The 230686-nt window shown below is 51.0% G+C and carries 220 protein-coding genes, 1 tRNA gene, 3 rRNA genes, 37 pseudogenes and 2 other annotated features (2 of these 263 cut by a window edge); of the genes and pseudogenes, 48 read left to right on the top strand and 213 right to left on the bottom strand.

Annotation, left to right across the window (positions count from 1 at the left end):
- From KWG61_RS06760 to ruvA, 37 genes and pseudogenes are all read right to left on the bottom strand, one after another.
- Positions 1-200, bottom strand: the 5' portion of a protein-coding gene (locus tag KWG61_RS06760) for a hypothetical protein (protein ID WP_230266672.1). Its footprint begins 133 nt before the window's first position; 200 of the gene's 333 nt are visible here — the first part of the coding sequence; it begins with the start codon at positions 198-200; its stop codon lies off the left edge, out of view.
- A 464-nt stretch (positions 201-664) separates the two neighbouring features.
- Positions 665-3311 (bottom strand): annotated as a pseudogene (locus KWG61_RS06755) (terminase TerL endonuclease subunit).
- Positions 3296-3643 carry a hypothetical protein gene (locus tag KWG61_RS06745; RefSeq protein ID WP_242745325.1) on the bottom strand — a complete coding sequence of 116 codons (348 nt, stop codon included), beginning with the start codon at positions 3641-3643 and terminating at the stop codon, positions 3296-3298. The pseudogene KWG61_RS06755 and the gene KWG61_RS06745 overlap by 16 nt, the downstream one beginning before the upstream one ends.
- A 114-nt stretch (positions 3644-3757) precedes the next feature.
- A complete protein-coding gene (locus KWG61_RS06740) occupies positions 3758-3976 on the bottom strand; it encodes a hypothetical protein (RefSeq protein WP_230266669.1) in 219 nt (72 codons plus the stop codon).
- A gap of 31 nt (positions 3977-4007) precedes the next feature.
- Complete coding sequence (locus KWG61_RS06735) at positions 4008-4424, bottom strand: gamma-glutamylcyclotransferase family protein (RefSeq protein ID WP_242745324.1); 417 nt, start codon at positions 4422-4424, stop codon at positions 4008-4010.
- A 10-nt stretch (positions 4425-4434) separates the two neighbouring features.
- Entirely contained in the window at positions 4435-5361 is a 927-nt protein-coding gene (locus KWG61_RS06730; RefSeq protein WP_230266667.1) for an amidoligase family protein, read from the bottom strand.
- Positions 5362-5457: 96 nt separating this feature from the next.
- Positions 5458-5703: a DNA methyltransferase gene (locus KWG61_RS06725; RefSeq protein WP_242745590.1), complete on the bottom strand. Its 246-nt coding sequence runs from the start codon at positions 5701-5703 to the stop codon at positions 5458-5460.
- 11 nt (positions 5704-5714) lie between these two features.
- On the bottom strand, positions 5715-6644 hold the full coding sequence (locus tag KWG61_RS06720; protein ID WP_242745589.1) for a ParB N-terminal domain-containing protein: 930 nt from the start codon (positions 6642-6644) through the stop codon (positions 5715-5717).
- Positions 6645-6717: 73 nt separating this feature from the next.
- The gene (locus KWG61_RS06715) at positions 6718-7149 is read right to left on the bottom strand and encodes a P27 family phage terminase small subunit (RefSeq protein WP_242745323.1); all 432 of its coding nucleotides are present in this window, start codon (positions 7147-7149) and stop codon (positions 6718-6720) included.
- Positions 7150-7607: 458 nt separating this feature from the next.
- Positions 7608-7961, bottom strand: coding sequence for an HNH endonuclease (locus KWG61_RS06710; RefSeq protein WP_230266665.1), 354 nt, complete (start codon positions 7959-7961; stop codon positions 7608-7610).
- Positions 7945-8247 carry a hypothetical protein gene (locus KWG61_RS06705; protein ID WP_230266664.1) on the bottom strand — a complete coding sequence of 101 codons (303 nt, stop codon included), beginning with the start codon at positions 8245-8247 and terminating at the stop codon, positions 7945-7947. Before KWG61_RS06705 ends, KWG61_RS06710 begins: the two co-directional genes overlap by 17 nt.
- Before the next feature lie 69 nt (positions 8248-8316).
- Positions 8317-8532: a DUF3310 domain-containing protein gene (locus KWG61_RS06700; RefSeq protein ID WP_230266663.1), complete on the bottom strand. Its 216-nt coding sequence runs from the start codon at positions 8530-8532 to the stop codon at positions 8317-8319.
- 123 nt (positions 8533-8655) lie between these two features.
- Complete coding sequence (locus KWG61_RS06695) at positions 8656-9129, bottom strand: hypothetical protein (RefSeq protein WP_230266662.1); 474 nt, start codon at positions 9127-9129, stop codon at positions 8656-8658.
- Positions 9130-9144: 15 nt separating this feature from the next.
- Positions 9145-10478 (bottom strand): annotated as a pseudogene (locus KWG61_RS06690) (SNF2-related protein).
- Complete coding sequence (locus KWG61_RS06685) at positions 10459-10755, bottom strand: VRR-NUC domain-containing protein (RefSeq protein WP_230228015.1); 297 nt, start codon at positions 10753-10755, stop codon at positions 10459-10461. Before KWG61_RS06685 ends, KWG61_RS06690 begins: the two are co-directional and overlap by 20 nt.
- A gap of 275 nt (positions 10756-11030) precedes the next feature.
- Positions 11031-12224: a phage/plasmid primase, P4 family gene (locus tag KWG61_RS06680; protein ID WP_256460845.1), complete on the bottom strand. Its 1194-nt coding sequence runs from the start codon at positions 12222-12224 to the stop codon at positions 11031-11033.
- A 32-nt stretch (positions 12225-12256) separates the two neighbouring features.
- Positions 12257-13396, bottom strand: a complete 1140-nt coding sequence (locus KWG61_RS06675; protein ID WP_242745320.1) for a hypothetical protein — start codon at positions 13394-13396, stop codon at positions 12257-12259.
- Between the two features lie 168 nt (positions 13397-13564).
- On the bottom strand, positions 13565-13876 hold the full coding sequence (locus tag KWG61_RS06670; RefSeq protein ID WP_242745319.1) for a hypothetical protein: 312 nt from the start codon (positions 13874-13876) through the stop codon (positions 13565-13567).
- Positions 13869-14612 (bottom strand): phage antirepressor KilAC domain-containing protein, encoded by a 744-nt coding sequence (locus tag KWG61_RS06665; RefSeq protein ID WP_230266658.1) that lies wholly within the window; start codon positions 14610-14612, stop codon positions 13869-13871. Before KWG61_RS06665 ends, KWG61_RS06670 begins: the two co-directional genes overlap by 8 nt.
- Positions 14609-14944: a hypothetical protein gene (locus KWG61_RS06660; RefSeq protein ID WP_242745318.1), complete on the bottom strand. Its 336-nt coding sequence runs from the start codon at positions 14942-14944 to the stop codon at positions 14609-14611. Before KWG61_RS06660 ends, KWG61_RS06665 begins: the two co-directional genes overlap by 4 nt.
- A 49-nt stretch (positions 14945-14993) precedes the next feature.
- The gene (locus KWG61_RS06655) at positions 14994-15434 is read right to left on the bottom strand and encodes a hypothetical protein (protein ID WP_242745317.1); all 441 of its coding nucleotides are present in this window, start codon (positions 15432-15434) and stop codon (positions 14994-14996) included.
- Positions 15435-15782: 348 nt separating this feature from the next.
- A complete protein-coding gene (locus KWG61_RS06650; RefSeq protein WP_242745316.1) occupies positions 15783-16184 on the bottom strand; it encodes a hypothetical protein in 402 nt (133 codons plus the stop codon).
- Positions 16185-16222: 38 nt separating this feature from the next.
- Entirely contained in the window at positions 16223-17719 is a 1497-nt protein-coding gene (locus KWG61_RS06645) for an ImmA/IrrE family metallo-endopeptidase (RefSeq protein WP_242745315.1), read from the bottom strand.
- A gap of 415 nt (positions 17720-18134) precedes the next feature.
- Positions 18135-18491 (bottom strand): hypothetical protein, encoded by a 357-nt coding sequence (locus KWG61_RS06640; protein WP_242745314.1) that lies wholly within the window; start codon positions 18489-18491, stop codon positions 18135-18137.
- A gap of 371 nt (positions 18492-18862) precedes the next feature.
- Complete coding sequence (locus KWG61_RS06635) at positions 18863-19543, bottom strand: hypothetical protein (protein WP_242745313.1); 681 nt, start codon at positions 19541-19543, stop codon at positions 18863-18865.
- Positions 19544-19841: 298 nt separating this feature from the next.
- Positions 19842-20291 (bottom strand): ACT domain-containing protein, encoded by a 450-nt coding sequence (locus tag KWG61_RS06630; RefSeq protein WP_242745312.1) that lies wholly within the window; start codon positions 20289-20291, stop codon positions 19842-19844.
- A gap of 232 nt (positions 20292-20523) precedes the next feature.
- Entirely contained in the window at positions 20524-20955 is a 432-nt protein-coding gene (locus KWG61_RS06625) for a TGS domain-containing protein (RefSeq protein WP_242745311.1), read from the bottom strand.
- Positions 20877-21286, bottom strand: a pseudogene (locus KWG61_RS06620) (hypothetical protein). The gene KWG61_RS06625 and the pseudogene KWG61_RS06620 overlap by 79 nt, the downstream one beginning before the upstream one ends.
- Positions 21287-21468: 182 nt before the next feature.
- Positions 21469-21648: an HD domain-containing protein gene (locus tag KWG61_RS17195; protein WP_367614274.1), complete on the bottom strand. Its 180-nt coding sequence runs from the start codon at positions 21646-21648 to the stop codon at positions 21469-21471.
- Positions 21621-22049, bottom strand: a complete 429-nt coding sequence (locus KWG61_RS06615) for an HD domain-containing protein (protein WP_367614273.1) — start codon at positions 22047-22049, stop codon at positions 21621-21623. The genes KWG61_RS17195 and KWG61_RS06615 overlap by 28 nt, the downstream gene beginning before the upstream one ends.
- 383 nt (positions 22050-22432) lie before the next feature.
- A pseudogene (locus tag KWG61_RS06610) lies at positions 22433-22711 on the bottom strand (purine phosphoribosyltransferase family protein); the annotation flags it as partial.
- Positions 22609-22953: a hypothetical protein gene (locus KWG61_RS06605; protein WP_242745309.1), complete on the bottom strand. Its 345-nt coding sequence runs from the start codon at positions 22951-22953 to the stop codon at positions 22609-22611. The pseudogene KWG61_RS06610 and the gene KWG61_RS06605, both read right to left, overlap by 103 nt.
- Before the next feature lie 222 nt (positions 22954-23175).
- Entirely contained in the window at positions 23176-23745 is a 570-nt protein-coding gene (locus KWG61_RS06600; RefSeq protein ID WP_242745588.1) for a DHHA1 domain-containing protein, read from the bottom strand.
- Complete coding sequence (locus KWG61_RS06595) at positions 23742-24800, bottom strand: DHH family phosphoesterase (RefSeq protein ID WP_242745308.1); 1059 nt, start codon at positions 24798-24800, stop codon at positions 23742-23744. The genes KWG61_RS06600 and KWG61_RS06595 overlap by 4 nt, the downstream gene beginning before the upstream one ends.
- Positions 24801-25014: 214 nt before the next feature.
- A complete protein-coding gene (locus tag KWG61_RS06590; protein WP_230266649.1) occupies positions 25015-25518 on the bottom strand; it encodes a hypothetical protein in 504 nt (167 codons plus the stop codon).
- A 183-nt stretch (positions 25519-25701) separates the two neighbouring features.
- Positions 25702-26733 (bottom strand): Holliday junction branch migration DNA helicase RuvB, encoded by a 1032-nt coding sequence (ruvB, locus tag KWG61_RS06585; protein WP_230266648.1) that lies wholly within the window; start codon positions 26731-26733, stop codon positions 25702-25704.
- A gap of 298 nt (positions 26734-27031) precedes the next feature.
- Positions 27032-27691, bottom strand: coding sequence for a Holliday junction branch migration protein RuvA (gene ruvA / locus KWG61_RS06580; protein ID WP_242745307.1), 660 nt, complete (start codon positions 27689-27691; stop codon positions 27032-27034).
- A gap of 557 nt (positions 27692-28248) precedes the next feature.
- Here ruvA and serC point away from each other — a divergent pair.
- The 4 genes and pseudogenes from serC to KWG61_RS06560 all read left to right on the top strand — a co-directional run bounded on the left by serC (position 28249) and on the right by KWG61_RS06560 (position 31739).
- Positions 28249-29330: pseudogene (serC, locus tag KWG61_RS06575) on the top strand (3-phosphoserine/phosphohydroxythreonine transaminase).
- A complete protein-coding gene (locus KWG61_RS06570; RefSeq protein ID WP_242745306.1) occupies positions 29327-29803 on the top strand; it encodes a hypothetical protein in 477 nt (158 codons plus the stop codon). The pseudogene serC and the gene KWG61_RS06570 overlap by 4 nt, the downstream one beginning before the upstream one ends.
- Entirely contained in the window at positions 29722-30498 is a 777-nt protein-coding gene (locus KWG61_RS06565) for a phosphoglycerate dehydrogenase (RefSeq protein WP_242745587.1), read from the top strand. Before KWG61_RS06570 ends, KWG61_RS06565 begins: the two co-directional genes overlap by 82 nt.
- Complete coding sequence (locus KWG61_RS06560) at positions 30498-31739, top strand: DUF1015 domain-containing protein (protein ID WP_230266644.1); 1242 nt, start codon at positions 30498-30500, stop codon at positions 31737-31739. The genes KWG61_RS06565 and KWG61_RS06560 overlap by 1 nt, the downstream gene beginning before the upstream one ends.
- 314 nt (positions 31740-32053) lie before the next feature.
- Here the strand turns inward: KWG61_RS06560 and KWG61_RS06555 are convergent, their stop codons facing one another.
- The 24 genes and pseudogenes from KWG61_RS06555 to KWG61_RS06455 all read right to left on the bottom strand — a co-directional run bounded on the left by KWG61_RS06555 (position 32054) and on the right by KWG61_RS06455 (position 54504).
- A complete protein-coding gene (locus KWG61_RS06555) occupies positions 32054-32539 on the bottom strand; it encodes an exodeoxyribonuclease III (RefSeq protein WP_256460808.1) in 486 nt (161 codons plus the stop codon).
- Positions 32536-32811 (bottom strand): endonuclease/exonuclease/phosphatase family protein, encoded by a 276-nt coding sequence (locus tag KWG61_RS16120; RefSeq protein WP_256460844.1) that lies wholly within the window; start codon positions 32809-32811, stop codon positions 32536-32538. Before KWG61_RS16120 ends, KWG61_RS06555 begins: the two co-directional genes overlap by 4 nt.
- Before the next feature lie 77 nt (positions 32812-32888).
- Positions 32889-33533, bottom strand: coding sequence for a hypothetical protein (locus KWG61_RS06550; protein WP_242745305.1), 645 nt, complete (start codon positions 33531-33533; stop codon positions 32889-32891).
- Positions 33442-33914, bottom strand: a pseudogene (locus KWG61_RS06545) (glycosyltransferase family 2 protein). The gene KWG61_RS06550 and the pseudogene KWG61_RS06545 overlap by 92 nt, the downstream one beginning before the upstream one ends.
- A gap of 420 nt (positions 33915-34334) precedes the next feature.
- Entirely contained in the window at positions 34335-38033 is a 3699-nt protein-coding gene (locus KWG61_RS06540) for an NPCBM/NEW2 domain-containing protein (protein ID WP_242745304.1), read from the bottom strand.
- Positions 37916-40066 (bottom strand): hypothetical protein, encoded by a 2151-nt coding sequence (locus KWG61_RS06535; RefSeq protein WP_242745303.1) that lies wholly within the window; start codon positions 40064-40066, stop codon positions 37916-37918. The genes KWG61_RS06540 and KWG61_RS06535 overlap by 118 nt, the downstream gene beginning before the upstream one ends.
- The gene (locus KWG61_RS06530) at positions 40054-40917 is read right to left on the bottom strand and encodes a hypothetical protein (protein WP_242745302.1); all 864 of its coding nucleotides are present in this window, start codon (positions 40915-40917) and stop codon (positions 40054-40056) included. The genes KWG61_RS06535 and KWG61_RS06530 overlap by 13 nt, the downstream gene beginning before the upstream one ends.
- Before the next feature lie 4 nt (positions 40918-40921).
- Positions 40922-41326, bottom strand: a complete 405-nt coding sequence (locus KWG61_RS06525) for a hypothetical protein (RefSeq protein ID WP_242745301.1) — start codon at positions 41324-41326, stop codon at positions 40922-40924.
- A gap of 403 nt (positions 41327-41729) precedes the next feature.
- On the bottom strand, positions 41730-43013 hold the full coding sequence (obgE, locus tag KWG61_RS06520; RefSeq protein WP_230266640.1) for a GTPase ObgE: 1284 nt from the start codon (positions 43011-43013) through the stop codon (positions 41730-41732).
- Positions 43014-43089: 76 nt separating this feature from the next.
- Positions 43090-43374, bottom strand: a complete 285-nt coding sequence (gene rpmA / locus KWG61_RS06515) for a 50S ribosomal protein L27 (RefSeq protein WP_230266639.1) — start codon at positions 43372-43374, stop codon at positions 43090-43092.
- 46 nt (positions 43375-43420) lie between these two features.
- Complete coding sequence (locus KWG61_RS06510; RefSeq protein WP_230266638.1) at positions 43421-43729, bottom strand: ribosomal-processing cysteine protease Prp; 309 nt, start codon at positions 43727-43729, stop codon at positions 43421-43423.
- Positions 43729-44030, bottom strand: a pseudogene (rplU, locus tag KWG61_RS06505) (50S ribosomal protein L21). Before rplU ends, KWG61_RS06510 begins: the two are co-directional and overlap by 1 nt.
- A 14-nt stretch (positions 44031-44044) precedes the next feature.
- Positions 44045-44118 (bottom strand) — a sequence feature (ribosomal protein L21 leader region).
- 178 nt (positions 44119-44296) lie between these two features.
- Positions 44297-45412 carry an OB-fold nucleic acid binding domain-containing protein gene (locus KWG61_RS06500; RefSeq protein WP_242745300.1) on the bottom strand — a complete coding sequence of 372 codons (1116 nt, stop codon included), beginning with the start codon at positions 45410-45412 and terminating at the stop codon, positions 44297-44299.
- Positions 45385-47238 (bottom strand): DNA polymerase III subunit alpha, encoded by a 1854-nt coding sequence (dnaE, locus tag KWG61_RS06495; protein ID WP_242745299.1) that lies wholly within the window; start codon positions 47236-47238, stop codon positions 45385-45387. The genes KWG61_RS06500 and dnaE overlap by 28 nt, the downstream gene beginning before the upstream one ends.
- Positions 47171-47464 (bottom strand): PHP domain-containing protein, encoded by a 294-nt coding sequence (locus KWG61_RS17190; RefSeq protein WP_367614272.1) that lies wholly within the window; start codon positions 47462-47464, stop codon positions 47171-47173. Before KWG61_RS17190 ends, dnaE begins: the two co-directional genes overlap by 68 nt.
- A gap of 249 nt (positions 47465-47713) precedes the next feature.
- The gene (locus KWG61_RS06490) at positions 47714-48211 is read right to left on the bottom strand and encodes a bifunctional oligoribonuclease/PAP phosphatase NrnA (RefSeq protein WP_242745298.1); all 498 of its coding nucleotides are present in this window, start codon (positions 48209-48211) and stop codon (positions 47714-47716) included.
- Positions 48212-48227: 16 nt separating this feature from the next.
- Positions 48228-48527, bottom strand: coding sequence for a hypothetical protein (locus tag KWG61_RS06485; RefSeq protein WP_242745297.1), 300 nt, complete (start codon positions 48525-48527; stop codon positions 48228-48230).
- A gap of 99 nt (positions 48528-48626) precedes the next feature.
- Positions 48627-49819 (bottom strand): annotated as a pseudogene (locus KWG61_RS06480) (acetate/propionate family kinase).
- A gap of 379 nt (positions 49820-50198) precedes the next feature.
- Positions 50199-50324 carry a hypothetical protein gene (locus tag KWG61_RS16115; protein WP_256460807.1) on the bottom strand — a complete coding sequence of 42 codons (126 nt, stop codon included), beginning with the start codon at positions 50322-50324 and terminating at the stop codon, positions 50199-50201.
- 5 nt (positions 50325-50329) lie between these two features.
- Entirely contained in the window at positions 50330-50503 is a 174-nt protein-coding gene (locus KWG61_RS06475; RefSeq protein WP_242745296.1) for a sigma factor-like helix-turn-helix DNA-binding protein, read from the bottom strand.
- 6 nt (positions 50504-50509) lie between these two features.
- Positions 50510-51504, bottom strand: a pseudogene (ftsY, locus tag KWG61_RS06470) (signal recognition particle-docking protein FtsY).
- Positions 51505-51563: 59 nt separating this feature from the next.
- Positions 51564-51839, bottom strand: a complete 276-nt coding sequence (locus KWG61_RS06465; protein WP_242745295.1) for a hypothetical protein — start codon at positions 51837-51839, stop codon at positions 51564-51566.
- Positions 51840-51850: 11 nt separating this feature from the next.
- Positions 51851-54115 (bottom strand): chromosome segregation protein SMC, encoded by a 2265-nt coding sequence (locus KWG61_RS06460; protein ID WP_242745294.1) that lies wholly within the window; start codon positions 54113-54115, stop codon positions 51851-51853.
- A 20-nt stretch (positions 54116-54135) separates the two neighbouring features.
- Positions 54136-54504 carry an AAA family ATPase gene (locus tag KWG61_RS06455; protein WP_242745293.1) on the bottom strand — a complete coding sequence of 123 codons (369 nt, stop codon included), beginning with the start codon at positions 54502-54504 and terminating at the stop codon, positions 54136-54138.
- Between the two features lie 394 nt (positions 54505-54898).
- Between KWG61_RS06455 and KWG61_RS06450 the strand changes: the two genes are divergently transcribed.
- A complete protein-coding gene (locus KWG61_RS06450) occupies positions 54899-55627 on the top strand; it encodes a hemolysin III family protein (protein ID WP_230266630.1) in 729 nt (242 codons plus the stop codon).
- A 155-nt stretch (positions 55628-55782) separates the two neighbouring features.
- On the top strand, positions 55783-56484 hold the full coding sequence (locus KWG61_RS06445; RefSeq protein WP_242745292.1) for an SseB family protein: 702 nt from the start codon (positions 55783-55785) through the stop codon (positions 56482-56484).
- Positions 56485-56599: 115 nt separating this feature from the next.
- Here the strand turns inward: KWG61_RS06445 and KWG61_RS16110 are convergent, their stop codons facing one another.
- The 6 genes and pseudogenes from KWG61_RS16110 to pyrH all read right to left on the bottom strand — a co-directional run bounded on the left by KWG61_RS16110 (position 56600) and on the right by pyrH (position 60772).
- Complete coding sequence (locus tag KWG61_RS16110) at positions 56600-57067, bottom strand: site-2 protease family protein (RefSeq protein ID WP_256460806.1); 468 nt, start codon at positions 57065-57067, stop codon at positions 56600-56602.
- 2 nt (positions 57068-57069) lie between these two features.
- Positions 57070-57801, bottom strand: coding sequence for a site-2 protease family protein (locus KWG61_RS16105; protein ID WP_256460805.1), 732 nt, complete (start codon positions 57799-57801; stop codon positions 57070-57072).
- 79 nt (positions 57802-57880) lie between these two features.
- Positions 57881-58657: a phosphatidate cytidylyltransferase gene (locus tag KWG61_RS06435; RefSeq protein ID WP_230266627.1), complete on the bottom strand. Its 777-nt coding sequence runs from the start codon at positions 58655-58657 to the stop codon at positions 57881-57883.
- A pseudogene (uppS, locus tag KWG61_RS06430) lies at positions 58647-59349 on the bottom strand (polyprenyl diphosphate synthase). The gene KWG61_RS06435 and the pseudogene uppS overlap by 11 nt, the downstream one beginning before the upstream one ends.
- Positions 59350-59457: 108 nt before the next feature.
- Entirely contained in the window at positions 59458-60003 is a 546-nt protein-coding gene (gene frr, locus KWG61_RS06425; RefSeq protein WP_230266625.1) for a ribosome recycling factor, read from the bottom strand.
- A 64-nt stretch (positions 60004-60067) separates the two neighbouring features.
- Complete coding sequence (gene pyrH, locus KWG61_RS06420; RefSeq protein WP_230266624.1) at positions 60068-60772, bottom strand: UMP kinase; 705 nt, start codon at positions 60770-60772, stop codon at positions 60068-60070.
- A 400-nt stretch (positions 60773-61172) separates the two neighbouring features.
- Between pyrH and KWG61_RS06415 the strand changes: the two genes are divergently transcribed.
- The 7 genes from KWG61_RS06415 (at position 61173) to KWG61_RS06390 (ending at position 66056) form a co-directional block, all read left to right on the top strand.
- Positions 61173-61892 carry an ABC transporter ATP-binding protein gene (locus KWG61_RS06415; RefSeq protein WP_230266623.1) on the top strand — a complete coding sequence of 240 codons (720 nt, stop codon included), beginning with the start codon at positions 61173-61175 and terminating at the stop codon, positions 61890-61892.
- Positions 61885-63408 (top strand): hypothetical protein, encoded by a 1524-nt coding sequence (locus KWG61_RS06410; protein ID WP_242745291.1) that lies wholly within the window; start codon positions 61885-61887, stop codon positions 63406-63408. Before KWG61_RS06415 ends, KWG61_RS06410 begins: the two co-directional genes overlap by 8 nt.
- On the top strand, positions 63362-63508 hold the full coding sequence (locus tag KWG61_RS06405; protein WP_242745290.1) for a hypothetical protein: 147 nt from the start codon (positions 63362-63364) through the stop codon (positions 63506-63508). Before KWG61_RS06410 ends, KWG61_RS06405 begins: the two co-directional genes overlap by 47 nt.
- A 229-nt stretch (positions 63509-63737) precedes the next feature.
- Positions 63738-64124 carry an IS66 family insertion sequence element accessory protein TnpB gene (gene tnpB / locus KWG61_RS06400; RefSeq protein ID WP_230268547.1) on the top strand — a complete coding sequence of 129 codons (387 nt, stop codon included), beginning with the start codon at positions 63738-63740 and terminating at the stop codon, positions 64122-64124.
- 92 nt (positions 64125-64216) lie between these two features.
- Positions 64217-64660: a hypothetical protein gene (locus KWG61_RS06395; RefSeq protein ID WP_242743366.1), complete on the top strand. Its 444-nt coding sequence runs from the start codon at positions 64217-64219 to the stop codon at positions 64658-64660.
- A gap of 38 nt (positions 64661-64698) precedes the next feature.
- On the top strand, positions 64699-65028 hold the full coding sequence (locus KWG61_RS16100) for a transposase (protein ID WP_256460690.1): 330 nt from the start codon (positions 64699-64701) through the stop codon (positions 65026-65028).
- 17 nt (positions 65029-65045) lie between these two features.
- The gene (locus KWG61_RS06390; RefSeq protein WP_242743364.1) at positions 65046-66056 is read left to right on the top strand and encodes a transposase; all 1011 of its coding nucleotides are present in this window, start codon (positions 65046-65048) and stop codon (positions 66054-66056) included.
- Positions 66057-66170: 114 nt separating this feature from the next.
- Here KWG61_RS06390 and KWG61_RS06385 read toward each other — a convergent pair whose 3' ends face one another.
- From KWG61_RS06385 to KWG61_RS06360, 7 genes and pseudogenes are all read right to left on the bottom strand, one after another.
- Positions 66171-66776, bottom strand: a complete 606-nt coding sequence (locus KWG61_RS06385) for a DapH/DapD/GlmU-related protein (RefSeq protein ID WP_230268487.1) — start codon at positions 66774-66776, stop codon at positions 66171-66173.
- Positions 66777-66851: 75 nt separating this feature from the next.
- On the bottom strand, positions 66852-67202 hold the full coding sequence (locus tag KWG61_RS06380) for a flavodoxin (RefSeq protein WP_242745289.1): 351 nt from the start codon (positions 67200-67202) through the stop codon (positions 66852-66854).
- A complete protein-coding gene (locus KWG61_RS06375) occupies positions 67199-67369 on the bottom strand; it encodes a hypothetical protein (RefSeq protein ID WP_242745288.1) in 171 nt (56 codons plus the stop codon). Before KWG61_RS06375 ends, KWG61_RS06380 begins: the two co-directional genes overlap by 4 nt.
- The gene (locus tag KWG61_RS06370; protein WP_230268485.1) at positions 67366-67755 is read right to left on the bottom strand and encodes a MerR family transcriptional regulator; all 390 of its coding nucleotides are present in this window, start codon (positions 67753-67755) and stop codon (positions 67366-67368) included. The genes KWG61_RS06375 and KWG61_RS06370 overlap by 4 nt, the downstream gene beginning before the upstream one ends.
- Positions 67756-67931: 176 nt before the next feature.
- Positions 67932-68384, bottom strand: coding sequence for a methylated-DNA--[protein]-cysteine S-methyltransferase (locus KWG61_RS17185; protein WP_367614271.1), 453 nt, complete (start codon positions 68382-68384; stop codon positions 67932-67934).
- A 26-nt stretch (positions 68385-68410) separates the two neighbouring features.
- Positions 68411-68563, bottom strand: a pseudogene (locus KWG61_RS17180) (hypothetical protein); the annotation flags it as partial.
- A gap of 93 nt (positions 68564-68656) precedes the next feature.
- The gene (locus KWG61_RS06360; RefSeq protein WP_230268484.1) at positions 68657-69574 is read right to left on the bottom strand and encodes an AraC family transcriptional regulator; all 918 of its coding nucleotides are present in this window, start codon (positions 69572-69574) and stop codon (positions 68657-68659) included.
- Positions 69575-69682: 108 nt separating this feature from the next.
- Here KWG61_RS06360 and KWG61_RS06355 point away from each other — a divergent pair, with 108 nt between their 5' ends.
- Complete coding sequence (locus KWG61_RS06355; protein ID WP_230268483.1) at positions 69683-70867, top strand: sugar MFS transporter; 1185 nt, start codon at positions 69683-69685, stop codon at positions 70865-70867.
- Between the two features lie 75 nt (positions 70868-70942).
- Here KWG61_RS06355 and KWG61_RS06350 read toward each other — a convergent pair whose 3' ends face one another.
- The 16 genes and pseudogenes from KWG61_RS06350 to lepB (KWG61_RS06280) form a co-directional block, all read right to left on the bottom strand.
- Entirely contained in the window at positions 70943-71539 is a 597-nt protein-coding gene (locus KWG61_RS06350) for an HAD hydrolase family protein (RefSeq protein ID WP_256460804.1), read from the bottom strand.
- Positions 71518-71718, bottom strand: coding sequence for an HAD hydrolase family protein (locus KWG61_RS16095; protein WP_256460803.1), 201 nt, complete (start codon positions 71716-71718; stop codon positions 71518-71520). Before KWG61_RS16095 ends, KWG61_RS06350 begins: the two co-directional genes overlap by 22 nt.
- Before the next feature lie 536 nt (positions 71719-72254).
- Positions 72255-72361, bottom strand: a 5S ribosomal RNA gene (gene rrf, locus KWG61_RS06345).
- A 115-nt stretch (positions 72362-72476) separates the two neighbouring features.
- Positions 72477-75346, bottom strand: a 23S ribosomal RNA gene (locus tag KWG61_RS06340).
- A gap of 268 nt (positions 75347-75614) precedes the next feature.
- A 16S ribosomal RNA gene (locus KWG61_RS06335) occupies positions 75615-77141 on the bottom strand.
- Together the 16S, 23S and 5S rRNA genes form the textbook arrangement of a ribosomal RNA operon.
- Positions 77142-77844: 703 nt before the next feature.
- Complete coding sequence (locus tag KWG61_RS06330) at positions 77845-79167, bottom strand: O-antigen ligase (protein ID WP_242745287.1); 1323 nt, start codon at positions 79165-79167, stop codon at positions 77845-77847.
- Positions 79168-79726: 559 nt separating this feature from the next.
- On the bottom strand, positions 79727-80425 hold the full coding sequence (locus KWG61_RS06325; protein ID WP_230267363.1) for a sugar isomerase domain-containing protein: 699 nt from the start codon (positions 80423-80425) through the stop codon (positions 79727-79729).
- Between the two features lie 349 nt (positions 80426-80774).
- Positions 80775-81191 (bottom strand): GtrA family protein, encoded by a 417-nt coding sequence (locus KWG61_RS06320; RefSeq protein WP_230267361.1) that lies wholly within the window; start codon positions 81189-81191, stop codon positions 80775-80777.
- Between the two features lie 378 nt (positions 81192-81569).
- A pseudogene (gene tsf, locus KWG61_RS06315) lies at positions 81570-82461 on the bottom strand (translation elongation factor Ts).
- Positions 82445-83450, bottom strand: a pseudogene (rpsB, locus tag KWG61_RS06310) (30S ribosomal protein S2). The pseudogenes tsf and rpsB overlap by 17 nt, the downstream one beginning before the upstream one ends.
- A 385-nt stretch (positions 83451-83835) precedes the next feature.
- Entirely contained in the window at positions 83836-84732 is an 897-nt protein-coding gene (locus KWG61_RS06305; RefSeq protein WP_230267358.1) for a tyrosine-type recombinase/integrase, read from the bottom strand.
- Positions 84733-84931: 199 nt separating this feature from the next.
- Positions 84932-86276, bottom strand: a pseudogene (trmFO, locus tag KWG61_RS06300) (methylenetetrahydrofolate--tRNA-(uracil(54)-C(5))-methyltransferase (FADH(2)-oxidizing) TrmFO).
- Positions 86276-88551 (bottom strand): annotated as a pseudogene (gene topA, locus KWG61_RS06295) (type I DNA topoisomerase). The pseudogenes trmFO and topA overlap by 1 nt, the downstream one beginning before the upstream one ends.
- A 615-nt stretch (positions 88552-89166) precedes the next feature.
- Positions 89167-89696, bottom strand: a pseudogene (locus KWG61_RS06290) (ribonuclease HII).
- Positions 89689-90675: a ribosome biogenesis GTPase YlqF gene (gene ylqF, locus KWG61_RS06285; protein ID WP_242745286.1), complete on the bottom strand. Its 987-nt coding sequence runs from the start codon at positions 90673-90675 to the stop codon at positions 89689-89691. The pseudogene KWG61_RS06290 and the gene ylqF overlap by 8 nt, the downstream one beginning before the upstream one ends.
- Before the next feature lie 35 nt (positions 90676-90710).
- Entirely contained in the window at positions 90711-91277 is a 567-nt protein-coding gene (gene lepB, locus KWG61_RS06280) for a signal peptidase I (protein WP_256460843.1), read from the bottom strand.
- A gap of 462 nt (positions 91278-91739) precedes the next feature.
- On the opposite strand from lepB (KWG61_RS06280), the gene KWG61_RS06275 reads away from it, so the two are divergent.
- On the top strand, positions 91740-92483 hold the full coding sequence (locus KWG61_RS06275) for an MBL fold metallo-hydrolase (protein ID WP_230267352.1): 744 nt from the start codon (positions 91740-91742) through the stop codon (positions 92481-92483).
- Between the two features lie 135 nt (positions 92484-92618).
- Here the strand turns inward: KWG61_RS06275 and rplS are convergent, their stop codons facing one another.
- From rplS to KWG61_RS06195, 15 genes and pseudogenes are all read right to left on the bottom strand, one after another.
- A complete protein-coding gene (gene rplS / locus KWG61_RS06270; protein ID WP_230267351.1) occupies positions 92619-92969 on the bottom strand; it encodes a 50S ribosomal protein L19 in 351 nt (116 codons plus the stop codon).
- 408 nt (positions 92970-93377) lie between these two features.
- The gene (locus KWG61_RS06265) at positions 93378-94001 is read right to left on the bottom strand and encodes a M15 family metallopeptidase (RefSeq protein WP_242745284.1); all 624 of its coding nucleotides are present in this window, start codon (positions 93999-94001) and stop codon (positions 93378-93380) included.
- Positions 93998-94699, bottom strand: a complete 702-nt coding sequence (locus KWG61_RS06260) for a hypothetical protein (protein ID WP_242745283.1) — start codon at positions 94697-94699, stop codon at positions 93998-94000. The genes KWG61_RS06265 and KWG61_RS06260 overlap by 4 nt, the downstream gene beginning before the upstream one ends.
- A gap of 275 nt (positions 94700-94974) precedes the next feature.
- A pseudogene (gene trmD, locus KWG61_RS06255) lies at positions 94975-95789 on the bottom strand (tRNA (guanosine(37)-N1)-methyltransferase TrmD).
- Positions 95786-96283, bottom strand: coding sequence for a ribosome maturation factor RimM (gene rimM / locus KWG61_RS06250; protein WP_230267348.1), 498 nt, complete (start codon positions 96281-96283; stop codon positions 95786-95788). Before rimM ends, trmD begins: the two are co-directional and overlap by 4 nt.
- A 53-nt stretch (positions 96284-96336) precedes the next feature.
- Positions 96337-96507, bottom strand: coding sequence for a KH domain-containing protein (locus tag KWG61_RS06245; protein WP_242745282.1), 171 nt, complete (start codon positions 96505-96507; stop codon positions 96337-96339).
- A gap of 81 nt (positions 96508-96588) precedes the next feature.
- Positions 96589-96861, bottom strand: a complete 273-nt coding sequence (rpsP, locus tag KWG61_RS06240) for a 30S ribosomal protein S16 (protein ID WP_230267367.1) — start codon at positions 96859-96861, stop codon at positions 96589-96591.
- 61 nt (positions 96862-96922) lie between these two features.
- Complete coding sequence (locus KWG61_RS06235; protein ID WP_230267346.1) at positions 96923-97567, bottom strand: PBECR4 domain-containing protein; 645 nt, start codon at positions 97565-97567, stop codon at positions 96923-96925.
- Positions 97568-97733: 166 nt separating this feature from the next.
- Positions 97734-98039: a hypothetical protein gene (locus KWG61_RS06230; protein ID WP_230267345.1), complete on the bottom strand. Its 306-nt coding sequence runs from the start codon at positions 98037-98039 to the stop codon at positions 97734-97736.
- Between the two features lie 146 nt (positions 98040-98185).
- Positions 98186-99490, bottom strand: a pseudogene (locus tag KWG61_RS17175) (signal recognition particle receptor subunit alpha); the annotation flags it as partial.
- Positions 99491-99553: 63 nt separating this feature from the next.
- Positions 99554-99700, bottom strand: a complete 147-nt coding sequence (locus tag KWG61_RS06215) for a hypothetical protein (protein WP_230267343.1) — start codon at positions 99698-99700, stop codon at positions 99554-99556.
- Between the two features lie 131 nt (positions 99701-99831).
- Positions 99832-100263, bottom strand: coding sequence for a hypothetical protein (locus tag KWG61_RS06210; RefSeq protein ID WP_242745281.1), 432 nt, complete (start codon positions 100261-100263; stop codon positions 99832-99834).
- Entirely contained in the window at positions 100254-100613 is a 360-nt protein-coding gene (locus KWG61_RS06205) for a hypothetical protein (RefSeq protein ID WP_242745761.1), read from the bottom strand. The genes KWG61_RS06210 and KWG61_RS06205 overlap by 10 nt, the downstream gene beginning before the upstream one ends.
- 53 nt (positions 100614-100666) lie before the next feature.
- A pseudogene (locus tag KWG61_RS06200) lies at positions 100667-100909 on the bottom strand (glycosyltransferase family 2 protein); the annotation flags it as partial.
- Between the two features lie 258 nt (positions 100910-101167).
- On the bottom strand, positions 101168-101806 hold the full coding sequence (locus KWG61_RS06195; protein ID WP_242745280.1) for an ABC transporter permease: 639 nt from the start codon (positions 101804-101806) through the stop codon (positions 101168-101170).
- 562 nt (positions 101807-102368) lie between these two features.
- On the opposite strand from KWG61_RS06195, the gene KWG61_RS06190 reads away from it, so the two are divergent.
- Positions 102369-102905, top strand: a complete 537-nt coding sequence (locus KWG61_RS06190; protein ID WP_353887464.1) for a GAF domain-containing protein — start codon at positions 102369-102371, stop codon at positions 102903-102905.
- Positions 102906-103181: 276 nt separating this feature from the next.
- Here the strand turns inward: KWG61_RS06190 and KWG61_RS06185 are convergent, their stop codons facing one another.
- The 8 genes and pseudogenes from KWG61_RS06185 to pheS all read right to left on the bottom strand — a co-directional run bounded on the left by KWG61_RS06185 (position 103182) and on the right by pheS (position 106629).
- Positions 103182-103502 carry a hypothetical protein gene (locus KWG61_RS06185; protein WP_242745279.1) on the bottom strand — a complete coding sequence of 107 codons (321 nt, stop codon included), beginning with the start codon at positions 103500-103502 and terminating at the stop codon, positions 103182-103184.
- Positions 103503-103519: 17 nt separating this feature from the next.
- Entirely contained in the window at positions 103520-103627 is a 108-nt protein-coding gene (locus KWG61_RS16090) for a hypothetical protein (protein ID WP_256460842.1), read from the bottom strand.
- Positions 103603-103965, bottom strand: coding sequence for a hypothetical protein (locus tag KWG61_RS16085; RefSeq protein ID WP_256460802.1), 363 nt, complete (start codon positions 103963-103965; stop codon positions 103603-103605). The genes KWG61_RS16090 and KWG61_RS16085 overlap by 25 nt, the downstream gene beginning before the upstream one ends.
- Positions 103848-104300: a hypothetical protein gene (locus KWG61_RS16080; protein ID WP_256460801.1), complete on the bottom strand. Its 453-nt coding sequence runs from the start codon at positions 104298-104300 to the stop codon at positions 103848-103850. The genes KWG61_RS16085 and KWG61_RS16080 overlap by 118 nt, the downstream gene beginning before the upstream one ends.
- Positions 104276-104443, bottom strand: coding sequence for a hypothetical protein (locus KWG61_RS06175; RefSeq protein WP_242745278.1), 168 nt, complete (start codon positions 104441-104443; stop codon positions 104276-104278). Before KWG61_RS06175 ends, KWG61_RS16080 begins: the two co-directional genes overlap by 25 nt.
- Positions 104431-104892 carry a phenylalanine--tRNA ligase beta subunit-related protein gene (locus tag KWG61_RS06170; RefSeq protein ID WP_242745583.1) on the bottom strand — a complete coding sequence of 154 codons (462 nt, stop codon included), beginning with the start codon at positions 104890-104892 and terminating at the stop codon, positions 104431-104433. Before KWG61_RS06170 ends, KWG61_RS06175 begins: the two co-directional genes overlap by 13 nt.
- Positions 104893-104951: 59 nt before the next feature.
- Entirely contained in the window at positions 104952-105587 is a 636-nt protein-coding gene (gene ytpR, locus KWG61_RS06165) for a YtpR family tRNA-binding protein (protein ID WP_242745277.1), read from the bottom strand.
- Positions 105588-105599: 12 nt separating this feature from the next.
- A pseudogene (pheS, locus tag KWG61_RS06160) lies at positions 105600-106629 on the bottom strand (phenylalanine--tRNA ligase subunit alpha).
- An 855-nt stretch (positions 106630-107484) separates the two neighbouring features.
- Here pheS and KWG61_RS06155 point away from each other — a divergent pair.
- The gene (locus tag KWG61_RS06155; RefSeq protein WP_242745276.1) at positions 107485-108126 is read left to right on the top strand and encodes an RNA methyltransferase; all 642 of its coding nucleotides are present in this window, start codon (positions 107485-107487) and stop codon (positions 108124-108126) included.
- 177 nt (positions 108127-108303) lie between these two features.
- Here the strand turns inward: KWG61_RS06155 and KWG61_RS06150 are convergent, their stop codons facing one another.
- The 3 genes from KWG61_RS06150 to KWG61_RS06140 form a co-directional block, all read right to left on the bottom strand.
- Positions 108304-110913, bottom strand: a complete 2610-nt coding sequence (locus KWG61_RS06150) for a family 20 glycosylhydrolase (RefSeq protein WP_242745275.1) — start codon at positions 110911-110913, stop codon at positions 108304-108306.
- Positions 110895-111470, bottom strand: a complete 576-nt coding sequence (locus KWG61_RS06145; RefSeq protein ID WP_242745274.1) for a glycoside hydrolase family 20 zincin-like fold domain-containing protein — start codon at positions 111468-111470, stop codon at positions 110895-110897. Before KWG61_RS06145 ends, KWG61_RS06150 begins: the two co-directional genes overlap by 19 nt.
- 273 nt (positions 111471-111743) lie before the next feature.
- Complete coding sequence (locus tag KWG61_RS06140) at positions 111744-113027, bottom strand: adenylosuccinate synthase (protein ID WP_230267335.1); 1284 nt, start codon at positions 113025-113027, stop codon at positions 111744-111746.
- A gap of 461 nt (positions 113028-113488) precedes the next feature.
- On the opposite strand from KWG61_RS06140, the gene KWG61_RS06135 reads away from it, so the two are divergent.
- Positions 113489-115264 (top strand): MATE family efflux transporter, encoded by a 1776-nt coding sequence (locus KWG61_RS06135; RefSeq protein WP_242745273.1) that lies wholly within the window; start codon positions 113489-113491, stop codon positions 115262-115264.
- A gap of 45 nt (positions 115265-115309) precedes the next feature.
- Positions 115310-116128 (top strand): aldo/keto reductase, encoded by an 819-nt coding sequence (locus tag KWG61_RS06130; protein ID WP_242745272.1) that lies wholly within the window; start codon positions 115310-115312, stop codon positions 116126-116128.
- 519 nt (positions 116129-116647) lie between these two features.
- On the opposite strand, the gene KWG61_RS06125 is transcribed toward KWG61_RS06130, so the two are convergent.
- The 4 genes from KWG61_RS06125 to KWG61_RS16075 are packed head-to-tail and all read right to left on the bottom strand — an operon-like array spanning position 116648 to position 119520.
- Complete coding sequence (locus KWG61_RS06125; RefSeq protein ID WP_242745271.1) at positions 116648-116971, bottom strand: hypothetical protein; 324 nt, start codon at positions 116969-116971, stop codon at positions 116648-116650.
- Entirely contained in the window at positions 116941-117519 is a 579-nt protein-coding gene (locus KWG61_RS06120) for a YfhO family protein (protein WP_242745270.1), read from the bottom strand. Before KWG61_RS06120 ends, KWG61_RS06125 begins: the two co-directional genes overlap by 31 nt.
- Complete coding sequence (locus tag KWG61_RS06115; protein WP_256460841.1) at positions 117453-119192, bottom strand: YfhO family protein; 1740 nt, start codon at positions 119190-119192, stop codon at positions 117453-117455. The genes KWG61_RS06120 and KWG61_RS06115 overlap by 67 nt, the downstream gene beginning before the upstream one ends.
- Before the next feature lie 40 nt (positions 119193-119232).
- A complete protein-coding gene (locus KWG61_RS16075) occupies positions 119233-119520 on the bottom strand; it encodes a YfhO family protein (protein ID WP_256460800.1) in 288 nt (95 codons plus the stop codon).
- Positions 119521-120165: 645 nt separating this feature from the next.
- Here KWG61_RS16075 and KWG61_RS06110 point away from each other — a divergent pair.
- Positions 120166-121582 (top strand): annotated as a pseudogene (locus KWG61_RS06110) (MATE family efflux transporter).
- 867 nt (positions 121583-122449) lie between these two features.
- Here the strand turns inward: KWG61_RS06110 and KWG61_RS06105 are convergent.
- From KWG61_RS06105 to KWG61_RS06085, 5 genes are all read right to left on the bottom strand, one after another.
- Entirely contained in the window at positions 122450-122689 is a 240-nt protein-coding gene (locus KWG61_RS06105; protein ID WP_230267330.1) for a hypothetical protein, read from the bottom strand.
- Positions 122690-122906: 217 nt separating this feature from the next.
- On the bottom strand, positions 122907-123818 hold the full coding sequence (locus tag KWG61_RS06100) for a class C sortase (protein ID WP_230267329.1): 912 nt from the start codon (positions 123816-123818) through the stop codon (positions 122907-122909).
- A 73-nt stretch (positions 123819-123891) separates the two neighbouring features.
- Positions 123892-125640, bottom strand: a complete 1749-nt coding sequence (locus KWG61_RS06095) for a SpaA isopeptide-forming pilin-related protein (RefSeq protein ID WP_242745269.1) — start codon at positions 125638-125640, stop codon at positions 123892-123894.
- 497 nt (positions 125641-126137) lie between these two features.
- Positions 126138-127070: a hypothetical protein gene (locus KWG61_RS06090; RefSeq protein ID WP_242745268.1), complete on the bottom strand. Its 933-nt coding sequence runs from the start codon at positions 127068-127070 to the stop codon at positions 126138-126140.
- Between the two features lie 988 nt (positions 127071-128058).
- A tRNA-Trp gene (locus KWG61_RS06085) sits at positions 128059-128132 on the bottom strand.
- A 365-nt stretch (positions 128133-128497) separates the two neighbouring features.
- Here KWG61_RS06085 and KWG61_RS16070 point away from each other — a divergent pair.
- Together KWG61_RS16070 and KWG61_RS16065 are read left to right on the top strand one after the other, a co-directional pair.
- Positions 128498-128998, top strand: a complete 501-nt coding sequence (locus tag KWG61_RS16070) for an aminotransferase class I/II-fold pyridoxal phosphate-dependent enzyme (RefSeq protein WP_256460799.1) — start codon at positions 128498-128500, stop codon at positions 128996-128998.
- Positions 128999-129003: 5 nt separating this feature from the next.
- Positions 129004-129675, top strand: coding sequence for a pyridoxal phosphate-dependent aminotransferase (locus KWG61_RS16065; RefSeq protein WP_256460798.1), 672 nt, complete (start codon positions 129004-129006; stop codon positions 129673-129675).
- Between the two features lie 269 nt (positions 129676-129944).
- Here the strand turns inward: KWG61_RS16065 and KWG61_RS06075 are convergent, their stop codons facing one another.
- The 12 genes and pseudogenes from KWG61_RS06075 to KWG61_RS06035 all read right to left on the bottom strand — a co-directional run bounded on the left by KWG61_RS06075 (position 129945) and on the right by KWG61_RS06035 (position 137300).
- Positions 129945-130955, bottom strand: a complete 1011-nt coding sequence (locus tag KWG61_RS06075; protein ID WP_242743364.1) for a transposase — start codon at positions 130953-130955, stop codon at positions 129945-129947.
- A gap of 17 nt (positions 130956-130972) precedes the next feature.
- The gene (locus KWG61_RS16060) at positions 130973-131302 is read right to left on the bottom strand and encodes a transposase (protein WP_256460690.1); all 330 of its coding nucleotides are present in this window, start codon (positions 131300-131302) and stop codon (positions 130973-130975) included.
- Between the two features lie 38 nt (positions 131303-131340).
- Positions 131341-131784 (bottom strand): hypothetical protein, encoded by a 444-nt coding sequence (locus KWG61_RS06070; protein ID WP_242743428.1) that lies wholly within the window; start codon positions 131782-131784, stop codon positions 131341-131343.
- Between the two features lie 92 nt (positions 131785-131876).
- Positions 131877-132190, bottom strand: a pseudogene (gene tnpB / locus KWG61_RS16055) (IS66 family insertion sequence element accessory protein TnpB).
- Between the two features lie 178 nt (positions 132191-132368).
- Complete coding sequence (mscL, locus tag KWG61_RS06065; protein ID WP_242745267.1) at positions 132369-132788, bottom strand: large conductance mechanosensitive channel protein MscL; 420 nt, start codon at positions 132786-132788, stop codon at positions 132369-132371.
- Positions 132789-132906: 118 nt separating this feature from the next.
- Complete coding sequence (locus KWG61_RS06060; protein WP_242745266.1) at positions 132907-133248, bottom strand: hypothetical protein; 342 nt, start codon at positions 133246-133248, stop codon at positions 132907-132909.
- 140 nt (positions 133249-133388) lie between these two features.
- Entirely contained in the window at positions 133389-133682 is a 294-nt protein-coding gene (locus KWG61_RS17170) for a M24 family metallopeptidase C-terminal domain-containing protein (RefSeq protein WP_367614341.1), read from the bottom strand.
- Positions 133671-134848: pseudogene (locus KWG61_RS17165) on the bottom strand (aminopeptidase P family N-terminal domain-containing protein); the annotation flags it as partial. The gene KWG61_RS17170 and the pseudogene KWG61_RS17165, both read right to left, overlap by 12 nt.
- Positions 134840-135136: pseudogene (locus KWG61_RS17160) on the bottom strand (aminopeptidase P family N-terminal domain-containing protein); the annotation flags it as partial. The pseudogenes KWG61_RS17165 and KWG61_RS17160, both read right to left, overlap by 9 nt.
- Before the next feature lie 612 nt (positions 135137-135748).
- Positions 135749-136024 carry a hypothetical protein gene (locus KWG61_RS06045; protein WP_242745263.1) on the bottom strand — a complete coding sequence of 92 codons (276 nt, stop codon included), beginning with the start codon at positions 136022-136024 and terminating at the stop codon, positions 135749-135751.
- The gene (locus tag KWG61_RS06040; RefSeq protein ID WP_242745262.1) at positions 136021-136764 is read right to left on the bottom strand and encodes a hypothetical protein; all 744 of its coding nucleotides are present in this window, start codon (positions 136762-136764) and stop codon (positions 136021-136023) included. Before KWG61_RS06040 ends, KWG61_RS06045 begins: the two co-directional genes overlap by 4 nt.
- 113 nt (positions 136765-136877) lie before the next feature.
- The gene (locus tag KWG61_RS06035; RefSeq protein WP_242745261.1) at positions 136878-137300 is read right to left on the bottom strand and encodes a hypothetical protein; all 423 of its coding nucleotides are present in this window, start codon (positions 137298-137300) and stop codon (positions 136878-136880) included.
- Positions 137301-137551: 251 nt separating this feature from the next.
- On the opposite strand from KWG61_RS06035, the gene KWG61_RS06030 reads away from it, so the two are divergent.
- On the top strand, positions 137552-137719 hold the full coding sequence (locus tag KWG61_RS06030; RefSeq protein ID WP_242745260.1) for a hypothetical protein: 168 nt from the start codon (positions 137552-137554) through the stop codon (positions 137717-137719).
- Between the two features lie 22 nt (positions 137720-137741).
- Here KWG61_RS06030 and KWG61_RS06025 read toward each other — a convergent pair whose 3' ends face one another.
- From KWG61_RS06025 to KWG61_RS05990, 9 genes and pseudogenes are all read right to left on the bottom strand, one after another.
- A complete protein-coding gene (locus tag KWG61_RS06025; protein ID WP_230268329.1) occupies positions 137742-138566 on the bottom strand; it encodes a mechanosensitive ion channel family protein in 825 nt (274 codons plus the stop codon).
- Between the two features lie 130 nt (positions 138567-138696).
- Positions 138697-140108 (bottom strand): annotated as a pseudogene (gltX, locus tag KWG61_RS06020) (glutamate--tRNA ligase).
- 350 nt (positions 140109-140458) lie between these two features.
- The gene (locus tag KWG61_RS06015; protein ID WP_242745259.1) at positions 140459-141163 is read right to left on the bottom strand and encodes a hypothetical protein; all 705 of its coding nucleotides are present in this window, start codon (positions 141161-141163) and stop codon (positions 140459-140461) included.
- A gap of 120 nt (positions 141164-141283) precedes the next feature.
- Positions 141284-141922, bottom strand: coding sequence for a class B sortase (locus tag KWG61_RS06010; RefSeq protein ID WP_242745258.1), 639 nt, complete (start codon positions 141920-141922; stop codon positions 141284-141286).
- A 78-nt stretch (positions 141923-142000) separates the two neighbouring features.
- Entirely contained in the window at positions 142001-143056 is a 1056-nt protein-coding gene (locus tag KWG61_RS06005; protein WP_230268333.1) for an FctA domain-containing protein, read from the bottom strand.
- Between the two features lie 122 nt (positions 143057-143178).
- Positions 143179-143832, bottom strand: a complete 654-nt coding sequence (gene lepB, locus KWG61_RS06000) for a signal peptidase I (RefSeq protein ID WP_242745257.1) — start codon at positions 143830-143832, stop codon at positions 143179-143181.
- Positions 143771-143902, bottom strand: coding sequence for a hypothetical protein (locus KWG61_RS16050; protein ID WP_256460907.1), 132 nt, complete (start codon positions 143900-143902; stop codon positions 143771-143773). The genes lepB (KWG61_RS06000) and KWG61_RS16050 overlap by 62 nt, the downstream gene beginning before the upstream one ends.
- 146 nt (positions 143903-144048) lie before the next feature.
- Positions 144049-144921, bottom strand: coding sequence for an InlB B-repeat-containing protein (locus KWG61_RS05995; protein ID WP_242745581.1), 873 nt, complete (start codon positions 144919-144921; stop codon positions 144049-144051).
- Positions 144922-144977: 56 nt separating this feature from the next.
- On the bottom strand, positions 144978-145460 hold the full coding sequence (locus KWG61_RS05990) for an InlB B-repeat-containing protein (protein ID WP_242745256.1): 483 nt from the start codon (positions 145458-145460) through the stop codon (positions 144978-144980).
- A 194-nt stretch (positions 145461-145654) separates the two neighbouring features.
- On the opposite strand from KWG61_RS05990, the gene tnpB (KWG61_RS05985) reads away from it, so the two are divergent.
- The 3 genes from tnpB (KWG61_RS05985) (at position 145655) to KWG61_RS05975 (ending at position 147973) form a co-directional block, all read left to right on the top strand.
- Positions 145655-146041, top strand: coding sequence for an IS66 family insertion sequence element accessory protein TnpB (gene tnpB, locus KWG61_RS05985; RefSeq protein WP_230268547.1), 387 nt, complete (start codon positions 145655-145657; stop codon positions 146039-146041).
- 92 nt (positions 146042-146133) lie between these two features.
- Positions 146134-146577 carry a hypothetical protein gene (locus KWG61_RS05980; RefSeq protein ID WP_242743428.1) on the top strand — a complete coding sequence of 148 codons (444 nt, stop codon included), beginning with the start codon at positions 146134-146136 and terminating at the stop codon, positions 146575-146577.
- A 37-nt stretch (positions 146578-146614) separates the two neighbouring features.
- Positions 146615-147973: a transposase gene (locus KWG61_RS05975; protein WP_242743384.1), complete on the top strand. Its 1359-nt coding sequence runs from the start codon at positions 146615-146617 to the stop codon at positions 147971-147973.
- Positions 147974-148161: 188 nt separating this feature from the next.
- On the opposite strand, the gene KWG61_RS05970 is transcribed toward KWG61_RS05975, so the two are convergent.
- The 3 genes from KWG61_RS05970 to KWG61_RS05960 form a co-directional block, all read right to left on the bottom strand.
- Positions 148162-149343, bottom strand: a complete 1182-nt coding sequence (locus tag KWG61_RS05970; protein WP_242745255.1) for a hypothetical protein — start codon at positions 149341-149343, stop codon at positions 148162-148164.
- Between the two features lie 1143 nt (positions 149344-150486).
- The gene (rlmD, locus tag KWG61_RS05965) at positions 150487-151863 is read right to left on the bottom strand and encodes a 23S rRNA (uracil(1939)-C(5))-methyltransferase RlmD (RefSeq protein ID WP_256460840.1); all 1377 of its coding nucleotides are present in this window, start codon (positions 151861-151863) and stop codon (positions 150487-150489) included.
- 559 nt (positions 151864-152422) lie between these two features.
- On the bottom strand, positions 152423-152872 hold the full coding sequence (locus KWG61_RS05960) for a hypothetical protein (protein ID WP_242745253.1): 450 nt from the start codon (positions 152870-152872) through the stop codon (positions 152423-152425).
- 278 nt (positions 152873-153150) lie between these two features.
- Between KWG61_RS05960 and KWG61_RS05955 the strand changes: the two genes are divergently transcribed.
- The 4 genes and pseudogenes from KWG61_RS05955 to KWG61_RS05940 all read left to right on the top strand — a co-directional run bounded on the left by KWG61_RS05955 (position 153151) and on the right by KWG61_RS05940 (position 157220).
- Complete coding sequence (locus tag KWG61_RS05955) at positions 153151-153393, top strand: hypothetical protein (RefSeq protein WP_242745252.1); 243 nt, start codon at positions 153151-153153, stop codon at positions 153391-153393.
- A complete protein-coding gene (locus KWG61_RS05950; RefSeq protein ID WP_242745251.1) occupies positions 153363-153578 on the top strand; it encodes a MarR family winged helix-turn-helix transcriptional regulator in 216 nt (71 codons plus the stop codon). The genes KWG61_RS05955 and KWG61_RS05950 overlap by 31 nt, the downstream gene beginning before the upstream one ends.
- 21 nt (positions 153579-153599) lie before the next feature.
- Positions 153600-155355: pseudogene (locus KWG61_RS05945) on the top strand (ABC transporter ATP-binding protein).
- Between the two features lie 45 nt (positions 155356-155400).
- A pseudogene (locus KWG61_RS05940) lies at positions 155401-157220 on the top strand (ABC transporter ATP-binding protein).
- A 349-nt stretch (positions 157221-157569) separates the two neighbouring features.
- Here the strand turns inward: KWG61_RS05940 and KWG61_RS17155 are convergent.
- The 7 genes from KWG61_RS17155 to KWG61_RS05915 form a co-directional block, all read right to left on the bottom strand.
- Complete coding sequence (locus KWG61_RS17155; protein ID WP_353887485.1) at positions 157570-157692, bottom strand: hypothetical protein; 123 nt, start codon at positions 157690-157692, stop codon at positions 157570-157572.
- 36 nt (positions 157693-157728) lie between these two features.
- Positions 157729-158118: a hypothetical protein gene (locus KWG61_RS05935; RefSeq protein WP_230268033.1), complete on the bottom strand. Its 390-nt coding sequence runs from the start codon at positions 158116-158118 to the stop codon at positions 157729-157731.
- Between the two features lie 47 nt (positions 158119-158165).
- On the bottom strand, positions 158166-158651 hold the full coding sequence (locus KWG61_RS05930) for a leucine-rich repeat domain-containing protein (protein ID WP_230268034.1): 486 nt from the start codon (positions 158649-158651) through the stop codon (positions 158166-158168).
- A gap of 150 nt (positions 158652-158801) precedes the next feature.
- Positions 158802-159740, bottom strand: a complete 939-nt coding sequence (locus KWG61_RS05925) for a hypothetical protein (protein WP_230268035.1) — start codon at positions 159738-159740, stop codon at positions 158802-158804.
- Positions 159741-160037: 297 nt separating this feature from the next.
- Positions 160038-160172, bottom strand: a complete 135-nt coding sequence (locus KWG61_RS16045) for a hypothetical protein (RefSeq protein WP_256460797.1) — start codon at positions 160170-160172, stop codon at positions 160038-160040.
- Complete coding sequence (locus tag KWG61_RS05920; protein WP_242745250.1) at positions 160169-160912, bottom strand: serine hydrolase; 744 nt, start codon at positions 160910-160912, stop codon at positions 160169-160171. The genes KWG61_RS16045 and KWG61_RS05920 overlap by 4 nt, the downstream gene beginning before the upstream one ends.
- Complete coding sequence (locus KWG61_RS05915; protein ID WP_242745249.1) at positions 160909-162894, bottom strand: hypothetical protein; 1986 nt, start codon at positions 162892-162894, stop codon at positions 160909-160911. Before KWG61_RS05915 ends, KWG61_RS05920 begins: the two co-directional genes overlap by 4 nt.
- A 283-nt stretch (positions 162895-163177) precedes the next feature.
- On the opposite strand from KWG61_RS05915, the gene KWG61_RS05910 reads away from it, so the two are divergent.
- The 5 genes from KWG61_RS05910 (at position 163178) to KWG61_RS05890 (ending at position 165495) form a co-directional block, all read left to right on the top strand.
- On the top strand, positions 163178-163615 hold the full coding sequence (locus KWG61_RS05910; protein ID WP_242745248.1) for an ArdC-like ssDNA-binding domain-containing protein: 438 nt from the start codon (positions 163178-163180) through the stop codon (positions 163613-163615).
- The gene (locus KWG61_RS05905) at positions 163579-164100 is read left to right on the top strand and encodes a SprT-like domain-containing protein (protein WP_242745247.1); all 522 of its coding nucleotides are present in this window, start codon (positions 163579-163581) and stop codon (positions 164098-164100) included. Before KWG61_RS05910 ends, KWG61_RS05905 begins: the two co-directional genes overlap by 37 nt.
- A 134-nt stretch (positions 164101-164234) precedes the next feature.
- Positions 164235-165098 (top strand): patatin-like phospholipase family protein, encoded by an 864-nt coding sequence (locus KWG61_RS05900; RefSeq protein ID WP_367614340.1) that lies wholly within the window; start codon positions 164235-164237, stop codon positions 165096-165098.
- Positions 165092-165340, top strand: a complete 249-nt coding sequence (locus KWG61_RS05895; RefSeq protein ID WP_242745245.1) for a hypothetical protein — start codon at positions 165092-165094, stop codon at positions 165338-165340. The genes KWG61_RS05900 and KWG61_RS05895 overlap by 7 nt, the downstream gene beginning before the upstream one ends.
- Complete coding sequence (locus tag KWG61_RS05890) at positions 165328-165495, top strand: hypothetical protein (RefSeq protein WP_242745244.1); 168 nt, start codon at positions 165328-165330, stop codon at positions 165493-165495. The genes KWG61_RS05895 and KWG61_RS05890 overlap by 13 nt, the downstream gene beginning before the upstream one ends.
- Before the next feature lie 286 nt (positions 165496-165781).
- Here the strand turns inward: KWG61_RS05890 and KWG61_RS05885 are convergent, their stop codons facing one another.
- The 18 genes and pseudogenes from KWG61_RS05885 to KWG61_RS05805 all read right to left on the bottom strand — a co-directional run bounded on the left by KWG61_RS05885 (position 165782) and on the right by KWG61_RS05805 (position 184818).
- Complete coding sequence (locus KWG61_RS05885; RefSeq protein WP_242745243.1) at positions 165782-166009, bottom strand: hypothetical protein; 228 nt, start codon at positions 166007-166009, stop codon at positions 165782-165784.
- Between the two features lie 14 nt (positions 166010-166023).
- Positions 166024-166320 carry a hypothetical protein gene (locus KWG61_RS05880; RefSeq protein ID WP_242745242.1) on the bottom strand — a complete coding sequence of 99 codons (297 nt, stop codon included), beginning with the start codon at positions 166318-166320 and terminating at the stop codon, positions 166024-166026.
- 50 nt (positions 166321-166370) lie between these two features.
- Positions 166371-172051: pseudogene (locus KWG61_RS05870) on the bottom strand (glycoside hydrolase family 2 TIM barrel-domain containing protein); the annotation flags it as partial.
- A gap of 507 nt (positions 172052-172558) precedes the next feature.
- Positions 172559-173920, bottom strand: coding sequence for a transposase (locus KWG61_RS05865; RefSeq protein WP_242745241.1), 1362 nt, complete (start codon positions 173918-173920; stop codon positions 172559-172561).
- Positions 173921-173957: 37 nt separating this feature from the next.
- Positions 173958-174401: a hypothetical protein gene (locus KWG61_RS05860; protein ID WP_242745240.1), complete on the bottom strand. Its 444-nt coding sequence runs from the start codon at positions 174399-174401 to the stop codon at positions 173958-173960.
- A 92-nt stretch (positions 174402-174493) separates the two neighbouring features.
- On the bottom strand, positions 174494-174880 hold the full coding sequence (tnpB, locus tag KWG61_RS05855; RefSeq protein WP_242744259.1) for an IS66 family insertion sequence element accessory protein TnpB: 387 nt from the start codon (positions 174878-174880) through the stop codon (positions 174494-174496).
- A 153-nt stretch (positions 174881-175033) separates the two neighbouring features.
- Positions 175034-175549 (bottom strand): hypothetical protein, encoded by a 516-nt coding sequence (locus KWG61_RS05850; protein ID WP_242745239.1) that lies wholly within the window; start codon positions 175547-175549, stop codon positions 175034-175036.
- A 396-nt stretch (positions 175550-175945) separates the two neighbouring features.
- Positions 175946-177365: pseudogene (gene gatB, locus KWG61_RS05845) on the bottom strand (Asp-tRNA(Asn)/Glu-tRNA(Gln) amidotransferase subunit GatB).
- Positions 177350-177670: an amidase family protein gene (locus KWG61_RS16040; protein ID WP_256460839.1), complete on the bottom strand. Its 321-nt coding sequence runs from the start codon at positions 177668-177670 to the stop codon at positions 177350-177352. Before KWG61_RS16040 ends, gatB begins: the two are co-directional and overlap by 16 nt.
- Before the next feature lie 122 nt (positions 177671-177792).
- Positions 177793-178727 (bottom strand): annotated as a pseudogene (locus KWG61_RS05840) (amidase family protein); the annotation flags it as partial.
- Positions 178728-178919: an aspartyl/glutamyl-tRNA amidotransferase subunit C gene (locus KWG61_RS05835; protein ID WP_242745238.1), complete on the bottom strand. Its 192-nt coding sequence runs from the start codon at positions 178917-178919 to the stop codon at positions 178728-178730.
- A gap of 238 nt (positions 178920-179157) precedes the next feature.
- On the bottom strand, positions 179158-180279 hold the full coding sequence (locus KWG61_RS05830) for a CamS family sex pheromone protein (RefSeq protein WP_230267548.1): 1122 nt from the start codon (positions 180277-180279) through the stop codon (positions 179158-179160).
- Positions 180266-180712: a BRCT domain-containing protein gene (locus tag KWG61_RS17150; protein ID WP_367614339.1), complete on the bottom strand. Its 447-nt coding sequence runs from the start codon at positions 180710-180712 to the stop codon at positions 180266-180268. The genes KWG61_RS05830 and KWG61_RS17150 overlap by 14 nt, the downstream gene beginning before the upstream one ends.
- Before the next feature lie 25 nt (positions 180713-180737).
- Positions 180738-182267, bottom strand: coding sequence for an NAD-dependent DNA ligase LigA (ligA, locus tag KWG61_RS05825; RefSeq protein WP_367614270.1), 1530 nt, complete (start codon positions 182265-182267; stop codon positions 180738-180740).
- A 307-nt stretch (positions 182268-182574) separates the two neighbouring features.
- On the bottom strand, positions 182575-182769 hold the full coding sequence (locus tag KWG61_RS05820; protein WP_242745237.1) for a hypothetical protein: 195 nt from the start codon (positions 182767-182769) through the stop codon (positions 182575-182577).
- Positions 182766-183293: a 3'-5' exonuclease gene (locus KWG61_RS05815; RefSeq protein WP_242745577.1), complete on the bottom strand. Its 528-nt coding sequence runs from the start codon at positions 183291-183293 to the stop codon at positions 182766-182768. The genes KWG61_RS05820 and KWG61_RS05815 overlap by 4 nt, the downstream gene beginning before the upstream one ends.
- On the bottom strand, positions 183212-183853 hold the full coding sequence (locus KWG61_RS05810; RefSeq protein WP_242745236.1) for a 3'-5' exonuclease: 642 nt from the start codon (positions 183851-183853) through the stop codon (positions 183212-183214). Before KWG61_RS05810 ends, KWG61_RS05815 begins: the two co-directional genes overlap by 82 nt.
- Complete coding sequence (locus tag KWG61_RS05805; protein ID WP_242745235.1) at positions 183817-184818, bottom strand: ATP-dependent helicase; 1002 nt, start codon at positions 184816-184818, stop codon at positions 183817-183819. Before KWG61_RS05805 ends, KWG61_RS05810 begins: the two co-directional genes overlap by 37 nt.
- Positions 184819-185330: 512 nt before the next feature.
- On the opposite strand from KWG61_RS05805, the gene KWG61_RS05800 reads away from it, so the two are divergent.
- Positions 185331-186062 (top strand): SIS domain-containing protein, encoded by a 732-nt coding sequence (locus tag KWG61_RS05800; protein WP_230267551.1) that lies wholly within the window; start codon positions 185331-185333, stop codon positions 186060-186062.
- A 290-nt stretch (positions 186063-186352) separates the two neighbouring features.
- Here KWG61_RS05800 and KWG61_RS05795 read toward each other — a convergent pair whose 3' ends face one another.
- A complete protein-coding gene (locus KWG61_RS05795; protein ID WP_242745234.1) occupies positions 186353-187528 on the bottom strand; it encodes a hypothetical protein in 1176 nt (391 codons plus the stop codon).
- A gap of 193 nt (positions 187529-187721) precedes the next feature.
- On the opposite strand from KWG61_RS05795, the pseudogene KWG61_RS05790 reads away from it, so the two are divergent.
- Positions 187722-188644 (top strand): annotated as a pseudogene (locus KWG61_RS05790) (class I SAM-dependent methyltransferase).
- A gap of 319 nt (positions 188645-188963) precedes the next feature.
- On the opposite strand, the gene KWG61_RS05785 reads toward KWG61_RS05790, so the two are convergent.
- Complete coding sequence (locus tag KWG61_RS05785) at positions 188964-189581, bottom strand: SH3 domain-containing protein (protein ID WP_367614269.1); 618 nt, start codon at positions 189579-189581, stop codon at positions 188964-188966.
- Positions 189463-189822 carry a zinc-ribbon domain-containing protein gene (locus KWG61_RS17145; RefSeq protein ID WP_367614268.1) on the bottom strand — a complete coding sequence of 120 codons (360 nt, stop codon included), beginning with the start codon at positions 189820-189822 and terminating at the stop codon, positions 189463-189465. Before KWG61_RS17145 ends, KWG61_RS05785 begins: the two co-directional genes overlap by 119 nt.
- Positions 189823-190095: 273 nt before the next feature.
- Between KWG61_RS17145 and KWG61_RS05780 the strand changes: the two genes are divergently transcribed.
- On the top strand, positions 190096-190503 hold the full coding sequence (locus tag KWG61_RS05780) for a hypothetical protein (RefSeq protein WP_242745232.1): 408 nt from the start codon (positions 190096-190098) through the stop codon (positions 190501-190503).
- Positions 190504-190511: 8 nt separating this feature from the next.
- On the top strand, positions 190512-190916 hold the full coding sequence (locus KWG61_RS05775; RefSeq protein WP_242745231.1) for a M15 family metallopeptidase: 405 nt from the start codon (positions 190512-190514) through the stop codon (positions 190914-190916).
- A 103-nt stretch (positions 190917-191019) separates the two neighbouring features.
- Here the strand turns inward: KWG61_RS05775 and KWG61_RS05770 are convergent, their stop codons facing one another.
- Together KWG61_RS05770 and KWG61_RS05765 are read right to left on the bottom strand one after the other, a co-directional pair.
- On the bottom strand, positions 191020-191712 hold the full coding sequence (locus tag KWG61_RS05770) for an HAD family phosphatase (RefSeq protein ID WP_230267556.1): 693 nt from the start codon (positions 191710-191712) through the stop codon (positions 191020-191022).
- Positions 191713-192890: 1178 nt separating this feature from the next.
- Complete coding sequence (locus KWG61_RS05765) at positions 192891-193052, bottom strand: hypothetical protein (RefSeq protein ID WP_242745230.1); 162 nt, start codon at positions 193050-193052, stop codon at positions 192891-192893.
- Here KWG61_RS05765 and KWG61_RS05760 point away from each other — a divergent pair.
- On the top strand, positions 193051-193284 hold the full coding sequence (locus KWG61_RS05760) for a hypothetical protein (protein WP_242745229.1): 234 nt from the start codon (positions 193051-193053) through the stop codon (positions 193282-193284). The genes KWG61_RS05765 and KWG61_RS05760 overlap by 2 nt on opposite strands.
- Before the next feature lie 173 nt (positions 193285-193457).
- Here KWG61_RS05760 and KWG61_RS05755 read toward each other — a convergent pair whose 3' ends face one another.
- The 8 genes from KWG61_RS05755 to KWG61_RS05725 form a co-directional block, all read right to left on the bottom strand.
- Positions 193458-193856 carry a hypothetical protein gene (locus KWG61_RS05755; RefSeq protein WP_242745228.1) on the bottom strand — a complete coding sequence of 133 codons (399 nt, stop codon included), beginning with the start codon at positions 193854-193856 and terminating at the stop codon, positions 193458-193460.
- Positions 193784-195148 carry an InlB B-repeat-containing protein gene (locus KWG61_RS05750; RefSeq protein ID WP_242745227.1) on the bottom strand — a complete coding sequence of 455 codons (1365 nt, stop codon included), beginning with the start codon at positions 195146-195148 and terminating at the stop codon, positions 193784-193786. Before KWG61_RS05750 ends, KWG61_RS05755 begins: the two co-directional genes overlap by 73 nt.
- Positions 195100-195768, bottom strand: a complete 669-nt coding sequence (locus tag KWG61_RS05745; RefSeq protein ID WP_242745226.1) for a transglutaminase domain-containing protein — start codon at positions 195766-195768, stop codon at positions 195100-195102. The genes KWG61_RS05750 and KWG61_RS05745 overlap by 49 nt, the downstream gene beginning before the upstream one ends.
- Positions 195765-196946, bottom strand: coding sequence for a hypothetical protein (locus tag KWG61_RS05740; protein WP_242745225.1), 1182 nt, complete (start codon positions 196944-196946; stop codon positions 195765-195767). Before KWG61_RS05740 ends, KWG61_RS05745 begins: the two co-directional genes overlap by 4 nt.
- 236 nt (positions 196947-197182) lie before the next feature.
- Positions 197183-197914 carry a MetQ/NlpA family ABC transporter substrate-binding protein gene (locus KWG61_RS05735; RefSeq protein WP_242745224.1) on the bottom strand — a complete coding sequence of 244 codons (732 nt, stop codon included), beginning with the start codon at positions 197912-197914 and terminating at the stop codon, positions 197183-197185.
- Positions 197915-197916: 2 nt separating this feature from the next.
- Entirely contained in the window at positions 197917-198048 is a 132-nt protein-coding gene (locus tag KWG61_RS16035; RefSeq protein ID WP_256460796.1) for a hypothetical protein, read from the bottom strand.
- A gap of 218 nt (positions 198049-198266) precedes the next feature.
- Positions 198267-198878 (bottom strand): methionine ABC transporter permease, encoded by a 612-nt coding sequence (locus KWG61_RS05730; RefSeq protein WP_242745223.1) that lies wholly within the window; start codon positions 198876-198878, stop codon positions 198267-198269.
- 71 nt (positions 198879-198949) lie between these two features.
- A complete protein-coding gene (locus tag KWG61_RS05725; RefSeq protein WP_367614267.1) occupies positions 198950-199969 on the bottom strand; it encodes a methionine ABC transporter ATP-binding protein in 1020 nt (339 codons plus the stop codon).
- Between the two features lie 61 nt (positions 199970-200030).
- Positions 200031-200262 (bottom strand) — a binding site (T-box leader).
- Between the two features lie 290 nt (positions 200263-200552).
- Between KWG61_RS05725 and KWG61_RS05720 the strand changes: the two genes are divergently transcribed.
- The gene (locus tag KWG61_RS05720; protein WP_242745222.1) at positions 200553-201437 is read left to right on the top strand and encodes a hypothetical protein; all 885 of its coding nucleotides are present in this window, start codon (positions 200553-200555) and stop codon (positions 201435-201437) included.
- 529 nt (positions 201438-201966) lie between these two features.
- A complete protein-coding gene (locus tag KWG61_RS05715) occupies positions 201967-202656 on the top strand; it encodes a carboxylesterase (RefSeq protein ID WP_230267564.1) in 690 nt (229 codons plus the stop codon).
- A 98-nt stretch (positions 202657-202754) separates the two neighbouring features.
- Here KWG61_RS05715 and KWG61_RS17140 read toward each other — a convergent pair.
- The 21 genes and pseudogenes from KWG61_RS17140 to KWG61_RS17135 form a co-directional block, all read right to left on the bottom strand.
- A pseudogene (locus KWG61_RS17140) lies at positions 202755-203530 on the bottom strand (uracil-DNA glycosylase family protein).
- A 240-nt stretch (positions 203531-203770) separates the two neighbouring features.
- Positions 203771-205215 (bottom strand): annotated as a pseudogene (locus KWG61_RS05700) (nicotinate phosphoribosyltransferase).
- 6 nt (positions 205216-205221) lie between these two features.
- Entirely contained in the window at positions 205222-205362 is a 141-nt protein-coding gene (locus tag KWG61_RS05695; protein WP_242745219.1) for a hypothetical protein, read from the bottom strand.
- Positions 205353-205841, bottom strand: coding sequence for a cysteine hydrolase family protein (locus tag KWG61_RS05690; protein WP_242745218.1), 489 nt, complete (start codon positions 205839-205841; stop codon positions 205353-205355). Before KWG61_RS05690 ends, KWG61_RS05695 begins: the two co-directional genes overlap by 10 nt.
- 329 nt (positions 205842-206170) lie before the next feature.
- Positions 206171-208222: a discoidin domain-containing protein gene (locus KWG61_RS05685; protein ID WP_242745217.1), complete on the bottom strand. Its 2052-nt coding sequence runs from the start codon at positions 208220-208222 to the stop codon at positions 206171-206173.
- A gap of 29 nt (positions 208223-208251) precedes the next feature.
- Positions 208252-208881, bottom strand: a complete 630-nt coding sequence (locus tag KWG61_RS05680) for an invasin domain 3-containing protein (protein ID WP_242745216.1) — start codon at positions 208879-208881, stop codon at positions 208252-208254.
- The gene (locus KWG61_RS05675; RefSeq protein WP_242745215.1) at positions 208878-209573 is read right to left on the bottom strand and encodes a hypothetical protein; all 696 of its coding nucleotides are present in this window, start codon (positions 209571-209573) and stop codon (positions 208878-208880) included. The genes KWG61_RS05680 and KWG61_RS05675 overlap by 4 nt, the downstream gene beginning before the upstream one ends.
- A complete protein-coding gene (locus tag KWG61_RS05670; RefSeq protein ID WP_242745214.1) occupies positions 209540-211171 on the bottom strand; it encodes a sugar-binding domain-containing protein in 1632 nt (543 codons plus the stop codon). The genes KWG61_RS05675 and KWG61_RS05670 overlap by 34 nt, the downstream gene beginning before the upstream one ends.
- 343 nt (positions 211172-211514) lie before the next feature.
- The gene (locus KWG61_RS05665) at positions 211515-211655 is read right to left on the bottom strand and encodes a hypothetical protein (RefSeq protein ID WP_242745213.1); all 141 of its coding nucleotides are present in this window, start codon (positions 211653-211655) and stop codon (positions 211515-211517) included.
- A pseudogene (gene recA, locus KWG61_RS05660) lies at positions 211642-212717 on the bottom strand (recombinase RecA). The gene KWG61_RS05665 and the pseudogene recA overlap by 14 nt, the downstream one beginning before the upstream one ends.
- Entirely contained in the window at positions 212707-213024 is a 318-nt protein-coding gene (locus KWG61_RS05655) for a hypothetical protein (RefSeq protein WP_242745212.1), read from the bottom strand. The pseudogene recA and the gene KWG61_RS05655 overlap by 11 nt, the downstream one beginning before the upstream one ends.
- A gap of 44 nt (positions 213025-213068) precedes the next feature.
- The gene (locus tag KWG61_RS05650; protein ID WP_230267569.1) at positions 213069-213710 is read right to left on the bottom strand and encodes a CinA family protein; all 642 of its coding nucleotides are present in this window, start codon (positions 213708-213710) and stop codon (positions 213069-213071) included.
- A gap of 65 nt (positions 213711-213775) precedes the next feature.
- Positions 213776-214171 carry a CDP-diacylglycerol--glycerol-3-phosphate 3-phosphatidyltransferase gene (gene pgsA, locus KWG61_RS05645; protein WP_242745575.1) on the bottom strand — a complete coding sequence of 132 codons (396 nt, stop codon included), beginning with the start codon at positions 214169-214171 and terminating at the stop codon, positions 213776-213778.
- Complete coding sequence (locus KWG61_RS05640) at positions 214150-214371, bottom strand: hypothetical protein (RefSeq protein ID WP_242745211.1); 222 nt, start codon at positions 214369-214371, stop codon at positions 214150-214152. The genes pgsA and KWG61_RS05640 overlap by 22 nt, the downstream gene beginning before the upstream one ends.
- A 180-nt stretch (positions 214372-214551) precedes the next feature.
- The gene (locus KWG61_RS05635) at positions 214552-215745 is read right to left on the bottom strand and encodes a RodZ family helix-turn-helix domain-containing protein (protein ID WP_230267571.1); all 1194 of its coding nucleotides are present in this window, start codon (positions 215743-215745) and stop codon (positions 214552-214554) included.
- 333 nt (positions 215746-216078) lie between these two features.
- Complete coding sequence (locus KWG61_RS05630) at positions 216079-216438, bottom strand: GNAT family N-acetyltransferase (RefSeq protein WP_367614338.1); 360 nt, start codon at positions 216436-216438, stop codon at positions 216079-216081.
- Positions 216439-216952: 514 nt separating this feature from the next.
- The gene (locus KWG61_RS05625; protein WP_242745210.1) at positions 216953-217519 is read right to left on the bottom strand and encodes a gamma carbonic anhydrase family protein; all 567 of its coding nucleotides are present in this window, start codon (positions 217517-217519) and stop codon (positions 216953-216955) included.
- A gap of 343 nt (positions 217520-217862) precedes the next feature.
- Positions 217863-218309, bottom strand: coding sequence for a hypothetical protein (locus KWG61_RS05620; protein ID WP_230267574.1), 447 nt, complete (start codon positions 218307-218309; stop codon positions 217863-217865).
- Positions 218310-218438: 129 nt separating this feature from the next.
- A complete protein-coding gene (locus KWG61_RS05615) occupies positions 218439-218738 on the bottom strand; it encodes a hypothetical protein (RefSeq protein WP_230267575.1) in 300 nt (99 codons plus the stop codon).
- Positions 218739-218842: 104 nt separating this feature from the next.
- Positions 218843-219637 (bottom strand): hypothetical protein, encoded by a 795-nt coding sequence (locus KWG61_RS05610; RefSeq protein ID WP_230267576.1) that lies wholly within the window; start codon positions 219635-219637, stop codon positions 218843-218845.
- An 8-nt stretch (positions 219638-219645) separates the two neighbouring features.
- The gene (locus KWG61_RS17135) at positions 219646-219777 is read right to left on the bottom strand and encodes a zinc-ribbon domain-containing protein (RefSeq protein ID WP_367614266.1); all 132 of its coding nucleotides are present in this window, start codon (positions 219775-219777) and stop codon (positions 219646-219648) included.
- A gap of 703 nt (positions 219778-220480) precedes the next feature.
- On the opposite strand from KWG61_RS17135, the gene KWG61_RS05605 reads away from it, so the two are divergent.
- Both KWG61_RS05605 and KWG61_RS05600 read left to right on the top strand, forming a co-directional pair.
- Positions 220481-220915 carry a hypothetical protein gene (locus tag KWG61_RS05605; protein WP_242743632.1) on the top strand — a complete coding sequence of 145 codons (435 nt, stop codon included), beginning with the start codon at positions 220481-220483 and terminating at the stop codon, positions 220913-220915.
- Positions 220903-221724, top strand: coding sequence for a transposase (locus tag KWG61_RS05600; RefSeq protein WP_242745208.1), 822 nt, complete (start codon positions 220903-220905; stop codon positions 221722-221724). Before KWG61_RS05605 ends, KWG61_RS05600 begins: the two co-directional genes overlap by 13 nt.
- Before the next feature lie 24 nt (positions 221725-221748).
- Here KWG61_RS05600 and KWG61_RS05595 read toward each other — a convergent pair whose 3' ends face one another.
- Entirely contained in the window at positions 221749-222045 is a 297-nt protein-coding gene (locus tag KWG61_RS05595) for a 2'-5' RNA ligase family protein (RefSeq protein ID WP_242745207.1), read from the bottom strand.
- A complete protein-coding gene (locus KWG61_RS05590; protein WP_256460838.1) occupies positions 222045-222224 on the bottom strand; it encodes a 2'-5' RNA ligase family protein in 180 nt (59 codons plus the stop codon). Before KWG61_RS05590 ends, KWG61_RS05595 begins: the two co-directional genes overlap by 1 nt.
- Before the next feature lie 762 nt (positions 222225-222986).
- Between KWG61_RS05590 and KWG61_RS05585 the strand changes: the two genes are divergently transcribed.
- Together KWG61_RS05585 and KWG61_RS05580 are read left to right on the top strand one after the other, a co-directional pair.
- Entirely contained in the window at positions 222987-223136 is a 150-nt protein-coding gene (locus KWG61_RS05585; RefSeq protein ID WP_242745205.1) for a rhodanese-like domain-containing protein, read from the top strand.
- A 268-nt stretch (positions 223137-223404) separates the two neighbouring features.
- A pseudogene (locus KWG61_RS05580) lies at positions 223405-224866 on the top strand (amidophosphoribosyltransferase).
- A 131-nt stretch (positions 224867-224997) separates the two neighbouring features.
- On the opposite strand, the gene KWG61_RS05575 reads toward KWG61_RS05580, so the two are convergent.
- Positions 224998-225222, bottom strand: coding sequence for a hypothetical protein (locus KWG61_RS05575; protein ID WP_242745204.1), 225 nt, complete (start codon positions 225220-225222; stop codon positions 224998-225000).
- Between the two features lie 62 nt (positions 225223-225284).
- Between KWG61_RS05575 and KWG61_RS05570 the strand changes: the two genes are divergently transcribed.
- Positions 225285-226670, top strand: coding sequence for a TrpB-like pyridoxal phosphate-dependent enzyme (locus KWG61_RS05570; RefSeq protein WP_230268340.1), 1386 nt, complete (start codon positions 225285-225287; stop codon positions 226668-226670).
- 755 nt (positions 226671-227425) lie between these two features.
- On the opposite strand, the pseudogene KWG61_RS05565 reads toward KWG61_RS05570, so the two are convergent.
- Positions 227426-228783: pseudogene (locus KWG61_RS05565) on the bottom strand (C69 family dipeptidase).
- A gap of 310 nt (positions 228784-229093) precedes the next feature.
- Positions 229094-229659 (bottom strand): annotated as a pseudogene (locus KWG61_RS05560) (GNAT family N-acetyltransferase).
- Positions 229660-230125: 466 nt separating this feature from the next.
- Between KWG61_RS05560 and KWG61_RS05555 the strand changes: the two are divergent.
- A protein-coding gene (locus KWG61_RS05555; RefSeq protein ID WP_242745202.1) for a hypothetical protein crosses the window boundary here: on the top strand, positions 230126-230686 show its 5' portion. 72 nt of this gene lie beyond the right edge of the window; only the first 561 of its 633 coding nucleotides appear in the window; its start codon is at positions 230126-230128; the stop codon falls past the right edge of the window.

The following is a 230686-nucleotide window of genomic DNA, read 5'->3' as shown; positions in this document are numbered from 1 at the left end:
TCAATTTCGTTTAGGTACTGTTCAGCACGTTCTTGTTCAATGGCTCCGCAGGACATCAAGTAAGAGACGGCAGCATCCTCTGGATAGCCGAGTTTGCAAAGATTGTCGATAATGAAGCTTCTGCGGGTATCGAGATACTCGGCATAATCCGACACAACCAGCAGGCTCGAAAGAGCGTTCATGAATAATTCTTGATTCATGAGGACGAGTCTACAGATTAGTAGTGACAAAGTCGTGACTTTTTCGTTGTTTAGAAAAAGTTTAGAATCCAAGGAGGTTGGATTTATTTCATGATCGGATGAAATCCAACTTTTCAGTGGCGCTTTTGGTTCTTTCTTACTTTGGACGGTAAGAAGATGCTCCAAACAAACAGGAGAATTGTCAAAATGAATAAAGCAAGACTAACCCAGGCTGAACTGTCATCTACAATTAATTGTTGATATAAATAAATGAACTCATTCGGACCAGCAGGACCTCTCCCGATCGCAAAAAGAAGAACCAGACAGGAGCAATAATGGCGAGCACCGCTCCCAAAAGCGGAACCAGCTTCATCTTCCTGACTCTGAAGCACCTGGCGAGGTCGTACACAAAGATAAGCAAAAAGAACGCATAGTAGAAAATCCAAATCCATCTTCCATTTTCGAGGTTGATCATAGAATTTACCTTAAAACACCAGCAGACCTCGACTGTCATACACACTCTCGGTGCTGATGTTTCCACAGCGAATAGCACGGTCCAACCCCATGACAGTGGCAATCACACCGTCGATCTTCTCTGTGGACTTCTCCTTATCTGCTTTAATATTACCCGCAGGGTCAGTACGAATAAAGATGTTATCCATCATCCAGCGAAGAACTGGATGTCCGCCATGGGCTATCTTCTTTTCCAGCACTAGCTTCATCAGCTCCTTGGTTGGCGGAGACATATCCTTGAAGCCCTGGCCAAAGGGCACGACGGTGAAGCCCATGCCTTCGAGGTTCTGAACCATCTGAACAGCACCCCAGCGGTCAAAAGCAATCTCCTTGATGTTGAACTTTTCACCAAGCCGCTCGATGAACTTCTCGATGAATCCGTAATGAATAACATTTCCTTCGGTAGTTTCCAGGTAGCCCTGCTTCTTCCATATATCATAGGGAACATGATCCCGCTTTACACGCAAATCCAGGCTGTCTTCTGGAATCCAGAAGTACGGCAGGATCTGATATGGTTCATCCTCCTCAATAGGAGGGAAGACCAGAACAAAGGCGGTGATATCGGTGGTACTGGAAAGGTCCAAGCCTCCATAACAAACACGGCCTTCGAGCTCTTCCGGGATAACGGGGAAAGCGCAAAGGTCCCATTTGTCCATTGGCATCCAGCGGATGGATTGTTTGACCCACTGGCAAAGTCTTAGCTGCCGGAACGCATTCTCTTCAGCAGGATTCTGCTTAGCGGATTCACAAGCGTCCTGGACTTTTTCAATTGGAACGGTAATCCCCAAGGAGGGATTAACTTTTTCCACACCTTGGGATCGGTCCAATCATCATCCGGATCAGCTCCATAGATGACTGGATAGAAGGTCGGATCGACCTTTCTGCCTTCCAGAATGTCCTTAGCTTTCTGGTGGACCTCATAGCAGATCGAGTTGGTATCTGTTCCTGCAGTGGTGATCTGAAAGAAGAGGGGCTGCATCCTGGCATCCCCGGAACCTTTGGTCATAACGTCGTGTAGTTTTCGATTTGGTTGGGAATGTAGCTCATCGAAGATAACTCCGTGAATGTTGAAGCCGTGCTTCGAGTAGGCTTCAGCGGAAAGAACCTGATAGAAGCTATTCGTGGGCAGATACACCAGCCGTTTCTGAGAAGCGAGGATTTTGCAGCGCTTGTTCAAAGCCGGACACATCCGGACCATGTCAGCAGCAACATCAAAAACAATGGATGCCTGCTGACGATCCGAAGCGCAGCCGTACACTTCAGCTCGCTGCTCTCCATCTCCGCAGGTGAGGAGCAATGCAATGGCCGCTGCAAGCTCTGAGTTGTGCGTTGGAAGACAGCTTTTGCCAATCAAGTATTGATGGGACGGGCTATCCACCTGGATGCATTGCATTCCTCGGTTCTCGATTTTCTCAATCGAGTCGATATATCGAAAATGGGATCTGGTCGTTGGATTTCTGGGAATCCGATTCTTTAGTTTTCTGGATAGACCAGCAACTTTCACATCGTCAAAGCAGGTGAATTTGATCATATAGCAGGTTTCACCGGTAGCAACTCTGCCACATTCCTGGCTTGGCATATCCCTATTAGCCGGTTGCGTAGATGGAGTTGAGGTGATCGCATTTTTGATTCCCAGCGTCCACAGGAGTTCACTAACTGTTTCCGCTAACCTCTTTTCTGTGGAGTAGTAAACTCCTTGTCCTTTTACTCCTGAGATACATCCATCAGAGTCCATCAATCCCTGCAAAAGGCGGAGCCGTTGTTCTTTAGAGGCACGAAGATATTCAATCGGAATCACTTTGTCATGGAATGACTTGAGCAGGACTGGCTTCAGCTCGTTGATTTTGAAAATTAGTGAGTCGCCAACATTCAACCAGGCGTTGTTGACTACAGTGTTCTGCTGGACATTAAAAGGACTTCCGGAACATCGGAAGTCTTTACAGTAATTTCTGGCTTGGTGGCATGTCCGTTACCAAGCCAATACCCCATCAGGTATGGATCGATCGGCAGCTCCGCTTCAGGGGCTTCCAGCGCTCCATTGACAGCAATCCGAAAATTGTAGGATTTGGTTTGGAAATACCTGTACAAGTCACCGGTTGTCATCATTATCGGTTTTTGATGCTTCTCTCCAATCCACTGATGGTTCTCACCAGCTTCGATGACCTCTCCATCTTTGAACACAATACGATAGGCCTGCTCGTCAAAATCGACCTGACTCTTGGCCACTACGTGACACGGAGATCCGGTTTCATCGAATACGGTATCGCCAACCTTGATCTCCCCATCGTGGTAAAGCCTTTTGGAGTAGGAATTAATGTATTTAACGCAACTTGTTTGCCCATCTTTTTCCTATCTCAATATAGGCTGTATTGAACTGACGATAACCGTTCTTTTTTTGATTCCAAACAGATCCCTCACGATCTGTTCCTGCCAGTCGATCAGCTCAAAGGGTTTACCAGCCCAGGTTCCTTTGGTGTGGCACAGGCACTGGATAAAGTTAACCGCATAGTCGGCTGCTTCCTTATCGTAATAAGATGTGCGAGCCTTGAACTTTGTAGGTTTGTATTTTTCAGCTTTCGCATTGCCATAAGGAAACCTCCAATCTAAAAAGGCCCGCAGGCCTTTGGGTATTGCTTTCTAGTAGGTCGCTTTCGCGTAGCGTTTGAACTCGGCCTGAACCATGTCGTCCATTTTCTTTCCAGGCGGCGTTCGATTTCTTTCTTGCTCAGCTTTGCTTTGTAGGGGCTGATGCCTTCTTCGAAGTATCTGATGTAGTCGCTCCAGAGTTTTTCGTGGGCTTCGGTGAATTCCCAGTCTGCCCAAACCATCTCGTTGAGGTCGTCCTGGTATTTTCCAACGTTCTCGTTGTATCCGTAATGTTTCTCCTGGTTGGCCAGCCATCTTGCATGCGCCTCCATGAATACCTGATGTTTTGCTTCTTTGTTTGTCATTGTTCTGTCCTCCGTTTTGGTACTGTATATATCACTCTAACGAAGATACATAGCAAGCAAATCAGCGATAAATAAAGCAGAATCAGAGCTTTTTCTTTCTCTGATTCTACCGGTTTACTTCTTGTTTTTGCGTGCCTGATGGCTGTAGAAATCGATGGTACAAAGGATGTGTTCTTGCTCCAGCCGGTCAATTCCAAGAGCGTCCAGAGCCTCTCTGGTCCCACACAAGGGGCAGATTTCCGTTTTGTTGTCCTGCCTGGAAATAGCAGGCGGTTCTTTGTACTTTCGTCCGCACCGTGGACAGATCTGGGTTGTTGCAGGGATGTCTTTCATTTCGTTCTCCTTGAAGCCCTCAAGGCTTCTTCTAAAAGGCCGAGTCAAATCCGAAGCCCCGGTAGCCTTCAAGACAGACCAGAAGGTAGCGCCTGGAGGGAAGACCCAGTTTTGCACTGGTGGGCATTGCGTAGAAGAAGACCTTCATACGTTTGGTGGTTCCACCTTCCAGACACACGTTCAACGTCTGTTCGTACTTCTGGTAAAAGTCCGGGCAGCCTTCGTAGATATCAAGCATTTGCTCATCGGCTTTGCTCACCTTCCAGATCCCAAGTGGGACCCGGCTGCCTTTCTTTGGTTCGATCGTCAGGTAGGAACCGGTCTTGCTTCCTTTGAAGAGAAGCTGCCAGTCTTCAAGCCAGGCAGTACCCAGGAGCTTGGCTCCTGGGCATCTGTGGCTCATCTGACCGATGTTGAGGTTGCTGCCGTAGGCTGCGTAGTTTTTCATGTTGTCCTCCTTAAGCCATCCGGAAGGCTGCGTTTCCGCTCAGTCTCTTCGTCAGGGTTTCGCGTGCGGTTTTGAATTCTTCTCCAATGAAGCCCAGGCGAAGGAGCCAGGTTCTCATCGCGTACTTGGGGTTTTCGTTCTGCTGTGGCCTTGGGGAAGCGCTCTTGGCATCTTTGGCCATTTGGCTCAGTGCCAGGCAAAACTGGATGTAGCTCTTGAGCTGTCCTGCGTGAAGGCCGCCCTTGCGATCTTCGGTTGGGTTGTCAAATTGGAAAAGTCTGAACTCGATGGTTCCCTTGGTGAAGGTGGCGTGGAGGTTAAGCATGTGGTATCTCGATTCGTTGTAGTGGGCGTTTCTGGAACCCCAGGTTCCTGCGTACCAAAGGTCTGCAAGCTGGCTCATGGTGGCTGGCTTTTTGTCGTTGAGCTTTTCGAGGAAGTCTTGGTCAACCATCCGGCAATAGCGTCTAACGCGTGCGTTGTCGAGGTTCAAGGCTTCTTTGATCAGGGCTTCATGGCTTGCCATGATGTTGACCAGATTCCGCAGGGCTTTTGCGTTGTGGCCGTCGGCTCCGATGTGGATGTGAACTCCGCATCCGTGTTCCGGGTTGGAAATGGCTCCGCGTTTGCGAAGGGCTCTGACCAGCTCCTGCAGGGTTTCGATGTCTTCGTAGTGAAGAATCGGGGTAACCATCTCGGTCTGCTTGCTGAAGGTGTCCTGGATGCTGACGTCCTTCATGATCTGCCAGGTTCTGCCCTGGTTGTCTTCGCAGGTGTAGCGGTCGTATCCGCCACCCTGGTGTTCGATGGTGTCTTCGGTGTTGAAGTACTTTGCGATGACCTTGATGGCTGCCTTGCGAGTAATGCCTGCCATTTCGATCTCGACCCCAATCGTCTGTTTCTTCATGTTTTCGATCTGTTTCGCTGTGTTCTTCATGCTTGTTCTCCCTTGCCCTCCGGGCACTGTATATATCACTCTAAAGGAGATACATAGCAAGCTATAATTAGGAAAAAGACCGATAGATAAAGCACTTTATTCCGACTCTTCCGAAGCAGGAACAACAGCGGAGTACGGGAGCTTTTTACCATCACGAATGACAAACACATCCTGGTTAGAACCCGTGTACTCGATGTATCGCTTGACGGCTACATCGACAAACTTCGGTTCCAGCTCGATGCCGTAGCAGATGCGATTGATCTGTTCGCAGGCCATCAGGGTGGAAGCAGAACCCAGGAAGCAATCCAGCACCAGTCCGTTGGTCGCAGTGGACTGCTCAATCAGATAAGCAATCAGCGGGATTGGCTTGGAAGATGGATGGCCGTGTCCGTCTTTTTGGAATCCTTAATTCCGTCGAATTCAAACACAGCCGTCTGCTTCTGGTCGCCATACCATTTGTGCTTTCCATCTTTTCGCCAGCCGAAGATGATGGGCTCCATGTTGAATTTCCAGTCGGTTCGCATGAAGGGAGCCCGAGGTTTCTTCCAGACGAGACCTGCTCCGACTTTGAAACCAGCATCTTCGAATGCGTCATAGAAAATTCTGGATTTCATCGTCGCGTAGAACTCGTAAATGGAAGCATCAATAGCCATGGCGTTTTTGAGATTGGTGAAGACCTTCATCAGGAATTCGTAGGCTTCCTTGTCGTTGAGGTTGTCGTTTTTGATCTTTCCGGACGTGCTGTTCAGATCGACGAAATAGGGAGCATCGGTGCACACCAGATTGACCTTGGTGTCCTGGAGCAGTCGTTCAAAGACCGTTGGGTCCGTTGAATCCCCACAGATGACTCGGTGTTTTCCGATGGTCCAGATATCTCCGGGCAAAGAAAAAGCAGGCTTCTCCAATTCAGCCTGCACATCAAAGTTATCGTCTTTTGCATCACTGTCGCTGCCCATCAGATCATCCAGCTCCGCAGGGTCAAAGCCGGTCAGAGATACATCAAAGTCCGAGGCCTGCAGATCGGTGATCAGCAGGGCCAGCTTGTCCTTGTCCCAATCACCATTTACCTTGTTGAGAGCAATATTGAAGGCTTTCTCCTTCTCCTCGTCGAAGTCGACGATCACTACTTCGGCTTCTTCTACACCCTGGGCCTTCAAAATTTTAAATCTCTGATGTCCTCCACAGATTCTACCGGTTCTTTTGTTCCAGATGATGGGATCGACATAACCAAACTCATCGATGGAGCGTTTGAGTTTTTCATATTCTGGATCACCAGGCTGCAGATCTTTTCGCGGGTTATAGTCAGCAGGGATAAGCTCCTGCAGTTTTTCGTTTCGATAATCAAGAGAGGACCTCCTATCCTTTTTTCCGGAGCAACAGCTCCATCACGTTATCCTGCGGTGTGTTTCCGCTCCAGGACTCGGTGCAGTTTTCCTTTACCACCTGGAAGATCTGATACCAGATCTGGTTGGCCTGCTTCATGTAGTTCTGGCTCATCGCCACATAGGGAGACTGCATTGGATTTCCACTTGTAGGGTGTTTAGCCAGAAATCCGTAGTCAGAAATAGCGGTCTCGCACTGAATATATCGAGCAACGGACATTGCGTACTGCTCGATCAGATTTTGAGAGACCAGCTTTTCGCACCCTCTGGCAGCCAGCCACTTCCATGTATCCTCAAACACATCGGCTGCGGACAGGTCAATGCCGCATTTCTGATTGGCTTTCAGGTATTCCTTGACCGGAGGACAATCCGTCCCAATCAGGTCTACCGGTTCTGGTAAGATCAAAGAAATGGCCTCTCCAGCATCCATTTTTTCAATTGCGGACTTCTTTTTCGACCTGCTCCAGGTCTTGCTCCGCCTCGTCTAGTACCGTCTTTTGCCATTTCGGACCTCCTTTCAAAGCTCCTTAAACTGTTTTGGTGAATATGAAGAGGTACGTCGACATATCTGGGAAATGCTGAATAGACTTCAAATCCCATCCCTTTTTGCATATTTGTTAACAAAACTCTCCATTTCAGTAAGTGATGAGACAAGATTGCCTGACCTCATGATTTCAAATTTGTATTGCTTCATTTCTCACCCTCCTTTTGGATTAAAAATTTTTTCTTTCGATTTTTGCTTCGGCCTATTTACCCGTTTGAAATCGAATTTTCGTGCGTTAAAGGCCGCCCTCGTTATTTGTCAAGCAGCAGGCTTGAGATTTAGACCGCCCCTGGGCAAAAATGGTGAAAATCATACATTTTTTACCTCCAATGTCCTTTTTCTTTTGCATGAATCCTGGAGTGGCAGCTTTTGCATAAGCTCATAAGGTTACTTTCGTCATGGGTTCCACCCTGTGAGAGCGGAACAATGTGATGAACCTGCTCCATGGGCACGGCTTTGCCATCAGCCAGACACATCTCACAGAGCGGATGCTTCGCTTTGTATTTCTTACGAGCAACCTGCCAGGCTTTTCCATAACGGGATCTTGTTCCGGGATCACGTCTGTACTTTTCGTAGCGTCTGTTGGCTGCTTTGGTGTGTTCAGGGCAATAGGCTTTGTCGGTGAGGTTGGGACAGCCTGGCCAGCCGCATGGGTGTTTAGGCTTCAAGGGCATCGGCAAACTCCCAATGAAGACCACACGAACGGGAGATGATTCCAAGGCAGCAACGCTTGATCCCGTTAGGATTACCGCCATACTCTCTGGCCGCTTCGTAGTGGTCTTTGAAGATCTCTCCGGACTCCACGCACCTCACGGGTGTGGGCTCCTGAGATCGCTCTCTCATGAGATCATTAGCGATCTCATAGGCAAGCTCGCCATCATCCACACGGCAGCGAACCTTCCCGCTGGGATAGAGAACCTCGTACTTGTCATCACGTTTTCTTACTCTGTAGCCAGGCATAGACTTCACCTCCAAAAGAAAACCCGCCACAAGACGGGAGGGACTTTCGCTCAAAAATGGGCGAAAGTTTTATGTAGACTGCACATCGCGCAGGGATTTCAGTTCAAAGTATTTCTGAAGATACATGAGAGCTTTGGACAGGTCATCATCACCGGCTTTGTGTTTGCAGCGATACAGATACTTAAAGGCATTCAGTTTGCAGAAGATTCGTACTTCATCAATTCCATAGAGCTCGACCATCTTATCGAAGCAATCCCAGCCGTTGTAATGTTCCTGTCCATTCATACAAGCCCCCATGAAAAAGGCCACAACCTATTCGCTGTGACCTCTCTTTACTTTTCTTGTGAGTCTACCATATCACAAAGACGCTCGTCCCGCTTGTCCCTTTTGTCCCACTTGTTCCTTTTTTCAAGCAGCGACCAAAAACTCCTGAAGGCCCTTTGCTTTGAAGGCATTTTCAGCGATAAAGGGCTGTTTTGGGAGGACTAAGCTGTCGATTCCTTGCATCATCTTTCGGCTGATGGTCGTTTTCCCGTAGCCGAAGTGGTAGCCGATTTCTCTCAAAGTCATGTTTTTGAGGTAGCGATCGGCCAAAATCTCCGAGCATTCTGAGTTCTGTTGGTCCAGAATGGTTTCCAATTCTTGCTCAAAGTGCTGGTAGATTTCCATGATGGTCTTCCGGTTGGCTCTTAAGGTTTCCAGCTCAATGATTCTCTTGGCATGAGCAGCATCACCGGATGGACCACCGTTCGAATAGTGCGGTTCAAAACCTGGAGAAGAAATGCTGTGCAGGGCTTGCTCCTTGCGTTCAATTTTCAAATCGAGCAGCCAGATGGATTTCTTGATCCGATCCAGCTGGTCAAGGTATGTCTTGTTATCCATTCAGCGACTCCTTTTCTAGAATTGTGCCTTCACGGCTTCAATCAGCCTCGCCTGGCTGACGTCTTTGTATTTCAATGCTTTCATGATCTCTTCGTCGATTGTTCCAGCTGTGATGAGGTGATAGATCCGGACCGTCTCTTTCTGTCCTTGCCGATACAGTCTTGCGTTGGTCTGCTGGTACAACTCCAGAGACCAGGTCAAGGAGAACCAAATCATCGTGCTTCCTCCACTTTGCAAGTTCAGTCCATGCCCTGCAGCAGCAGGATGGATGGCGGCAATCACTATCTTTCCGGCATTCCAGTCCTGAATATCCTTGTCGGTGTTCAGCACTCGAACCGGAAATCTCGACTGGATTCTTTCCAGATCGTGTTTGAACCAGTAGGCAATGAGAACCGGCTTTCCAGCAGCGGCTTCAATCAGATCCTCCAACGCATCCAGCTTCCGCGAGTGAATGTGGATGCTTTCGCCTGATTCGGAGTAGATTGCTCCGGATGCCATCTGAGAAAGCTTTCCGGTAAGAACCGCAGCATTGGCAGCGGTAATTTCCTGGTCCATGAAGGGCAAAACCAGATCCCGTTTCATCTGCTGGTACAGATCCTGCTCCGGAGTAGAGAGCAGAACTCTTTGTTCGATCATGACAAGATCGGGCATTTTCAAATGATCCACAGAGTTCATGGAGATGGCAATATCCGAGATCTTTTCATACACTTGCTCGGCTGCTCCTGGAAGCGGCAGGTAGTTGTAGACGATGTATCCGTTTCGACGACCAGGCATCATGTATTGGTTTCGAAACTGGCCGATGAACCTGCCCAGCCGTTTACCCATATCCAGCAGCTTGAACTCAGCCCACAGATCCTCTAAACCGTTGGGAGAAGGCGTTCCTGTTAGCCCAATGATCCGTTTGACCATGGGTCTTTTGGCCATCAGGGCTTGATAGCGCTTGGCTTTGTGGTTTTTGAAGCTGGAGAGTTCATCAATTACGACCGTGTCGAAATCCCAGCCAGGAAGCGAACACAGCCAGGGAACGTTCTCCCGGTTGATGATGTAGATGTCTGCTGGTTTGGCCAGCGCCTGAAGTCTTTCCTGGGAGTGCCTGAAATCAGAGAGTATTCCAGGGACTTCAAGTGGTCCCACTTATCCAGCTCCTCTGGCCAGGTGTTTCTGGCTACTCGAAGTGGAGCGATAATCAGGATCTTGTGGACCAGAAAGCTATCGAAGAGCAGATCCAGTAAGGCGGTCAGTGTGATGACTGTTTTACCAAGTCCCATGGAAATGATCAACGCACACACGGGATGATTCTCAACAAAATCGACAGCGTAGTTTTGGTACTCATGAGGGATGAACTGCATGATGCTTCACCTCCTCAAGGATGTATGGAATCTGCTTTGGGTCGTCCAACACATACACAGAAAACCCCAGCTTTCGGAGTTTTTGATGGATGACCTTTTGCAGCGGTCTGGGCTTTTGGCCTGGAGCTTTGACTTCAACAAACAAAGCGACTCCACAAGGCAACAGAACCAGTCTGTCGGGAAGCCCAGAAACGGTTGGAGAGGCTAGCTTCAAAGCCCAGCCACCACAATCAGCTGCGGCTTTGGTCAGTTTGGCCTCGATTTCTTTTTCACGCATAGCGGCTCCTTTCGTTCATCACAAACACATGGGGCTGCCTTTCTTGAGCATGACGCATGTCGTATGTCGGCTTTTTCATACTCCTCTATTTATATTTTTCTTTTTCTATATACCCTATACCTATATTTATTTTTTATTTCTCTTTCTCTTTTCTTTAAAAAAGGTGTCACTAGTGTCACTAATAATAAGAAAGAGGGATAGGTAAAGGAGAAATAAGCATGTCGGAGAAAAGCTTTGCCGTACATGAAGCCGACATAATTGTGTTTATGCTGTCACTAGAAAGGCAAATCAGGATCGTCTAGGAAGGAAAAATCCTCTTCTTGAGACGAACATGTGTTGGTGGATTCTGCCGTATTGTTTGCAGGAGACTCTTCAGAGCTTTCAGGCGAAAACTCAGAATTCGTATCATCTGATCCGGTAACACGTGATCGATATTCGTGGATCGCTTCATCCGTGAGCCGGATACAGTTGAAAAATCGTCCGGTGTTTTTGCGTTGGACTAAAGCCGGATAAGGTTTGTTGAGCTCAGAAGAGAGCTGCTTTCGAAACTCGGAAGAAGACTTGGCTCTTCGTCCATTGTCCTGGCACCAACGAGCGTAGATGTCATAGACCTTACCCGATGTACACCAAGGTTCCATGCAGCTGGTATCATCTGTGATCTCCAAACACTCCGCCATGAAGGCAAGAATACTGTTGTTGTCCTGCCTAAACTCCTGACGCAGCCCGATGCTGGTGGACGGCTCGGTGTAGCGATACTCATTTTCAACCACTTCTTTAGCTGCCAGCACCGCTTTAAAAATGACCCCTTGTCGTTCCGCTAGCATCTTGTCGATGAGCTCAACATCCTGCTTCTCTTTAGGAATAACGTTGTTACATTCCAGAGGCAAAATCCGGTCATATACCCACGAGCCATCATCACCACCAAATCGAGGGAGCCTGTTTCCGCAATACCAGAGCACACCTTTGTAGACAAACTCAAATGCGGCTTCTCCCTTGAACTCTGCTGGCAGCGAATCTCCACCCGTAGCTTTCTTGAAGATGTTGAGCTCTGGAACTCTGCTAAACCGCATATCGGCAGACCCACAGATCCGCTTTCCATACATCTGGGAAGTACCGAACCGCTTCTCAAGATCGTCCAACTCCATGGAGGTGCAATAGTACGAACCAATGGTCATCTCGACGAATTTGCGAATCTGGGATTTTCCAGTATCACCAGGACCAATCATGAATAGCGCCTTTTTCATCCGGTAACCGTGTATGTTGGAGATTGCAACACCCATGAACTGCATAACGAGTTTCTGGCTTTGAGAATCGCCTGGAAACAGGTCATCCATGTACTTGTCAAACACCGGAGTATCTTCTGGTTCTCCAGTCCACCGGCATGGAATTTGAATGGTGGAGTAGACGTCCGGACTGTGTTCGAAAAGCTCCAATGTCGGCAGATACAACAAGCCATTCTCAAAGTTGATGTAATCCTCGTTTCCGTCCAGCTGTTCGTGGGTTACATAATCCTTTGCATCATGATCAAGCGCAAAGCCTCGTTGATGACGTGGCTGTTGACGAACATCGGGTCATATTCTTCGATCAGCCCTTTAAGCAAAGAGCGGAACATATCGTCGGAATAGCAAAAGTAGCGACCTTTTTCGTATACGTACTTTTGGGCGGTTTCTTTTCCGGAGTTCTTAACCTGGATGAAGTGATAACGCTCCTTGAGGCACTCTACCAGCTTGACGGGAGAGACCTTCGGACGCTTCTTGTCGTCCAGGACGATAAAGTCCGGCATTCCCTTATGGGGATCATAGAAATTGCCGTTCTGACCTTCTACAGCACCTGTGATGGTGCTGATTCGATAGTCGTCCCGCTCCCACTTTTGCCTGTACAGGGCAGAGTTGCGAAATGCGGTATCAATCAGACTGGGGCAGTTGCCAATCCGAAATGCAAGCATGCTGCATAGAGCTAAATCAGCCTCAGAATGGCTTCCGTAGTCGCTGATATCTCCCTGGTCGTACAGTTTTGCAAACTTGTCACTATTTTTGAATCTTCGGCAATCACAGATGATGTCGAATAACTCCTCATCATCTCCATCAATTTCCGGGACCATTTTTCGCTGCAGCTTCTTGCGCAGCATTTCATGCCGATACGTTACCAACACAGCTTGTGTCGATTCGCGCAGCGGGTATTCGTTGATGGCATCTCCTGTAAAGCAACAGAATCGCTTGGTGAGTCCGCCAACATACAGCTCCAGCTTCTTGTCGGGATGCTTGACGTAAAAGCGAGAGGACAGCTTTCCGTTTTCTGATGGAATCTGCGAGGGATCGCATTTGCCATAGATGTGATAGCCGTTTCCGCTCTGGGACTTTTCTGCATAGCTTTTGAAGCGAGTCATGAGCCTTTTTGTCAGGGAATCGTCAAGAGAGCGATTGTCGATGTCCAGGAAGAAATATCCAGCAGGCAAAACGAAGGCAACGCCTGCATAGTTTCGTTTCTCTTTAGCTTTCATGGCTTCTTCATAGGTCACATAAGTCGAGCCATGTTTATCTGGATCAGCGCTGGTAGCCTCGCCATAAGCGCCAATTGGAGTTTTCTTGCCGTTCTTGAGGGTCCAACAAATCCAGATATTTTGCTTTTTCAAATCTTCCAATTTGCTTACTCCTTTCATCTGTCTAGGCGACAAGACATGACGGATAAATCCGTATAAAATCGACCCATCCGCCAGACCTATAAATATATGGAAAGGCCCAAACGGACCTTTCCGGTTTTTTGTATTAGTTCAGTGGGATAAGACCAATGTCCTGAAGCATTCCGTGGATCAAAAGCTGACCAGCAATATTCCAGACAACGTCTTGATAGTGATGTCCGTTGGCAAAAGCTGATAGCCGCCACTAGACTGCCAGGACGTACAGATCCATTGCTGAATTAGGTGAGCTTCCAGAAACTGATTAAGCAATGTGCCGGTAAAGCCATAGACTTCTGCGATTTCAGAAGTAGATCTGCCGTGGTCTGACAATTTCAGCTGCTCGAAGCTTTGCCCATCTGGAAGGACGGCTCTTATATGGTTGAGAGCGTGATCCGGGAAAAGCACCAGGAAAAATCCTGGCTCTTTATAATCGTGATCATTCATCGTCTTGGTCCCGCTCGACTTTTGGCAGGATTCCGAGCTTACTTTTGAGCAGCTCGTAGATGAATAAGCGCCCTTTCTGAGTCCAGTAGGTGTGAATGCCGGTGTGTCCGCCATTCTCCCAGGTGTGACTTTTTGTATATCCTTTGTCCGCGTACTGCTGGTAGAGCAGCCATGTTCCGGACTGTTTGAACTGGACTCCGAGTTCGTGCAGAAGACCATTGAGATGTTGGCCGGAGAAACCGTAGTCCTTAGCAATCTTCGAGATGGGCAGCGGATCTTTCGAGCGGAGCACCAGATCGTGATAGGTCGCTTTGGGCTGCAGCTCGGAGATCACCTGGTCTTTGATGGAGCAGTCGAGCAACAGCGCAGAGCATTTCTGCTCCAGCTTGGCAACGGTCTGCTTGGAGAAAGCAAGGGCTCTGGCCATCACGGTTTCCGGATCGTTCCAGGCTTTTTCGACTTCGATCAGATATTTACGGATGACCCGTCCGCCTTCGGTACGCTGGAGCATGCAGAGTTCTTTAGCCATGTCGATGGTCAGGTCATGATCGACTGTGGGACGGCCACCGGAACTTTTTCTCATTTTTGAGAAAAAGTCCTTTCCGTCTTCGAAGCCGTATTCACACGCTCTGGAGAACCAGTCGGCATATTTCGACTTAACGCCCAGTGCCTGATGGAGCGCGCGACCCTCGATGTAGGGTTCGTTTTCGGTGTTGTAGCGGATCAATTCGTTCATGCTGCCTCCTTGTTTTCTTTGACGACGGGAAGAAACCCATCCTTCATGAAGTCCAGCAGAAGTTTGATTCGACCTGCTGGTGTGATTCTCAGCTGACCTTTTCGGTCAACGACGCACAGACCCTGTGCAAGGTGTGTTGGATTGACGAACCCGTGATAAGTCCAATCCATGGCATCGAGCATTTCTTCCATCACAAACGGTGATTGATCGTAGTCTTTGGCGATCTGGATAATTCCGACTGGTGCGGGATTCTCAGTGATACGATGGAGCAGAGAGAAGATTGCTTCTTCGTCTTCGGCTTTTAAGAAAAGGTCGATGCTGGCTTTCAGCATTTCCTGGCTGATTGCTTCCAAGTTTTTCATTTGGATACCTCCTCACTGGTTAGCCACGAGAATGGGGACTGCGTGACAGCTTTTTCATTTTTGTTCGAACACGCTCCAGTCTTTTTCTGACTGTTGTAGCTTTGAGATCGTGCATCGCGGCATACTCTTGAGTGGTGCAGACACGATCGTAGGCGACGGAGAGGAACAGGTCTTTCTCGTATTCGTCCAAGACCTGGTCAATCCAGGCGTGGATGTCTTCTTCGAGGATCTTGTTGGAGACCGTCTCTTCGAGCGATGGAGCATTGGCGGCTACCTGGTCCCACAGATAAAGTGTTGCTTCGTCGGTTCCGTTATAACGGCCATCAAGATGGCGGGTTTCACGGTGCCAGATGTTGTATTCCGGCTTGTTGATGTTTTCTTCGAACCACTCCTGGTCATAGGGGCATTCTTCTGGGTTTACTGGGATTTCGATGTAGTTGTCTTCATATCTGATGAGCACTTTTCCGACTCGGTCCCACCGACCGGAAAACAAAAACCTGCAGACTGAGTCCGCAGGCATACAGAAAAAGACGTAGTAAAGATGACGGACTCGGCATTCGGTTTAATGAATCCAGTCCGGTGGCCACCGTGTAGGATTTTGACTTTCTAGAGGCATTGGCTGCCTCGCATAGTCAGAATACGTGGGTGACGGAAATGGTGAAAGGCACTTCAAGTGCCCAATGATTGTGGTGAAGCAACGTACAACTAATGCTTTAAATAAAGTACGAGCACAAAAAAGCCTCCGAACAATGGTTGGTTTCCGCGTTCTGGAGGTTTTTACAGGGGTTGATTTGGTTACTTGAAATACCTAATCCAACGGATTTCCTAGAGGTTTTATATCGCACCAGGCTAGATATGCGTTGGCGACTTCGAGTGAATCATATGTATAGTTCTGCAATATCTCATCGTAGCAAGATTGCGTTTCAGAATTATTGAGGTGTTTTCCACCGGCTTCCAAAAGAGCAAGTGAAAGCTTGTATGGCAATTTCATACCAAAACAAAGGCAGATGAGCGTCTCGAGTTTTGGCTCCTCGGTTTTGCTAGAAAGGATATTTTTGAACGCACTTTCGCTTATATGACCCTGATAGGCTATGGCTTCAGTAGTATATCCAGACCACTTTTTTAGAGTTTTGGTATCGGCGCTCAACTCTTGAACAAGTGTCCGCAGTGTATTGCGAATATCGTCACTTTGTTTCTTGATCCACTGCATTGCTTCCTGGTTGGTTGGGTTTGTCAGAATGATCTGTTTCACCTTTTAAAAGTATCAACAGGAACAGCACGATTCGGGTTTTGGATGGATGAATTGTCTCCATAAGAATTTCGAGATTTGTTTTCGTTAAAAACAAGGCAGAATTCATCCATATGCATTCGGGCATACTCAGATAAATTTGATGGACTGACCGGCGAACATAAATTTGGTTTCACTAGGCACACGTGACCGTCAATATGCTTAATGATGTTGAGATCGTGGGCTTCTTTCATTGTAGGATTCTCTTCTAGCCACTGTTCAAACTCTTCTAAAGAAATGTCATAGGTTTGACCAAATCGCAGTTCCCAATCACGAAGAAGGTATGGATCGCAATAGGAAGATAAGCCAACAGACTTTTTGTTTGGACACCGATAAAAGCCGTCTAAGTTTTTTGCCCCTTCTTCTTTGAGGCGGATCGCAAAAAGCTGAGGAGATACGTTATATTTTTTTGCCAATGATCGGATTACAGAGTCTGCCGCATCTAGTTGAAAACACCCGGGATCTGATTGAATCACCTTTTCAAATTCAGCATGGGCTAACTCCAGTAAGTTATCACTGGATGGAACCAGCACGAGTGGGGAAATCTTATTGGATTGCCACTCGCGAATTTGACAGTAATCACCGTGTTCATAGCCTTGCATTGTGCTTTTTCGACAAGTTATGCTCGGCAGCTCATGTCCTAATAGTCTCTGCAAATAGAATGATGCTCGATGCAAATACCAGTGCAAGCACTCATGAACTAATGTGTTGTTGTGCCGATTGCTAGAGTGGCCCGTATAAACCACCACAGTTCCAGGAGTAGCGTTTTCCTGTGAGCAAGTATCGGTCCACATATTGTAATCGGTGTATGTTCCATCACTGAAGAAGATTTGTCCGTCAATTTCATGACGGCACAGGGTACTGATCAGTTTAACGGTCAGCCTCATATTTTCCGCCAACTTCATGAGGTCGATTTCTTTGCCACGTTCACATTCAGGGTTGGAATAATAGCAGTCCTCCAGGAATCTACATGCGACAGCGTTAAGGTCGTGAGATGTAATTTGGGGGAGAAGTTTGTCTGAGTAGAACAGGCCATTTTCCGGAAGTCTTGCTTTGAAGTATTCAAAAGGATCTTCAGAAATGATCAGTGAAGAATCGCAGATTTGAAACCAGGTGAGATCGTCTTTGATATCCGCCTCGAGCTTAAGATAGGCTCCAGTGTGTTGGTCAGCAGCGTAGACATCCCAGTCGGCATTTCCATCATTATCCATTGTCACTTCATAACAAGCGAAATGAACATCGACCAGGAGATGTGCGATAATTTTCGACATTGAAGAAAATTCTAGCTCGCATTCAAGCAGAGTGAAATCAGACTTAATGACTGGTTGTTTGCACCAATTATTCTTGAACTCACAAATCTGATTAAACAAATCTGTCAAATCTTCAGAAATCCGCTCCTCGATTTTTCCTTTATATACTTTCAACAGATAAGCTTTGAAGTCATCCATGGTTTTCACATTAACACCCTCTTTCTCTTTAATTCTTGAACGAGAAACAAAATGCAGATAGGACCCTATCTGCAAATTATACGTAATTCGGTTGTTCTGGAGCTTTTATCCCTGTTCGAAAATTATATACGGTTTAGGGTCAAAATAACAGAAATACTGTATTTTTCCACAAAACCCCACCGTATCAGGAGAGAGGCTTTTAGAAAGTTCTTAAATGTTGGAGGATAACCAAAAGTGCTTTACCTATCGCTGAATTGAAGGGGCTTGAGATAAGGTAGAAACCCCGAGAGATACCATCTGTGGAGGTCAGAAAAGCTCCCTTTCAAGAAGAACACGTTTGTTTATTTCACGTGTCTGCTCGCCGGGGAGCTTATCATTTTTGGAAACGGTTCTTTTCCCAGAGATCAATGGAATTACTCGCACATCAGCTTATTGGCGATCTGCGATTTGAAACGGGAGAAAACCAGATCCTCGTCGCTGACTTTCTCTTTCCAAGAATGTCGGTTAAACGTTCTTTGGGATCATCAAAGACGATGCTGGCCTGGAGGAGATTCCCTTCCGTCTTCAAATCGATTTTGTCTTCTGGTATTCCATATGCCTGAGCCATATCCGACTTCATGGACTCGCCATACTGATCCAGCAGATCCTGTCCTTCCACACCGGCGGATCCAAGATCATAGATCACAACGTATTCCATCGAGTTCACCATTTCATCTTTGAAAGGAGCTTTTATAATAACCTTCACGATCGGGTTTTCCTGTGAAACGGTGCAGGTCAGCACCTCCGCTTTGACCTCACTTCCTGCTGGCTTCGAACTGCTGCATCCTGCCAGCAGTGTGCCCGCTATGAGTAAAGCGGATGCGACAGCGCGGCCATTCTTTCTCTTTCTCATTTAAAATACCTCTCTTCGCGTTTTCTTATCCTGTCGGATCGCATGCGATCCAGCAGGCATTTTCTTTCCTGAAGGGTAAATTATCCAGGTTGAATCCAGTATACCCTATGGCACGTTTTGACATTTTCAGGGGGAAGCACTCAATCCTTATGGAACACCTGTATCTGGCTCGATTTTCAAAAAGGATCGAAATATGATTTTGCTTTTTTGAAAGTATTCTTCTTTCCCCTTAAAGTTCATCCGTTTCTGTACAGCTTTATTCAGCTTTCCTCATCTTGAGCGCGCAAAATCCGGGCGGAAAAGATGTCTTCGAAATGGAGCTCGTTCTTTCGCACAATATTAAGCGCACCAGAAACTTTCCCCTTTGTTCTTCTGCTCTGCTGAGGGTTCGGCTTTGTGTGAGAGGGGCGGGCGTCCACAAAAACCGTTTCTTCCCCAACAGGAAGAAACGGTTTTGCATACAGCGGAAGCTTTGAACTATTCACAGGTGAACTGTGCTTCGAGCTGTGCTTTGGCTGTGGAAAAACGAGATCGCTGTCTTTGACTTCCTCTTCTCCAAGAACACTGCTGAAGAATTTCTTAGGATCCTTAAGCGATACTGTGACACTGAGCTTTGATCCGTCCGCGGTAACGTTCAGATCCTCTTCGTCGATTCCCAGCTCTTGGGCTACCTGGCTTTTAATCATACTGCCATACAGGTCTATCAGCTGTTCACCGTCAACCCCCGCAGACGAGAGGTCCATAGTAATGGCGATGTCCATGCTGCTGATCTGTGCGTTTTCGGAGGGCGCGTTCAGAACAACCTGAATGGTCTGACCTTCCTGTTCTGCGGTGCACGTGGTCATAACCGCTTTTGCGCCGTCGGAACCGCCGGAACCGCTGCATCCTGCCAGCAGCATACCTGCTGCAAGAAGACCCGCAGCAAAACGTTTTTTAAACATACGATTCTCCTTCTGTCTCTCTTTTCCTTTTGAGCTTTCCGGTCAAGCAGCCAGAAGCCGCAAAGGGACGCACACCTTCAGAACTGCGAATTTCCAGTGCCCCACGGAAACAGAAAGATCTGCCCGATTTGAAAACTCTCTGAAAGCGCCGCCTCAATATGGGTATTGTATCGAATGACGATCGATTTTCGAAACAAACCTTTCCGTCGATATCAATTTCTAGTATTGCTCAACTGTTTTGTACAAACTGTCCGATCTTGCGGTCAATGGCCTTTTCTTGTGCAGGGCGGGCAGCGGCTTACAGGATGACACGGGTGACCGAAAGGACGGAGCGAACCTTGCGCAGATTGGCGATCAGACGTTCAAGAGATTCGGAATTCCGCACCATGATTTCAATTTTGGTCGTCGCGGTCAGCGAATCGCTATTGACGGTTGAATTGATGGCCCGTATGGAAATGCCGTTTTGCTGGAAAACCGTAACGAGATCCGAAAGCAGATAATTGCGATCATTGGATTCGATCTGCAGGTGAACCGGATACGTTTTGTCTTCGAGATTATCGCCCCAGGCGACAGGAATCAGACGCTTTGACTCCTTGGCAATGTTCGGGCAGTCCCTGCAGTGAACTTTGACGCCATGACCCTTGGTGATGTAGCCGACGACTTCATCGCCGGGGATCGGCGAGCAGCAGGGCGAAAGGGACACTTTGATCGTGTCGATGCCCGGTACGACGATGCCGCAGTCGGACACTTTTTCCTTTTCTCGTTTTTCGAGAACAGCTTGATGATTTCTTCGTTGTCATCGACGGCCGCCTTAGTCGTGTTCAGACGTTCAATGACGACCGCAGTCGGAATGCGTTTGGCGGCAATGCCCGCGTACAGGTCGTCGCTCGTTTTAAAGGAAAGGCTCTGCAAAATCGAGTCGATTTTCTTGGATGTACGGACGATGGACGGATCGAGTCCGGCCTTTTTCATGTCGTCCATTAACATTTCCTGTCCTTTGCGAACATCTTCGCGCTTGTCTTTCTGCGCCTGTTTCTGGAAAAAGCACGGATCTTGTTTCGGGCGTGGGCGCTCTTGACGATCTTGATCCAGTCGGGCGAAGGGCCGGCCGACGCTTTGTTGGTCATGATCGAAACCACATCGCCGGTTTTGAGGGGAGTATTGAGCGGAACGATGCCGCCGTTGACCTGTGCGCCGACAGTATGGTTGCCGACTTCGGTATGAATGCGATAGGCAAAGTCAATGGGCGTCGCCCCGCTGGGCAGCGAGATGACTTTGCCGCGCGGGGTGAAGCAGTAGACGTTGGCTTCGAAAATGTCCTTCTGCACCGTGTTCATGTATTCGAGCGGATCTTCACTGTCTTCGTCGGTGATGATGGAGAAATCGCGGAACCAGGAAAGCTTGTCTTCCATTTCCCTCGTCTGCATCCCCTCGTCCATGCCAGACTTGTTTTCCTTGTACAGCCAGTGGGCGGCGACACCTTTTCGGCAACGGAATCCATCTCTTCGGTACGGATCTGGATTTCAAACGTGCTGCCGGATGCCGAGGAGATGACCGTTGTGTGCAGGGACTGATACAGGTTGCTTTTGGCATCGCGATGTAGTCCTTGAAGCGGCCAGGGATTGGCGTATAGGTGGCGTGAATGTAGCCGAGAATTTCGTAGCAGTGCGCGATGGAATCGGTAATGATTCGAATCGCCTGCAAGTCGAGAATTTCTTCGAAGCGTTTGTGCTTGGTGACCATCTTTTTATGGATGGAGTAGAAGTGCTTGGAGCGGCCGAAAATACGGTATGGAATATGGTAATTGTCGAGAATGGTCTTGATGTCGTTGATCATCTCGGTAACCTGCTCGTTACGTTCGCTTTCGCGGTTGGCGACGAGCTGCTTGATGTTCTGGTATTCTCTTGGATCGAGATACTTGAAGCTCAGATCTTCGAGTTCGTTTTTACCTGCGAAATACCAAGACGATGGGCGATCGGCGCGTACACCTGGAGCGTTTCGCGGGCGATGCGCTTCTGCGCGGATTCGGACTGGTATTCCAGTGTGCGCATGTTATGAAGACGGTCAGCCAGTTTGATCAGAATGACGCGGACGTCCTTGGCCATCGCGATAAAGATTTTGCGGTGATTGCTGGCCTGGTATTCCTTTTCGTCCTTGAATTCCTTTTGATCTTTCCAATTTTGGTGACGGCTTCGACCAGATCGGCGATTTCCGTAGAAAATTCCTGTTCCAGAATTTCGTACGTAACATCATCGCAGTCTTCAAGCGTGTCATGGAGCAGACCGGCGGCAATGGTTTTGGGCGAACAGTGCAGTCCAGCCAGAATGTCGGCGACCTGAATGACGTGAACCGTATACGGTTCGCCCGATCTTCGCTTCTGTCCCTCGTGGGCATGATCTGCGAATTTCCAGGCTTTTTCGATCAGCTCAAGATTTTCTTTGCGATGAATGTAGGTCTGAATATGTTCCATACATTCTTCAATCGTGACGCTGTGTTTAGTCGCCATAGGTGCCTCCTTTTTATCTTCTGATTCGTACGGGTTTCCTTATGACAGATGCGCTCTTTGCTGCTCTAGCGTTGGGAGCGCCGTAAGCCAAAGCGATGGTCAATCGTTTCCGTTTTTGGAATGAGAACATTCTGTCACGTTTTAAAACGGATATATGAACGAGCAGCCGGAATTTATTTCCCGGCTGCTGATTATTCTTCATATTATGTGAAATCTTGGTTTTTAAATCGTTTTTGGAAAAGCTTACTCGATTTACTTGTTTTTTCAATCGGAAATGCCTGTCCTATACATTTTCAACATATGGCCAGCCTCTTCCCTTTTCAAAACAAATTCAGAATCGGATTTCCTGTGCTTTAAAAATCGGCGTGTCCTTTTACGGCCGTCTATTCGCCTTCGTAGTGAACGAGGGAAAGAACCGGCGTATCGCCGAATTTCGCGCGGGCCTTGAGGTCATCGAGTTCGACAACGAACGCGAAGCCGACTACTTCGGAGCCTTCCTTGCGAACCATGCTGGCGATCGCTTCGCACGTTCCGCCCGTTGCGAGCAGGTCATCCACGATCAGAACGCGGCTTCCCGGTTTGAGATCTTCCGCATGCATCTGCAGGGAATCTTCGCCGTATTCGAGCGTGTATGTTTCCGTAATGGTACGACGCGGAGTTTGCCCGGTTTGCGTACGGGAATGAACGGAATTTTCGCGTCCATGGCGGCTGGAATGCCGAACATGAAGCCGCGGGCTTCCGGAGCCACGATGACATCCGCGTTTACTTCTTTGGCAAAATTTCCGATTTCAGTCGCAGTCTGCGCGAGCGCTTCCGGATCGGCAAGGATCGGCGTGATATCCCGGAAAATGATGCCTTCTTTTGGAAATCCGGGAATCGAAGCGATTCTGGTTTTTAAATCCATAGTTGTATTTTCTCCTGGCTGCTTTGCAGCACTTCTTCTTTTTCACACTGTTCCATCCAAGAGGAACAGAACATCAAGCGTACCGAATTTCTGAGCTTCTGTACAGTCTGATTGTACCGGTATTTTTTCGAGTGCGCTCTGCAGCTGCGAGATCTCTGCACAAATTTGCACATATGCCGCTTTAAACCGACACGCTTTCCTGCAGAAAACGACTTTTTCCGATCAGATTTCGTAGACGATTTCGTCGATCATGAACTCGGCTTTTCGCGTACCGTTCCAGGTCGAGATGGAAATCGAGCCGATCAGCTTTTCAATGCCTTCCTGTTTGGCCAGCTTATCCGTAGAGGTCTGGTTGAAATGAATCGCGTTGATGCCGCCATCGAGATAAAAGCGGCGATGACGGCCTTGCGAAAAGTCGAAGCTTTTAAGAATCAGCGGCTGATCGATTTCAAATGCGGGCATTTTAAAGCCGGTTCCAAACGGACGAATCGCCTGCAGAGAATCCATGTTTTCAACGGTGATGTCCGACACTTCGATTTCCATCGGTTCAGCCGGCATTTTGGTCCGCACCATTTTGGAGGCGTTTTTGATCAGAAAGCTTCGAAAATCCTCGACTTTACCCGCCGGCAGGGCGAATCCCGCTGCCTGTGCGTGACCGCCAAGGGCAAGAAAGCCATCGTATTTCTGCAGGAATTCCAGGCAGTGATAGCCTTCGGGAGCGCGCATGCTGAATTTGGCTACATCGCCGTTTAAGGTTCCGACAATCGCCGGCTTATCGAACTGGGAGCTCAGCCGGCCGGCCGCCAGACCGATAATGCCTTCATGGAAATTCGGGAAATCGCAAAGAGAATGGCGGAAAGCGGATTAATTTCCGCAAGCGCCTGGCTTTGCACCTGATACGTCATTTCTTTGCGCGCTTCGTTGATTTCCATTACACGCGCAGCGTATTTCTGAATTTCGATCGGATTCGTGCTTTCCATGTAGCGGACAAACGTATTCACTTTGGCCCGGTCGCTCAGACGGCCCAGGGCGTTGATGCAAGGAGCAACCTGAAAGGAAATATCCGTTTCACACACTGGATAGGAGCGAATGAACGGATCAAAATGCGGTTCGTGATGGGCGTTGAGCGCCTTGAGACCTTCCTGAATAATCGATCGGGTTTCCTTAAAGACAGGCATGCAGTCGGCAATCGAAGCGACCGCCGCATAGATCAGAAATTTTTCTTCCTCTATGCCTAACGCCCGTACGCATTCAAAGGCGACGCCAGCACCGCACAATACATCAAAGTCTTCGCCCATTTTCATCGGGTGAACGAGCAGCGTGCAGTCCGGTTCATCTTCGTACAGATGATGATCGGTAACGATCACATCCACGCCAAGTTCTCTGGCTTGTTCCAGCGCGGAACCAGCCGATACGCCGTTATCGACCGTGATGATCAAGTCATAGCTGGCTTTTGCTGCCTTTTCAACGGTCTGCTCACTTAAGCCGTATCCTTCTTTTAAGCGGTCGGGAATGTAGTACATCGTTTCCAGGCCATACCGTTTCAGGCCCTGATACAAAATAATCGTCGACATAATGCCGTCGCAGTCGTAATCGCCCGCGATCAGCACTTTCTGGCCCTTTTCTCTCGCCTCTTCCATACGCTTTACAAAGTCCTGCATGCATTTAGCCGTGCAGACGGGACGAAGCGGGGAGGGATGAAGAATTTCGTCCCGCTCTTTTTCATCGAGATGGGCGTGATTCAAAATCTTGTACGCCAGACCCGAAAGAACGGGTGTCCTTTGTTCTGAATGGGAAGCGGCGGAGGACAAATCTGCCGTTCCCGCGGTTGTTTTTTCATTTTTCATAGGCATCTCCATTATATCCACGCCCTTTTTCTCCACCCCGAACGGACGATTCGTGCTGCTACGCTCGGTGCGAAAAAGAAAGGATTCTTTTCTGGAAAGCCAGTCGGGCGTAAAGCGGAAAACGGGAAAGAGCCGCTGCTCCTTCCCGTAAATCGGTCTGTACATCTGTTTTCGATGGTTTAAACACCGCTTTTCTTTTGCCGATCTGGCGATCCTACTCGGGCAGACAGGCAAACTGCGCATCCTGTTCGAGGGCGGCTTCAATTTCGTCGAGATCGAGTCCGTCTGCGCTCAGACCAAGGGAGGCAAACAGAGCGGGGATGTTCTGAATTGTCGCGCTGGCGATATAGCCATCATCTTCTCGCTTCACTTTGACCAGATCGGCCTGAATGCCAAGCGTCTGCGCAAGGGCATCCGCAATCAGCGCGCTTTTTGTTTTGGAGCCGTCGCTGTCCCCTTCCTGCAAAGGGACCCGATAGCCGGTCAGCTGCTGATCGAAATCGTGCGGATACTTCATGGTAATTTCCAGAAGTTCGACCTGGCTCTGTTCGGAAGGTGCGCTCATACGAAGAGAAAGACTTCCGTTCTCGTTGGTCTGCGTACAGCTGACGGTCCGTCTGGACGAACCGCAGGCGCTCAGCAAAGGCACGCCCAAAACGAGCAGAACTGCCAGAGCGGTTTCAGAAAGCGTAGAGGAAAGCCGCGAAACGGATCGCATAGTTCGTTCTCCTTTTCAGTATGGAAAATTCGTGAGAGAGCGTAAGAAAACGCGCAGGGAAAGCCGCGCGATCTTCTTAAACTCTGTCTTTGTTAGATGGGCTGTTCTGGTGGTAGCGTACGGATTGACCGTACGGATTTCCAGTACAGATTTGCCGCGTCTGTCCATTCGCCGGATTTGTCCTTAATCCTGCGAATCGTCTTCTGCCTCGTCGTGCAAAGCCGACTCGGTAATGTGCAGATGGGCGTACGCTTTCGGCGTAGCAATACGGCCGCGCGGGGTCCGGTTAATCAGACCGGTCTGCAGCAGAAACGGCTCGTACATGTCTTCGAGTGTCGCCGCGTCTTCGCCAATGGAACTGGCGAGGGCTTCTACACCGACGGGTCCGCCGCCAAAGCGGAAAATGATGCCTTCGAGATATTTGCGGTCCACCTGATCCAGACCAAGATCGTCGACTTTCATGCGGTCGAGCGCATCACCGGCCACATCAAGGGAAATGTGTCCGCCGTTATACACCTGGGCAAAGTCGCGGATGCGGCGGAGCAGGCGGTTGGCGATACGCGGCGTACCGCGCGAGCGTCTGGCCACTTCGCCAATCGCATCATCTTCAATCGATGTGTTGAGAATGCCCGACGTACGGCTGACGATCTTTTCGAGATCGGCCTGCGCGTAATATTCGAGCGGCAGCACGATGCCAAAGCGGTCGCGCAGCGGCGCGGAAAGATCGCCGGCACGGGTTGTTGCGCCGACCAGCGTAAAGGGCGGCAGAGCCAGACGGATCGAATGGGCTGAAGCGCCTTCCTTTCCGACCACAATATCGAGATAAAAGTCTTCCATCGCCGAATAGAGAATTTCTTCAATCTGGCGCGGAATGCGGTGAATTTCATCAATAAAGAGCACATCGCCGGCTTCCAGCGTCGATAAAATCGCCGCCAGATCACCGGATTTCTGAATCGCCGGACCGGAAGCGGTCACGAGATTGCCGTTCATTTCATGGGCGATGATCATCGCCAGGGTCGTCTTTCCCAGTCCGGGAGGTCCGTATAAAAGGACGTGGTCCAGAACTTCGCTGCGGCTTCTGGCCGCCTGAATGTAGACGTTAAGATTTTGTTTCAGTTCCTGCTGGCCAATGTATTCCGCCAGCGTTGCCGGACGCAGCGCCTGATCTTTGTCTTCGGTCTGCTCGGCTGCATCTACAAGACGTTCTTCTTCCATAGGTCCTCCTTTCTTTCACTTTCCGATCGAGACGCCAGAAACTGCGCCGGATCGGGGGCTTTACTTTATGAGTACTGGAATCCATTCGTTCCAGTTTTTCTTTGGGTACGTATTCTTTTGCGGATCGTTTTTTCAGAACCGTTTGATTCCGTTCGGACCCGATTCGTTTCGGATCTGGTTCCTCTGGATTTCTCTCTGCTCTTTTATTCAGAAAATGTTACCGATTTCATTTTCGGCCTTCTATGAAGAGAGACCCAAACGGATCCCTAATAAATAAATAAATATGGTAGAAATTTGTTCAGACAGAACGAAATTGTTGTAAGGTTAAACGCGTTTGGACTTGACGATCCGGGCGCCTCTCAGACGCCTTTTTTCTGCGCGCCAGTTCACGCAGCGCAAAGCGTAAAAGCGCGTCGGTCTGCGGATACTGCGCCAGCTGTTCGTTCAGCTTCAGACTGTCGATTTCCGGCTGACGATAGCCCAGCGATAACAGGGCATCGCTGACTTCCGCGACAACGGGATCGGATGGAGCAGCACTGTCCTTGGATTTGGGCTTGTCTTCGGGAAGAACGACTTTTCCCTTGAGATCGAGCAGAATCTGGCCAGCGGTTTTGGCACCGATGCCCGGCAGCTTTTTGAGTGCTGCGGCATCGCCGTTTTCAATCGCCCGGATAATGGACGATTCATTCGAGGCGGCAAGCATGTTGAGCGCCATTTTGCATCCAATGCCCTTGACCTGAATCAGGAGTACGAACAGATCGTAAAGCGCTTCGCTTTCAAAGCCGTACAGGCACTGATCGTCTTCCTTGAACTGCTGATAACAATATAAAGAGAGAGCCTGGCCTGGCGCGTAGCTTTTGGCCGCGGGCACATAGACGATGAAGCCGATCGGTCCGCACTGAAGAATCAGACTGTCTTTTCGCGTTTTTAAAACGGTTCCTTCCAGATATCCAATCATAGGCCTTCCTCCCTGTTTTTCTCGCTGTTTCCGTCGCTTTCCATTCGACTCAATACGCCGAATTTCCCTGTGCATTTTCGCGCTCGGACCAGCCTTCCCATTATACCAAATCCACTGCCGCCTGCCGTTTCCCATTTTCCGGCAGCCTTTTGCCGTACACGAGCGCATGGAGCGGTTGTCAGCTTCTGCATGCGCCGGCTGAACAGAGCACGGTTTTTCTTTCTGTTTTGTACGCGAATGGACGTTCATTCGAGGCAAAAGACGGTTACGCGGCGTATTTTCCGCACGCATCGCCCAATTCGGATTGGATTCGCCCTTTTGAAAGCCATCTCTGTTTTCTGAACCAATTTTTCTTTCAGAAAGCAAGTCCGGAAAAATGAAAATTTTCACATTTGCGTACACTCTCAGGCGAATTTTAGTAAAAAGCCGATCCAGATTTTTTGACTTTCCCTTCGAGTGATATAACTTACATATTCCTCTTGAGATCACGAATCGTGAACGCTGTACACGATTTCTGATCGATACAGGAATCTGGAAATTTAGAAACGGAGATCAAAATGAGTAAAGTGTATAACTTTTCTGCAGGCCCGGCCTGTATGCCTGAATGGGTGCTGAAAACAGCAGCCGATGAAATGCTGGATGCCAGAGGATCTGGAATGAGCGTGATGGAAATGTCTCACCGTTCCAAGGCCTTCGAATCCATTCTTCAGGAAACCAAAGATACCATTCGTCGTCTGGCCAGCATTCCGGAAGACTACGAAATCCTCTTCCTGCAGGGAGGCGGAAACCTTCAGTTCTCCATGGTTCCAATGAACTTCAACAAAAACGGAGCTGATATCATCAACACCGGTCAGTGGACAAAGAAAGCCATCGCAGAAGCGAAAAACTTGGCCGTGTTCATCTTGCCGGAGACAGCAGCGACAAAACGTTCACATATATTCCAAAAATTACCCAGGAAGATCTGGATCCGGATACAGACTACGTCTACATCTGCGAAAACAACACCATCTACGGAACAAAGTACAAAAATCTGCCGCCTCATGAAGGCAAGCGTCTGATTGCAGACCTTTCGAGCTGCATTTTCACTGAACCGCTAGATGTCACCCAGTATGACATGATCTTTGCGGGCGCCCAGAAAAATCTCGGTCCTGCCGGCGTTACTCTGGTCATCATCAAGAAAGACCTGCTCGATGAGCAGCGCGACGATATTCCTTCGGCCATGCTCGACTACAAGACTTACGTAGACCACGATTCCATGTACAACACGCCTCCTACATACGGCATTTACATGGTCGGCCTTGTCTGCAAATGGCTCGAAGAACAGATCGGCGGTCTGGAAAACATGGAAAAGATCAATCAGGAAAAAGCCGGCCTTCTCTATGACTACCTCGATAACTCCAAGATGTTCTCTAACCCGGTAGCGGTAGAAGACCGTTCCCTGGTCAACATCCCGTTCGTAACCGGCGATCCGGAACTCGATAAAGAATTCATCGCCAAAGCCAAAGAAGCCGGTTTTGAAAACCTGAAAGGTCACCGTACCGTCGGCGGCATGCGCGCTTCCATTTACAACGCCATGCCTGTAGAAGGCGTAAAAGCCCTTGTCGACTTTATGAAAGCATTTGAAGAGGAACACGTATGAGAACCATTTCTTTACTGAACGCGATTTCGGACAAAGGAACCGCAGTATTTGACGAAACCTACACGTATGAAGCCAACGCCGCCAACCCGGACGCCATCATGGTCCGCAGTGCGGATCTGCATAACCTGGATTATCCAGAAACACTGAAAGCCATCGCCCGTGCCGGCGCCGGCGTCAACAACATCGATCTTGACGAATGCACAAAACGCGGCATCGCCGTATTCAATACGCCGGGTGCCAACGCCAACGCCGTTAAGGAACTCGTAATTGCCGGACTGCTTCTCGCCAGCCGCGATCTGTATCACGGTATGGAATGGGTTAACACCCAGGCCGGCAGCGAAACGCTTGCCAAAGACGTAGAAAAGCAGAAAAGAAATACGCCGGCAACGAAATCGCCGGAAAGAAACTCGGTGTCATCGGTCTTGGCGCCATCGGAAGCAAGCTGGCCAACACCGCGCTCCATCTCGATATGAACGTTATGGGCTATGACCCTTACCTTTCCGTTGAATCCGCTCTGAAACTCTCCCGCTGGGTAGAGCACAAGACAGATCTCAAAGATCTGCTTGCGGATGCCGACTTCGTCTCCCTCCATCTGCCGCTGCTCGATTCCACACGCGGCCTGATCAACAAGGAAACCATCGCCCAGATGAAAGACGGCGTGAAAATCATGAACTTCGCGCGCGGCGGACTCGTTAACGATGACGATATCCTCGAAGCGCTCGATTCCGGAAAAGTCGCTCTGTACGTAACTGACTTCCCAGACGCCAAGCTCGCCGGACATCCTGGTGTCATTGCTCTGCCGCACCTCGGTGCAAGCACGGCTGAATCCGAAGAAAACTGCGCCGTTGCGGCTGCAAAGGAACTGCGTGCCTACCTCGAAGAAGGCAGCATCATCAACTCCGTCAACCTGCCAAACGTATCTCTCGAACTGAGAATGCCGTACCGTGTCGGCGTCATCCATTCCAACAAGCCGAAAGTGCTCTCCAGAATGACTGACATCCTGTCCGCAAACGGATCCAACATCGAAAACCTCCTGAACAAATCCCGCGGCAACATTTCCTACACCATTCTCGATCTCGAAGAAAAACCGACCGAAGAATCCCTGGAAGCCATCCGCAGCCTGGATGAAGTCATCCGCGTAAACCTCTTTGAAAAGGATGCGAAGTAATGATCTTCTCTTCTGCTGATATCCTCATTCCGGCCAACGGCAACTTCAGGGACTGGGCGGTTGTCGCCTGCGACCAGTATTCCAGCAATCCCGAATACTGGAACTCGGTGGCGAAATCAATCCAGGATTCCCCAAGTACGCTGAATCTGATCCTCCCGGAAGCCTGGCTGGAAACGAAACAGGGCGAAGCCCATCAGGCAACAATTGCCCAGAACATGTCGAGCTACTTAAACGACGGCGTGCTCAAAGAACTCAGGGACTGCCTGATTTATGTAGAACGTACGCTCGTCGACGGTTCGATCCGTAAAGGTCTGGTCGGCGCGCTTGATCTCGAAGAATACGACTACCATTGCCCGACGGATCGTCCGATCCGTGCAACGGAAGCCACGATTCTGGAACGCATTCCGCCGCGTGCCCAGATTCGCCGCGATGCCATTCTTGAATTCCCGCACATTCTTCTGCTTCAGAACGATGCCGAAGACGCGCTGTTCAAGCAGCTTCACGCCATTCGGGAAACTCTGCCGGTTCTTTACGATTTTGACCTCATGAAAGACGGCGGCCACATCACTGGACGCATCATTCAGGGCGAAGAAAAAGATCTCGTCTGCGCCTGGATTTCCGAATACGAAACCCGTTCTTCCCTGCCCAATCCGCTCGTTTATGCGGTCGGCGATGGAAACCATTCTCTTGCCGCTGCCAAAACGATCTGGGAAGAAATCAAGCCGACACTTACAGAAGAAGAAAAGCGCGTTCATCCGGCCCGTTTCGCCTTAGCCGAACTGGAAAACCTGCAGGATGAAGCCCAGAAGTTCGAACCGATTCACCGCATCATCAAAAATACCGATCCGGCTGGGCTGATCGCTTATTTCAACGAGAAAGCACCCGCTCAGGGCGGTTACCCCATCGAATGGGCAGCCGGGGGCGAAAACGGTACGATCGTTCTCGACGATGCGATTTCCCCGCTTCCTCTGGCTGTGCTTCAGAAGCAGCTGGACGAGTGGCTGGCCGAAAACGAAGGAACGATCGATTACATCCATGGCGAAAAAGATCTCGAAGATCTGGCCTCGCAGGATGGATCCATCGGATTCTTCCTTCCAAAAATCGAACGGGATTCCCTGTTTGAAACCATCGAAGCCGACGGTTCGCTTCCGCGTAAGACGTTCTCTATGGGTCATGCTCAGGAAAAGCGCTACTACCTGGAAGGCAAGCGCCTCCGTTTCAAAGACGAATCCGATTCCTGAATTTGTCCCTCCTGAAATTCATCTGTTAAAAATCAAGCCTGAGAAACTGCTCATGCAGCCTCTCAGGCTTTTTCCTTTGTTCTCTCTCTGGATCAGTTTTCATTTCCGATTAGCGACATTCTGGACCAGTTTTCAATACACCAGAACGGATGCCATGATTTTGGCTTTTCCGACGCTTTCCATTCGCCCTGTATTTCATAACGCCATCAAAAAGCGGCCCGGCTGACTGTCCTGTCAGACCGGGCCGTCTGTTTTGATTTGGCAAATCCGCTCGCGGCAGGCGAACAGAAGAAATCTCAGCTGAGAAAAAGCCTTTATTCTTCTGGAAGATCGATCGTAAGCAGAACCGGACAGTGATCGCTGCCGTACAGATCACCAAGAATTTCGATGTCCTCCACCTTGTCCATGAGGTCCCTGGAAGCCAGCCAGTAATCGATTCGCCAGCCGGCATTGCGATCGCGGCTGCGTTTCTGGTAGGACCACCAGGAATAATCGCGGCCCTCTGGCTTCAGAACGCGGTACACGTCAGCCAGATCGGACAGGTAGTTCGTTTCAAAACTGTTTCTTTCCTGTTCAGAATAGCCGGCGCTTCCTTCTCCATCGGCCTCATCCCAGATATCCTGCGCAGTGCGCGCAACGTTGAAATCCCCGCACACCAACAGAGGAAGATCGATGGAGCGAAGATAGTCGGTAAACGCCTTGTCAAAGCGAAGACGGTAGTCGATTCGTTTCAGATTTTCCTGCGAGTTGGGCACGTAAACGCAGACGACCGCAAAGTGTTCAAAATATGCGGTAATCACGCGGCCTTCCTGATCGAATTCTTCGATCCCGATTCCCCGGACGACTTTTTTGCTTCCATGCGGGAGGCAATCATCGTTCCGGAATAGCCTTTCTTTACGGCTGAATTCACGTACTGATACGGATAAAGATCAGGATTCAGTTCAATCTGATCTTCCGTCGCCTTAATTTCCTGAAAGCAGACAATGTCCGCATTCAGATAATCCAGCATCTGCTCCAGGCCCTTTCGAGCCAGAGCCCGGATTCCATTCACATTCCAGGTAAGAAGTTCCATCACTTTACCCTTCTTTCTATAAGCTTTCCGTTATTAGGAAAGCTCAGGATTCTTATTCGTTCGCTGGATCAGCGGGTCTAACCGTATCGTCTGCATCCGCTTCTCCTGCCTGTATCCTTTTTGATCTGCACGCTGCGGCGCGGATCCGTAATCCTCTCGATCCGCATACAGGCGGACAGAACGGCGGCGGCCATGATGCAAAGCCGACGCGGGCGCATCGTCATCGAGGTTCGTTCTGGCGCACAAATAGATCGGACGATCCTTGATTTCGAGATACATGCGGGAAATGTACTGACTGAGCACCCCGATCGAAAGCAGCTGAATCCCCCAATCAGCATAATTATGCATACCGTAGACGCCCAGCCCTGCACCGGATCGCCAAAGCAGATTTTGCGCACGACAATCACGATGATCATCACAAACGCTACTAAGGAAAAGAGTACGCCTAAAGCTGCCGCAAACTGAAGCGGAACGGTCGAAAAAGAAACGATGCCGGTAATGGCGTATTTAAACAGCTTCCAGAACGACCACTTGGTCTCGCCGGCTGCCCGCTTGATGTTTTCGTATTCGAGCCATTTGGTTTTGAATCCAACCCAGCCAAAGATGCCTTTGGAAAAGCGGTTGTATTCTTCAAGTTCCAGAATGGCGTTCACAAATTCGCGGTTCATCATACGGTAGTCCCGGGCGCCGTCGACCATGTCCACATCGCTCATTCGATTCATCAGCTGATAAAAACGGCGCGCAAAAGGAAACGATTTTCGGCTCGCCTTTTCGGGTCACGCGCCGGGTAGCGACAGAGTCATAGCCTTCCTTTTCGATCGCATCAATCATTTCAGGAAGCAGTGCGGGCGGATCCTGCAGGTCAGCGTCCATGATGACCGTCAGATCGCCGTCTGAGTTTTCCAGACCGGCGTAAATGGCGCTTTCCTTGCCAAAGTTGCGGAAAAGGAAATGTAGCGAACGCGCGGATCGATTTTGGCGATCTCCAGAATTTCCTTCATCGTATTGTCTTTGGATCCGTCATCTACCAGCAGAAACTCAAAAGTATGACCTTCAATGGCGTCGGTCGTCTTCACCAGCGTTTCATACAGCAATGGGATCATGGCCTGCTCATTGTAGCAGGGCACGATAATAGAAATTTTAGACATATTTCACCTATACCTGAAAATTTTAACACAGATCCTATCGTTCCCAAATCTTCCCCGGATACCGGATATTCTTATGCTCTTTCGGTATCCGAAGAAGCAGCTGCAGCAGGAGGGCTCTGTCTTGTCGCATTTTGAACCGGCTTTGCGATTCTCTGTCTCATTTTACAATATCCGCTTTTTCTAAGGCAGATTTCCCGGCAATCGTAAGAAAGACGCCGTCAATTTCCTTTCTCTTTTGGATACAGAAAAGCGGCGGTTCGTCCTGCAGTTTTCTCTGCAGGCGTGAACCGCCGCAATTTGCTTCAGACATTCTGGTTCGTCAAAAGTGGTGGAAAAAGTCTAAATCCTCCAGAACGTCTGGTAAGCACGAATGAATTACTTCGTCAGCAGACTCTTGTCGGGCGTCAGGCGCAGAGCCAGCTCTTTGGAAGCCAGATCTTTAGCCATTGCGTCAATCTCCTGCTGCGTTGTGTTCTTACTGGTTTTGAGCAGTTTTGCCAAGGCCAGCGTATCGGTGAAGGCTTTCTTGCCGGTATCGGAGTAGGATGCCAGTTTTGCGTTGATCGCATTGCCCTTATCAATCGCCGCATTCAGAAGCGTCCAGTCAAGTTCCGGTGTCGGCTCTTCGTCTTTGGTCCACTTCGCGTAAAGCGTGGTTTCGGCTGCCGGCTTCTCGGTTTCGAAGCTGAACGCATTCTGGCAATCCGCATCGGTATACCAGCCGCTGAACGTATAGCCTTCGCGTTCTGGATCAGCCGGTTTTTCAACAGGGGATCCGGCAACGTAGAGCGCTTCACTGCTCTGTTCGCCCTCAATCTGCGTATCGAAGGTTACACCGATAACCTGAATCTTGCTTTCGGCAGGTTTACTGTCAAGCGTTCCGGATTCTTCGCTGCCGTTGGCAGTAACGGTCCAGGTCCAGGTACCTTTGCGGGTCAGACCGGTCGGCATGGACGTTTCGCTTCCCGGCATTTCGAAATGCATGCCGTTTGGCATGGTGATGCCTACGGTGTAGCCATTTGCGTTTTCTACCGCATTCCAGCTGAGGGTAGCGCCCAGTACACCGTTTTCACGGGACGGCGTCGCCGTCAGTCCTGTTGGAGCCGGGAGCTTGCCGTCTGTGCTTTCGAATACGGCCAGGATCGAAGCGGTGTCGGCTGCGATCTGGTACGTGTATTCCGCATCCGTACTCAGTTCCGTTCCATCGGCTTTGGTCCAGCGAACGAAACGGGATCCTTCGGCTGCTTCCGCTTTGACGGTTACCCACTGACCGGCGGCCAGATCGCCTTCCGATGCAGTCACCGTTCCGGTTCCGCTGCAGGATGGATCAATTTGAGCGCTCAGATGGAGCGGGGTTTCCGCTTTCTTCGTCAGTTTGGCTTCAGCCCAGTCGGCATGCGAGTTGGAGTTTCCGTCCGCGCGGTTGGTAACGCGCAGCGTCAGCGTCTTCGTTCCGGCTGGAATATCCACGTCGATTTCGCCGTACTTCATTTCACGCGTCTGGTTGTCGACCGAGCCAAGTTCTACACCGTCGGCCAGAACCGTAAACTTGACTTTCGGGCTGGCCGAAGCGGCTTCCTTGTCCAGTCCGACTTTGGAATAGAAGTGATCGAGTCCCTGCTTGCCGCTCAGATCGATATCGATATCTACATCTCCGCTCGCGGCAGAATGCGTACCGATCCCTTTGGCGAATGTAACATCTTTCGTTCCGTCAAAGAGGGTCAGCACATTGCCTTCCACACTGAGATCACGCTGCGGGTTGTGACCGGACCAGCCGGTTTCGGCTTTCGTCCAGGGCAGTTCCGATGCGTAATAGCCGTCGGCTGGCGTGAGGGTGAAGCTGTACGTCTTGGTCGCCGACGCATCGGGGCTGGTGACTTTGACTTTGATCTCGGTTGGATCTTCAGCCGAGCCGTTTGTATTCCAGGTTACGCTGCCGGTTCCGCTCTTAATCAGCGTGTCGCCCTTGAAGACTTCAACTTTCGCATTGGCGTTGGTCGCGGTGAAAGTGAACGGAATGAGCAGACCGAAATGCGAACCCGTATACGTGTCAACGGCTTGATCAAAGGTTTCGGTAAGGGACGCATTCGCTCCGAAATCCACGCCGCTCAGGCTGCAGTCTGCGTTTGTCGCTTTGTAGACGTTGACTTCGACATAGTTCGGCATCTGGAGTGCCTCGCTGTGGCAGACGACAATCACTTTATTCGGGCCGTCCTTAAGATCAATCATCGGGTTGTCGAGCTTCTTGCCATCGAGGAAGTATTCGATCGTGCTGCGCTTCGAATTCGCTTCGGCTTCGATAGCCGCGCTTGTGGCCGTGGAATCGACATCGACGCGAACCTTTCCGTCTTCTGGAATTGCGACTTCTGCACCGTTGACTATAAGGGTCTTGACCGACTGGTCGCCATCGCCGGAGCGGAATACCTGCAGACGGTAATCCTTAATCGTTCCGTCTTTAGCGGTAACGAAAATTTCGAACAGGTTGAAGCCGGCGTACAGTTTTACATCATCCGCCTTGGCATCGACCGGCTTGTTGTTGAAGCTGACTGTGACTTTGGCATCCGGTGCAAGGGCTGCGAAGTCATAGGAGATCGTCTCCTGATCTTCATCCGCGAACAGATACCAGTACTGACGGGAAAGCTCGAGACTGCTGAAGTCTTTTGCGTCAGCGACTTTGACCTGGGCTTTGCCAAGACGTGTTTCACTGCTTTCCTTGGTTGCTGCAGGATTTTCCACTTCCTGAGCGTTCTTAATGAGTACCGCAGCCGATTCTGCTGCTGGACCTACGATGCCGTTTTCAACGGTATAGGCGAGAACACGCAGATACTTTCCATTCAGTTTGTCATCGTACTGCGCATTGTCGCCATGCAGGCCGGTCTCAACCGTCCACGGACCGTCTAAGCTGCCGGCGCTCTGCCATACGTAGGAAATCGAACCATTGGCACTGTCTGTATTTGCCGATGCATGGAGAGTCTGCGATTCTTCATCGTCCGTAACCGAAACTGAAGTCGGTGCGGCAAGTTCAACTTTCCTTGTCAGGGCAAAGGCTTTGGTCTCGCCATTGCTGGTAATGGAAAGATCGCTGAACGTCGTTACCGGATGACTGTCGTTGTTTCCAGTCGCTGTGGCCAGAGCGATGGTTCTCTCACCGTCGAGGAAACTTGTGTCTGTATTGGAAGAAATCGTCTTGAAGGTAGTTCCGTCCGTACTGTAGGCGGCTGTGATCGTACTGCCGTCTCGACTGAGGCGATACCAGACATTATCTATGTGGGCCATGCTTGGAGCGGTATCTACATTGCCGTCATCCCAGTATTCAGCTGCACTCTGATTTACTTCGCGTACAAGCGCCATGACTTCTCGTTCATTACTTGTATTTGAACGGCTCTTTCGTTCCACGGAAATATAGTTGTCCGCATCTTTGAAAAGGTAGAGACCGCTCGCACCCCAGTAGCCGGAGCCCTGCGGCGCATTTGCTTTGACATCAATGGAGAAGTGCTCAGCATCAACGCCATCTGGGAGTTCAAACGTTACTACATGACCCGGAGTCTGCTGCTGATACAGACCAAAGTGCCAGTGAGCCATGCTCAGTCCGGATTCACCTGGAACAATACCCGAAGCGGAGGAGTCTGCGCTTGCTCGATGTGCGATCGTTACGCCATCGGCCAGTCCATAGGCTTCTTTTTCGATTTTTACCAGCGTGCTTGCACTCGCACTGCCCGTCGTCGCAGTAACAAGAACCAGACCGCTGGAAACGCCGCTCAGCACACCGGTGCTTTCATTGATCGTGGCTGCCGTTGTGGCCTGACCCGTAAAGGCGTCACAGACACTCCAGGCGATGCTTGCATTTTCATCCGAAGCCGTAGCGGTAAAGGTCGCGTTTTCTCCTGCTTTGACAGATTCTGCAGGCGTATTAATCGTTACGGTATGTTTCGCTTCTGTCTGTACCGCTGCGGTTGTTACTGGCGCAGACAGAGCCGAACCTTTTTCTGATAGACTTTGGCGCGAATAAATTTGCCCGCCAGGCTGTTGCCGACCGCCGGCGTAGTTCCGGTCAGCGAATCGGCCGGTGTCCATGGACCGTCTTTGCTGTCTGCCTTTTCCCAGAGAACAGCAAGTTCGGTACCTGCACTCTGGCCTTCGGCGCTGACGGAAAGCGTCTTGCCGTTCAGTGCGCACGAAGCGGAAGTCAGAGCAGGAAGCGTATTTTCCTGTGTAAGCGCAATATTCTTCACCGTCTCGCCGCTCGTTACGGTGAGTCCGGAATAGGTAACAAACGGTACAGGCGAGACAGCGTTCGATCCAGCCGCCAGTGCAATCTTGAAGTCATCTCCAAGGAATGCGCCGTCTACCTGACCGATCTTGTTAAAGGTTTCGCCGTCCTTGCTGTAGTAGCCTTCGATCGTAGTGTCTTTCTTAACGATTCGATACCATACATCCGCAGCGGTGTTCAGGTTTTCACCGTCGCCTTCCGTGCCGCCATTCCACGTTTCCGCTGCATGTTGACTGACTTCGCGGACCATGGCCATGCGCTCGGAGACATTGCTCGAGCCGTCGCGGCTCTTCTTTTCTACTGAGACGTAATTGTCCTGATCCTTAAAGAGATACAGGCCGCTGTAGCCCCAGTTTCCGTTGCCGTCTGGCGTGCTGGCTTTTACTGTTACAGTAAAGTCTGTTTTATCGATACCTTCTGGTACTGCCGTTCCCAGCGTATGTGCAGCGGCCTGCTGCTGATACAGACCAACAGGAAGCAGAGGCATTTTGATCGTGCCGTCGCCATAAACGACACGCGACAGGTCCGAATCACTTTCGGCTGCGTGCAGAACGCTCAGCGCATCGCTCAGTTTGTATTCACGCGCACCATTGATCTGGATCAAGGTACTTGCGGAAGTGCCTGCAGCTTTTGCCGTTACGCGGACGATGAATGTTGCATTGCCGGCGGTAAGGGTGCCGTCTTCGGTAATGGTTGCCCCATCGGTTTCCTGTCCGGTAAAGGCGTCGCGAACGATCCAGGAAACTTTCGTTCCTTCTTCAGCACCGGTTACTGTGGCGCTCAGTTTGGCGGTGTCTCCGCCGTTGAGGACCGTTTTATTGCTGGATACGGCGATCGTCGCATCCGATGTGGACGCATCGCCGGTAACGGTGATGGTTTTGCTTCCCATCTCGAATTTACGGGTTCCGCTGATGACATAGCCGGTAATGGTGGCTTCACCTGGGCCTTCCGCAATCAGGTTGCCGGCGGCATCGGTGGAAATCACGGATGGATCGCTGGAAAGATAGTAGGCTTTGGCATCTTCCGGCAGGTTCTGGTTCAGAGACGCGCTGGTCTGGTCGGTGGATGTGACGTCAGCCGCATTTGTTCCTCCGCCAAAGTCAATGCCCGGGCGCAGCTGCGGATCATAGGTGTTGCCTTCAAATTTAATATTCGAGCAGCCGTTAAAGGAGAACAGGTTGGAAGTATACTTGTTCATTTCCATTGTGGCTGTCGGAACCATCGTATCGCCCACTGTCATCTCATCGCTTGTGGTTGTGAAACTGAGCGAAGAGAACGGCTGCGAGCGAAGAACGGTATTGTTCTTGAACGTGATGCCTTCGGTACTCTTAGCGTCCAGTACTTTATGGCCTTCGGTATAGAACGTATTGTTTTCAATGTTGATGTTGTGATGAACCGGCTTGTCCTTGGAAACGTTCGGGTTAGTCGGATCAATGAAAATGTCCTGTGAGTTGCCGTTGATAAATGTGTTGTTATAGATGTTCACATTGGTCGAACGGCCAGATTCATACCAGGACTGACCGTCACAGGAAATGTAAATGCCCGCCATGTTCATGCGGTTGAACATGTTGTCATGAATCTGGACATTGCCGCGGGTCGTACAGAGAATTCCGCGCGTCGGCGAGGCGTCAAAGACGTTGTCATGAATGTCGACATCCGGCGTATAGGAAATGTTTTCGGTCAGGTAGTTGTTGGCGGTAATGCCAGCGGGCACCGCCTCATCGAGCGTCAGGACGATGCGGCCCAGAGAACCGGTATTTTCTCCGATCCAGCCGCCTTTGCCATCCGGAGAGCTGACTGCCGTAACTGTACGGGTAGAATTGGCTACTGGCGCCATGCTTCCCTTTCGGAGAACTCAATCTTGTCGCCGACAAAGTAGTTCGGAAAACCGGATGTCTCGTTATGCTGGTATTCCACGGTGACTTTGTTTCCATCTACGTTTGTGACTTTCAGAAATGTTCCATGCACGTTGATCGGGTCATCGTGCGGATTGTGGAACCGGGAGTTCTTGATCGTGATTTTTCCTTTGACACCGGAAATGTTGATGTCATCGGCACTTGAGGACGTTGCGCGTCCGGAGTTGTCCGGCGTATCGAAGATAACGCCGTCCAGCGTAATGTCTTCGCACATCTGCACGATGATGCCAAAACCGTGAACGTAGTTTTCTTCGATGTTCTGCAGGGTGACGTTTTTGGAATACGCCAGCGTTCCTGCGGTCTGATCGCGCAGCGTGTTGCGGGTTTGATAAACGCGGCCAGCCGGAATGTCCGGCATGGAAGAATAGTGGATCTTAAGCATGTGGTTTCCAAGATCTTCAATGCTTGAAGCACCGGAACGAGGATCCGAACTTCCGCGCCACGCATCGCCGCTTACCGCGTCAAAGCTCTGGGTATAGCTGTATGAGTTCGCCTGAGTCCAGTACGGCTGACCGGTATAGGGCGATTTGTCTGAACTCCAGTTGATGTTCGTTCCATCCAGAGTGTAGGTCAGACTTTCCGGAATGTGGTACGTGATCGTTTTTGCAGCCTGGTCCACCACAACCGCAGTCATTTCCAGACAGGTTGGTGCCGCGTAATCGATACTGAAGTTTTTGAATACGACATTTTCCGAAGAAATCGACGCATACGGCGTCATCTTGCCGTGGTAAACAAAACGGGAACCGTTGCCGTCGATGGTAACGTTCTGCATGTCTTCAATACAGATTCCGATGGTGCGCTGCGATGCGCTGGTATTCGCACCGGTTGTGTTGGACAGGTAGAGCAGTTTTTCGTGGCCTTGTCCGGGTAGAAATTGTATTCGCCCTTTGGAAAGAAAGCGTGACAGACTCGCCTGCATCCGTCTTTTCCTTGGCCGCAGCAATGGCCTCGATGATGGCAGGGGAACTGTCCTTGTATCCGGACGGATCCGCACCGTATTCCGTGACGTCAATAACTTCGCCGGTCAGTGCGTCATCCTGCCCGGCTCTGGCTTCGTTGGCTACGGCCGGGATGGTCGTCGTTAACAGCGGACTGGCGCCGAGCAGCAGCGAAAGAAACGCGCTGGTCAGCTTAGCAGCTTTTTCATTTTTACTCCTTCTTTTTTCTCCGGTTTTCGACATTCAAATCCATATTCTTTTGCGGTTTTCTCTGTATTTTGCCCGAACAGAGACTGCCTGAAAAAGAAAAACAGCCCGAATACTTTTTCAATATGAATAGACATATCTGCCAAAAACGCTGGACTTTGTTCATTCTTGATTTACATCTTAGGGAAAGTGGAATGATATCCTTTACATTTTAACTTTAAAAATAGCAGAAAACAGATCCCTTTAGTGAAATGCCTTGCAGATTTTAGAAAAGCTCGCCTTTTCAATAGGTAAAAGGCGATGAACGCAAAAAAGCCGAGAGGAAAACAATATTCCTTTCGGCTTGAATCTGCACGGACATCATCCATTTTTACCAGAAACTGTTTTTCCGTTCTGGGACAGACGACCTGTTATTAAACATTTAAAAGTATGGGGAAAACTAGTTTTCCAGGAATTCGAACTCGTAGCCTTCGAGTTCCACCACGTCGCCGTCTTCCGCGCCGGCTTCGCGCAAATGCTTATCGATGCCAAGGAAGCGCATCTGATTGGCGAAGTTGTAGAAGTCCTCATCTGTATTGAGCTTGTCGAGATTGAAGTTTTTCTTGATGAGCGGTCCATAGACTTTGTAGCGTCCAGGAGCCGCCTGCTCGATCGTAAAGGGCTTCTCTTTTTCGGCGAACGTATACGTAACGCCCTGATCCTGCTCGTTTTCGTCAAGGACCGGGAAAACCGGCGTCGTCTCGAGCAGATCGGCCGCTTTGCGCAGTACCGGATCCAGGCCTTCGTGAATGAGGGTCATCGTCTCAAAGACTTCGAGATCCGGATAGGCTTCCTTGAAGCGGCGCAGATTTTCCTGTGCATGTTCTTCGTCCATTTTATTGGCGACCACAATCTGCGGGCGTTCAAGCAGACGCAGATGGTAGTTTTCGAGTTCCTTGTTGATATTGGCGTAATCCTGTACCGGATCACGGCCTTCTTCGCCGCCCATGTCGATGACATGAATGATAACGCGGCAGCGTTCGATATGACGAAGGAACTGATGGCCAAGGCCCTTTCCTTCGCTGGCGCCGTCAATCAGCCCTGGCAGGTCCGCCATGACAAAGCTGCGGCCGTCCTTGGTCTGGACTACGCCGACGTTTGGCGTAATGGTCGTAAACGGATAATCGCCGATTTCCGGGCGGGCACGCGATACAGCGTCCAGGAATGTAGATTTGCCGACCGACGGATAGCCGACGAGGCCGACATCCGCAAGGGTGCGCAGTTCGACGATGACATCGAATTCTTCACCTTCCTTGCCCGGCTCCGCATAGCGCGGCGCGACGTTGCGGGACGATTTAAATCGCGAGTTTCCGCGTCCGCCCTGGCCGCCTTTCGCGACAACCTGCTGCTGATGGGCTTCCGTCAGATCGGCCAGAATCTGGCCGGTATCGGCACGCTTGACGATTGTGCCGAGCGGCACTTTAACAATACGATCGCAGGCGTTGGCGCCGTGCATCCGCTTGTTCTTTCCCTTCTCCCCTTCCTGGGCACGGATAATCCGGTTGAAACGCAGATCCAGAAGGGTGACCATACCGGGATCGGCTTCAAAGATGACGCTGCCGCCATTTCCTCCGTCTCCTCCGAAAGGACCTCCATTGGCAATATATTTTTCGTGTTTGAACGACACGAGTCCATCGCCGCCCTTACCGGCTTTGACGTGAACTTTGACCTGATCTACAAACATGCTGGTACCTCACTCTCCTGATCATCATATTTCATACATGAAAAAGAGCCTTGGACAGGCTCAATTTAATGTTTGCTTAGTCAACTGGGTAAACAGAAACTTTCTTTCTTGTTTTGCCGAGTCTTTCGTATTTAACAACGCCGTCAACTGTAGCGAAGAGCGTATCGTCGCCGCCTCTGCCTACATTTGTTCCGGGATGAATTTTAGTTCCGCGCTGACGGTAGATGACAGCACCGGCCAGACATTTCTGTCCGTCTGCGAGTTTCGCACCAAGGCGTTTGGAGTGCGAATCACGGCCGTTCTTTGTCGAACCTACACCTTTTTTGGAAGCGAAGAACTGAAGGTCCATATTAAAACGCATGATTTTACCTCTTTCTCTTCGGATGATTGAAATATAAAGCTGCACGTTAATCCGTTCCCAGCTGGATGTGCTTTGGATACGTCTGCGCCATGCACTGAAGCTGAAGCGCAACCATGTCCAGAGCCGTCTGCAGTTTCTCACTGCTCGTCTGAACATCGATGAGAATGCGGTTGTCTTCGCAGACAAGCCGGCAGGCTTCTGGGAACATTTCGTCGATCGCGTTTAATGCGGATATGGAAATGGCTGATACGCCGCAGCACACCAGGTCTTCTCCGTATGGAGCCGACAGAGCGTGTCCGGTAATCTTAATTTCCTGAATATCCGTGCCGCGCCGAGCAATACGGATCCGAATCATTAAGCCTGAATGGATTCGATTTTAACGCGCGTATAGGGCTGTCTGTGACCCTGTTTTCTGCGTGTGGAAGATTTTTCGGGCGGTATTTCACGATCGTGATTTTCTTGCCTTTGCCCTGTTTTTCAACCACGCCGGTTACAACGGCGCCCTCCACGAAGGGTTTGCCGATTTTTCCGTCTGCGTACAGAACTTTGTCGAATGTTACGGTTTCACCTTCCTGAGCGTTCAGTTTTTCTACCCAGATTACGGATCCGTCTTCAACCTTGATCTGTTTTCCGCCGGTTTCGATAATTGCGTACATAGATGGTCTCCTTTCCGATTCTTGATACTCGCCATGAAGGCGGGCTTGTCGCCGCTTTAAAGCCTCTTCTGTGCGGTTGCAAGTCGTGAAGACTGCAACAGACATATATTAATGATTCCTTATGTCCGCGTCAAGTAGGTAAATTGAGCCTTTAGGCAAAGGCGAATTGCTTTTTGGCATTGGCCGCGAAGCCAGCCGCCGAAAGGGTTTTCGTTTCTTTTTGGATTCAGCATCCTGATTTTTGAGTTTTTTCTGCTTGATTCTTCTTAGTTCTGCCTTTCGTTATCTGTTTGTACCGGCTCGAATCGTTTCAGACCGGTACGACTCATTGGCTCAGCGCCGTCGGACTGGACCAGAACTGAGCGGCAGAAAGTGGAGTTCAAAAATCGCCATGGACCCTTCCTTCGCTGATCCATCCTGCCCTGGGCGACCACAAACGCACCGTCTTTCAAATCGTCCTGCGCTCTGGCATACGTCGTGGGCATGACAGCGCCTTCCATCTGTCCGGTATCGTCATCGAGCGTAACGTAAGCCATTGTATCGCCTTTCTTCGTCTTATGCAGGTGGATGCGGGAAATCATGGCGCAGATGCGTAGGCTCGTACCACCTTTGAGACGGCCTGCAGCCGCAATCGATACGAGGGATCGATCCGATGCGCGAACGCCTTCCGCCGGATGCGGGCCGCTCAGAAAGCCGAGCACGTCCTTTTCGTGAACGATTCGTCTGGCTGGATCGACGGGAAGTCTGGCGACGATCGGCGCGGAAACGCCGGCCAGACGCCACCCGCCGCCTTCGGGATCCAGCATGGCCAGATCGCCCAGACGAAGAATTTCTTCCAGCGCGGCTTCCAGACTCTCGCGGTTGATGCCCATTTCATCAAAGGCACCGGTCCGAACGAGGCTGACGATCTGCTCGTCCTTGATTTTCAGTGCGGAAAGACGCAGCACCGACATGACCGGATCCGTAAAGGGGCCATGTTCCTGGCGCTCCTGTTCAATCTTTTCAGCCTGCTGTCTCGAAAACGTACGGACCTGGGTAAGCGGAATCCGAAGCGCGTTGCCTTCGATCTGATAACGGGTACCGGAGCGGTTGAGCGATACTGGCAAAACGCGAATGTGCCGATGGGCGGCTTCGCCCAAAATGCTGGCGAGTTTGGCACCGGACTTGCCCGTGTAATCGAGCAGGACCTGATAAAACGACAGCGGGTAATGGGTTTTCAGCCACGCCATCTGGTAAACGATCAGACCGTACGCGTACGAATGCGACTTGTTGAAGCCGTAGTCCGCAAACTGTTCCATGATTTCAAATATTTTGTCAGCCTGTTCGGCTTCAATTCCCTGCTTCTGCGCCCCTTCTACAAAGCGGCTTTTCCAGGCTTCCATCGTTTCGCGTTTTTCTTGGACATCGCCTTTCGCAAAATGTCCGCCTGAGCCAGAGTAAATCCGCCCAGAATTCTTGCGGCTTCCATAATCTGCTCCTGATACAGGAAAATGCCGCCGGTTTCGGCCAGAATCGGATCGATCAGCGGATGGATCGACTGTCTGGCCCGCGGGTTGAAACGGGCGTTCAGATACGTATCGATGCTTTTCATCGGGCCCGGTCGATACAGCGCCAGAATGGCGGCAATATCTTCAAAGCGTTCCGGCTTGAAGCGCAAAATGAGCTGACGAATGCCAGAACTTTCCAGCTGAAAGACGCCCAGCGTATCGCCGGTGCGCAGCAGCGCATACACTTGCGGATCGTTTAAAGGCAGATGGAGCGGTTCGATCACCGGACCGTTCTGGCGCTGAATTTCCTGCAGGATTTCTTCGATCATGCTTAAGTTGCGCAGCGCCAGAAAGTCGAATTTGATCAGACCAATTTCTTCGAGATGTTCCATCGAAAACTGAACGGCAGGGACGCTGCTGCCGTCGTCCATCATCGGTGCCTGTTCGGTAATCACATCCCGCGCCAGCACAATACCGCCGGCATGAATGGACGTATGTCTTGGAAAGCCTTCAATGGCGCAGGCGGCGTGATACAGCTTTTTGAGCGAGGGCGAATTCTCTACCAGCGAAGAAAACGCGCGGCTTTGTGCATAGACCGACGGCAGCGTTTCGTTTGGCATCGTCGCCGCAATCGCCGTCAGCTTGTCCGCTTCCCGTACGCCAAGACCTAATGCCTTCGCGCAGTCGCGCAAAGCGGCACGCGCTTTTAATCGGGAGAAAGTCACGATATGGGCGACATGGCCTTTTCCATAGACGGACTGTACGTATTCGATCACTTCATCGCGGCGGTTATCCGGAAAGTCGGTATCGATATCCGGCATGGAAATACGCTCCGGATTGAGAAAACGTTCAAAGAGCAATCCGGACTGAATCGGGTCAACGTGCGAAATGCCCAGCACCCACGAAACGAGCGATCCGGCCGCGCTGCCTCGTCCGGGACCGACGAGAATTTTGCGGGAACGCGCTTCGCGAATGAAGTCCCATACGATTAAAAAATAGTCCGCAAACCCCATGGACAAAATGACATTCAGCTCATGATCAAGCCGCTCGCGATACACTTGCGCGTTGACCGTTTTTCCCTGCAGCCGCTTTTTCAGACCGGCCAGACACAGCTCGCGCAAGTAGTCTTCACTGCTCAGATTTACCTTGTTGACAAACTGCGGCAGACTTGCTTTGGGCAGACGGTAGTCTTCAATTCGGGCGGCAATCGTTTCCGTGGCTTTGAGATCGTCCGCGTCGTAGAGCGATTCCATTTCGTCTTCTGTTCGCCAGTAGCGGCCGCTTCGTACCCGAATGTCGGGATGGTCGATCACTTTCTGCTGATTGATCGCCTGCAGAAGGCGCAGGGTGCGCTCATCTTCCGGTTTTTCGTATTCAATCCGGCTGAGCGCAACGGTCGGGATCTCTTTGAATTGGGCACGCTTTTTGAGCTGTTCATCTTTCTGACGGAAATACGGTGAATCGTGAATCGACATTGCGATATAGAGATCGTCCGGATCCAGGACAAAGGATTTGAGCGTATCGAGCAGTTCATCCAGAAGGTCTTCATTTGGCTCATGAGCGAGCGTTTCGAACACGTCGTCGCCGCCTGCGTTCATGAGAATACAGCCGTCGACATACGCCTTCATATCGTCGAGTTCAAGCGGCGTCGAGTCAGACATCAGTCGGGTAGAAAGCAGATAAAGCGAATGCAGACCCTGTCCGTTTTTGGCCAGCAGCAAAAGGAAATCGGCTGATTTTTCCAGTTTGTCTCGACTTCCAGTCCAATGATCGGCTTGAGTCCGGCTTCTTTTGCGGCATGCACAAAGACATCGTCGCAAACATCGAACGATGATCGGTCAGGGCCACAGCCGTCTGATGATTTTCCTTGGCGAGGCGAATGATGTCGTCAATATCGAGAACCGCCTCGAGCAGCGAATAGCGTGATCGCGTATGAAGATGAATCATAGACCTAGTTTACCATTTCTCAAGAACTCCACAAAAAGGCGGCTATTCCCGCCTGCCGAACGGATATGCTGGCCAGAACGGACGCCGGACAGAGTGCTTGGCAAAAGCCTGTCGAAAGCCGACACAACGGCGTGAAAAAGGCTGTCCGCTCTGAGTTTTCCCAGGTCGGACAGCCGAATTTATCGCTTGAATTTTGTATTTGAAATCTCCTGATCCCGTTTCTGGAATCGTTCGATTCCCATATTGCATCTAGTCTTTGGAAAGCGAAAGTCTGCGCAGCTGCTGCGTGATCGTTTCCACGTCGGCAGCGGTAAGATTCTTAACGCCGCAGGCGTTTTTATGACCGCCGCCATGCCATTCGTTGGCCAGCGCGTCGACCGCGATCGAGCGCGAACGCAGCGAACCGCGATAATGCACGCCGTCAGATTCCTCAGTAAAGAGCGCCCAGATTTCCACGCCATCCAGATTGCCCATGATGTTGACCACCGATTTGGCGTCTTCAAAAGGCAGTCCGATGGACAGGTAGTCTTCCCGGCTCATCACCGCAATCGCCAGACGATCGAGTACGCAAAGTTTCGAAAGCACCTTGCCTTCATAGACGCTGCGCGAAACGGTTTTGGAATAGAGATTCAGCGCCGCTTTCTGCACGCTTGCGCCCTGGCCGACCAGCCACGCTGCGGCTTCAAACGTCGCCGGACTGACGTTGGGCAACGTAAAGCGCTGGGTATCGGACATCAGAGCTTCCATGAAATGCTGGGCAGCCTTAGGCGTCAGCGTTTCGCCATGCTTTTAAGAATATCGACTGCGGTCTGAGCAGCGGCCGCCGATTTTTCATCGACGTAATCAAGATCGCCGTAGTCTTCGAGCTGAATGTGGTGGTCAATACGGGCAATCTTTTTGCCCGGGTAAAGCGAAGATCATCCACACGCTCGCCGGTCGCGGTATCGCACAGAAGCGCTAAAGACTGTTCCATCTGTGCATCGCTGATCGAATCCATGCCCTCCTGGCTCCCCGCCATGAGGATCGTCTTGTCTGGATAGCGTGCTTTTAAAAACTCAGCCATACCCATCTGCGTACCCAGGGCGTCGGGGTCCGGAAAAAATGATGGAATACGACGATCGACTCTGCCTGATCAAATGCGTCAAACAGAGGCTGTACTTCTTTATTCAGCGGCAAGATTTTTGTAGGCGTCGCGGGCAATCATGACTTCTTCATCTGTCGGAATGACATACACGTCCATGGAAGAGTCATCTGCAGAAATTTTCACTTCCTTGCCGCGGCAGTTGTTGGCTTCGTGATCGAGTTTTACACCCAGAGCAGCGAGACCGTCGATGATGGCTTCACGGGTTGTGATGGAGTTTTCGCCAATGCCTCCCGCAAACAGAATGGCATCTGCGCCGCCCATCAGGGCATAGTAGCCGCCTACGGTTTCAATAACGCGGTCATCGAAAATCTTGCTGGCGAGTTTTGCGCGTTCGTTGCCTTCCTTGGCTGCGTTTTCGATATCGCGGCTGTCGGAAGATACGCCGGATACGCCAAGCAGACCGGATTTCTTGTTGAGGATATTGTCGACTTCCTGTGCAGTCAGGTTATGACGCTGCATCAGAACGCCTGGGATGGCTGGATCGATGTCCCCGGAACGGGTACCCATTTCGATACCGGCCAGCGGAGTCAGACCCATGGACGTCTTGAAGGATTTGCCGTCTTTAACCGCGGTGATGGAACCGCCGTTTCCGAGGTGGCAGGTGATGATCTGAACGTCTTCCGGCTTCTTGCCAGTGATTTCGGCATAGCGCTGCGTCAGATACTTGTGGCTTGTTCCGTGGAAGCCGTAGCGGCGGATTTTATCTTCTTCGTAGTATTCGTAAGGAATCGGGTAGATGAAGTTTTCTGCCGGCATCGTCTGATGGAAGGCTGTATCAAAAACAAAAGTCTGGCTGGCATCGGGGAGCAGTTTGGAGAAGGATTTGTATCCTACAAGACCTGCCGGGTTGTGCAGCGGTGCAAGGGGATACACTCTTCGACTTTTTCAACCGCATCGGCGCTGGCTTCAACGGAATCCGAGTAGAATTCGCCGCCGTGTACGATACGATGGCCAACGGCTTTGATATCATCGAGGGAATTTACAACGTGGTGCTCGAGCAGAGCGTCAACGAGCATGCGTACTGCAGCTTCGTGATCCGGGATATCGCAGGTGGTGGTGTATTTCTGACCGTCCACGGTAATGGAGAACACTCCATCGTTTAAACCAATACGTTCAACAAGTCCTTTGGCGAGAACTTTTTCTTCCGGCATTTCATAAACCTGGAATTTCAGGGAAGAGCTGCCGGCATTGACTGACATAACAATTGCCATTTTAAAAATCTCCTTTTCTCTAGGTTTCGCTTCTTTCAGTGTACAACCTTTTTCATCCGCAGATGAATCCCTGTGATTTCCGTCCTAGAAATTGAAATATTTACCGCAATTACGGAAAACGAAGGGAGACTTGCTGCGCGGTTTCGAACGATCGAAAAACCGCTTGTGTATAAGCGATTGGCTTTTCTGGTCACTCGAGCAGGTGGACCGGCACCGCGGACCTCCAGTACGTCGAGCGCAAATTTTGCAAAGACAATTCAAAACCGAAACAAAACGGATTTCGAAAAAAAGGCAGAGGCTTTTCTTCCTCTGCCGTAGTTCTGAATGGATCCATGTCTGGACGCGCAGGCGGGAGCCGGCTGCAGGCATAGATGGATTTTTAATCGGACGCGCCGATCGCTTCGAGCTTTTCTTCGAGCACTCTGGCTTCGGGATGGTCCGCGATATAGTCGTTAATAATTTTTCGATACGCCAGAAGATGGAGCTTTTCTTCGTACTGCTCCATGGCGCTTACCCCTTTTGAAGGGCGTCATACACCGCTGCTTTGGAAATGCCGAGATTTTCCCGGATTTCCGAAAGCGAAAAGTCTTCCTGGAAATAAAGCGAAAGCACTTCCTGCTGTCTGGGCGAAAGCAGGAGGCTGTACAGATCAAACAGATCGTTGGCTTCAAGATGCGAAATCATGTTCGACTAGTCTTCCAGTCCTTTGGTGATGCCGATCAGATAGGAAGACAGATCGAACGGGCGCAGATCTTCCGGTTTTTCACCCAGTCCGAGGAAACGGACCGGCAGACCGAGCTGATCGCGGATCGCCATAACGACGCCGCCTTTTGCGGTACCATCCATTTTGGTCAGGATAATACCCGTTACCGGGGTGACCTCCATGAATTCCTTCGCCTGCGAAATGCCGTTCTGTCCGGTTGTCGCATCGAGAACGAGCCACGTTTCGTGCGGGGCGCCTTCGATTTCGCGTCCGGCAACACGGCTCATCTTTTCGAGCTCTTTCATCAGATTCGTCTTGTTCTGAAGGCGGCCGGCGGTATCGCAGATCAGCACATCGATCTGGTTGTCTTTTGCGTAGCGGCAACCGTCTACAATAACACTGGCCGGATCCTGCTTTTCCTTGCCGGCGATGCACGGGGCGTTCAGCCGTTCGGCCCAGATTTCAATCTGTTCGACTGCCCCGGCACGGAACGTATCGGCGGCTGCTGCAGCCACCGTCTTTCCGGTTTCCTGGAAGAAGTTGATCAGCTTTGCGGTTGTGGTCGTTTTTCCCGATCCGTTGACGCCAACCATCAGGATGACGGTCGGACCGTTTTCGTTGAAGTGCCACGGTTCTTCTTTTTCCGGGTTGTAGAAATCGTAAAGAATCTGAATCAGGTAGTCTTCCATGGAATCGTAGTTTTGATTTCCTTGGAACGGGCTTCAAATTCGTCCACGATTTTCTGTGCGGTGTGAATGCCCATGTCGCTTTCGAGCAGGATGATCATGATCTCTTCGAGAAGTTCATCGTTGATGCCATGAAAGCTGTTGGACAGCGCGCGGATCCGGTCGCCGAAGCTTTTCCGGCTTTTGGAAAGCCCGCTGAGGTATTTGTCCTTGTCTTTGGAACGGACAAACTTGGATTTCAGTTTTTCAAAAAGGCCATGCCAAGCCCTCCTTCTCCGGCTAGAGTTCCGGTTCATACTTTTTTCAGTGATTTTTTCTGGTGATTTCTGGTTCTTTGCTGCTATATCCAATGCGCTTAAGCCTGCGCTGGTTCGCCTGCTGCTCCAGCTGCGTCCTTGAGCTGAACTTTGAGCACCTGGCTGACGCCGTCTTTTTGCATGGTAATGCCAAAGAGCGTGTCGCACTGCTCCATCGTTCCCGGACGGTGCGTTACGGTAATGAACTGCGACTGGTCCTTGAAGCGCTTGAGGTAGCGAGCGAAGCGTTCTACATTGGCCTGGTCAAGGGCCGCTTCCGCTTCGTCAAAAATACATAAAGGTACGGTTCTAGCTTTTAATATAGCAAACAGCACCGAGATCGCAATCAGCGCCTTTTCCCCGCCGGAGAACGTCTGCAGATTCTTGACGGATTTTCCAGGGGCTGTACATCGACATCGACGCCGCTTTCTAACAGGTTATCCGGTTCGCAGAGAACGAGCCGGCAGCGGCCGCCGCCAAACATGGACTGGAACACTTCATCGAGACAGCCGTTGATGCGGTCGAACATGTCCTTGAACTGGGTGATCATGGTCTGATCCATTTCATCGACGGCGCCGAGAATCTGTTCGCTGGCGGATATGAGCTCTTCCATCTGCGATGTAAGGAACTCATAGCGTTCCCGCACTTCCTTGAGCTGTTCGGGCGCTTCGAGGTTCACGCTGCCCAGCGCGACGATCTGCGAGCGCAGTTTCTTGACCTGCGCTCTGGCCGACACGACTTCGATCGGCTGCATTTTCGCTTTTGCGGCTTCAAACGTCAGCGAATAATCCGAACCAAGACGGAGCAGATCCTGTTCAAGACGGGTCTGAATACGGGCGAGTTCGGACTGCACTTTCGACGTTTTTCCATCAGACTCGTCAGCTCGCGTCTGGCGTTTCGCAGCGTTTCGCTGGCTCTGGCGCTCTGTTCGTGCAGAGCGGTTTTCTTTCCTGGTCCATGCGAATCTGCGCGTTGAGCTCATCGGACTTCGCGTGAAGGGCCGAAATGCGTTCAACAAGTTCGGTCGCCGCATCCGCGCCGGTTTCTTCATCCAGAACCGGATCGAGATTGAGCTGGGCGATCTGTCTCTGGAGCGATTCGTATTTTTCCTTTTGACCTGCACGATGCTGGCGAGCTTTTCCTGCTCGATTTTCATCTGAAGCAGTTCACTGCCCATCTGCGACGTCTGCGCCTGCGCCTGATCGAATTCTCTTTGCAAATCGCCAAGCGCTTCCCTGCGCGCTGCGATTTCATCGAGCAGACGTTCCTTTTCCTTTTTCAGAGCCGGAATCGGGTTGACGTTTGGACGAAGCGATCCGCCGGTCATGGCACCGCCCGCGTGAACGACGTCGCCGCCAAGCGTAACGATCTTAACCGACTGACGCAGCGCCCGGGCGGCCTGGTTGGCTTCTTCCAGACTGGAGGCAATCAGAATATTGCCCAGCAGGCGGTCGCGCAGCGCTTCATAGCGCGGTTTGCATCGAACGAAGCGGCTGGCTTCGCCAAGAATGCCGTGCTGCTTAATGGCGATCGAGCGCTGCCAGTCCTGCAGATACCTTCCCTTGCATACCGAAAGCGGCAGGAACGTCGCCCGGCCTGCGCCGGAGCGTTTCAGCCAGCCGATGGCCCGACGGGCATCGCTGTCGCTTTCCACAACAATCTGTTCGTTTGCGGAACCGAGCGCGACAGAAATCGCGTTCATGTATTCGTCGTCGCATTCGAGCAGATCCTGCACGAGACCGCAAATGCCGGAAAGGCGGGAGGCATTGTGCATAACGGCCTGTACGCCATGGTTACGATAAGGCGGATGAGCCAGACGGGATTCGACACCGGCGAGCTGGTTCTGAAGCGAATGAATCTCGTTTTCGATGCGGCGGCTTTCTTCGACCAGACGACGGCTTTCGCCTAATGCCTTCTGCTGGTGACTTTCCCGGGTCTGCGTATCGAGTTTCATAGCCGCCAGTCTTCGCCGGCGGTCTTCGTATTCGTATTTGGCTTCTGAAAACAGTTCGAGAAGCGACTGGGCTCTGGCCTGCTTGTCCGCAGAAGAGAGCGAAATTTTGCGCCGCTCATCCAGAATGGCTTTCTGCTTGTTTAAGGAAACCGACTCTTCCATGACGCGGGCCAGCTCGTTCTGCAGATTCACGAGTCTTGCGTCGGTATGCCGGATTTCCTCCTGCAGTGCTTCCATCTGCTGATCCGCTTCCATACTGATGCGGTTCTGTTCATTCTGACGGGTCTGCATGCGCTCAAGCGCAGCTTTCTGTTCCAGTTCCTTTTCCTTGTTTTCTTCGATCTGCATCGCCAGAAGCGAAATCTCGATATCCGCAAGTTCCTTCTTGCAGGCCAGATACTGTTCCGCTTTCTCAGCCTGACGTTCGAGCGTCTTCATCTGAGACGCGCAAGAATCAACCTGATCCTGTACACGTTCCAGATTGGCTTTGACGTTTTCGAGCTTGGCCAGCGAAATCTTTTTGCGCTTTTTGTATTTGGCTACACCGGCCGCTTCTTCAAAAAGCAGACGGCGTTCTTCCGGCCGTGCATCCGCAAAAGAAGAAATGTTGCCCTGCGAAATAATGGAAAGAGAATCTCTTCCCAGGCCGGTATCCATAACCAGATCCTGAATATCCTTCAGACGGCAGGGCGTTTTGTTGATCCAGTTGAAAATTTCCGAGGATCCGCGCTGAATCTGTCTGGTGATCTCAATTTCTTCATAGGGGAATCAAAGATTTTCTGCGAGTTGTCGAAAACGAGCGTAACCCGGGCAATGTTGACCGGCTTGCGGCTCTGGCTTCCCGCGAAAATCATTTCATTCAGGCTGGATCCGGAACGCAGTGATTTAGCAGACTGCTCGCCTAACGCAAAGCGAACGGCATCGGTGATGTTGCTCTTTCCGCAGCCGTTTGGACCGACGATGCCGGTCAGCGGTTCTTCAAAGTTCAGAACGCTTCGATTGGCAAAGCTTTTGTATCCGCTTAGTTCAATCCGTTTTAAGAACATTGGCGCCCTCCTTTTCCTGAATGCCTATTTTCTCATTAGTGGGCCCTCTTTTCAAATCTGCCTTGCCTATGCGAAAAACGCACTGCCTGTCGTCTTATCCAGCGTGAAGACATCCGCTGGAGAAACGATGATCCACATATGATGATCCATATATATGGAACGAAAGACCGGAAGCGGGCAACCAGACGCCGCAAATCAAGAGGTACATGCTTCAGGCAGAAGAAGGGATCAAAGACACCCCTTCCAGTCTGTATTTCTGACGTTTTCCAAAGGACAGGTCTTACATCTGGTTTTAATATCTAGATTACAGTAGAATAAAAACTAGTTAGAGAGCCTCTGCAAACCCGGCTGCACCGGCCTGCACGCTTCTCCATTTTTCGAAAGGAGTTTCCGTATGGAATCTGTTCTTCATTCTTCTCTGCCCAATCCCAATCTTTCCGATCAGCCGGAAGAGCCAAACCATAAACCCAAAATGAGCCGCCGCCTGATGAAAGATACGTTTCATCTCAGCTTTGGCGAGGAAGTCGGCAACGCCGTCAGCCATGGCGTGATGATGTTTCTTCTCCTGTTTGCGATGCCCGTTCTTTCCGTCATCGCCTGGCAGAAAGCGGGCTGGCTGGGAACGGTCGGCATCGGCATTTACCTGATCTGCATGATCTTCATGTTTGGCGGAAGCTGTCTCTATCACATCATGCCCTACGATACGACCTGGAAAATGGTCTTTCGAAAACTGGATCACATCTCGATTTTGTTAGCGATCGCGGGGACGTATACGCCCATCTGTCTGGTTCTGCTTGGCGGTCCAGTCGGCTACGCCATTCTCGCACTGGAATGGATTCTGGCCATTGCAGGCATTCTTCTCAAAAGCATTTCCAAATACTCCCATCCGGCGATTTCCATGACGCTCTACATGTTAATGGGATGGATGGCGATCTTCGTTCTGCCACTGGTCTGGATGAAATGCGGTCCCGTCTTTGTGCTTCTGATTGCGGGTGGCGGCATTTTCTATACCATCGGCGCCTTCTTCTACGCCCGGAAGAAACCGTATGCCCATTTTGTCTGGCATCTGATGATTGCTGCGGCAGCAATTCTTCACCTTTGCGCCATTATGATTTATCTTTAATTGACAAATTCCTCCTCGTGTTCATGGAACAGATGACAGGTCCGGTTTTTGATGTCAAAATGAAGAAAATCTGACCGTTCTTGTGGGAACCGGTCTTAAGAAAGGTGATTTTATGGCTTTATCTACACTTCCTCTTGGACAGCTGATTACGAATTTTGTTCAGGACAAGAGCGAAAAACGCGAAGCTCCTTTACGAGGGCTTTCCCAAATCAAACTATTACATCATTCTGACCGAGGCCCCGAAGCCTGCCGATCTCAGCAATCCGGACTTTCTGGACACTGCCCCGCTCGACCTCATCGACTTTCAATCTTCCAAAGGCAGCATTGTGCCGGTGTTCACCGACAAGGACGAACTGGGAAAACAGAAACTTTCCCGTCACGCGATTCAGATCAGCTTCCAGGGACTGCTGAAGCTGCTGCGTGCGCATAAGGAAATCGGCTTCCTGCTCTTCAATCCGGAAGGCACGCCGATCACCTTTGATAAGGAAAGCTTCCTTGGCTCCTTCCAGGAAGCCAGAGTCAGCTCCCATGCCGGTACCATCGAAGCCGGTGTAGCCGTTTCCTTCTTTGAAGATGTCCATGAAGCAAAACCGGCAGCCGTTCTCTCTCTGGCCAAAACAGCCGCTTTAGATCCAGATATCGCCCGTCTCTGGCTGGTACGTACGCAGGAAGAAGGACAGCCTGAAGGCTGGGGCGTTGTCGCGGATATCGATTCCGGCGACCTTAACAAGACGATTCCCGTTGCTTCGGCTTTTCTGAGCGTTCAGAAAGCCGGTCCAATGCGCGCCTTTCTGGCCGATGACGAACTCGTTTCCAAAGTCGTGGAAACATTCAAACCCGTTTACATTCGTAAATAAACCTTCAAAGGGCGGCAGCAGATCGCAAAATCTGCTGCCGCCCTTTTGATATGGACAAATAATTCAGAAAGTTTTTCTAGCCTGAATTTGGCTGAGAATTGGTTTCCACTTCCTATTACAGGAAGAAGTTTACGATATCGTTCCAGGTGGCGAAGATGAGCAGTCCGAAGAGAAGAACATAGCTTCCCAGAATGGCCCATTCGAACGCCTTGCGCGGCATCTTTTTCCGGAAGAGCTTTTCAAACAGGAGGATGAAAATGCGTCCTCCATCCAGAGCGGGCAGCGGGAGCAGGTTGAAGATGCCGACGTTCAGGGAGATCAGCGCGCAAAGAGCGATATACGGCATCCAGCCGTAGCTGACAATCTGATCGGTCATTTTGTAAATGCCGACCGGACCGGAGAGAGATTCCGTTCCTTTGCCCTGCGTGAGATTGCCCAGCGAGCGGAAGATCAGCATGGTATTGTCCCAGAGTTCATCCCAGGCGTAGCCGATGCATTCCAGACCATGGACTTCTTTGAACGAAGCTGCCGCGGAAAAGCCAAGAAGATAGGAGCGGCTTTCTTCGTTTAACTGCGGTGTCATTTTCAGTTCCACTTCCTGATTGTCCCGCAATACGGTGTAGACGGATTCGCCGTGATTGTAGACGAGAAACTCCGTAACATCATCGAGTTCTTTTGGTTCAACTGTGCTGCCGTCTTCGGCCGTAATTTTGACGATGCGATCGCCTGGCTGCAGACCGCCTTCCTGCGCGGGGAGTTTTCAAAGACTTCCGCAACGACTGGCTCAGTCGGCATTGGAACATAACCGCGCGCGCCGATGAACACCGCCATAAGACAGAGAGCCAGAACGATGTTCATCGTCACACCGGCAAGAAGGACGATGACCTGCTGCCAGGCGGGACGATGATCGAGTTTCTGTTCAGGCGGAACTTTCGCGTTCCAGTCTTCCTCTTCATCCGCTTCTTTTTCTTTCGTCTTATCATCCGAAAGCACGGGGATTTCCTGTTTTAATTCATCGGATGCTTCGGAATAGTCTGCATCGACGACTTCCCTGGCATCGTCTTCGGCTTCTTCCGCCTCCGGGTATTCGCCCGTATCGGAAGCGATGCTCACATAGCCGCCCAGCGGAATGGCACGAATGGAAAAGATCGTATTTTTGCCTTTTCTCTGGTAAATGGCCGGACCCATGCCGATGGAAAATTCGTGACAGTGAATGCCAAAAGCTCTCGCTGCCAGAAAGTGGCCCAGCTCATGAATAATAACGATTAGCCCGAGCATGAAAATAAATGCCAGCAGGCTGATCAGGACATTGATCATATGGATTCCTTTCTAAAACGTGAATCGAAAAACGCGCCGATACGAAAGGTACAGGCGCGTTGATTATATCCAATAAATCTTAAAGAAAGCTGTAGAGAATCCCAAATAACAGGAAATTCATCAGCAGAGAATCGACCCGGTCGAGCACGCCGCCATGTCCTGGAAGCAGGGAGGAAAAATCCTTGATGCGATAGTGGCGCTTGAAAACCGAGAAGCAGAGATCGCCCAGTTCGGCGAAAACCGGAGCGAGAATGCAGACGGCAAGATTCAGGCCAAAATTAAGGCCCTTCACATAGAACAGGCTGACCAGGAAGGAAAGCAGAAAGCCAAACACCCAGCCGCCAAAGAGGCCTTCCCAGGTCTTCTTCGGAGAAACGCGCTCAATCATCTTATGCCTGCCAAAGAACCGGCCCGCAAAGTAGGCACCGGTATCGCTGCCGTACGTAGCCAGAACGACGGTCCACAAGTAGGACGGCTGATCCATGAAAAACTGCATGCAGAGATACGCCATTCCAAAAATGACGAGAAACGCGAGGGTTGCAAAACAGTTTGTTTCATCAAAGCTCTTCACAAAAACAGGGAGTGCCCAGATCAGCAGAATCATCGGCATGACGTAGGTATACAGAACGCGAGAGCCAAAATAGCCAATTGCCCAGGGTAGTCCCAAAACCCAGAGAATGGAAATTGCGGTTACGGGAATTCCCCATTTTTTATAGTTTTTCAGGCAATGGAGCCATTCATAGGCACCGGCGCCGACAATGAAGACGGCAAGAATCTGCAGAGCCGTTCCGCCAGCCAGAATGGGATAGAGAACGACCGCTATAATCGCAATAGCCGTCAGAATTCTAGTTTTCATCGACCAGTCCTCCAAAGCGGCGGCTGCGGTGCGCGAATTCTTTCAGGCATTCATCGAGTGCAGCTTCATCAAAATCCGGCCATGCGATCGGCGTAAAAATCATTTCCGCGTATGCGATCTGCCAGAGCAGGAAGTTCGAGATACGCACTTCCCCGCTCGTGCGAATCAGAAGATCGATATCTTCTGGAACGAAAAGATAGGAAGAAAATTCTTCTTCGCTCAGATCGTTTTTCCGTTCGCCTTCAGCGACTTCATCGGCATACTTCTGCATCCCAAGTAACATTTCGCGGCGGCTTCCGTAATCAATCGCCAGACAGAGTTCCATACCCTTGTTGTGGCTGGTCTGCCGTACGGCTTTTTCAATGACATCCCGGGTATTCTGGGGAAGCGTTCAATTTCTCCCGCAAACGTTACGCGAATGTCGTTGTCCATGAGTTCCTGAATGAATCTGGAGAAAAACATTCCCGGCAGCTTGCATAAATAGGAGACTTCATCTTCCGGTCTTTTCCAGTTTTCCGTGGAGAAGGCATACAGAATCAGTTTTTCGACACCGCGTCTCTGTGCTTCGAGCGCGATATCGCGTACCCGGTCCGCTCCTTTTTGTGACCGGCGGTTCTGGGCAGTCCGCGGGACTTAGCCCATCGCCCATTACCATCCATGATAATGGCGACCGTCTTTGGAATGTTTTCCATAGTTCGTTCCTCTTTTACATAATCGAAAAACAGTCACAGCCGGCAGTTTCCGGCTGTGCTGTTTCTTTAAAAAGCCCATAGCGGGCTTTTGAATGGGTTTCTAAATGTTTAGCCGAGCAGATCTTTTTCTTTAGCGTCTGCGAGCGTATCCACTTTCTTCACGTATTTGTCCGTGAGTTTCTGGCAGTCGTCGAGCCATTCCTTCTGGATATCTTCGGAAATTTCCTTGTCTTTCTTGATCTTGTCGTTGGCATCGCGGCGGATGTTGCGCAGATTGACTTTGGCCTGGTCTGCGTATTTCTTCGCTTCTTTCGCGAGTTCTTTACGACGATCGGTTGTCAGAGGCGGCACGTTGATGCGGATGCAGTCGGCTTCAGCCTGCGGGGTAACGCCAAGGTTGGCAGCGGAAATGGCATGGTTGATGCCTTTGACCATGGAACGGTCGTATGGCTTAACCACGAGCTGCGTTCCTTCGAGAACGGAGATTTTTGCCATCTGGTTGATCGGTGTCATTTCGCCGTAATAATCTACGCGAACGCGATCGAGCATGGACGCGGAAGCGCGGCCGGTACGGATGGTTTTGAGGTTATTTTCAAAGTTTTCAATGACTTCATCCATTTCCAGTTCAGCCATTTCAAGATACTGGTTTTCCATATTTTTCTCCTTATTACTTAGGCGGATCAGAACTTCTGATCCAGAGCGTTGGGCAAATGGGTCTCTAGCGGGTGATGGTTGTTCCGTCTACTTCGCCGAGAACCGCTTTTTCAATGTTGCCCGGTTCATTCATGTTGAAGACAACAAGATCAATGTCATTATCCATGCACATGGAAATGGCGGTCGAATCCATGACTTTCAGATCTTTGTTGAGCAGATCGAGATAGGTCAGATGATCGTAGCGTTTGGCGTCCGGGTTCTTTTTCGGGTCGCTGTCATAAACACCGTCCACACCGTTTTTCGCCATCAGAATGACATCGGCATCAATTTCGCTTGCGCGAAGAGCAGCCGTTGTATCGGTCGAGAAATACGGCGATCCGGTTCCGGCACCGAAAATAACGACACGGCCTTTTTCGAGATGACGCAGAGCACGGCGCAGGATGAATGGCTCAGCCACTTTCTGCATTTCGACTGCAGTCTGCACGCGGGTATCTACGCCTTCGTTTTCCAGCGCATTCTGGACAGCCAGCGCGTTGATGACCGTTCCCAGCATCCCCATATAATCGGCCTGCGCACGGTTCATTCCCATATCCTGAATCTGTTTGCCGCGGATGAAGTTTCCGCCTCCCACGACAATTGCGAGTTCGACGCCTGTTTCTTTAACAGCCTTGAGTTCCTTCGCCAGCGTTTTCAGAATCGCCGGGTCCAGGTTGATGTCTTTTGAGGACAGCGCTTCACCGCTCAATTTAAGCAAAACACGTTTATACATTGGTTTATCGGTCCTTTTCATTCCCGTACATTATACATGAGGCTTGGTCAAAAAAATAGAAACGGCCATTGCGTGCAGACCATTCCCGGCTCTCCTTTTCTTCGCAGGATTTTTCCTGTTTTCTGCTGGGAAAATGACACCGTTTCTTTCCAAACTCATCCTGTCTGAATCAGGAAATTTCATTGCACACAGGATTGATTAAAAATTCCCGATTCCTTTTCTAACATTTTTGAAAATCCGTTGATTACCTTTTCGGGCAATTCAATAATGGAAACAGTTTTCGTCTGCCCTCGTTCTGGTCAGAGAGCGGCCAGAATCCAGAAGAAGCAGCCGAAAACCGGTATCCGGAATTTCCGGACCGATTTTCCCTTTGCTTTTCAGGGAAAGAAAGGAAATCCTTATGATTCAGCTTTGCGATGTAACAAAGACCTTTGGCAATAAAACCGCTGTGGATCACTGCACCGCAGAAATTCCCGCCGGATCGATCACGGGCTTTATCGGTCCAAACGGCGCGGGCAAAACAACCACCCTCAACATGATCACCGGAATTCTCCATTCCGATGAAGGTACCATTCTCATCGACGGAATCGACATTTCCAAAGAGCCAGAAGAGGCTAAGAAGAAACTGTCGTTCGTTCCCGATTCCCCTGACCTCTTCTTGCGGCTCAGCGGTATGGAATATATCGAAATGATGGCCGCCATTTACGAAGTGGATCCGGAAACAGCGAAAAAGCGAACCGAAGAGCTCGCCGCCGAATTTGAAATGACGGACGCGCTCTCGCAGAAAATTGCCTCCTATTCCCACGGCATGCGTCAGAAAACCATTCTGATCGGCGCTCTCGTCTCCAATCCGGACAACTGGATTCTCGACGAACCGATGACCGGTCTGGATCCGACATCTTCCTTTTTGTTAAAGAAGAAAATGAAAGAACATGCCGCAAACGGAAATACGGTCCTGTTCTCTACCCACGTTCTGGAAGTCGCAGAAAAACTGTGTGACAAAATTCTGATGATCAAGAGCGGTCAGATCGTGTATGACGGAACGCTCGGGGCGCTCCGCGATCTGTATCCGGATCGTTCGCTGGAAGAAATCTTCCTGGAGGTTACCGCCGATGCATAAGATGCTGGTGCTGACGAAATATCTGCTCAAAGGTACCTTCTCTTCCACAAAGAACAATTTCTTCGGCAAAAAATTTCTGACCGGGCTTGGCGCAGCTGTTCTGATGGTGCTGCTTGCACTTGGTATAGCTGTGCAGTTTGGCGTGATCTATCAGATGGGTTTTGTGAAGATGGCCGTTCAGATGACATTCTTCTTTACCGCCATCCTCTGTATGGTCCAGCTGCTCTACATGTTTCCTTCCATCTTCTACTTTTCGCAGGATGCGCGTTTTCTCCTTCCGCTTCCGCTGAAACCCTGGCAGATTGTCGGAGCGAAAACGATCGTTGTCTTCCTGTCTGTCCTTCCTTTCGCCGTCGTGATCGGTCTTGGAAGCATTGGGGCAGCTGCCTTCCTGCACGCGCTGTCGATTGGACAGATTCTGGCCATGGCCCTGTCCATGGTTCTGAGTCTGCTTTCTATGGTCTTTATCATGGGACTGATTATCCTGCTTGTGATGCGGTTCCTTCCGTTCTTTCACAATAAGGATGTATTCAATCTGATCTTCGGTGCAGTCAGCATCATCTTTGCGATCGCCATCAGCATGTCTTCCATGTATGCCGGTCAGATCGGTGCACAGACCGATAACGTTATGGCGATTCTCACGAACAATCCGGAAATGTTTTCCATGGGAAGCAACATCATCTTTCAGACAAACTGGTCGGTTTCCTTCATTCTTGACGGATCCTTCCTCTCGCTGCTCTGGCTGCTTCTTTGCACCGTCATCAGCGCGCTGGCTTTCGCCTGGTGCGCTGATCGGTTCTATCTGCCCGCCGTCATGAGCTCGCAGGCTTCATCCTCTTCCGTTCAGAAAAAGAAAGCCGTCTTTTCGAGAAAGAAGCAGACCGCATTTCGTCAGCTGCTCAAAACCGATCTGAAAAATCTTCTGCGCTCGCCGACCTATCTGATCAACTGCGTCTTTTCTTCCTTCCTTGGTCCGATCATTATTCTGATCGTGATTCTGAACAATCCGTCGATTGCAGAACTGATGGATATGGCGAAGCAGGTAAATATCGCTTCTCTCGACCTGTCCATGCAGATTGGCCTGCCGATTCTGGCCGCTTCGGTTCTTGTTCTCTTCAGCGGAGACATGAACATGATTGCCGCCACGGCGATTACCCGGGAAGGGCAGCGCGGCGTGGACTGGATGAAAAGCATTCCGGTACCCTTCCTGACCCAGATTCATGTCAAACTGGTGACCGCCCTATCTGTTTACCTTCTTTCCAACGCTCCTTTATCTCGTTTTGATTCACTACATGATCAGCATCCCCTTCTGGATGGACATTCTGTTCATTCTGACCTCGGCTCTGGTTTCCATTCCTGCCTGCCAGTCGGGTGCGATTGTAGACCTTCTCTTTCCCAGACTGAACTGGAGTACCGAATACGAAGCGCTCAAAAACAACTGGTCGGCTGCCGGCCTCATTATGGCGAACATGATTCTGTCCATTGCCTATGTCGCACTCATCCTTCTCTGCTTTGAATTTTTATGGGTTCCGACACTCCTCACAGTCATTGGCATCATTGTGCTGATCTTCCTGTATGAAGCCTGGATGAAACGCATCATTCAGAAGAAATACTAGAATTCTACGATTTGCGGGCTGTTCAAAAGCTCCGGACCCCCGCTTTGGTCAATTTGACCAGACTGCAGACGAAAAGCGCAGTTCTTCCCTTTTTCCGTGGAAGAGCTGCGCTTTTTCATTCCAATTTGAACTTATTCTGTGTTCGTTTTCCCTGTAAGCGTCAAATAAAAGACGGGTATTTTCTCGACCGCCTCCTTGGGATAATTCCTTTATTCAAGGAGGCTTTTTCATGGAATCAATCATCCCTGCAATCGATCTCGGTATCGATTTCTCCAAAGTTAAAAACATCTATCTGGCTCAGATGCCTGCTGACCTTCGCAAAGGAATTGACGGTTACGTCTCCCTGGTTCAAGGACCTCTCGCTCTGGATCCGCTGGATGGATCCCTCTTTCTCTTCGTTAATCGACAGAAGAACAAGATCAAAGGTATCCTTCGTGACGGAAATGGATTCTGGCTTGTTTATAAGCGACTCTCCAGATCTTCCCTTCAGTGGCCTGTCAGCACTGACCAGTCCGACTTCATGCGAATTGACTGTTCGCAGCTGGCTTCTCTGCTTTCCGGTCTGTCGATTGTTCCCCAGCCGGCATTTCTGCCACGAACTTATAAGTATGTTTAAACCAATTTAAAAGGATGATTTTCTTGAAGGAATATCAAGATAAATCATCCCATTTACTTTATCTATCGCTCTAAATATGTTAAAATTAATACATGAATGTGCCGAACCCTTACCAGACAATCCGCAACGAGCTCCTCGAAGATCTTCATCATCAGATCAGCACCATGACGGAAGAAGAGAAAGACAAATTTATTGAGGATATGTACCTGGATCTCTATTTCGCTAAAGAAATCAATAAAGCCGTGAAAAGCGGCCGCTTTGGTCCTTCTACGGAAAAGATGGTTCCCTTGAAACTGGATTACTCTGAAAACGAGGACGGCGGCCCAGATATCAATATTCTGAATAAACAGCTGGCTCAGCTTGATCTGAAAGCCGATGATTGTTTTAACCGGGCTGCGAAATATCAGGAAGAGGGAGACCGCTATCGTAAAGAAGCTGAAGATTTAAAGCTCAGTTCTGTTGAAGGAAGCAAGAAAAACCTTCCACCAAGTGCAGAAAGCAGGAAGCGGTCAAAGAAACCACTACCTTCAGTGTAGAAGGGGAAAAGCGCATTTGCCCAGTTTGCGGCTGTGAGATGAAAACTGTTGGAATGAAACGTCACTATAGGATTCATCGGATTCCCGCTCGCTATAGGCTGGAAGAAGTGCTGCGTGAGACAGTCGCGTGCCCAAACAAGTGTACGGATGAAAACGGGAAAGCCATCATCCGCACCGCCGAACCTGACGAGCCTGCACTGATCGACAAGAGTGTCGCAACTTCCTCTATGGTCGCGGGAATTGCCTACGATAAGTTCGTAATGGGAACCCCGGCCTATCGTCAGGAAAAGCACCTGAGTCTCACGGGACTGCCGATCAGCCGTCAGACCATGGGCAACATCCTGGAAAAACTTACGATCTTTATCTGAAGCCCCTCGTAAAACAAATGATTGAGGATCTCCCAAACTGTAACGTCGTCCATATGGATGAGACGGTTTTAAAGTGCACGGAGGTTAAAGATCGAAAACAGTCTTCTATGGTTGTCGCCGTCAGCGGAATCTATGAAGAGAACCAGATGGCTGTCTATAAGTTTTTCCCTTACAAGAAACAGGAGTTCGTAATCGCCCTCCTTGGCGGTTCTTTTCGTCATGCCCTTATGACAGACGGGCTTTATGCATATGCCAACTACTATGGCCCCTGCAGAAAGCTCAACTGTATGGCCCATGCGAGAAGAAAGATCTTCGAAGCCATCAAAGTCCGGTCAGACTTCGCGCAGTATCAGGCAGACGTCCTGAAGTGGGAAAAGACCACACTGGAGAACGACGAAGAGGCCGCAGAAGCGGCAGCCCAGCTGGACGAAACAGAGAGACCCGAACCAAGTCCGGGTCTCCAGATTCTGCTCACAGCCCTGTCTCTGTTCGGGAAGCTCTACCACATCGAATCCCACGTTGCTTCTTACTCGCACGAGGCGAGAACCGAAGTTCGGCAGGAACTTTCAAAGCCCTGCTTTGAAAGACTCACAAGAGTCATGATGGAGATTCAGAGTGGATTCGAGGAAAGAAGCACCGCCTACAGAGCAGCCAAGTACTTCATGGATCGAGCGAACTCGTTGGGAAGGTACCTGGAAGACGGTGATTATCCGATCGACAATAATGTGGCAGAAAGAGCCGTAAAGCCATTCGTGATCAATCGCAAAAACTTCCAGACTACGAAGAGTATCAAAGGTGCGGAAGTCGTCGCAGCGTTTATGACTTTGTTTCGATCGGCTGAAATGAACGACTTAAATCCAGAGCGCTACATGGAGTACGTTCTGGATGAACTCAAATGGTTCAAAGACGATGAAATCGCGGTAGATGTATTGAAGTCACTTCTGCCGTATTCAAAGGATTTACCTGAATATCTTCGAATTGGATACCGTGGACCGGATCCGAAGTATGAAGAAAACGATGAAGAATAAAAAATACGCCAAGCGGGATCTCGAAAGGGATCCCGTTTAGCGTATCTAATATTCAGTCTCGCGTATACCCGTCGATTGTTTGACACTTACTTTTCCCTGCTGCCATTTTTCGGCTTATTCTTTCTGCTCGGCTGGATGGAGCATACGAATGACTTTGGCAGGAACGCCGGCGGCTACCGCATAGTCAGGAATTTCGTGCGTAACTACGGCGCCGGCACCGACTACCGCGTACTTGCCAATCGTTACCCCGGGACAAATGGTCACGTTCATACCGATCCAGGCGTTCTTGTGAATGGTTACATTGCCATAGGTATAGATCGTATGGCGTTCATTCATGTCATGATTGATTGTTGCAATCCGAACGCCGGGGGCCACCATGACGCCGTCTTCAAATTCAATGCCGCCGGAAGCGGAAAGAATTGCGGAATGGTTGATGAAAACGCCTTTTCCAAACTTCACACGATTTCCAAAATCGCACTGAAACGGAGTCAGGACACGGATGGTGTCGAGATCGGAATGAAACAGCTCGCGCAGATCGTCCATATACGTCGGATCATCGGGAAGTTTTCGGTTGGCTTTTGCGCAGAGCGTTCGGGAACGCATCATTTCATCCACCGCCGGGCGGAAATATGGCTTTCGATTATCCGTTGGACCGCCCTGATCCATCAGCGCGTATACATCTTCTTCGGCTTCTGCTTTTACAGCGTTTTTATTTTCCATCGTCTCGTTCCTCCATCCTTTCGGTTTTCTGTTTTGATATTCTCTCAGGCTGTTTTCTGCCAGTTTCTTCTGTTTTTATTTGGTCGAGCTGACTTTGACCCCGTGATCGATCTGGGCTTTCGAGCGATCGACATAGCTGGCGTGAATTGCGAGCCCCTGCGTGATGATGGCGCCTTTGGCTTCTTTGGCCAGATCCGCCGGCACGCGTCCAAGTCCGCTGCCTTCGTGGGTGGTGAAAGGATGAATGATCTTGCCGTTCCAGTCATAGGCGTCGATAAAGGTGAAAACGGCCATCGGCATGGTGTCCCAGTAAATTGGGAAGCCAAGCCAGATCTCATCGTATTCATCCAGGCTGGCTGGAAGGTTTTCTATCTTTGGACGGCAATGTGCATTCGAGTCGTCCTGCGCCTGCTGAATGTAAGTCATGTACGTATCCGAATACGGATCGCTCTGTCGGATTTCAAAAGATCCGCTCCGGTGAGCTTTGCGATTTCCTTCGCAGCTTTTTCCGTATTGCCTTCGGTGATGGTACGGATATCCCCGCCAAAATAGTTTTCTCCTGTGCGGGAATAGTAAGCGACTAAACTTTTCATAAATCCTCCTTTTTCTCCCAGTTCAGAACGCCTGTGATCTGCGCTTCCTTGTAGCGTTCGATTTTCCATGAAAGGCGCTGAATCATCTGATCGATCCGGGCTTTCTGCTCTTCCAGCTCGAGCCGCTGTTCCTGAAGCAGTTCGAGACGATCCGGAATGGTCTGATCGCCTTCCATATAAAGCGTCACGTATTCCACGATCGATTTGACCGGCAGACCGACCCGGCGCATGCATTTGACGAGTTCGACCCAGCGAAGATCTTCTTCCTGATAGTCCCGCTTGCCGCCCTCGGTGCGGGTCACCGGCGGGATCATGCCGATCTGTTCGTAGGAGCGCAGGGTGTCCTGACTGATGTCATAGAGTTTGCTGACTTCTGCAATGTTCATGAGCACGTTATACAACCTCGAGTTCACTCCAGATCAAGCTGCATACTCATTGAAATGGCGGATTTTTCCCGAATTCCGACCTTTTTCTGTGCAGATTCAGTTCATTCATCCTTGCGGCATCTGTTCTGCACTTATGGCTGCTCTGGCATGGGTTGAAAACGCAAAAAGGCTCGTTCTCATAAAGGGAACGAACCCGTATTGGAGTCCAGACTGTGTTTTGGAAGTTTGAAAGCCAGTTCCATCTGGATCGGTTTAAAGCAGTTATTTTTCTTCGGTGTTTTCATTGTTCGGGGATGCGATTTTTCCGCTTTTTCCCGCTCAAGCAAAGCCCGTTTTCGGTCTACACCGCCCGCATAGCCGGTCAGCAATCCATTGGAGCCCAGAACGCGATGACAGGGAATCATAAGCGAGATCGGATTGGAGCCGACCGCCTGACCAACCGCCTGCGCCGACATTCTGGACATACCGCGCTTTGCGGCGATCGTTCTGGCGATATCGCCGTACGTCGTCGTCTCACCAAGCGGAATGGCTTTAAGAATGGCCCAGACTTCCTGCTGAAACAGAGTGCCCTGCGTCGAGAGTTCCGGCCGAAAATCCGGGTTTTCCCCGCAAAGTAGAGATCCAGCCATTTTCTGGCCTGTTCAAATACCGGCAGATCCTCATCTGAATCATTTGCGCTGTTTTTCTCGGAATCCGCTTTGATTTTTTCCGCTTCTCTCTGGCCTTCAAACCAGATACCGGTGATCGCGTTTCCGTCGGATTCGATCGTGATCTCTCCAAGCGGCGACTCGTAATACGTGATAACCATCTGTTCCATTTTCGTCTTCCTCCTTAACGACAATCCTGGCGACTGGATCGAAAACAAATCTTCAAAATGCCTGCTCCAGTTCAAATCGCTGGTTTAAAGGCTTTCCTTCGGCATCGGGCCATACCGTTTTCTATATTCCCCTGGCGTACAGCCGTTTCGTTCTCGAAAGACGCGAGCGAAATAACTCATCTCCAGAAACCCGCACTGCGCAGCAATGTCCGAAATACGTCCATCCGTCTGTACGAGCAGGGATACTGCTTTTTGCAGGCGCAGTTCGCGGATATAGCGAATGGGCGTACTGCCGATCATACGGTTAAAGCAGCGCAGACATTCGTTTTCGCTCAGATGTGCACTCCTGGCAATATCTGCCAGCGAAAGCGGCTGATCCAGATGGTCCTGTATGTACTGAAGCATGATTTTGATCAGCTCGCCATCCCGTCTGGCTTTGCGCGATGGCTTCTGCTCCATCAGCTGTCTGGATTTTCCGAGTGTAAAGAGCAGATGAGAAAGACGATCCCGTACCCGAAACTCGTAGCCGTCTTCTTCCTTTACGCAAAGCTGCCACGCGCTTTCGATATCCTCGCAGGCCTCGTTACCCCATGATACGCAGGGATCCAGACGGATCATGGAAATGGAGGAATCACTCAGAAGCGGCTCCAGATATTTTTGCCAGAAAATACTGTCGAGACTTCCGCCGACTAAACGCGGATGAAACACCAGAGAATGAATACGGCAGACTTCACCTGAGGCCGGCCACACGCCATGCAGCGCACCCGTCTGAATAAAGACGCCTTCTCCCGCATGGAGCAGACAGTCTTCTCCGTTGGCCGCCACACGCACCGTTCCGCTTTCGACGACAAGAACTTCGAGTTCTTCATGCCAGTGCCATGCCACTTCCCTTTCGCTGATGTTGTCGTGATAGCAGGCGATCGGAAACAAAGGCGTTCCATGTTCAATCTGCTCTCTTCCCTGTCGGTCAACCTGAATCGTCTTGCATGCGTTTAAAGCCATCCGTTTTCTCCTTTGGGTGATATTCTCCTGAAAACCTGTCGATTTTATCCTAACATTGGGTATCAATTCAGTGATATTTTCTTAGCAGAAATCAAGGAGGAACAATTCATGGTTCATCTGCTTCTCGCTGTGATCTACCTTTCGTTTATCAGTCTGGGCCTTCCAGACTCGCTTTTAGGCTCTGCATGGCCGTCCATGTATCCGAGTTTTGGAGTGCCGCTTTCCTGGTCGGGGATCATTTTCTTCATCATTTCCGCTGGTACGGTGATCTCCAGCCTTTCGAGCGATCGGCTCACCCGTAAATTTGGCGCTGGAAAAGTGACCGTCTGCAGCGTCGCTATGACCGCTATCGCCCTGTTTGGCTTTTCCATCAGCTCTTCATTCTGGATGCTCTGCCTGTGGGCCATTCCCTACGGTCTTGGCGCGGGCAGTGTCGATGCCGCTTTGAACAACTACGTGGCTCTGCATTTCGCCAGCCGGCACATGAGCTGGCTTCACTGCATGTGGGGTGTCGGCGCTTCCATCGGTCCATACATCATGGGCTTCGCACTTACTCAAGCACACAGCTGGAGTCTTGGCTATCGTCTCATCAGCATCATCCAGATTGTTATTACCGCCATTATTTTTCTCAGTCTTCCCCTCTGGAAAGACAGACCGGTCCATTCCGATGATTCCGATACAGAACCATCCAAACCGCTGAGCCTGAAAGCCATAATCACTCTTCCCGGTGTTAAAGCCGTCATGATTACGTTTTTCTGCTATTGCGCGCTCGAGCAGACAGCCGGACTCTGGGCGAGCAGCTATCTTGTTGTTGCCAAGGGAATCGCAGCCGATACCGCAGCCAGCTTTGCGAGTCTGTTTTTCATCGGCATTACGGTCGGCCGTGCGCTAGGCGGTTTTCTTACCCTGAAAATGAACGATGCGCAAATGGTCCGTTTCGGTCAGGGTATCATCGTGATTGGCGGTGCCGCTCTGCTTCTCCCTTTAGATGAAACGGCTGCGCTTGTCGGCCTTGTTCTGATCGGACTTGGCTGCGCGCCGATTTATCCAAGCATCATTCATTCCACCCCGGATCATTTCGGCGCGGATCGCTCACAGGCGATCATCGGTGTGGAAATGGCCAGTGCCTATATCGGCAGCTGCGTCATGCCGCCGCTGTTTGGCTTTCTTTCCCGCTTCTTATCGATTTCCATTTTCCCGATCTATCTTCTGGCGATTCTGCTGCTTATGACCGGCATGCATGAACGGCTTCAGAAGCAGACACGCAAGCCCGCCGTTCAAAAAGCGAAATAAAACCGGACAGTCGAATCTGTCCGGCAGTATGTTTTGTGAGGTCTGGTAATGCTTATAAATGTTCTGTGAAAATGGTCAGTCAATCAGACCGAAGTGAAGCGCGGCTTTCTGAATCCCGTCGTGTTCTACATCCTCTGTAACGTAGTCGGCATTTTCCTTAATGATCGCTTTGGCATTGCCCATGGCAACGCCGATACCCGCATGCTGGAGCATTTCGAGATCGTTTTCTCCATCGCCAAACGCGATGGTTTCTTCAGGTCGAATAGTGTGGAACTTCAGAAATTCTTCGATGCCCGCCTGCTTGCTGCCGCCTTTTCGAAGTAGATCGACCGCCTGATCGCACCAGCGCGTAATCGTGAATTCCGGAAGAAGAGCATGGAGCTCTTCTTCTTTTTCTTTGGGAATATAGCCAATCGCCGAATATACAGGATTTCCCGACCAGGAATCCACCGGCGGCAGCGGCGTGGAAACAGCCTTGTTGGCTGCTCTGACCTGATCGTCGATTTTATTGATATACAGACGGTCTTTTTCAATCAGCAGAACCGGAATGTCTTTCTCGTTGAAAAGTTTCAGAAGATGATTTCTGGCGGAATCTTCGAGCGGATGGGCGCTCAGAATTTCCTGATTCTGATCGAGAACAAGCTGACCATTCAGCGCAATGTAGCCATCCATTCGAATCCCCGGGTAGGCAGACGATTGAACTCCATGATGGAACGGCCGGTTGCAGCTACACAGAGAATTCCCTTTTTCTGCATCTGTTCAATCGTATCGAGTGCGCTCTGGGGCACTGCCTTCAGTTTGTGGGAAAGCAAAGTCCCGTCAATATCGAAAAACGCTGCTTTAATCTGCATATCCGCTCCTCCTGTTCCTTTCGGCTTTTTCAAGAAATATCGTTTTTTGCACTTCCATTTTAATGCGCAAAATGACTTGCGTTCGAAAGAAGACTGCCCGACTGGACGCAACCGCTTTACAGGCCATTGAAAGACACATCCCGCAAAGCCTGGCCAAATCTTCTGGCTTCTTCGCGGGACGTTTTTTGAAAGGGTCTTTGGGTTGTGTGCGGGGCAGATTATGAGAATAGAAAAGCGGATATTCCATTTTGGCAACGTGTTAAACGATCTTGCGTTTTGTTGGATAATCTTGCCTTTGAACAAAACCGACTCTTCTTTCGCCGCCGACTATGCTCTGTCGGCTCCTGGTCTTCAGAAAGAAAGGCCAGTTAGAAAAACGTTCGAAAAATTCGGAATGTACAAACTGGATTTGGATTCCAGTCCGGAAAACGAACCGGATTTTCAGACGGGCCTGTATTAGGATCAAATCTTTCGATCCTAAGAAAAATCCCCGAAAGATATCGGATTTCTCCTTTATCTCTCGGGGATTTCGTTTTGTTCGGCGACTACTTATCTTTGCCTTGCGGCTATTGTCAGCGCAAGATGGCTTAGCTTCCATGTTCGGGATGTAAATGGGCGTATCCCATCCGCTATCGTCACCGTACTTTTAAAGTTTATCAAATGGATCTTCCAAAAACAAACATCAGTCTTCCAGCATAACGATCTAACGCGATCGTTGGTTTCAGCAGTGGCTTCTTGCGTATAGCTTTCTCGAATCTTAGATTAAGCTTTCGACCGATTAGTACTGGCCAACTCCGCGAATCGCTTCGCTTCCATCTCCAGCCTATCGCCTTGTCGTCTTCAAGGGGTCTTATATACCGCAGATCTTATCTTGGGCTCGGCTTCGCGCTTAGATGCTTTCAGCGCTTATCCGATCCCTGCTTGGCTGCCCGGCTATGCTACTGGCGTAACAACCGGTGCACCATTGGCAGGTCCATCCCGGTCCTCTCGTACTAAGGACAGCTTCCCTCAGATCTCCTGCGCCCACAACAGATAGGGACCGAACTGTCTCACGACGTTCTGAACCCAGCTCGCGTACCGCTTTAATGGGCGGACAGCCCAACCCTTGGAACCGAATCCAGCTCCAGGATGCGATGAGCCGACATCGAGGTGCCAAACCCCGCCGTCGATGTGAACTCTTGGGCGGGATCAGCCTGTTATCCCCAGGGTAGCTTTTATCCGTTGAGCGACGGCCCTTCCATTCGGCACCGCCGGATCACTAATCCCGACTTTCGTCCCTGCTCGGCTTGTTAGCCTCGCAGTCAGGCGCGCTTATGCATTTACACTCTAAATCTGGTTTCCATCCAGACTGAACGCACCTTTGGGCGCCTCCGTTACTCTTTGGGAGGCGACCGCCCCAGTCAAACTGCCCGCCTGGCACTGTCTATGAGTTTCTCTCTATGTTAGGGCTTCAAATCATCAGGGCGGTATCCCAACGTCGGCTCCAAGAATACTGGCGTACTCTTTTCTTCGCCTCCCGCCTATCCTGTACATGATCATCCAAAACCCAATACCAGGCTGCAGTAAAGCTCCATGGGGTCTTTCCGTCTAGTTGCGGGTAACCTGCATTTTCACAGGTACTAAGATTTCACCGAGTCTGCTGCCGAGACAGCGCCCAAATCGTTTCACCTTTCGTGCGGGTCAGAACTTACCTGACAAGGAATTTCGCTACCTTAGGACCGTTATAGTTACGGCCGCCGTTCACTGGGGCTTCGGACCACTGCTTCCTCCTTGCGGACTCACAGATCCCCTTAACCTTCCAGCACCGGGCAGGTGTCACCCCATATACTTCGCCTTACGGCTTTGCATAGAGCTGTGTTTTAGTTAAACAGTCGCTTGGGCCTTTTCACTGCGGCTCTCTCGAGCGCCCCTTCTTGCGAACGTACGGGGCCATTTTGCCGAGTTCCTTGGCAACAGTTCTCTCGCTCACCTTACAATTCTCTTGCCGCCCACCTGTGTCGGTTTTGGTACGGGCCAAGATAAAGTATCGCTAGAAGCTTTTCTTGAAAGCCGCTCCATGTGCTTCGCTACTTTCCAAGGATTTCGCTTACCTCTAACGCTCTGTACCTCTCGGTCCGGATTTGCCTGGACCGGTACTGCCGCGCTTCGCCCTCAATCCATTAAGAGGGTCACACTTCCCGTCTTTGTCACTCCATCGCCTTTATCTCAGGTGCAGGAATCTTCGCCTGCTTTCCATCTGCTTCGCCTGTCGGCTGCGCATTAGGTCCCGACTGACCCGGGGCGGACGAACCTTCCCCGGAATCCTTGGGCTTTCGGTGTGCAGGATTCTCACCTGCATCTCGCTACTCACACCGGCATTCTCACTTCCATGTCCTCCACATCCCCTTACGGTAATGCTTCCACGAACATGCAACGCTCCCCTACCACTAAATACTTCAGTACTTAATCCGCGCTTTCGGCAGACAGCTTAGCCCCGGTACATTTTCGGCGCAGGGCCACTCGACTAGTGAGCTGTTACGCACTCTTTCAAGGATGGCTGCTTCTGAGCCAACCTCCTAGTTGTCCGTGCGTCCCCACATCCTTTTCCACTGAGCTGTCATTTTGGGGCCTTAAACGGCGGTCTGGGCTGTTTCCTCTTGAGCACGGACCTTATCACCCGCACTCTGACTGCCAACGACTTCCCGCTGCGGCATTCGTAAGTTTGATTCCATTCAGTACCCCGGGATGGGGCCATCATGAATTCAGCGCTCTACCTCCGCAGCCATAACATTGACGCTAGCCCTAAAGCTATTTCGGGGAGAACCAGCTATCTCCGGGTTCGATTGGAATTTCTCCGCCAGCCACAGGTCATCCGCCAGCTTTTCAACGATGGTCGGTTCGGTCCTCCACAAAGTTTCACCTCTGCTTCAACCTGCCCATGGCTAGATCACCCGGTTTCGGGTCTGCTCCTGACTACTTGTCGCCCTCTTAAGACTCGCTTTCGCTTCGGCTTCGCGTTTTCCCGCTTAACCTTGCATTCAAAAGCAACTCGCCGGTTCATTCTACAAAGGCACGCCATCACCCTTGGTCGGGCTCTGACTTCTTGCAGGCATACGGTTTCAGGTTCTCTTTCACTCCGCTTGCGCGGTTCTTTTCACCTTTCCCTCACGGTACTCTTCTCTATCGCTCACTCTTACTTATTTAGCCTTGGCGGATGGTCCCCGCCTGCTTCCAACAGGATTTCACGTGTCCCGTTGTACTCAGGATTCCGCTCCTTACTTGACTCGCTTGCCGGTACAGGGATTTCACCTTCTCTGTCCGCGCTTTCCATCGCGTTCCCGTTCGCTCGTCTTTCATTTCCAGCGGTCCTACAACCCCATATCGCTATGGTTTGGGCTCTTTCCTTTCGCTCGCCGCTACTCGGAAAATCACTTTTGTTTTCTTTTCCTCCGGCTACTTAGATGTTTCAGTTCACCGGGTTTCTCTCCATTTGCATGGATGGCTGGCTATAAAACCAGCCGGGTTCCCCATTCGGATATCCGTGTGTCGTCGCTTCCCTGACAGCTCGGCACGGCTTTTCGCAGCCTGGCGCGTCCTTCATCATTCAAGAGTGGCAAGGCATCCTCCGTACGCCCTTCCTTGCTTGATCTAGTTCTCTAACTTTGGTTCTAGTTATGCTTGTTTCGAGATTTTTCTATTTCGTAAGAACTGTTCCACTAACTGTTTCCAACTTTCGGTTAAATCTTTTTACTCTTCAACTTTTCGTTAGACCTTCTGTTATGTCTTCTTACTGATGCTCGTTTTTCAAAGATCCATTCTCTGGAAGATCGCTCTTCCAAAACCTCACAGACAAATCCTCACTCATTACTCTTTGCCATCGGCTTTCACCAATGGACTTCCTTGTACTTTCTCCTTAGAAAGGAGGTGATCCATCCCCACGTTCCCGTAGGGATACCTTGTTACGACTTAACCCCAGTCGTCGGCCCCGCCTTAGACGACTCACTCCCTTTAAGGGTTATGCCGTCGGCTTCGGGCGTTGCCGGCTTCCATGGTTTGACGGGCGGTGTGTACAAGGCCCGGGAACGTATTCACCGCGGCATGCTGATCCGCGATTACTAGCGATTCCAACTTCATGAAGTCGGGTTGCAGACTTCAATCCGAACTGGGACGTCTTTTATGGGGTTCGCTTCCCTTCACAGGTTCGCTTCCCTTTGTAGACGCCATTGTAGTACGTGTGTAGCCCAGGCCATAAGGGGCATGATGATTTGACGTCATCCCCGCCTTCCTCCGGTTTGTCACCGGCAGTCTGATATGAGTTCTCAACTCAATGGTAGCAACATATCACGAGGGTTGCGCTCGTTGCCAGACTTAACTGAACATCTCACGACACGAGCTGACGACAACCATGCACCACCTGTATGGACGGTAACCTCCAACTTATCTCTAAGTCTTCGCGTCCTATGTCAAGGCCTGGTAAGGTTCTTCGCGTTGCTTCGAATTAAACCACATACTCCACCGCTTGTGCGGGCCCCCGTCAATTCCTTTGAGTTTCACACTTGCGTGCATACTCCCCAGGCGGAGGAGTCACTGCGTTAGCTTCGGCACCGGGGTCCTCCCTCCGACACCTGCTCCTCATCGTTTAGGGCGTGGACTACTAGGGTATCTAATCCTATTTGCTCCCCACGCTTTCGTGCCTGAGCGTCAGCAACAGTCCAGGCGGTCGCCTTCGCAACTGGTGTTCTTCCATATATCTACGCATTTTACCGCTACACATGGAGTTCCACCGCCCTCTCCTGTCCTCTAGCGTGCCAGTTTCCAAAGCCTGTACCGGTTAAGCCCGTACCTTTCACTTCAGACTTGACGCGCAGCCTGCGCACCCTTTACGCCCAATCATTCCGGATAACGCTTGCCACCTACGTATTACCGCGGCTGCTGGCACGTAGTTAGCCGTGACTTTCTGGCGGGGTACCATCAAAAGAAAAGCATTTCCTCTTCCCTTCCTTTTTCCCCCGCAACAGAGTTTTACGATCCGAAGACCTTCTTCGCTCACGCGGCATTGCTCGTTCAGGCTTGCGCCCATTGACGAAAATTCCCTACTGCTGCCTCCCGCAGGAGTCTGGGCCGTGTCTCAGTCCCAGTGTGGCCGATCGCCCTCTCAGGCCGGCTATGCATCATCGTCTTGGTGAGCTGTTACCTCGCCAACTAACTAATGCACCGCAGATCCATCCGTCCCCCAGGCAAACGCCTGTTTCAAAAGAAGAAGATGCCTTCTTCTTTCCTATGGGGTTTTAGACTTCGTTTCCAAAGCGTATCCCCGGGTATGGGCAGGTTATCTACGTGTTACTCACCCGTTCGCCACTGATATCCGAAGATATCCGTTCGACTTGCATGTATTAGGCATGCCGCCAGCGTTCATCCTGAGCCAGGATCAAACTCTCCATTTGATATTGACTCAAACGCTTATGCGTTTATGTTTCGTGAATAAATGATTGTTCGAGTACTTATTGTGATTTTAAGAATCGACGTTGTGTATTTCGAATTTCTTGATCTGTCTGTAAAGTTTTCAAAGAGCCATCTGTTTGTGAGAAGATCAATGTCTCTCACAAGGCTTGTTTATCATATCATCTGCAGAAATCTCTGTCAACAACTATTTGTGAATTTTTTCATGATTTTCACTTAAGCTGTTTTCTTCGATATCTAAAGGTGATTTGACGACTGAGAGAAGCAATTCACCTCAGCGCTCAACTATAATAACACGGGCATCGAAGCGATGCAAGCATTATTTGTGAATTTTTAAAATATTTTCACGAGTTGATTTCAAGCGCTGTTTCCTTGCGCAAACAGCTTTCTTATTTAATCAGAGATCTCCCTTCTGGTCAAGCATTTTATTCTCGTAAGCCGGAATTAGAAAATTGAAATAGTAAATTCCAGCCTTGGGCAAATTTTTTCGTTTTGTCTTTCGGAAAATCCCTCCCCGTTTCCAGCCTATCGAACCGGGGAATTCGCGGTCCTTAACAGCACCAGTAGAGCTAGGGGCTGCTGTCTTTCCAGACAAAAATCCAGCCCTTTAAAAGCGGCTGGAAACGTAAAGGATTCAGGATCAGTAAATATTTGTCTGTCCGGTTTTCTCCATCCAGGTTATCTATGTCAGGATCCCGGCGGCCCGGTTCGTATGGACGAATATGGATACGGTTTGACCGGGCTGGAAGGACTGACCGCCTGCACCGGCTGCGAGACAGCAGGAAGCATCTTGCTGTAGGTGTAGCGGCTGGCGGAAGCGGAAATCGGAGCGGTATAGACCGGACGGACAGGAACGGATACGGCGGTAAAGGCCGGTGCGCTCTGTTCCTGACTCTGGTAAACCGGCAGACTCATAACAGTAAGCAGAACGAGAGCTGGTGCCGGAAAGTTAACAGTGCAGTCCGCAAGGCCTTCAATCAGGACAGCGCCAGTGAGGCAGAGAACGAGCGGACGATAATACGGAAGATCGGCGTTGCCTTTCATATCCCAGGCAGCCTTGAACACATTGCTGGCATAGACGCAGATAACGAGCGTGCCGACCAGTCCGGAATTGAGAAGAAGATCGAGGATCAGATTATGGGCGTGCGGCGCGGGCGGTGTCATCAGCTGGCGCCAGATCATGTCGTAATACTGCGGACCGCCGCCAAAAAGCCAGTTCTGCGAAATGCCTTCGATCGCGCCCTGCCAGATTCCGATGCGGGCATCGACGGATTTCATCTCGCCAAGCCGCGGAATCAGATGCGGGAAGAGAAGAACCAGAACGCCGAGAACGCCTAGCAGAACGATGCTGATCCAGAACGGCTTTTTACTCTTTTTAAAGAACAGGTAAACCGGAACGAAGAGTACGGCCGGAGCGAGCGCCATGCGGCTGCCCGTCAGATACAGGGCACATAAGTTCAGGATGGAGGCACCTGCCCAGAACAGCTTGCCTTCGGCTTTTTTCGTATCCAGAAACAGATACAGACAGATCGCCAGGAAGAAAACGGCCATAGCCGCATACAGGTTCGGGTTATAAAACGTCAGGCGAATACGCGCGAATTCCGGCATCTGCATGAGGCCGTCCAGCAGACTCATCTGATGGATGCCCACGAGATGGCTGAACTCCGCGAAACCGCCAAGCGCAGCCAGGCACGAAAGAACGCCGGTCGCCTGCATGCCGATTTTCAGCGTCCTCGGATTGAGTATCGGGCAGATCAGCGCCACGCTCATGGCGATGATAAACGTTCCCGCGGAATTGAGAACGCCCATGCCGTTTCCGCTGGCCAGCGAGGAAAGCATCTGAAGGGATGCGAACGTATAAATCCAGAAAGCGCCAGGCTGTCTTGCAATTGAGGATATCAGTTTTCCTTTACACGCCGCGATCAGAACGACAACGGCCAGTATTGCCGTCGCGTATTCAAAGGGCAGGAAAAGAAGACCGGATCCCGCGATCATGATCCACTCATCCATGGAAGAGGAAGCCTGTACGTCATCTGTACTCTTATTTTTTATGTGAAGGAAAGCGTTTGTAAGGGCCATCGGCCTCGGCCATTGGCCGTCACTTTCCTGAATTTGACTGATCCTTTTTCTCATAAGGAAGAATTTACCACAATCTGTAAAGCCGGTCTTCATCCTCGCATTAATGTAAGCCCGTACATTTTTGTAATCGCTTCCTGTCAATCCGTTCAGGTGTTTTCTTTCCATAATTCTTCGCATTTATGACAGTTTTGTACGATTTCACAACGATTCTTCCCTTTTTCCTGCGTCATTTTTGCGGGCGTTGTTCGGTTCGATCCGCCCGTTTTCCATTCTGGAAAACAAGCCGGCCGCTCCCTTTTCCACACCTCTTCCGCTTCCTTTTCCGATACAGAAAAGACGCAGAGCCCCGGTTAAATAGGGGCTCTGCGTCAGAAATCTTGAAGTCTATGGAATGATCCGTTTGAAGGACAGCCAGAAGCCGGGGGCAACCGGATTTCGTCGATCCTCAAAACCTTAAGACTTTCAGGTCGATATTCTGAAATACGGTGTTTTAGAGAATATCGATGCGTCCGCGATATTTCTCGAGATACTTGCTGTTCCATTCGTCGCCATGATCCACATTGCCGGATACCCAGATTTCCGGATCCACGCCGCGATCGAGCAGACGGTCAACGACTTCCGCCATGATACCGATCAGAAGGTGCATGCCGACAATGGTCGAGGGCGAAGCAAAACGTACGCCTTCGGGCAGACGCTCGTCTTCCAGAACGGCATCGCCTTCAATGCCGCAGGCATCCAGAACGAGATCGCTGACATCTTTCAGTTTCAGGCCGGAGGAGTGGCGGGAAGCGTATTTGTTCGTATAGTCCAGAGACGTCAGGGCGATGACTTTCATGCCTTTCTTATGCGCAGCAATCGCCATATCGATTCCTGCCGGGTTGCGTCCGGAAATGGATACGATGAGCATGATGTCCTGAGGCTTGGTCACAAAGCCTTCCAGACATTTATCCGCCGTGTTTTCCAGACGTTCCATAATCTGGCATAGACGAATATCGGGATAGATGGCATACTGCGGAACCAGAATAGCATTGACCGGAACCAGACAGCCGGTGCGGTAGCACAGCTCTTCGCCAAACATCTGGGAATGACCGCCGCCAAACACGTGGAGCACGCCGCCGTCGGCCATGGATTCAGCAATCATTTCTGCAGCCTGATCGATCGCCTCTTCCTGCTCCAGAGATTTTGCCATCTGCTGCTGGCAAACCTCAAAAACCGCTTTGCGTTTTTCATTTTCAATTACCTCTCTTTAATCGAAGCTCAAAAATGTAAGGGCTCTACTTATATATGTAGCGTTGCACCCCTGAGAAATCAACAAAGTGCCGGTAATTGTCCGCGCTGTGCATTAACCGATTTTCCATTTCAAACGTTTGGTCCAAGGGAATCGATCGTATGGGCCCACTTGTCTTTACGAGTTCTGGCGGTCCTTCAGACAGCGCATGTTCTGACCAGGCTTCTTCGTATTGTGTTTCTTTATGCCGCAGTTCTGCGTACTTTCCTTCTGAAGGGGATAAAAAGGATGCCCTGAGGCATCCAGAAATCTAGCTCTTCTTGAAAATAATGGTTTTGGAGAAAAAGTAGTTGAGGGCGATGATGATGATATTGGCGATGACTTTCCAGAACAGTGCCGGCCAGTTCATCATATCGACCGCGAAATACATGATCGCCAAATCGAAAATTTCGGAAACGAAGCGAAATCCCGCAAAGGAAACGAATTCACGGATATCCCGCTTCCATCCCTGATGACGGGAATTGAAGACGAACAGCTTGTTCGTGATGTACGCCACCAGAACCGCCGCAATCCAGGCAAGAATGTTACTGGCGGTATTGGAAATGTGCATCTGATCGTAGCTGATATGGTAGACGAGAATATTGGTCGCGGTCGCAAATACGCCCCAGAACGCATAGCGAATGAGTTCTTTATATTTAATCAGCAGAGCCTTTATCTTGTCGATCATACGTTCCTCCCGTGTTTGTTCTATGGCTTAACGAATTTGAACATCCTGTAAGGATCAAACACGTATATTGCTTTCAAGTTAATAAGACTAAACATTTTTATCAGGCCGGCGCACGAAATGCAAGAAATTGCATGCGATCGGCTCCTGTTCAAAATGTCCGTTCTGTCTAGAAAGACAGGCAGAAACCGTTTCGATTCCGCCGTCTTTTGAAATATGATTTACATCTATCCATTTTGCGTCCGCAAAATGTGAACATTTTAAAAGATTTATGGAAGATTGGCGATTTTCTTTTTCACCAGAGAAATCCTTCGTTTCAAAGAAAACCCGCTTGCGCGGGTTCTTTTGATTCAGGATAGATTTGAAACTGGAAGCGATCGACTACTTCGCAGCTGCCATCTGGGCAGCAACTTCAGCAGCGAAATCTTCTTCTTTCTTTTCGATGCCTTCACCAACCTGGAAGCGGATGAATTCAGCAACGGAAGCACCATTCTCTTTGAGATACTGGTTAACTTTCTTCTTGGAGTCGAGGAAGAATTCCTGATCGAGGAGGCATTCATCCTGGAAGTGCTTGCTGACTTTTCCTTTGAGGATGCCGGCAATCATCTTTTCAGGTTTGCCCTGCAGTTTCGGATCTTCTGCGATGATCTTTCTCTGAACTTCTTCTTCGTGAGCGAGTACGTCAGCTGGTACGTCAGCCTGGCTGATGTAGCTTGGACGCATGGAAGCAATCTGCATAGCGATGTTCTTCGCTACTTCTTCGCTTCCGCCGCTCATTACTGCAAGAGCGGAGATAGCGCCTTTGTTGTGCATGTAAGCGCCGAAGATCTGATCGTCTGTCTTCTCAACGATAACGAGACGACGCAGAGTGATTTTTTCACCGATGGTTGCTGTAGCGGAAACGATCAGGTCGTTGATGGTGCCGGAAGGCGTAACGATCTCGAGGGCTTCTTCTACAGTAGCCGGTTTCTTTTCGAGCAGAACACCCTGGATGGTGTTGAGCAGTTCGAGGAACTGATCGTTTTTGGAAACGAAGTCAGTTTCGGAGTTTACTTCAAAGATGACCGCGGTATTTCCGTCTGTTGCTACGCGGGTCAGACCTTCAGCAGCAACGCGGCCAGCTTTCTTTGTGCTTTTGCAATACCGTTCTCACGCAGCCAGTCAATGGCTTTTTCCATATCACCGTCGGTTTCAGTCAGGGCTTTTTGCAGTCCATCATGCCCGCGCCGGTTTTTTCGCGGAGTTCTTTTACCTGTTTAGCAGTAATAGCCATAGTTCAGTCCTCTTTCTGTCCGACTAAGCGGCTGTATTTTCAGCAGTTTTTCTTCTGTTTTTGCTTCAGCTTTAGCTTCTGGTCTTGGTCCTCTTGGGCCCTGGCCGTCTCTTGAACCTCTGTAGCCCGGACGGTTGCCGTAAGGACGCTTGCCAGCATTGCGGCGTTCCATATTTCTTTTACGACGCTCTTCAATACGGGCTTTACGGCGTCTTTCGTTTTCAGCAATCTGAGCTTCAACATTGCGGACAACGTCTTCCATGTTGACATCTTCTTCAGGATTGTCGAGGTATGCGATTTCAAGCAGGCCGCCTTTTGCGTCTACGATAGCGTCTGCAAGAATGGTTGTGAGCAGTTTAATGGAGCGAATTGCATCGTCGTTGGAAGCGATTGGGAAATCTGCATCTTCTGGATCGCAGTTGGTGTCGAGCAGAGCGAATACAGGGATACCCAGTTTTTAGCTTCGAGTACAGCGATGTGTTCTTCCTTCGGGTCAACGATAACGATGGCATCCGGAAGTTTTTCATTTCCTTGATACCGCCAAGGGAAGATTCGAGTTTCGCTTTTTCTTTCAGGATCTGAGCCTGTTCTTTCTTCGTGTAAACTTCGAGTTTTCCGCTGGCTTCCATTTCTTCGATTTCAACCAGACGTTTGATACGTTTCTGGATGGTGCGGAAATTGGTGAGCAGACCGCCCAGCCAGCGTTTGTTTACATAGAAGGAACCAGAGCGAAGAGCCTGTTCTTCGATGATTTCAGCAGCCTGTTTCTTTGTGGAAACAAAGAGAACTTTTCCTCCGCGTTCGGAGATGGCTTTCAGTTCGTTGTAGGCATTTTCTACCTGTTCAAGAGTTTTGTTGAGGTCGATGATGTAGAGCCCGTTTCTGGACGTATAGATATACGGTTTCATTTTTGGGTTCCATTTGCGGGTCTGGTGTCCGAAGTGAACACCGCTCTCCAGCATCTTCTTCATGGATACAATGTTTGACATAGTTTGTCCTTTCCGTTAGTCCTCCACCCTTTCAAAGGGATGCAACATTTCCATGCACGGGCATCCGAATTCAGGGTGTGTGTAATGTAATCCGCGGTTAAAACCGCAATGAGCATTATAGCAAAGCCCTTTTCAGATCTCAAGGATTGAGACACTTACCGTCCGAAAAGTTCATACGTAAAGCGCGAAAGCCGGATTTCACCGGCGTGCTGCAGCTGGAGTCCAGTCCGAATTCCTTTTTTCGACGAAAAACTTCTGTTTTCTCCAGAAAACAAAAAGCTTCCGCAAAGCCGAATACAGTCATTACGGAAGCCTGAAGTCCTGAAGTACTAAGAAAGAAATTCGTACGAAGACAAAATTTTGTACGAAGACAGAACGTGAAAAATCAGGACGTCTTCTCGTCGACCATGAAGTCTTCAAAAGCTTTCTCGCAGATTTTCTGCAGTTTCTCTGTGGAAACGTGCGTATACACCTGCGTCGTCGACAGTGAAGAGTGTCCAAGCAGTTCCTGGACGACGCGCAGATTGGCCCCGCCGTCGAGCAGATGGGTGGCAAACGAATGGCGAAGCATGTGCGGATGAACGTTCATGTTCATGCCGATGCGATCCGCGTGGCTCTGCATACGGTACTGCACGCCGCGAGGCGTCAGCGGCTTTCCGTTCTTGTTATAAAACAGAAGTCCCTTCCCCGCAGACTGCGCTCGATATTTCAAAAGCAGCGGTATGAGCCATTTGGCAATGGGAACCACACGCTCCTTCTTTCCCTTGCCGACAATGACCAGTACGCGCTGATCCAGACGGATCTGCTCCCACATCAGCGAACACGCTTCCGACACACGAAGACCGCACGCGTACATCAGCGAAAACAGTACCTGATCGCGAAACTCAAGCGGATTGGACAGATCAAAGCCGCTGAGAAATTCCCGGACTTCTTCGACAAACAGAAATTCCGGAAGACTCTTTTCTTTCTTGAAGCCGTGAATGCCTTCAATAGGTACCTGCTCCATGCGGCCGCTTTCAAGCATCCAGTGATAGTAGGAGCGCAGCGTGCTGAGCTTGCGGCACATTGTCGAATTGGAAAGCATTTCGTTTTGCGGACTCTGGCGCAGATCCGCCAGAAATTCGAGAATGGCCAGCCGGTCGGCCTGCAGGTCGCTTAAGTGATGCCGGTTCAGCCAGTCCTGAAACTGACCCAGATCGTGCAAATACGCCTGGCTCGATGCGTCAGAGCGCGAGTTGGCGTAATACTGAAAACGGATGAACGCCTGAATGCGTTCATCCATTTTTCATTTTCTAAACCCGTAGGCTGAAGAGGTGCGGCCGAAACGGAATCCTCCGTTCTGTTTTTGACTGTATCCATTTTCTGCCGCCCCTTTTCTATTGGAATTTTATGTTCTTATTTCTGGTTCTTACTTCTAGTTCTTGCGTCTGGTTCTTACGTCTGATTCTTGCTTCTCGTTCTTGTTTCTTTTTCGGCCGTTTCTATTTTGAGTCGTCGGCCGATCCATTTTCCTTTGCGGGCTGATCCGCATTGACCAGAGCGGCCACTTCGTCAATTCGAGCCAGCGCATTGGCAGCAAGCTTTTCCTTGCGCTCTTTTTCTTAACCTTTTCGGTCAGTTCAAAGATGCCGAAGTTGGCGTTCATCGGCTGGAAATGCTTCGGATCGGCATGGGAAATATAGTAGGCCTGTGACCCGATAGCCGTCTGGCGGCCAAAGAGAACTGGTTCTTCGCCTTTGAGCTGTCTGGCCATTGCGATGCCGGCCACCAGTCCGGACGCGGCGCTTTCCACATAGCCTTCGACACCGGCGATCTGTCCCGCAAAGAACACATCCGGGCGGCTTTTCAGGCGATACTGCTCATCGAGCAGAAGCGGAGCCTTTAAAAACGAGTTTCGATGCATGACGCCATAGCGGCTGAAGACCGCGTTTTCCAGACCGGGGATCATCCGGAACACCCGTCTCTGTTCGGGCCAGGTAAGATGCGTCTGGAAGCCGACGATGTTATAGAGAGAACCCGAAAGGTTGTCCTGGCGGAGCTGAACAACCGCTACAGGGCGTTCCCTTCCCGTTCGAGACCGACCGGCTTGAGCGGACCAAAGAGCAGCGTCTGATAGCCTCTTCGTGCCATTTCTTCGACCGGCATGCAGCCTTCGAACACTTTGGGATCTTTTTCAAAATCGTGCAGTTTCGCGCATTCCGCTTCGATCAGCGCGTGATAAAAGCGGTCATATTCTTCCGCATTCATCGCGCAGTTAATATAGGAAGCTTCGCCGCGATCGTAGCGGCTTTTGAAATACGCCTTGGAAAAGTCGATCGAATCTTTTTCGACAATCGGTGCGGCGGCATCAAAGAAATGCATGCTGTCGATGCCGGTCAGCTCTAGAATCTGATCCGCCAGCTTGTCCGAGCAGAGCGGGCCGGCTGCAATGATGACCGGTCCTTCCGGAATTTCGGTGACTTCCTGACGTGCAACCGTAATATTTGGATGATTTTCAATCGTCTCGGTCACGATCTGCGAGAAACGCTCGCGATCGACGGCCAGTGCAGAGCCGGCGGGCACGCGGCTTTCGTCGGCTGCCTTGAGAATCAGCGAATTGAGCCGGCGCATTTCTTCTTTCATTACGCCGACTGCGTTGTTGAGCGAATCGGAGCGCAGCGAATTGGAGCAGACAAGTTCCGCAAATCCGTCTGTATGGAATGCAGGCGGATAGGCAATCGGCCGCATTTCATACAGCGTGACGTCAATCGAACGGTTTGCAAGCTGCCAGGCGGCTTCACAGCCGGCCAGTCCGCCGCCGATGACGGTTACTTTCGTCTCGCTCATCAGCTGTTTTCTCCAGACATGGAAGCCACGGCGCTCTGTTCCGCTGCCGCTTCGGCAGCGGCTTCAACGGCCGCATCCACCGCAGCGTCTTCCGCAGCACTCTGGGCCGGATCGACGTCTTTTGCGGCTTTTGGCGTCTTTTTAATGTAGCGGCACTTTGGATAGTTGGAGCAGCCGACGAACGGTTTTCCGTAGCGGCTGATGCGTTCAACAAGCGGGCTGCCGCATTCCGGACACATTTCGCCGGTCGGCTTCGGTTTGGCTTTTTCCTTCAGCGGTTCAATGTGCTTGCATTCCGGATAGCGGGTGCACGCCCAGAACGGACCGAAGCGGCCTTTCTTGATCTGCATGTGGCTGCCGCATTCCGGGCAGATCTTTTCGGTTTTCGCGAGTTCGTTTAAAACGGGATCCGCGTTTTCGGTATATTTGCACGTCGGGTAGTTGATGCAGGAAATGAACTTGCCGTAGCGGCCGTTGCGGTAGACGAGATCGCCTCCGCAGTCCGGGCAGGCGCGGCCGACTTTTTCAAGTTCCTTCTTCGGCATCTTCTCGTAGGCTTTTTCCACGAGCGGTTCGAAGTCATCGTAAAACTCCTTCAGGAATTCCACGTAGTCTTCCTGGCCTTCGGCAATAATGTCCAGGTTCTTTTCCATGTCCGCGGTGTACTGGACGTTAATGATCTTGCGGAAAAATTCCTGAAGCTTGGAGTTGGTCAGTTCGCCCTGTTCGGTCGGACGGAAGACTTTGGTCTTCGAGCCTTCGCTGCTCGGTTCCAGTGTAACGTAGCTGCGGTTTTGCAGGGTATCGATAATCGAAGCGTACGTCGACGGACGGCCGATGCTCTTTTCTTCGAGCGTCTTGATCAGTCTGGCTTCGGTATAGCGTGCAGGCGGTTCGGTGAAGTGCTGGCTGGACAAAATTTCGACGCGGTTCATCACTTCGCCCGGTTTCATGACCGGCAGCAGGCTGTTGGTCTGCTTTTCGTATTTGGAATACACCTTCGTGTAACCGTCGAACAGCATCGTCTGGCCGCTGGCGCTGAATTCGCAGCCGTCGGCTTCGAACTTGACGCTGGTCACATTGAACTGTGCATCGGCCATCAGAGAAGCCAGCGTTCTTGCGTAAATGAGCGAGTACAGACGGTACTGTTCGTTGGTCAGATACGGACGAACCTTGTCCGGCGTCTGGGTGATGTCCGTTGGACGGATGGCTTCGTGAGCGTCCTGCGCGTTTGTGGAGTTTTTCTGGTGCGCGGTGCCTTTGTAGTCGGAACCGTATTCGCGGTCGATGTAGTTTTCCGCATCGGTTACGAACAGCGGAGAAAGACGGGTGGAGTCGGTACGCATGTAGGAAATCAGACCGGTGGTCGTTCCGCCGAGGTCCACACCTTCATACAGCTTCTGGGCGATGTTCATCGTCTTCTTGGCGCCGTAGCCGAGCTTTGTGGACGACTCCTGCTGGAGAGTCGACGTCGTAAACGGGAGCTTTGGCGCTTTGCTTTTCTTGCGGGTGCTCACGCTCTTTACGGTAAAGGGGATGGATTTGGCCCGCTCGAGAATCGCGTTAGCTTCCTGTTCGTTTTTGATTTCGGCTTTCTTGCCGTCGACTTTGGTCAGCGACGCTTCGAACGTCGAGTTGCCTTTTTGACTTTGGCTTCGATCGTCCAGTATTCTTCCGCAACGAATTTGCGGATTTCTTCTTCGCGCTCCACGATCAGGCGCAGGGCAACGGACTGAACGCGTCCGGCGGATTTGGACTGGATCTTGTTCTGGAGCAGTTTGGACAGCTTGAATCCGATAATGCGGTCGAGAATACGGCGGGCTTCCTGCGAGCGCACCAGGTTCATGTCGATCTGGTGCGGATCCTGAATGGCCTGCGTTACGACCGGCTTGGTAATTTCATGAAAGGTGACGCGGTTGTTGTCATCCGTCGAAAGACCAAGTTCTCTCGCCAGATGCCAGGCGATGGCTTCTCCTTCACGGTCCGGGTCGCTTGCCAGAATGACACCGTCGGATTTCGACGCGAGATTTTTCAGTTCTTTTACGACTTCCTTCTTTTCCTTGGAAATGCGGTAGGTCGGTTTGAAGTCGTGTTCGATATCGATTCCCAGACCGCCTTTGCCGGAGGTCGCGAGATCGCAGATATGACCTTTGGAGGACACAACTTTATAGCTGTCTCCTAAATATTTTTCAATTGTCTTTGCCTTGGACGGCGATTCGACAATAACAAGTTTCTTTTTCAAATTGGAATGCCTTCCTTTCTCTAAGCACTCCATGCGGCTTCGGGGTAAATTTCGGGAGGAACCTGCAGCCGGAACTCGCCATTCTGGACGAGCGGTCTGCACCTTCCCGGCAGGGGAGTGCTGTTTATTGAAACGTTCATAGTTCTAACATCAGATTCCGCGAGTTTCAATTCCTTTTCCTGACAAGTGTAATTCCGTTTCAAAACAAATGCCTTCCTGCACTTTGGAGTCGATCACGGATTAAGGCGCGTCCTTTTGCGGATGGAACCTGTAGAGTATGAAAACAGATTCCGCCCCAAACGTCATTTTTCAAAGCCTGCGATGGGAAATTTCCATACAGAATGCTCATTTTTTCACAGACGATCTGGCAATTGCTTTTCTTGCGTTCTGAATTGAGATCCTGTCCACTTCCGATAGGAAAGTATCACGAGCTCATTCAAGCCGGCTCACGTTTTAACCGTAATTCGACTACTTCCAAAACTAGAACAGGCGTCTGAATCGTCCATTTAAAAACACAAAACTAGTCATTTCTTCAATTCGTACATTCGACAGGATGAAGGATATTTCATTTTCAGTAAAGAGACAAATTGCGGCATTCGCCTGTCCATGAAAAAACGCCTCAGAATAACGTGAGACGTTCCTGTTTTTCTAAAATGCGGGCGACGGGACCAAAGCTTTTACGGTAAAGTCGGTCACGCCATACTGTTCGATGGCTTCCAGATGCTTTTTCGTCGGATAGCCCTTATGGGATTTGAGTCCGTACCAGGGATACGCTTCATCGAGCCCAAGCATGTAATGATCGCGGGTCACTTTGGCAAGAATGCTGGCAGCCGCAATCGAAATCGATTTTGTATCGCCCTTGATGACGGCTTCGTGATGATCGCAGTTTCTAAGCGGCATCGCATCGCTCAGCACAAAGTCCGCCTGCGATTTTTCTGCAATCTGTTCCATGGCCTGCTGACAGGCGCGGTAAATATTGAGCGTATCGATCGTCTGCTCCGAAACGAGAACAATCCAGTAGGCTTTTGCGTCCTGGACGATCTGCGCGAACAGCGCTTCGCGTTTCTTTTCCGAAAGCTTTTGGAGTCGTTGATCGCTTCGTTGACATAGCCCGGCTCAAAAATCACGCCAGCAACGACTGCCGGTCCGCAAAGCGGGCCCCGGCCGGCTTCATCCATGCCAAGAATGTATCGATACTGGCCCCAGAGCTCTTCTTCCATTGGATGCTTCATAAATGACAAGGACCTCGACTGTCCTATTCTGCCGAACTGGCTGGTTTGGAAGCGTCTTCTGCCTTTTCTTCGGAAGAATCCGAGACAGAGGTCTGGTCCGCGCTTTCCTTTTGAGGCGGCAGTTCCCACGTAATGCGGCCAAGCTTGCCGGAACGGATGTCCTGAATGAAGGTGCGCATGGTACGGTTTTCATCCACGGATCCTCTCTGAAGCCAGCCTTTTTGCGGGCGGCCGCTTCGAGCGTTTCCCACGGCGTCTCTTCGATGCGATCGAGCGAATACGTCTTGAGCAGCGCTTCGGGATTGTGTTCGCACAGGAATCCGGCGCAATAGAGAGCCACATCGTCCATGTGCACGACATCGTCCTTGATCGATCCTAACGCGGCCAGAATCAGGCCGCTGTGCGGATCGTCAAATTTTGGCCAGAGTACGCCTGGCGTATCAAGAACTTCCAGATCGCTGCCGGCTTTGATCCACTGCAGAGATTTGGTGACACCGGGACGGTCTCCGGTAACGGCAGCTTTGCGGCCGGCGAGTCCGTTAATAAAGGTGGACTTGCCGACGTTAGGAATGCCGACGACCATGGCGCGCAGAGCCCGCGGACGAATGCCGCGCTTTTTCTGCTTTTCAATCAGCGCCTTATTGAGTTCGAGACTTCTGGAAATGATCTTGTTGCGAAAGCCGCCTTTAATCAGATCAACCGCCATGGCGGAGACATGATCGCTCTGCAGCGCTTCAATCCAGGCTTTCGTCTGCACCGGATCGGCTTTGTCCATCTTGGACAGAAGGACAAGACGCGGCTTGTTTCCCGCCAGCTCTTCGAGCAGCGGGTTGGCCGAAGAAAACGGCATGCGCGCATCGCGGATTTCGATGATGAAATCCACTTTCTTCAGGTTTTCCTCCATCTGGCGGCGCGCTTTGGCCATATGTCCAGGAAACCACTGAATAATTGAAGAAGGCATTATTTAACCCCCAGTTTGTTGAACGGGAACAGGACGAGAACGCCGGTTCCGAAAATTTCATCGCGTGTGATCGGGCCGACATCCGGCGAACGGGAGTCCATGGATTTCATACGGTTGTCTCCCATGACCCAGTACTCGTCTTCGCCCAGCGTTATGGGACCAAAATCAAAGGTGAAAGGTCCGTAGTCCTGCTGGTTGTGTTCGGCTTTATAGGAAGCCAGAGCGCTGTCGATAAAGTCCTGCTTCAGATAGGCGCTCTCATCGAGCTTTACACCGTCAATGTAAACGTCACCGTTTTTGGCTTCAACGGTTTCGCCCGGCAGGCCGATGACACGCTTAACCCAGCGCTCGGTCTCACCGTCTTCATTTTTCTGGTTGACCACAACGATATCGCCGCGCTGCGGATCCGAAACCATCGGGGAAATCACGCTGGTAAATCCATATTCGCCATCCTGCAGCGTCGGGTCCATGGAGTGGCCGACAACGGTTACGGGGTGTGCGATAAAGTTTACAAACAGCATGATGACAATGGCACTGATCACAAACACTTTGACGAAATCCAGAATGTCGTCAAGCAGGGTGCGGTTATCTTCGTACTGATACTGTTTCTTTTTCTAGCCATACTGATTCTCCAATTTCTAATCTCCGTCTTCTGCGGACGGTTCGGGTTCGGGTATAAACGTTCGAATCGATACAGGACCGGCGGCCTTATATGCCGCGTCCGTCATTTTGTATCGTTCTGACTTTTTCTCTGAATTCGCCTGTACAGACTGCGAAAAGAGACTCTCTTATTATAAACAGATTTTTGCGCGTCCAATGTGAGGCCAAAAGCCCACTCGCTGTCGGATGTACAGGTTCCACTATAGCGGCTAAACCTTAAAAAAGCAGAAAAGCGCAAAAATCAAAAGGCGCTCTTCCCCGTTTTCTATACATCCCTGTCGAGAACGGAAAAACGCGTCGACCGCGCATTTTGAAATGACGATAATACAAACAGACAGGCGATACTCGCCTGCGCAAGGAGAGCGTGTATGAACGTTACTGTTTTAGGCTGCGCCGGCTGGATTCCTGGTGCGGAACAAACCAGCTGTTTTCTGATCGAAGATCAGTCGAATCTCATTTTATTAGACGCCGGAACCGGCGCTGCCAACCTGGCGCAGCACAGGGAGCTTCTAAAGAAATACGATACGCTGACCATTCTTTTCTCCCACTATCATCTCGATCATCTCAACGGTCTGATTTATCTGCTTCCGTATCTCAAAGGCAAGACGCTGCGGCTGATGGGACCAGGAAAACTGGCGTACGCGCAGACCACGTCCGAGTTTCTGCACGATCTGATTCGTTTTCCGTTTTTCTCCCGTCCGCTCGATCGCTTCGCGGATCAGGTGATCATCGAAGACTTTCCTTCCGAACACTTTCAGATCGGCCAGACCGACATCAAGCTGCGCCCGCAGGTGCACTCCGCACCTTCGTATGAAATCACGGTCAACGACCGCCTGATCTATGCCACCGATACGAAATTCAATCCCGAAGACTGGAAGGGCCGTCCGGGAAAAGTTCTTCTGCATGAGTGCTGGGACATCTGCGACAATCCCGCCAAGCCGCATTCCTCTCTGGAAGGCTTAATGGACGGCTTAAAGGATTCTCCATGTGAGAAAATTCTGCTCATCCACAAAAATCCGGAGTGGAGTGAATCGGATCTGCAGACCATTGAACAGCGGATTGCCGGCACGCGCTTTGAACTTGCTCATGACGGGATGTCCTTCGAAGTCTAGCCTCCTCAAATCGAGAAGGCAATATAGGACGGACGAATACACAAAGCCGCACAAGGCCGCAGACAGAATCTTTTCCCGAATTCGTCTGGAAAAGCGAAAGAAAACCCGAGATTTTCAAATCTCGGGCTTTTGTTTTTAGCGACGTACTTCTTTAAGACGAGCGGACTTACCGGAGCGGTTTCTGAGGTAACGCAGTTTGTTACGACGTACTTTACCGTGACGAACAACTTCGATCTTGTCGATGATTGGGGAGTGGAGCGGGAATTTACGCTCAACGCCTACACCGTTGGAAATCTTACGAACAGTGAATGTTTCGCCGATTCCTCCGCCTTTGCGTTCGGTAACTACACCTTCAAATACCTGGATACGGCTCTTTTCGCCTTCTTTGATGCGAACGTGAACACGTACAGTGGATCCGGAACGGAATTCCGGGATGTCATTGCGAAGCTGGTTCTTAGCCACTTCGTTAACGAGGTTAAGATTCATTTCGTTCTCCTTTTATACACGCTTCTGCCTTTTGAAGATTCATAACCATGGTATCTGTCAGCGGAATCCGCAGAATCGTTGAAAGTTTATCATTTTGCACCGGGACAGGCAAATATTTTCTATTTCTGTGTCCGGGAAAATTTGCAGAAAAAGCCGTGATTCTCCTGTCTTTCCAGATCGTCGGGCAGGCGGTTTAAGCGGCCCTCCAGACATAGAAAGGCCCCGTCCTGGTACGCATCCATTTCCCTGAGAGAAAATCGTTAAGCGTGACGGGGATCTGCTGCTTTTAGAGTGCCAGATCTGACCGTTAAGTCATTGGTTTTGTAAATCCCTGGAAGCAAAGCGATCAAAAGGCGTGCAGAACGGTTTCGTTTTCTGCTTTTTATAAAATTACGCTTTCTTCAAAGATCAGGCTTCTGGCGGAATATCGGGGATAACCGGCTCTTCGGGCTGCGGTTCTTCCGGCTGCGGATCAGCGACGCCTGGGTCATAGATATTCGAGCCGTCATCATAGCCAGGATCGACGTAGCCTGGGTCCTGGATTCCCGGATCGACATAGCCGGGATCTTCTACGACATCCGGCGTTTCTTCCACCGGCTCTTCGTTTACAATCGGCTCTTCGACCTGCGCGTTTTCGGCTTCAGTATTTTCGCTTTCCTGCGAACTGACCTGCTTGCGGGTTGTGGAAGCGTGCGGGTATTCAAAGTGCTTGTAGTCATTCATGCCGGCGACATCGCCTTTCCAGACGAAGCCTTCCTTCACGAACGCCGTAACCGCATAGTCATCAGCGTAAATATAATGGTCGCCGTTGATCGTACGGTCGAGATACAGCTGTCCTTCCATCGGGAAGACGCTCAGACTTGATCCGTTATCCTTGATCAGCGGGTTATAGAGCGGGTTCAGGTCGATCGCATAGCCCATCTCGTGCACGTCGCCGCGGCTGTCTTCGCCAAGACCAAAACAGAGGCCGACGGTGTTGTTATCGGAGAAGGATTCGGAAATGCGGGTGCCGTAGGCGTCCGGCAGGATCATTTTCTGAATCGGATAGCGGTGGGTATACAGATCGTAGAAGACGTTTTCGGTCTTTTCGGCAATCTCCTTATTGACGACAATTTCGCCGACTTTGGCTTTGCCTTCAAAATCATAAAAAGCACCCGCACATAGCGCAGATCTTCGAGCGGGATCTGATCGGTATAGCCCATCTTCTTTAAGCGTTCGCTGATCCTGTCATCGATTTCTGAAGAAAAGAAGCAGTCGCGCAGTTCGTCATCGGAAAGAATGGAGACGTTGTCGACGGTATCGAGCGCGTTCATCGTCTTGATGCCGGCAACGATATCGTCATGACGGGCTGCATTCGGGCTTGCAGTCCGATTTGTGGAAATGGCGTCCTGCAGACGGGAAAACACGTTAAAACGGGCCAGACCGTAAATGCCGCCGCCAATCAGGAGGACTGTACACAGACCCAGGATGGCCACTCGATCGCGGCGAAGACGGCGTTTCGGTGCCTTTTTCCGGGACTTCTTTCCAGCGGGCTGCGGCTTTTTGGGCGCAGCGGATCTGGTTTTTGAAGCGTTCGTCCGGGCTGTCTTTGCGGATCGGGCTGTATTTGCCGATCTGGAAGAGGCAGAGGCCGCCTTGGGTTTCGGTTTGGATATAGAGGAAGAAGAAGCGGAACGCGATCCGCTCTTCTTTGGATTTTTCTTATTCATGCTGGTCGGATTTGAACTCATACGCTTATCTTAACGATTTTTACACTAAGCGCAAAGAGAGCATACGATGACGGCCCTCTCTTTCCAAAGCGTTTGTTAAGGGCGCAGACTATCCTCATTTTTATAGCTTTCATCTTAAGAAGATGAAAGCGCCCGCATCTTCAGACACCGAAGCGAGTCAGGTTTTCCAACGGGCGCACGCACAAAAGCCTTCGCTTTCCGATCGAGCGAAGGCCTTCTTTTAAAACGTATAAATCCCTGAATTCTGTAAACCGATCGGCAGGAGCGATCCCGGATCAGTCATTGCTGTTTGCTTCTGCAACGGTATCGATCCCGTCGGCTGCATCCGCTGCCTTTGCGTCGGCTTCTGTTTCATTTTCAGAAGCCGCGGTGCGCAGTTCTTCCTTGAGATCTTCGAGATAAATCCAGTCCTGACGGGACAGATCCGCCTTTTCGAGCAGATCCGGCCGATGGAGCAGCGTATTTTTGAGCGCCTGCTGCCGGCGCCATTTCTGGATGTTGGCATGATGACCGGAAAGGAGAACTTCCGGAACTTCCTGTCCGTCGTAAACAGCCGGTTTGGTGTACTGGGGGTATTCGAGAAGACCGTTATAAAAGGAATCGTCGCTGCTCGAATCCTTTTGATCACTCCGTCCACCAGACGGAAAATGGCATCGCACATTGCTGCCGCAGCCGGTTCGCCGCCTGTCAGTACAAAATCGCCGAGGGAAAGCTGAATATCGGCGTGCGCACGGATGCGCTCATCAAAGCCTTCGTAATGGCCGCAAATAAGAATCAGATGCTCCAGTTTGGAAAGCTCGAGCGCTTTTTCGTGCGAAAAGCGGCTTCCCTGCGGACTTAAAAGTGCGACGACGCTGTTCGGTGTGCGTACCGATTCGAGGGCATCGAGGACCGGCTGGCACATGAGCACCATCCCCGCGCCTCCGCCATAGGGCGTATCGTCCACGTGACCGTGTTTGGACTGGGTAAAGTCGCGGAAGTTGACGAGTTCGACTTCAATCAGACCTTTGTCGATGGCACGCGAAAGGATGGACGTCTTCATCATCCCTTCAAAATATTCTGGAAACAGAGTAAGAATCGAAATTTTCATCGGAGCCCTTCCATATCTTCAATCACAATTTTCTTTTCTTCGGGATCCACCGTGCGCACGAAGGCTTCGACAAATGGAAGCAGGTAGCTTTTCTTCCTGTCTTTGGGATCGGTAACGCGAAGCACCAGATTGGCGCCGGTTTCAAGAATGTCGGTAACCTTTCCGGTCAGTTCGCCTTCCGTTGTATACACATCGCAGCCGTTAAGCTGGTGGTAGTAGTATTCGCCTTCTTCGAGTTCGCCGAGTTCTTCTTCGGGCAGATACAGCGTCTGGTTTTTCAGCTTTTCCGCCTGTTCAATGGTCGTGATTTCCTTGAAGCGAACATAGCCAAAGCCTTTGTAGACCGAATAATTATCGACGGTCAGCTTCGTATGATCGGCCAGGTAGAGGGTGTTGCCTTTCGCAAACCGCACGTCTTCCTGATCGGTGAAGAGCATGACCTTGCATTCCCCTTTCAGGCCGCGGGTATTGATAATCTTTGCGATTCGAATCATCGTGTTTCTCCTTTGAAAAAGCTGCAGGGTTTCCTGCAGCTTTCTGGTCTTTATTAATAGGCTTCGAACTTCACAAGAATGCGCTTGTGGATCGAGCGTGCCGCTGCGGACATCATGGAGCGCAGAGCGCCGGCGATAACGCCTTTGCGGCCGATCAGTCTGGCAATATCCTTGTCGTCGGCATATACATACAACAGGATTTCCTTGTCGCTGGCCGAAGCCATGGTTTTGACCGACAGAGCCTGCGGGTGATCTGTCAGTGGTTCACACAGATCATACAGGGTTTTTCCAGATCAATCATTGTCTTACTTTCCGAGTTTGGATTCGTGGAAGGCTTTCATTACGCCTTCGCGGGAAAGAATGCTGCGAACCGTATCGGAAGGCTGAGCGCCAGCCTGGAGCCATTTGAGAGCAGCTTCGTGGTTGAGCACAACCGGAGCATCTTTCTTAATTGGGTTATATGTGCCGATTTCTTCGATGAAACGGCCGTCACGCGGGCTTCTGGAATCCGCAGCAACAATACGGTAGAAAGGCTGTCCTTTCTTACCCATTCTTCTTAAACGCAGTTTTACCATGATTAATGTTTCCTTTCGTGTTTTTGCCTGATTAGAATACCACATCAGAATGAGCCGTCAAGCATTAATGCTTGACACGTACTTTCACATCGAGAGGCGTCATTTTTGCGATGTATTTGGTCGGATACGCCCGGTCCCGGTCGTTGCTTCGAATGAAATAGCTGCGCACAAACCAGCCGTCCTTTCCTTCATCGAGACCGATATGGACCGTTTCGTCCCCGTAAATGCGATACAGAATCACTTTGGCCTGCAGCTTTGTGCTGCCCGCCTTGGACGGATCGAAAAGGACCGCCTGCGGATTTTTGGCCGTTTCGATCATCTGTTCGATCATTTCGTATTCGTGCTTATAGTACTGAAACTCTTCCGGACAGCTTTTAGCCAGTTTTGCGAACGTGATCTTTCCGTTCTGGATGTTGTTCCAGCCGCGGATGCCGGAAAATTCGCTCAGATCGCTCAGCTGATTTTTGACGATCGAGCCGATGGAAAAGAGATGGCAGAAGCCGGACCGTTCAAATTCAACCGGCGCCGAAAAGGACTTCCCATTGCGCTTTCCATTCGCGTCCACTTCATTAAATGAATAAATGAAGGTCCGATCCGCCAGTTCTTCTTCAAAGCGTCTGGCCAGATTCTGAATGGACGGTACGTTTCGTCTTGGCAGCATGTACATGAACGTCTTGCGCAGCCAGCGAATGATTCGGGTTTTCTTCATCGTCTTCTCCTCGTCTTCTTTTATGCTTTTATGCTTCGTTTTTTCGTATTTGCCAGGTATTATTGGAAACAGAATCCTGTACGGCTTTTACAAAATCCAGTCCGGATCTGCCTGCTCTTTTTCATGATCTGTCCAGTACTTCATAGCCCTGGGTGCGCGATGCGCGTCAGGCGGTAAACCTCAGGCGGTAAACCATGGAAAACGTACAGCCAGACTTTCTGGCGGCTGCGTGATAATCCCGGTCATGTTCAATGCGCCACTTTGCGATTTCGACTTTCTGCTCCAGAGTATAGTCGCCATGAAGCAGTTTCTTCTCCTGGTTTTCCGTTTTTGCTTCTCCCTTATATGGAGAATATGGAGAAATTGTATCGGCTTTCCTTACGCCGCAAAATACAGAAGGAAAAGAAACCGGTATTTCAGAATGCGCGCAGGCAAAGTGTCTGTTTTGGGATGGTATTGGCCATTCTCGCATGGATCTGTTTGAAAAAGCAGGAACAGCCCTCCATGCAAAAAGCTCCTTTTCGAACTGTACGTCTGTTTTTTTCGCGCATCTCTTCGACGGGAGCTTTTTTCGTATTTGCTTATTTTTATTTTTCTTTTTCTTCTTGGATTTCTTCACTTTTTGCTTCCCGCGTGTTTGGAAGCGCCGGGCATTCCGCCGCCGCGGCGCATCGCCGCAAACGGGTTGAGGCCGCCCATGCCGGAAGACATCATCTTGGAAAGGCTCGACATCTGCTTCTGCTGTTCGATCAGCTTGTTGACGTCGGCAACTTTCATGCCGGAACCGCGGGCGATACGAATCTTGCGGCTGCTCTTAATGCAGTCGGGATGTTCTCTTTCCCACGGGGTCATGGACTGGATCATGGCCTTGAAGTGCAGGATCTGGTTGTTGACCTTGTCGTCATCGAGCTTCGCGCCCATCTTGCCCATGCCTGGGATTTTGCCAAGAACGCCGGAAAGCGATCCAAGGCGGGAAATCTGATCGTACTGGGCAAGCATGTCGTTGAAAGTGAAGACACCGGCCATCATGCGCTCAGCGGATTCCTTCGCCACTTTTTCATCGAGCTTATCCTGTGCCTGTTCGATCAGGGAGATCATGTCGCCCATGCCGAGGATACGGTCTGCCATACGATCCGGATGGAACTCTTCAAGATCGTCGACTTTTTCACCGCTCGATACAAAGAGAACCGGTACGGACGTGATGGAGCGAACGGAAAGAAGACCGCCGCCTCGTGCGTCGCCGTCCATCTTCGTTACAACAAGGCCGGTGATTTCGAGTTTTTCGTTGAATTCCTTAGCTACCGTGACGATATCCTGACCGGTCATCGCATCGACCGTCAGCAGGATATCCTGCGGTTCGATTTCCTGCTTCATCTCGCTGAGTTCTTCCATCAGCGCTTCATCGATGTGCAGACGGCCGGCGGTATCGAAGATGATCATGTCAAAGCCGTTCTGGCTGGCATAGGCTTTGGCTGCTCTGGCGGTTTCTACTGCCGGAGTTTCGGCGCCGAGCGAGAAGACTTCGACGCCAATGGACGCGCCGAGGGTTTTCAGCTGTTCAATCGCAGCCGGACGAACGACGTCGCAGGCAGCGAGCAGGACTTTTTCTTGAGTTTTTCTTTCACAAAACGGGCGATCTTGGCGGACGCGGTCGTTTTACCGGTACCCTGAAGGCCGACCATCATCACGCTGGTGATGCCGTTTTCATTCAGGATCAGCTTCGCGTCTTCCGGACCTAACAGGTTGACGAGTTCCTCGCGGACAATCTTGACAACCATCTGTCCCGGATTGAGCGATTCCATGACTTCGGTACCCATCGCCTTTTCCTTGATGCTGGCGATGAAGTCCTTGACGACCTGGTAGTTTACGTCGGCTTCAAGCAGAGACATGCGCACTTCCTTGAGCATGTCATTCATGTTGGATTCCGTCAGTTTTCCTTTGCCTGTAATTTTCTTCAGGGTTTTACTGAGCTTATCGGAAAGAGATTCAAATGCCATAAATGCAGGTTTCTCCTATCTTTTCTTCATTCTGATCGATCCAGGTCTGAGATACAGGATCGAACGGATCGGTTTTCATGCGATCCGCTGCGTTCACTTCAACAGACGATCTGGAATATCCAGTTTTTCCTTCCATAAAGGCGAAATCAGAAGCTGCACAGAGCCTTTTCCATGCGCCAGACCGCATTTTACACCATGCAAAAGGCGCGGTTCTCTTTTCTGATTTCCGAACGCAACCCCTATTGTAGCAAGATCCGCATACTTACGTCACGATAAAGGTGAATCGAGCGCCTCTCTGCCGGAAACGGTTTCCTCTTCTTCTGCCCGGAGGCTTTCTTCGCTTTGAAGCGGCGCAGAAAAGTCATAGTCCGCAAACGGATCCTGATAGTACGCCTGTTTTTCTGATGTCGGGGCTTCAAAGATTTTGCTTCCCAGCTTGATCCAGGCGATACCAAGCCAGGCGTAGTAGGCCAGAAAGTAGAGCGGGAAAAACGGCACGTTTTTCCACTGAAACAGATAGCGGATGAATTTCGGATCGTCCTGTCGATGACAAAAGAGAATCAGGGTATAAATGATCACCATGTCCGTGTTGTAGTAAAGCGGATCAAAGTTGAACACTTCGTTCGGGAAGTATTCGCGCAGCGTCTTTTCCTGGTACTTGTAGGCGTAGCGCATGAGATAGACGGTGCTCAGATCCATACAGTTGGTGAGCGATCCGCTGTGCGTCCAGTAATGGTAAAAGCGGTTGGGAATCGTACCGATCTTTTTGCGGCGACAATCGCCTTGAAAATCGTGCACGTATCTTCAAACCCCGGCAGGTGTTCGGGAAAGTGCACGTGATCGAAGCACTCGCGCTTATACAGCTTGCCCCACGGGTAGTTGTTCAGATACTTCTCCCGCACGAGATGATGCACCGCTTCAAGCGTCGTAAAATCCTTGCGCCCCGACGGGTTGCGATAAAACGGCACGGGACCAAAGTCCATGACAAACCCGCACTGCAGCACGTCCAGATTGCGCTTTTTCGCCTCTTTGACCATCGTCTCGAGCATCTTTTGTCGACAAAATCATCGCTGTCCACAAACATGACGTACTCGCCGTTTGCGCGTTTTAAGGCACGGTTTCTCGTTTTGGAGACGCCGGCGTTTTCAAAGGAATACACGTGAACGCGCGCGTCTTTTTCCGCATAGTCTTCACAGATTTCTTTCGAGGAATCCGTACTGCCATCGTTGATCAGAACGACTTCCAGATCCGGCATCGTCTGTTCAAGCAGACTGTCCAGGCATCGCTTCAGGTATTTTTCGGCGTTGTATACGGGGACAAGAATAGACACACAGGGTCGGGTCATAAACTCTCCTTTTTTTCTTTTCTTCACGCACGCTCTCCGGCCAGTATCCATGCTGTCCTCAGATGTCTCTTTCTGGGGCGGAAACGCAAAGCCGAACGGCTGACTTTTTCCCTTTTTCTGCGTGCGGTTTTCTCTGTCAATCTTTCAATCTTTTCTTTCAGTATTCGTTATTTAGCGTTCGTATTGCACAAACGTTTATTTTCCACGGGCTGCCGGCGGTTCAAAAAACGTGCCTGTTTTCTTTTTCTCTTACGTTTTCTAGCGGACGGATCCGTCGCCAAACAGACGGTCCGCGATCCAGTTCCACAGCTTTTCAAAGCAGAAGACGATCAGAATCAGCCAGATGCTCCAGCCGACTACGCCGGCCGGATTGAGATCGAGGCGCGCCATCTGCAGACTCTTGCCAATGCCCGGCTGCAGGCCCGTCAGAATTTCACTCGTCACGCACACTTTGAAGGCGAGCGACGAGGCACTTTTGAGGGCGCTCAGAAAAGCCGGCTTCATCATCGGCAGACAGATCACAAACATCCGTACCCACGCCGGCTGCGGATAAATTTTCCATACTTCGGCGTAGCGCTTCTTGAGCGATTCGAGCTGTTCATAAAACTCGCGATACACCAGCGGAAAGAGCAGGAAAAAGCCGGTCAGAATAACCGTCTGCTCCCGGCTGGTCCAGAACAGAAGCAGGATGATGTAGCACACGTTAGGCACCGTCTGAAAGAGCGAAACCAGCTTTCCGAGAAAACTGCCGGCCGGTTTCCAGAACGCGCCCAGAAACGAAGCCGCAAGACCTAACGCAAAGGACAGAACGAGCGATTCCATCGCCCGGCCGATCGTCGACAAAGCGCTCAGTAAAAAGTGGGCTTCTGCACCTGCAGCACCATCTGTTCCAGACACGCCCAGGGGTCGGACAGACGAGCGCATTGTCCATGACAAGAGCAGCTGCCGTCCAAATTCCAAGCAGAATAAAAAGGAACCAGAACCATTCGATCAGACTCTTTTCCCAGGGACGGGACCGGGATGTTTTTAAGCCAAAGGAACGATCGGCTGCGCAAACGTTATCCTTTCCGGATATCGAATCTTTACTCAGGTCGATATTCTTTCCGTTTTTTTGTCTGCGCCGGCAATCGACGGCTTTGTATTTGTTCTGTCTTTCATACTCCTAGTGAATCAGAAATTTCGATTTTCTACCGGTTTTGACTCCCGTATTTTGCATATTTCTGATGTCGATTTCTCAGTTTGCGCGCAAGAAAGGCAAAAGCAACGAACACCGGCTTTATAAACGGTCCAGTCCGGCGTTCTGTATTCAGCAAGGTCTGTATGGAATACGTTTAGAAATCCGGCAGTCCCGCTTCGTTTACAGGTCAGGGAAAGAAGATAGAAGATTCTTCCCGAAACCGGCCATTCGAATGCTTCTTGCATGCGGAATTCAATCTTCTTTCTATGGATTTAGCTTTCTTTGTGTATACTTATCCCAATTTATCCTGATTCTTTTCGGGATCGAGAGGTCATTATGAAACTTCTTCTGCAGCAGCTTCAAACCGTTTTCGAAGGCGACACGGCTCCGTTAAGCCGCCTGAACAACATGATCGCCGCCATTTACTGGAGCGATGAAAACATCAACTGGTCCGGCCTGTACTGGATCATGCATGACGGTACGGCGGATCTGGGTTCCTTTCAGGGCAAGCCGGCCTGCGAGCGGATTGCTCCACACCATGGCGTCATCGGTCATTGCGTCGATACCCGAAAAATCACCGTGGTCAATAACGTCCACGAATTTTCCGGCCACATTGCCTGCGATGGCGATACGCGCTCGGAACTTGTGCTTCCCTTATTTGTCGATCACGCCTTCCGTGCCGTTCTCGATCTGGACGCGCTCGACGAATCCCATTTCGCCGACTGGTCTATGGACGATCTGAAGCAGATTCAGACTCTGTTCAGTCAGGTTTTGCAGGAAACGCTGGACTTCGTAAAAGACGTCATTCCTTCCTTTTAAAACCGTCTTTCTCTGGTCTGTCGCTTTTCTTTATCTTCAGCCCCGCATTTTTTGTCGTCTGGATTTTGGTCATTTGATCGGTCGATCTTTTCGGACGGATACGATTCGCGCCTTTGTTTTTCGCGTCGGTTCTCCCCTTCCTTTCACATAAAAACAGCCTGTCCGGACTGCTTCAGAAGTTTTTCTGAGGCAGCCGGGCAGGCTGTCTGTGTATTGCTGCAGAAATTATCTTTTTCGGCGGAATTGGATTCCGCCAAACTCCAGATTAAACCGTTTTTACGCGGAGCGCAGAACGGCTTTGCACTGGGTCTGGATGGCTTCGATGATCGTGTTGAACACTTCCGTGATCTGCTCATCGGTGAGCGTCTGGTGTTCGGACTGGAAGGTCATAGTCAGCGCGATCGACTTTTCATCGGCGCCTACATGTTCGCCTTCGTACACGTCAAAGACATCGACATCGCGAACAATCGACTCCTTGCCGAGCTTGCCGCAGCGGCGGATGACGTCGACGATCTTGCTGGCAGGCAGATCGCGTTTGACGACGAACGCCAGGTCGCGGGTAACGGACGGATAGCGGGATGTCGGTACGAATTTCACTTTGCTCTTCTTGGTGTTCAGAATCTTATCGAGATTGATCTCGGCGATGATCGCTTTTTCACGCCGGTTTCTGCCCCGTACGTTGGATGGATTTCACCCATCAGACCGATGAGATCCTTGCCGATGTAAATTTCGGCCGAACGTCCGGGATGGAAATGAACGGTATCCTTTTGTTTTCCTTGAAGAAAATGCGGTTTTCGGAAATGCCCAGACGAACCAGGATTTCTTCAATCAGACCCTTGAGGGTATAGAAGTCGGCCGGAACAACGTCCTTGAGCCAGCGGGTCATCGTCAGCGGTCCGCCAAGTACAATGGCCAGATGTTCTTCTACGCCTTTGGAAGACGTCAGTTCGGAAATTTCGTACAGATTGATGTCCGTGTTTCCATGCGCCTTGTTCCATGCGGCCGCATCGAGCAGAGACGGCAGGATGGACGTACGGATGTAGCGGCGTTCTTCCGACATCGGCTGCGCGAGTTCAATGGCTTCGCCGGCGGAAAGAATCGCGTTGTCCTTTTGGCGGTAGAAATCAGGGTGTACGTAATCGCATCCTGTACGCCGTTTTCAAGGAGCACTTTATTGACGAAGCGGCGCTGACGCTGTTTCGGGTTGAGCTTGCCTTCGGTCATGGCCATCATCGGCAGCGTGGACGGCAGACGGTCGTAGCCAAGCATGCGGATGACTTCTTCACTCAGATCCGCGAGCCCTTCGAGATCGAGACGGGTGCTCGGAACGCGAACGGTGAACGTCGTATCTTCAACGCTGGGTTCCAGGTTCAGACGTTCGAAAACATCGAGCACTTCTTCTTTCGAGAAGTCGGTGCCCAGACGGTTGTTGATCTGTTCAAGGGTGCAGGCAATCGTTTTTCTTCAAAATCGGCGGATCCGTATTCCACGGTCGCTTCAATGTCTTTCGCATCGGCGTATTCGATCAGCAGTTCCACCGCACGATCGAGGGCCTTTTGGCTGCTAGCGGTTCGATACCTTTCTGATAGCGCAGAGACGCTTCGGTGCTTAGCGAGAGACGTCTGGCAGTGTTGCGGATGCAGACACGGTCAAACGAAGCACATTCGATGATCAGGCCGGTCGTATTGTCTTCAATTTTGGAGTCGTCGCCGCCCATCACGCCGGCGATGCCGATCGGCTTGTCCTGGCTGGTGATGACCAGATCGTCTTCTTCCAGCTTGTACGTTTCGCCATCGAGCGCGGTGTAGTCGCAGTTCAGGCCCTGCTTGACGGTAATTTCCTGCGCAGAAATGGCCGCCAGGTCGTAGAAGTGCATCGGCTGACCGGTTTCGAGCATGACGATGTTGGAAATATCGACCACGTTGTTGATCGAATGCATGCCGGCTGCACGAAGCAGATCGCGCATCCAGCGCGGCGATTCCTTAATCGTTACCGAGCCGATGATCTTGCCGTAAAAGTGCGGGCACTTTTCGGTTTCGGAACGGATTACGAGTTTTGTCGGATGATCGTTTCCGGCATCGGCCGCGCCTTCGCAGTCTGGAAGGGCAGCTTTTTATTGAGGATGGCGCCGGTTTCGCTGGCCATGCTCCAGATTGCCTGGCAGTCCGCGCGGTTTGGCGTCAGGGAAATATCGAGAATTGTATCGTCCAGACCCAGATACGAAAGCGGATCCGTATTGCCTACGGGCGCATCCGCCGGAAGCACTTCGATGCCCTCGAGCTGTTCCTGACTGAGCAGGTGCTTGTCGACGCCAAGTTCCGCAAGCGAGCAGATCATGCCGTCGGACACTTCGCCGCGAATCGTGCCGGACTTGATTTCGCCGCCGGGCAGTTTCGCGCCTGGGAGCGCGACGATGACTTTCTGTCCCGCTGCGACGTTTGGCGCGCCGCAGACGATCGGACGGACTTCATCGCCCGTATTGACGGTCGTCACGTGCAGATGATCGGAATCCGGATGATCCTTGCAGGTGAGCACTTCACCAATCACAAGACCCGTGGCATTGGAGAGTTCGATAATGTCTTCGACTTCAAAGCCGGCCGCTGTAATCGTGTCGGCAATCTGCTCCATCGTCAGATCGCCAAGATCCATATACTGTTCAAGCCATTTTCTTGAGAGTTTCATAGTCGTCCCTCCTTAGTCAAAACGATCGAAGTTCTTATTGAACCGCTGATCGTTGGTATAGAAATGACGGATATCGTCGATGCCGTATTTAAGCATGGCAATACGCTCAATGCCGATGCCAAACGCGAATCCGTTCATTTTTGTGCTGTCGTAGCCGGCCATTTCGAGTACTTTCGGGTGAACTTCGCCGGCACCGAGAATTTCAATCCAGCCGGTACCCTTGCACGTCGGGCAGCCCTTGCCGCCGCACATGTGGCAGGATACGTCGACTTCTACGCTCGGTTCGGTAAACGGGAAGTAGGACGGGCGGAAGCGGATTTCCCGGTTCTGACCGAACATCTTGCGGGCAACGAATTCCAGCGTGCCCTTCAGATCGGACAGCGGTACGTGCTCGCCGATGACCAGACCTTCAATCTGCATGAACTGGTGGGAATGGGTCGCATCGTCGTCATCGCGGCGGTACACCTTGCCCGGGCAGACGACTTTAATCGGGTTTGGCGCCTGCTCTTCGAGAACTTTCATCTGGATCGCGGTCGTATGGGTGCGCAGCAGATGTTCCGGATCGATGTACAGGGAATCCTGCATGGCACGTGCCGGGTGATCCTTAGGAATGTTGGCGCGCTCGAAGCAGTACAGGTCTTCTACGAGTTCGTCGCCTTCAATAACCTGATAGCCAAGACCGATAAAGAGGTCTTCGAGTTCCTGAAGAACGAGGTGAAGCGGGTTGAGGTTGGCGTACGCCGGTTTGCGTCCCGGCAGCGTCAGGTCGATTTTTTCCGAAGCGAGACGGGCTTCCAGCGCCTTCTGCTCCAGAGCCTGTTTCTTTTCTTCAAAAAGCGCGCTGGCTTCGGTTTTCAGGTCGTTGACCGCCTGACCAAATGCCGGCTTTTCCTCTTTCGGTACGCTTTTCATCTGCTTCATTAAGGAAGCAATCTGACCTTTTGCCCAGGTATTCAATACGCAGCGCGCTGAGCGCTTCAAGATCCTGCGCACTGGCGAAATCCTGTGCAATCTGGTTTTTCAATTCATCAAAATTCTGCATGATTTCTCCTTTCTCAAGCCGGCGCGAAAACCGGCAGGATAGCTTGCAGCGAAATGTATGTTCGCAAAGATGGAACGGAAACCCGGAAAGGATCCGTCCGTTTCCAGAAAATAAAAAACGGACGAACGCGAAAACGGCTTTCGCCGCGGTACCATTTCGCTTCGTCCGTATACAGACACACTCAAATCATGATATCCGTATGAAACGGGGAGACATTACGCTCCAGCTCAGGAATGAATTCACAGGGGCTCGGACTGCTTCTCTTTCACCGGAGTGAGAAGCTCTCTGCATGCCGTGCCGGATCTGCCACGTTTCCCTCTTTGCCTGAACACAATTGTAGCAGAGATGTCAACGCGTGCAACTTTGCGTTGAAAAACGGTCTCTGTCTTTTGAAGCATTTTCCGTAAATCTTCGTATTTTTCAAAGCGCGGACAAAACGGGAAAGGTACAGGCGGGAAAGACAAAAGAGACGGGAACGTTCTTTTTCCGCTTTCTTTTCGGCCATTCTGTCTTTTCATCCCGGCAGGCGTGCGGACGGTTTTCGATCCGCAAATTTCGCAGCGATCGCTCAGTCCATATCAGTTTTCAAGGCCCTCTTTTTGCTTGATCGCCGGTTTCTGATAGGCTGAATCTGAACGCTCCCTTTCTGGGAAATCGATCTGGATCCGGGTGGTACTTTTTCGAGAATTCCTTATTCTCGGAATTCTCGAAATCTTCGACAGAAGCCGCCGGTCCTTCTGAGGAAATGAACATGAAAATTGAATCGTTACAAAATGCATCCGTCAAGGCGATGGTCCGTCTCAAAAATAAAAGGATCGCGACGCGAGCGGCCAGTTTTTAGTCGAAGGCTTTCATATGATCCAGGAAGCGGCGCAGGCCGGCCTGCTTTTGAAAGTCTATCAGCTCGAAAATCTCGAAACGCTGCCCGGCATCGAAACCATTTTCTGCAGTCAGCCGGTTTTAAACAAAATGTCCGCGCAGAAAAGCGATGCGCGCTACATCGGCTTATGCAAGAAGCCGGCGTATGCGACGTTCAGCCACGCGACAAAAGTACTTCTTCTCGATCAGATTCAGGATCCGGGCAACATGGGCACGCTCATTCGCTCCGCCCTTTCCTTTGGCATCGAAGAAATTCTCTGCTCGACCGACTGCACAGATCCGTTCGGTCCAAAAACGCTCCAGTCCAGTCAGGGCGCGATTTTCCATCTGCCCGTCGTAACCTGCAATCTGGCCGAAGCGATTGAAGATCTGAAAAGCCGGCATATTTCTGTATTTGGCGCCGCTCTGCATCAGGATTCCGTCGAACTGCATGAACTCGCCATTCCTGACCAGTACGCGCTGATTATCGGCAACGAAGGCCAGGGCATTCGTCCGGACATTTTACACGCCTGCACGAAATGCGTACACATCGAGATGAAAACCTTTGAATCGCTCAACGCGGCGATTGCGGGAAGCATTCTCATGTACGTCTTCCAGTTTGGCGGCTCGAACAAGTAACCGCATATCGAATATTGATAGACAAACGATATTTCTGGACAAACATACAGACGAAGAAAGGACTGCCCCTTCCAGATCTCCTTACTGAGATTTGGATCGGACAGTCCTTTTTCTGCTGCTGGATATTGTTCTGGTTTGCGCTTTCGTTTCAGACTTTGTATCTGAACGACCGAATGCTTACCTGGCGGGTTTCAGCCCTTCGAGCCCGTTCGCATCGGGTGTTTTGCGCAGCGTCAGAATGTACGCATTGAGCGCTTTGGCCGCATCATCGACTGCATCTTGCGTCTCGGCACTTTCATAGACGCCTCTAGCCGCGAGAACACGTGTTTTCAGTTCATTGGTCTGTGCGGTCGGGAAGCTGGCGTCGCTCTGAAGACGTTCGGCTTTATCGAGTGCGGTTTTGAGCAGCGTGCGATTCAGCACTACGCTGCCTTTGGGGACGAGATTGTCAATCGCGTCCTGAATGGCGTCGATTTCCTCCTGCACGGAAGACTGACGGGACGTCAGCGCCTGCTGACCGGCATTCAGGGCTTCGATTAACGGACAGAACGATTCGTACGTATAAAGCGAAGGATCAAACACGCTGCCTTCGGCAAGTTTTTCGATCAGCGCGGTACCGGATTCGGGTGCCGCGATGGTGAAGTCGACTTCGCAGATTTTCGTCCAGTACTTCACAGACTGCGTCATTTTCAGACGAATGGCTTTGGCGGACTGCGCCGCAAAGGATACCGTCACGTCACGGGCGGTGCCGTCGAGTTCGCCCACTTTCGTCCAGGTGGTGCCGTCGGCGGACACTTCGACGTCCGCGCTGCGGATGTAGTCGAGTTCCGTGTCGCCCGTCGGGAACTGGACGCGGATTCCGGAAAGTTCTACCGGGTATTCAAAAGTAAAGGTGATGTCATCTCCCGCAACCTGTTCGCCGTCAAACCAGGCGTAGGTCGAGAGGTTGTTATCGAACATGCGCGAATACGCGTACGTCTGATAAGGCGGTTTCGTCGCGGTGGTCGTGATGGTCGGATCCTGGGCAAAAAGCAGACCCTTTTTGGCCTCCTGCAGACTGGCGGCTGCGTCTTCGATTTCCTTGGTCGTTGCGTCCGCTTTGTTCAGAATCGTACGGGCCTGTTCGAGGGCCGCACTGTAGGCAGACCAGCCCTGGGTAACGCTGCTTTCCTCGACGGGATGCTGATCTTCGATCCAGAGAACGTAGCGGTTCATCGAAACGAGTTCGTCCTGGGCGGTCTTCAAAGCTGTATAGGCCGCATCGACTTCACTCTGGTGCGCCGGACCGGCGGCTTTAAGCGCACTGGCTGCATCGAGCGCGTCTTTATAGGCGCTCCATCCGTCGGGCAGAACGTCACTCTGTGTATAGGGATGAGCCAGCAGTGCATCCAGTTCGGACCAGTCGGTGTACAGACTGTAAACAAAGGTAATTTCTTTGCGGTCTTCGGCATACGCTCCCGTTACGGCTTCCTGCGTGCAGCGATAGCCGTACACATCCGCCGGTTCAATCGAATACGAAGTGCCGATCGTATCGTAAAGCGTACGGTCTTCGGCGATTTTCTGTCCGTTTTCATCCTGATAGTGAATCAGTACGGAGCCCAGATTTTCCGCCGGCAGAACGGCTGGGGCTTCGGGCAGCTTGGTGCCTTTCGTCCAGGCGCCGCCGTGACCGAGCGTTTCTTCAAGCGTCTGGTGTTCGGCAAACGGCAAAATCGTATTGGACTGCGTATTCCACGACTTGGAAGCCAGGGCGCGCATTGGCGAGAGGATATCGTCCATAATGACGTCTTCGTCGACCAGATCCGGCACGTCGCACCAGATGCCGATGGCGGCACCGGCAATCACTTCGGAATCGTCTGCGATCGTATTGGCGGAGAATTTGCCCGGCGTCCATTCGTTGTAAATCAGCTGATCCGGGTTGAGGTTGTCAAAGGAATGCTGCTCACGTCCATCTGTCGGTTTGGAACCGCGCAGTACGTAATAAAAGTAGCTGGAGTTGATGTTGTAAATTTTCTTGTGACCCATTTCGATGAAGGCCGACAGTTTGGCGATCGACGGGTTCCAGCCCATCTGCGACCAGAAGTCGATGCCGATGTAGTCGTGCATTTCGATTTTCTGACGGCCGGATACGCTGGAATGACCATAGTAAATGCCGTCGTTCCAGATGCGCGGCGTAAAGCCTTTTTCATGAACGAATTCCGCCAGCTCGTTAATGTAGCCGGAAACCGTGTCTTTCCATGTGTAGCCTGCCCCGTATTTTTCCACGGCGTAGGCGTTGAGTACCGACTGGTACTGCGTCGTAAACGGCGCGCGGTCAAATTCCATGTATTCGTCGCCGCCGATGTGGAAATCGGTGCAGCCTTCAAACAGTTCGCAGTATTCGGCATACAGCGAGCGGATGTAGGCGATGGCTTCCGGGTTGGTGATGTCCAGACCGGAGGCGTAATGCGAACCGCTGCTGGAAACCTGACCATATTCCGGATGGGATTTCAGAATCTGGTCCACGTGACCCGGGGAGTCGAAGGACGGAATGACATTAATGCCGTACTTTTTCGCTTCCGCAAGAATTTCACGGACTTCGGCTTTGGTCAGATACTGATCCGACACGATCGACGGATCGGTTTCGCACTCGATGCGGAATCCGAGGTTTTCGGAGAAATGCATCTGGAGCGCGTTCATTTTGTTCCAGGACATTTCGTGGATCAGTCGAATGAACCAGTCCTTGGAAATGTATTTGCGGGCGCAGTCGACATGAATGCGCCGTTCGTTCATCGTCGGATAGTCCACGATCGTTCCATACGGAACGCCCCCTGCAGCAAAAGCGCTTCAATCGTGTGCAGGCCATGCAGTACGGCTTTCTCACTTGCCCCGGTGAGATGAATGCCGGCTGCGCTGATTTCGATGCGGTACGCTTCCGGACTGCTTGAGTCTTCAGTCACCGAATCAGCCAGATCGATCAGAATTCCGTTTGGATCGGCGGCATCGGCCGGCAAATAGCGAACCGGTACGAAATCGCTGCTTAATCCCTTGTCTTTCATTTCCGAACTGATCAGCCGCACCATATCAGAAAGCTGGGTGTTATCAATCAGATCCTGTCTGGCGCTGATCGCCAGCATGGTGTCACTGCTCAGTTTCCACGTTCCGCTTTGCGCGGCCGGCGTATATTCCTGCAAAACCGGATTGACCAGTTTGCGCAGATCGCTGACTTCGGCAGGACTCGTCGTTTCCTGCGTACTCTCTGGCGTATTGGCCAGAATCGGCGAAGCGGTCGAAAGGACCGGCGTCATGGCCATGGAGGCAGATACCAGCAGAGCCATGGTGTTTTTCCATCTTGTTTTTCTCATCGTCTTTTTCTCTTTTCTTTGGATTAAACGGTAAAGCTGTTATCTCCATTGTAAGCAAAAGGGACGATCCCGAAACCGCTTTCTGCAAATCGCCGGCAATTGTGTCCAATCCAGAATGGAAGCGGGCCAGAAACAAAAGAGCGATCAAAACCGTCTGCGCCATACGTGTCTGGGCAGAGCGTTCGATCGCTCTCTGTATTTCTTAAATTTCTTCTGGTTTGGGAAAATATGCGCGATGCGGCAATTTTCCTGTAAAACCGGACAGGACGATCGTTAATCTAAGCGATCGTTATGGGCAATATTGTTTTCACGGTCCGGTCCGACGGAAACCATCGAAACGGGTACGCCAGTGAATTCTTCAATGAACTCGACGTACTTCTTCGCGTTTTCGGGAAGCTCATCCCACGTACGCATTTTTGTGATGTCTTCCTTCCAGCCCGGCAATGTCGTGTAAACCGGTTTGGCTCTGGCTACATCCGCCTGATCGGACGGTACGTAGTTCTGGAGCCTGCCGTCGATTTCGTAGCCGGTGCACACCTTAATTTCATCGAGACCGTCGAGAACATCGAGCTTGGTCAGAACGATATCGGTCAGACCGTTGATCATGTTGGCGTGACGAACGACAACCAGGTCGAGCCAGCCGCAGCGGCGGGGACGTCCGGTTGTGGCGCCGTATTCAAAGCCGTTCTTGCGCAGCCATTCGCCGGTTTCGTCTTCGAGTTCCGTAACGAACGGACCTTCGCCGACGCGGGTCGAATACGCTTTAACGACACCGATCACCTGGTCGAGGCGGCTAGGCGCAACACCGGCACCGACGGTAACGCCGGCCGAAGTTGGCGAGGACGAGGTAACGTACGGATACGTTCCGTAGTTGATATCGAGCATGGCAGCCTGTGCGCCTTCAAACAGAACTTCTTTTCCTTCATCGATCGCTTCGTTGACCAGATGCGTGCTTTCTACGATCATCGGCACGATGCGGTCGTAAATCTGGCGGAACTGTTCCACCATTTCATCCGCGTCCATCGGCTTGCCGCCGTATACGGCGGTGAACAGCTTGTTTTTCATGGCTACATTTTCACGAAGACGCTTTTCGAACGTGTCGAAATCGATGAATTCGTGGTAGCGAATGCCCTTGCGGGCGTATTTATCCTGATAGCACGGGCCGATTCCGCGCTTGGTGGTTCCAATTTTATTGGAGGCAGCGGCTTCTTCGAGTTCATCCTGGTAGCAGTGATACGGCATCAGGATCTGGGCTCGGTCGGAAATCCGGATATGGCTGGTGGAAAGCCCGCTCTTTTCGAGCGTTTCCATTTCCTTGAGCAGCACAAACGGATTGCATACGACGCCCGGGCCAATGATGCAGGCGGCATCTTCTCTTAAAACGCCGCTGGGCAGCAGATGAAGAACGTGTTTCTTGCCATTGACCACAACGGTATGGCCGGCGTTGTCCCCGCCCTGAAACCGAACGACCATGTCCGCTTTATCGGCGAGTACATCCACAATTTTTCCTTTTCCCTCGTCACCCCACTGGGTGCCGACAACAACTTTCGCACTCATGTAATATCTCCTTTTGAGCTGCAGTCAGTGCAGACCATTAACAGTATAAAGGCTTTCTTTTTTCTTAAAGTTTTTTACTGCCCGCAGGCGGTTGCAGGGCAATTCCCCGATCCCATGGCAGCGAAAGGTGAAAAGCCGGAAACGATTCGATTTTTGACGCTCCATACCCATTCGAACGCTCCAGACAAATCGTCTGGAAAAGAGAGAACTATTCCTATTCATATACGGTATAAGTTTTTGAATGTTATACCGTAAGCGTTTACACCTTTCTTCCCTGTTTTTCACGGGAAATCTTTTCCCAACTCGCTTTTCGAGGAATACCATTCCCATCGTATCGAACATTCCCCTGCGGCCGTTCTATGGACCGGACAGCCGGGCCGAAAGCGTCAAAACGGGATCGTTCGCCAAATCTCTGCATAAGGCAGGACATAAGAAGAAAAAGTAAAGAGAGGAGAAAACCGATGCGATTTTTACACCGAAAGAAAGACAGAACAGCCATGGATCTGACGTCCGGCTCACTGTGGGATAAGATTCTGCTTTTTGCGATGCCGCTGGCCTTTACCGGCATACTGCAGCAGCTGTTCAACGCGGCCGATGTCGCGGTCGTCGGTCAGTTTACTGGAGAAATGGGTGCCCACTGCATGGCCGCCGTCGGCGCCTGCGCGTCCCTCATTTCTCTGATCGTCAATCTGTTTATCGGCATTTCGCTGGGAAGCAATGTCGTCATTGCCAACTGCGTCGGATCCCGGAAATTCGAACAGGTGCGCACGGCGGCCCGTTCTTCCTTATGGCTCGCCATTGGCGGCGGTCTCTTTCTCTGCCTGATCGGCGAGCTGATCGCCTCCTGGGCGCTCTCGCTCATGGGCGTTCCGGCGGAAGTTTTCCCGCTGGCTGAACTGTATCTGAAAATTTATCTGGGCGGTCTGCCGGTCATTCTGCTCTACAACTTTGAAGCCGCCATTTTCCGCGGTATCGGTCAGCCGCAGATTCCGCTGATCGCGCTGGCCGCTTCAGGCGTGATCAATGTTCTGCTCAACCTGCTCTTCGTCATCGTCTTTGGCATGAACGTCGATGGCGTAGCGATCGCCACCGTGGCTTCCAACCTGATCAGCTCCTTCATTTTGTTCGGTATTCTGATGAAGCAGCATCTCATCACGTGGAAAGAGCTGTTTCACAAGCCGTTTGATCGCGAAACGGTCACCTGGATTTTGCAGATCGGCATTCCTTCGGGCATTCAGTCTTCCGTCTTCTCCATTGCCAACGTCGTCATTCAGTCCGGCTTCAACTCGCTGGGCACGATCGTCATGGCGTCGAGCAGCGCCGCGCTCAATATCGAAATGGTCGTCTACAACGTCATCAACTCGTTCGGTCAGGCGTGCACGACCTTTACCGGTCAGAACTACGGCGCCGGCAAAATTCATCGCTGCGAAAAGGTGCTGAAGACGTGTCTGATCGAAGGGCTGATCGTGACCATGTGCTGTTCGTTTTGCGTCATCGCCTTTGGCAAGCCGCTGCTTTCCCTGTTCAACTCGAATCCGGAAGTCATCGAAAACGGCTACCTGCGTCTGGTCACTCTGATGTGCAGCTACTTTTTCTCCATTCAGTACGAAGTCATTTCCGGCTATTTGCGCGGCTTTGGCATTTCGGTTCTTCCTGCCGTACTGACGACGCTGGGCGTATGTGTCGTTCGCATTCTCTGGATTCTGTTTGTCTTCCCGCTCGCATACGTTCATGACCATTCTGGCCATCTTCCCGATTTCTTTAGGCTCCGCCGCAGTCCTTCTGATCGGCGCTCTGCTGATCAAACGGCCCGCCCGCCGGCTTCTCGCCGCACAGAAGGCACAGACCGCGGCGGCTTAACCCTACATTTCGCATTCTGCCTGCACGCTTCAATCACGGTTTTGCGAGCAGCGACCGAAACACAGTCTTGCGATAAACACCGACCTGCTCTAAACACGGCAGCCGAAAACCGGCCCGCTCGATATTCCAAAACGAGCGGGTCGGTTTTTTCGTCGGAGAAAGCGGTTTTCGTTTTCAAATTCGCTTCAAAAAACAATACGGAAGCCGATTGGTATACTGAAGAAAAACAGGCCGCACTCTCTGACCTTTCGTCTTATGCGCAGGGCAGGAGCCCAAGATGCCCTTCGGCATCGTGCGTTCAAAGGACAGTAAACCGAACGGAAACCGGATGCGGCGGCAGAATATGGAGAAAAGACTATGTATCCAAACGACTGTAAAACGAAGCCTCCAATCTCAGAACCTTTACGCTCTCCAACGGCGTCGTGCTTCCTTCCACTGGCTTTGGCACCTGGAAAGTGGCCGGCGTCTCCACAGCGGATATCGTGCTCGAAGCCCTGAATGCGGGCTATCGCCTGATCGACACTGCCGCGATGTACAAAAACGAAGCGGAAATCGGAGAGGCCCTCGCCCAGACATCCATTGCGCGCGAAGATCTTCGCATTACCTCCAAATGCCCGCCCGAAGCCAGACACTACGACGATGTCATCGCCGCCTGCAACCAGAGTCTGCACGATCTCGGTCTGGACTATCTCGATCTGTATCTCGTCCACTGGCCGGCGTGCGAACACGAATTCGGCAAAGACTGGATCGCCCTTAACCGGGAAACCTGGTCGGCCATGATCGATCTGTACAAAGCGGGCAAAGTCCGTGCCATCGGCGTATCCAATTTCCTCGTTCACCATCTCGAACCGCTCATGGATATGGAAGTGACCCCCATGGTCAACCAGATCGAATACCATCCTGGCTATCTCCAGCCCGAAGTGACGAAATACTGCCAGGCACATAACATCGTCGTCCAGGCATGGTCGCCCCTTGGCCGCCAGCGCGTTTTAAAGCTGGAAGAACTCGAAGAAATCGCCAAGAAAACCGGCAAGTCCACCGCCCAGATCTGCCTGCGTTTTGAACTGCAGAACGGCATTCTCCCGCTGCCCAAATCGGCCCATTTTGAACGGATGAAAGCCAATCTCGACGTCTTTGATTTCGAACTCGACGAGCAGACGATACAGGCGATCGACAGTCTGCCTGAAACCGGCTTTTCCGGTCACGATCCCGATACCAACCAGTACCATCCCGCTCCATAAAGCGAGGCGGACACTGGATAGGAATGACGGAGTTTTCCGGTAAAACCGAACGAAAGTCCCAGCGCAAACCGGCCTGATCTGCACTGTTTCCCTTTTGCTTTCCAGAGAAATGCTGCAGTCCCTGCGGATCCCTTAAGTGGATCACGCGGACTGCAGCATTTTTGCGTGAAGGAATTCGATTTTGGATTTGTGTAAAGCCAGAAAGAAACGCGCCTGAGCGCATGCTTCTTTCAATTCGATCTCGAACGAAGCAATTCAGACCATCTCTGGCGTAATTTCGAAACCTGGCTTTTTTGCGTTGGCGGACCTTAAGCGTCTTTGAACGGCTCTGCCGTTTTCGAAGATGCTTTCGAATCTGCGACCGGCGACCCGCTTCGCCGATTAGCGCGCTGCTCATAGCGAACCCGTTTGGATTTGGGCTGATAGAGAACCGTGCTGGCCAGCTGCTGGCCTTTTTCAGATCTTCGGGAAGCTGCGATTCCAGAGCCTTGAGGTCAACCGTTCTGAGTCGAACACGCGTCATGGAAGCCGGGGTACCGTCGGATTCAGACGGTCCGGCAGCTTCAGAGGCTGCTGGGGTCTGGATCGAATCCGAAGACTCGAGATCGGATTTGGCCGCTTTGTCTTTTGTTTTTCTTTCTCTTTATTCGAATTATTCGAAGCCGCCTTTTCCCGGTCTGGGGCAGCTTTCGATTTTTCCACCGGTGCTTCGGCAGTCTTGGGTTTCGTCTCTGGTTTTGGTTCTTCAAACGCGGACGGGATCGGATCCTGTCCGGCACATTCGGTCTGCGGCAGGCGTTCGAAATCTTCTTCTACGACTTTCGAAACCGTCTGATTTCCCACTTCGTCGCTGTCGTCCGCCGCTGAACCTTCGGTTTCGAGTTCCTCTTCCCTGGAGACTTTCTTTTGCGCAGCGGCCGGCGGCGCTTTTTCTTCTTATGGGGGTCGTCTTCATCCTCCGGGTACGGCTTGTCGTCTTTCATTTTTAAGATCAGGACCGCATAGATAATGCCGCCAGCCGTACCAAGCAGACCGGATTTGAGTCCCTGCGGCTGATACGTCAGTTCAATCTGATTCAGACCCGCGGGCAGATGAATTTTCAGAAAGCCGTTCATGAAGCTGTCACAAGGTACGCTCTGTCCGTTGACGGTCGCCTTCCAGCCTGGATCGTACGGAATGGTAAACACCATATCGCATTCCTTCTGGGCCTCGTAATTTCCCGTCACGCGGGTCGCTTCCACGGACTGATCCTTGAGTCCGTTCGTATTCAGACGTTCCACCGCCCGTTCGACCGCATCCTCGTTCATCGACGCCGCATACAGCGTCAGCGTCTGCGAGTCACGATCCGAATCCGCTGTAAACTGCAGTTCGACAAAATCGTTTTCGGCCACATCGCCGACGTAAACGACTTCGCCGTCGTATTTATCTTCGTGAACGAGCTGATCGTTTTGAACACCTTGAACTTGCCAGAACCGCCAAGCGTTCCATACACGTACACCTGAGTGCCGCGAAACGGCGCCAGCTTGACGGTCGTCACATCCCCGTCTTCGATATCTTCAATCATGCAGGTGCCAGACTCGGTGAATTCTCCATCCGTCTTCGCGTCGGTTTCAATCGACGCCTTTACATCGAGCGGCGTGAAGCTGTCGGGCATCAGGGTATTGAGATTGGTAAATTTATTGGATGCATCGAGCGCGTCGATGCCGTCAAAAATCGTACTGCCAATCGGCGTGGCATACGGCGACTTCCAGAGGACGAGATCATCCACCCTTGCCACTTCAACAAACGGTTCGGGCAGCTGTTCGTGCTCGTCGGTCGCATACAGATCGACGCCAAGAATGAGATCGCTGATGGACGTATGACCATAGACGCGGTAGTAGTTTTCGCCGCTTGCATAGCCGAGCTTGCCTAAAATCGACGCGGTATCCGGATTGATGACGGAGTTAAAGGAAGATACGCCGCGAAAGCCGTACAGGGCGGGCGCGTTTACGATGTCGCTGCAAAGAATGTCCGAACGGCCGGTTCCCGTAAACTGCGCCGCTTCCAGATCCGGCTTCATATTCGTAAACGAGCTGGACAGATCGCCCGGCGCGCACTGGGCCAGACAGCCAAAGCTTTCGGCCAGAATGAGCCACGAAAGCAGCACCTGGCGATGAAAGCCGGCCGCCAGTGTAAAGCAGAGCAGGCAGCCGACAAGTGCCGGCGCAATCCAGGTATTCGAAGTCTGGGAAAGCCAGACGACACCCGAAAAGGCGATGGCGGCCGTTACGCCGCAGCCGATCAGAACCGAAAGCTTCGTTTTGCGTATTCGAACCAGTCCGTCATACATCATCAGGCAGGACAGAAAGCCGACAAGAAAGCCGAAGCGGTTTGGCACCTGCCTCTGCATGTAAAAGCCATGAAAGGCGTAGTTCAGCCAGCTGCACTGTGTTGCGGCCACGTAAAGCAGGCAAAGGCCCGAAAGGCCGAGACGCGTCCGCCAGGAAATCGATTTCTGAAAGAGGAAAACGAGGCAGAACATCAGGCAGGCCGAACCCATGTACAAGTTGATCGCCCCGCGATTGTGGGTAATGCGGACAATATTCGCATCCGGCAGAAGCCGGGAAAAGAAATACGCCCAGTCATTGAAAAATTCAAAATCCGGCGGTGACATGCGTGAAACGTTGTCCATAAGCATGCCCTCGATGACCGGAAGCAAAACGAGTGAAGCCAGCAGCGCGGCGCAGAGCGAACAGAGCGCGAACCAGATAATCAGCACCCAGCGCCGGTTTTTAAAGCGCATGACGAGCACGACTTCATACAGCGCCAGAAAGATGCAGAGAATGGCGCCCATGTAAAAGTTCATGAAAATAGCCGCCGCCAGCGAGAACAGATACGCTGCACGGCCTTTTCTGGTATCGAGCCGTTCCATGCCATAAAGCATTAACGGAAGCAGTGCGCTCGAATCCATCCACATGAAGTTGACCGCATAGCCCATGAAATAAAAGCCAAATCCGTACGTGATCGCGCAGGCAGCTGCGGGCATTGCTTTTTCGAAGCGCCTTTTCGTGTCGGCAAGTACCAGGCCATCAGCGTGCAGACCAGAATGTTTTTCAAAACGATAATCAGATTGGCTGCGAACGGAATCTGCGTACGGTCGAACAGAAGCGCCACGAAGGTAAAGGGCTCATCAGGTAATAGGCTATGGTCAGAAAGAAGTTTCCGCCAAGACCTCCGTTCCACGAATAGAAGACTGAGCCGCCTTCTCGAAATATGCTCCAGAATTCGGACAGAAACGGCATGTACTGCGCGTACCCGTCGTTCGTACACAGGCTCGCCTCCCCAAGAGGGAAAAGCCCGATCACGATCCAGGTAACGAGCCACGCCAGCGAGGCGACCAGCAGCGTGATCACCGCCGCTCTTGCGGAGACGTTTTTATATTCAGAAAAGGCGCCTCCAGTTTTTCAGCCAGCCTGGCCTGTGCGATCTGGGTCTGGCCTTTTCGGACAGTGCGGATTCCATAAATGTTCTCCTTTCTCCGTTCGTTTCAGAACGCTGAACACAACGGGAAATAAAATAAATATAGGTAAATACAGGGGAAAGACGGGTCTGGCAGGTTTGCAGACAGGAGAATATCCAGAACACCTTCCGGTCAGAACCTGCTGAATTTTCAAAAGTGCTTTTATTTTCGCAAAATCAAGGGCGCAAGAAAAGGCGGGGCCCATACTGCGAACCGTTCCAGTCGCTCAAAGCGGCCTGTACGCAAAGCCGCAGGCCATAAAAAGCGGAAGAAAATGCCATAAGAAATCCGGTGTAAGAAAGCGGCCAAAACGGAATACCGGGACGTACAGTGCGCAAAAAGCCCCGAAAGTATCCGCTTTTCCTCTCTTTTTACCGATCCTGCCCTGCCATCATATTCCCTGCCTGTGGAATTTGTCGGTTCCGCTCAAAAAAGCGCGTGAGAAAACGGGCAAAAAGCTGACTATATTCCTTTTGCACCGAAAATAACGGTTTGTGCCATAATAAGTTCTGATTTTGTTTAGAAAGGATGGTTTTCCATGTTCAAATCCAAGAGCAGTCAGACCGATCTGGGGACCGCCCCTGTCGGACGTCTTCTCTTTAATCTGGCGGTTCCGTGCATCCTCGCACAGATCGTCAACGTTCTCTATAACATCGTCGACCGCATGTATATCGGTCACATTCCCGGTAGCGGTCAGGCGGCGCTGACCGGCGTCGGCGTCACTATGCCTCTCATTACGGCGATCAGTGCCTTCGCGTATCTGGTCTGCATGGGTGCCGCTCCGCGCGCCGCGGTTTTCATGGGCCAGAAAGACAATAAAACCGCGCAGAAAATCATGAACAGCTCTCTGGCCCTGCTCATTCTTCTTGCCCTCGTTCTCACGGTCATTACCGAAGTTTTCGGCCGGGATCTGCTTATGTCCTTTGGCGCAAGCGAACAGACAATCCCTATGCCTGGGCGTACATGCAGATTTATGCGGCCGGTACCATTTTTGTTCAGGTTGCCCTGGGCATGAACGCGTTTATCAACACACAGGGCTACGCATCCTGGGGTATGGCCACCGTACTGATCGGCGCAATTCTCAACATTGTTCTTGACCCGATTCTCATTTTCGTCTTCGGACTGGGCGTACGCGGTGCCGCGATTGCGACCGTCATTTCCCAGGCCTGCTCGGCGATTTTCGTTCTCTGGTTTCTGAGTTCGAAACGTTCCGCGCTTCGTCTTTCCCCTTCGCTGATCCGTCTGAACTGGAAGCTCATTCTCCCCTGCCTGGCGCTTGGTCTTTCCCCGTTTGTCATGATGATCACCGAAAGCTTCATCACCCTCGCCTTTAACACATCCCTCCAGCGCTACGGCGGCGACCTGGCTGTCGGATCGATGACGATTCTGGCGAGCATCATGCAGTTTGCGATGCTTCCGCTCCAGGGCCTTACCCAGGGGTCGCAGCCGATCATTTCCTACAACTTCGGTGCCGCCAATCTGGATCGCATCAAAAGACGTTCAAGATTCTGCTGATCAGCTCGCTGATTTACTCCTTTGGCTTATGGGCGCTTTGCGAACTGTTCCCGGGTGCCTTTGCTTCCTTCTTCACACCCGATCCCGAACTCATTAAGTACACCGAATGGTCGCTGCGCATTTACATCGCAGGTGTCTGCCTGTTCGGTATGCAGATCGCCTGTCAGCAGACGTTCATCGCGCTGGGCAATGCGAAGACGTCTCTCTTCCTTGCGGTTTATCGTAAGATCATTCTGCTTCTGCCGCTGATCTACATCCTGCCGTTTTGCATGAGCGACAAAGTCTTTGCGGTTTTCCTGGCCGAACCGATTGCGGATGTTGTGGCCGCCGTTACAACCGGTATCCTGTTCCTGCGCTATACACGAACCAGACTGCCGGCTCTCATCGAGCAGAACCGTCAGAAACTGGCCGACGAACTCGTTCAGCCCGCACAGAACTAAAATTTCTCTGACCCCCAATCCGGAGTTTCGACTCCGGATTTTTATGGCCTTTTTCAGGCTCTGAAACGGAATCCTCCCCAGCAAAAGAGAAAGGAATCGATCCTGGATTCGACAAGCGAGCCAGGGAACGCAAGACGACCATCCGTCCTACCGTCAGGGCTCTCTTTCTTCGGATTTTGTGCCCGCTGGATCAAACGATCCTTAAAAGGAAAAATTCTGAGCCGCAGTTTGAACGGGCAGCTTCATAAAGAAGCCTCTCCGCACAATCGTCCGGCAGAAAGGCAGATCCAGAGTCCGTCTGGAATAAACGCTTGAAGCGGCAAAAGCACTCACCGCGCTTCCGTCTCTTCGTATCCATTTTTCCCAGTCGGAATTCCGGTCTTCCGATATTCGCTTCTTTTGTTTTCTTCTTCGAAAAGAAGTACCCTTAAATCCGAATCCGACTATCCGTTACGGATGGCTTCCATGGCCGGAACCTTTACCCCTTTCCATTCCCGCCTTCCTCTTTTACCAAGATCAAAAGCCAGGAGATTCGTCATAACCCGCCGCTTCGCGAAAAGACACCCAAACGAGAAATCGCTCCTTTTGGCAGAGAAAAGGCGAACCTTCTGCCCTTTGGCGGCCTTCCCTTGCGGGAAGTTACCAGAACACAAAAGATTCGCCTTGCTGATTTGTAAATCGATCCAGATCCACGACTGTCGACGGACCGGACAGGCTTCTACTGAAAGCCAAAAACGAAAAACCGAAAACGCGGACGAATTCGCGATGGCCTTTGCAGACTGGACACCATCGATTCCTGCAGCGATTTGTATAAAGCATGCACCCGGATGATCCGAAATCCGGGTGCATTTTTTCTGACTCAGAAATTTATTCCTCTACCACTTTGCACGCTTTAACAAATTCAAGGAACTGGGCGGCGGTCATCACTTTGCGTTGGCCTTTGCACTGAAAGGCAAAGAGCACCGCGTCCGTCGGCGCGCAGCAGTTCATATCATCGAGCCATTCGAATTCTCCGCTTTCCCCATGGAAATCCGGATCATCTCCCTGATATTCGTATTTTCTGCCTTTCATCTTTTCGATCTGAAGCAGTGCCATCGTTTCATCCATAGTCTGTCTCCTCTCCTGCTGCCGACGGGAATTCGTTCCGATCCCTTCTGCAAGCCTTCCCTTTGATTCAGGGCTGAACTGAGCGTACTCTGCAGACTTCGAATTCCGCTTGGAAATGCATGAGAAAATCGCATACCCCTTGCGCAGGATAGACACCATCCGTCAGAAATCAGAAGGCCAGGTTCAAGAAGGAGAGCCTGGGATGGACAGCTCTATCTTAGCCACCGATTTCGCCAGTCTTCCCGTCATCTGTCTTCTCGCCATCCATTTCCTTTTGCGATTTTGTTTTCTTCTTCTTTCTGTGTCGATGCAGCAGCCACCACAGAAGAAGGAAGAGAAGAAGAAGAACGACAAGGATCCAGATCCAGTAGTTCTTCAGCAGTTTTTCGGCGAGATTTTCCGAATTCTCTGGTTCTTCTTCATACGGGATTCGATGACCTCTTACCAGAAGACGCTGCGTATTCACTCCGTACGGATAGCACGTATAGAGCGTGACCAGATCTTCTCCGGGCTGAATGTACATCGGTTCCATTTCATCCGGATCGACAATCAGCCGCTGATCTACCTCATACGCAAGCGTTTGGTCCAGCACACGGATGAAAAACTGATCTCCGTTTTTCAGCTTGTCAATGTCCGTAAACAGCTTGGCGCGAACCAGTCCGGTATGAGCCGTGAGAACGGTGTGTGTGCTCGGACCTCCCGTAGGCAGAGACGATCCCATCCAGAATCCGGCACCCGCCTGGAGCTGCTGTTCCTCGGTTCCGTAATATATCGGAATATTGACCCCGATTTTCGGAATTTGAATCGATCCGATCATTCCGCTTCCCAGCGGATTCAGCAAAGTTTCGACATACTCCCGCTCTTTGGGACTGCACGTCAGCTGCAGATCTTTGGTAGCCAGATACTCGTTGTATTCTTCCGCCAGCCGCCACTCTTCATCGAAGTTTTCTTCTACCCCTTCGAGTCCGATATTGTACTGGTCGATGTTTCTGCTGAGCTGATAGTTCACTACCATATCGCTGATGGAAGGATAGAAAATCAGACCCGCACCGCCAAGCATGATGAGAAGAGCAAGGATCAGTCCGAAACGGGATTGCTTCTTTTTCGTTTTATTCTTCTTATGGCGCATACTACCTCTTTTAAGACAAATTCTGGATATAGAAAAGGCGGCGACAGGATGAGCGATCCTGCCTGCCGCCTGTTCAGGTATTCGTTTTGTCTGAACAGATGTTCAGAAAATAGGGATTAGTTTTCCTGACGTTTTTTGAAATCAGATACGTCGCAGCACCGATTACCAGCAGAGCGCCGCCGCCCAGGGTGAAGAGCACGGTTCCGCTTCCACCGGTATGAACTTCAGGAGCGTTTGCGAATTCTACGTTGACATAATACGTATCATCATCAGTATCTTTGTTTACTTTAATTGGTAAAGACTTGTCGGATTTAACGTATCCAGCTGGAGCTTTCGTTTCCACGAGCTTATAATCGCCGGCCTTCAGACCTTTAAATTCAACGTAACCTTCGGCATTAGATACAGCTTTGAGTACAACCGTATTACCTTCATCATCTGTATAGGTCAGTTCAAATTCAGCACCTTGCAGTCCCTTGTTTGAGGTCTGATCGTATTTGAAGACTTTAATACCGAATGTATCCACTTCGACATCATCGGGCTGAGTTTGCTTGTCCTGATATTCAACCCAGGCCGTGTTATACATATCACCGGGGTTTACATTTGCAGAGTCTTTCACTTTCGCCGTGTAAGTCATCACAATCGGAGCTTTACCAAAATCTTCGTATTCGAAAATGCCTTGATAAAACAGACTAACAAGATCCACAGATACTTTAATCTGTGTACGTCCAGCATAATCGCCTTCCGTCAGAGGCGAAACAATTTCAATAGCGCTCTCAGGAAGCTCAATCTCTGCTCCATTTACTGAAACCTTAATAGAATCTCTATCTAAAATTAGTTCTTCGTCCAGATTATCGACAAAGCAGAAAGAATAGGTTCCAACCGTTTCATACTTGTCTTCAACAGTTTCGCCCGCGGGTGTTCCAGGAGGTAAAACTTCTTTTGGCTTAATTACTTCTGCAAGATCTTGACCAACATGAGAAGTCAGAGCGAATTTCACCCTACCATCGGCATCGACAGTGGCATAGTCCCCAGCATTCTCTCCCTCATCGATGATAATTTTATCGCCATCAGTGATTTTCTTAACCAAATCCGGTTCAGAAGTCTTTTCTTCTGGTTTGACGCCATCCAGAGCCAGCGTGAAACTCATATCGGAATAAAAGACATGATTCTGGTAGCAGTTAGCGGCAGTACCCAGAACCCGTTTTTCGAGGTCAAATCCATTCTCCGCAAATACATGCTGATTTAGAAAAGCGTTGAAACCGAGATACTCGTCGCTCGCAGTGTCCTGGTAATTTAAAAGAGGAAATTTGTTCAAGAGAAGCAGATCCTTATAAGCATGGTAGTAACTAAGCTTGTTAACCTCTTCATTTGACTCACGGTCGTTGCTACATCTATCCGGGCGGATTTGTGTTGGGACTTCAACCCAGTTGCCATTGACATCGCTATAGGCCATATCGTTAAAGAGAGCCTGACGATACTCATAGCTTACCTCACTAAGGGAAGATGCCTGTGGTGCCTCAGGATCCTTGAACGTATTGTTGTAATAATCTAAATAGTAATCGTCCAAGTATTCAACACAGATCTGAGCTGCCGTAAGCTCTGTCCCTGTACCATATCCTTGTTCCTTCAGTAGAGATCCGACAGCTGCGTCAGCCAGGTCCCTTGACGACGCATACTCATCAAGTCCTAATGCTATCAAAGCCTGATTGTTAGGACGGTAAACCGTTTCTCTAGGCTCGTCCAGATTCTGAGCAGGAACTTCAACTTGAAGGCTTTTATCTACATAGTAATAGTCCTTCCCTGATTCATTGACGATCTTCACGTGGACATCCCTTTTATCGCTAGGCTGAGCGTGGACCGTGGGGATATTTTCCAAAGGATAGACCTTAATGACATTTCCGTCAAATCCTTCAGGAATGGTGATGAGAACGTCAAACTTCCTGTTAGGAGAGCCTGGGTTGTCTAGCTCAGTAGTTACGATACTTACGCCTTCTGTCGTTTTTGAGGCGTCTGCGGTGGTATTATTTCATCCGCAAACATTTGCATTGTATTGCCCGCAAGCATCATCAATGATAAACCGGCTGCTGCAATACCTTTAAATAGTCTTTTCATTTCTAAATCCTCTTATCATTTAGTATTTGAAAATGTATTATTATTTCTTTCTTTTGTCGGCTTTTGTAATAGCCGTCAATCCAATCAGACCCAGTATTGCAGCCGCAAAAATCATCAGCAGATACCGAATACCCATTTCTGCAGCTGTATTCAGACCATTGCCTCTGTGCGACGGGTCATGAGAGGAATTTGAATTGCTCGTGCTGGTTAATTTGTTTGAGTCGGAAGAGGAATCGGAAGACCCTGAACTCTTAGAACTGTCATCCGAGCTTGAACTGGAAGAACTGCTGTCGGAACTGGATTCGGAGCTGTCTTCATCTGTCGTAATATCGAAATCGATTTTTCGTTGACGACAGGAATTTCAAATTCATACGGCGAATTTGTGGAGGACAGCGGTTCAGTTCCGTTGATGAAAACCTGGTTTCCATCAAAGTGAATGGGGATGACCGCATCGGAGAGTCTGTAATCTTTCGGAGCTTTGACTTCCCTGAGATAAACGGGGGTGCTGGAAGTCAGCGTATAGAAATCAGTTTTGCCTGTTCTCGGATTGCCTTTCAGCACGGCCAGTTCAACTGTGCATTCAGGATTGGCATAAATTCGGAATTCAAAATCCAGTCCGGTAATGGTATGACCTCTTTCGTCCTTCTTAATGACGGAAACGCCTGGATACTGAACCTTGGGAAAAATTCGAATCGGACTTTCGGATCCGCTTTTAATTTCCACAATGACCGGCGGATACAGGCTATACATATTTCCCTGCGCGCTCGTTAACAGGTACAGGCCTGGCTGGAGATCGGAATACCCGATTTGCCGGTCTGTCTGTATTGAGGGTTCGATCCTTACGACGGGTTGGTTCTTGTTTATGGCTTCCAGGGTGAGTTTCTGAAGCTGTTCTGCATACGCTTCTCTTTGTTCGGCTGTGATTTCTTCAGACCAGTTCTGAAGAAAATCGGCTTTCCCAGTATTGAAGGGAGCCAGCAGCTGATATTCCCCGTTGACCGTTTGGGCTACCTGAATAAGCGAGATACGGCTGTCCGTCACCGGATCCGCCGGACTCGAAGTCAGATCGACCAGAATCTGTACGGACTCTTCTCCATGGATCGGAATCGACTGATTTGGGAAAATACAGAATACGAACAAAAGAATAAGGAACAGAACTGTCTTCTTTTTTCAGATCGCACTGCAGCCACCTCCTCCTTACCACCTCCCATTTGTGCCCGACGCAAATGAGAGCCTTTTGTCTGACCAGCGAATGTTCTCTTCCAGTTTTCGTCCGTGTACAGCATCAGGCGCCTTGTTCCAAACCTGCAGATCGCTCTGATGTTAAGCTAGCGGAAGATAAAGCATTTCTTCTGGCTTTACGCAAATTCATGAATGCAGCTGAATTTTCGCGTAAACAGAAAAAGACAGATGTCGGACTGTGTGTATTGATAAAGTGCAACTCGGTTAGCTTTCCCCACTTTTCGGCAGATCACGAGAATAGAAAGGCAGAACTCATATCATTCGTATGTAAACTTTGCCGAATCCGTATAAACAAAAGGTGCTTACTGATACATGTTTTAACGTCTGTTTTAAACTAACCTGACCATCGTCATTATTTACGCACGTAATAAGAATGTCAACGCTTACATTGCCAATTGACTGCTCTGCGACCCAAAGTTCATCTATATGTATTGCTTTTTCTAATTATTTAACTTGCCTTTTTAACGCACAGAATCCATGGATTGCTTCCTGAAGATTTGCGCTGGCAGGCAATTTCCCGGAACCGATCGAGTGCCTGAGTACTCATACCGGCAGACTGCCCTTTGATCGAACCGTTCCGGCATTCCTTGTCACGAACTTTTTGATTCCGTTCTGTATACGGATTAGATCCCGTCCGATCTGCGCTTTTCTTCGTTTGCGCCATTTTGCGTTTTCTTATTCTTACCTGGACAGTCTGCTCTTTCTTCTTTGCGAATCGTTTTCACAATTTGCTGCCAGAAAGCCGGTGCCAGGTTCTTGTTCTCGCTCCATTAAAAACGTCTGAGGATCGGATTTTCCTCAGGCGTCGGAGATACATTTCATTTTTGAATGGCAATAAAAAGCTCGATCCACAGATTGTTCTGTCTGGATCGAGCTGTATTTTCGATGGCAGGGGTAGCAGGAGTTGAACCCACATCAACGGTTTTGGAGACCGTTGTTCTACCATTGAACTATACCCTGAATGCCTGATCAGTATATCAGGGTACGGACATTGAATGCAACCAAAAAATAAATTTCCTCAAAAGATCGATACGATAGATTTCTAATTCAAATAAGACTTTTTGCGATCGCCGCAATTCTGTTTGGGAGAAAGCGCTCTGTTTTTTCGGCTTTTTCCATTCTTCAGCGCCCGTCAAACGCGGCTTCTCAATCCTTGATACAATAGATTCTGTCCATAGAAGCGCCGTCTGCTGCAGAACTGTGTCAGGCGGATGCTGATGCTTTGGAAGGATTCTCTGCGAATCTTTTTGGGAAGCCGCGGGCGAAAGGAGGAAGCTGGTCAGAGCTTTTCTATTAGATACAGAATCGGCCAGCCAGAATATCGGATGAAACTTGCCAGACGAATGAGAGCTTTGCATACTTCGGTCTTTACCGAACTCAAAGCGGAAAAAGAACGACTTGAACAGGAAGAACAGATGACAGTCCTGGATTTCTCTCTGGGTTCCCCGGACATTCCGCCCGCGCAGAGCGTCATCGATACGCTTTGCGAACAGGCAGCCGTTCCTGCCAACTACCGCTATGCGGTGTCTCCCCTGCCCGAACTGGTGAAAGCGATCCAGGACTGGTATCAGGAGCATTACGAAGTCTGCCTGAAGCCATCGGAAATCTGCCTGCTTCAGGGATCGCAGGAAGCGCTGGTCAATCTCCCGCTTCTCTTCTGCAACCCGCATGATGGCTATCTAATCCCGGATCCGTACTATCCAGCCTATCTCGATGCGCCGCGCATGGCGGAGGCGGATGTTCTGTTCATGCCCCTCAAGGAAGAAAACGATTATCTGATCGACTTTGATGCAATCAGTGAAGAAGAGCGCAAAAAGCGCGAATGATGCTGGTGAACTATCCAAACAACCCGACCGGTGCCGTCGCGCCCGACTGGTTTATTGAAAAGCTGATCCGCTTTGCGAGCGACAATCATATTCTGGTCGTCTACGATAACGCCTACAGCGATCTGATTTTCGATGGAAGCAAGCCGAAAAGCTTTCTGTCCTATCCCGGTGCGAAGGAAGTCGGCGTAGAACTCAATTCCTTTTCCAAATCGTATGGAATGGCCGGTGCAAGACTGGGTATTCTCTGCGGCAACGAAGATGTGATCGCCGCCTATCGCAATCTGAAGTCCAATATGGACTACGGCGTTTTCCTTCCGGTTCAGTATGCGGGCATTACCGCTCTGAAGACGGGATCGCCTGTCGTGGCGAAAACGCGGGAAACGTATGAGATCCGCCGGCGTCTGATGGTCAGCGAGTTTTCTCAGGCCGGCTGGGATCTGAAGCTGCCCGAGGGCACCATGTTTGTCTGGGCGAAAATTCCGGATGAATGGCAAGATTCCTTTGCGTTTGCGAAAGATCTGCTTCATGAAACCGGCATTCTGGTCACGCCAGGCCTGGCGTTTGGCGAACAGGGGCGCCGCTATGTCCGTCTGGCTTTAGTCGTTTCAAGCTACACGATTCGAACCGCAGCGAAGCGCCTGCTCGATACCCGCTTCTTCCTGCGTTTGGAACATTGATTCCAGTCGCAGCTCCTTATCTGCACGCCTATTGCATAATATACATGCATATTCATGCGCCCTGCATCTACGCATTCTGCTTGTGCGGTCCATCTATTCCGTACTCACAAACCCATTTACTGGACGCTCCTTGCGCGCTGCCGGCTTACGGCGGCGCGCATTTTTCTTGGACGTTCGCAGTAAGTGTCAAACAATCGACGGGTATACGCGAGACTGAATATTAGATACGCTAAACGGGATCCCTTTCGAGATCCCGCTTGGCGTATTTTTTATTCTTCATCGTTTTCTTCATACTTCGGATCCGGTCCACGGTATCCAATTCGAAGATATTCAGGTAAATCCTTTGAATACGGCAGAAGTGACTTCAATACATCTACCGCGATTTCATCGTCTTTGAACCATTTGAGTTCATCCAGAACGTACTCCATGTAGCGCTCTGGATTTAAGTCGTTCATTTCAGCCGATCGAAACAAAGTCATAAACGCTGCGACGACTTCCGCACCTTTGATACTCTTCGTAGTCTGGAAGTTTTTGCGATTGATCACGAATGGCTTTACGGCTCTTTCTGCCACATTATTGTCGATCGGATAATCACCGTCTTCCAGGTACCTTCCCAACGAGTTCGCTCGATCCATGAAGTACTTGGCTGCTCTGTAGGCGGTGCTTCTTTCCTCGAATCCACTCTGAATCTCCATCATGACTCTTGTGAGTCTTTCAAAGCAGGGCTTTGAAAGTTCCTGCCGAACTTCGGTTCTCGCCTCGTGCGAGTAAGAAGCAACGTGGGATTCGATGTGGTAGAGCTTCCCGAACAGAGACAGGGCTGTGAGCAGAATCTGGAGACCCGGACTTGGTTCGGGTCTCTCTGTTTCGTCCAGCTGGGCTGCCGCTTCTGCGGCCTCTTCGTCGTTCTCCAGTGTGGTCTTTTCCCACTTCAGGACGTCTGCCTGATACTGCGCGAAGTCTGACCGGACTTTGATGGCTTCGAAGATCTTTCTTCTCGCATGGGCCATACAGTTGAGCTTTCTGCAGGGGCCATAGTAGTTGGCATATGCATAAAGCCCGTCTGTCATAAGGGCATGACGAAAAGAACCGCCAAGGAGGGCGATTACGAACTCCTGTTTCTTGTAAGGGAAAAACTTATAGACAGCCATCTGGTTCTCTTCATAGATTCCGCTGACGGCGACAACCATAGAAGACTGTTTTCGATCTTTAACCTCCGTGCACTTTAAAACCGTCTCATCCATATGGACGACGTTACAGTTTGGGAGATCCTCAATCATTTGTTTTACGAGGGGCTTCAGATAAAGATCGTAAGTTTTTCCAGGATGTTGCCCATGGTCTGACGGCTGATCGGCAGTCCCGTGAGACTCAGGTGCTTTTCCTGACGATAGGCCGGGGTTCCCATTACGAACTTATCGTAGGCAATTCCCGCGACCATAGAGGAAGTTGCGACACTCTTGTCGATCAGTGCAGGCTCGTCAGGTTCGGCGGTGCGGATGATGGCTTTCCCGTTTTCATCCGTACACTTGTTTGGGCACGCGACTGTCTCACGCAGCACTTCTTCCAGCCTATAGCGAGCGGGAATCCGATGAATCCTATAGTGACGTTTCATTCCAACAGTTTTCATCTCACAGCCGCAAACTGGGCAAATGCGCTTTTCCCCTTCTACACTGAAGGTAGTGGTTTCTTTGACCGCTTCCTGCTTTCTGCACTTGGTGGAAGGTTTTTCTTGCTTCCTTCAACAGAACTGAGCTTTAAATCTTCAGCTTCTTTACGATAGCGGTCTCCCTCTTCCTGATATTTCGCAGCCCGGTTAAAACAAACATCGGCTTTCAGATCAAGCTGAGCCAGCTGTTTATTCAGAATATTGATATCTGGGCCGCCGTCCTCGTTTTCAGAGTAATCCAGTTTCAAGGGAACCATCTTTTCCGTAGAAGGACCAAAGCGGCCGCTTTTCACGGCTTTATTGATTTCTTTAGCGAAATAGAGATCCAGGTACATATCCTCAATAAATTTGTCTTTCTCTTCTTCCGTCATGGTGCTGATCTGATGATGAAGATCTTCGAGGAGCTCGTTGCGGATTGTCTGGTAAGGGTTCGGCACATTCATGTATTAATTTTAACATATTTAGAGCGATAGATAAAGTAAATGGGATGATTTATCTTGATATTCCTTCAAGAAAATCATCCTTTTAAATTGGTTTAAACATACTTATAAGTTCGTGGCAGAAATGCCGGCTGGGGAACAATCGACAGACCGGAAAGCAGAGAAGCCAGCTGCGAACAGTCAATTCGCATGAAGTCGGACTGGTCAGTGCTGACAGGCCACTGAAGGGAAGATCTGGAGAGTCGCTTATAAACAAGCCAGAATCCATTTCCGTCACGAAGGATACCTTTGATCTTGTTCTTCTGTCGATTAACGAAGAGAAAGAGGATCCATCCAGCGGATCCAGAGCGAGAGGTCCTTGAACCAGGGAGACGTAACCGTCAATTCCTTTGCGAAGGTCAGCAGGCATCTGAGCCAGATAGATGTTTTTAACTTTGGAGAAATCGATACCGAGATCGATTGCAGGGATGATTGATTCCATGAAAAAGCCTCCTTGAATAAAGGAATTATCCCAAGGAGGCGGTCGAGAAAATACCCGTCTTTTATTTGACGCTTACCGTTCGCACCTCTGGCAGCTCATGCGCAAATCAAAAGCCGTCGGAATCAGCATTCCAGACGGCTTGAATGAAATTCGGAATTGTAAAAGGATCGAAATTCGAAACCCTATTTGGCGGCGTTTTCCTTGGCCAGCAGGTCGCGGATCTCTTCGAGAAGAACCAGCTGAGGATCCGGCTTTTCTTCTTCGGCCGGTTTTTCCTCTTCTTTTTCTTCTTGAGCGCATCGGCTTTGGCGCGGGCCGTATTGATGGCTTTGACCATGCAGAATACGACGAGGGCGATGATCAGGAAGTTGAGGATAGCCTGAAGGAAGAGGCCGTACTGCAGTTTTGCGGAGGCGATGGTCACGGACAGATCGGCAATGTTGACACCGGCACAGATCATGCCGACGACAGGCGTAATGATGTCGGTAACGAGGGAGTTGACGATGGCAGTGAAGGCGGAACCCATGATGATACTCTACAGCCATATCCACAACGTTGCCGCGCGAGATAAATTCTTTGAACTCGCTGACGAATTTGCTCATTGTTGGAAAATCTCCTTTTCTTTTCTGTATTTTACTGAACGTCTAAGAAGATTTTGGAAGAATCGACCGTATTCCAATCAGATCTCCGTCTTTATCCAGCCAAAGAATACTTTTTTGCGCGTCGTAGTCCACAATGCGAAGCCTTGTCCCGTATTCCTTTTCCAGACGGCGCTTGAGCGCCAGCGTTTCCTTTAGCGGAAGCTGCAGATCCAGAATCGAAAAAGCTTCCAGAAACTGCCGGGAGGAGCGGGTGATGACCACATTGCCTTCAAAGCCTTCCGGATTGCGGTCCGTACAGATCAGCGAAAGCGAAGAGCGCGGGTCGCGCCAGACGAGCGAATATTCCAGAGGAAAAAGCTGATGACAGCCCTGACACTGGTGCATGAAGTAGGTTCCGTCTTTGAGCCGCTGATACTCCGTGCTTTTCTCATCGCGAATGAGATAGGTATCGCGCGAGAGGTAGAAGGAGCGCCCGCAGTGCGGACAGGTAAACGAAAAGAGCCGTTTTTCATTCGATTTTGAATTTACGCGTGAATGGGGCGGGTCTTTTCGTACAGCCAGGCGGCTTCTTCTTCATTCAGACGCGGCGAAATTTCGTCATAGACACGCTGATGATAGGCATTGAGCCAGTCGATCTCGTTCTGTTCCATTTCTTTTACGTTGAGACCGCGAACATCAAACGGAACGAGCGTCAGCGCATCGTGCCTGTAAAACTGTCCGAATTCGGTTTCAAATGCCGGAACGGTAACGAGCAGGTTTTCGTGACGAATGCCGTACTTGCCTTCGACATACAGACCCGGTTCATCGGAAGTCACCATGCCCGGCATCAGAACGCAGGAATCCTTGCGTTCCGGAACAATCCGCCAGCGGAAGCCGTTTGGACCTTCGTGTACGCTGAGCACATGACCGACACCATGACCAGTGCCGTGGTTGAAGTCCAGACCGTTTTTCCAGAGCGGTTCACGGGCGGTAATATCGAGGTTCAGACCGCGGGCGCCCGCCGGGAATACGGCTTTTTCCAGAGCAATGTGTCCCTGCAGCACACGGGTGAACGCTTCTTTTTCTTCATCCGTCAGATCGCCGACCACAAACGTACGGGTGATATCGGTAGTACCTGGGTAATAATGTCCGCCGGAGTCCACGAGATACAGACCGCGGTTTTCAATCACGACGGGATGTTCGTGATCCGGATGATAGTGCGGCATCGACGCATTCGCGCCATACGCAGAAATGGTTGTGAACGATTCTTCAATAAAGTCCGGCTGAGCGGCACGGAATTCGTGCAGCTGATCGGCAGCCGATGTTTCGGTCAACACATGACCGGCTTTCATTTCGTCTTCCAGCCACTTCCAGAAGCGGATCATCGCCACCGCGTCCTGCTTGTGCGCTTCACGGAATCCGTTAACTTCGGTTTCGTTTTTGCAGGCTTTCATCAGCTGGATCGGGTTATCCTGCCAGATCGGGTTTTCAATCGAACGTCCAATGCGGGAGTTGATGAAGTCGCGATCCATCAGAACCGGTCCTTCCAGAGCTTTTGCATCGTCGTAGACCTGATCGTACGGTGCCGTGCGAATGCCGGCTTTTTCAGGAGTTGGGCACTTGTCGCATCGAGGCGGCTTTCATCGATATAAAGCGTTCCGCCGTCTTCATCGACAATCGTGTAGGCCAGAGCGACTGGGAAGCTTGGAATATCGTGGGCACGCAGATTATAGAGCCAGGCTACTTCGTCGATCTTGTTGGTAACATGATGACGGGCGCCGGCTTTGTTCATGGCCTCACGCAGTTCGGACAGTTTTTCTTCCATGGATTTTCCGGTGTATTTTTCATCGAAATGGGACGTTTCTGTTGCGGGGAGTTCCGGGCGATCCGGCCAGGCTTCGCCGGCCAGATCCAGACTGGTTTCAATCCGGATGTTCTTTTCGTTCATGCGATCCTGATACTTTTCAAAGGCATGCATGGAAATGCAGCGGCCGTCGAACGCCAGCGTTCCGCCGTTGTCGACATGATCGAGAATGTACTGTTCAATCGATGGCGTTTCGGGCATGCCCATTTTCATCAGGTCTACACCAGAGTCTTTCAGCTCCTGGGCAGCCTGCAGGAAATAGCGGCCATCGGTCCAAAGACCCGCCTGATCCTTCAGAACGACCAGAACGCCGGCACTTCCGGTAAATCCGGAGAAGTGCTTTCTTGCGCCAAAATAGTCGCAGACATATTCGGTATCGTGGAAGTCCGAAGTCGGAATGATGACGGCATCCACGTTATGCTCAGCCATTTTTCTCTGAGCAGTTTTAAAGGTTGATTCATCGGTTGGTCCCTTCTTTCTGAACCCCATTATAGAAGAGCAAACGCCCAACCGGCCAATTCCCGGCCTGAATCGCCCAATTGGACCGGTTATCGCTTTCGCCGGACACCGTTTTGGCTCCTTTGGATTTTTCGGTTTCCACCGGGGAATTCAGGTTTGATTTTGTTTCCATTCGTTTTCGGGGTACTTTTCTCTGGCGGCTGTCTCCTGAAGCTTTCCCTTACAGATTGCTCTTCCCGCCTCCTTTTTGCCTCTTCTTTTTACCGATCGTTTCTTTGTTCATCGGCTGACCGTTTGTTTTTCCAGGATGGCCGATAACCGCTTCGTTTGCCTGCGGTCAGCCCGGCAGCAGCCGGAAGGCGCTGCGCTGGTATCCCGTATCCTTTGGATTCCCTTCTGAAAATCCTTGTCCCGGTTCGAATCGTCACTCTTCTCCAAAGTCTTCTCCGAATTTTTCTCAGAGACCCATCCCCAGATTCTCGTGCGGATCTTTCGCAGTCTCCGTCTTCTTTTTCCAACACAAAAACGCACCGCGAGGGTGCGTTCCGTTTCAAAAATTCAAGAAGGGGTCTCGATCCGAACTTAAACCTGAACGGGCGCCGTGTTGGGATCGGCGAGATTGTTTGGATCGATGCCTGGATCGACCGGAGTTTCTGGCGGGATCGCATTGGGATCCGGCTGTACCTCAGGATTTTCTTCCGGATTCGGTACCGGTTCTTCCGGCTGCGGCTCCGCCTGGGTTTCCGACTGCTGAGAGGAAGGCTGATCGGGTTTGTTTTCTTCTTCCTGCGGTTTTCGCTCTTCCAGCTCTTTTTCAAACGCTTTGGCGTCTTCCCGGCTCATCGGCTTATTTTTCACTTCTTCGCTGATGCGCTGTTCGGGGCCACGTTGTAAATGTTATCGAGGCCGGTCGGGCCGAAGATCGCGAATACCGCCATGAAAAGGCAGAGCAGAATCGTCTTCACAATATAGAAGCCGACGTTGCGAGCCGGATACGTGTTTTCCAGACGCATGTACTTGAACTGGCGCCACAGAAAGAACAGCGGCGTAATGAGTAGCAGCGTCTGCAGCAAATACGCTCCCGGGTTGACCGAGTTAAGGTAATACATCACATCGAAAGCGGCACGGGATTCGATCGCGTTCGCAAAGAAGAAGGAACGAATCCAGAGCACGTAATGGTTGTAAAAGCCCATGGTCGAAAGCAGACCGATGCCAAATACGAGCGTGGTAAAGAAGATGATCGTCCGTTTGATCTTTTTGTTTGTGACCGCCGTCATACGAATCGCGCGCGAAAGCGAGCAAATGTACGTCACAATGAGCCATCCCAGATAAATCCATGGAGAATACGGAATCCAGGGCGCCAGGATACAGAAGACGATACTCAGAAACAGGAAAATGTTTCCAAGCGTGTCCGTCCTCGAATGCCATCGGCGGATTTTGCGAATTCCAAACGTGCGGAAGGAAAACGGCGTAGTCAGAATCGACTGCCAGCGCAGCGGGATGAAGATACCGATAATCGCCACGATCAGAACGATCACGGTATACAGCAGAGCCTGACTGTACTGGGGCGTCTTGAGAATAGTCGTTAAAATATTCATAACATGCTCCATAACGAAAGCCTGGAGAGTGGCTCCAGGCCGTGAATTGTAAAAAGTTCTTTCCTATTCTACAACGCGATTCGGAGTATGGGAAAGTCTGATCTTTTCCGACGCTATTGAGTCGTCCCAGCAGATCCGATCCGCTTAGCTGATTCGAGGTTCGTTTTTCGGTTTCCAAACACCTGACCATGCCATACGTACGCCAGCGCGAATACGACTGCACACACGAGCAGCACGCTCCATGGCGAAACCGTAATCGCCCCGGGCCAGTTCATTCGGCCGACATAATCCGAACCCAGAAAGCCGATCAGGCAAAGTACGATCGTCAGCCACCGTTTCCAGCCTTTTGGATAGCGGGCAATGCAGGCGATGAGCAGTTTAGCGACCACGTAGACGCCAAGTGCGGAAATCAGATCACCAGGACCGAAGTGCATCGTCATCGGCAGCGCTTCATGCGCGAAAAACGGATCCATCCAGAGATTGATCAATACCTGCTTGATGGCAATCCAGAGCGGAACGAACAGAAGCAGATCCATACCTTCTCGAACCCAGTGACTCGTTTTCTTTTTGCCTTTTCCGCTTGCAAAGTCTGACGCGCCTGCTCGAGCGTCTTGGAAAGCCGGGTTTCCAGCGGTTCTGGTTCCATTCCTGGTTCCTGCTCTTGTTCCTGTTCACGTTCCTGTTCAAATTTCTGTTCCGGTTTGGCATCGGTTTGATCCGGATTGTTGATGATGGTGACCGCGCTTGCTTTCTTACTTACCGTAAGTGAATTGGTCGATCCGCTTGGATGAGCTGGACTGGGTGCATCCAGAGCGCAGACTGTGCTGACCAGATCGCCGCAAAGCTGCCTCGTCAGATCAAGCGACAGATTGGCTTCCCGAATCTGAATCAGAACCGGCAGCGCATCTGCTCTCGAAAGCCCGGCAGTCGATACGATTCGACTGCCGGTAAATAAATATAGGTATAGAGATTCATGCTTAATTTCCTTTGGTCTCCTTTACGCCTGCAGGAGCAGAAGAAAGGGTGATGACATCCGTCGGTGCTGCCAGGGCAAGGCTGCTTCGGATTTTCTGAATTTCCTCCTGCAAAGCAAACTTCATATCCCAGAACTGTTCGATCGTGGAGTAGCAGACCAGATTGATTTCCATACCGCTGCCGTCGGCCAGATAATCGCCGATCTGGGTTTTCGGTTTTGGATCCTTGAGCACGTACGGGCAGGCTTCCATCGCCTTTTGCGCTTCACTTCGAAATTCCTGTGGATCCACAAACAGACTGACCGGAACCTTGATGACAAGACGCCGGGAAGGATAGCACGAATAGTTGGTAATGGAATTGGAAATCAGAACGGTATTGGGAATAACCACTTCCTGATTATCGAACGTTTCCAGGGTAGTAAACATGATTTCAATCGAAACCACTGTGCCTTCACACTCGTTGCAGGCAATATAGTCTCCCACTTTAAACGGCTTGGTAATCAGAATCTGCAGACCGCTGGCTACGTTGGACATGTTGTCCTTTAATGCCAGAGAAATGCCAAGGCCTAATGCGGAAAATGCGCCGACAGCTACCGACATATCCACACCGATCTGGCCTAAGGCAATAATAATCGCAATGATGCGAATCAGAATGTTCGCCAGCGATCCGGTAAATGTCAGTACGCCTTCATCCACACCTTTTCGATTGTGCAGACGCAAAATCAGACGCTTAACCGCAGGTCCTAAAAAGAAACCGATCACCAGTTCAATCGTGGCCGCAAGAAGCTTCATCAAGAAATTGTTATGAATAAACTGTTCCCAGCTCATCAATCCTCACTCCTTTCCAAAATTTGCAGAATTGGGATGGGACGGGTAAAACCGACAGAAAAAACTGTGCCATACCATAAGGATACAGCACAGTAATGGTTTAAGTCGGAACGATTCCTGAAGGAAACGACTAGGCGAGCACCTCTTCGAGACGCGCGATTCCCTGATCAATTCGAGCGAGGGATTCGTCTTTGCCCAGGATATGCACGATTTCAATCGCGCCGCCCGGGGTGAACTGCTTGCCGGATACGGCAGTACGTACAGGCCAGAGAACCTGCCCGTTTTTCATGCCCATTTCCTTTGGCAGAGCAAGCAGAGTTTCGTGAACGTTTTCTTCTGTCCAGTCCTGAATACCGGCAATGGCTTCACGCGCGGCTTTCAGTGCGGTCAGGGCCGTTTCCGGTGTGGATTTCATTTTCTTGTGACGATACATCTCGAGATCGTAGTCGCCTGGCTGATCAAAGAAATCAACAGCCTCTTCGATCTGGTTGAGAATATCGATACGCGGCTGGATGATCTTCGCGATTTCACGATGGGAATACGGACCTTTGACAGCTTTTTCCAGATACGGTCTAACCGTTTCAAAGTATGTATCCTCATCCATGCTGCGCAGATAGACGCCGTTCATCCAGGTCAGTTTGTCGATATCGAAAATCGCCGGAGAGCGGGAAATGCGGGATACATCGAAGACATCGATCAGCTCTTCGAGCGTGTAGATCTCCTGCTCCGTTGGCGGTGCCCAGCCCAGCAGCGCAATGTAGTTGATAATGGCAGCGGGCAGATAGCCTTTGGCTACGAGATCCTGGAAGGACGCATCGCCGTTACGCTTGGACAGCTTATGCTTCTCATCTTTCATTACGGGCGGAACGTGAACATAAGTAGGTCTTTCCCATCCATACGCGTCATAAATCAGGTTGTATTTCGGGGTCGAAGACAGGTATTCGTTGCCGCGAACAACGTGGCTGATTTCCATCGTGTGGTCATCGATGATGTTGGCGAAGTTATACGTAGGATAGCCGTCGGATTTCAGCAGGATCTGCTCGTCGAGCAGGTCGCCGTCAAATTCGATGTGGCCGTAAACCATGTCATCAAAGGATGTTTCTCCGACATTGGAAATGGTCTGACGAATAACAAACGGATCACCGCGATCGATACGCTCCTGCACTTCCTTGGCATCAAGATGCTTGCAGGGATCGTCAAACTTGAAGGAAATACCGAGGATTCAGCTTCCTTGCGCTGCGCTTCAATTTCCTCTTCCGAGCAGAAGCAGTAGTGGGCATGGCCGGTTTTTACGAGTTCTTCGGCATAGCCTTTATACATAGGAAGACGCTCAGACTGAATATACGGTCCGAAATTGCCGCCGATATCTGGTCCTTCGTCCCAGTTCAGGCCGACATCTTTCAGAGTTTTATAAATAATATCTACTGCGCCTTCGACTTTTCGTCCCTGGTCCGTATCTTCAATACGAAGCAGGAAGTCGCCGTTATCGTGTTTGGCAATCAGATACTCAAACAGAGCTGTACGCAGGTTGCCAATGTGCATATAGCCAGTCGGAGATGGGGCAAAACGAGTTCTAACTTTACGAGACAAAACAATCAACTCCTTAACATACAAATCTTAATGGATTATTTTCCTTTTGACAAACCGCCCTCCCACCCCTGCAGTGCGCGTAACCTTTTTCGCCGCCATTCTCTATTTTCAATCCGCGAACGTTTAGAAACGCATGCAAAAAGCAGCCTTCCTCATGCTAGAGCACGTTAGGAAAGCTGCTGATTTTCCATCTAAGTTCCGCACTAAGCGGATAGAAATGGATAAGCGTTTTAGGCTGTTTCTTCTTCTGCCCGGCGCTTACCGGTTCGATTTATCACGGGAAAGCTTTCTCTGCGTGAAGATCAGAATGATCGTTGCGGAAAGAGCAATCCAGATCCAAAGGTTGGCACTAAGCGCTGCGGCAGTGTTCGGTCCATGGCCCTTGGTGGGGGATTCGAGGAGCTGGAGTTGCTTCCCGATCCATTCGAACCGCCAGGTTTGCTTCCTGAATCACTTGGCTTATTGCCTGAATCAGACTTGTCGCTGCTGGAGCCGGAGGAAGTGTCCGAGCTGTCATCGCCCGGGTCGATCGTCGGCTTGTACTGAATTTCCTGCATGGTATCGCGTTTCGCCTGATCCGACGCCGCATGATCCATTGACGGATAGGCCTTCACGACAGCCACCAGGCCGTCTTCACCATTCGTGATCGAAACGCGGATCGTCGTATCGTCTTCAATCAGCAGTTCACAGTTGTCTCCCTCGATCAGATCGGAAACGAGCACGTAATAGTAGTCGCCAGGGACGGTATACGTGATATTTCCAAACCAGTCTTTCCCTTCGCCGTTAATGCGAAGTACGGTTTTCTGAGGAAGCGGTGCGCCGTCAACAGCTTCAAGTCGGAATTCCGTTACAACCGATACTTCGGGACCCGGTTTCGGTTTTCCTTCCGTAAAGAAGGTGGAAACCGGGATGTTTACATCGACTGAAGACGCCGCGTAAACCGAAATCGGCTGAAAGGACATCACGAATAGAAGACCGGCAAGAAGAAGATGCTTAATTTTGTTCATACGAATTTTCATTAGCATTCTTCACCTCCTGCTTATTCTGGATGCGGCCAAAGAGAAGGACGCGTCCATTTGTTTCAACGTCATAGCAAGTCGAAAGAGCAATGATCTGCTGATCCGGCTTTACGCCGATATCGCGGTACTGCTGGCAGTCTTTTTGAGCCGTTCCAGGAATCGTCCGTCAAGAGTCGAAGCTCCCTGCGGAATGGAATATACGTCCGGGTCTGCAGCATCAGTTTTCAGTACCGCAAACACTTCGATATCCCATTGCGAATCCAGAGAATACAGCGTCCCCGTTTTGTGATCATCGAAATAGTCCTTTTTCAGGAACTTCGTCAGATCTCCGAACATTCCGCCGTTTTCCATATGATGTCCATACAGCAGCGAATAGGGATCCGAGAAGTCCAGGCTGTTCAGACAGGAAAGGAAGATCGAACCCGAAAGAGAGAAGTCTCCCAGAGGATCCTTATTCACATATTCCATGTCATCCTTGCCCTGAACAATCGGCTGGTCGATATGTGTATCATCGATCGTAATCCATCCGATCACGTCTTTGTTCATCGCCACCAGTTCATCCATTGACCAGGACTGGCCAGGAGCCGGTTTGTATTTCATCAGATCGGAACCAAAGCCTGCCTGCGACAAGCGCCAGTTGTCCAGGAGAGAATAGCCGCCGTACAGCATCATGCAAAGAACAAGAATCATTGCGATGAAACTGATCAGTCGATCTCCCATCCGGGCCAGTTTTGCAGCTCTGTCCATTTAACTCTTTCTCCTTTGTTCATGAGAAGCTCTAAATCTTCTTATGAATTCGTCTATTCCAGATTCGATGATCCGAAATTAGTCTTCGCGTTTACGACGGAAGAACATGCCAGCGAATACACCGCCCAGACCAACTACAGCTACATAAGGAGCAGCAGTCATCAGGATACCCGTGGGAACGTTACCATCTTTGGTGTTGGTGAATTTGATTTTATCTTCCTGTCCATCGTTGATTGCAATGTTTTCAGCTTTGGATCCAGGGAGATCAGCCGCATCATTAATGCTGTGTTTTGCTTCATACCCAGCTCTCTGCTCTTCTACTGTGTAGATATCATCAGCTGTCAAACCGTCAATCGTTACGAATTCACTGTCAGCAAGTTTGAAGATGTAAGTCACCTGATCATCTGCTGTACTAGTGGCCGGAGTAATCTCTTGATTGTTATTACTTTTAATGGTGAATGTCTGTCCAGGCTTTTTCGTAACAGTGAGCGTGAAGTCAAATTTCTGCGCCTTGTCTCCCTGATTACCACCTACAGTTTTGGAGACAGTCAGCGGACGCGTATCATACTCATGCGCAAACACGAGGTCATCTTCCTTGCCTGCTGGATCGGTTACGTCTGTGCCAGCCTTTCTGAAGGTATAACTCTTGATTACCTTATTGGTGCCCTCCCATTCTACGTTTACATACAGATCGTAAGTCTTCGTATCCACAGTAACTCCGTGGTAGTTATCACCAGTTTTGTCATCAGCGCTGATCGTGTATTTAAATACACCGGCTCCTTTAAAAGCATTTACGTTGTCACATACGATCCTGCTCTGGGTGTACTCAATAATATTTTTAGTAGTATCAACATCTTCTGGAGCTGCATCAGCTTCTACATGCAGATTGGGTGCAGCTTCACCGTTGAAAATCGTACCTCCAGCAGCCGTCTCAGACCATTCAGAATCACCTATAGCAGGCGTGATCGTATAGGAGAAGGTTGTAGCTGTTGCAGGGTGATGTCCATCGTGAGTAGTTAAAGTTGTGTTGAATGTTGGTGTACTGCCCTCAGCTGCGAAGATCGGAGTAGCTACGCTAGCCAGAGAAATCATGCTTGCTGCTGTAAGAGCTGCGAGAGACTTAAAGTTTTTCATTTTCTTTCCTCTTTCACATTTCTCAATGAATCGGTATAAGCCCTGGACCGACATAAACCAAATTCCGAGAAATTTTTTATGATTTGTTATTCAAAGTTAAATCTTTGAAAGGGCGGCTGAATTTAGAGAGAGACGCGGCGGAGAATCGTGGAAACTTTTCCAATAATGTTTTCCCGCTCAACAGGGCCAAACTGCCGGCTGTCGGCTGCGCCTTCTCGAAAGTCGCTCAAAATGAAATATTCATTGTCGCCAAGAAGCAATGGGTACGTAACGTCTGAATCGTATGCAGGGGTGGAATAATAAATCTCTCCTTCACTGACGGTTCCGTTATTTACTTTCAGCTTCGCATCTTCGGTAATTTCTACCGTATCGCCGGGCCGTGCGACAATTCTTCCGGTCCGGACTTTACCGTTTGCCTCATAGGAAACGATATCGTTGTTCCATAAATTCGAGGGAAAGCAGTAGACCAGAGCAATGTCACCAGACCGAAGTGCAGGTTTCATGTCATCACCGGAAACGATTGTGAGTCGGAAGACGACGCCAAACAGGACATAAATGAAGAGGATTAGTCCCGCCAGCCGAGTCAGAAAGGATTTGATGTCTCGCCGATCCAGTAAATCCTTTCGCCTTCGAGCAATCACTGCTTCCGGGGTAACTGGTTTTGCTTTCTTTTTTGCATTGATTTCTAACCTCTTATATGGAGCATTTAAATTTTTATTCGCTAAGCGAAGAGGAATCGCTGCTTTTGAGTTTCTGGATTTCCAGATCTTTTTCATCCAGCAAAGCTCGGTAGTACGATTCCTGACACGCCATGACGGTTCGATAGGCTTTCTGCAATTCTTCCATCTGACGCCATACGCTCAGCTCACTTACACCGCCAAAAGTCTTTTGGTAAATTTCATCTGGGAAATGAACTGAGCCAGATCCTCCATGTTCTTGCAGGATTCCGGGCTCATTTTTTCTTTTTCTCAGGTGTGGTTTTCCCTTTGCTTTTAGCGCTGCTCATGTTCACGTTCCTTTTGGAAAATTAAGGAATAGGCTGCGAGAGCCAGAATGCCTAAAGCACCGCCGGTAACAAGAACTGAATTTTCTTCACTGTCATCGTGAAGACCACCAGGAACAGTTCCCTGCTTTTCATTCTGGAAGATTACCACTGTTTCCCCGTTAAACTCTTTTGATCCAGTATCGTTCGTACTACCAGATTCCGTCTTCGTTTGAGTGGTGATTTTGTAGGATGCGGTGTATCCCAATGGATCTTCCCACACCTGATAATGACCGCCTTGCGGAACATTGAAAATGCATTGATCACCATTACTCAGATCAAATGTGTACCATCCTGCGTCGTCAGGCTCAATCGCTGAGTTTGCAGACAGATAAGGCTTGTAGTCGCTATCTAACACTCGAACGTGGAACTCAAACTTCTGCGTTCGATCCGCAAAGTTACCCACAACACTTTTTCGAACAATGAGCTGTTTCAAATCCAAAGCCCACTGCGCATAAAAGGTCGTATTTTCGTTCAGAATGTAAGGATCCAGACTGTGATAGATCGTCTGTCCAGTTCCATCCGGAGTTTTCGTCCAGCCAAGGAAAATATATCCAACGCGCTCAGGGACAACTTCTTTTCCATCACTGTCATGACCTACTGTGATCTCAGTCCCAAGCTCTTTCTGATATCCAGAAGGTACCTGGACTGAGTTATCATCACAGTTTCGATTGTATGTAACGTTGACAAGCTGCTTTTTCAATACAACTCCGTCTACATGCCATCTTCCTTTTCCTTCATTTTCGGAAAGGTTTTGAAGCTTTTGCACATACCAGAGCACATAATCAGTTTCCGGATCAAAATCATGGCCTGCTTTCTTCATCACATTTTGAATCTGATCTGCGGTCGGAAGGACATTCAGTTTTTGTGAAACATCATTTAAGGCGTTGACTTTCGGGTCGTTTTTTCCACATAACCGTTATGGCTGTTGTCAATAATCCAACGTTCTTCCTGAATTGCTCCCTCAATCTTGATCATGTCCGTGTAATCGCCAGTCTTGTAATCACTCGGTTCGAATGGGATCTCACCATCTAACCGGATATAGAACTCTGCAGGCAAATTAACACTCTCATCTTGCCAGATTGCGTAAAGCGTTTGATTCTCCTGCGTAAGCTGATAAGGCGTAGAGGCTGGATACAGAGGATCTCCATTACCGTTTCGCAGATCCTTTGAAATAGACCAGCCCAGGAATTTATATCCTGGTCGTTCTACGTTCACATCTGGAAGAGTGACGATTTCTCCTCGCTGCCCTGTTTTTGGTTGCAGGACAAGATCAGGTCCACCGTTATTGTCGAAGTTCAACACATACATATCAGGTGTCTTTTTCCGATAGACCAAATCCGCTGAGAAGCTGTAATCCAAAGATTGTGTCTCAGAATAACTCTGTTCATTCTTATAGCAGTAAGAAGCAGTAATACCTTTTTACTCTTGGTTAACTGAATCTCATCAATAATATAAACGCTACCTCCGCCAGTCTTCTGTAAGCGTCAAATAAAAGACGGGTATTTTCTCGACCGCCTCCTTGGGATAATTCCTTTATTCAAGGAGGCTTTTTCATGGAATCAATCATCCCTGCAATCGATCTCGGTATCGATTTCTCCAAAGTTAAAAACATCTATCTGGCTCAGATGCCTGCTGACCTTCGCAAAGGAATTGACGGTTACGTCTCCCTGGTTCAAGGACCTCTCGCTCTGGATCCGCTGGATGGATCCCTCTTTCTCTTCGTTAATCGACAGAAGAACAAGATCAAAGGTATCCTTCGTGACGGAAATGGATTCTGGCTTGTTTATAAGCGACTCTCCAGATCTTCCCTTCAGTGGCCTGTCAGCACTGACCAGTCCGACTTCATGCGAATTGACTGTTCGCAGCTGGCTTCTCTGCTTTCCGGTCTGTCGATTGTTCCCCAGCCGGCATTTCTGCCACGAACTTATAAGTATGTTTAAACCAATTTAAAAGGATGATTTTCTTGAAGGAATATCAAGATAAATCATCCCATTTACTTTATCTATCGCTCTAAATATGTTAAAATTAATACATGAATGTGCCGAACCCTTACCAGACAATCCGCAACGAGCTCCTCGAAGATCTTCATCATCAGATCAGCACCATGACGGAAGAAGAGAAAGACAAATTTATTGAGGATATGTACCTGGATCTCTATTTCGCTAAAGAAATCAATAAAGCCGTGAAAAGCGGCCGCTTTGGTCCTTCTACGGAAAAGATGGTTCCCTTGAAACTGGATTACTCTGAAAACGAGGACGGCGGCCCAGATATCAATATTCTGAATAAACAGCTGGCTCAGCTTGATCTGAAAGCCGATGTTTGTTTTAACCGGGCTGCGAAATATCAGGAAGAGGGAGACCGCTATCGTAAAGAAGCTGAAGATTTAAAGCTCAGTTCTGTTGAAGGAAGCAAGAAAAACCTTCCACCAAGTGCAGAAAGCAGGAAGCGGTCAAAGAAACCACTACCTTCAGTGTAGAAGGGAAAAGCGCATTTGCCCAGTTTGCGGCTGTGAGATGAAAACTGTTGGAATGAAACGTCACTATAGGATTCATCGGATTCCCGCTCGCTATAGGCTGGAAGAAGTGCTGCGTGAGACAGTCGCGTGCCCAAACAAGTGTACGGATGAAAACGGGAAAGCCATCATCCGCACCGCCGAACCTGACGAGCCTGCACTGATCGACAAGAGTGTCGCAACTTCCTCTATGGTCGCGGGAATTGCCTACGATAAGTTCGTAATGGGAACCCCGGCCTATCGTCAGGAAAAGCACCTGAGTCTCACGGGACTGCCGATCAGCCGTCAGACCATGGGCAACATCCTGGAAAAAACTTACGATCTTTATCTGAAGCCCCTCGTAAAACAAATGATTGAGGATCTCCCAAACTGTAACGTCGTCCATATGGATGAGACGGTTTTAAAGTGCACGGAGGTTAAAGATCGAAAACAGTCTTCTATGGTTGTCGCCGTCAGCGGAATCTATGAAGAGAACCAGATGGCTGTCTATAAGTTTTTCCCTTACAAGAAACAGGAGTTCGTAATCGCCCTCCTTGGCGGTTCTTTTCGTCATGCCCTTATGACAGACGGGCTTTATGCATATGCCAACTACTATGGCCCCTGCAGAAAGCTCAACTGTATGGCCCATGCGAGAAGAAAGATCTTCGAAGCCATCAAAGTCCGGTCAGACTTCGCGCAGTATCAGGCAGACGTCCTGAAGTGGGAAAAGACCACACTGGAGAACGACGAAGAGGCCGCAGAAGCGGCAGCCCAGCTGGACGAAACAGAGAGACCCGAACCAAGTCCGGGTCTCCAGATTCTGCTCACAGCCCTGTCTCTGTTCGGGAAGCTCTACCACATCGAATCCCACGTTGCTTCTTACTCGCACGAGGCGAGAACCGAAGTTCGGCAGGAACTTTCAAAGCCCTGCTTTGAAAGACTCACAAGAGTCATGATGGAGATTCAGAGTGGATTCGAGGAAAGAAGCACCGCCTACAGAGCAGCCAAGTACTTCATGGATCGAGCGAACTCGTTGGGAAGGTACCTGGAAGACGGTGATTATCCGATCGACAATAATGTGGCAGAAAGAGCCGTAAAGCCATTCGTGATCAATCGCAAAAACTTCCAGACTACGAAGAGTATCAAAGGTGCGGAAGTCGTCGCAGCGTTTATGACTTTGTTTCGATCGGCTGAAATGAACGACTTAAATCCAGAGCGCTACATGGAGTACGTTCTGGATGAACTCAAATGGTTCAAAGACGATGAAATCGCGGTAGATGTATTGAAGTCACTTCTGCCGTATTCAAAGGATTTACCTGAATATCTTCGAATTGGATACCGTGGACCGGATCCGAAGTATGAAGAAAACGATGAAGAATAAAAAATACGCCAAGCGGGATCTCGAAAGGGATCCCGTTTAGCGTATCTAATATTCAGTCTCGCGTATACCCGTCGATTGTTTGACACTTACAGTCTTCTTCGCTTGAACATACTCATAACCATCTGGAGCATGTGTCCGAGCATACGCTTCCAAGCGAATGATTACAGAATCTGAAACCCTTTCGACGGTTACAGGTACTTGTGAAGCTTGAAGTTGTTGCCCTCTTCATCTACCGCAGACAAAGTAATTTTGGCGGTAGCCTTTTCATCTCGAGTCCAGGTAATCGTGAAGGAAGAAAAACTGTCCACTTTGAATTCTGCTTTATAAGTTTCGTTCGCATCCTGAATGGTCTGCTTGCTTTCACAGGCAACCTGTTCGACTTTGGTTCCGTCTTTTTCAGAGATGTGATGGACCTGCAGGGAATTCTCCGTTTTTTCGTCATCGACCAGCGTCTTGTTAAAGGACATCTGGACGTCAACGGTTCCATCTTCGGGTTCGATTTCCTTTTCGTCTTTCCAGAACGAGACATCAACGACAAGCAAACCGTCATAGTTCACCTGGCTGCTGTTCAGCGCATTTTCGGCTGCCCGGAATCCTTCATCCTGATCGGAGTAGAGCTTTACGCGCATCTCCGCATCTTCGGGAAGAATATCGGAAGTCGTTTTTGCTGTTACATGAATAAGATCGGCGGTCTTTTCAAACTGAACAGTCTTTGCGGGCGTCTCCTCTTCAGACGACCCGTCTTTTTCGTTTGCATCTTCAGCGGAATCGATTTCTTCCTTGCCGATTTCCCCATCTGCCTCACTGTAGGAGTCAGACGGTTTCGAATCGGTAACGGAAGTCGATTCATCTGAAGAGCTCGAAGAATCCGAGGATTCTTCTGCGTCCTGTACAGAATTATCCGCTGCAGCATCTGGAGATTCTGTACTTTGATCCGACGTAGGATCCGGATTTCCTTGCGCGGCCGATGCATCGGACTGCGGTTCGGAGATTTCGGTATTGCCGGCAGACGGCTCTGTATTTGAGACGGGCATGTTCTCCGTCTGCGCAAAAGAAGGATTGTCTCCTTCTCCTTCGGCAAACACCGGGATCAGAAATCCGAAACACATTGCAGCACTGAGCAGCGCCGCGCTGAGTTTTCGTAGAGTTTTCTTTCGTGTCACAATCGCCCTCCATACTTCATCTACTTCAAAGCGGCAAAAGAAGGGCCACATTCTTGAATCCGGATCGACGGCTTTGAAAACGGCGATCCAGGGTATGCTTTCTGCTTTTCCATTCGTCTGGCGGATATCGTCATATTCACTGAAAAACAGAAACGCACGGCGGCAGGAAGCGTCTATGCCGACCCAGCACGTCTGCTGAATTTGCAATAGGGTTTCCTTTTCTTTTTCTTTGCGACAACCGCCCCTCCAGAACAATTCCCGCAGGAGAATCACTTTCCCTCTATGAGAGTCACTCTATGAAAAGGGACATTTTTAACAAGATTTTTTCTGAACTGTTTAAATGCGTGTTGCCTTTCGCCCGTCATGCGACCACTCGTATAAGCCTTATCCCATGCCTTGGGATGGATCGTATGAGAAGGTATCCCATCATTTCACATCTTGCGGCATGCAATTTGGCTTCAACGAATGTTCGGTTACCATACTATCGGTTACTTATGGCCTAGACAAGCTCCTTTTTACAAACGTCCGGCACTTTTCGGTATCGACTGCTATCCCATGATTAATTGTTTTTAAATGTATTTAGTGTTTTCTAACTATGTTTATTTTTTTATGATCGCTTGACAAATTCCTTAAATTAAATAAACTTAAATAATTACGTTTCAGAAAAAATGGACTGGAGTTTTCGCTGCTCCAGTCCCTTTTTCCATCCTTGGCGATGCCGATCTGACTTTGAATTTCCTGCGGTGTCGTTTTCCCTTTTGAGTATCGTGTTTTCATCGATATGTCATTTTAAATATGTCGCGTTTTTTCCTCTCGGCCATTTTCCGCCGTTTTTAATTGTTTTCTGACTATTTTTTATCGCCGTTTTAATTTTCTACTGTTTTATTTATGTATACCCGTTTGTTTTATTTATGTATACCCGTTTTTTGCAAGATCAAATCGATGCATGAAATTCATACCGGGCTTTCTCTGGACGTGTCGGTTCCGTCCAGCTTTGAAAGCTTCACCCGAGTAAAGTTAAATGACCAGACCTGAATGTAACAGCTTTCAAACCTAAAATTACGGCCTGCTTGTGTATTTTTTATTTCCTATTTGATAATTCATTATGAGTTTTTCAATCGAAAATATTTCTTGTTTAAAATTCTGCAACTGACACTAAAAGTGTATGAAATTCGCCCATTTTTGTACTTTTTCGTTTTTTGAAGAAAAACAGGGCTTTTGTCGACATTCTTTCTGGAATGAACAGCTGTTTAGTTACGGAAGACAATCCAGGTACTTTCTTTAAGGATCCACGAATAAAGGCCTGAAGGATTTCGGCTTCAGGACTCTGGTTACGGATCGTTTTTCTTCTTAAGAGAGCGGTTTACCTGCAGACCTACGATCAAATAAGTCCGACATGACGGATCGTCCTATGAAGCCTGTGGTTCTGGATCGACGCTCAGGCGTTTGGTTCTTTCTGGAGTCTGGAGACGCATTCCATGCCGGCGGTGTGGCTGAACATGTCGACGGGCTGAATAACATCAGCACGGTATCCGCCTTTTGAAAAAGCTTGAGATCGCGAGCGAGCGTTCGCGGGTTGCAGGAAATATAGACGATGGTGCGCGGGGAAAGACGGACAATGTCCTCAATTCCCTGTTCGCTCATTCCCTTGCGAGGCGGATCGACAAAGACAACATCGGCGCTGTTTCCGTTCTGTCTAGCGAATACGCTGGCGTCTTCACAGACAAAGCGGGCGTTTTCGATGCCGTTGAGCTGCTGGTTTGCCCGTGCGTTTTCCACAGCTTCCGGGACAATTTCCACTCCAGTGACGTCTTTGGCTTCTCTTGCCGCAAGCAGACCGATTGTTCCGGTTCCAGAATACAGCTCAATGACACGGTCTGTCTTTTTCAGATTTGCGAATTCAAGCGCTTTGGCGTAGAGCACGCGGGTCATCTGCGGATTGACCTGGAAGAAGCTCTTGAAATGCAGGCGGATTTTCAGGCTCATGCAGCCTTCTTCCATGGAATCCGATCCATAGAGAACGGTGTAGTCATCGCCTAAAATCACGTTATCATCGCGCGTATTCTGGTTGAAGACAATGCTGACAAGGGCTGGGAAGGCTTCATGCAGCTTTTGGGCGAGCTCTTTGAGGCGGACATTTTTCCGTCCGATCAGAACGACCTGTCCCTGATGCGTTTCCGGGGAAAAGCGGATAAACAGGTGGCGCAGTTCTCTGGCCTGTTCGAGGTCGAGATGTTCGATCAGCCAGCCAAAAATCGCGTTGATTTCGCGGTTTTCAATTTTGCATTTCTCAATGGGGACAATCGTATTGCTTTTGGGGCGGTAAAAGCCGGCGATAATCTTTCCGTCTTTTACAGCAATCGGAAACTGCGCTTTATTGCGGTAGTAATACGGTTCGTCCATTCCGATGGGATCGAGAACCTGTATGGAGGGATCCACCCGCCCAAACAGGGTACGCAGTCCTTTCGCTTTCCACTCAAGCTGCGCGGGATAGCGCAAATGCATCAGCGAACAGCCTCCGCATCGGGCTGCTGCATCGCAGGCGGGAGTTACGCGATCCGCGCTCTCCTGTTCGAGCCGTACGATTTTTCCAATCGCATAATCTTTCTTGACCAGCACGATGTGCACGCGCGCCTTTTCTTCGGGAAGCAGTCCGGAAACAAAGACGGTCATGCCTTCATGATGGCCTATCCCAAATCCCTGGTCGCTTAAATCGGTGCAGACCAGATCAAATTCATCGTTTTTCTCATGACATTATTTTACCCGCTCCTGCACAAACAGGAGCAATGATGAATTCATCAGACCAGAGGGAAGCGAACTGGTTTGCGGCCGCAGCAGACATTCTCTGCGTTCTGATTTCTTTCCTATTTTTTTATATATTGATTTTCATATGGGCTTTTTGAATACAGGATCTTCAATTAACCGATGCTGGGTTAGAAGACTGCTTTGTTACAGCCAGCCGTTTTTCCGGCTTGCGTTCGTCGAGCTTACCGCTGTCCGCTGATTTATGTCTGGTCTCTCGTTTCCTTCTGAATCTTTTGAACTTCTAAAGATTGAGCTTTTAAAGATATGGCTTTATCTTCTGGGTCTTTTGGGTCTGTTGTATCTCCTGGCTCTTTACGAAGCCTCCATGATCCGAACTGAAAGCCGGAACGAAGCATGAGGTCACGTCTGGTATTCCTCTTCGCTGGCGAAAATCACAGGCAGGACAGGACCTTTTCTTTTATCTGGCTTTCCCGTGGTTTTTGGGTGCTGGATTCTGTTTCGGCCTCCTGTTTTTCCTTCGTCAGAAGCAGCCAGATATCCGAAAAGAAAAAGCTGCCGCACGACGATTTTCTTCAACAGGAAGAGGCAGAGGACTCAGGCTGCGAATCCCTGGGCTTTCCTCATGTTCGTGAGCTACGCCCCTGAGGAAAAACGTCAAATCGCCAGCCGTGATGGAGAGACTGTGGGAAAGCGGCTCGCGTTCATGACTGCGCTCATCATAGCGGACCAGTTTTTTGCTCCCTTCTTCGAACTCTCCCTGGTCTGCCTGGAGGTGTCGGTTTCGACCTCGATCCGTGCGTTTCATCAGGAGTAATTTCTGTCTATTCCGGTTAAATTTTGTTATCGTGTATTCCTGTTTTTCATTTTTACTGGCTCGATTTTCCGCTGATTTTTCCTGGCTTTTCCGGGAAAATCCGACCCTTTCCCCGCAGGATTTACGCGGTTTTTCCTCCCGTTTTCGGGTGGTCATAACGCGAAAAAGAAAGTCGAAAATCCCTCGTCAGAAATGTTGACAGCGCCCCTGTCATGAAATAATATTTAGCCGCCTATCTTATAGCCTGCTATCTGTTAGGCGACTATATTTCTATACGCCGTGCCGGATTCGAAGCCCATTCCTCTGGAACGAGCCGAAATATCTCTGGATTTCTTCCGGTTTCTCCTGGAAAAATTCAGGGAAGAATCGATCCAGCATACAGCGAATATACAGGTACAGTTTATTCTGGAAAGGAAGGAAAGGAGGATTACAGGATGGAGGAAAATACCCAGCAGGTCCAGTTTCTGCTCAAGATCCTGAGCAACCAGCTGAAGAAGGAGTTTAACGCCACGCTCAAATCGTACGGTCTGACCAAGGCGCAGTTTGATACGCTGCTGTTTTTAAGCTGCCGGCAGGAGGAGGACGTTCAGGTAAACCAGCGGGATCTGGAATCCTTTTCCAGATTTCCAACCCGACGATTTCTTCGATGCTCAACCGTCTTGAAAGCAAGAACCTGATCGAGCGCCACACGTCGCGTTCCGACCGGCGCATCCGCTACATCACGATTACGGATGAGGCGCGCGATCTGGTCGGCCGCATATCCGGTGCGCTCAACAAGAAGCGCTCCGAAATGTTTGCGGGGATCGATCCAGAAGATCTGGATACCGTCAAGCGTGTACTCACGCAGATTTTTACAACCTGACAGGAAAGGAGGAAATCCAATTTGATTTCAACTTTATGCAAACAAATTAAGCAGTATAAGCGCGAAACCATTCTGACGCCGATTCTGGTTGCGATCGAAGTTGTCCTCGACATTCTGATTCCGTTTCTGATGTCCAAGATGGTCAACGAAGGCGTAAACACCGGCGATATGGCCGTGGTCTGGAACTATGGCCTGCTCATGCTGCTGTGTGCCGTGGGCGCGCTGATCACAGGCGGCCTTTCCGGCAAATACGCAGCCGTCGCTTCCGCCGGTTTTGCCAAAAACCTGCGCGACGCGGAATTCCGCAACATTCAGAACTTCTCGTTTTCCAATATTGACGAGTATTCTACCGGCGGCCTGATTACCCGTCTGACCACCGACGTTTCTAACGTACAGATGGCCTTCCAGATGATCATCCGCATCGCGGTCCGTGCGCCGCTCAACTTTTTCATGGCGCTGTTCATGGTGTTCTATCTCTCCGCGGAAATCGGCTGGTACATGCTTCTGGTCATTGTCCTGCTCGCCATCGCGGTCAGCATTCTGATCAAGCGCGCCGGTCCGGTCTTCAACAAGATGTTCAAGATGTACGACAACCTGAACGAAGAAATTCAGGAAAACATCACGGGCATCCGTCCAGTCAAGTCATTCGTTCGCGAAGACTACGAAATTCAGCGTTTCAACAAGCGCAGCCAGGACATCTACTCCGTCAACCGTACGGCCGAACTGATGATGATTCTCAACCAGCCGTTCGTACAGCTGGCCATGTATGCCTGCGTGCTGATCGTCAGCTTCGTCGGCGCGCACCAGATCGTCAACGGGACCATGATGGACGGTACGCTGATGTCTCTGTTTACGTACATCATGAACCTGCTCATGTCCCTGATGATGTTCTCGATGATCCTCGTCATGGTTACGATGTCGACGGCTTCGGCCAAGCGTATTGTGGAAGTCATCAACCAGGTTTCCTACCTCGAATCCCCAGGGACGGCATTAAAGAAGTTAAGGACGGTTCGGTCGAATTCGATCACGTTTACTTCAACTATGCCGAACAGGTCGACGGCCACTACGTGCTGCGCGACATTAACTTCAATATTCCGTCCGGCCAGACCGTCGGCATTCTCGGTGCGACCGGTTCGTCCAAGTCGTCGCTCGTCAGCCTGATTCCGCGTCTGTATGACGTTACGAAAGGTTCCGTTAAAGTCGGCGGCAGGGACGTTCGTGAATACGATCTGAAAACGCTGCGTGACTCGGTTTCCATGGTCCTGCAGAAAAACGTACTGTTTTCCGGCACGATCAAGGAAAACATGCGCTGGGGCGATGAAAACGCGACCGATGAAGAAATCGTCGAAGCATGCAAGCTTGCCCAGGCCGATGACTTCATCTCCCGTATGCCGCACGGCTACGACACGTACATTGAACAGGGCGGTACCAACGTATCCGGCGGTCAGCGTCAGCGTCTGACGATTGCCCGTGCTCTGCTCAAAAGCCAAAAATCCTCATTCTGGACGACTCCACGTCCGCGGTCGATACGAAAACCGACGCGCTCATCCGTGAAGCCTTCCGCACCAAAATTCCAAATACCACAAAAATTATTATTTCCCAGCGCGTATCCTCCATTCAGGATGCGGACCGCATTCTGGTTCTCGATCGAGGCCACCTTGTGGATTCCGGTACGCATGAAGAACTGCTGAAGTCGAGCGAAATTTACCGCACGACCTGGCAGGCCCAGCAGAAAGGAGGCGCAGACGATGCCGGCACCGATGAGACCGCAAAGTAACGCAGCGCACGGACGTCCAAAAATCTCAACGGACTCAAACGCATCATGGCGATGATCTGGAAAAGCTACAAATGGCAGCTGATCATCATCGCTGTGCTTATTCTCTGCTCTTCCTTAGTCAACGTATACGGCAGCACGTTCCAGCAGCCGCTCATTGACGACTACATTCTCCCGATGGTCCAGAGCGGATCGAAGGACTTCACCCCGCTGACGATGGCGCTGAGTCAGCTGGCCATGATTTATCTGCTTGGCGTCGCTGCCACCTACACATGGAACCGCATGATGGTCAAAGTCAGCCTTGGCACCCTGAATAATGTGCGTGAAGATCTGTTCAGGCACATGCAGTCGCTGCCGCTTCGCTATTTTGACACCCACGCGCACGGCGACATCATGTCGGTATACACCAACGATACCGATACGCTGCGTCAGCTCATTTCTCAGTCGCTGCCGCAGGTGTTCTCCTCGGGCATGACGATTCTCATGGTTCTTATTTCCATGATCCGCCTTTCCTGGGTACTCGCTCTGCTGACGGTTCTCTTCTCGGTCGGCATGATGCTCGTTGCCCGTATCATCACCCGCTCTTCGGGCCGCTACTTCCGCGAGCAGCAGGTGCAGCTTGGTAAAGCCAACGGCTATATCGAGGAAATGATCGAGGGCGCCCGCGTTGTCAAAGTGTTCTCCCACGAAAAGCAGGTCGTAAACGACTTCGACAAGATCAACGACGATCTCTGTCAGGCATCGACCAACGCGAACACCTTCGCCAACATTCTGATGCCGATCTGCGCCAACATCAGCTACATCTCCTATGTTGCCTGTGCACTGGCCGGATCCTACTTCGCCATCAACGGCATGTTCGGCATGACGCTCGGTACCATTTCGGCGATGCTGACGCTGAACCGTTCCTTCAACAACCCGATTACCCAGATTTCCCAGCAGATCAACTCTGTGGTTATGGCACAGGCCGGCGCATCCCGTATTTTCGAACTGATGGATGAGCCTTCCGAAACCGACCACGGTGTCGTTACCCTCGTCCGTGCGAAAAAGTCGACGGCAAGTGGCAGGAATGCAAGGAATATACCGGCCACTGGTGCTGGAAGCACCCGCGTAAAAACGGCGGCTACCAGCTCGTGGAAATGAAGGGCGACGTCATCTTCGACGATGTCACCTTCGGCTACACCCCGGAAAAACCGTTCTGCACGACATTTCGCTCTACGCGCATGCCGGTCAGAAAATCGCCTTTGTCGGCGCGACGGGCGCCGGCAAGACGACGATCACCAACCTGATCAACCGGTTCTACGACATCAACCAGGGAACGATCACGTACGACGGCATCAACATCGAACTGATCGAAAAGCCGGACCTGCGCCGCTCCCTTGGCATCGTTCTGCAGGATACGCAGCTGTTCTCTGGAACGATTATGGACAACATCCGCTTTGGCAAGCTTGACGCGAGCGATGAAGAATGCATTGCCGCCGCCAAACTCGCCAACGCCGATTCGTTCATCAACCATCTCGAAAACGGCTACCAGACGTACATTCACGCCAACGGCGATTCCCTTTCCAGGGTCAGCGCCAGCTGCTCGCCATTGCCCGTGCTGCCGTCGCCAACCCGCCGGTTCTGATTCTCGATGAAGCGACCAGCTCGATCGATACCCGTACCGAACGTCTTGTTCAGAACGGCATGGACGAGCTGATGAAAGGCCGTACGGTTTTCGTTATCGCGCACCGTCTGTCCACGATCATGAACTCCGACGCGATCATGGTTCTCGATCAGGGACGCATCATCGAACGCGGAAACCACGAAAGCCTGCTCGCCAAAAAGGCGTGTACTACCAGCTGTACACCGGCGCGCTCGAAATGGACTAATCCGTTTCTCCTTTGAATCTTCTTTCTTTCGATCGATATCTTTTTCATCCCGGTTGAAAGTCGGCCTGTCGCCCTGTGGCGGCAGGCTTTTTGTATGGTCCGCTCTCGATCGAACCGGAGCATTGTCTTGCCGGCTCTCTGCCGAATTGACGCTCTGCCCTGCCGGTTCTCTGGTTTGCCGTGCTTTGGTTTGTCGAGGTTCTGCTTTTTCGATTTTGGGATGGACGATCGCCTGCCGGCAAGTCAGCACACAAAAAACGGATCCGCACCGGGATCTTTGGAAGTTTCCCGGGCGAATCCGCCGTTTCTGCATTGAATTTTCGAGTGTTTCGGATTGGCTTGGACTGAACTAGTGAACGCCGTACCAGCCGATGCCTTCGGCGTTCCAGCCGTTAGCGGCCAGGTAATTGCGTTCGTGCTCGTCGGTCGTGTAGTGATGCGATCCGGTGCCTTTTGCGTTCGGGTTATACAGACGATAGAGCGGTACGCTCTGGCTGTCATCGGAATATCAGCCGATGCCCTCGTCTTTCCAGCCAAACTTAATGAGCTGGTCGCGCTCTCTGGCGTCCATCGTGCAGTGATGGTCGCCCGCATTCGCGTTGTAGAGACGGTAAACCGGATGCTGAGAAGAAAGCGGCGCAATCCAGCCGATGCCTTCATCTTTCCAGCCCACACTGAGCAGATAGTTCTGTTCGCGCGTACCGGCGGTATAGAAATGCTCGCCGGAGTTTGGATTGTACAGACGGTACATGATCCGTTTGGTCGCCGGCCGGCTTGTGCCGTTTGTGCGGATGGTAAAGGTCGCATTTTTCGAACCTTCGTAATAGCCGATGCCGGTTACGGTAACGGTCGCGGTTCCCGCTTCGATGTTATTGGAATAGCTCAGCGTGTAATCCACATTGAGCGTCAGTTCCTGGCCATCAAGGCGAACGACTAGCTGCAGCGTCAGGGGCTGACCGGTATACGTCTGCGCGGGGATGGAATCGATCTGCGCGTCGGCCAGATTGCCTTTTGTCGCCGTGCTGCGGTATTTGACACTGGCATGGTCGCCAAAGTCGATGCCATTGAGGCAGGCAGTTCCAGACTGGTCAGATGCGTCGAGTAAAAGGCGCCTGGGCCAATTGCGGTTACGCCTGCGGGAATTGTGCAGGAACCGCTGCGGCCTGCTGGAAACTGAACGAGCGTTTTTCCGTCTTTTGAATAGAGAACGCCGTCGATGTCCGTATAGTTTGCATTGGCGGGATCCACGTAAATGTTCTGAAGGCCTTCTGCATAGGAGAACGTACCCGAGCGGACGCCCTGGTCGGTCGTATGAATGGACGTGATCGTCTGGATCGACGCCGGAATATGCACGGTGTTTATTCTCTTATCAAAGACCCTCTCGCCCAGAGCGGTTACGGGGTGGCCGTTTCGTTCGGTTGGAATCTTCACATCGGTATCAAACGCGTCGTACTGATACAGCGTATTCGTCTGGGTACTGCGGTCGAACGAATAGAAATAGCCGTCGCTGGGAAGAATGGAATAATGGCGCGGCGCTTTTCCGTCATTACCGGCATCCGCAACAAAATAACGGTCCTCGATTTAGGCGATGCCGTTGCGGTATCCGCTTAAGGCGCCGGGATCCCGGTTGGCATTGCGCACGCGCGCTTCGATTCCATAATCTTCAAAGACTTTCTGAATCCTATACGAACTGGCCCAGCAGTCGCCGCTGCCGACCAGAATCATGCTCTTCCAGTCGGACGCCTTGCCGCTGTAGTCGAAGCTGGCGGCGAGTTTGCAGGCGCCTTCCAGCACCTGATACGGCGTTGCCCCGGCTGGAATATATTCCTTTATCAGCTCTTCCAGACGCTGCGGCGCATAGACGTCATCGGCGTAGTTCAGGACGTTAAACGTAAAGTCCTGCGTACTGCCGTCGTTTTGCGTAACGCGAACAGTCGTCCTTCCGGTTTCATACTGGGTACGCGTTTTTGTCGCCCCGGTAATGGGCCCGCTCGTCCAGAAAATACCGGACCAGTACCAGACGGTTCCTTTCGGCTTGACCAGACCGGTCGAACTGATTTCCACGTTCGGGTTCCAGGAATTAGGAGACACAAACGAGTAGGTGCCTGCGGGCAGCTGGAAGGACGTGGCGAGATTTTGCGGAATCTGCACGAAGCCTGCCTGCGTGGAATCGAGCGCATACAGGTTGATGTCCTGCGCCTGCGCTTCCGGTGTGCTGTCCGCTGGCGCTTTCGGCGCACTTTCCGGGATCGTTTCCGGATCGAGCGTGGTGGCCGGCGTACTTTCCGGAATTGTTTCCGGATCGGTCGCTGTATCCGGCATCATTTCCTGCTCGCTGTCCAGGACAGATTCTGGATCGGACGCCGTTTCCGGTGTGCTTTCCGGCATGGTCTGCGGATCCGATGCGGTAGCCTGCGTGCTTTCATGCATCGCTTCGTCAGCCCAGACAAGCAGCGCCGGCATGGCACTCAGGCCAAGCGCTGAGCACAGAGCGATCGACAGAAGAAATCGTTTTGACAAGATATATCCCCTTTTCTTATCGGTGTCGGATTGATTTCTTCTCTTTTCGGCAATATTTTGCCGAAGCAAAACCCGATGGATCTCCATCGGGCTTTTTCTTTAGTATGCACGCTGACCATAAACATGGATGCGGATGTTTTTTGTACCGCTTGCTTTGTTTATCCATCTAACCAATCATATTTTGTATACAACGAACATATATAGGAACTCTATGCATTCCGTGCACGTCTGTGCATTTCCTGTTCCTCGATACCGTTCTGTATGCAGATCGGGTTTTCCGAACCGGCTGGATGCTCTTCAGGCCCAGTCGGGAATGGACTGGCCGAGATTCATGTTCGCCTTCATCCAGCCATACACCAGCGGAGAAACCTGTCCCATCAGATTCTGACCGGAAGCGGCACTTGGCAGATCGTCGCAGAGCATTGTAATCACGTATGTGCCAAAGGGGCGTCAACAAGCACCGTATCGTTCTGGCAGAAATCGAGCCAGCCGGGCTTGTTGGCGGTTCTCGCTTCGGAGGGAATGCCGTTGAGCAGACGACCGGGGACGGCCTGCGTCTGCAGCAGGGTTTTCATGCGTCTGGAGTTTTTCAGACGGCCTTCCTGAATGTCGCACAACATCTGCGAGGCATCTTTTGCAGAAGTGAAGTTGCCGTACGGACGGCCTGACATGTACGTGTCACTGTAGCCGTGCGCCCGGTTCCAGGCGTTGAGCACCTGAATGCCGGCCGAATAACTGCCGCCGCCCAGGACGCTCACCAGATACACCCAGGCATCGTTGCTGGAAACGGAAATCATGACCGAAAGCTGCTGTTCGAGGCGCATCGGCGTCGCAAACGCGGCGTATCGTTCGTAGTTTTCAAAAATGGCGCCCATCACAAACATCTTCATGACGCTTGCCGACTGCTGGGAATGAGAATTCACCACAATTTTTTCATCTCGTCCGGGCACGCGAACCGCAAAGGAAATTTCAGCGTTTCGTGCGGAACTGTTCGCAATCGTCTGCTCGATTTGGCGCTGGAGATCTTCAAAGTCGGGCATCAGTGCACCCGTCGCGTCATCAAAGCGGCACATATGGCCCTTGATGTTTCTGCGTCCGGAAACGCGCCAGCCGTTTTCGTCGTACCAGCAAACCTTTTTCGGATTTCCGTACTGCACAAAGGAATTTTTCACACGGTGGCCGTCACTGAGATCATAAAAGCGATTCCGCCGCTTTTCTGCACTTCGCCAGTCACCATTTTTCCATCCGATCCAAACTGAAATTCATGGACCTGATCGTTCAAGGTTAACGTCTGTTCGCCGGTAAGCATGCGTCCTCCCTGGCTTTCGTCAAAGCAATAGCGATCCCCAAAAATCGAAGTAAAGCCATACAGTGGCTGATCGTCGGGATCAAAGGCGGTAATGAAAGACGGATCGTCTGGATCCTTCACAAACGAATACAGATTGAGCGCGTTCCAGCTGCCGTTTTCTTCTTCCCAGCCAAATTCCACCAGCCGCTCTTTTTCCCTTCGATCGAGCGTGAAATGATGCGAGCCGGTTTTCGCGTTGGGATTGTAGAGCCGCAGCACGGGCTGCTGATTGATTTCAGCGGAATAAAAGGCGATGTTTTCATCTTTCCAGCCCATCGAAAGGAGCGCCTGCCGCTCGTTTGGACTGCACGTATAGTGATGCTCGCCATTCGCGCTCTGATACAGACGATACACGGGTGTATTCGAAGAGACCGGCTGCAAAAAGCGCACGCCCTCATCTTTCCAGCCCTGCTTGACCAGGCCTGCGATTTCCTTGGGATCGGCGGTGTAAAAGTGTTCGCCGCTGTTCGGATTGTAAACCGAAGAAACGGATACGTGCTCCTGTTTTTTCAGCGCGCTCTGGACAATTTCGTATTCGGCAATCGCGTCCTGAATCAGCGTATTGCTGCAGGTTTCATTCCACTGTACGAGAACCTCCGGATTTTCGCGATACGTTTCGAGTTCCTGCTTGCGGCGCAGAAGAGTGTGCCGTACCGGATTTTCATCCCAGCCAAACGTGTTCCAGACAATGCCCTCAGCACTGGCCTGACCAACTTTCGGATAAACAAAGACGCGTCCCGAAACGGCCCGACCGTTTTCGTCAAACCAGAACTCGCTGCCGTTTTCATCCTGTTCCAGAGTATTTCGGTGCATCGAACCGGTTTCGAGATCGAAGAAATAGCGATCGTTCTCAACTTGCGCAAAGCCGAGAAGCTGACGGCCGTCGGGCATGGAATACCTATCGGGCTGTCCGTTTTCTTCGATCCATCCGGTTTGAAGAACGCCGGTTTCATCGAATTCGTACCAGTCGTCGTAAAGGCCGACACGCCCTTTGAGTTCGTTCTGATCTGAATCAAAGCCGTGGATTTCCCCGTTATCGTTTCGCGCGAAATCGTAATCGCTGATCGCGAAAAAGGCAGTTCCTTCCGCTTTCCAGCCGGCCTGAATCAGCGCATTGTGCTCCTTGAGTGAGAGCGTATAGTGATGCGATCCGGATCGGGCGTTGGGATTGTACAGACGATACACCGTACGGCCGTATTCGCTTTCCGAATAAAAGGCGATTCCCTCATCTTTCCAGCCCGCCTGAACCAGACCGTTTCTCTCGTTTTCGCTTTTCGTGTAGTGATGATCGGAGGCGTTGGGATTGTACAGCCGGTACACCGGTTCGCCATCTTCCACAGGCGTACTCCAGGCGGTATCTTCGTCTTTCCAGCCGGAGGAAATCAGCACTTCGCGCTCTTTGGCCGAACTGGTATAAAAATGTTCCCCGCTGTTCGGGTTATACAGACGATACAGAACGCAGCCATCCTTCTGGGAGGTCAGCCACGTCCAGTTCGTCTGAACATCGGCTGGAGAAGCTTCATCCAAGCCTTCGGTGTCGGTATTTTCATCCGCTTGTTCACCCTTTTGTTGAGGCACTTCTTCGGACGCTTTTTCTTCTGACTTTCCGCTTTCCTGTGTATTGGAAGCAAAACCATTGTCTGTGCTTTCTTCTGAATCCGTGGTTTTCTTTTCCACTGGCCGCTTCGGCATGGCGGGCATCGGCCTGGACGTTTCGGTCTGGATTGCCGGGTCTTCTTTCGCCTGCAGCATCAGGATGCTCGAGCTGATCGTACAGGCGCAAAGCAGCGCAAGCGCGGTGTGCATTTGTTTTTTGTACTGGATCGATTCATTGTTTTCCCCTTTTTCTCTTTCGTGAATCGGTTCCAAACCAGACGGCCCGCTTTATACAGTCCCGGTCTGGTTTTCTTTTGTCCATATCCTGTCAACGGTGCAATCTGGACACAACCGTTGTCAGTTTATCGTCTGGTTTGCACAAACAAAAGACTTGTTTTGTACAGACCTTCAAAACCAGGCCGGATCGGAGCGTTGTCTGGTTTGACATCTGCCCGGGATCGTTCGTTTTTCGTATATCGGTTCTGGAGGATGTATGAAAAACAAAACGATTGAAGAACTGCTCGCCCTGCTCGATGAAGGCGTTGCCCAGCTGCTCGAAGGCGATGAATACCGCCAGTATTTGAAAACGATGTCCCGCTTTCCGTCCTATTCCATGCGCAATACCTTGCTGCTCTACAAACAGTGTCCGCAGGCCAGTCTGGTGGCCGGTTTTCAGACGTGGGAGGGCGTATTTGGCCGGCACGTCAAAAAGGGGAGAAAGGTCTGCGCATTCTCGCCCCGTATTCCTATAAAGTCAAAACAAAAGACGCCGCAAAGGAGAAAATCGAAACCCGCACCGGCTTTCGCTCCATTTCCGTCTTCGACATTTCCCAGACCGAAGGCAAGCCGCTGCCCCCGCCGCCTCAGGTTAAAACGCTCGAAGGCGAATGCGACTTGTTCGAACCGGCCATACCGCTGCTCGAAAAGCTGACCGGCTTTCAAATCGAACGCTGCGCGCTCGAACATGGTGTCAACGGCACCTGCCGCTATGACGAGCAGCGCATTCGCATTAACGAAACGCTGAACTCCCGCCACGCGTTTAAAACGCTCACCCACGAATGCGCCCACGCGCTTCTGCACAATTTTGGCGTCTGCGATCACAGCCGAATGGATGCCAGAGAACAGGCGCTCATCGACCGTCTGCTTCAGTCGCCCGAACTGCGGGAGACGGAAAGCGAATCGGTAAGCTTTGTGGTGTGCATGGCCTGCGGCATCGACTGTTCCGAGTATTCCTTTGCCTATATCGCCACCTGGCTTTCGGGAAAAGAACTGCTTCCCGCTTCCCTCGCGCGCATTTCAAACTGCGCGCAGAAAATGCTTCTCGCACTGCAGACGCTGCTTAAGGATACAGCGCCGGGTGCACAGAATGCTCATCGCACTTCCAGCTCTCCTCCTGCCTCGCAAACAAAAGCCTGACCGCTCTGACCAAATCGATTCCAGTGCGCGGTTTTCCCAGCCAGATTTACCCGGACATCGATACGGTCTTCCCGGACCTGCTCCTTGATCCGGACGCCTAAAATAGAGAGTATGAACAATTCCAATACCCATGCATTAGTCCTTGGCGGCGGAGGCAGCCGGGGCAGTTATACAATCGGCGTTTTGACGACGCTGATGGAACAGAAAAAACGTATGATCTGGTCACCGGCATTTCGATCGGCGCCATTGTCGGCGCGCTGTATGCGATGAATAAGCCAGTCGATCTTTCGTCGATGATTGCTTCCTTTCCTTCAAGCGGTCTGGCCGACGGTCTGTTTTCCTTTCCGGACTGCCACAAGGCAGCCGACGAAGCCGACAAAGGCTTTGATGCCTATGTCAAGGCGTTTCAGAACAACGGACCGACGACACAAACCCTCTCCAAGGTGTTTCACTCGCTCTTTGACTTTGACGCCTTTGAAAAATCCAGTCTGAACTTCGCGTGTCTGGCATCCAACGTCAGCAAGAACCAGGCGCGCATCTTTACAAAAACGAACTCACTTCCCCGAAAAACGGAGCAGGCCGTTCTGGCTTCGGCTGCCTATTTCCCGGCGTATTCGCTCGTGAATATTGATGGGGACTACTATGGCGACGGCGGTTTTCTCAACTGGTCGTTAGGCCGTGTGGCCAAAGAACTGGGCGCGAAAAAGATGACGCTCGTCTCGCTGGCTCAGCCTGGAGACAATCTTGTGTACGAAAAAGACGAGACGGAACTGCTGATCCGCCCGATTGTCCCGCTGGCCGGCTTTCTCAATTTTGGAACGGCTACTCTGCGCAATCAGATTATGCAGGGACGGCTCGAAGCCCTGAAGACGATGAATCTGGCGCCTGGCTACGTCTACACCTTTTATCCGGACGACGCGCTGATCTTCTCTCTCTCTCCCGTATGGCCGTCGACATTCTCAACCGAAGCCACATTCAGCTCGAAAACGGCATGTTAATCGAAGGCCTCGAAACGCTGATGGGCTGCAGGCTGCAGCCACTGGAAAACGAGTATATGAAGCACTACCAGTTTGGGCTTCTGCTCGAATGTCTGGCTGCAGTCGCCGGTATGGATTTTTACCGTCAGTACCATTTGCGCGATTTCACAAAGGAAATGCTGAGGCGTCTGGAAAGTTTCTCCTGCATCCGCAGGCGGCTGTTCTTGGCTCCACTTTACAGACGGATCGCATGGGCGCGATGAATCTGATGGCGTTCTTTTATGGCGGACTCAAGCGAAACAACGGCCATTTGCCCGCGGAATACGACATTCTCAAAACCAAATTCGATTCCGTCTTCCTGCTTGCCCTCGCCTGGTACGTGCTGGAGAAATTCTCGCCCGTCCTCAAGCTTCTCTAAAGCGCTCCCTGCCCTTTACGGTTCTTTCTTCCGCTTTTTTCCAAGCGATAAACGATTTCCTTCTCACCAGTTCTCATGCAAGACCAGAACCTGCAGTCGGCTCATGCCGGCTGTAAAAGTTCTGGTCTTTTTCTCGCCGTACGTTCTCTTCGCCCCATAGAAAAAGCCCTCTGGCTTCTGGGCAGAACATTCTGCCGGAAATCAGAGGGCTGCCGCCTTGAGAGAGCGGCACTTTCTCGTTTCTGGTATTACGCAAAACGCGTTTCAACCGGGCCAAGAAAGAATTTTATTTCAGGTTTTTCAAAGCCGAAGCGTCCGGTTTGCGGCGGACGTCCATCCAGGCTTTGTTCAGCGCTTTTGCGGCCGCGTCGATTTCACTTTGCGACTGCGCTGTCATGGCCGCTTTTGCGGGAGCAAGAGCGGTCTGAAGACGATCCCATCCGCTCGAAACAAACGCGTCGGAATCCGCGGCTTCGACGGCGCGAATGACAAGTTCGAGAAGCGTGGTATTCACTAATGGACGTTCTTTCAGCGCCGCATAAGCCGCTTCGTAGACGTCTTTTTCGCGGAGATGACGGTCTGGCTGGCTTCTTCCGGTTTTTCCAGTTCCGCCTCAAGGGCCGTTCTGGCATCACGATACGCTTGGGCGCTGGCTTCGGTATAGCGGCTCAGATCCAGATCCTTATTCGCGTTGAGCGCCGTGAAGGCTGCGTTGGCGGTTTTGACGAGATCGAGCAGATTGACAAGGCCTTCCGCAGCCTGATCGACATCTTCCTGACTTTCAAAATCGTCTTCACTCAGATCCATGAACTGAGAATGAATCATTCCAAAATACGATGTCCAGGCAACGCTGAGCTGCGTATCCGAATCGTTCAGGAAATCGCCAAGCGCCTTGACCTGCGCGTTGAGTGCATCGAGATTGAGGACTGGTTTGGCGACCAGAGCCTTTCTGGAATCTTCATACGCGTTTTGCTTGCTGGCAATCTGCGCTTTTTCGCAGTGGCCGGAGCGGCCAGTTCGGCTTCAAGCGCCTGTTTTGCGGCAGTGTATGCCTGCGCGGTTTCATCGGTATACAAGCTCAGATCGATCGCTTTGTTCGCATCGAGAACCTGGAACGCCTTGGATGCGATATTGGCTGTATCGAGAAGGGCGTTCAGTTCAGCAGCCTTGGCATCCGCGTCTTCCTGCGTTTTGAAGGCGCCGGAATCGAGAGCGCTTTGCGCCGCAGCTCTAGCTTCGTTCAAGTACGCCGTCCATGCCGAAGAAAGCTTCGCGTCTTCGTCTTTTGCGAGCGTTTCGATTTGCGTCATCGCTTCGCTGAGCGCTTTCGTATCGAGTACCGGTACGTCAACGTGTTCGCGGACGATTTTTGCATCGCACCAGTCGACGCAGTCATCGTTCTGGCTGCCGACCTTGTCCGCATACAAAATCAGCGTGTTCACACCGGTGACATCAAAGGAAACGTATTTGCCTTCTTTGCCCTGTACGATCGTGCTGGCATCGTACAGTACGTTTTCATCGGAAATGGAGTCTTTGTAGAACGTAAACTTCGCGCCATCGCGGCCGGTCTTTCCGTCCTTCAAATAGTCGATGCCAACCCAGGCACGGAAGATCAGCGGTTTGTCCGTTTTGGGCAGCTGAGTCAGATCGTAGACAATTTTCGCATTCGCGTTGGCAGACAGACCTTTGTCAAAGACAGCTGGCTTGCCGGCCAGACGCAGAGAAAGATTTACACTCGATGCAGCGGTGCCGGAATCGGCCTTGTTAATGTGAATGCCGCCCCAGCTGCTTTCGCTGGCGTTGGCATCAAAGTTCAGAACATCGAAGTCTTCGCCCTTTTCCATGGCGCCTTCGACGCCTTCACCCGTTAAATACCAGATATCGTATTTCGTATCCGCATTGGCGGTTTTCAGCGTCATTTCGGCTGTAACGCCCGATTCATCCGCGGCAGTCGCGGTAATCGTCGCGCTGCCTTCCCTGAGGAAGACGGCTTTGCCGTCCGTACCGATGTGAAGAATTTCCGGATGATCCGTGCTGAATGTGACATCTTTATTTGTTGCGTTTTCCGGTTCCACCGTGGTGCCCAGCGTAAAGGCTTCGCCGACAGCCGGCGTTTCGGGAATGCCGGTCATCGTGATGGAGGAGACCGGAATTTCCGGATCCTTGAGACCGCCCAGTTCTTTTAAGAGGGCCAGGTCTTCGTCATCGAGCTGGTTGTTGAAGTTTAAATCCGCAGCCCGGACGTACAGAATGTCCGGGTTTTCTTCTTTGCGAAGCGAATCAAAGCGCGTGACATCGGCTTCGGTTACGGCCGAATCGGCGGAGCTGTCGATATCGCCGTTGACGGCGATTTTCAGTTCATCGAGCTTATTGCCGTCCTTGAACAGGCGCAGCCAGTAGCCGGTACCGGCCGAAGCGTCTTCGCTCTGTTCGCCGCCCATGGCTTCCGCCATTTCGAGCGTGCAGCCTTCGGCCACATCGATCATTTCGCGAATCTGGGCGAACGTCGTTTTCGGGGCAATGCTGTACAGAATCTTGTTCGTACCATCGAGCTTGGCGCTGACGCCGGCTTTGAGGCGGATGGATTCCGTCTGCGGCTTGTCGGAAGACGGGCGTGTCAGCTTCATATCGCCCCACGAAAGCATGTCGTGTCCGTTTTTGACATTCTTGTCGACATACAGGGTGATTTCTTTTGCCCCATGCACATCGACATCGAAGTAGTAAGCGTCCTGATTATGGTTGAGCAGATTGCTTCGGGCGACTTCGACGCCGTCCACGAGAATGGCCGCGTAGCAGCCGTCCTGGGTCCGGTTCTTTTCGAGGTCAATGCCCGCGTAGCCCTGCAGACGGTCGATGTCGAGATTCGACACGTCAAAGTAGAGCCAGGAATCCGAGTTGACGCCAAAGCCTTTTTCAAAGCGCTGTTCGGCGCCGTCGACTTTCAGGCGGATCGGATTGCCGCTGTTGTTTTTATCGACATGAATGCCGTTGTAGCCGGAAGAGGAACGGCTGGCGTCGTAGCCGATGTCCGAAAGGTAGTACTCGCTCGAGCAGCTGAGTTCGATCGTGTACGTCTTTTCGTAGCCATTGGTTTTCTTCGCGTGAATCTGGAGCGTTCCCGGAACGCTTTCCGGTTTCACGACTTCGACGGTGACGTCCTCGCCGTGATCGACCGTGACTTCCGGCACTTCACTCTGATCCGCATTCAGCTCAAACGTATAGGCAGAAATCGCGGAATTCCAGTTGGTGACGGTTTTATCGCCGATGGTAACGCCCGTAACGAGTTCGGTGTCGTCAGGGATGTCAACGCCGGTAATGGCTTCGATGTCATCGCTCGAAGATACCGGACGCAGATGATAGCTGTACGTATACGGATGATCCGTTCCGAGACGGTATTTGCTTAAGGTGGCCGGACCGCAGCTGGCGGTACCGAGACCCATCTGGGCGTAGTCGATCGTCAGTACAGTCGAATCCTTTTTCGTCAGTTCGTACGGATGCGCCGCCTGATCGAGATCTTCCTGCGTGTAGTGCAGCGCGGACATCGAAAGCAGATGTTCGTCCGCATCGACGAGCAGACCTTTGCCGGAACTGTCAGTTAACGCCATCCAGCGCACGTCGGTCTTGTTGCCGGTTTCCTGCGGATAGACGAAGCTGACGAACTGATTGTCTACCGTATCCGTCCAGATGCCGGCATCGTATCCGGTTTTGCGGTCAGCGTAGGAGTCTTCCTTGCCGTTGCCATACCACGTCATGTTTTCCAGCGACGAATCGAGTTCGAGACGGTTGCCGACGCGCAGCAGTTCGCCCATCTGGCCAGACGGCGCAAGGCTGCTCTGCACGAAGACGTCACCGCTCGAGGTAATGGAATACGTAATCGAATCCTTGGAGTTTTTCGCTTCGGGCAGGATGCGTTCGACGGTGACATAAATCGTCTTGTCGCCTTTGGAGACGCTCGTGTGAATCTGCGCGTTTTTGTTTGCGTTTTTCCAGGCGCCGTCGACGCCTTCTTTTTGTCGTTGTCGGTATAGGCACGCCAGTAGTTGGGTTCAAGCGGCGCGGCGATCAGTTCCTTGCCGTCCACTTTAAAGGAGTTCAGTGCGCCCTGTTCGAGATCAAAGCCGACCGACCAGTTTCCTTTGGAAACGGTCAGCGCCGTCTCGCTCTGTTCAAGATCGGCGTCCGTAAAGGCGTTGTCCGCGCTCTGATCAAAGGCATGGTTTCCTGCCGCCAGACCGGTCGGGCTGACATCAAACTGGGCAGCCGCGTACACGTCGCCGGCTTTCGCCCAGACGGTATCTTCCTTGTACGTAAAGGAAATGTTGAGCAGCAGCTCATCCTTATCGTCCAGGCTGTCCGGCTGCGTCCAGTTCACCTGGAAGGTGCCGTCGGCTTTGGGCGCGATCGAGACGTTATCAACGATTCCGTTTTCGATGGTTTTGCCGTTTTTGAGCAGCTGCCACGAGCAGGAATACTCGTCGGTATTCGTATCGATCAGCTCGTTGCTCAGGTGAATCACGTGCGCATCCTGTTCATCGAGAGACATCTGGAAGCCCTGATAAATGCGTTTGACTTCCTGGGCTTCCGGCTGAAGCGTGCGGTCAGGGGAGATGATGCCGTTGACGCAGAAGTCGGAGTTGCCCGAACGCCAGGCGGTGTAATCGCCGGTATTCCAGTCGCCGTCATAGCCCCAGTACGTGGTTTTGCCGTCCCACTTGCCGTCCTGAATGAGCGGCGTGTTGAAGCTCTGGTCGACCCAGTCCCAGATAAAGCCGCCCTGCAGGTTGCCGACGGAGCGGATCTTTTCCCAGTAGTCGATCATGCCGCCGCCCGAGTTGCCCATCGTGTGCAGGTATTCGCACATGATGTACGGACGGTCGCTGCTGCGCATTTTGCTGATTTCGGGGTACATATTGGATTCGACCTGAACCAGCTCGTTGGCGTTCCAGCCCTGATAGTGAATGACGCGGGAAGGATCGGCGTCATGGAAATATTCAAGTTCTTTCTGGAGCGACTGACCGGCACCGGTTTCGTTTCCTGGCGACCACATGATGACGGACGCGTGGTTTTTATCGCGTTCGACCATGCTGATGGCGCGGTCTTCTGCCGCTTCAATGTAGCCTGGCAAATCGCCCGGCACGCCGTACTGGCTGCGGCCGTTGTGGCTTTCCACGTTGGCTTCGTCCATGACGTACAGACCGTACTCGTCGCACAAATCGTAGAACACGGGATCGTTGGGATAATGGGAAGCGCGGACCGCGTTAATGTTGAGCGACTTCATGAGAAGGATTTCCTTTTCCATCTCTTCTCGAGTCAGATAGCGGCCGGTAGCCGGATTGTTTTCGTGGCGGTTGACGCCATACAAATAAATTTCTTCGCCGTTGACGCGCAGTCTGGCATCGGTCGAACCGCGATCGGTCACTTCCACGGAGCGGAAGCCGACTTTGATGACGGTCAGATCGTGCGTCGTTTCGCCCTCACTCAGCGAGAGAACGAGCGTATACAGATTGGGATGTTCGGCATTCCACTTTTTGACATTGGGGATCGTCGTTTCCATGGAAACCGTCTTTTCCTCGGTATCCAGCAGGGCATCTGTCGAGACTTCGCCGACTTTGTTCTGCCTGTCGTCGTATAAAACGGCGTTCAGCTTCAGATTGCGATCGGTCGTATCAAAGCGGCGCAGATCGGCTTCAATGCTGAGCTTTCCGTCCTTGCTGTCGTTGACAAACGTATTGGACAGCGCGGTGAAGTCGCGGATTTCGACTTTGTCCTTGGCGTCGAGGGAAACGTCGCGGAAAATGCCGGACAGGCGAAGCATGTCCTGGTTTTCGATGTAGCTGCCGTCGCACCAGCGGTACACTTCAACGGTCATCACGTTGTCCGCGCCCTCTTCAAAATTCAGCGCTTTGGTAATGTCAAAGCCCTTGGCGGAGAACGTGTCTTCGGAATAGCCGATGTACGTGCCGTTTACCCAGAGGTACATGGCGGATTCGACACCCTGGAAATTGGCGAACACTTCCTTGTCTTTCCAGGAAGGATCAATCGTAAAGTGCTTGCGGTAGGTGCCGACCGGATTGTACTGTTCCGGCGCCGTTCCCGCCTTCTCCTTGCGGCCTTCGATGCTGATCCAGGGATAGTTCTGGTTGGAGTAGATGACCGGATCGTATTTCCAGGATCCGTCCTCCTTCACATACGTCTGCCAGCTGCGCGGAACGCTGATGTCATCCCACGAAGAATCGTCCAGGTCGACGGAATTAAAGCCGTTAATCGTCACCTGTGCCCGGCCGGCTGGATTGATGGCCCAGTGAAATTTCCAGTCGTCTCCATTGAGCAGCTTATGATAGCTGGATGCAGCGGGGTTTTGCGCCAGCGCCTGGCCCGCTGAATCGTAGCGCCAGAATGTGGCGCGCGCCTTTCCCGGTTTACCTGGAAGACGCCTGGATTGTCTGTCCACTCCCGCGTATCCGATGTACCGGTATCGGTATCGGCAGCCGCAATCGGCATCGCGGAAAGCAGACTGGAACAGGAAAGAACCATGGCCAGGCTTCCCTGCATCCATCTTCTGTATTTCATAATTTCCAAAATCCTTTCTAGCGGGAAAGCGCCGCAGATCCTGCAGTAAGCGCTTTCTTCCTAGTTTCCATCTTAAGCGTTTATTTTTTAAATCAAATTCGTTTTTTTCACAAACTCTTTTAAAACGCCTGTTGACTGGAAGAGATCGTGACGCTATTTATTTCCCGTTTTGCACATGATTTTGCGAATTGACGATACTTTTTCTGTACATTCGTCCCGTATGCAGGCACGTTTTTTCGTGTTTCTCAGCCGCAAAATTTCCGTTCTAAATGAAAAAGGAGAAGGCGTTCCGCACCTGTGCGGACGTTTTCTCCTTTGCATTTCCTGTTCGTAAACTTTGACAATGGCTTCGGCTGAACTGGCGGCTTTCCCCGTTTTGCGCGGACTTTCTATTGGGTCAGCGGTAAGTGTCAAACAATCGACGGGTATACGCGAGACTGAATATTAGATACGCTAAACGGGATCCCTTTCGAGATCCCGCTTGGCGTATTTTTTATTCTTCATCGTTTTCTTCATACTTCGGATCCGGTCCACGGTATCCAATTCGAAGATATTCAGGTAAATCCTTTGAATACGGCAGAAGTGACTTCAATACATCTACCGCGATTTCATCGTCTTTGAACCATTTGAGTTCATCCAGAACGTACTCCATGTAGCGCTCTGGATTTAAGTCGTTCATTTCAGCCGATCGAAACAAAGTCATAAACGCTGCGACGACTTCCGCACCTTTGATACTCTTCGTAGTCTGGAAGTTTTTGCGATTGATCACGAATGGCTTTACGGCTCTTTCTGCCACATTATTGTCGATCGGATAATCACCGTCTTCCAGGCACCTTCCCAACGAGTTCGCTCGATCCATGAAGTACTTGGCTGCTCTGTAGGCGGTGCTTCTTTCCTCGAATCCACTCTGAATCTCCACCATCATGACTCTTGTGAGTCTTTCAAAGCAGGGCTTTGAAAGTTCCTGCCGAACTTCGGTTCTCGCCTCGTGCGAGTAAGAAGCAACGTGGGATTCGATGTGGTAGAGCTTCCCGAACAGAGACAGGGCTGTGAGCAGAATCTGGAGACCCGGACTTGGTTCGGGTCTCTCTGTTTCGTCCAGCTGGGCTGCCGCTTCTGCGGCCTCTTCGTCGTTCTCCAGTGTGGTCTTTTCCCACTTCAGGACGTCTGCCTGATACTGCGCGAAGTCTGACCGGACTTTGATGGCTTCGAAGATCTTTCTTCTCGCATGGGCCATACAGTTGAGCTTTCTGCAGGGGCCATAGTAGTTGGCATATGCATAAAGCCCGTCTGTCATAAGGGCATGACGAAAAGAACCGCCAAGGAGGGCGATTACGAACTCCTGTTTCTTGTAAGGGAAAAACTTATAGACAGCCATCTGGTTCTCTTCATAGATTCCGCTGACGGCGACAACCATAGAAGACTGTTTTCGATCTTTAACCTCCGTGCACTTTAAAACCGTCTCATCCATATGGACGACGTTACAGTTTGGGAGATCCTCAATCATTTGTTTTACGAGTGGCTTCAGATAAAGATCGTAAGTTTTTTCCAGGATGTTGCCCATGGTCTGACGGCTGATCGGCAGTCCCGTGAGACTCAGGTGCTTTTCCTGACGATAGGCCGGGGTTCCCATTACGAACTTATCGTAGGCAATTCCCGCGACCATAGAGGAAGTTGCGACACTCTTGTCGATCAGTGCAGGCTCGTCAGGTTCGGCGGTGCGGATGATGGCTTTCCCGTTTTCATCCGTACACTTGTTTGGGCACGCGACTGTCTCACGCAGCACTTCTTCCAGCCTATAGCGAGCGGGAATCCGATGAATCCTATAGTGACGTTTCATTCCAACAGTTTTCATCTCACAGCCGCAAACTGGGCAAATGCGCTTTTCCCTTCTACACTGAAGGTAGTGGTTTCTTTGACCGCTTCCTGCTTTCTGCACTTGGTGGAAGGTTTTTCTTGCTTCCTTCAACAGAACTGAGCTTTAAATCTTCAGCTTCTTTACGATAGCGGTCTCCCTCTTCCTGATATTTCGCAGCCCGGTTAAAACAAACATCGGCTTTCAGATCAAGCTGAGCCAGCTGTTTATTCAGAATATTGATATCTGGGCCGCCGTCCTCGTTTTCAGAGTAATCCAGTTTCAAGGGAACCATCTTTTCCGTAGAAGGACCAAAGCGGCCGCTTTTCACGGCTTTATTGATTTCTTTAGCGAAATAGAGATCCAGGTACATATCCTCAATAAATTTGTCTTTCTCTTCTTCCGTCATGGTGCTGATCTGATGATGAAGATCTTCGAGGAGCTCGTTGCGGATTGTCTGGTAAGGGTTCGGCACATCCATGTATTAATTTTAACATATTTAGAGCGATAGATAAAGTAAATTAGATGATTTATCTTGATATTCCTTCAAGAAAATCATCCTTTTAAATTGGTTTAAACATACTTATAAGTTCGTGGCAGAAATGCCGGCTGGGGAACAATCGACAGACCGGAAAGCAGAGAAGCCAGCTGCGAACAGTCAATTCGCATGAAGTCGGACTGGTCAGGGCTGACAGGCCACTGAAGGGAAGATCTGGAGAGTCGCTTATAAACAAGCCAGAATCCATTTCCGTCACGAAGGATACCTTTGATCTTGTTCTTCTGTCGATTAACGAAGAGAAAGAGGGATCCATCCAGCGGATCCAGAGCGAGAGGTCCTTGAACCAGGGAGACGTAACCGTCAATTCCTTTGCGAAGGTCAGCAGGCATCTGAGCCAGATAGATGTTTTTAACTTTGGAGAAATCGATACCGAGATCGATTGCAGGGATGATTGATTCCATGAAAAAGCCTCCTTGAATAAAGGAATTATCCCAAGGAGGCGGTCGAGAAAATACCCGTCTTTTATTTGACGCTTACGGTCAGCGCGTTCGTTTGCGAGCTTGCTCCAAATAAAACCAGCCGGGGATTCCGGCTGGCTGTCTGTTTCAAATGTTCTACTGGTAGTAAATGAAGTTTCCGTATTCGTCGTAGTAGCCGAGATTTTCATCCGGCAGAGCTTCCTGCTGCGCGTTGGGATCTTCGGCCGGCTGTTCGGCTGCAGAATCCTGCGCAGGCGCCTGCGGCGTCTGAGCTTCCTTCTTGCGCACCTGTTCGGCGAGTTCCGGATTTTTCGGCTGGGTAATGTGATCCACCACAAAGTCGCTGGCGGCCGCGGTTTTCAGCAGCTTGGTGAAGTGCCAGCCGTCGGCGGGATGCTGATCGTCGACGATGTAGTTGTAAGCGGAAATTTCCAGATCGTAGTTTTTACCGTTTTCCGAATTCGTGAAGTACGTATCGATCGGCAGGTAGTTGTTGACGATGTCGTACGCCTGGCGGCACGCTTCTTCGAGAATCGCGTTGTCCGCATTGTCGACCATGTTCAGGTTGACGCGCAGGGTGGCGGATTCGAGATTGATCGTGGCGCTTTCTACGCCGCCGATCGTAAGCAGATCGCCCTGAATGGCATTCATCTGCGAATCCTGAATGCGCGGCTGCAGGTCGTTGACGCCAAAGCGATTTCCTTCAACGGGGTGGTTGTTGCCCTGTGCACTGGTCAGCAGGACGTAACCGACAATGAGGAACGGAATCAGAATGATGATCAGAGTAAACCAGACGAGCTTGTGGCCCTGTTTGACTTTCTCCTTTTTCGGCTTTCTGACCCGTTTCGTTTTTTAGGTGTATCGGGCATAGTTCTCTCCAATTCATTTCCATCAGCTGCCTCAGGCAGCAGTATTTTTCGTGTCCGGTTCTGAGCTCTCTCAAAACCAACACAATCATATCACACGAAGACTTTTGTGATGGCTGAGGCCGGCCGCGTGAACAAACTGTTAGAAAACTCCGGTTTTCCCTTTGTTCAAAGGGAGAATTTACCGTTTGTTCAGTTCCTGAACGAGCAGACCGTTGGCCTTTTTCGGGTTGGCCTGGCCTTTGGACGCCTTCATGACCTGACCCATGAGAAAGCCGACAGCACGGTTTTTGCCGTTCTTGAAGTCTTCGATCGATTTCGGGTTCTGATCGAGTACGGTGTTGATCAGCTCGAGCAGCGCGCCGTCATCGGACATCTGCTGCATGCCTTTGTCCTTGATCACCTGATCCGGATCGGCGCCCTGCATGACGTCTTCAAAGACTTCCTTGCCCTGCTTGCCGGAAATGGTACCCTCTTCGATGAGGTTGACCAGACGGGCGATCGCCTTGGCGGAAGCCGGATTTTTCGTAAAGTTCAGGCCGTTTTTATTGAGCCAGGCGCTCAGATCGCCGATGACCCAGTTGGCGGCCTTCTTGGCGTCTTTTGCATCAGCCATCACGGATTCGTAGAAGTCGGCCATATCGCGGTCGTTGACGAGAACGGACGCGTCGTAATCGTTGAGGCCAAACTGCTTTTTAAAGCGTTCGAGGCGCTGTTCGGGCAGTTCTTCGAGCGAGTTCTGGATTTCCTCGATCCACTTTTCATCAAGACGGATCGGGAAAATGTTCGGTTCCGGGAAGTACTTGTAGTCGACATTGCCTTCTTTTTACGCATGAGCACGGTCGATTTGGTCGGCTCATCGTAGCGGCGGGTGGACTGTACGATTTCTTCGCCGGCATCCAGCGCAGCGTTCTGGCGTTCGATTTCCGCCTGAACGGCTTTCTGCACGTTGGCGATCGAGTTCAGGTTTTTGATTTCGACTTTCGTTCCGAGTTTTTCGGGATCGTCGGAAAGCGAAATGTTAATGTCGCAGCGCATGGAACCTTCTTCCATCTTGACGTCGGAAACGTTCAGATAGAAGAGCGTGCGGCGCAGCGCTTCGACATATGCAGCCGCTTCGGCTGCGGAATGCATATCCGGTCGGGAAACGATTTCGACAAGCGGCGTGCCGGCGCGGTTGAAGTCGATGTACGTGCCGGTGTCCTTATGGAACTGCTTGGCCGTATCTTCTTCCATGTGAATGCGCTCGATGCGCACTTTCTTTCCCCTTCATCGGTCTGGATGAGCACATAGCCGTCCTTGCCGATCGGGTGGAACTGCTGGGTGATCTGGAAGCCTTTGGGCAGATCGGAGTAGTAGTAGTTTTTCCGGTCGAATTTGACGAGCGGGTCGATCGTGCAGTGCAGACCGGTGCACGCTTTAATAGCCAGGCGGACCGCTTCCTTGTTGACGCAGGGCAGCGTTCCCGGATGACCGAGGTCGATGACCGAAGTGTTGGTATTGGCCGGATCGCCGAAGGCTACCAGCGCTCCGGAAAACATTTTCGTTTTTGTTTTCAGCTCGCAATGGATTTCAATTCCAATGGTTACTTCACGCGGCATGCCGGTTCCTCCTTAAAGTCAATGATTTTCTCGAGCGCAGCGGCCACATCCAGAAGTTCCTGTTCCTGGAAGGCAGGGGCGTTCAGGTTAATGCCAAACGGCAGACCGTTATCGGCCAGAGAAAGCGGCATCGTCAAAGACGGATAGCCGGAGAAGTTGGCCAGCTGCATATGCTCTTCTTCGAAGCGGTCCTTGCCAAAGCGGACATCGCTGCTTTCTTCAATGAGCGGCGCGGTATCCGGTGCGGCCGGGGCAAGCAGCACGTCGCACGAGTCGAACAGTTCTTTCCAGGCGTCGACGAGCAGACGGCGGATTTTCTGCGCCTTGCGGAACAGGCGGTCCTGGTTTTCTTCAAAAGGGTGTAGGAGCCGATCACAAAACGGGCGCGCACGTAGCTTGAGAAACCGGCGGTACGGGAATTGGTCATGACTTCTTCGACCGATCCACCCGGCTTGCGCACACCAAAGCGGATGCCGTCCAGGTTGGAATGGTTGGCCGTCGCTTCGGCGTTGGCAATCGTCTTGTATACGGGCGCGATGAGATTCATCAGCTTTTCATCCATATACAGATCCACAGCTTCTGCACCAGCTGCCTGAATTTTTTCAACGAGTTCGTCAAAATCCTTTTTCAGTTCCGGGCGGGCGATGCGATCGCTGACGGTACGGAAAATACCGATTCGCTTGCCCTTTAAATCCGGATTGAGATTTTCTTTATAGTGTTCGACCGGCAGAAAGGAGCTGGTCATGTCATGATCGTCGCGGCCGGCGAGCACTTCGAGCGCTTCGGCCGCGTCTTCGATAGTGCGGGTAAAGAAGCCGACGGTATCGAGCGAAGAGGCATACGGAATGATGCCGTAGCGGGAAATGCGTCCATAGGTCGGTTTGAAGCCGACGACACCGCAGAAGGCAGCCGGCTTACGGATGGAGTCGCCGGTATCGGTACCGATGGCAAGGGCGCGCAGCCGGCAGCCATCAGGGCCGCACTTCCGCCGGAAGAACCGCCGGTAATGTGGGCGGGATTCCACGGGTTGCAGGCCGGACCGGTCGATGCGTTGCGGTTGGTCCCGCCCATGCCGAGTTCATCCATGCTGGACTTGGCGACGATGACGGCGCCAGCGTTTTTCAGTTTTTCAACGATCGTGGCATCGTAGACCGGCACGTAGTTGTCGAGAATTTTCGAGCTGGCGGTCGTACGGATGCCTTTTGTGCTGACGTTGTCCTTGAGGACAACCGGAATGCCAGAAAGAAGGCCCTGAACGGGATTTTCCTGCGGTTCGCTTACGATGGTGACCGCCGCGTTCAGCGTCGGCTGGAGCGCCTCAATCTGGGCTGCGGATTCGTTTGGAGTCAGACGGGTTTTCATTTATTTCACCACCTTTGGAACATGAACGTGTCCCATGCGTACATCCGGCACGTTCTCAAGTGCTTCCTCGCGGGAGAGCACATCGCATACGGTATCTTCCCGTAAAAATACGGTTTCGTCTTCAAAGGGATAAATCATCGGTTCCACCCCTTCGGTGTCGATACTCTCGAAGAGTTCAACCTGGGCTTCCACCGCCTGAAAGTCCTTTTAAGCTCTTCAATTTCCGCATCGCTCAGATCAAATTTCAGATCCGAGGCCAGTTTGCGAAAATATTCGGTTGAAAATTTTTCCATCGGTTTCCTTTCTTTCTGTGCTGTTCTGTTTATCTGGCCGGAAAACCGGCTGAAAACGAGCGGCCTGTACGTTTCGCTGGATTCAAAGGGCTTTTAAAGCCGCCGGATCCGAAAAGCAGAAGCCTCTCGTTTCTGTCTTAGTAAATGCTCATGACCTTGACGCTCTTCGAATCGGGTGCGCGTTCGAGCAGAGCGCAGACGTCGCTGTTGTTTTCGATAATCACTTTATACGTGCACGTCGTATCGGTAAACGCCGAAAGATCTTCGCGCACGGACTGAATGACCGCGAGAATCTCGCTGACCGTCTTTCCGTGGGCCGTGATATGAATCGTCAGCCGCACGATGGTGCCGTCCTGCACCTTGGCTTCGCCGGTCGTATACGTCGCGTCGGACAAAATCGACATGACCTGCTGGCGGAACGTTTCAAATTCCTGCGCCATTTCCGGATGGGCCTGGCTGAACTGACTGGATGGAACGATCAGATACTCTTCGTGAAGGGTATTGACCTGCGAGTTCTGGCCGCGGAAGTATTCGGTGAAAATATAGCCGCCCTTGGAGTGGCTGTTTTCATCGGTGTTGAGCTGGTAAGCCGCGATGAAAATCGGCACATCGGGTGAAATCTCGTTAAAGCGCTCGCGCAAATAGGACACGATTTTCGTTCCCGTCTGGGTAAGAAAGTTTTCCATTTTCTCCGGGGCGATTTCAATGCGCTGACCATCCTGCGTCACCGCATCGGAGACGGCCAGGCCAATGGAAATGCCCTTGAGCGTATCGCCCGAATAAAAGTCGAGTTCGTAAATGTCGTTGACAAGAATCGGACCGCGCACGATGCCGTTGCCGGTATCGAATTCTTCATCCGCCGACGGGTTCAGACCGTTCGGGTTGCCGTCACGCAGCGTACCAAGCAGGCCGCGGCTGCCGTCGGTCGCGTCGAGTTCATCGTAGTCGAGGAACACGTGGGTACGGAAGTTGACGTCCGAGGGCGAGAAGTACTGCTTCGACAAATCCATCAGGCCGGATTCGAGCTGGCTTCGAATGTCGATGTCGCTGATCAGACCGATATGCTTGCCGCGCGTATCGCTCGTTTCATACGGAAGCACCGCGCCATAGTCGCCGGGGCGAAGGCCCTGCACGACGCGGGCGCCTTCTTCCGAACAGCCGCTCAGCAGCATCGAAGCCGAAGCCGCGAAGACCAGCGCCTTTTTCAGAACGCCCGAGCGTCTGACGGACGCTTTTGTATCGGTATTACGCCGCTTCATCGTGAGAAATCTCCTTGAGGAAGTCGTCTTCGCTCCATACAGGAATGCCCAGACTTTCGGCCTTGGCCAGCTTGCTTCCCGCACTGGCGCCTGCGATGACCAGACTGGTCTTTTTCGAAACCGATCCGGCGACCGAAGCACCCAGCGATTCCAGAATTTCCTTGGCTTTCGAGCGCGGCATCTGTTCAAGCGTACCGGTCAGCACAACCGTCTTGCCGGCGAAGAAGGAATCGGAATTGACCGCTTCTTTCGGGGCTTCTTCCATATTGAGACCGAGCGTCTTGAGCGCCGCGATCAGCTTCTGGTTTTCTTCCTGCGCGAAGAAAGAATGAATGCTTCTGGCGGATACGTCCCCGATGAACTTCACCGCGGAAAGTTCGCTTTCGCTGGCGTTCATGAGCGCATCCATCGAATGGAAGGCGTCCGCAAGCAGTTTAGCGGCCTTGCTTCCGACCTGCTCAATGCCCAGGGCAAAAGCAGACGGTCAAGCGGCTGCTTTTGGAGGCTTCAATGGCCGCAAACAGCTTGTCGGTTCCTTTTTCGGACCAGCCTTTGTGCGCGAGCAGTTCTTGGCGGCGTTCATGCAAATGATAAATAGCTTCAATCGTGCTTAAAAAGCCGTTGTCGTGCAGCCAGACGACGCGCTTGTCGCCAAAGCCGTCGATGTCCATGGCTTCGCGCGAACAGAAATGAATCAGGCTGCGCACGATGCGGGCCGGACAGTTGGGGTTCGGGCAGAAATAGTCCGCCTCACCTTCCAGACGCACCAGATCCGAGCCGCAGACCGGACACGTCTTTGGCCATTCGTAGGGCACCTGCGTTCCGTTTCGCTTTTCGGGCAGTGCGCGTACGACTTCCGGAATGATATCGCCCGCTTTGCGGATGATGACCTGATCGCCGATACGCAGATCGTAGGCGTCGATGCGATCGCGGTTGTGCAGAGTCGCGGCGCTGACGAGCGTGCCGGCTACGCGAACTGGCGCCAGAATGGCGTTTGGGGTAATTTTGCCGGTGCGTCCGACGGTCAGCTCGATACCCATCAGCGTAGTTTCGACTTCTTCCGCCGGAAATTTATAGGCGATGGAATAGCGCGGATACTTGGCAGTCACACCGATCTCATGCTGCATCGCAAAATCGTTCAGTTTGACGACAATGCCGTCAATTTCAAAAGGAAGACTCGAACGAATCTTCGAAATGCTTTCAATAAAGTCCCAGATTTCTTCAAAGGAAGTGCAGAGCTTCCAGTTGGGGAAAACCGAAAAGCCCATGGCTTTGAGCTGTTCGAGGGCTTCGGCCTGGCTTTTTACGCCATGCTCTTCGCCGTTCTGGAAATAGTAAAGAAACATGTCCAGGCGGCGCTTGCGGGCAATGGACGTATCCAGGTTGCGGATCGTGCCGGCCGCGGCGTTTCGCGGATTAGCAAACAGCGGCAGATGCATTTCTTCCTGGAGCGCATTGAGCTTTTCAAAGCTCGCCTTGGGCATGATGACTTCCCCGCGCACTTCTACATGGCCCGCCTCGTCGATATGCATCGGAATCGAAGAAATCGTGCGGACGTTTTCCGTCACGTCTTCGCCGACCGATCCATCCCCGCGCGTAACCGCACGAACAAAGGACCCGTTTTCATAAATCAGAGCCATGGCCAGTCCGTCGAACTTGCATTCGCACACAAAGGATGCCCGTCCAAATTCTTTCCAGATCCGTTCGCAGAACTCTTTCAGTTCCTCTTTGGAAAAGACATCATCCAGAGAAAGCATGCGCTGGTCGTGGACGACTTTTTCAAAGCCGTCGAGCACTTTTCCGATAATGCGCTGCGTTGGCGAATTGGGATCGTAGCTTTCCGGATGTCTGGCTTCGAGCGCCTTGAGCTCTTCGAGCAGCGCGTCGTATTCCGCATCGGATACCGTCGGATTGTCGTTGATGTAATACTCTCTTGAATACCGTTCAAGAAGACGGCGAAGTTCTTCAATGCGTTTGATTTCATCCATACGGCATGCCTCCTGTCTCTGCTCCTCCTGCCGGTCTCCTGCGGCCGACTGCGAATGTAAAAGCCGGTCAGCCAGGGAAAACGGGAGGGGAATACGGTCCTTGTACAGACCGTTTCCATGTATTTATTCGTACATATTCTTTTCTTATGTATTTCTTTATTCCTGTTCGGATTACAGCCTGCCGCATACTGCGCGGCGGGCCTGAAAAGGAAATGAAACCATCGTCCATTGTATCAAAGTGCACCCCGCTTGTCGCAGGCGGCTAAGGACGGGTTTCAGCTGGCGAGATCTTCGGGATCGACGTCGGCTAACGGCGTAATGAAGTTCGCGTTAATCTTTTGACGTGATCGTATCCGTCAAACTGAATCTGGATAATATCGCCGGAAACGTCGAGGATCGTTCCCTGCTTGAACTTATTGTGGAAAATCCGATCGCCCTTATGGTACGTCACCTTTTTCGGTCTGGACTTGGCGCGTGCCGCAAGGGTACGGGCCGACTTCATGCGCTTCTCGCGATTTTCGACCAGTTTGGCGATCTTTTCGCCGGTCTGTCTCGACGTTTTGACGTCCTTTTCTCCTGCTCCAAATCGCTCAGTTCCGGTACGGGACCAGGACGGCGCATGTGGGCAGTCAGCGTATCGGGAATTTCGTCGATAAACTGCGAAGGAATTCGATTGCCCTGCTGACTGTACATATAGCCGGTGTTCCACGTCAGAAACAGAAGGTCCTTTGCGCGGGTCATGGCGACGTACATGAGGCGCCGCTCTTCTTCCATGCCTTCTTTTCCGCTTTCCATAACGGAGCGCATGGACGGAAACGTGTCTTCATACAGGCCGCTCACGAACACCACCGGGTATTCCATGCCCTTGGCGGTATGGACCGTAGAAAGGGTGACGGCGTTGCGGTCTTCTTCGTCGATGCGGCCGGTGTAAATCGCCAGATTGCTTAAGTATTCATCGAGGGTGAGGGTCGCGTCGTTGGAATAGGCGGCGGTAATATCGCTCTCGAGCGCACCGATGTTCTGCATGCGCTCTTCGACTTCATCCATCGCCAGCGATTTCTTATAGCCGGTCTCTTCGACGACCGCGTCGACCAGACCGAGCAGACCGTACTTTTCATAGCGCGCCTGAATGCGGTCGAGCACATCGATAAAGGATCTGGCCCTGGCCGCATTGACGGTTTTGGATCACGCAGCACATCGAGCATGCTTAATCCTCGATCCTGACTTTCCTTGCGCAGCGTATCCATGAATTTTGGACCGATTTTGCGGCTTGGCACATTGATGATGCGCTCGAGATACAGATCCTGGCTCATGAACGCCGGATCATCGGGATCCGGTTTGCGCAGAAGAAAGAGGTAGGCCAGGATGTCCTTGATTTCCTTGCGCTCGAAGAAGCGGATGCCGCCCAGAATGCGGTACGGAATTTTCTGCTTTACGAGTTCTTTTTCAAAAATACGGGAAATATAGTTGGCCCGGTACAGAACCGCAATATCTTTATACGGAACGGGCTTGAGATCCTTGGCGCCGATCGAATGAAGACGGGCGATCATCATCGCCACAAAGCTGGCTTCGCTTTCGTCTTCCATGCCCCCAAAGGTAAGGATCGGCTGCGCGCTTGGACGCGTGGAAAACAGATCTTTTTCACGCGGTTGCGGTTGTTGGCGATCAGCGCGTTGGACGCGTCGAGAATGACCTGTGTTGAACGGTAGTTCTGATCGAGGATAATCGTTTTTGCATCGGGGAAATCTTTTTCGAAATCCATGATGATGGAAACCGAAGCGCCGCGCCACGAATAAATAGTCTGGTCCGGATCGCCGACGACCACGAGCTGGGCATCGGGGCGAACGAGTTTTCGAATCAGGGAATACTGGATCGGGTCGGTATCCTGAAACTCGTCGACGTGAATGTAGTCAAGACGGTTTTGCCACTTGGTGCGGACGACTTCGTTTTCGGTAAGGAGAGCATCCGTATTGAGAAGCAGATCGTCAAAGTCCATGGCGAACATTTCGTTCTGTTCGCGAAGGTATTCGGCATAAATCGTCGTCAGCACGTGTCCGTCCGGCGTATCGGCCAGAACGCGCGCTTTCTCCGGATCGACCTGTTCGCGCTTGCATGAAGAAATGAAGCTGAGAATCTGCCCGGCGGGATATTTCTTATTATCGAATCCTTTTTCCTTGCGAATGCGGCTGACCATGGATTTCTGGTCGTCCCCATCGAGGATGGTGAAGTTGGACGGATAGCCGGCCGCTTTGGCGTCCATGCGCAAAATGCGGGCGCACAGCGAGTGAATCGTCGAAATGCGCACGTCACCCGCTTCTTCAGGCAGGATTGCCTCAAGGCGGTCTTTCATTTCCCGGGCAGCCTTGTTGGTGAAGGTGATCGCCATGATCCGGCTGGGGTACACATCCGCTTCACGGATCAGATATTCAATGCGGGCCATCAGTACGCTGGTCTTGCCCGATCCGGCGCCGGCGACAATGCGCAGCGGCCGGTCCAGACAGCACACCGCTTCTTTCTGTGCCGGGTTCAGTTTCTCCATCAACTCGCTCATTCTGCTTCCCTCTTCTTTTCTCGAAAAAGCGGTCGAAATCCGATCTCTGACCGCATCGTTTTGCCCGTTCGGGCGGTAAGAATCGTCCTGTTATTATACCATGCTCCCCCATGCCCGAAAGGCAGGCGCAGGTCTGTACAAATGTGGGTACTCTTTTCGTTTACCTGGCGGAATGTTTGAACAATTTAGTCCGTATGAATTTATTTCTTCATTGAATGGATAATAAAACATCTATCGTATACGGAAAACGCCGTTTTTCGGATCCTGGCGGCTCCAATTGTCTGCATATGCATACAAAGGATTACCGCTTTGTTTTTTGTCGGCTAAAGTAAAGACAGCAGGAAGCGATTTACCATCTTCCGGCATGGATCCGGCAGCCGGATCTGTGTCCGCACCTGCGCCTGCCAATCTCTCCGCCTCCTGAAAAGAAATCCGCACTCCAGGCGGCGCAGCAAAAGATGGTACTGTTGCTCATCCCCGTAAAAAGGAAAGAAAGAAGGAAACGGATCCTCATGAATGCAGCCGCAAAGTATTACCAGCATGCTTCCAGCCTTCTCGATCAGACATTTGAAGACGAAGAAGCTCACATTCAGCAAGCCGCCTCGCTGCTGACAGACAGCTGTCTGCAGGGCGGACGAATTTACGTATTTGGTTCCGGCCATTCGCACATGATGGCTGAAGAAGTGTACGCCCGCGCCGGCGGACTGGCGCTCATTAAAGCTATCCTTCCCCAGGAGCTGATGGTCATCGACTTCCCGACCAAGTCGACCGGTCTCGAGCGCATTTCCGGCTATGCCGCCTCGCTGCTTGAGCTGTACAAGCTCGATGAAAAGGACACGATTGTCATCATCTCCAACTCCGGAAGAAACAGCGTACCCGTGGAAATGGCGCAGGCCGCCAGAGAAAAAGGTGCCAAAGTCATAGCTCTGACTTCTCTGGCTCACTCGAAAGCGTGCACGTCCCGCGCGCCGTCGGGCAAGCGGCTCTTTGAGCTTGCCGATGTCGTTCTCGACAACCACGCCCCCAAAGGCGATGCCTCTCTGGAAATTGAAGGCTGCGATACGCCCGTCGGCCCGGTTTCCAACTTCCTGGGCATTTTCCTGATGGATGCCATGATGACGCAGGTCATTGAAAACCTCGCCAAAGCCGGCAGGAAGCCGCCCGTCTTTGTCAGCTCGAACGTGGACGGCGGCGACGAAGTCAACCGCAGACTGTTCGAAACGTATTACGGCTACTGGAAATAAAAACCTGCCTCTGTCTTAAAGACGGCCGCTCTGCTCTGCACAGAACGGCCGCTTTGTTTTTGGGAAATCTCAGGCTGGAAAACTTTTGGCGAATGCTTTTGCCGGATCGGCTGTGCGAATCTGCCCGGCGGATCGGTGCGCAAAATCTGCCGGGTCATGCATAGAAAAAGGAAGCCAGACGCGTTTATACGCCGGCTTCCCTGTCTTGCTTCGTTTTGGCTGAGGGTCTTCGGTTTTATCATCCCGCACATCCTGCAGGTATGAAGTCTCAAAACTTCTTCTTGCTTTGACTAAAGGGTGGTAAAGCCGGATTCTTCAATGCACGTCTTCAAATAGTCGCGTTCCGCTTCGCTGCGCGCTACGCCATGAATATAGAGATCGCGCATGTTGTCGCGGATCATGGCATCGATCGTGTAAATGCCATCCTGCTTGTATTCTTCCAGCCACAGGACGCTGTCGTCCTTGCGGAACTCCGGCTCCTGTTCCTGTACGCTTTTCAAGTCAGGAAGAATGGACGGCTGCTTGGAAGCCTGCAGCAGCCAGGCCCATTCCTGTTCTTCTTTGAATGGAGAAGTCAGGAAAACGGACTGTGTGGCTGGATCGTAGCTTCTCTCTGCAGTACCCGCAGCTACAATCCGCACGTCTTCAAAGATGTGGTAGACTTCGCGTGTCCGATACGAGACAGCTTCCCCGTCCATTTCGATGGCTCCTTCCAGTTTGTTGTCGCGTCCGAGAACAGAAATCAGTTTCTTATAGGCGTCAATTGGAAGTCCAAACGTCGGGTCAAGACGGAAGGCGATTTCGAGATCATCACAGATTTCGTTGGCCACCTTTTCCGTCTGTTCGTTCATTTTGGAAAATTCGCCGTAGCTTTCCTTGGCCAGAAGCGTCAGGGCTGCGTTGCGGAAAAAGCGTCCGTCGCGATCCCAGTTGTTCCAGACATAAAAATGATCCATGAGTTCAGCCGCATCCTTTGCGCGGAATTCGTGTTCATCCATGTCGCCGCTGGCGGTCAGAATCTGTCCTGCCTCTGCTTTGGGCAGATAGTACGTTTCATCGAACATATAGTTTCGATCTTTAAATCCGGGTTCTTCCAGAACGAGCTGACGGACATAATCGATCTCCTGCTCGTACTGCTGCACCAGACGGTCAAAATTTTCGTCCCTGGCATAGTCGAGATCGTCATCGAGCTCATAGTCTCCGGGAATTTCTTCTTCAATGTCTTTAAACAGATCGACCACAAACGCGTGGAAGCCAGGACCGCCGTGACGGGTATTGGAAGAAAGAATCAGATCCTTTCCATCTTCTCTGGCGACGATTTTTCCCTGCGGGCAGACCAGAATTTCAACATGGCCGCCGCGCTCTTCAATCTGAACGCCTTCCCGCTCGCAAAGTGCGCCGAGCACTTCATACAGTTCTTCCATCTGTTTCTCTTCTCTGTTTTTACAGATCAGCTGAACAAACATGATTAACATCCTTTCTGTTCTAAATAGGACCACAAGTATTATTTCATTTTTTGGCATCGCCCATTGGGCTCATGCCCGATCTGCCTTTTTCATGCGGTACGGCCTGATCCGGGCGCGGTCAAAAACGAAACATCGTTGCGGCCGGTCATTTTCTTTGAATCGATTATACTGTTGTTGATTAGAGGTATCGATTATGAATCAAATTGCCAGAGACTGGACCGATTATGAGGTCCTTGATGCAGGAAATAAAGAAAAGCTCGAGCGCTGGAACCATGTCGTTCTGCGCCGCCCGGATCCGGTAGCCATTTGGCCGATCGATGACGAACGGCCATGGAAAAAGCGGACGCCGTCTATCATCGTTCGAACAAAGGCGGCGGACAGTGGGAATTCAAAAATCCGTCCGGGATTTCTGGACGATTTCCTATAAAGATCTTCGCTTTAAAATTTCCCCGACCGGATTTAAGCATACCGGTCTTTTTCCGGAACAGGCGTCCAACTGGGATTTTATAATGAAGGCCATCCGCGAACGGAAGAAAAAGCGCCCGAAGCGCCGATCCGCGTTCTGAACCTTTTCGCCTATACCGGCGGGGCGACTATGGCGGCTGCCAAAGCCGGTGCCGATGAAGTCATCCATCTCGACGCCTCCAAAGGCATTAACGCCTGGGCCAGAGAAAACATGGAACTGAACCATCTGCAGGATAAAAGATCCGCTTCCTGATCGATGACGCGCTGAAATTCATACGCCGCGAACTGCGCCGCGGACGGACGTATCAGGGCATTATCATGGACCCGCCTTCTTACGGACGCGGCCCGAACGGCGAAGTCTGGAAACTGGAAGACAACATTTATGAACTGATCGACGAAGCGCAGAAGCTGCTAGCCGATGACGCGCTGTTCTTTATCGTCAATCTGTACACTACCGGCTTCCCGCTCTCGACCCTTTCGCAGACCCTGGAGCGCACGGTTGTTCGCCAGCATGACGGCTATGTGGAAACCGGCGAAACGCTTCTGCCGATTCAGGCCGGCGACGCGGTACTGCCATGCGGTCTGTTTGGACGGTGGACCTCGTTTCGTCCCGAACATCCCGACCCCATCGCCGAAGCGAAAAACGGCTAGAGCTGAGTCATCACCTGGCGAAATCTGACCTTCTGCGTACAAAAAGAAGGCCTGAGCGCCCGATGATACTTCGTAGACAATTTCAAACTATGCATTCAAATACAGCCAGCAGGATTTCCTTATGAAGAGGGAAGCTTGCTGGCTGTTGTATTGTATGAATAATAATTTTTATGAATTGTAAATACAGTGGTAAGGTTTTTAATTAATGCTTTCGGCGTTCTGTCCAGATAAAGCGGCAATCTTTTTGAAGAAATTGGAACAGATCCGAAAACGGCCTGTTTTCAAACGCGATCGTACGCAGAAGGAAAACGGATGAGAATCAGCCTGCGCGGGAAGCGTAAACATAGTCGTCATCCGAAAGGCAGACCCACTTGTCCTCGCCAACACGCCCCCAGACGCTGCCGTCACCCGCGGTTTCTTCTTCAAGCACGGTAATGATGGTGCCTTCGCTAAGACGATCGACCTGGGAATGATCCAGAGACGGTCCGCTGCGAACCTTCATCACATAATTGAGGCGATACTGCGTCTTTGCGGGTTCTGGCTTTGGCTCCGGTTTTGGTTCAGGTTTCGGCTCTTCTGCTTGCGCAGCCTGCAAGCTGACGGATGCTTTTTCGTCGGATGCGGGAGCTTCAGAAGCCTTTAAAGACGATTCGGCACTCGGCTTCTGGGAAGAATCCGACGATTTGTCCGACAGAAAATCCTTCGCGGACGAATCGGAGGAGATGACGGCCACATCCTGCCTGCCAGCCCCGTTATAGGTGAAGAAGAACCATCCGCCAAAGGCGCCGACCCCTAAAGAAGTGCAGCAGCCAGAACGATCAGAACGATTTTCCTGCAGAGCCAGACTTTTTGGGCTGAGGAGCGGAAGGACCGGAAACGGGTGCAGGCGGCACTGGGGCATAGTTTTGCGGACCGGGCTGACGCGGCGGTTCAGCATAGCCATTTGGCCCTGCGCTGTTCGGACCGTAATGGGGCGAAAATCCTCTGTTGGACGACGGATTTTGAGGATTTGGCCTCTGCCCGGTCTGCAGGCCGTCAGACGATGCCGGATTTGGACGATCCGCTGGGTTTGGATTCGGATTTGCGCTGAAGTTCGAATTGGGCAGCGGCGTCCCGCACTTTGCACAGAATCGAGCCTCATCCTTGTTGGAATAATGACAGGATGGACAGTTTTTCATAGAACCTCCCTGAATATGAATATTAATTAGTTATAATCATCTTATCATTGCCAAAACCGATAAAACAAGACAGCCTGAACTCCACCGGAATCCAGCAAGCCCGTATCCCTTTTTCGGTGCAAAAGTGTACGGTCTGCTTGATAAAACAGGAGCCGGAACTGATCGGTCTGGTCTTTCCTCTTCCAGGGCAATACATTCAACACGTATGAAAAAGAGAAAACATCTGCGTCCGCAGTTTTGCCAGAAGCGGATGCGGTCGAAAGGAGCCTTCGCATGAAAGGACGTCAAATCGAAAAACTGATTTTAGCCGCCCAGCTCGCTGCGCTTTCCATTTTTGGAATGGCCGCCTGCAGCTCTTCCAGGTCAGGCACTTCTTCCCAGGCGGATCCGAGCAGCCAGACCGTTCCCTCGGCTCAGCGCTCGGAACGAACATTCGAAGAAATTGCCGAAGCCAGACGCAAAGCGGAAGAAGCCATCCAGTCGCCTGACGGTCCCCAGGATGGGGATTCGGTTCCCGCTGAAACGCTTCCGGAAAACGGGCAGGCTACTGCTCTAAAAGAAGAGACAATCGACGGCATTTACTATAAGGACGGCATTCTGATTGCGAATAAAAGCACGGTCTTCCGGCGGATTATGCCCCAGGCGTCGATCCGACCGCCAGCGCGCAGGTTTCCGCTCTGATTGCGGACATGATCGCGCAGGGCATGGACGTAAGCTATGACACGTCCAATTTTCGAAGCTACGACACGCAGGCCGGCCTTTACAACAACTATGTCGCCGGCTATGGTCAGGCTGAGGCGGATACCTTCTCTGCAAGACCTGGATATTCGGAACATCAGACCGGACTGGCGTTCGATTTGAAGCACAGCAGCGGCGCGCTGCTGACCGGACCCACAGAAGCCCAGTGGCTTCTGGACAATTCCTGGAAGTATGGTTTCATCGTTCGCTATCAGGAAGGAAAAGAAGGAATTACCGGCTATCAGGCGGAGCCCTGGCATTTGCGCTATATCGGCGACAAAGCGCAGGCCATCGCGCAAAGCGGTCTTTGCCTGGAAGAATATCTTGGCGTGGACGGCGGCGATTACGCCCAATAATGCCATTAAAAAAACGGGAACGGATCGTACCGTTCCCCATATTTCTGATCGATCGGCTTTCTATCGCCGATCGTTTTTATTGCTTTTCTTTAATCGATTTTCCTTAATCGTTCTCCTTTTCGGATGGAATGGCTTCGATTGGCAGATCAATGCGGATCTCCTTCATGGAATGCACGACCTGACGGATCTGTTTTCTGCCGGCCATCTGTGAGGCAATATGCGACGAATCCAGCAGCCGCACATCCTGACAGCCGCTTTCAATCGCGCTGTTTATTCCCGCCACAGAATCTTCCAGAATGGTCAGTTCCTCTAACGGAAGGCCGAGAATTTCGGCGGACCGCTCAAACATGGCGATTTTATTTACGTATGTTCCGTCATCGTAGACGATGTTTTCCTCTCGAATCCAGCGATCGAGATGAAAGCTGCGAACGAAAAACTCGATGTTTTCCCAGATGGAAGCAGAACAGATCGTAAAGGGAATGCCGCGCCGGGTCAGTTCATCAAACAGCGCTTCGCTGCCTTCGATCAGATGAAAAGACGCCTGATCTTCTGCGCAGCACTGGCGATACAGCGCTTCCTTGCGCTGGGAGAGCTGCTCTTCCCTTGCCGGGTCGATTTTCCCGTTATTGAGGTAGCGAATGATCTGCACATTCGGCTTTCCATTCATATGCAAAACGAGTTCTTCCTGTGTCACCGGACGGTTTCGCAGTTCGAGACTGATCTGGTTCCACGCTTTGACATGCTTGTCGTGGTCGAGAAACAGCGTTCCATTAAAATCGAAAATTACACCTTTCATTCGGATCCCCTCTCTGGCTTATGGCTTTCTTGTCCATCGCTCTTTCTTTGAGCAGACGGATTTATCGGTTCAGTCCTATCTTATCGAACCCATGCTTTTCCTGCAGACAAATACGGATCCTCTCGATCCAGGTTCTGCTTTCAGTGAATCCTCTGCTTCTTTCCTGCTGCCGCCTCCGCCTTTGCCATCCAGGCCGATTCCCAGTGCGCAGTCCGATTCTGGATCGGATACTTCCCAGCCGTCTGCGCCCAGAACGAAATGGATTCTGCTGGCAGGGCTGGCGGCGGCTGTCGCGCTTGCAGGCCTGGTTGGCTCAGGTCTGGTGGAAACCTGGACAAAGGGAAGCGATCAGGAATGTCTGAACGCTTTGGAGTCCAGGCCGACTCGTCACTGAACCACAAGACTCGTAAACAGTCAGAAAGAGCAGATGACAGCTTACTCAGAAATGTTTGAGAAAGAACTGGAGCATCCTGAACCCTTTTATGACCGCTATTTCAGGATCCGAAACTCAAGGAATGGATCCGGGAGTTTGTGGATCTGCTGAAATCGTCAAAGGACAGGGCCTCTCAGTATTGACCGGAACAGCGGAAAACCTTTTCGGCAGACTACAACATAAATGAATTCAGCCGTCGGATCGCACTTTTCGACCAGATCCGTGAAAAGTATCCGCTGGAATTTTCTGACGCATACGATTCCAGTACTTTACGCATACGCACCTGATTGACGATGCGGATGCTCGAAGCGAAGGGCTGGACGATCTGAAGATCGAACCGGCTGACCATTTTTCAAAGGAAAATGAACAGGCTTTTCTCGAGGCTTTAAGCCGCACGCTGGGTGCCCGCTGGACGGCCAGCGAGGAAGGAACCGTTTTCGACGGATTTATTCCTCTGCAGATACTGGATACGAAGGCGCGGCATGAATATAAGGACAGGCTGTGTGAGGAAATGCGCGCCATCGCCCTGTATATGTTCTGCGAATTTGAAGTCAAAGATCTGCATATGCCGGCAAAAGACTATTATGGCTGTCTTATGGGGATGCCTGGCAGCACCATGAATTATGGCAGCAGTTCTTCGCCGTTTTATTTCTATTCCAGCCGCCGCGCTCGACTGCTGGAGGCGTTCAATCGCTCTTTCAGTTTAGACTTTGAACATGCAGAAGATCAGGACAGGCTGCAGCCTTTAGTTTATGACCAGGATCGAAACGGCATCGTTTTCAATTTTGTCCGTTCTCTGGCGTTCCGTGACGTACTGTTCATGGAATCTGGCCTGAAGCGGGGAAAGCCGGATGGCGACTCTGAATTTGAAATTCGTGCGGCCAGCACTTCCGGAATTGATTTCCATGCGTTTGCCATACAGCCCGGTCAGGGAGGAAACAGCCAGACCCATTCGAAACAATATCGACGAAGAAAGCGGGTTTTACTGGAAAGAGGGAGACGATGCCGTCTTCCAGTATTCGATGGATCCAGATTGTATGAAAGCATTTATTCGCTGCACGGTATATACGCTCGATTGCAGCGGTCAAAGAGGCATCGTGATTTTCGCAGATAAGGCTTACGATAAGATGCTCGACTAAGTCCTGCAGCGATTTTGAGGTCCTTCACCGAAGTGCCTATGTCTGACGCAGCATCCAAAAATGAAAAGCGCCTTCGAGGCGGCTGGAACGCATGCAGGACATGCAGTCCGGATCCGCCTGGAAAGCGCTGTTTTTTGTTCTGTTTAAGAGAAAGACTGGATTGATCTGTCTGGCTATCTTAAGCCGTACCAGCCAATGCCTTCCGCGTTCCATCCGTTTCGGACAAGGAAGGCGTTTTCGTTCGGGTCGGTCGTGTAGTTATGGCTTCCGCTTTTCGCGTTGGGATTGTACTGACGATAGAGCGGGACGCCCTGGGCATCATCGAAATACCAGCCGATGCCTTCGTCCGTCCATCCGGCGCGGATCAGATGATCGCGTTCATTGACCGACATCGTGTAGTGATGATCGCCCGCATTGCGGTTGTACAGACGATATACCGGCGTACGGGACGTTTGCGGCGCGTACCAGCCAATGTTCTCATACGTCCAGCCTGCCTGAATCAGGCTGTTCTTTTCCCTCTCCTGGGCCGTATAGAAGTGTTCGCCCGAGTTTGGATTGTACAGACGGAACATGGCGACGCGCGGCACGGCCGCCTCTTTCGGATGGAAAACGTCCGCGTTACGCTTCCTGTGTAATGGTTTGTGCCCTGGATGGTAAGACTGGCTGTTCCGACGTTCACGTTATTGGCATAGCTTACGGTGTAGTCCTGACCTGGAATCAGATCTGCGCCGCGGCTGCGGACCGTTAAAGACGGCTGAATCTCCCTGCCTGTCCAGATTTGCTCAGCGATCTGACCGACCATGTCTTCACTCAGGCGGACAGGAACAATCTCGAACTTCCTGACTGCACTTCCCGTGTAATTTCCTTTCCCCGTGATGCTCAGTGAGGCCGTTCCAGGTTCCCGGTTACCCGAATAGCTGAGGGTATAGTCTTTGTCCTGTATCAGACGCGTTTTGCCATGGCTGACGGTTACGGACGGCGCAATCGGCTGGCCTGTCCAGGTCTGATCCGGTATTGCCGAAATCATATCCGTCTTCAGAGAGGCGGGTTTGATCGTAAAAGTTTTCTTTGCGGAGCCCGTATAGTTTCCTTTTCCGGTAATGGTAACGGTCGCGGTTCCCGCACTGATATTGCTGGAACAGGAAACGGTGTAATCCTTGCCGGATGAGAGGGTTTTGTTTCCGAGTTTCACCGTTACGCCCGGCTGAATCGCGCTTCCGGTATACGTATAGCTTGTCGAAGACAGGGTAACGGAAGCGCTGTTCAAAGACGGCAGCGCATTCCACGCGGCTTTAAAGCGGAGGACATCTCCGTCTATGTCTGTCGTTTTGGCCAGCGGGGTGCCGTTGGAGTAAATCGATTTTGGATATTTGTGTCTGGCGGCTTCGGCGTCGGACATGAACCGGTTTCCGGATGAACTTTTATACATGTACTGCTTCTTCCTGTCGCTGTATACGTACCATCCGCCAAAGCTGTATCCGTCTCGCGTATATGTGCATTTTGTGGTCGTTACCTTCTGGCCGTAATGGACGACGGTATCTTTCATCGTCGCTCCCTTTCCGCCGTTAGCCTCATACTTGATGGTGAACTTTTTGTCTGGCACCTGCACCTGAATGGTGTATTCCCTTCGGTGCGGGGAATAAATTTTCAGCTCTGCGGATCCGGCTTTCACAGGGGTCGCCTTGATGACGGCTCCGGCGCCTTTGGATGAATTGACGGTAAAAACATTCGTATCGCCAGAATACCACGTCAGGGAGTATCTGGAACCGCTGGATGTGGACAGACTGATCGAATACGTACCTCCAAGTTCCAGCGTCAGCCTGCCGTTGTTGGGAACCGTCTTCGATTTATAGGACGCGGACACACCCGACACGTGTACAAAATTGCTGGCGGCAAGCCAGGTTCCCTCTTTGCAAGCTTTGTACCTGGCGTCTTGAAATTTGCAGGATCCGGTCTGTGGTCCTTATTGATGTTCGTTTTACCCAATAAAAACCACCGGGTTTCCGCATTAAAGGAGTCATTCCATGTCACGTCGATGGAATAGTAGTAATTGCCAAGTTTTGAAATATTCCAGGAATGAGGCTCAAATTTGCCGGTCGCATTTCCGGTTCCCCCGACGATATACGTTTCCACGCCCGACGCGTTGGCCAGCAGGCTGAACGCATGGGCATATCCTGAGCAGACCGTTTTGCGGCCGATTAAAGCACTGTAGGCGGTCTGTCCGCCATCTTTCAGCTTCTTGTAGTTATTTTCATAATCGATCGTCTGAATCAGATACCGGTTAATAACTTTCAGCTTCTGCACTTTATCGGAAATGTCGATCAGCGGCCGTTTATCCAGAGACGTAAGACTGCCTTTATTGACGATTTCCTTAACTTTATTGAATACTTTCTGCTGACCGGATGTTCCAAAGGCTTTTGCAATCTCATTCCATTCGTATCTGGAATAGGAATCTTTATCAATCATCCGGACAAAATCGCTCATGGACGGAGCATAGCTTTCCAGAAGAATGTCGCTGTCCGTGAAAGAAGGATTTCCTCCCGATTGACGAATTCCACATCCAGAGAAATCGTCTGGCTTTCGCTCTGATACAGAACCCAGAGGGCATGCTCCCGTTCTGGGTCGTCGCTCTGAAGCTGGAAGGCGATGCAGGAAGGCAGATTGCCGCCGTCCTTGAACGCGACGCGCATCGTTCCATTTTCGGTTTTCGTCTCAAAACCCGATTCTGCACCGGGCTCAAATTCATTAGCGACCCATACAGACGCAAAATCCGGCAGACGAAGCGAGAAATGATCTCCGTCCTGCCATCTATAAGAAGAAGGATATTCGAGATTCAGGAAAACGGTAGAGCCGATCTGTTCTGGCTTGAGCTGAATCTGGTTTTCTTTCAGCAGGTCTCTGCCCGTCTGATCATTTTCACAATTCGAATTTTCTTCTGTCTGCCGGCTGGCTTCCGGCCTTCCGCTGTCTTCCTGCGCCGGACGGTCTGTCGCCGCATTGTCTTCGGACTGGTCCGCTCTGGAATCCGGTCTGTCCGTATCTTCTGACGAGGACGGCTTCTCTTCGTTTTCCGTGTCTTCTTCCGACTCGTCGACAAACGTAAGAACAGCTGGCTCTTCATTCGCATTCAGTTTCCAGGAAAACGGCAGATCTTCGGCTGCCGCTTCTACAGGAAGGGTAAGAGGAAGCGGGTCCTGAAGGTCCTTCCCGCTTCGTGCATTCAGTTCTATGACCAGTTCGTTTCCTTCCATCGTCCACTGACCGGCGAGAACTTCGCCTTCCAGCCAGATCGGCTGCGGCTTATGCGTGTGTTCGACATGAATCGCCTCGGGAATCGGGAGTCGTACCGTATCGCCCTTCTCCACTCTTCCAGCGTCTTTCAGGAAGATCAGATGGAGAAGAATCTTCTGAGACGAATGTTCATCCGACCAGGCTTTTTCGATTTCAAAACGAAATCCCGGCTGATCTGACCAGCAGACCGAATCGGCTGGCTTTCGACGGGCTCGTTTTTCGGTTCTTCGTGCCCGAAGGCCGGGAGTACGCTCGAGGAGAGGAACAGGGAAACCGAGAGGATCGCCGAAAAACCGGCGAAGGCTCTCTTTCGTATTTTCTTCGCATGCATAGGCTTTCTTTTTCCTTTCCAGTGTGAATTGCCTGGACATTATTATAAATCGTCTTTTTTATTTGAACAACATATTCCATATTTTTCGCTATGAAAGACTGTTTTTAAAGACGAATCTGCTCTTTCCTTCGAAAGCTGCCTTTTCCTATTGCGAGCAATTTTTTGCGCCCTGCTGGAGCTCTGATTTTTCACCCCATAAAAAAGCGGCTCAGACAGAAGTTACATTCTGCTTGAGCCGTTTTTGCATCCGCCTGGATTTTGCTTTAAGGGCGTGTCTTACTTCGCCGGGAAGGCGATTCCTTTGAATTCTTCAGTGATGAAGTTTTTGATTTCTTCGGATTTCAGGGTATCGACAAGTGATTTGATCGCCGGATCGTCTTTTCTGGATTCCTTAACGGCGATGACGTTCTGGTACGTCTGTGCAGCTACCGAGTCCGCAGCTTCGGTTTCGAGCAGCTTGTCTTCCACGCCGGAAGCGAGGGCGTAGTTGCCGTTGATTACGCCGTAATCGATATCCGGAAGCTTGGAAGCCACCTGGTCCGCCGCAATTTCAACGATGTCGAGGTTTTTCGGGTTGTCGACGATATCGCGAACGGTTGCCGTGGAAATGGTTGCGTCTTCATCAAGCGTGATCCAGCCAAGGCTTTCGAGCAGGTACAGAGCGCGGGCTTCGTTGGTCGCATCGTTTGGAACGACGATGGTTGCTCCGTCTTCGATTTCATCAACAGACTTGTGCTTTTCGGAATACAGACCGAGCGGTTCGTAGTGGATGGCGCCTGCGCTTACGAGGTAGCCGTCATCTCCGGATTTGTAGCCGTTGTCTTCATCGTAGCTGATCAGATACGGTTCGTGCTGGAAGTAGTTGGCATCCAGAGAGCCGTCGGATGTGGACGGGTTGATGTTTGGATAATCGGAGAATTCCACGATTTTCAGATCGATGCCCTGATCGGCCAGTGCGTCTTTGGCTTCTTCCAGGATGATCGCGTGCGGGCTGGTCGTTGCGCCCACAGTCAGTGTGGTTCTTTCGCCTTCGGCACTGGATGCAGAAGCAGCAGCTGAAGAGGCGGCAGGCTGGCTGTTCGAGCAGGCAGCCAGCGAGACGCGAGTGCGCCGCAGGCAAGAAGCGAAGTCAGTTTTTTCATTTTGTTTTCCTCCCTTTTACTGGAAATGTTTTTATCGGACTCGCTCTGGCCGGTCAGGATGCGCAGCCGGTCCGGTCAGGCGAGAAGGATACAGATCAAATTTGAAATGAAGTCAGGCTTTCCGGCTGGATTCAGACACTTTCGTCTTTGTGGAATTTTTATGGTCCGCATTTTTTCATTTGCCGGAGAAAGCGTTTGTTTTAAGCGTTTTTAATTCATTAATGCGTTGTCTTGCGCACGAGCCAGTCGCCGATCCACTGAATGATCGAAATGATGATCAGAAGCAGGATCAGAACGACAAACGTGATATCCCACATCTGTCTCTGCCAGCCAAAGCGGATGGCCAGGTCGCCCAGACCGCCGGCGCCGACGGTACCGACAATGGCGATCTGCCCGATTACGGCGATCAGAACGATCGTCAGACCGCGGATCATGCCGGGAATATTCTGACGAAGATAGACGTTGCAGATGATTTCCCAGGTGCTCATGCCCATGGAAATGCTGGCTTCGACAATGCCGTCGGGAATTTCTTCCATCGCCGATTCCAGCTGTCTCGCCATGAACGGGATCGTACCGACAATGAGCGGAACGATGGCCATCTTGATACCGATCGTCGTATGGAAAATCAGACGGGTCAGCCCCATCATCAGCGGAATCAGGATGACAAACGGGATGGCGCGAAACAGGTTGATGATTTTATCCAGGATCCAGAAGACCGCTTTATTCGGGGCAATGCCGTCGGGCTTGGTGATGACCACCAGCACCGCAAGAGGCAGCGCGATGATAAAGCTGACGATTCCGGTGATCACTAACATGATCAGGGTATCCACAATGGCCTGGGGAATTCGTCCGCAAACGCGATGACGTTTGGAATCCAGTTACTCAATGTGTCCACGCTTGATCACCTCCACTCGAATATGACTGTTTTCAAATCCGCAACGGCGTTTTCAATCTGCTCGTTGCTTCCGGTAAAGATCGTTACCAGCTGGCCGATCGGCTCGTCTTTCCAGATTTCGACGCTTCCGAAAATAATGGAACAGTCGATGCCGAATTCTCTGGAAATGTGCGAAATCATTGCTTCGGCTGTGCTGCTCGAATCGTACTGCAGCTTGACGAGCTGCTGGTTGGCTTTCAGGCGGGTCAGCGGATGATTCTGACGAATCAGTTCATCTACCTTGTTGGCGTTGGACGCGGTTGCGATGAACTCCTTGGTCATCTCCTGCAGAGGGTTGGTGAAGATCGGGATGATGTCTCCCTGTTCCACTACGCGGCCATTGGCCATAATAGCGACCTCGTCGCACAGCTCCTTAACGACGAACATTTCGTGGGTAATGACAACCACCGTAATGTGCCGTTCGGTATTGATGCGCTTAATCAGTTTCAGAATGGTCTGCGTCGTCTGCGGGTCGAGTGCCGAAGTGGCCTCGTCGCAGAGCAGAACTTTCGGATCGTTAACGAGCGCTCTGGCAATCGCCACGCGCTGTTTCTGACCGCCGGAAAGCTGGGAAGGATAGGAATCCTTTCGCTCGACCAGATCGATCAGCGCCAGCAGTTCCATGACCTTGGCGTCGATTTCTTCCTTTGGCCGTTTTTCCAGCCGCAGCGGCAGGGCGATGTTTTCGTAAATCGTCAGGGCCGGCAGCAGGTTAAAGTGCTGGAAAATCATGCCCATTTTCGAACGGGCTTTACGCAGCGCTTTGGGCGATGCTTCCATTAAGTCTTCGCCGTCAAAGATTACTTTTCCCTCATCCGGACGCTCAAGAAGGTTCATGCAGCGAACCAGCGTGGATTTACCGGCACCGGAAAATCCGATGATGCCGTAGATCTGTCCTTTTTTGATATGGAGCGAAACATCTTTTACCGCGCTGACGGTTCCGTCTTTTGTCTGAAACGTCTTTGTGACATGTTCAAGCTCAATCACAGTTTTCTCCTTCCTGTCAGAATCCAGATTGGAAAATCCGGATACAAAAAAGCCTTCATCACATTAGGACGAAAGCTGACACTTCGTGTTACCACCTAAATTCACATACCTGTCGCCAGATACGCCTCATCAAGTACAAACATACTCTAACGCTGTAACGGGCGTTCCCGTCAGACCTGTTAATCGGCCATGCTGCTCCAAGACCATGTTCGGACATCTTCGGCATTTCTTTTCACCAGCCAGAAACTCTCTGCACCCTAGGAATGTCTTACTCTTCTCTTCTTCGCTTATTTATGCGCATACTCTATCACGCTTCTTGAAAATGGCAAAAGAAAAACAGAATATTTTGGGAACTATGTGAATTTTTCCGGGTTCGAATGCAGTTTTTGAGCGGGTTTCTCCCTTTTTCAAACGTCCAGGATGAATCGAAACGGCGCATTTTTGCGTCTTCTGTCCATTCTTCTTAAACAAAGTCTTAATTTTAAGGTTTCGTGTATACCCCAAAAGATACGTCTGGTTTTCTGGAGCGTATTCGTACCAGCAGACAGAATCCAGACCCCATCCAGACGGAACGGCGGATCGCATGCGTCCTCTTTTGAAATCTGGGCTATGCGTGCCTGTCTCAAATGCGCTTGCAGTTTCCCTTTTTCGACTGTGTAAAAAATTCTTGACTCCGCATAAAGAGGATATTAAGGCTCAATCGCGTTTCCGGAGAAGCAGCCTGCTGAGCGCCTGTCCAATCCAGGCAAAACCCCAGAATTTCTGCGTCCCCAAACCGGCCGATGTCCATCGGCTGTCCCCTTTTCTATTTTTCTCAAACTTCATTTTTCTCTCAAAACCTGAATTTCTATTTCATATTTCTATTTCTTCTATTTCTCTTTGCACCCGTATTTCTTATCCCCCATCCGGTCCGCTTTGTTTTCTCAAAAGAAACGGGCATGAAAAAGAGCCCATTGCCCATGGACTCTTTTTCGCAGCAGATTTCTTTCTGGCACAGCTTGACGATTCAACCCACGATCCTTTGCCAGAGATAAATCGAATTATGACTGGAAATGCAAAGTGCGCTGCGGCGTGTGTGAATTATGATGGATCAGTTGTATACGTGGAATTTGATCGCCGAGCAGTTGCGGGAACAAAGCCGATTGGCCTGTGCGATCGCCTCGTGGAAGACTTCCGTAAATCCCATGGAAGATTCAAAGGAATCGTCCTGGATGGAACGGTTTTCTTCTCTGAGTTCATCGAATTCCTCCTTGGATTCGCTGAGAACCTGATTCGCCCTTTCAAATTCTCCATCGCGCATCATGCGGAGGGATTTTACCATTTTCGCCCGGAGGTTTCGGCTGTTGGAATTGAGCTGGTAAAGTTTCATTCGTCTATCGTCTTTCATGGCTGCTGTGCTCCTTTTTCTATTTCTCTCAAATGTCTAAGTTCTCTTCAGGTTTTACCTGCTGATTTCTTTGACGGTTAAAGTGTATCAGATGCCATATTTCGAGGAAAAGGCGGATACACAGGAAATTTAACCAGGGTAAAGTTTGCATTAAGAACACATTAATTAGCATTAAGTTCGTATTAAGATAGAAAATAGTCAATTAATCATCATAATCGGATAAGAAAATAATGAATAAATGCCATATATGCCGAAATTCATATTTGGCATCGATTTTCTGTCTTTCGACCCGTTTTGACAATCGAATCCACAACGGCCAAAATATGTCTATACTTTCGTTGTCTAATCTATCTCTTTTTGTCTCATTCTCCGCTTGAGAAATTTCCCTGCCCGCGTACAGAACGGTTAAAAATCGCCTGATGTTTTAGTAAATTTCGTCTTTTTCAGGCACTTTTTCACCGTCTTTTTTCGTCCATTTCTGACGAGAATATGGGATTTATGCGTTATCTTTCCCGCCAGTCTCTTTTTTGATGATCGTCTTGGACAGGGCGGACGGCCTTCTTCGAAAAGCGGACAGAAGCCGGATCTTTGCCCATGGTATAATTCGGCCATGAACTTACATTTCCCGTTTATTCACCGTCCGGATATTGTCGTCACCATTCACGGATTCGGGCGAAGAGTTTCTCACGAGATGGATCCGCTCAAAGCGTGGCTGGAAAAGCAGGGCTTTGAAGTCTGGACTTTTGATTACTTTGATCCGCAGGATCCAGGCGATACCCGCATGGAAGACTGGATCGGCCGCTGTGAAGAAAAACTGCGCCAGGCGATTGCGACGGGTCGTCCCGTTCACCTGCTTGGCTTTTCCATGGGCGGCGTGGTTTCTTCCTATCTGGCTTCCGTATTCAAGGTGAAGCATCTGCTGCTTTGCGCACCGGCCTATTTCCCGCTCGATTTTTATCAGGTGGAACGCGCCGCCAGAAAAGCGCTCTTTCCCTTCAGCGACGGGGATTCCGGCAGTCTGAGCCGCAATCATACCCAGACGTTTCTGAAAGTCGTCTCGACGTATCGCTATTCGATTTTGCAGGTAGACTGTCCGGTTCTCATTTTGCACGGAACGGCGGATGAGGTCATCAGCGCCAAATCTTCCGAACGCATGATTTCCCTGCTTGATCCGGCGCATACGCGTCTGCTCTATCTGTATGGAGCGAAACATCGCTTTTTGTATGACGGCACGTACGAATCGATCGTCTTTCCGATCATTCGCGATTACTTCCGCAATGAGATGACGCCTTTTCACTGATTGTTATCTCGACCGATTGACCGCTTCATTTTGAGGCGGTCTTTTTATGCCGCCCGGCTGGATCTGCGGACTGGATTTATGCTTTCGTCTGGCCGCTGCTATTTTGGTTTGTTCTGCGTATCGTCTGTCTTTGATCCTGCCGGCTTTCTCGAGGCGGTTTTCTGCCAGCTTTCGCGTTTGGGCAGATGGTCTTTAAAGTCGGGATCGATCGGAATACTGAGCACGTCATGAATTTTCTGACGGATTTCCGGTACGACCTTTTCTTCAAATTCCGGGTGCTTCATAAACCAGCCGCGGTTTAATCCCGAGGGATGCGGCAGGACGCAGCAGGGCTTGCCTTCGTATTCGAGATGGGAAAAGACGAGCTCATCGAGCGTCTTTCCCGGAAAAATCCGGCTGGCGGCTTCTCGGCCGGCGATCAGAATCAGCTCGGCTTCCTTAAGAAGCTCAAGCTCTTTTTCGTCCAGCGCTCGTAACATACGGCAGGCGGTTTCTTGTCGCCGGTCTTTCCCTTGCCGGGAAAGCAGTGACCCATAACAGTGAAGTAGAAGTTTTTCGGATCGTAAAACTGCTCTTCGCTCAGGTAATACCAGGACTGGCGCAGACGCTTGCCGGAAGGATCCGCGAAGGGGCGGCCGATTTCATGGACGAGACGTCCGGGCGCCTGAGAAATATGAACGATTTTCGCATGCGGGCCGCCAAAGACGACCGGGCGCGGTTCAAAACCAAACAATTGGCGGCACTGACGGCAGGCCAGAATCTGTTTCTGAAGACAGTCGATGGGCGTATCGATCCTTTCGGATTGATTGAAATCGGACGGTTTAGTTGCCGGCGTCTGGTTTTTGTCCGCCTGTAACGCTGTATCGGTTTCCATAAAACGGTACCTGCTCTTTCTGTGAATCGTGCCTGTCTTTTCGGCTCTTCTGACAGTGTAGCGCATTGAAAGCGGGATACCGCTTCCACCGCTTTAGTCATAGCGTAAATAAAGTCTGCGCAGGAAGGGGCATATGCGTTGCTTTCTGCCCCCGGTAAAGGATCCGCACAGACGGACGAAGAAACCCGGATCCGTCTGGATCCGGGCAAATGTATTTTCGATCGGAGTTCAGCGTTTCATTCAGCGCTTGGACTTGATCATGTCGAGCTTGAGGTCAATGAGCTTTTCGGAAAGGTCGACGTAGTAGATCTGCGGGTTGGTGAAGCGCTTGATCTCTTCCCAGAGCGTTTCCTGCTCTCTGGCACAGTAGTCGCGAATGCCAAGCAGGGACGGCTGGCGGTACACGAGTTCGCCGTTAATGAAAATCGGCACGAGAAGTTCGCGGATTTCGTACGTGTCCTTTTCGATGACTTTGTTTTTCCACTTGTTCATCGGATGGTAAATCGTCAGATCTTCCGATTCATCGAGCACTTCATCCGAAAGCGTCATCAGGTCGGCGACCGCTTTGCCGTCTTCCTTGTTGTAAATGCGGTACAGGTTTTTATAGCCCGGGTTGGTGATCTTCTCTTCGTTTTCCGAAATCTTGATCCGGGGTTCCATAACGCCGTTTTCTTCAATGGCCGCCAGCTTGTACACGCCGCCAAATACCGGCGAGTCCTTGGAGACGATCATGTTTTCACCGACGCCGTACGCATCGATCTTGGCCCCTGACGGTCTACGAGCGATTCAATCAGGTATTCATCGAGCGAGTTGGAAACGACGATGGAGCAGTCCTGCATGCCTTCTTCATCGAGACGGCGGCGGATTTTCTTAGACAGATACGCCATGTCGCCGGAGTCAATGCGCACGCCTTTGAGGCGATGGCCGTTGGGTTCAAGGTATTCCTTGGCAACGCGAATAGCGTTTTCCAGACCGGAGCGCAGCGTGTTGTACGTATCGATCAGCAGCGTGCAGCTGTCCGGATACATTTTGGCATACGCCAGGAAGGCGTCGTATTCGCTGTCAAAGCTCTGCACGAAGGAATGAGCCATCGTGCCAAGGGCGGGAATGCTGAACTGCTTGCCGGCTTCCGTCGTTGCGGTTCCGGCTACGCCGGCGATATACGCCGCACGTGCGCCCTGAATGGCGGAATCGAAGTTGTGGGCACGGCGGGCTCCAAATTCCATAACCGCCTTGCCTTTGGCCGCCTGCACAATGCGTCTGGCCTTGGTGGCGATCAGCGTCTGGTGGTTGACCGCAAGAAGGAGCGCGGTTTCGAGCAGCTGGGCTTCAATCAGCGGCGCCTTGACGCGAATGAGCGGTTCGTACGGGAAGACCGGCGTTCCTTCCGGAATCGCCCAGACATCGCCCGTAAATTTCACCTGAGAAAGGTATTCGAGAAACTCTTCCGTAAACTGCCCGCGGCTGCGCAGGTAGTCGATTTCTTCCGGCGAGAAATGCAGATCCTGAATGTATTCGATGACCTGATTCAGTCCGGCGAAGATGGCAAAGCCGCCTTTTTCGGGATTGCGTCGATAAAACAGATCAAACACAACTTCTTCGTTTTTGTGCTGATTAAAGTAGACCTGGCTCATGGTGAGTTCGTAAAAATCCATGACCAGGGTCAGATTTCTTCCATCTTTCATTTTTCCTTATTCCTCTTCAACGGAACCTGCGATGAGAATTCCATTTGCGGCCATCATGGCCAGCGCGGTTTCGTTCCACTTGGCGGCATCGTGTACATCCGGGATGTGGTACGTTTCCACACAGTCTTCCGGCACGATCACGCGCATGTTTTTCGATTGGTCTGATTGATCCAGCTCTGAAGCGGCAGGGCGAGCTGAAGTACGCAAAGATCGGTGCAGCATCCGGTCACAATCAGATCGGCGCCTTCTTCTGGAAGGCTTTCGAGCATGGAGGCAAACTGCGGGCTGGCCGCGGCGCTGATGCAGTTTTTATACAGGGTATGCGAAGCCGTTTCAAGATCCTTCAGTTCATCGATCACCATGGATTCTTCACTGCCTTCCAGACTGTGCACGGGAAACGACTGAAATTCCGCCGCATCGGGCGTATGCGAATCCCGGATGAACCAGACGGGCGCCTGAGATTCTTCAATGAGCTTTCGAATCGGTGCGGCAGCCTGCAGAATCGCCGGATCGGCCAGCGCGCCCTCACGGGCGAAGCCGTTAATCATATCGACCACAAACACAACGGGATGGTGAAGCGATTCAAGCGATACAGACGATGATTTTGAACGCTGCAGACGAGCCATACTTCAGTTTCCTTTCTTTGGCGGCCTTCTGCGTCGGTTTGAGGCACAGAAAAAGGGGACACAAAGCGGGCCGCCTGAGTTTGTGCATTATTATACTCTAAATCGTGCCGGCCAATTTCTGAGGTTTCGATCTTTTCAATTCGTGCCGTTTTCGTTACGAAATGCCTCGAAACCGGAACGGTCCGCTTTCCTGCAGCACACTGCGGCCCAATAAGAAAGGCTCCCCGCGTGCACAGTACTGTGCAAATGGGGAGCCTTTTGTATGTCCTGAATTCGAAGAAATCTTTAAAACGCTCTGGATCTCTGGATATGCGTTTGGATCGACTACTTCAGGGCGTCCAGTGCGTCTTTGCCCGGCTGAAGACGTACAGAAAGCAGAGCGTGGTTGAGCGCGAGGGCCGCGTCGTTAACCGCCTTCTGGCTTTCCTTTTGTCCAGAGCCGTTCTGGCTTCGGGCAGAGCTGCCGTTACCGGAGCAACGGTCTTATACGCCTGGGCGTTCTGGAGCAGATCATCGGCTTCGGCGATTGCCAGTTCGAGCTGGGTCGTATCGATGGCGATGATGGAAGCCACTTTATACGTTTTGGAAACCAAACCGGAATAGTAGCCGTTTCCTTTGAGGGTTACAGTCACTTCGTTTGTTTCCGGATTGGCTTCGTAATCGAAGTAGTAGTCGCTTCCGTAATAGAGCGTTTCATTGGCGCTCACGGTGATGTCCTTGTGCAGGTCGGTCTGACCAAGAACGAACGTATCGTCGATCGTTTCCGGCCAGGTTACGCTAAAGCCTTCAAGCGCTGTCAGATTCCGTTTCGGGAATTCTGTCGCCACGCGCACTTCGGCTGCCGACATGTCCGTATTGGCTTTGCCACCGTTGGTCATGGTTTCGACACCGATGAAACGAACCGCTTTCGCGGTAACGGTATGGTCGAATTCCGCGACTTTCCAGCCGGTGGTATACGGCCATTCGCCTTCGGAAATGTCTTTCCATTCGCCGTCATCGCTTTCCTTGTACTGCACTTTGTATGTAACAACCTGACCGTTGCGTCCGCCGCTGCCGGAGCTGTTTCTTGGCAGATAGCGCAGAGCCGCGATCGTCTGCGGTTCTTCAAAGGTCAGATCGATGTGACGGTTTTCCACTTTGGAACCTTCGGAATTGTTCCAGTTGGTGTGATACCAGGTTCCGGTGCTGTTATCGAGAACGTTGGACGCCGGTCCTTCATTTGTACCGGGGTATACGCTCGTCGCAGAAGCGGTCATCGTCGTGCGATCGAGATCGTACTCATCAGTTTCCGGTTCACGTTCATACGGGGTGCGCAGTTTTACCGTCACGAGACGGGTCGCGCTGTGGTCTTCGGATTCCACGTAAAGCAGAACGCTTTCGTCATCCTGGCGAACGACGGTTACCGCCGCATTTTCGGCACCCTTCACGTCGAGGGTATCCACAAGGTACGCTACGGACTTGAGCAGGCTTGCCTGCGTAGCCGTCAGATCTTCGTCCTTGCCGTTCAGAATGAGCGTTTCGAGATCGGTTGTCGATCCGGCTTCCAGAGCGGAAGTAACGGGATACATTTCGACTTCGGAAATGCCGTGGCAAACGTGTACGTCCGCACCGCCAAGGCCCTGTCCTTCCGGTGTAGTGAAGGCAATTTTCAGAACGGTAATCGACATCGGATCGAAGGTGTACTTATATTCCTTGTAGAACGGAGCTTCATCACCCTGTTCGTCGCCGATCGTTTCGGTCGCATTGATTTCGGTCCAGGTTCCGTCTTCACCCGTTGCCGATGCGTACAGTTTTACAGCGCCGGCTGCCGGGTAAACGGCGGACCAGGTGTCCTTGATGAAGTAAATGCTCGTCTGGTTGATCAGCTGCGCGGTATCGAGGTATACCTTGATTTCCGTGTCGAGCATCTTATTCTCGCCGGTCGCGTTAGTCGCGTTGAAGTTGGTCCAGATCGTCTTGTTCGTTCCGCCCTGAGCAGACGGTGCGACATTTCCGTCCTTAATGGCGAGCAGCGTATCGGACTGCAGAGAAGCTGGAATATTCTGTTCGATCTTATAGCCAAGGTTTGGAACAACGTTGGCTCCCTGGGTCAGGGTTTCAGTTCCGACGCGAATGCTTGCGGTTACCGGGTATTCCTTGCCGAGAACATCGGCTGTACCTTCAATCGTGTACGTGCCTTCGTCAGCCCAGCCGCTTTCCGGTACGTTTTTCCAGGTGACTGGCGCCAGGAACGGCATCACATCGCCATCCTGAGACAGGAACGGGCGGGAAGAAGGCAAAGACGGTTTTTCGTTTGGTTTTACAACTGCCGAGTAGTTGGCGACAGCGCCCTGATCGGCTACGAGGTTGATGTAGTACGTGAGTTTCTGACCGTCAGCCACGCCGTTGACAACGGCCGGCTTGTCGAACGTCAGGTTATCGAGGAGAAGTCTTCCCAGACGATTGGAACGTTTTCCTTAACGGTTCCATCCGCGTACGTCAGTTTCGCGGTGGCTGGAAGTGTCGGAACGGCGCCGCTGCGCAGGTAGCAGCCTTTCGCGTATTCGGCGCTGATCAGATCGCTGGCTTCTGGCGCCTGGGCTCCGGAAGCGTTAATGACTACGGTATCCGACGCCAGACCGTCGGCAGAAGCGGTGACGCGAATTTCGCCGTCTTCGCCGGTAGAGCGGACGATAGCCACCATCTTGCCGGAGAATGCGGCACGGTTGTCTTCGTCATACGGCTGGAAGTCAATGGAGTTTCCGTTGTCGCAGCCGACAATTTCGCCAGGGCCTTCGACGCTGAAGGAAACGCGGTCGGTCGCGTTGGCTACTTCGTTGTCTTTTGCATCCTTAATGTCGACGGTGATGTAGGAAAGGTCCTTGCCGTCGGCCTTGATTTCGGTGCGGTCGGCTTCGGCGTCGAGTTTGGCCGCATCGCCGAACGTCGTTACCTGATTGCGTCCAACGGTCTTTTCGATCTCGTTTCCGTTGACGTCATAGGCGGTCGCGGTCAGCGTGCCGTCAGCGTATGGAACGTACCAGGTGAAGTAGAGATTCATATAGTCTGCGCCTTCTTTATCCGCGCCTTCGTACGTACGCCACTTGTAGCCGTTTTCGGTTGTTTTTCGGTGAATTCCTTCGTTCCGATTTCCCTGGTCTGACCATTGGTATCGGTGAATTCCAGTTTTACTTTGTGCGCGTTGGTGTAGACGACAACCGGAACGCCTTTGGAGTTGCCGGTGTAAACCAGATCCGACTTCCATGCCGGAAGCATATGGAGCGTCGTATCATCGTGTTTCCACATTGCACGGTAGAAATAGTAGGTGTCCTTTGGCAGACCGGCGGTGTCGATAATTCCAAAGTAGGAGTTTTTCGGAGCCGGCCAGCCATAGTTGGCATGATCGGTATTGGAAATGCCGTTCCAGGGCGTCGGTTCGCCGAGGTAGTCAAATCCGGTCCATACGTACTGACCGGCGTACCAGTCGTACTGAAGACTTCCGATCATCTCCTGGGCTGCACGATGGCCCCAGCTTACGCAGGAGTAGTCGTAGCTGGTCAGCTGACGGTCGCCATTCTTGTCGGCCTGGCTGCCGATGCGATCGTAAATGCCGCGGGAGTTTACAGAAGAAACGGTTTCGGTACCGATAAAGCGCCATTCCGGATGGTCGAGGCGGAAACGTGTCAGCAGCGCTTCGGGCAGACCGTAGTTGGAACCGATCAGACCGCCGGCGGCGTGAATGGCGTCACGCATCTGGTTGGATACGGGGTGGCGTTGCCTAAAGTCTTGTTATCGCCTAAAACGGCTGGGCGATCGTCCATGGCCTTGATCCAGTCGAGCAGGTTCTGACAGATCGTCGGGAAGTGGAAGGTAGAGCCGTGTTCAACTTCGTTGCCGATATCCCAGATCACGACGGCCGGATCGTTGCGGTCGCGGCGTACGGATTCCTGCAGGTCATACTGCGCCCAGACTTCCGCCTGATCCGCATGCAGAAGTTCGGTGTCTTCCGGAAGCGGTTCGCTGAAGTAGCTGGCGTAATCTTCCGTGTTGCCGTTTTTGTGCTGATCCCATCCGTCAAAAATTTCTTCCATCAGGATGATGCCGTTTTCGTTGCACACATCGACAAGAACCTTGCTTGGGGTGTTGTGGGACGTACGGATGGAGTTGACGCCCATGCCTTTCAGGATTTCAACCTGACGTTCTACGGCACGATACGTGTCGACCGAACCGAGGGCGCCCTGGTCATGGTGCATGCAGACACCGTTAAGCTTCATGTCTTCGCCATTCAGCGAGAAGCCGGTATCCTTATCAAAGTTGAAATAGCGATAGCCAAATTCAGTAGAGTAGCTGTCGACTTCGTTTTCGCCTTCAAAGATTTTCGTCACAACGGTGTAAAGCTGTGATTTTTCTTCAAAGCTGTTCGTGGTATGCCAGAGTTTTGGCTTGCTGACCTGGAAGGTCTGATCCACAACCTGCGTGCTGCCGGCTTCGAGCGTTACAGCATCGCTCTTTGCGGAAGAAGCGGCCGGTTCACCGTCTTCCTGTCCTTTTTCGTACAGGAACTGCTGAACCGTTACGGTTTTCGCTTCGTTGCTGGAGTTGACGATCGTCGTCTTGACGTTGGTATCAACATCGCCGTCGTGCTGCTCTGCGAGTTTTGGCGTGGTAATCTGCGTTCCGCTGAGATCGACATGAACGTCGTCGGTTACGGTCAGATGGACGTTGCGTCCGATACCGCTTCCGGAATACCAGCGGGAGGATGGAATCTGGTGGTTGACCCGAACGCTGATGACGTTTTCGCCTCCCCAGTTGAGATACGGTGTCAGATCATAGGAGAACGGCGAATAGCCATACGGATGATCGCCGAGTTTGTGTCCGTTGATGTAGACGGTGGAATTCATGTAAATGCCGTCAAAGTCAATACGGACCTGTTTTCCCATCAGGGCATCATCCAGCGTAAAGGACTTGCGGTACCAGGCCAGACCGCCTGGCTTATAGGCGCTTTCGCCTTCCAGGTTGCGGTCGTAATCCTGAGTGATGGAATAGTCGTGCGGTACATTGACGATTTCCCAGCTGGCATCGTCAGCGAGCGGCTGCTCGGCACCGGCTGCATCGCCAAAGTGGAAGCTCCAGCTTTCGTTGAAGTTCAGACTTCTCTTCGATGCATCCTGGGCGCTGACGGTCTGCACGGGATGTGTGTAGGATGGGGTATCCAGCTGTCCGGACTGGGTCCCGGTCTTCGCATCTTCCACGGCTGCCACCGGCAGGGCGAAGGAAGGAACGGAAGACACAACCATGGCTGCCGTTAAAATCGCGGAACCGAAAGCAAGCCTTGCTTTATTTTTTCTCATTTATGTTTCCTTTCTAGAAAAACTGATTCGCAGAAGAGCGGTCATGACGTGTAAAGCTGCCCGAATATGCCACTGCCGTCGTCTGCGATGAAACCCGTTACATTAAAAGTTTACAAAAATACCGGAGGAAACTGAATAGAATGCTTGTATCCGTGCAAATCCATTCCCAATTCCCACACACTTTTCAGTCGTTTTTAATCCGTTTTTCAGACTGCAGCGGCGAGGCGCGCACGCAAAAGCTCTGTCTTCTGCAGGAATCATCCTTGCAGAAGGCAGAGCCGTATTCATGGAGTTTTGTACAGGATTTTAATCGTTTCTCTAGGTGAACTCTGCGAAAAACGGATTATTCGCGGATTTCGCCGGTTTCAAGATCGAAGTCCACGAAGTTTCCGTCGAGATCATCGTCGAAGTCTTCGTCATCGTCTTCAAAATCGCCCTCAGCCAGATCGAATTCGTCCTCTGCGTCGTCCTCATCGGCTTTCACATCGGCCTTTTTCGTCTTGTTTTTTGTCGGTTTCCTTTTTCTGATCGTCCTTGTCGATATCGTCCGAAAGGGTTGTGCCGCGCATGATTTCCTGAACCTTCTTAACGATTTCTTCGTACAGTTCCGGGTTCTTTTTCAGGAATGCCTTGGCCGCTTCCTTGCCCTGGCCGATCTTTTCGCCCTGATAGGAATACCAGGAACCGGACTTCTTAATGACATCGTATTCGGAAGCCAGATCGATCAGCTCGGAAATGGCCGAGAGGCCTTCACCGTAAATGATTTCCAGCTGGCACGTACGGAACGGAGGGGCCACCTTGTTTTTAACGACACGGATGTTGACTTTGTTACCGATGGATTCGCCGTTGGCCTTGATCGTTTCGCTCTTGCGGATATCGATACGTACCGAAGCGTAGAACTTCAGCGCCACGCCGCCCGGGGTCGTTTCCGGGTTGCCGTACATGCTGCCGACTTTCATACGCAGCTGGTTGATGAAAATCGCCGTGCAGTCGTACTGGTTCATGATACCGGCGATTTTACGCATCGCCTTGGACATCATTCGCGCCTGCGCGCCGACCTGCAGCTCGTTCATTTCGCCGTCCAGTTCGGTCTGCGGAACGAGAGCCGCAACGGAGTCGACAACGACCAGATCCACGGCGCCGCTTTCAATCAGCATCATCATGATGTTCAGACCCTGTTCACCGGAATCCGGCTGGGAGAGAATGAGCTCATCGATGTTGACGCCCAGATGCTTAGCGTAAACCGGGTCGATCGCGTTTTCGGCATCGATAAACGCCGCGCGTCCGCCTTTTTCTGCACTTCCGCAATCGCGTGCAGCGCGAGGGTCGTTTTACCCGAAGACTCTGGACCGTAAATTTCAATAATACGGCCTTTTGGATAGCCGCCGATGCCCAGCGCCTGGTCGAGCAGCAGCGAGCCGGATGGAATCGGTTCAACGTCGACGCTCGAGCGATCGCCCAGCTTCATGATCGAACCTTTTCCGTATTCTTTCTCAATCGCCTTGACGACATCGCCTAAAAGTTCGTCTTTCGATTTATTCTTGATTTTTCCGATCGCTTCTGCGCGATCGTTTTACAGATGCTTTTTTACAGCCATAAAATTCTCCTTTCCCTGTTTTCTTGATCGGGGATGCAGAAGATTCTGAATCCCAAGGATAATTGCCGTTTTCCAGACTTGCCTCTGGAAAAGGGATTCTTCTTTCAGTATACGCAGACAAGCGCGATTCTTCGTATTCTTTTGAATCGCGCCGCTTATCTAAAATCTCTTTCGATTTGCGTAAAGTGCTTATTTGTTGCGTAAATTGAATCAATTTCGCGCATATCACTCTGATATTATACGCATTTTTACTCATTATGCACCAAAAAGCGGCTTTTCAGCCGCTTGGGAACGTGTTTTTCAGGCCTGCTCATCCTGCTTTTGTGCGGCCCCATCGAGAAGATCGTCTTCCATCATCTGACGCAGCGTAATCAGCATGGACCGTACAGCCAGCTTGCGCATACCGTTTCGCTCCCTTTGAAGATGGGCCTTGAAGACAACGGTTTTTCCTGGACCGCTCAGCCCGCAGTAAATGAGTCCGGCCGGTTTGCCTTCCATCGCGTCCGGTCCGGCGTTGCCGGTAAAGGACACGCAGTAGTCAGCCTGCAGTTTCTGACGGGTATGGTAAGCCATCGCCGCCGCGCACGGGGCGCTTACAACGCCGAACTCTTCGATCAGCGCCGGGCTTACATCGGCAAGAAGCGTTTTGAGCGGAGTCTGGTACGTGACCAGTCCGCCGCGAAGAACCCTGGAGGCGCCGGGAACGCTGCCGATGGTAGCGCAGAACAGACCGGCTGTGAAGCTTTCGCAGGAACATACCGTCTGCGAAAAGGCGCTGGCACATTCTACGAGCGCTCTGGCCGCATCGAACAGATCGTCATCCGAAATCAGGCCGTCGTCCTGCAGAGGCTCGATCGTCAGCTGATCGATTTCTTCGTACGCTTCATCGGACAGACCACCGTGACTTTGAATAGCTTTTTCTTCACTTTGTGTTGCATTCATATCTAACTCTCCTTCTTCCTCTTTCATCTTTGACGATTCCCGGGAAAAGAGAAATCAGATGCGCTCTACATTGACTCCATGACGTATTTGCGCAGTTTTACAAAATAAATCCATCCGGAATACAGCGAAACCAGCGCCGCCGCCCACAGGGTAATCTGTGCCAGCGGGAAGTGCAGATAAACAAACGGCCAGTTGCCCATAAGCAGAAGAATGATGGAGATCATCTGCAGAACGGTTTTCAGCTTGCCCGGGAACCCTGCGGAAACGACTTTGCCTTTGGAGGCCGCGCTCAGGCGCAGACCGTCGACAACGAGGTCGCGGCTGATCATCAGCAGAACCGGAAGCACGGCTGCCGAATGGGTGTAAACGAGCAGGATGAGGGTGCTGTTGACGAGCATCTTGTCCGCGATCGGATCAAGGAACTTGCCAAACGAGGTAATCAGATGACGCGAACGGGCGATTTTGCCATCGAGCAGATCGGTAATCGAGGCGGCCGCAAAAGCAGCAGCGCAAGCAGATTGCGCAGACCGAATCCGGCTTCCTTGGACATGAGCAGCCAGTCGGCTGGAATGCAAAGATAGACGATCCACAGAACCGGGACCATGACCATGCGAAGCACAGTCAGTTTATTGGGCAGATTAAGCTGCTTCCAGAAATTCATTTCATTTCTCCTTCTTCAGACTTCAAAATTTCGGCTGCACAAACCCAGGGCAAAGACGAACACGCGCCCGTCCCCAGACAGCCAGAAAGGATCGAACAGCCCGCCATGAGGCGGCATTCGATCCTTTTCAGTATAAAGCCATATTCGTATTTCCTGTACAAATCCTGTGTTTCCAAACCTTTACTGCAAATACTGCAAAGCTTCGGCACCATCCGTATCCCCGTAGATCTCCGTGCGGTCACCGTACACATTGGGATCGTAGGCGTTTGGATCGGTGTAGTAGCCGTTTTCGTTAATCGGGGCATCGTAGGCATCCTCGACGTATGGCGTATTGAGATCCTGACCGGCTGGATCGGTAAGCGGCTGGCTTTCCGGTACCGTTTCGTCGCTGCTTTGCGTGGAATCGGCTGGTTCCGGCGTTCCGGAGAAGATCAGATCGAGATCAATGCGGTTTCCTCCGGACTGGGAGTACAGCGTATAGTCGGCTGGAATTTCACTGCCGTCAATGCGCAGCCAGTTATAAACCGACGGACCGGAGAAGACGACGGACAGCGTGCCGCTCTGTCCCGCCTGCAGGGTGTACGTATATTCCCCGCTGACGACCTGAGAAAAGGCGGGCGCGCCGTTCCACGTAATGGTCACGGTCTGGCTGCCGACCGCGTAAAACTGTACTTGCACTTGCGGCTGGGAGGACAGAAAGCCTTCAACGCGGTAAGTGTTTTCGGATTCGAGCGAGCTGATGCGAAGCGTCGGCTTTTCACTTTCCGGCTGCGCATCCGAGCTGCGCTTGGACTGCAGATCCTGCGCAAGGCGCTGGGTTTCTTCTTCCTTGGCCAGCCGCTCTTCTTCCATCTGCTTTGCACGCGCGGCATAGGCTTTTTGCGCGACGGAATTCTGATAGGCGCTTAAGGCGAACAGTCCGGCTACGGCAGCCACGATCAGAAGAATCATGCCTTTGGAAATTTTCTTGCCGCCCCAGCTGAGCTTTCGCGAGAGCGATCCGGCGCTGCGTTCGAGAAACGATTTCTTGCGGCGGCGTTTTCCCTTGCGCACCGTAGCTTTAGTCGATTTGGCCTGCGGCATCGTTTCGATCATCTGGATCTGGGCCTGATAAAGCGCCTGATCGCGCGCCTGGGCATAGCGGGAAACGTCTTCATCGACTTCCTTGCGGATCATGTCCCAGTTGACACCGATCGCATCGCAGTACGCATGAATAAAATAGCGGACATACGAAAAGTCATCTGAAAACAGATCCAGATTGTGTTCTTCAATCGCGCGGATAAATTCGGGCTTCAGCCGCGTCTGTGCCGATACGTTTTCAATGGACAGGTGCAGGCTTTCCCGTCGATGTTTCAGTGTCTGATAATAGGGCATAGCTCCTCCCTCGGTTCTCAATTATAGCAAAACACCTTCCATGATCCGATCGGGATTGGCTGTGGCAGTATGTGAAGTTGTCAATATATTTTGGGACGCCACCTAAAGATAAAGCGTTTTTGGCCTATATCCCATTTTTTAGAAGACCCAAAGGAGCGGAATTTCTCCGTTTTTCTGTCCCGTTTGCACGCCGTTTTAACGCGCAGTCCACACGATGCAGCGCCAGGTTCTTCGCCCGGCGCTTCGTTTCTTCTCTTTTCTTTTTAAGATGTTCTGCTTTTTTCGCGTCGTTGCAAAGCCAATAAAAAGCATCTCTGCGGATGCTTTGATGGTTTATTCACGATTTTCGAGATCCATTTTCATGATATTCCAGGTTTCGCCGCCGTGGGTGGATTTCGAGCGTCCCTGGTTCTGGAACCCGAGTTTTTCATAAAAAGGAAGGTATTTGTCCTTGCAAAGCAGGATGATTCCCTTGCGTGAGTCTTCGATGCAGTCCTTGATGACTTCCTTCATCAGGATCGAGGCGTAGCCGCGGCCGGTAAATTCCGGACTGGTGGCTACGGAGAAAATGAGCTGATAGCTGCCGTCTTCGTCGTGAAGTACCGCTTTCTCATACATTTCATCTTCCAGATCCGGTTTGTCGGATACCATGCCGTTCACCATGCTCACCAGCTGACCGTCACGTTCGAGCAGCCAGAAATGGTTGGGAAATACATTCAGTCTTTCCTTGAGCGCCTCATAGCCTGCGGCTTCCGCTTGCGGATAGCACTCTTTTCCAGGCTGTAAATCCGATCCAGATCATCCGGACGGGCACTTCGAATTTCAAGCATTCTAATTTCCTCCAGTTTGCATCAGATTCCGTCGCCGCATCAGGCGGCTCTGCACCTTTTCTGGAATCGACTCTTTTCCCATCCCATTTTTGGGCCGAGAGATCTTCTCCAGAAACGTACAGTCGCAAAACGGATCCTTCGTGTACAGAAAACTTATCCCTTTACGGTGATATGCGCTGATTATACCAAAGCGAATAAGCGAACTTGCCCTGTCCCGCGCAAGATTTGTACTTTTTGGACTTCGGCGTTTGTTTTTGTGCAATTCTTTACGGATTTCTTTTCGGCCTCCTATGGCGTTCTGGAATTTTTTGCCGTCTGGCCGCTAGTTTTTATCTGCAGAACGTTTCTGGGGTTCTGCGGTCCGGCCAGCCTGCTTTTTACATGTGCCAGCTCGACGTAGTGATGGGCCGAAAAATCCCGTTTTCAATCTCCTGACTGCTGAGCTGGCGTACTTTTCGAGCCGGAATGCCAAGATAGAGCGTTCCCGGTTCGACTTTCTTGCCTTCGCCGACCAGCGCGCCGGCACCGACAATTGCGCCTCTTCCGATTACAGATCCATTGAGTAAAATGGCCCCCATGCCGATCAGCGCGCCGTCTTCGATCGTGGCGCCGTGAATAATCGCCCGATGCCCGACGGTAACATCCTGCCCGATCACAATGGGATAGCCTGCATCGGTATGAAGAACGCATCCGTCCTGAATATTGGAACGGTCGCCGATCGTAATCGGTTCGCTTTCGGTACGAATGACCGCATGCGGCCATACCGAAACGTCAGCGCCAAAGCGCACATCGCCGTCAATCACCGCAAAATCGCCGCGATAAAACGGCTCCTTTTCAAACGCCGTAGGCTTTTCTTTCGCGCTTTTCTCCAGAAGGGATCCCTCCGTCTTCCATTGTGACCCGTCGTTTTCCGTCTGGAAATATTCAGTATGTTCTTTGTGCATAGTTATCCTCCGCTTCTTTTTGGCTTTGGCCCTGGGCTTTCGTCCGGTTCTTTTCTGCATCCATATTAGATGGATCCGCAGGCTCCTGCGCAGATATTGATTGATTTCCCATTTTCAGCAGAATTTGACACCGCCCGGCAGACGCAGCATTGCGAAACGTCTGCTTCCATAGGCAAAAATCCGCGGAAAAGCCGGGATGGCTTCGTTTGAAGCGCTCCCGGCTTTCTTTCCATTTCATTCATGCAAATTCATTCATCTGTGCAGACCGGCGGCTCATCCCTGAAATCGGGTCATCCTGAAAAGAGTTCTGCATCGGTTTTTCGACTCGCTTTACCCGAATACTTTATTCGGATACGGAAGGCGCCAGGCAGTACCAGGCCACGCCTTCTCTTGTCCAGCCGTTTTCTTCCAGGCGGTTCAGCTCATCGTTTTCGGGAGAGTACGTACGGAAACCGGAAGCGGCATTGTACAGGCGATAGACCGGTTCGCCCTGCGCATACGATTTTCCAAAGCTCTCCTCTTCTGTCCAGCCTTCGTTTACGAGCTGTTCGATCTCAGCGGCATTGACGGAGTAGAAGATATCTCCCGTTTCCGGGTTTCTGGCCGTATAAATATCGGAATACGAAGATTCATCGTCCCGAATATTTTGCGATGGGGCGTTCAGACAGACGGCTCCAGCCAGAGTCCAGCCGGGATAATCGGATTCCTGCGGCGCGCTGGCAGAGCATGTGAAGATGTGCTGGCCGCTTTGCGGATTTTCAAAGTGGTAAACCGGTTCGCCGACAATCACATTCAGTACGGGAGCAATCGCAATGGCCTCCAGATTCTTTCCCGGATTTGCCTTTTCCAGGCGCTCCAGAGAATCTTTTGTGTATTCGAAGGAAATGGCAAGCGAACCTGTGCCAGGCTGAATGGCTTTCTACGTATTGTCGGCATTCACTTTAAGAAGCTCCGGATCCGATTCCAGATGGTAATCGGCTTCCATGTCAACGCCGTCGATGTCATCGATGCGAATCTGGAATACCCCGGTCATTCCAGGAGAGAGTTTCTGGTACATTTCCGGGTTTGTTACTTCAAAACGGGTCGGGCTGACATCAACCGTCGAATCCGGATTTTCGGATATCTTTTCCGTCGACTTAGCACATCCGCCAAGTCCCAGGACGGACAGCCCGAATGCGGTACTCATAAAAACGAGGGCGAAGCTTTTTCTGTGGTTCATAAGAATCCTCCTCATTTCTTAAAGGACATGACATGGAAAAAGCTTTTGTTCGGATCCAAATCAAGAGAGGCAAAAGGCCCGGTTCTCCTGCCGTCTTTGATCCGTTATAAATCCAGGCCGGCCAGAATGGAATTGAGCTTCTGGTAGGCGCTCTGGACCAGTTCGTTCGGGCTGGATGAAGAACTGGATTCTTCGTTCAGGTTTGTGATGGAAATACTGGTCAGCCAGCTGTTTTCGCAGTCGACGATATTTCCAGAAACCGTGCGGGCGCTTGGCGCCGCCTTGCCGGAAGCCGTAGTTCCCGCTGGATTGAAACTGTAGTAGTAAAGCGTGTCGCGGCCGCCAATGCTGGAATAGAGCGCGCTGTCGGACGTTTCCAGCAGCTCGGTTTTCGTAGTGGGCGGCAGTTCGGTCTGTGTGCACGAAACGGAAATCAGCTTTCCATCCGGCGTTTCGCCTTCCACCACAAGAATATGGCCTTCATCGGCAACGGAAACCCGTGCATCTTCCTTTAAGCCAAGCGAGAGCCTCAGCTCGCTTCCCGGCAGCGTCAGAATGCCGGTCTGTTTGTCATAGCGCGTCAGCAGCTTTTTGGCGCTGTCACTGAGCTCACCGCTAGCATAGGCGTTTGCCTTATCCCGGATTTGCGGCGAAATTTCCTGCTGAAGATCCGAATCGGCTGCCTCATCCTCGAGGGAATCGATATCCGCTTCGTTTTCCTGCACTTTGGCCGCCTCTTCGGCGGATTCGGCGTACGCCTGGTCTTCATTTTCGCCATAGACGGCTTCTTCATTTTCTTCTAAAACGGCTGTGGCGATATCCGAAACCGGCGTGCTGCTGCTTCCGAAAAAGAGCGGCTTGAAAAAGCCCATAAGGGCTGCCAGCAGGCCAAAGGCCATGAGGAGAATCAATGCGTTAAAAGGGTGGTACGAATACGGGCACCCCTGGTATTTTTCGACTTTCTGGGCAACGGGGCTCCGCAATGAATGCATCTGCGTTCGCTTGCCGGATTGTTCCGGCCACAATTTGGACATCTCATAGCATCACCTCAACTGTATATTACTGATGAATCTGGGCTTTTTCTGTCTCGATTCTTAACCTTTTGTAAAAATCGATTCCCGTTTGTACAGACAAGCAGAGGCTGATACAGAGTGTTTTTCGAAAAAGGAAAAGACAAAAACGGCTTTAGCTATCCAGTTTTATTCAATTAGAACTTTCCCAATGAGCTTAACTATACAAATCGCTCGTTTTGAAATTTCATCCCATCAGAGAGCCTTTTTCCGAGGCTCTCTTTTAATTTTCCCTGGCTCAATGACCATAACTACGATTAACGAGCTTTATTAAGCAAAATTATAAATCAATTCGATTCTGAGAAATTTCATTTTGAATATAAAAATCCTCCCTGTATAGGTCATTTAATGGTATAATAATGATAGAATTACACTATACAAAAAGGAGCCGAAAATGTCTGTCCCAGCTGATATCCGGGCCGTCGCCCGTCCCAAAAATACGATTGTTTACGCTTATGGAAAAACAAAGATCGATACGCTGTCAAACAGCGAGTCGGCTGTATTCGCAAGAATGGCCATTGTTATCCAGTCGATGGTCCTACTATCGGCCACATCATTAATGGCAAATTCGTACCTCTTGAAGAACCGACTTCTCCAGCGGTTCATACATCTAAGACAGTTCTTAAAGACTGGGCCAATGTTGAGCTCTGTTACAGGCAGTCCGCTGAATTGATGGAAGAACTGCTTCAGGTCTATAACCGTCAGGACGCCGATAAGATTCTGTGCATGGCCATTCTTCGCGTCTGCTATCCGCATATCAAAGACTGCGAACTCAAAGAGAGTTACGATGAGTCGTTTCTGACGGAGCTGATGCCAGAAACCGCGATGAGCAAGAATACGATCAGTACATTTCAAAAAGATCTTGGTAAAACATGCAACCGAATTCTGAAGTTCATGAAAAACCGGGCAGCCAAAGTTGGGATTGATGATCATCTTCTGATCGATGGAACACTGAAGTCGAACGACTCCAGACAAAACACGCTCTCGGAGTTTTCCAGAAAGGCCAGACTGAAAGGAAGACGGGATATTTCCGTACTTTATGCATTTGATCTGGAAAAATGGAGCCCATCTGTTCGCAGTGCTTTCCCGGCAATATGCTCGATCTGACATCCTATGACAGTTTTGTGAAACAGAACGGTATTCAAAGCGGAATTATGGTTGGTGATAAAGGGTTTCCCGTCAAATCGATCGAAGAAGTCCTTAAAGACTGCCCGCAGCTTCATTACTTCAACCCGCTTCATCGGAATGCCAAGCTTGCCTTCGATCATGAGATGTATAACTTCGAGGGCGTGATCGAAGGCTGCTGCGGCTTTCTTGGGCAGATGGAACCGATTCAGTTTAAGAAAGAGAAGCTGTCCAATAAGGGAAAATGGCTCTACAGTTTCCGTGATCCGAGAAGAGCGGCTCAGGAGGAGACGGACTGGCTGGATAAGCATCGTAAAGATAAGTACGATTTCGAAGAATACGAAAAGAAAAAGCGTACATTTGGAACAGTGGTCTTTGAATCAGATGTCGATCTGTCTCCGGAAGATGCCTGGAAGACCTATAATTATCGCTGGCAAATCGAGATCGTTATGCGGTACTACAAGAACGCCCTCGGCTTTGATGTAACCAGAGTCCATGATGACTACTCAGTGATCGGCAGCGAATTCATTGATTTTCTGTCGACCGTCATCACGTTCAGACTTTTGAACCTGTTCGACGAAAAAGGCCTCCTTGAGGACATGAGCTATAAGAAAATCATGCATATCCTGCAAAGAGGCAAAAGAATAAAAAATGATAATGAGTGGGAACTGATCAAGATGAATCCTGGTCAGATAGAAATTCTTCAAAAACTGGATCTGATTCCACGACCAGATCCAGTAGACCAGCCCAAAAGGAAACGTGGTCGTCCACGCAAAAATCCGACCGTATAGTTTAGCTGATTGGGAAAGTTCTATTCAATTATTCTGAGATTTTTCATCCGGATCGATTGTAAAAAGCGATGCGTAGTGCATGGAATGGCTCTTTTCACTGTGCGTGGACGAAAACAGCGAGCAGCTCTCGATTTCCATAGGCTCGAGTCGGAACAGCGTCGATCCAAAGCGGTCATGAAATTCCGCCCGGGCTTTCAACAGGTCGCCTTTTTGTCTGGATCGAGGCACCCGAATGAGCGTAACGTGCGGACCGTACGGCCGATCATCGAACGGAAGATCGGCCTTTTTGAGCGCTTTGACAACTTGAGCCTGATAGTCCATCAGCGCCGGATCTTTTCAAAGCGCAAAACGAGCGCGCTTAAAAACCGATCGTATCCAGATGGCTTCAGACGTAAAGCCGGCAGCGGAATATCCTGAAGGATCTCTTCGATGACGGGAATCTGATCCGGGTCGCACTCCCCTAAAAACGCAATCGTCACATGCAGGTTTTCCTGCGGAATGGCGCGGCCTGAAACACCTTCTTTTGTAAAGTGTCAATCAGCTTCACGAGTTCTGTCTGCCCGGACGGCTTGAAATTTAAAGCGATAAACAGTCGCATAAAGTATCTCCTTTCAAGGAACGTATACATTTCCTGTCTTATGGTTCTGCCGTTTTTTCTGCTCGTTTCTATGGACAGGGATCTCTGTTTTTCTTGGGAAACCGTTTGGCCTGTCATCCCGATCCTGGTCTGCGGAGTCTTCCAGAAGCCGCTTTGCAAAAGCGGTCGAAATCCGTCGGAAATGCGGGCGTCAAAGCCTGGTCAAGACAGGCGAAACCGACGGAGGAATCCTGTAAAAACGAAAGCTGCAGGAAGCCCAGCACGGAGGCTATGACAGAGGCTATACATAGTAGAAAAAACTGCAGGAATCGGACGCATTGAAAAAGAAACAATCGCCGGTCTGCTTCTGAATTCATCGTATCCAGAGGGTTTCGTTTCACCATGCGTTCTGCCTGCCGGCAGTCTGTTCTGCACTTCGATTGCCCGTTTCCATTCAATTTTCCTGTCGAAGCAGGCGGATGTTTACGCCAGCTTTCCGCGGTATTCCTTTGGCTCTTCTTTGTCTTCGGCTTTTCTTCTTCTGGACTAAAAGCGCGCTTTTAAGGACGGATTTGAAAATCCATCACGCGAATTGTCTTTGTATAACGTACGCAAAAACGGGCAAACCGGACTTTGTGTTTTCGTCCGTTTTTTATAATAAAAGCACGGAAAGAAGGTAGTAATCATGTCCAAGATGACCATCGATCAATACGTTGCAGAAGCTAAATCCAAGAACACCCCGATCATCGATGTCCGTCCCGCCGAAATGTTCAACGCCGGCCATATTCCAGGTGCCGTCAATATCCCCTCGATCAGATTGAAACCGCCGATGTAAAGCCCGGATCCGATCTGTACTGCGTGAGCGGCTATCACGCCCGCATCGCCCAGGAAATGCTTGCCAAGCGCGGCATTCCAGCCACGGATATCGGCGGTATTGAAGATTACACCGGCCCGATTGAGCGCGCTTAAATCGGACGTTTTTCCACGAAAACACACCCGAACGAACCAAACTGAAAACAATATCGTGCATGAATACAGCGATTGAGTAAAATGACCTTTGTCCTGATGAACCGGAACAAAGGTCATTTTCTTTGGACTCCGGAATTCTTCGGACAGGAGGAAAACATGAGCGGTTTTTTGGAACAGCACTGAAAGGCAGCTGCGTACTTGATCTTTTCTTTGGGACCGATTATCACTCCCATCTGGGTACCCGGCGGGCAGGTATGGTGGTCCACGGACCGGATGGATTTACACGTTCCATCCACAACATTGAGAACACGCCATTCCGCACCAAATTTGATGATGAACTGGATTCATTCCAGGGAAATCTCGGTATTGGATGTATTTCCGATTACGAAGCGCAGCCGCTTCTGATTCATTCCCGGCTCGGATCCTTTGCGATCACGACCGTCGGCAAAATCAACAACATCGCCGAACTCAAGGCACTCTGCTTTGAAGAAGGTCTCACCCATTTTTATGAGATGAGCACCGGCGAAATCAATCCGACCGAACTGGCTGCAGCTTTAATCAGCCGGAAGAGCACGTTCAAAGAAGGCATCGAATACTTGCAGGATCTTGTCAAAGGCTCGCTGAGCGTTCTGATCCTGACGAGCGAGGGTATTTACGCGGCCCGCGACAAACTCGGCCGTACCCCGATTATTCTCGGCAAAAAGACGAAGGCTTCTGCTGCGCCTTTGAAAGCAGCTCCTTTCTGAACCTTGGCTACAAGCCGTATCGCGAACTGGGCCCAGGCGAAATCGTCTTCATCACGCCGGAAGAAGTTGTCCCCGTTAAGGAACCGGGCGACACGATGCAGATCTGCTCCTTCCTCTGGGTTTACTACGGCTACCCGACATCCACATACGAGGGCATTAACGTCGAACAGATGCGCAACCGCTGCGGCAGCCTTCTGGCTGCGCGCGATCACGTGCATGCCGACTGCGTCGCTGGCGTTCCGGATTCCGGCATCGCCCATGCGATCGGCTACTCCAACGCCGCGCACATTCCATACGCCCGCCCGTTCATTAAATACACGCCTACCTGGCCGCGCTCCTTCATGCCGACCACTCAGGCCCGCCGCAACCAGATCGCCAGCATGAAGCTGATCCCGGTTAAGGAAATGATCGAAGGCCGCCGTCTGCTGCTGATCGATGACTCCATCGTCCGCGGCACCCAGCTTGGCAACACGTCCCGCTTCCTGTATGAATCGGGCGCGAAAGAAGTTCACGTTCGTCCAGCGTGCCCCCAATTCTTTACGGCTGCACCTTCCTGAACTTCTCCCGTTCCACTTCGGATATGGATCTGATTACCCGCCGCATGATCGTCAAGCTCGAAGGTGAAAACCCGTCGCCGGAAAGACTGGCCCTCTACGCGGATCCTGACAGCAAGGAATACGCTGCGATGGTGGAAGAAATCCGCAAGGTTTCCGGCTTCACCACGCTGCGCTACCATCGTCTCGACGACATGGTCAAATCCATCGGCCTGCCCAAGTGCAAGCTGTGCACGTACTGCTTTGACGGAAAAGGCGCCTGCCCGCACCACAAAGCAGGCCAGAAAGAAGACTAGTTCCTTTTTCGAAATGAATTTGGCAGCGCCGTCGTTTTCTCAACCGGTCCGTCCGTACGAATTCCGGCTCTAGCCTGCTGAAGCATTATTCTGAATTTATTTTCTGCGGAAAGATTCGTCTTTCCGCATTTTTATTTTCCGGCTTTTCCTTCGGCTGTTTTGCGCTTTCCTTCCGGCGTCCTTTCTGTTTTCTGTTCGGTGCACTTTCTCTTCGAATCTGGATTGCGTTTTGGAATGGGGGAATTCGCATTCTTTTGGCATGGATTTTGAGGGGGCAATTGCGGCAGACCAATTGTCTCTGTTATAAGAAAAACAATATTTTTTGAAAACAGGCGATGGAAACGTTTCGTTTGCACGCCTGCCTGGATCCTCAGGAATCATGTTGTTCCCGCTGGATTTGGGAAGAAAGGAGAATCTGATGTCCGATTCAACCATCCCCTACAAAATCTATCTGTCCGAAGACGAACTGCCCAAATACTGGTACAACGTCCGTGCGGATATGAAAGTCAAACCCGCTCCTCTGCTCAATCCGAAAACGTTCGAGCCGATGACGCCGGAAGAACTTTCCGCTGTCTTCTGCGATGAACTCGTCGCACAGGAACTCGACAACGACACCCGGGAAATCCCCATTCCGCAGGAAATCCAGGATTTTTATAAAATGTACCGTCCTTCCCCCGTCGTACGCGCCTACTGTCTGGAGAAGAAACTGGGAACGCCGGCTCATATTTACTACAAGTTTGAAGGCAACAACACCAGCGGCTCCCATAAGCTCAACTCCGCCATCGCCCAGGCGTACTACGCGAAAGAACAGGGCCTGAAAGGCGTTACGACTGAAACCGGAGCCGGCCAGTGGGGTACCGCGCTTTCGATGGCGTGCGCCTACTTTGATCTCGACTGCAAAATCTTCATGGTCAAATGTTCGTACGAACAGAAACCGTTCCGCCGGGAAGTCATGCGGACGTACGGAGCCAGCGTCACCCCGTCCCCTTCCGAAACAACCGCGATCGGCCGCAAGATTCTCGCCGATCATCCCGGAACGACCGGATCGCTTGGCTGTGCGATTTCCGAAGCAGTAGAAACCGCGACCGGTCTGGACGGCTATCGCTACGTGCTGGGCAGCGTCCTGAATCAGGTTCTGCTGCATCAGTCCGTGATTGGACTGGAAGCTAAAGCCGCTCTGGATAAATACAACGTCGTTCCCGATCTCATCATCGGCTGCGCCGGCGGCGGATCGAATCTGGGCGGTCTGATTTCTCCCTTCATGGGCCAGAAGCTGCGCGGCGAACAGGATTACCATTTCATCGCGGTAGAACCGGCGTCGTGCCCGTCCTTAACCCGCGGAAAGTACGCCTACGACTACTGCGATACCGGTATGGTGACCCCGCTGGCGAAAATGTGTACGCTCGGATCGGACTTCATTCCATCCGCAAACCACGCCGGCGGTCTGCGCTATCACGGCATGAACAGCGTACTCTCCGAGCTGTATCACGAAGGGCTGATCGAAGCCCGCTCCGTCGAACAGACAGCCGTCTTTGAAGCAGCGGAACTGTTTGCGCGTACCGAAGGCATTCTGCCCGCTCCGGAAAGTTCCCACGCCATTCGCGTAGCGATTGATGAAGCGCTCAAGTGCAAGGAAACCGGCGAAGAAAAGAACATCCTCTTTGGTCTGACCGGTACGGGCTACTTCGATCTCTTTGCGTACGAGAAATTCAACAACGGCGAGATGAGCGACTACTTCCCTACGGACGAAGAACTCGAACAGGCGCTGCGCAAGCTGCCCCAGGTTCCCGAAGAAAACGCCTGATCGCTCGATTTTCCCGAACCGTCCGCCTGCTCCTGACTTACGGTTTCTCTGGATCGTCTGGCTCGATCCGTCCTTCTGCTTTTTCACCCCTTTTTCTTTCGATTTTTTCCTGACTTGCGGGGAGAATGAACCAAACTGGACAAACAAGAGACCAGATGAGACCGCTTTCTTTCCCTTTCGATGAACTTTGGTATTGTATAGATACCAACACACAGGTTCAAAAAAGTGAGTCCCTTTTCCAGGCGCGTCAGAGAAGACGTTAAAACCCATCGACGGAATAAAACCCGAACATGAAACTCGCCAGACACCATCCGTGCGAAAACGAACTGCAGACCGGTGACAATCCTCAGAATAATCAGCCACTGCAGAACAGGAATCGTTGCTTCGCAAAAGGCAGGAGGAGAACATTCAGGCATTGCTTTCAGAACTGCAGCTTATGCGATTGTCGAGTTCAGTCTGAAAGAAACGAGGACGTGGAGCTGGAAGTTACGCGAGCAGGGCCGAAACAATTCACAAAAGGGCCGTAGCGCGATCGTCTGAATCCGAAAAGAACTCACTTACCCCGGGAAGCCAATCGGTATCCCGGGGTTTTTGTCTGTCCGCTTTTCCTGTCTGCATAGAAAAACGCCGCAGCGACAGTCGGTTCTGTCTTTGCGGCGTTTCGATTCTGGATCGGTTATGTCAGTAAACGGAAAGCTGGAGTTTTCCTGTGCTGGAACATTCGGGATGAAATCCGAGCTTTCTCTGGCCAGGCTTTACTGATCGGAGCGCTGGTAGGCGTTAGTCATATTGCAGGTTGCGGTAAAGAGAACCTGATCGACCAGACCCTGGGTCTGACTCTGCGCCAGATCGGCAATCTGCTGGTTAGCGGCCTGCAGAAGCGCTTCGCTGCTTTCGCCTTTGAGTGCTTTGGCGATCGTTTCGTCAACGACATGACGGGCAGCGGCACCAAGGGCCTGCTGATAGCGTTCGACAAAGACGATGGCATCGCTGTGATGGGCATCGGCCAGGGCGCTGATCAGACGGTTGTCCCAGTAGAAGCTGTTGGTATTGCACTGCAGTTTCGTGTTGGAGAAATACGTCGGCACTTCGGTTACGTTTGCAAACTGCGGAACGAGTGCGTTGTAGACGTTGGATGCGAACGTAATCCACTGAATGCTTTTGACGGGATCGGGCAGATCGCCGCGGATCTGGCTGAGCGAAAGGAACGCGGTGCGGTTAATGCCGATCGTACGGAACAGACGGCCTTTTGGCGAAGACGAATACGGATCGTACGGGGTGCCCTGATACGTCGAGGACAGCACGTATTTGACATCGTCTACGGTAATCAGATGTTCCGGTTTGCGGCTGAACGGCATGTTGTCGCTCTGCGGCGTAAATTCAGCGTCTTCTCCATCCCAGCGAACGGTCGTCGGGTTGAAATAGCGCTGGCCGTACCAGAGACGCGGGGTGTTATACACATGGTCGGCATCGGTGTGGCTGCCAAAGGCGACACGCGGATTGAAGCGGCCGTCGACAATGCGGGCCAGACTGTTTTCGTTAATGAAGGTTTCCAGATCTGGCGAGCACATGAAGTTTTCCTTTTTGCCTAAAGCGTCATCGAGATCAAAGGTGTCTTCGATAAAGCTGTTTGGGATAACGGAATAGTGATCGTCCGGCAGACGGCTGGCAATCCAGTGATGGCCGCCGACGCTTTCCAAAACCAGACTTCGTCCTGATCCGAGAAGGCGATGCCGTTCATTTCATACGTACCATATTCTTCCAGCAGGGAGCCCAGACGCATAACGCCTTCCCGTGCGCTGTGAATATACGGCAAAACGAGGACAACGATATCTTCTTCGCCGATGCCGCCCGGTTTTTCGCTTTCGCCGTTTTGTGCTGGAGTATACACAACCAGCGGATCGGCGCCGAGAACGCGGACGTTTGAGGTGATGGTTTCGGTTGCGGTCATGGCGACGTTGTCGGCGTTAATGCCGGAACCTGCCCAGATTCCCTTTTCTTCGGGATTTACGTTTGGAAGCGCGCTGTAGCGCATCGGGTTATCCGGAAGTTTGACTTCCAGATGAGAAATTACGGAATGATAGGTGCGGGGCTGTTCTTCCGGAAGCACCATGCAGTATTTTTGATCGCAAAATGTCCGTTTGGATTGTCGTCATTTCGCGCGATCATGGTTGAGCCGTCAAGCGAAGCCTTTTGCCAACCAGAATTGTAGTACAAGCCATAGAGATCCCTCCATTTCAAATTTCAGGGTTTTTGATTCAACCTAGAGGCTTTTCCACGCTTATTGTGGCACAGTTTTCAAATCCGTTTCCAGCCGACGCCCGAAGCCTATGCATAGACAAAACGACGCACAAAGCCGGGGAAGGACTTTGTGCGTCGCTTTAGAACGCTAGAATTTTTGAAAATCATGAGGTCTTTCGATTTCAGTTTTCCAGTTTCTGGGGGTATGGATGCAGTGCCTGCCACTTTTCTCTGGTCAGGGAGAAAACGTGAAGCTTGGTCATGCGCTTAAGGTGCTTGATCAGATATTCTTCTTCGGTTCTTTCCTGCTCAAAGCCAAGACCCTGCTGCAGTTTTCGCGAAGCCAGGTTCCCATGGTAATGGCCGGCCCAGATTTTGGAAAGATCCAGATCGTAAAAAGCGTGATCGAGAAGAGCGGCACAGGCTTCTGTGGCGTAGCCTTTTTCCAGTACGGCTTGCCGATCCAGACGCCGATTTCGCCTTCGTCTTCCCAGTTGGAAAGATCAGAATCGCCGTCGAGCTTGATCGAAACCGAACCGATGATCGTATTGTTTTCGCTGAGCACGATCGCATACGCCTCATCGTTCTGGAGCGAGGAATCAATCACCATGGCGCTGTACTCTGCGGAGGAATGAGGAACCCAGCCGCACTTTTCGCCGATTTCCGGTTCGCTGGCCAGCGCGTAAAGAGCTGCTGCATCGTCCGCCTGCCATGTTCTGAGCGTCAGTCTCTCTGTACGAATTTCCACGGTATACTCCCTCCTTTGTCTGGGCGTATGTCTGCACGTTCTTTTTCTTGTTCATATACCTATTGGAAACCATATTCAATAGCTCTGTAAAAGTTTTAGAAAACCTTAATTCCCCTTTATTCATGGGCGATGTTCATGTTTTTCACCATGTCGATGCAATTTCATTCACCTATGCAGAGTAGACATTTGACGTGGGTTTAAAATGCGGCATTTACGCCTTACGGACGGTTTTACCAATTTTCGCCCGTCTTTTCCGCGTTCGAAACGGCTATCTGCGGGCCAGAACGGACGCAAAACAGGCTAGATTGGTCAGGCGGTTTTCAGGGCGAAAATTTCCATTTTTCACCGGGCGAATCCGCTTTTTTCTTTGGGGCGCAGTTCCCGGATCGTTTATACGTTTTAACAATCCACACAGAGAAAGAAATTGTTTTCAGTCTTTCCTTTTTCATTCTTCTATACTGGATATATGTCTGAAAAAATCAACTTCACATTAAACATGAAAACCATTGCGCCTTTGAATTCGCTCAAAGCTGTTCAGACCATTCACAAGGCGCTGGAAAACGGGGAACCTTCCCTTTACTGGGACGGCCGGAAAATTACGGAGCCGTTCACGCCGACCGGACGGCCGCGTCCCATTGCGGCTTCTCTGTCGGTGAGCGCACCGGATGAAGCCCTGAATCTTGGACCGGTTCTGACCTGGTCTGATCCGAACCGCACCATTCGCTTCCCGCTGTCCAAAACGTCCAGTTCGGATGTTATTGTCTTCTTTTTCTTCGCCCTGCTGGCGACAGCGCTGAACGAGACGTCTTCCCTTCGTTACCTGCAGACGAGCAATGACACCGGAATGCTCCTCTATAAAAACGTACAGCTGGCGGACTTTGAATCTATGCCCTGCATGAAACTGATGGGACCGACTCTGGATCTGGTTTCCACCCTGTCCAAAACGGAAGACGCCCAGGAGCAGCGAGACGATAAGGTCGAGACGCTCTGTCTGAGCACGCGATTATGGACTGAGAAATACGGCTTG

Origin of the sequence: Allobaculum sp. Allo2 (genome assembly GCF_022701175.1) — a bacterium.
Taxonomy (GTDB): Bacteria; Bacillota_I; Bacilli_A; order Erysipelotrichales; family Erysipelotrichaceae; genus Allobaculum; species Allobaculum fili.
The sequence above is the reverse complement of the archived record's forward strand: the minus strand, read 5'-3'. Positions and strand labels throughout refer to the sequence as shown.

What these genes read in the sequence shown, in the direction of transcription:
- KWG61_RS06060 (WP_242745266.1), bottom strand. Translation starts at nt 133,248, where the DNA reads ATGCACCAGTGTCAGGGCTGTCATCAGCTTTTTCCTCTGGAATATTCG.
- KWG61_RS16115 (WP_256460807.1), bottom strand. Translation starts at nt 50,324, where the DNA reads ATGGAGCAGTACGAAGAAAAGCTCCATCTTCTGGCGTATCGAAAAATT.
- KWG61_RS05995 (WP_242745581.1), bottom strand. Translation starts at nt 144,921, where the DNA reads ATGAAGAAAGCAGGCCATGATTTTGATCCGGAAACTGATTATGTGCTC.
- tnpB (WP_230268547.1), top strand. Translation starts at nt 145,655, where the DNA reads ATGGAATCAATCATCCCTGCAATCGATCTCGGTATCGATTTCTCCAAA.
- KWG61_RS06615 (WP_367614273.1), bottom strand. Translation starts at nt 22,049, where the DNA reads ATGGCGACTAAACACAGCGTCACGATTGAAGAATGTATGGAACATATT.
- ligA (WP_367614270.1), bottom strand. Translation starts at nt 182,267, where the DNA reads ATGGATGAAATCAAACGCATTGAAGAACTTCGCCGTCTTCTTGAACGG.
- KWG61_RS05860 (WP_242745240.1), bottom strand. Translation starts at nt 174,401, where the DNA reads ATGGATGTGCCGAACCCTTACCAGACAATCCGCAACGAGCTCCTCGAA.
- KWG61_RS05740 (WP_242745225.1), bottom strand. Translation starts at nt 196,946, where the DNA reads ATGTCCAGGCAATTCACACTGGAAAGGAAAAAGAAAGCCTATGCATGC.
- KWG61_RS05810 (WP_242745236.1), bottom strand. Translation starts at nt 183,853, where the DNA reads ATGGAAGACGAAAGCGAAGCCAGCTTTGTGGCGATGATGATCGCCCGT.
- KWG61_RS16120 (WP_256460844.1), bottom strand. Translation starts at nt 32,811, where the DNA reads ATGGAACTTCTTACCTGGAATGTGAATGGAATCCGGGCTCTGGCTCGA.
- KWG61_RS06215 (WP_230267343.1), bottom strand. Translation starts at nt 99,700, where the DNA reads ATGGAAGGAAAAACTGGATATTCCAGATCGTCTGTTGAAGTGAACGCA.
- KWG61_RS06710 (WP_230266665.1), bottom strand. Translation starts at nt 7,961, where the DNA reads ATGCCCTTGAAGCCTAAACACCCATGCGGCTGGCCAGGCTGTCCCAAC.
- KWG61_RS05760 (WP_242745229.1), top strand. Translation starts at nt 193,051, where the DNA reads ATGCGTTTGCCATACAGCCCGGTCAGGGAGGAAACAGCCAGACCCATT.
- KWG61_RS06355 (WP_230268483.1), top strand. Translation starts at nt 69,683, where the DNA reads ATGGTTCATCTGCTTCTCGCTGTGATCTACCTTTCGTTTATCAGTCTG.
- ruvB (WP_230266648.1), bottom strand. Translation starts at nt 26,733, where the DNA reads ATGGAAGAAGAACGTCTTGTAGATGCAGCCGAGCAGACCGAAGACAAA.
- KWG61_RS06475 (WP_242745296.1), bottom strand. Translation starts at nt 50,503, where the DNA reads ATGATTTCGCATCTTGAAGCCAACGATCTGTTTGATCTGTACAGCCTC.
- rplS (WP_230267351.1), bottom strand. Translation starts at nt 92,969, where the DNA reads ATGAATCTTAACCTCGTTAACGAAGTGGCTAAGAACCAGCTTCGCAAT.
- KWG61_RS17170 (WP_367614341.1), bottom strand. Translation starts at nt 133,682, where the DNA reads ATGGTGACTTCCGATGAACCGGGTCTGTATGTCGAAGGCAAGTACGGC.
- KWG61_RS06730 (WP_230266667.1), bottom strand. Translation starts at nt 5,361, where the DNA reads ATGAAGAACACAGCGAAACAGATCGAAAACATGAAGAAACAGACGATT.
- KWG61_RS06530 (WP_242745302.1), bottom strand. Translation starts at nt 40,917, where the DNA reads ATGCAGAACGTTACCATCGACGGCAACGGTTCCCGTTTTGTTTACCAC.
- KWG61_RS05570 (WP_230268340.1), top strand. Translation starts at nt 225,285, where the DNA reads ATGTCCGATTCAACCATCCCCTACAAAATCTATCTGTCCGAAGACGAA.
- ruvA (WP_242745307.1), bottom strand. Translation starts at nt 27,691, where the DNA reads ATGATTGGATATCTGGAAGGAACCGTTTTAAAAACGCGAAAAGACAGT.
- KWG61_RS06635 (WP_242745313.1), bottom strand. Translation starts at nt 19,543, where the DNA reads ATGTTTAAAAAACGTTTTGCTGCGGGTCTTCTTGCAGCAGGTATGCTG.
- KWG61_RS05895 (WP_242745245.1), top strand. Translation starts at nt 165,092, where the DNA reads ATGTTAATCGAAGGCCTCGAAACGCTGATGGGCTGCAGGCTGCAGCCA.
- KWG61_RS06350 (WP_256460804.1), bottom strand. Translation starts at nt 71,539, where the DNA reads ATGGATGGCTACATTGCGCTGAATGGTCAGCTTGTTCTCGATCAGAAT.
- KWG61_RS06735 (WP_242745324.1), bottom strand. Translation starts at nt 4,424, where the DNA reads ATGAAAAACTACGCAGCCTACGGCAGCAACCTCAACATCGGTCAGATG.
- KWG61_RS05755 (WP_242745228.1), bottom strand. Translation starts at nt 193,856, where the DNA reads ATGTTCCGTCTGTACAATCCAAACTCGGGCGAACACTTCTATACGGCC.
- KWG61_RS06260 (WP_242745283.1), bottom strand. Translation starts at nt 94,699, where the DNA reads ATGAGTTCAAATCCGACCAGCATGAATAAGAAAAATCCAAAGAAGAGC.
- KWG61_RS05775 (WP_242745231.1), top strand. Translation starts at nt 190,512, where the DNA reads ATGATCGCGCAGGGCATGGACGTAAGCTATGACACGTCCAATTTTCGA.
- KWG61_RS06535 (WP_242745303.1), bottom strand. Translation starts at nt 40,066, where the DNA reads ATGGCGCCAGTAGCCAATTCTACCCGTACAGTTACGGCAGTCAGCTCT.
- KWG61_RS06370 (WP_230268485.1), bottom strand. Translation starts at nt 67,755, where the DNA reads ATGAACATTGCAGAAGTCAGCAAACTCTATGACATCAGTCAGGACACC.
- KWG61_RS05950 (WP_242745251.1), top strand. Translation starts at nt 153,363, where the DNA reads ATGCTCAACCGTCTTGAAAGCAAGAACCTGATCGAGCGCCACACGTCG.
- KWG61_RS06330 (WP_242745287.1), bottom strand. Translation starts at nt 79,167, where the DNA reads ATGGATGAGTGGATCATGATCGCGGGATCCGGTCTTCTTTTCCTGCCC.
- KWG61_RS06745 (WP_242745325.1), bottom strand. Translation starts at nt 3,643, where the DNA reads ATGACAAACAAAGAAGCAAAACATCAGGTATTCATGGAGGCGCATGCA.
- KWG61_RS05675 (WP_242745215.1), bottom strand. Translation starts at nt 209,573, where the DNA reads ATGCGTGACGCCATTCACGCCGCCGGCGGTCTGATCGGTTCCAACTAC.
- KWG61_RS06740 (WP_230266669.1), bottom strand. Translation starts at nt 3,976, where the DNA reads ATGAAAGACATCCCTGCAACAACCCAGATCTGTCCACGGTGCGGACGA.
- KWG61_RS06265 (WP_242745284.1), bottom strand. Translation starts at nt 94,001, where the DNA reads ATGATCCTGCCGGACGCCTACGGCACCCGCATTTCCGAATCCTTCTCC.
- KWG61_RS06325 (WP_230267363.1), bottom strand. Translation starts at nt 80,425, where the DNA reads ATGGCAAAATCTCTGGAGCAGGAAGAGGCGATCGATCAGGCTGCAGAA.
- KWG61_RS06500 (WP_242745300.1), bottom strand. Translation starts at nt 45,412, where the DNA reads ATGGAAGCCTGGAAAAGCCGCTTTGTAGAAGGGGCGCAGAAGCAGGGA.
- KWG61_RS06030 (WP_242745260.1), top strand. Translation starts at nt 137,552, where the DNA reads ATGAGCTGGACTGGGTGCATCCAGAGCGCAGACTGTGCTGACCAGATC.
- lepB (WP_242745257.1), bottom strand. Translation starts at nt 143,832, where the DNA reads ATGAAAAAGATCTGGAAATCCAGAAACTCAAAAGCAGCGATTCCTCTT.
- KWG61_RS06205 (WP_242745761.1), bottom strand. Translation starts at nt 100,613, where the DNA reads ATGCTCGAGACGATGGTCAAAGAGGCGAAAAAGCGCAATCTGGACGTG.
- KWG61_RS05625 (WP_242745210.1), bottom strand. Translation starts at nt 217,519, where the DNA reads ATGCACAAAGAACATACTGAATATTTCCAGACGGAAAACGACGGGTCA.
- KWG61_RS06540 (WP_242745304.1), bottom strand. Translation starts at nt 38,033, where the DNA reads ATGGACACCGGCCGATTCGCTGACCGGAACTACGCCGGCGGTCGGCAA.
- KWG61_RS06380 (WP_242745289.1), bottom strand. Translation starts at nt 67,202, where the DNA reads ATGACTTACATTCAGCAGGCGCAGGACGACTCGAATGCACATTGCCGT.
- KWG61_RS06455 (WP_242745293.1), bottom strand. Translation starts at nt 54,504, where the DNA reads ATGTTCTTAAAACGGATTGAACTAAGCGGATACAAAAGCTTTGCCAAT.
- KWG61_RS06320 (WP_230267361.1), bottom strand. Translation starts at nt 81,191, where the DNA reads ATGATCGACAAGATAAAGGCTCTGCTGATTAAATATAAAGAACTCATT.
- KWG61_RS06375 (WP_242745288.1), bottom strand. Translation starts at nt 67,369, where the DNA reads ATGAAAAGTTTAGTCGCTTACTATTCCCGCACAGGAGAAAACTATTTT.
- KWG61_RS05585 (WP_242745205.1), top strand. Translation starts at nt 222,987, where the DNA reads ATGTCCAAGATGACCATCGATCAATACGTTGCAGAAGCTAAATCCAAG.
- KWG61_RS05605 (WP_242743632.1), top strand. Translation starts at nt 220,481, where the DNA reads ATGGAAGAACTGCTTCAGGTCTATAACCGTCAGGACGCCGATAAGATT.
- KWG61_RS05765 (WP_242745230.1), bottom strand. Translation starts at nt 193,052, where the DNA reads ATGGAAATCAATTCCGGAAGTGCTGGCCGCACGAATTTCAAATTCAGA.
- mscL (WP_242745267.1), bottom strand. Translation starts at nt 132,788, where the DNA reads ATGGGTTCCGCCTTCACTGCCATCGTCAACTCCCTCGTTACCGACATC.
- KWG61_RS06070 (WP_242743428.1), bottom strand. Translation starts at nt 131,784, where the DNA reads ATGAATGTGCCGAACCCTTACCAGACAATCCGCAACGAGCTCCTCGAA.
- KWG61_RS05715 (WP_230267564.1), top strand. Translation starts at nt 201,967, where the DNA reads ATGAACTTACATTTCCCGTTTATTCACCGTCCGGATATTGTCGTCACC.
- KWG61_RS06010 (WP_242745258.1), bottom strand. Translation starts at nt 141,922, where the DNA reads ATGGACAGAGCTGCAAAACTGGCCCGGATGGGAGATCGACTGATCAGT.
- KWG61_RS16060 (WP_256460690.1), bottom strand. Translation starts at nt 131,302, where the DNA reads ATGAAAACTGTTGGAATGAAACGTCACTATAGGATTCATCGGATTCCC.
- KWG61_RS06015 (WP_242745259.1), bottom strand. Translation starts at nt 141,163, where the DNA reads ATGAACAAAATTAAGCATCTTCTTCTTGCCGGTCTTCTATTCGTGATG.
- KWG61_RS05690 (WP_242745218.1), bottom strand. Translation starts at nt 205,841, where the DNA reads ATGGCTCGTCTGCAGCGTTCAAAATCATCGTCTGTATCGCTTGAATCG.
- KWG61_RS05915 (WP_242745249.1), bottom strand. Translation starts at nt 162,894, where the DNA reads ATGCACACCGCGCTTGCGCTGCTTTGCGCCTGTACGATCAGCTCGAGC.
- KWG61_RS06570 (WP_242745306.1), top strand. Translation starts at nt 29,327, where the DNA reads ATGAGAACCATTTCTTTACTGAACGCGATTTCGGACAAAGGAACCGCA.
- KWG61_RS06100 (WP_230267329.1), bottom strand. Translation starts at nt 123,818, where the DNA reads ATGCGCCATAAGAAGAATAAAACGAAAAAGAAGCAATCCCGTTTCGGA.
- KWG61_RS06040 (WP_242745262.1), bottom strand. Translation starts at nt 136,764, where the DNA reads ATGAATATTTTAACGACTATTCTCAAGACGCCCCAGTACAGTCAGGCT.
- KWG61_RS06075 (WP_242743364.1), bottom strand. Translation starts at nt 130,955, where the DNA reads ATGATTGAGGATCTCCCAAACTGTAACGTCGTCCATATGGATGAGACG.
- KWG61_RS17190 (WP_367614272.1), bottom strand. Translation starts at nt 47,464, where the DNA reads ATGATTCATCTTCATACGCGATCACGCTATTCGCTGCTCGAGGCGGTT.
- rimM (WP_230267348.1), bottom strand. Translation starts at nt 96,283, where the DNA reads ATGATTCGAATCGCAAAGATTATCAATACCCGCGGCCTGAAAGGGGAA.
- KWG61_RS06005 (WP_230268333.1), bottom strand. Translation starts at nt 143,056, where the DNA reads ATGAAAAACTTTAAGTCTCTCGCAGCTCTTACAGCAGCAAGCATGATT.
- KWG61_RS05815 (WP_242745577.1), bottom strand. Translation starts at nt 183,293, where the DNA reads ATGCAGAACATCGGTGCGCTCGAGAGCGATATTACCGCCGCCTATTCC.
- KWG61_RS17135 (WP_367614266.1), bottom strand. Translation starts at nt 219,777, where the DNA reads ATGAGATGTCCAAATTGTGGCCGGAACAATCCGGCAAGCGAACGCAGA.
- KWG61_RS05820 (WP_242745237.1), bottom strand. Translation starts at nt 182,769, where the DNA reads ATGAAGTCGGCCCGTACCCTTGCGGCACGCGCCAAGTCCAGACCGAAA.
- KWG61_RS05600 (WP_242745208.1), top strand. Translation starts at nt 220,903, where the DNA reads ATGCTCGATCTGACATCCTATGACAGTTTTGTGAAACAGAACGGTATT.
- KWG61_RS16095 (WP_256460803.1), bottom strand. Translation starts at nt 71,718, where the DNA reads ATGCAGATTAAAGCAGCGTTTTTCGATATTGACGGGACTTTGCTTTCC.
- rpmA (WP_230266639.1), bottom strand. Translation starts at nt 43,374, where the DNA reads ATGCGTTTTAATATGGACCTTCAGTTCTTCGCTTCCAAAAAAGGTGTA.
- KWG61_RS06660 (WP_242745318.1), bottom strand. Translation starts at nt 14,944, where the DNA reads ATGCTGAAAGCCAGCATCGACCTTTTCTTAAAAGCCGAAGACGAAGAA.
- KWG61_RS06385 (WP_230268487.1), bottom strand. Translation starts at nt 66,776, where the DNA reads ATGGAAAATAAAAACGCTGTAAAAGCAGAAGCCGAAGAAGATGTATAC.
- KWG61_RS06695 (WP_230266662.1), bottom strand. Translation starts at nt 9,129, where the DNA reads ATGGATAACAAGACATACCTTGACCAGCTGGATCGGATCAAGAAATCC.
- KWG61_RS05650 (WP_230267569.1), bottom strand. Translation starts at nt 213,710, where the DNA reads ATGAATGCAACACAAAGTGAAGAAAAAGCTATTCAAAGTCACGGTGGT.
- KWG61_RS06560 (WP_230266644.1), top strand. Translation starts at nt 30,498, where the DNA reads ATGATCTTCTCTTCTGCTGATATCCTCATTCCGGCCAACGGCAACTTC.
- ytpR (WP_242745277.1), bottom strand. Translation starts at nt 105,587, where the DNA reads ATGAAACTCTCAAGAAAATGGCTTGAACAGTATATGGATCTTGGCGAT.
- KWG61_RS06595 (WP_242745308.1), bottom strand. Translation starts at nt 24,800, where the DNA reads ATGAAAAATGAAAAAACAACCGCGGGAACGGCAGATTTGTCCTCCGCC.
- KWG61_RS17195 (WP_367614274.1), bottom strand. Translation starts at nt 21,648, where the DNA reads ATGGCCAAGGACGTCCGCGTCATTCTGATCAAACTGGCTGACCGTCTT.
- KWG61_RS05830 (WP_230267548.1), bottom strand. Translation starts at nt 180,279, where the DNA reads ATGAAGCGGCGTAATACCGATACAAAAGCGTCCGTCAGACGCTCGGGC.
- KWG61_RS06525 (WP_242745301.1), bottom strand. Translation starts at nt 41,326, where the DNA reads ATGTCGAAAACCGGAGAAAAAAGAAGGAGTAAAAATGAAAAAGCTGCT.
- KWG61_RS05780 (WP_242745232.1), top strand. Translation starts at nt 190,096, where the DNA reads ATGAAAGGACGTCAAATCGAAAAACTGATTTTAGCCGCCCAGCTCGCT.
- KWG61_RS05960 (WP_242745253.1), bottom strand. Translation starts at nt 152,872, where the DNA reads ATGACCACCCGAAAACGGGAGGAAAAACCGCGTAAATCCTGCGGGGAA.
- tnpB (WP_230268547.1), top strand. Translation starts at nt 63,738, where the DNA reads ATGGAATCAATCATCCCTGCAATCGATCTCGGTATCGATTTCTCCAAA.
- KWG61_RS06605 (WP_242745309.1), bottom strand. Translation starts at nt 22,953, where the DNA reads ATGGATTTAAAAACCAGAATCGCTTCGATTCCCGGATTTCCAAAAGAA.
- KWG61_RS06700 (WP_230266663.1), bottom strand. Translation starts at nt 8,532, where the DNA reads ATGAATGGACAGGAACATTACAACGGCTGGGATTGCTTCGATAAGATG.
- KWG61_RS06230 (WP_230267345.1), bottom strand. Translation starts at nt 98,039, where the DNA reads ATGCGAGAATGGCCAATACCATCCCAAAACAGACACTTTGCCTGCGCG.
- KWG61_RS06395 (WP_242743366.1), top strand. Translation starts at nt 64,217, where the DNA reads ATGAATGTGCCGAACCCTTACCAGACAATCCGCAACGAGCTCCTCGAA.
- KWG61_RS16070 (WP_256460799.1), top strand. Translation starts at nt 128,498, where the DNA reads ATGAAACTTGCCAGACGAATGAGAGCTTTGCATACTTCGGTCTTTACC.
- KWG61_RS06705 (WP_230266664.1), bottom strand. Translation starts at nt 8,247, where the DNA reads ATGCCTGGCTACAGAGTAAGAAAACGTGATGACAAGTACGAGGTTCTC.
- KWG61_RS06490 (WP_242745298.1), bottom strand. Translation starts at nt 48,211, where the DNA reads ATGGAAGCTCTGATGTCCGATACCCAGCGCTTTACGTTGCCCAACGTC.
- KWG61_RS06670 (WP_242745319.1), bottom strand. Translation starts at nt 13,876, where the DNA reads ATGAATGATCACGATTATAAAGAGCCAGGATTTTTCCTGGTGCTTTTC.
- KWG61_RS06485 (WP_242745297.1), bottom strand. Translation starts at nt 48,527, where the DNA reads ATGGCTGAGTTTTTAAAAGCACGCTATCCAGACAAGACGATCCTCATG.
- KWG61_RS17145 (WP_367614268.1), bottom strand. Translation starts at nt 189,822, where the DNA reads ATGAAAAACTGTCCATCCTGTCATTATTCCAACAAGGATGAGGCTCGA.
- KWG61_RS05955 (WP_242745252.1), top strand. Translation starts at nt 153,151, where the DNA reads ATGGAGGAAAATACCCAGCAGGTCCAGTTTCTGCTCAAGATCCTGAGC.
- KWG61_RS06405 (WP_242745290.1), top strand. Translation starts at nt 63,362, where the DNA reads ATGATTCTGTCCATTGCCTATGTCGCACTCATCCTTCTCTGCTTTGAA.
- KWG61_RS05795 (WP_242745234.1), bottom strand. Translation starts at nt 187,528, where the DNA reads ATGTTTGTTCAGCTGATCTGTAAAAACAGAGAAGAGAAACAGATGGAA.
- KWG61_RS16110 (WP_256460806.1), bottom strand. Translation starts at nt 57,067, where the DNA reads ATGACACCGCAGTTAAACGAAGAAAGCCGCTCCTATCTTCTTGGCTTT.
- KWG61_RS06685 (WP_230228015.1), bottom strand. Translation starts at nt 10,755, where the DNA reads ATGCGTGAAAAAGAAATCGAGGCCAAACTGACCAAAGCCGCAGCTGAT.
- KWG61_RS05805 (WP_242745235.1), bottom strand. Translation starts at nt 184,818, where the DNA reads ATGAGCGAGTTGATGGAGAAACTGAACCCGGCACAGAAAGAAGCGGTG.
- KWG61_RS06550 (WP_242745305.1), bottom strand. Translation starts at nt 33,533, where the DNA reads ATGAATCGAATGAGCGATGTGGACATGGTCGACGGCGCCCGGGACTAC.
- KWG61_RS05770 (WP_230267556.1), bottom strand. Translation starts at nt 191,712, where the DNA reads ATGAAAGGTGTAATTTTCGATTTTAATGGAACGCTGTTTCTCGACCAC.
- frr (WP_230266625.1), bottom strand. Translation starts at nt 60,003, where the DNA reads ATGGAAAACCAGTATCTTGAAATGGCTGAACTGGAAATGGATGAAGTC.
- KWG61_RS06135 (WP_242745273.1), top strand. Translation starts at nt 113,489, where the DNA reads ATGCGATTTTTACACCGAAAGAAAGACAGAACAGCCATGGATCTGACG.
- KWG61_RS05670 (WP_242745214.1), bottom strand. Translation starts at nt 211,171, where the DNA reads ATGAGAAAAAATAAAGCAAGGCTTGCTTTCGGTTCCGCGATTTTAACG.
- KWG61_RS16100 (WP_256460690.1), top strand. Translation starts at nt 64,699, where the DNA reads ATGAAAACTGTTGGAATGAAACGTCACTATAGGATTCATCGGATTCCC.
- KWG61_RS05655 (WP_242745212.1), bottom strand. Translation starts at nt 213,024, where the DNA reads ATGAGTAAAAATGCGTATAATATCAGAGTGATATGCGCGAAATTGATT.
- KWG61_RS05800 (WP_230267551.1), top strand. Translation starts at nt 185,331, where the DNA reads ATGAATGCAGCCGCAAAGTATTACCAGCATGCTTCCAGCCTTCTCGAT.
- KWG61_RS06140 (WP_230267335.1), bottom strand. Translation starts at nt 113,027, where the DNA reads ATGAGTGCGAAAGTTGTTGTCGGCACCCAGTGGGGTGACGAGGGAAAA.
- KWG61_RS06210 (WP_242745281.1), bottom strand. Translation starts at nt 100,263, where the DNA reads ATGGATCTGAGCACCGTCTATCTCATGCGCTACGCCTACAAGTACCAG.
- KWG61_RS06235 (WP_230267346.1), bottom strand. Translation starts at nt 97,567, where the DNA reads ATGAAGAAAACCCGAATCATTCGCTGGCTGCGCAAGACGTTCATGTAC.
- KWG61_RS06105 (WP_230267330.1), bottom strand. Translation starts at nt 122,689, where the DNA reads ATGGATGAAACGATGGCACTGCTTCAGATCGAAAAGATGAAAGGCAGA.
- KWG61_RS06510 (WP_230266638.1), bottom strand. Translation starts at nt 43,729, where the DNA reads ATGATTCGGATCCGTATTGCTCGGCGCGGCACGGATATTCAGGAAATT.
- KWG61_RS06245 (WP_242745282.1), bottom strand. Translation starts at nt 96,507, where the DNA reads ATGGCTTCGGCCAGCGACAAGGAAATCCTGTTGTATGTATATGCCGAC.
- KWG61_RS06155 (WP_242745276.1), top strand. Translation starts at nt 107,485, where the DNA reads ATGATCCAGGAAGCGGCGCAGGCCGGCCTGCTTTTGAAAGTCTATCAG.
- KWG61_RS05890 (WP_242745244.1), top strand. Translation starts at nt 165,328, where the DNA reads ATGGGCGCGATGAATCTGATGGCGTTCTTTTATGGCGGACTCAAGCGA.
- KWG61_RS05880 (WP_242745242.1), bottom strand. Translation starts at nt 166,320, where the DNA reads ATGATTCATTCTCAGTTCATGGATCTGAGTGAAGACGATTTTGAAAGT.
- KWG61_RS05980 (WP_242743428.1), top strand. Translation starts at nt 146,134, where the DNA reads ATGAATGTGCCGAACCCTTACCAGACAATCCGCAACGAGCTCCTCGAA.
- KWG61_RS06275 (WP_230267352.1), top strand. Translation starts at nt 91,740, where the DNA reads ATGAACGTTACTGTTTTAGGCTGCGCCGGCTGGATTCCTGGTGCGGAA.
- KWG61_RS06410 (WP_242745291.1), top strand. Translation starts at nt 61,885, where the DNA reads ATGCATAAGATGCTGGTGCTGACGAAATATCTGCTCAAAGGTACCTTC.
- KWG61_RS06305 (WP_230267358.1), bottom strand. Translation starts at nt 84,732, where the DNA reads ATGGATGAACGCATTCAGGCGTTCATCCGTTTTCAGTATTACGCCAAC.
- KWG61_RS06625 (WP_242745311.1), bottom strand. Translation starts at nt 20,955, where the DNA reads ATGGAAGACAAGCTTTCCTGGTTCCGCGATTTCTCCATCATCACCGAC.
- KWG61_RS05975 (WP_242743384.1), top strand. Translation starts at nt 146,615, where the DNA reads ATGAAAACTGTTGGAATGAAACGTCACTATAGGATTCATCGGATTCCC.
- KWG61_RS06450 (WP_230266630.1), top strand. Translation starts at nt 54,899, where the DNA reads ATGGAATCTGTTCTTCATTCTTCTCTGCCCAATCCCAATCTTTCCGAT.
- KWG61_RS06460 (WP_242745294.1), bottom strand. Translation starts at nt 54,115, where the DNA reads ATGGATACCGGCCTGGGAAGAGATTCTCTTTCCATTATTTCGCAGGGC.
- KWG61_RS05640 (WP_242745211.1), bottom strand. Translation starts at nt 214,371, where the DNA reads ATGAATTTCTGGAAGCAGCTTAATCTGCCCAATAAACTGACTGTGCTT.
- KWG61_RS06665 (WP_230266658.1), bottom strand. Translation starts at nt 14,612, where the DNA reads ATGAACGAATTGATCCGCTACAACACCGAAAACGAACCCTACATCGAG.
- KWG61_RS05745 (WP_242745226.1), bottom strand. Translation starts at nt 195,768, where the DNA reads ATGAGCGATTTTGTCCGGATGATTGATAAAGATTCCTATTCCAGATAC.
- KWG61_RS06390 (WP_242743364.1), top strand. Translation starts at nt 65,046, where the DNA reads ATGATTGAGGATCTCCCAAACTGTAACGTCGTCCATATGGATGAGACG.
- KWG61_RS05720 (WP_242745222.1), top strand. Translation starts at nt 200,553, where the DNA reads ATGCGTCCTCTTTTGAAATCTGGGCTATGCGTGCCTGTCTCAAATGCG.
- KWG61_RS06415 (WP_230266623.1), top strand. Translation starts at nt 61,173, where the DNA reads ATGATTCAGCTTTGCGATGTAACAAAGACCTTTGGCAATAAAACCGCT.
- KWG61_RS05615 (WP_230267575.1), bottom strand. Translation starts at nt 218,738, where the DNA reads ATGAACCACAGAAAAAGCTTCGCCCTCGTTTTTATGAGTACCGCATTC.
- pyrH (WP_230266624.1), bottom strand. Translation starts at nt 60,772, where the DNA reads ATGTATAAACGTGTTTTGCTTAAATTGAGCGGTGAAGCGCTGTCCTCA.
- tnpB (WP_242744259.1), bottom strand. Translation starts at nt 174,880, where the DNA reads ATGGAATCAATCATCCCTGCAATCGATCTCGGTATCGATTTCTCCAAA.
- KWG61_RS16050 (WP_256460907.1), bottom strand. Translation starts at nt 143,902, where the DNA reads ATGGAAGAATTGCAGAAAGCCTATCGAACCGTCATGGCGTGTCAGGAA.
- KWG61_RS16035 (WP_256460796.1), bottom strand. Translation starts at nt 198,048, where the DNA reads ATGAAAAAACTGACTTCGCTTCTTGCCTGCGGCGCACTCGCGTCTCGC.
- KWG61_RS05865 (WP_242745241.1), bottom strand. Translation starts at nt 173,920, where the DNA reads ATGAAAACTGTTGGAATGAAACGTCACTATAGGATTCATCGGATTCCC.
- KWG61_RS06650 (WP_242745316.1), bottom strand. Translation starts at nt 16,184, where the DNA reads ATGCAGTGGATCAAGAAACAAAGTGACGATATTCGCAATACACTGCGG.
- KWG61_RS06025 (WP_230268329.1), bottom strand. Translation starts at nt 138,566, where the DNA reads ATGAGCTGGGAACAGTTTATTCATAACAATTTCTTGATGAAGCTTCTT.
- KWG61_RS05595 (WP_242745207.1), bottom strand. Translation starts at nt 222,045, where the DNA reads ATGGACTATCAGGCTCAAGTTGTCAAAGCGCTCAAAAAGGCCGATCTT.
- obgE (WP_230266640.1), bottom strand. Translation starts at nt 43,013, where the DNA reads ATGTTTGTAGATCAGGTCAAAGTTCACGTCAAAGCCGGTAAGGGCGGC.
- KWG61_RS05610 (WP_230267576.1), bottom strand. Translation starts at nt 219,637, where the DNA reads ATGGCCTTTGGCCTGCTGGCAGCCCTTATGGGCTTTTTCAAGCCGCTC.
- KWG61_RS05910 (WP_242745248.1), top strand. Translation starts at nt 163,178, where the DNA reads ATGAAAAACAAAACGATTGAAGAACTGCTCGCCCTGCTCGATGAAGGC.
- KWG61_RS06435 (WP_230266627.1), bottom strand. Translation starts at nt 58,657, where the DNA reads ATGAAAACTAGAATTCTGACGGCTATTGCGATTATAGCGGTCGTTCTC.
- KWG61_RS06145 (WP_242745274.1), bottom strand. Translation starts at nt 111,470, where the DNA reads ATGAGAAAAACAAGATGGAAAAACACCATGGCTCTGCTGGTATCTGCC.
- KWG61_RS05785 (WP_367614269.1), bottom strand. Translation starts at nt 189,581, where the DNA reads ATGCTGAACCGCCGCGTCAGCCCGGTCCGCAAAACTATGCCCCAGTGC.
- KWG61_RS05695 (WP_242745219.1), bottom strand. Translation starts at nt 205,362, where the DNA reads ATGCGCGTGATCGTGCCGGAAGACTGTGTGGAAACGTACCACATCCCG.
- KWG61_RS06035 (WP_242745261.1), bottom strand. Translation starts at nt 137,300, where the DNA reads ATGGATCTGCTTCTGTTCGTTCCGCTCTGGATTGCCATCAAGCAGGTA.
- KWG61_RS17185 (WP_367614271.1), bottom strand. Translation starts at nt 68,384, where the DNA reads ATGGCTGGATCTCTACTTTGCGGGGAAAACCCGGATTTTCGGCCGGAA.
- KWG61_RS05635 (WP_230267571.1), bottom strand. Translation starts at nt 215,745, where the DNA reads ATGCCCTATTATCAGACACTGAAACATCGACGGGAAAGCCTGCACCTG.
- KWG61_RS16105 (WP_256460805.1), bottom strand. Translation starts at nt 57,801, where the DNA reads ATGATCAATGTCCTGATCAGCCTGCTGGCATTTATTTTCATGCTCGGG.
- ylqF (WP_242745286.1), bottom strand. Translation starts at nt 90,675, where the DNA reads ATGGCCAAAGCGCGCCGCCAGATGGAGGAAAACCTGAAGAAAGTGGAT.
- KWG61_RS05850 (WP_242745239.1), bottom strand. Translation starts at nt 175,549, where the DNA reads ATGAATGCCATTCAGGGCGATCTGCTTACGATCGGCGGCGTAGAAAGC.
- KWG61_RS05680 (WP_242745216.1), bottom strand. Translation starts at nt 208,881, where the DNA reads ATGAATCTCTACTTCACCTGGTACGTTCCATACGCTGACGGCACGCTG.
- KWG61_RS06360 (WP_230268484.1), bottom strand. Translation starts at nt 69,574, where the DNA reads ATGGCTTTAAACGCATGCAAGACGATTCAGGTTGACCGACAGGGAAGA.
- KWG61_RS16085 (WP_256460802.1), bottom strand. Translation starts at nt 103,965, where the DNA reads ATGTCGGAAGAACGCCGCTACATCCGTACGTCCATCCTGCCGTCTCTG.
- KWG61_RS06590 (WP_230266649.1), bottom strand. Translation starts at nt 25,518, where the DNA reads ATGCGATCCGTTTCGCGGCTTTCCTCTACGCTTTCTGAAACCGCTCTG.